General features: G+C 71.3%; 187 protein-coding genes, 1 tRNA gene, 1 pseudogene and 1 riboswitch (2 of these 190 only partly in view). Of the genes and pseudogenes, 79 read left to right on the top strand and 110 right to left on the bottom strand.

All coding sequences use genetic code 11. The features are described from left to right. The 5 genes from IE264_RS14040 to mnmA all read right to left on the bottom strand — a co-directional run. Positions 1–657: the 5' portion of a restriction endonuclease subunit S gene (locus IE264_RS14040; protein ID WP_158706530.1), read on the bottom strand. It extends 579 nt beyond the left edge of the window; 657 of the gene's 1,236 nt are visible here — the first part of the coding sequence; it begins with the start codon at positions 655–657; its stop codon lies beyond the left edge, outside the window. Further along, positions 647–3,262 (bottom strand): type I restriction-modification system subunit M, encoded by a 2,616-nt coding sequence (locus IE264_RS14035; protein ID WP_032757540.1) that lies wholly within the window; start codon positions 3,260–3,262, stop codon positions 647–649. The genes IE264_RS14040 and IE264_RS14035 overlap by 11 nt, the downstream gene beginning before the upstream one ends. 71 nt (positions 3,263–3,333) lie before the next feature. Continuing rightward, complete coding sequence (locus IE264_RS14030; RefSeq protein WP_032757542.1) at positions 3,334–4,245, bottom strand: RloB family protein; 912 nt, start codon at positions 4,243–4,245, stop codon at positions 3,334–3,336. After that, positions 4,242–5,513, bottom strand: coding sequence for an AAA family ATPase (locus IE264_RS14025; RefSeq protein WP_032757544.1), 1,272 nt, complete (start codon positions 5,511–5,513; stop codon positions 4,242–4,244). Before IE264_RS14025 ends, IE264_RS14030 begins: the two co-directional genes overlap by 4 nt. A gap of 159 nt (positions 5,514–5,672) precedes the next feature. Next, a complete protein-coding gene (mnmA, locus tag IE264_RS14020; RefSeq protein ID WP_032757546.1) occupies positions 5,673–6,803 on the bottom strand; it encodes a tRNA 2-thiouridine(34) synthase MnmA in 1,131 nt (376 codons plus the stop codon). A 61-nt stretch (positions 6,804–6,864) separates the two neighbouring features. Here mnmA and IE264_RS14015 point away from each other — a divergent pair, with 61 nt between their 5' ends. Further along, positions 6,865–7,617 carry an N-acetylmuramoyl-L-alanine amidase gene (locus tag IE264_RS14015; RefSeq protein ID WP_032757547.1) on the top strand — a complete coding sequence of 251 codons (753 nt, stop codon included), beginning with the start codon at positions 6,865–6,867 and terminating at the stop codon, positions 7,615–7,617. 6 nt (positions 7,618–7,623) lie between these two features. Here the strand turns inward: IE264_RS14015 and IE264_RS14010 are convergent, their stop codons facing one another. The 3 genes from IE264_RS14010 to IE264_RS14000 all read right to left on the bottom strand — a co-directional run bounded on the left by IE264_RS14010 (position 7,624) and on the right by IE264_RS14000 (position 9,557). Continuing rightward, the gene (locus IE264_RS14010; RefSeq protein ID WP_015611548.1) at positions 7,624–8,793 is read right to left on the bottom strand and encodes a cysteine desulfurase family protein; all 1,170 of its coding nucleotides are present in this window, start codon (positions 8,791–8,793) and stop codon (positions 7,624–7,626) included. A gap of 142 nt (positions 8,794–8,935) precedes the next feature. Further along, the gene (locus tag IE264_RS14005; protein ID WP_032757549.1) at positions 8,936–9,280 is read right to left on the bottom strand and encodes a hypothetical protein; all 345 of its coding nucleotides are present in this window, start codon (positions 9,278–9,280) and stop codon (positions 8,936–8,938) included. A gap of 121 nt (positions 9,281–9,401) precedes the next feature. Then, positions 9,402–9,557, bottom strand: coding sequence for a hypothetical protein (locus IE264_RS14000; RefSeq protein ID WP_015611546.1), 156 nt, complete (start codon positions 9,555–9,557; stop codon positions 9,402–9,404). Between the two features lie 138 nt (positions 9,558–9,695). Here IE264_RS14000 and IE264_RS13995 point away from each other — a divergent pair, with 138 nt between their 5' ends. Continuing rightward, the gene (locus tag IE264_RS13995; RefSeq protein ID WP_031124361.1) at positions 9,696–10,331 is read left to right on the top strand and encodes a TetR family transcriptional regulator; all 636 of its coding nucleotides are present in this window, start codon (positions 9,696–9,698) and stop codon (positions 10,329–10,331) included. A gap of 36 nt (positions 10,332–10,367) precedes the next feature. Here the strand turns inward: IE264_RS13995 and IE264_RS13990 are convergent, their stop codons facing one another. The 10 genes from IE264_RS13990 to IE264_RS13945 all read right to left on the bottom strand — a co-directional run bounded on the left by IE264_RS13990 (position 10,368) and on the right by IE264_RS13945 (position 20,620). Then, entirely contained in the window at positions 10,368–11,237 is an 870-nt protein-coding gene (locus tag IE264_RS13990; protein WP_032757552.1) for a thioesterase family protein, read from the bottom strand. Between the two features lie 62 nt (positions 11,238–11,299). Further along, positions 11,300–11,971: a trimeric intracellular cation channel family protein gene (locus IE264_RS13985; RefSeq protein WP_015611543.1), complete on the bottom strand. Its 672-nt coding sequence runs from the start codon at positions 11,969–11,971 to the stop codon at positions 11,300–11,302. A gap of 18 nt (positions 11,972–11,989) precedes the next feature. After that, positions 11,990–13,177: an ABC transporter ATP-binding protein gene (locus IE264_RS13980; protein WP_032757554.1), complete on the bottom strand. Its 1,188-nt coding sequence runs from the start codon at positions 13,175–13,177 to the stop codon at positions 11,990–11,992. Further along, the gene (locus IE264_RS13975) at positions 13,174–14,166 is read right to left on the bottom strand and encodes an ABC transporter ATP-binding protein (protein ID WP_032757556.1); all 993 of its coding nucleotides are present in this window, start codon (positions 14,164–14,166) and stop codon (positions 13,174–13,176) included. Before IE264_RS13975 ends, IE264_RS13980 begins: the two co-directional genes overlap by 4 nt. Before the next feature lie 6 nt (positions 14,167–14,172). Further along, entirely contained in the window at positions 14,173–15,135 is a 963-nt protein-coding gene (locus tag IE264_RS13970; protein WP_015611540.1) for an ABC transporter permease, read from the bottom strand. Between the two features lies 1 nt (position 15,136). Next, entirely contained in the window at positions 15,137–16,141 is a 1,005-nt protein-coding gene (locus IE264_RS13965; RefSeq protein WP_015611539.1) for an ABC transporter permease, read from the bottom strand. Between the two features lie 85 nt (positions 16,142–16,226). Further along, entirely contained in the window at positions 16,227–17,897 is a 1,671-nt protein-coding gene (locus IE264_RS13960) for an ABC transporter substrate-binding protein (RefSeq protein ID WP_032757558.1), read from the bottom strand. A gap of 233 nt (positions 17,898–18,130) precedes the next feature. Then, the gene (locus IE264_RS13955; RefSeq protein WP_032757560.1) at positions 18,131–18,922 is read right to left on the bottom strand and encodes an enhanced serine sensitivity protein SseB C-terminal domain-containing protein; all 792 of its coding nucleotides are present in this window, start codon (positions 18,920–18,922) and stop codon (positions 18,131–18,133) included. A 188-nt stretch (positions 18,923–19,110) separates the two neighbouring features. Further along, on the bottom strand, positions 19,111–19,881 hold the full coding sequence (locus IE264_RS13950) for an enhanced serine sensitivity protein SseB (protein ID WP_032757561.1): 771 nt from the start codon (positions 19,879–19,881) through the stop codon (positions 19,111–19,113). Between the two features lie 43 nt (positions 19,882–19,924). Continuing rightward, positions 19,925–20,620: an AAA family ATPase gene (locus IE264_RS13945; protein ID WP_015611535.1), complete on the bottom strand. Its 696-nt coding sequence runs from the start codon at positions 20,618–20,620 to the stop codon at positions 19,925–19,927. Between the two features lie 164 nt (positions 20,621–20,784). Continuing rightward, a riboswitch (glycine riboswitch) is annotated at positions 20,785–20,882 on the top strand. Positions 20,883–21,060: 178 nt separating this feature from the next. Here IE264_RS13945 and gcvT point away from each other — a divergent pair. The 4 genes from gcvT to IE264_RS13925 all read left to right on the top strand — a co-directional run bounded on the left by gcvT (position 21,061) and on the right by IE264_RS13925 (position 25,563). After that, the gene (gene gcvT, locus IE264_RS13940; RefSeq protein ID WP_032757562.1) at positions 21,061–22,188 is read left to right on the top strand and encodes a glycine cleavage system aminomethyltransferase GcvT; all 1,128 of its coding nucleotides are present in this window, start codon (positions 21,061–21,063) and stop codon (positions 22,186–22,188) included. A 120-nt stretch (positions 22,189–22,308) separates the two neighbouring features. Continuing rightward, entirely contained in the window at positions 22,309–22,686 is a 378-nt protein-coding gene (gene gcvH / locus IE264_RS13935; protein WP_006127740.1) for a glycine cleavage system protein GcvH, read from the top strand. A gap of 19 nt (positions 22,687–22,705) precedes the next feature. After that, the gene (glyA, locus tag IE264_RS13930) at positions 22,706–23,965 is read left to right on the top strand and encodes a serine hydroxymethyltransferase (RefSeq protein WP_015611532.1); all 1,260 of its coding nucleotides are present in this window, start codon (positions 22,706–22,708) and stop codon (positions 23,963–23,965) included. Positions 23,966–24,177: 212 nt separating this feature from the next. Beyond that, positions 24,178–25,563: an L-serine ammonia-lyase gene (locus tag IE264_RS13925; RefSeq protein ID WP_015611531.1), complete on the top strand. Its 1,386-nt coding sequence runs from the start codon at positions 24,178–24,180 to the stop codon at positions 25,561–25,563. Positions 25,564–25,585: 22 nt separating this feature from the next. Here IE264_RS13925 and IE264_RS13920 read toward each other — a convergent pair whose 3' ends face one another. From IE264_RS13920 to IE264_RS13910, 3 genes are all read right to left on the bottom strand, one after another. Further along, on the bottom strand, positions 25,586–27,229 hold the full coding sequence (locus tag IE264_RS13920) for a nickel/cobalt transporter (protein ID WP_078657477.1): 1,644 nt from the start codon (positions 27,227–27,229) through the stop codon (positions 25,586–25,588). Continuing rightward, positions 27,226–28,581 carry a tetratricopeptide repeat protein gene (locus IE264_RS13915; RefSeq protein ID WP_032757563.1) on the bottom strand — a complete coding sequence of 452 codons (1,356 nt, stop codon included), beginning with the start codon at positions 28,579–28,581 and terminating at the stop codon, positions 27,226–27,228. The genes IE264_RS13920 and IE264_RS13915 overlap by 4 nt, the downstream gene beginning before the upstream one ends. Positions 28,582–28,733: 152 nt before the next feature. Beyond that, on the bottom strand, positions 28,734–30,335 hold the full coding sequence (locus tag IE264_RS13910) for a DUF4331 domain-containing protein (RefSeq protein WP_032757564.1): 1,602 nt from the start codon (positions 30,333–30,335) through the stop codon (positions 28,734–28,736). A 709-nt stretch (positions 30,336–31,044) separates the two neighbouring features. On the opposite strand from IE264_RS13910, the gene IE264_RS13905 reads away from it, so the two are divergent. After that, positions 31,045–31,920, top strand: coding sequence for a DUF4394 domain-containing protein (locus tag IE264_RS13905; RefSeq protein ID WP_032757565.1), 876 nt, complete (start codon positions 31,045–31,047; stop codon positions 31,918–31,920). Positions 31,921–31,936: 16 nt separating this feature from the next. Here the strand turns inward: IE264_RS13905 and IE264_RS13900 are convergent, their stop codons facing one another. Next, entirely contained in the window at positions 31,937–32,614 is a 678-nt protein-coding gene (locus tag IE264_RS13900) for a class F sortase (protein ID WP_032757566.1), read from the bottom strand. Between the two features lie 67 nt (positions 32,615–32,681). Beyond that, on the bottom strand, positions 32,682–33,506 hold the full coding sequence (locus IE264_RS13895; RefSeq protein ID WP_032757568.1) for a GVDTG sorting domain-containing protein: 825 nt from the start codon (positions 33,504–33,506) through the stop codon (positions 32,682–32,684). Between the two features lie 203 nt (positions 33,507–33,709). Here IE264_RS13895 and IE264_RS13890 point away from each other — a divergent pair, with 203 nt between their 5' ends. From IE264_RS13890 to IE264_RS13870, 5 genes are all read left to right on the top strand, one after another. Then, entirely contained in the window at positions 33,710–34,006 is a 297-nt protein-coding gene (locus tag IE264_RS13890; RefSeq protein ID WP_078657478.1) for a small hydrophilic protein, read from the top strand. After that, positions 33,978–35,420, top strand: coding sequence for a sensor histidine kinase (locus IE264_RS13885; protein WP_051821844.1), 1,443 nt, complete (start codon positions 33,978–33,980; stop codon positions 35,418–35,420). The genes IE264_RS13890 and IE264_RS13885 overlap by 29 nt, the downstream gene beginning before the upstream one ends. After that, complete coding sequence (locus tag IE264_RS13880) at positions 35,417–36,076, top strand: response regulator transcription factor (protein ID WP_015611523.1); 660 nt, start codon at positions 35,417–35,419, stop codon at positions 36,074–36,076. The genes IE264_RS13885 and IE264_RS13880 overlap by 4 nt, the downstream gene beginning before the upstream one ends. 117 nt (positions 36,077–36,193) lie before the next feature. Then, positions 36,194–37,621, top strand: a complete 1,428-nt coding sequence (locus IE264_RS13875) for an SLC13 family permease (protein WP_032757570.1) — start codon at positions 36,194–36,196, stop codon at positions 37,619–37,621. Positions 37,622–37,786: 165 nt separating this feature from the next. Beyond that, the gene (locus tag IE264_RS13870; RefSeq protein WP_032757572.1) at positions 37,787–39,124 is read left to right on the top strand and encodes a glycerate kinase family protein; all 1,338 of its coding nucleotides are present in this window, start codon (positions 37,787–37,789) and stop codon (positions 39,122–39,124) included. 17 nt (positions 39,125–39,141) lie between these two features. Here IE264_RS13870 and IE264_RS13865 read toward each other — a convergent pair whose 3' ends face one another. The 11 genes from IE264_RS13865 to IE264_RS13815 form a co-directional block, all read right to left on the bottom strand. Then, positions 39,142–41,046: a helix-turn-helix domain-containing protein gene (locus IE264_RS13865; RefSeq protein WP_032757574.1), complete on the bottom strand. Its 1,905-nt coding sequence runs from the start codon at positions 41,044–41,046 to the stop codon at positions 39,142–39,144. 99 nt (positions 41,047–41,145) lie between these two features. Then, complete coding sequence (locus tag IE264_RS13860) at positions 41,146–42,546, bottom strand: MFS transporter (RefSeq protein ID WP_032757575.1); 1,401 nt, start codon at positions 42,544–42,546, stop codon at positions 41,146–41,148. Positions 42,547–42,659: 113 nt separating this feature from the next. Continuing rightward, a complete protein-coding gene (locus tag IE264_RS13855; protein WP_051821841.1) occupies positions 42,660–43,457 on the bottom strand; it encodes a 3-hydroxybutyrate dehydrogenase in 798 nt (265 codons plus the stop codon). A gap of 89 nt (positions 43,458–43,546) precedes the next feature. Beyond that, positions 43,547–44,974: a 3-hydroxybutyrate oligomer hydrolase family protein gene (locus IE264_RS13850; protein WP_032757577.1), complete on the bottom strand. Its 1,428-nt coding sequence runs from the start codon at positions 44,972–44,974 to the stop codon at positions 43,547–43,549. 19 nt (positions 44,975–44,993) lie between these two features. After that, positions 44,994–46,331 carry an extracellular catalytic domain type 1 short-chain-length polyhydroxyalkanoate depolymerase gene (locus tag IE264_RS13845; protein WP_032757578.1) on the bottom strand — a complete coding sequence of 446 codons (1,338 nt, stop codon included), beginning with the start codon at positions 46,329–46,331 and terminating at the stop codon, positions 44,994–44,996. A gap of 186 nt (positions 46,332–46,517) precedes the next feature. Further along, the gene (locus IE264_RS13840) at positions 46,518–47,180 is read right to left on the bottom strand and encodes a 3-oxoacid CoA-transferase subunit B (protein WP_032757579.1); all 663 of its coding nucleotides are present in this window, start codon (positions 47,178–47,180) and stop codon (positions 46,518–46,520) included. 1 nt (position 47,181) lies between these two features. After that, on the bottom strand, positions 47,182–47,952 hold the full coding sequence (locus IE264_RS13835; protein WP_032757580.1) for a CoA transferase subunit A: 771 nt from the start codon (positions 47,950–47,952) through the stop codon (positions 47,182–47,184). A 135-nt stretch (positions 47,953–48,087) separates the two neighbouring features. Further along, positions 48,088–50,211: an ATP-binding protein gene (locus tag IE264_RS13830; protein ID WP_032757582.1), complete on the bottom strand. Its 2,124-nt coding sequence runs from the start codon at positions 50,209–50,211 to the stop codon at positions 48,088–48,090. Then, positions 50,208–50,915: a Pvc16 family protein gene (locus tag IE264_RS13825; RefSeq protein WP_015611512.1), complete on the bottom strand. Its 708-nt coding sequence runs from the start codon at positions 50,913–50,915 to the stop codon at positions 50,208–50,210. Before IE264_RS13825 ends, IE264_RS13830 begins: the two co-directional genes overlap by 4 nt. Beyond that, positions 50,912–54,127: a DUF11 domain-containing protein gene (locus IE264_RS13820; RefSeq protein WP_190167649.1), complete on the bottom strand. Its 3,216-nt coding sequence runs from the start codon at positions 54,125–54,127 to the stop codon at positions 50,912–50,914. The genes IE264_RS13825 and IE264_RS13820 overlap by 4 nt, the downstream gene beginning before the upstream one ends. Before the next feature lie 277 nt (positions 54,128–54,404). After that, complete coding sequence (locus IE264_RS13815) at positions 54,405–55,130, bottom strand: helix-turn-helix transcriptional regulator (RefSeq protein ID WP_031126222.1); 726 nt, start codon at positions 55,128–55,130, stop codon at positions 54,405–54,407. A 224-nt stretch (positions 55,131–55,354) separates the two neighbouring features. On the opposite strand from IE264_RS13815, the gene IE264_RS13810 reads away from it, so the two are divergent. From IE264_RS13810 to IE264_RS38545, 5 genes are all read left to right on the top strand, one after another. Then, entirely contained in the window at positions 55,355–56,701 is a 1,347-nt protein-coding gene (locus IE264_RS13810; RefSeq protein WP_032758649.1) for a COG1470 family protein, read from the top strand. Between the two features lie 717 nt (positions 56,702–57,418). Beyond that, a complete protein-coding gene (locus IE264_RS13805; RefSeq protein WP_015611508.1) occupies positions 57,419–58,960 on the top strand; it encodes a phage tail sheath family protein in 1,542 nt (513 codons plus the stop codon). A 62-nt stretch (positions 58,961–59,022) separates the two neighbouring features. Then, complete coding sequence (locus IE264_RS13800; protein WP_007457189.1) at positions 59,023–59,463, top strand: phage tail protein; 441 nt, start codon at positions 59,023–59,025, stop codon at positions 59,461–59,463. Further along, complete coding sequence (locus IE264_RS13795; RefSeq protein ID WP_015611507.1) at positions 59,460–59,963, top strand: hypothetical protein; 504 nt, start codon at positions 59,460–59,462, stop codon at positions 59,961–59,963. Before IE264_RS13800 ends, IE264_RS13795 begins: the two co-directional genes overlap by 4 nt. Further along, a complete protein-coding gene (locus IE264_RS38545; RefSeq protein WP_306430813.1) occupies positions 59,960–60,121 on the top strand; it encodes a DUF6760 family protein in 162 nt (53 codons plus the stop codon). The genes IE264_RS13795 and IE264_RS38545 overlap by 4 nt, the downstream gene beginning before the upstream one ends. A 216-nt stretch (positions 60,122–60,337) precedes the next feature. On the opposite strand, the gene IE264_RS13790 is transcribed toward IE264_RS38545, so the two are convergent. Together IE264_RS13790 and IE264_RS13785 are read right to left on the bottom strand one after the other, a co-directional pair. Next, a complete protein-coding gene (locus IE264_RS13790) occupies positions 60,338–60,787 on the bottom strand; it encodes a hypothetical protein (RefSeq protein ID WP_190167644.1) in 450 nt (149 codons plus the stop codon). 609 nt (positions 60,788–61,396) lie between these two features. Beyond that, positions 61,397–62,008 carry a hypothetical protein gene (locus IE264_RS13785; protein WP_051821908.1) on the bottom strand — a complete coding sequence of 204 codons (612 nt, stop codon included), beginning with the start codon at positions 62,006–62,008 and terminating at the stop codon, positions 61,397–61,399. Between the two features lie 733 nt (positions 62,009–62,741). On the opposite strand from IE264_RS13785, the gene IE264_RS13780 reads away from it, so the two are divergent. From IE264_RS13780 to IE264_RS37920, 10 genes and pseudogenes are all read left to right on the top strand, one after another. Beyond that, entirely contained in the window at positions 62,742–63,305 is a 564-nt protein-coding gene (locus tag IE264_RS13780; RefSeq protein WP_229887519.1) for a hypothetical protein, read from the top strand. A gap of 77 nt (positions 63,306–63,382) precedes the next feature. Beyond that, positions 63,383–63,808 (top strand): phage tail protein, encoded by a 426-nt coding sequence (locus IE264_RS13775; protein ID WP_015611504.1) that lies wholly within the window; start codon positions 63,383–63,385, stop codon positions 63,806–63,808. A 37-nt stretch (positions 63,809–63,845) separates the two neighbouring features. Beyond that, positions 63,846–64,568, top strand: a complete 723-nt coding sequence (locus IE264_RS13770) for a CIS tube protein (protein ID WP_015611503.1) — start codon at positions 63,846–63,848, stop codon at positions 64,566–64,568. Then, positions 64,565–66,334: a VgrG-related protein gene (locus IE264_RS13765; protein WP_015611502.1), complete on the top strand. Its 1,770-nt coding sequence runs from the start codon at positions 64,565–64,567 to the stop codon at positions 66,332–66,334. Before IE264_RS13770 ends, IE264_RS13765 begins: the two co-directional genes overlap by 4 nt. Before the next feature lie 96 nt (positions 66,335–66,430). After that, positions 66,431–66,748, top strand: coding sequence for a PAAR domain-containing protein (locus IE264_RS13760; protein WP_015611501.1), 318 nt, complete (start codon positions 66,431–66,433; stop codon positions 66,746–66,748). Continuing rightward, positions 66,745–67,182 carry a GPW/gp25 family protein gene (locus tag IE264_RS13755; RefSeq protein ID WP_015611500.1) on the top strand — a complete coding sequence of 146 codons (438 nt, stop codon included), beginning with the start codon at positions 66,745–66,747 and terminating at the stop codon, positions 67,180–67,182. The genes IE264_RS13760 and IE264_RS13755 overlap by 4 nt, the downstream gene beginning before the upstream one ends. Continuing rightward, on the top strand, positions 67,182–69,143 hold the full coding sequence (locus tag IE264_RS13750; RefSeq protein ID WP_032758646.1) for a putative baseplate assembly protein: 1,962 nt from the start codon (positions 67,182–67,184) through the stop codon (positions 69,141–69,143). The genes IE264_RS13755 and IE264_RS13750 overlap by 1 nt, the downstream gene beginning before the upstream one ends. Continuing rightward, positions 69,140–69,727: a phage tail protein I gene (locus IE264_RS13745; RefSeq protein ID WP_015611498.1), complete on the top strand. Its 588-nt coding sequence runs from the start codon at positions 69,140–69,142 to the stop codon at positions 69,725–69,727. Before IE264_RS13750 ends, IE264_RS13745 begins: the two co-directional genes overlap by 4 nt. A gap of 4 nt (positions 69,728–69,731) precedes the next feature. After that, positions 69,732–69,794: pseudogene (locus tag IE264_RS38650) on the top strand (zinc ribbon domain-containing protein); the annotation flags it as partial. 555 nt (positions 69,795–70,349) lie between these two features. Next, the gene (locus IE264_RS37920) at positions 70,350–71,276 is read left to right on the top strand and encodes a zinc ribbon domain-containing protein (protein WP_229887517.1); all 927 of its coding nucleotides are present in this window, start codon (positions 70,350–70,352) and stop codon (positions 71,274–71,276) included. A gap of 19 nt (positions 71,277–71,295) precedes the next feature. Here the strand turns inward: IE264_RS37920 and IE264_RS13735 are convergent, their stop codons facing one another. From IE264_RS13735 to IE264_RS13720, 4 genes are all read right to left on the bottom strand, one after another. After that, positions 71,296–71,874 (bottom strand): hypothetical protein, encoded by a 579-nt coding sequence (locus IE264_RS13735; RefSeq protein ID WP_032758645.1) that lies wholly within the window; start codon positions 71,872–71,874, stop codon positions 71,296–71,298. A 1-nt stretch (position 71,875) separates the two neighbouring features. After that, the gene (locus IE264_RS13730) at positions 71,876–72,295 is read right to left on the bottom strand and encodes a hypothetical protein (RefSeq protein ID WP_032758644.1); all 420 of its coding nucleotides are present in this window, start codon (positions 72,293–72,295) and stop codon (positions 71,876–71,878) included. 118 nt (positions 72,296–72,413) lie between these two features. Continuing rightward, a complete protein-coding gene (locus tag IE264_RS13725; RefSeq protein WP_051821906.1) occupies positions 72,414–78,821 on the bottom strand; it encodes an RHS repeat domain-containing protein in 6,408 nt (2,135 codons plus the stop codon). Positions 78,822–79,036: 215 nt separating this feature from the next. Continuing rightward, positions 79,037–82,738 carry a LamG-like jellyroll fold domain-containing protein gene (locus IE264_RS13720; RefSeq protein ID WP_051821905.1) on the bottom strand — a complete coding sequence of 1,234 codons (3,702 nt, stop codon included), beginning with the start codon at positions 82,736–82,738 and terminating at the stop codon, positions 79,037–79,039. A gap of 693 nt (positions 82,739–83,431) precedes the next feature. Between IE264_RS13720 and IE264_RS13715 the strand changes: the two genes are divergently transcribed. The 3 genes from IE264_RS13715 to IE264_RS13705 all read left to right on the top strand — a co-directional run bounded on the left by IE264_RS13715 (position 83,432) and on the right by IE264_RS13705 (position 88,378). Further along, positions 83,432–84,298 carry a terpene synthase family protein gene (locus IE264_RS13715; protein ID WP_413252415.1) on the top strand — a complete coding sequence of 289 codons (867 nt, stop codon included), beginning with the start codon at positions 83,432–83,434 and terminating at the stop codon, positions 84,296–84,298. A 265-nt stretch (positions 84,299–84,563) separates the two neighbouring features. Further along, positions 84,564–86,849, top strand: a complete 2,286-nt coding sequence (locus IE264_RS13710) for an N-acetylmuramoyl-L-alanine amidase (protein WP_051821904.1) — start codon at positions 84,564–84,566, stop codon at positions 86,847–86,849. Positions 86,850–86,890: 41 nt separating this feature from the next. Beyond that, entirely contained in the window at positions 86,891–88,378 is a 1,488-nt protein-coding gene (locus tag IE264_RS13705; RefSeq protein WP_051821903.1) for a carboxylesterase/lipase family protein, read from the top strand. Here IE264_RS13705 and IE264_RS13700 read toward each other — a convergent pair. The 7 genes from IE264_RS13700 to IE264_RS13670 all read right to left on the bottom strand — a co-directional run bounded on the left by IE264_RS13700 (position 88,375) and on the right by IE264_RS13670 (position 95,536). Beyond that, positions 88,375–89,496 (bottom strand): CopD family protein, encoded by a 1,122-nt coding sequence (locus IE264_RS13700; RefSeq protein WP_032758639.1) that lies wholly within the window; start codon positions 89,494–89,496, stop codon positions 88,375–88,377. The genes IE264_RS13705 and IE264_RS13700 overlap by 4 nt on opposite strands. Positions 89,497–89,584: 88 nt before the next feature. Continuing rightward, complete coding sequence (locus IE264_RS13695) at positions 89,585–89,800, bottom strand: EF-hand domain-containing protein (RefSeq protein ID WP_015611463.1); 216 nt, start codon at positions 89,798–89,800, stop codon at positions 89,585–89,587. 109 nt (positions 89,801–89,909) lie between these two features. Continuing rightward, the gene (locus IE264_RS13690; RefSeq protein WP_032758638.1) at positions 89,910–90,704 is read right to left on the bottom strand and encodes a polysaccharide deacetylase family protein; all 795 of its coding nucleotides are present in this window, start codon (positions 90,702–90,704) and stop codon (positions 89,910–89,912) included. 422 nt (positions 90,705–91,126) lie between these two features. Continuing rightward, positions 91,127–91,642, bottom strand: a complete 516-nt coding sequence (locus IE264_RS13685; RefSeq protein WP_015611461.1) for an ATP-binding protein — start codon at positions 91,640–91,642, stop codon at positions 91,127–91,129. Between the two features lie 266 nt (positions 91,643–91,908). Next, positions 91,909–92,676: an enoyl-CoA hydratase/isomerase family protein gene (locus IE264_RS13680; protein WP_032758637.1), complete on the bottom strand. Its 768-nt coding sequence runs from the start codon at positions 92,674–92,676 to the stop codon at positions 91,909–91,911. Between the two features lie 96 nt (positions 92,677–92,772). Further along, complete coding sequence (locus IE264_RS13675; RefSeq protein WP_032758636.1) at positions 92,773–94,014, bottom strand: L,D-transpeptidase; 1,242 nt, start codon at positions 94,012–94,014, stop codon at positions 92,773–92,775. 280 nt (positions 94,015–94,294) lie between these two features. Next, positions 94,295–95,536 carry a L,D-transpeptidase gene (locus tag IE264_RS13670; RefSeq protein ID WP_032758635.1) on the bottom strand — a complete coding sequence of 414 codons (1,242 nt, stop codon included), beginning with the start codon at positions 95,534–95,536 and terminating at the stop codon, positions 94,295–94,297. A gap of 154 nt (positions 95,537–95,690) precedes the next feature. Between IE264_RS13670 and glgX the strand changes: the two genes are divergently transcribed. Then, entirely contained in the window at positions 95,691–98,021 is a 2,331-nt protein-coding gene (gene glgX / locus IE264_RS13665; protein WP_015611457.1) for a glycogen debranching protein GlgX, read from the top strand. A gap of 12 nt (positions 98,022–98,033) precedes the next feature. On the opposite strand, the gene IE264_RS13660 is transcribed toward glgX, so the two are convergent. From IE264_RS13660 to IE264_RS13645, 4 genes are all read right to left on the bottom strand, one after another. Further along, positions 98,034–98,684: a response regulator gene (locus tag IE264_RS13660; RefSeq protein ID WP_032758634.1), complete on the bottom strand. Its 651-nt coding sequence runs from the start codon at positions 98,682–98,684 to the stop codon at positions 98,034–98,036. A 59-nt stretch (positions 98,685–98,743) separates the two neighbouring features. Beyond that, positions 98,744–100,036: a sensor histidine kinase gene (locus IE264_RS13655; protein ID WP_051821902.1), complete on the bottom strand. Its 1,293-nt coding sequence runs from the start codon at positions 100,034–100,036 to the stop codon at positions 98,744–98,746. A gap of 62 nt (positions 100,037–100,098) precedes the next feature. Further along, positions 100,099–100,899, bottom strand: coding sequence for an ABC transporter permease (locus tag IE264_RS13650; RefSeq protein WP_032758632.1), 801 nt, complete (start codon positions 100,897–100,899; stop codon positions 100,099–100,101). A gap of 1 nt (position 100,900) precedes the next feature. After that, positions 100,901–101,818: an ABC transporter ATP-binding protein gene (locus IE264_RS13645; RefSeq protein ID WP_032758631.1), complete on the bottom strand. Its 918-nt coding sequence runs from the start codon at positions 101,816–101,818 to the stop codon at positions 100,901–100,903. Positions 101,819–102,024: 206 nt separating this feature from the next. Between IE264_RS13645 and IE264_RS13640 the strand changes: the two genes are divergently transcribed. Both IE264_RS13640 and IE264_RS13635 read left to right on the top strand, forming a co-directional pair. Beyond that, complete coding sequence (locus tag IE264_RS13640) at positions 102,025–103,866, top strand: ABC transporter ATP-binding protein (protein ID WP_078657532.1); 1,842 nt, start codon at positions 102,025–102,027, stop codon at positions 103,864–103,866. Continuing rightward, positions 103,863–105,752, top strand: a complete 1,890-nt coding sequence (locus tag IE264_RS13635) for an ABC transporter ATP-binding protein (protein ID WP_032758629.1) — start codon at positions 103,863–103,865, stop codon at positions 105,750–105,752. Before IE264_RS13640 ends, IE264_RS13635 begins: the two co-directional genes overlap by 4 nt. 10 nt (positions 105,753–105,762) lie before the next feature. On the opposite strand, the gene IE264_RS13630 is transcribed toward IE264_RS13635, so the two are convergent. Then, entirely contained in the window at positions 105,763–106,836 is a 1,074-nt protein-coding gene (locus tag IE264_RS13630) for an FAD-dependent oxidoreductase (protein ID WP_015611450.1), read from the bottom strand. Positions 106,837–106,956: 120 nt separating this feature from the next. Between IE264_RS13630 and IE264_RS13625 the strand changes: the two genes are divergently transcribed. Together IE264_RS13625 and IE264_RS13620 are read left to right on the top strand one after the other, a co-directional pair. Continuing rightward, entirely contained in the window at positions 106,957–107,547 is a 591-nt protein-coding gene (locus tag IE264_RS13625) for a TetR/AcrR family transcriptional regulator (protein WP_032758628.1), read from the top strand. 449 nt (positions 107,548–107,996) lie between these two features. Continuing rightward, positions 107,997–110,039, top strand: a complete 2,043-nt coding sequence (locus IE264_RS13620; RefSeq protein WP_032758627.1) for a M4 family metallopeptidase — start codon at positions 107,997–107,999, stop codon at positions 110,037–110,039. Positions 110,040–110,133: 94 nt separating this feature from the next. Here the strand turns inward: IE264_RS13620 and IE264_RS13615 are convergent, their stop codons facing one another. Both IE264_RS13615 and glgP read right to left on the bottom strand, forming a co-directional pair. Then, entirely contained in the window at positions 110,134–111,354 is a 1,221-nt protein-coding gene (locus IE264_RS13615; protein WP_032758625.1) for an alginate lyase family protein, read from the bottom strand. 230 nt (positions 111,355–111,584) lie between these two features. After that, positions 111,585–114,257, bottom strand: coding sequence for an alpha-glucan family phosphorylase (glgP, locus tag IE264_RS13610; RefSeq protein WP_032758624.1), 2,673 nt, complete (start codon positions 114,255–114,257; stop codon positions 111,585–111,587). Between the two features lie 704 nt (positions 114,258–114,961). Between glgP and IE264_RS13605 the strand changes: the two genes are divergently transcribed. The 4 genes from IE264_RS13605 to glgB all read left to right on the top strand — a co-directional run bounded on the left by IE264_RS13605 (position 114,962) and on the right by glgB (position 122,885). Continuing rightward, complete coding sequence (locus IE264_RS13605; protein WP_032758623.1) at positions 114,962–117,028, top strand: alpha-1,4-glucan--maltose-1-phosphate maltosyltransferase; 2,067 nt, start codon at positions 114,962–114,964, stop codon at positions 117,026–117,028. Next, positions 117,025–118,731, top strand: coding sequence for a maltose alpha-D-glucosyltransferase (treS, locus tag IE264_RS13600; protein ID WP_015611444.1), 1,707 nt, complete (start codon positions 117,025–117,027; stop codon positions 118,729–118,731). The genes IE264_RS13605 and treS overlap by 4 nt, the downstream gene beginning before the upstream one ends. A gap of 231 nt (positions 118,732–118,962) precedes the next feature. Continuing rightward, positions 118,963–120,384: a maltokinase N-terminal cap-like domain-containing protein gene (locus IE264_RS13595; protein ID WP_032758622.1), complete on the top strand. Its 1,422-nt coding sequence runs from the start codon at positions 118,963–118,965 to the stop codon at positions 120,382–120,384. Positions 120,385–120,449: 65 nt separating this feature from the next. Next, positions 120,450–122,885, top strand: coding sequence for a 1,4-alpha-glucan branching enzyme (gene glgB, locus IE264_RS13590; protein WP_078657531.1), 2,436 nt, complete (start codon positions 120,450–120,452; stop codon positions 122,883–122,885). Positions 122,886–122,961: 76 nt separating this feature from the next. Here glgB and IE264_RS13585 read toward each other — a convergent pair whose 3' ends face one another. Both IE264_RS13585 and IE264_RS13580 read right to left on the bottom strand, forming a co-directional pair. Further along, positions 122,962–124,266 (bottom strand): LAVTG motif-containing sortase-dependent surface protein, encoded by a 1,305-nt coding sequence (locus IE264_RS13585; protein WP_032758621.1) that lies wholly within the window; start codon positions 124,264–124,266, stop codon positions 122,962–122,964. Between the two features lie 194 nt (positions 124,267–124,460). Next, positions 124,461–125,846: a cation:dicarboxylate symporter family transporter gene (locus tag IE264_RS13580; protein ID WP_032758620.1), complete on the bottom strand. Its 1,386-nt coding sequence runs from the start codon at positions 125,844–125,846 to the stop codon at positions 124,461–124,463. 159 nt (positions 125,847–126,005) lie between these two features. Here IE264_RS13580 and IE264_RS13575 point away from each other — a divergent pair, with 159 nt between their 5' ends. The 3 genes from IE264_RS13575 (at position 126,006) to IE264_RS13565 (ending at position 129,247) form a co-directional block, all read left to right on the top strand. After that, the gene (locus IE264_RS13575; protein ID WP_032758618.1) at positions 126,006–127,688 is read left to right on the top strand and encodes a sensor histidine kinase; all 1,683 of its coding nucleotides are present in this window, start codon (positions 126,006–126,008) and stop codon (positions 127,686–127,688) included. Next, a complete protein-coding gene (locus IE264_RS13570; protein WP_032758617.1) occupies positions 127,685–128,359 on the top strand; it encodes a response regulator in 675 nt (224 codons plus the stop codon). The genes IE264_RS13575 and IE264_RS13570 overlap by 4 nt, the downstream gene beginning before the upstream one ends. A gap of 183 nt (positions 128,360–128,542) precedes the next feature. After that, a complete protein-coding gene (locus IE264_RS13565) occupies positions 128,543–129,247 on the top strand; it encodes a helix-turn-helix domain-containing protein (RefSeq protein ID WP_015611437.1) in 705 nt (234 codons plus the stop codon). 28 nt (positions 129,248–129,275) lie between these two features. Here IE264_RS13565 and IE264_RS13560 read toward each other — a convergent pair whose 3' ends face one another. Further along, a complete protein-coding gene (locus IE264_RS13560) occupies positions 129,276–130,301 on the bottom strand; it encodes an ATP-dependent 6-phosphofructokinase (RefSeq protein WP_015611436.1) in 1,026 nt (341 codons plus the stop codon). Positions 130,302–130,615: 314 nt separating this feature from the next. Here IE264_RS13560 and pta point away from each other — a divergent pair, with 314 nt between their 5' ends. The 5 genes from pta to IE264_RS13535 all read left to right on the top strand — a co-directional run bounded on the left by pta (position 130,616) and on the right by IE264_RS13535 (position 136,386). Continuing rightward, on the top strand, positions 130,616–132,697 hold the full coding sequence (gene pta, locus IE264_RS13555) for a phosphate acetyltransferase (RefSeq protein ID WP_015611435.1): 2,082 nt from the start codon (positions 130,616–130,618) through the stop codon (positions 132,695–132,697). A 41-nt stretch (positions 132,698–132,738) separates the two neighbouring features. Then, positions 132,739–133,959 carry an acetate kinase gene (locus IE264_RS13550; RefSeq protein ID WP_190167648.1) on the top strand — a complete coding sequence of 407 codons (1,221 nt, stop codon included), beginning with the start codon at positions 132,739–132,741 and terminating at the stop codon, positions 133,957–133,959. A 103-nt stretch (positions 133,960–134,062) separates the two neighbouring features. After that, positions 134,063–135,490 (top strand): pyruvate kinase, encoded by a 1,428-nt coding sequence (gene pyk, locus IE264_RS13545; RefSeq protein ID WP_015611433.1) that lies wholly within the window; start codon positions 134,063–134,065, stop codon positions 135,488–135,490. Between the two features lie 154 nt (positions 135,491–135,644). Further along, complete coding sequence (locus tag IE264_RS13540; protein WP_015611432.1) at positions 135,645–135,914, top strand: type II toxin-antitoxin system Phd/YefM family antitoxin; 270 nt, start codon at positions 135,645–135,647, stop codon at positions 135,912–135,914. Continuing rightward, entirely contained in the window at positions 135,904–136,386 is a 483-nt protein-coding gene (locus IE264_RS13535) for a type II toxin-antitoxin system VapC family toxin (protein WP_015611431.1), read from the top strand. The genes IE264_RS13540 and IE264_RS13535 overlap by 11 nt, the downstream gene beginning before the upstream one ends. 79 nt (positions 136,387–136,465) lie before the next feature. Here the strand turns inward: IE264_RS13535 and IE264_RS13530 are convergent, their stop codons facing one another. The 4 genes from IE264_RS13530 to IE264_RS13515 all read right to left on the bottom strand — a co-directional run bounded on the left by IE264_RS13530 (position 136,466) and on the right by IE264_RS13515 (position 140,666). Then, the gene (locus IE264_RS13530) at positions 136,466–137,764 is read right to left on the bottom strand and encodes a hypothetical protein (protein ID WP_032758615.1); all 1,299 of its coding nucleotides are present in this window, start codon (positions 137,762–137,764) and stop codon (positions 136,466–136,468) included. Further along, positions 137,754–138,338 (bottom strand): DUF6114 domain-containing protein, encoded by a 585-nt coding sequence (locus IE264_RS13525; protein ID WP_032758614.1) that lies wholly within the window; start codon positions 138,336–138,338, stop codon positions 137,754–137,756. Before IE264_RS13525 ends, IE264_RS13530 begins: the two co-directional genes overlap by 11 nt. Before the next feature lie 95 nt (positions 138,339–138,433). Next, complete coding sequence (locus IE264_RS13520; RefSeq protein WP_015611428.1) at positions 138,434–139,075, bottom strand: DUF6230 family protein; 642 nt, start codon at positions 139,073–139,075, stop codon at positions 138,434–138,436. Between the two features lie 622 nt (positions 139,076–139,697). After that, positions 139,698–140,666 carry a tetratricopeptide repeat protein gene (locus IE264_RS13515; protein ID WP_032758613.1) on the bottom strand — a complete coding sequence of 323 codons (969 nt, stop codon included), beginning with the start codon at positions 140,664–140,666 and terminating at the stop codon, positions 139,698–139,700. Between the two features lie 430 nt (positions 140,667–141,096). On the opposite strand from IE264_RS13515, the gene IE264_RS13510 reads away from it, so the two are divergent. Both IE264_RS13510 and IE264_RS13505 read left to right on the top strand, forming a co-directional pair. Continuing rightward, positions 141,097–141,723, top strand: coding sequence for a TetR/AcrR family transcriptional regulator (locus IE264_RS13510; RefSeq protein WP_032758611.1), 627 nt, complete (start codon positions 141,097–141,099; stop codon positions 141,721–141,723). 80 nt (positions 141,724–141,803) lie between these two features. Continuing rightward, positions 141,804–143,711, top strand: coding sequence for a glycoside hydrolase family 5 protein (locus IE264_RS13505; RefSeq protein ID WP_032758610.1), 1,908 nt, complete (start codon positions 141,804–141,806; stop codon positions 143,709–143,711). A 51-nt stretch (positions 143,712–143,762) separates the two neighbouring features. Here the strand turns inward: IE264_RS13505 and icmA are convergent, their stop codons facing one another. From icmA to IE264_RS13485, 4 genes are all read right to left on the bottom strand, one after another. Beyond that, complete coding sequence (icmA, locus tag IE264_RS13500; RefSeq protein ID WP_032758609.1) at positions 143,763–145,463, bottom strand: coenzyme B12-dependent isobutyryl-CoA mutase large subunit; 1,701 nt, start codon at positions 145,461–145,463, stop codon at positions 143,763–143,765. 86 nt (positions 145,464–145,549) lie between these two features. Further along, positions 145,550–145,876 carry a DUF3817 domain-containing protein gene (locus IE264_RS13495; RefSeq protein WP_032758652.1) on the bottom strand — a complete coding sequence of 109 codons (327 nt, stop codon included), beginning with the start codon at positions 145,874–145,876 and terminating at the stop codon, positions 145,550–145,552. Between the two features lie 56 nt (positions 145,877–145,932). Beyond that, positions 145,933–146,442 carry a MarR family winged helix-turn-helix transcriptional regulator gene (locus IE264_RS13490; RefSeq protein WP_015611419.1) on the bottom strand — a complete coding sequence of 170 codons (510 nt, stop codon included), beginning with the start codon at positions 146,440–146,442 and terminating at the stop codon, positions 145,933–145,935. Between the two features lie 10 nt (positions 146,443–146,452). Then, complete coding sequence (locus tag IE264_RS13485; protein ID WP_032758608.1) at positions 146,453–147,727, bottom strand: MFS transporter; 1,275 nt, start codon at positions 147,725–147,727, stop codon at positions 146,453–146,455. Positions 147,728–147,811: 84 nt separating this feature from the next. On the opposite strand from IE264_RS13485, the gene IE264_RS13480 reads away from it, so the two are divergent. Further along, complete coding sequence (locus IE264_RS13480; protein ID WP_015611417.1) at positions 147,812–148,795, top strand: ArsR/SmtB family transcription factor; 984 nt, start codon at positions 147,812–147,814, stop codon at positions 148,793–148,795. 179 nt (positions 148,796–148,974) lie between these two features. Continuing rightward, positions 148,975–150,015, top strand: a complete 1,041-nt coding sequence (locus IE264_RS13475; protein ID WP_015611416.1) for a glycoside hydrolase family 6 protein — start codon at positions 148,975–148,977, stop codon at positions 150,013–150,015. Between the two features lie 57 nt (positions 150,016–150,072). Here IE264_RS13475 and glxA read toward each other — a convergent pair whose 3' ends face one another. The 4 genes from glxA to IE264_RS13455 all read right to left on the bottom strand — a co-directional run bounded on the left by glxA (position 150,073) and on the right by IE264_RS13455 (position 154,687). Then, on the bottom strand, positions 150,073–152,028 hold the full coding sequence (glxA, locus tag IE264_RS13470) for a radical copper oxidase GlxA (protein WP_032758607.1): 1,956 nt from the start codon (positions 152,026–152,028) through the stop codon (positions 150,073–150,075). Between the two features lie 3 nt (positions 152,029–152,031). After that, on the bottom strand, positions 152,032–153,873 hold the full coding sequence (locus IE264_RS13465; protein ID WP_015611414.1) for a glycosyltransferase family 2 protein: 1,842 nt from the start codon (positions 153,871–153,873) through the stop codon (positions 152,032–152,034). A gap of 173 nt (positions 153,874–154,046) precedes the next feature. After that, positions 154,047–154,340, bottom strand: a complete 294-nt coding sequence (locus IE264_RS13460; RefSeq protein ID WP_015611413.1) for an MTH1187 family thiamine-binding protein — start codon at positions 154,338–154,340, stop codon at positions 154,047–154,049. Beyond that, positions 154,337–154,687 (bottom strand): DUF3817 domain-containing protein, encoded by a 351-nt coding sequence (locus IE264_RS13455; RefSeq protein ID WP_015611412.1) that lies wholly within the window; start codon positions 154,685–154,687, stop codon positions 154,337–154,339. The genes IE264_RS13460 and IE264_RS13455 overlap by 4 nt, the downstream gene beginning before the upstream one ends. A gap of 233 nt (positions 154,688–154,920) precedes the next feature. On the opposite strand from IE264_RS13455, the gene IE264_RS13450 reads away from it, so the two are divergent. The 4 genes from IE264_RS13450 to IE264_RS13435 all read left to right on the top strand — a co-directional run bounded on the left by IE264_RS13450 (position 154,921) and on the right by IE264_RS13435 (position 157,596). Next, positions 154,921–155,553, top strand: coding sequence for an AIM24 family protein (locus IE264_RS13450; RefSeq protein WP_031122907.1), 633 nt, complete (start codon positions 154,921–154,923; stop codon positions 155,551–155,553). Beyond that, a complete protein-coding gene (locus tag IE264_RS13445; protein ID WP_015611410.1) occupies positions 155,553–156,203 on the top strand; it encodes an AIM24 family protein in 651 nt (216 codons plus the stop codon). The genes IE264_RS13450 and IE264_RS13445 overlap by 1 nt, the downstream gene beginning before the upstream one ends. Further along, on the top strand, positions 156,200–156,970 hold the full coding sequence (locus tag IE264_RS13440) for an AIM24 family protein (RefSeq protein WP_015611409.1): 771 nt from the start codon (positions 156,200–156,202) through the stop codon (positions 156,968–156,970). Before IE264_RS13445 ends, IE264_RS13440 begins: the two co-directional genes overlap by 4 nt. Positions 156,971–157,119: 149 nt before the next feature. Further along, the gene (locus IE264_RS13435) at positions 157,120–157,596 is read left to right on the top strand and encodes a MarR family winged helix-turn-helix transcriptional regulator (protein WP_015611408.1); all 477 of its coding nucleotides are present in this window, start codon (positions 157,120–157,122) and stop codon (positions 157,594–157,596) included. A gap of 47 nt (positions 157,597–157,643) precedes the next feature. Here the strand turns inward: IE264_RS13435 and IE264_RS13430 are convergent, their stop codons facing one another. Together IE264_RS13430 and IE264_RS13425 are read right to left on the bottom strand one after the other, a co-directional pair. Then, positions 157,644–159,095: a sensor histidine kinase gene (locus IE264_RS13430; protein ID WP_032758605.1), complete on the bottom strand. Its 1,452-nt coding sequence runs from the start codon at positions 159,093–159,095 to the stop codon at positions 157,644–157,646. Continuing rightward, entirely contained in the window at positions 159,092–159,754 is a 663-nt protein-coding gene (locus IE264_RS13425) for a response regulator transcription factor (RefSeq protein ID WP_015611406.1), read from the bottom strand. The genes IE264_RS13430 and IE264_RS13425 overlap by 4 nt, the downstream gene beginning before the upstream one ends. A 129-nt stretch (positions 159,755–159,883) precedes the next feature. Between IE264_RS13425 and IE264_RS13420 the strand changes: the two genes are divergently transcribed. The 3 genes from IE264_RS13420 to IE264_RS13410 all read left to right on the top strand — a co-directional run bounded on the left by IE264_RS13420 (position 159,884) and on the right by IE264_RS13410 (position 161,907). Further along, a complete protein-coding gene (locus IE264_RS13420; protein ID WP_015611405.1) occupies positions 159,884–160,612 on the top strand; it encodes a PepSY domain-containing protein in 729 nt (242 codons plus the stop codon). Positions 160,613–160,800: 188 nt separating this feature from the next. Beyond that, positions 160,801–161,208, top strand: a complete 408-nt coding sequence (locus IE264_RS13415) for a hypothetical protein (protein WP_015611404.1) — start codon at positions 160,801–160,803, stop codon at positions 161,206–161,208. A gap of 15 nt (positions 161,209–161,223) precedes the next feature. After that, entirely contained in the window at positions 161,224–161,907 is a 684-nt protein-coding gene (locus tag IE264_RS13410; protein ID WP_032758603.1) for a hypothetical protein, read from the top strand. Here IE264_RS13410 and meaB read toward each other — a convergent pair. Both meaB and IE264_RS13400 read right to left on the bottom strand, forming a co-directional pair. After that, on the bottom strand, positions 161,891–162,859 hold the full coding sequence (meaB, locus tag IE264_RS13405; protein ID WP_015611402.1) for a methylmalonyl Co-A mutase-associated GTPase MeaB: 969 nt from the start codon (positions 162,857–162,859) through the stop codon (positions 161,891–161,893). The genes IE264_RS13410 and meaB overlap by 17 nt on opposite strands. A 42-nt stretch (positions 162,860–162,901) precedes the next feature. Next, complete coding sequence (locus IE264_RS13400) at positions 162,902–164,077, bottom strand: acetyl-CoA C-acetyltransferase (protein ID WP_032758602.1); 1,176 nt, start codon at positions 164,075–164,077, stop codon at positions 162,902–162,904. Positions 164,078–164,252: 175 nt separating this feature from the next. On the opposite strand from IE264_RS13400, the gene mce reads away from it, so the two are divergent. The 7 genes from mce to IE264_RS13365 all read left to right on the top strand — a co-directional run bounded on the left by mce (position 164,253) and on the right by IE264_RS13365 (position 174,042). Next, positions 164,253–164,681, top strand: coding sequence for a methylmalonyl-CoA epimerase (gene mce, locus IE264_RS13395; protein ID WP_015611400.1), 429 nt, complete (start codon positions 164,253–164,255; stop codon positions 164,679–164,681). A gap of 195 nt (positions 164,682–164,876) precedes the next feature. Beyond that, the gene (gene scy / locus IE264_RS13390) at positions 164,877–168,770 is read left to right on the top strand and encodes a polarized growth protein Scy (RefSeq protein ID WP_032758601.1); all 3,894 of its coding nucleotides are present in this window, start codon (positions 164,877–164,879) and stop codon (positions 168,768–168,770) included. Positions 168,771–168,993: 223 nt separating this feature from the next. After that, a complete protein-coding gene (locus IE264_RS13385; protein WP_015611398.1) occupies positions 168,994–169,932 on the top strand; it encodes a coiled-coil domain-containing protein in 939 nt (312 codons plus the stop codon). 79 nt (positions 169,933–170,011) lie between these two features. Then, positions 170,012–171,049 carry an ABC transporter ATP-binding protein gene (locus IE264_RS13380; RefSeq protein WP_032758600.1) on the top strand — a complete coding sequence of 346 codons (1,038 nt, stop codon included), beginning with the start codon at positions 170,012–170,014 and terminating at the stop codon, positions 171,047–171,049. A 5-nt stretch (positions 171,050–171,054) separates the two neighbouring features. Next, positions 171,055–171,834, top strand: coding sequence for an ABC transporter permease (locus IE264_RS13375; RefSeq protein WP_015611396.1), 780 nt, complete (start codon positions 171,055–171,057; stop codon positions 171,832–171,834). Positions 171,835–171,973: 139 nt separating this feature from the next. Further along, a complete protein-coding gene (locus IE264_RS13370; RefSeq protein WP_032758599.1) occupies positions 171,974–173,188 on the top strand; it encodes an ABC transporter ATP-binding protein in 1,215 nt (404 codons plus the stop codon). Beyond that, positions 173,185–174,042, top strand: a complete 858-nt coding sequence (locus IE264_RS13365; protein ID WP_032758598.1) for an ABC transporter permease — start codon at positions 173,185–173,187, stop codon at positions 174,040–174,042. The genes IE264_RS13370 and IE264_RS13365 overlap by 4 nt, the downstream gene beginning before the upstream one ends. Positions 174,043–174,057: 15 nt before the next feature. Here the strand turns inward: IE264_RS13365 and IE264_RS13360 are convergent, their stop codons facing one another. Next, positions 174,058–174,387: an Rv1322 family protein gene (locus IE264_RS13360; protein WP_015611393.1), complete on the bottom strand. Its 330-nt coding sequence runs from the start codon at positions 174,385–174,387 to the stop codon at positions 174,058–174,060. 213 nt (positions 174,388–174,600) lie between these two features. On the opposite strand from IE264_RS13360, the gene IE264_RS13355 reads away from it, so the two are divergent. Further along, the gene (locus IE264_RS13355) at positions 174,601–175,647 is read left to right on the top strand and encodes an LLM class flavin-dependent oxidoreductase (RefSeq protein WP_032758597.1); all 1,047 of its coding nucleotides are present in this window, start codon (positions 174,601–174,603) and stop codon (positions 175,645–175,647) included. A 134-nt stretch (positions 175,648–175,781) separates the two neighbouring features. Here IE264_RS13355 and IE264_RS13350 read toward each other — a convergent pair whose 3' ends face one another. Beyond that, positions 175,782–176,174 (bottom strand): SCO5389 family protein, encoded by a 393-nt coding sequence (locus tag IE264_RS13350; protein ID WP_003966234.1) that lies wholly within the window; start codon positions 176,172–176,174, stop codon positions 175,782–175,784. A gap of 272 nt (positions 176,175–176,446) precedes the next feature. Here IE264_RS13350 and nucS point away from each other — a divergent pair, with 272 nt between their 5' ends. Then, complete coding sequence (gene nucS, locus IE264_RS13345; RefSeq protein WP_015611391.1) at positions 176,447–177,118, top strand: endonuclease NucS; 672 nt, start codon at positions 176,447–176,449, stop codon at positions 177,116–177,118. Between the two features lie 63 nt (positions 177,119–177,181). Here nucS and IE264_RS13340 read toward each other — a convergent pair whose 3' ends face one another. From IE264_RS13340 to IE264_RS13330, 3 genes are all read right to left on the bottom strand, one after another. Continuing rightward, positions 177,182–179,716: an ATP-binding protein gene (locus tag IE264_RS13340; RefSeq protein WP_032758596.1), complete on the bottom strand. Its 2,535-nt coding sequence runs from the start codon at positions 179,714–179,716 to the stop codon at positions 177,182–177,184. 269 nt (positions 179,717–179,985) lie between these two features. Next, the gene (locus tag IE264_RS13335; protein ID WP_015611389.1) at positions 179,986–180,309 is read right to left on the bottom strand and encodes an STAS domain-containing protein; all 324 of its coding nucleotides are present in this window, start codon (positions 180,307–180,309) and stop codon (positions 179,986–179,988) included. Positions 180,310–180,534: 225 nt separating this feature from the next. Next, positions 180,535–181,383, bottom strand: a complete 849-nt coding sequence (locus IE264_RS13330) for a 3-hydroxyacyl-CoA dehydrogenase family protein (protein WP_015611388.1) — start codon at positions 181,381–181,383, stop codon at positions 180,535–180,537. Between the two features lie 219 nt (positions 181,384–181,602). On the opposite strand from IE264_RS13330, the gene IE264_RS13325 reads away from it, so the two are divergent. Continuing rightward, complete coding sequence (locus tag IE264_RS13325; protein WP_015611387.1) at positions 181,603–182,175, top strand: cob(I)yrinic acid a,c-diamide adenosyltransferase; 573 nt, start codon at positions 181,603–181,605, stop codon at positions 182,173–182,175. A 4-nt stretch (positions 182,176–182,179) separates the two neighbouring features. Here IE264_RS13325 and IE264_RS13320 read toward each other — a convergent pair whose 3' ends face one another. Further along, on the bottom strand, positions 182,180–182,752 hold the full coding sequence (locus IE264_RS13320; RefSeq protein WP_032758594.1) for a hypothetical protein: 573 nt from the start codon (positions 182,750–182,752) through the stop codon (positions 182,180–182,182). A gap of 150 nt (positions 182,753–182,902) precedes the next feature. On the opposite strand from IE264_RS13320, the gene IE264_RS13315 reads away from it, so the two are divergent. From IE264_RS13315 to IE264_RS13305, 3 genes are all read left to right on the top strand, one after another. Next, positions 182,903–184,102, top strand: coding sequence for a sensor histidine kinase (locus IE264_RS13315; protein ID WP_032758593.1), 1,200 nt, complete (start codon positions 182,903–182,905; stop codon positions 184,100–184,102). Continuing rightward, positions 184,099–184,749: a response regulator gene (locus IE264_RS13310; protein ID WP_032758592.1), complete on the top strand. Its 651-nt coding sequence runs from the start codon at positions 184,099–184,101 to the stop codon at positions 184,747–184,749. The genes IE264_RS13315 and IE264_RS13310 overlap by 4 nt, the downstream gene beginning before the upstream one ends. A gap of 235 nt (positions 184,750–184,984) precedes the next feature. Further along, entirely contained in the window at positions 184,985–186,859 is a 1,875-nt protein-coding gene (locus IE264_RS13305) for a glycoside hydrolase family 18 chitinase (RefSeq protein WP_032758590.1), read from the top strand. A 127-nt stretch (positions 186,860–186,986) separates the two neighbouring features. Here the strand turns inward: IE264_RS13305 and IE264_RS13300 are convergent, their stop codons facing one another. The 27 genes from IE264_RS13300 to IE264_RS13170 form a co-directional block, all read right to left on the bottom strand. Continuing rightward, the gene (locus IE264_RS13300; RefSeq protein ID WP_031122931.1) at positions 186,987–187,433 is read right to left on the bottom strand and encodes a DUF2550 domain-containing protein; all 447 of its coding nucleotides are present in this window, start codon (positions 187,431–187,433) and stop codon (positions 186,987–186,989) included. Positions 187,434–187,575: 142 nt separating this feature from the next. Further along, a complete protein-coding gene (locus IE264_RS13295) occupies positions 187,576–187,950 on the bottom strand; it encodes a F0F1 ATP synthase subunit epsilon (RefSeq protein WP_015611381.1) in 375 nt (124 codons plus the stop codon). Between the two features lie 109 nt (positions 187,951–188,059). Beyond that, positions 188,060–189,502 (bottom strand): F0F1 ATP synthase subunit beta, encoded by a 1,443-nt coding sequence (gene atpD, locus IE264_RS13290; protein ID WP_015611380.1) that lies wholly within the window; start codon positions 189,500–189,502, stop codon positions 188,060–188,062. Beyond that, positions 189,502–190,419, bottom strand: a complete 918-nt coding sequence (locus IE264_RS13285) for a F0F1 ATP synthase subunit gamma (RefSeq protein ID WP_015611379.1) — start codon at positions 190,417–190,419, stop codon at positions 189,502–189,504. The genes atpD and IE264_RS13285 overlap by 1 nt, the downstream gene beginning before the upstream one ends. Positions 190,420–190,422: 3 nt before the next feature. After that, positions 190,423–191,994, bottom strand: a complete 1,572-nt coding sequence (atpA, locus tag IE264_RS13280) for a F0F1 ATP synthase subunit alpha (protein WP_015611378.1) — start codon at positions 191,992–191,994, stop codon at positions 190,423–190,425. 135 nt (positions 191,995–192,129) lie between these two features. After that, positions 192,130–192,945 (bottom strand): F0F1 ATP synthase subunit delta, encoded by an 816-nt coding sequence (locus tag IE264_RS13275; protein WP_032758589.1) that lies wholly within the window; start codon positions 192,943–192,945, stop codon positions 192,130–192,132. After that, a complete protein-coding gene (locus IE264_RS13270; RefSeq protein ID WP_032758587.1) occupies positions 192,942–193,478 on the bottom strand; it encodes a F0F1 ATP synthase subunit B in 537 nt (178 codons plus the stop codon). The genes IE264_RS13275 and IE264_RS13270 overlap by 4 nt, the downstream gene beginning before the upstream one ends. A gap of 37 nt (positions 193,479–193,515) precedes the next feature. Beyond that, on the bottom strand, positions 193,516–193,752 hold the full coding sequence (gene atpE, locus IE264_RS13265) for an ATP synthase F0 subunit C (protein WP_003966254.1): 237 nt from the start codon (positions 193,750–193,752) through the stop codon (positions 193,516–193,518). 94 nt (positions 193,753–193,846) lie between these two features. Then, a complete protein-coding gene (gene atpB / locus IE264_RS13260) occupies positions 193,847–194,674 on the bottom strand; it encodes a F0F1 ATP synthase subunit A (RefSeq protein WP_032758586.1) in 828 nt (275 codons plus the stop codon). A 200-nt stretch (positions 194,675–194,874) separates the two neighbouring features. After that, the gene (locus tag IE264_RS13255) at positions 194,875–195,315 is read right to left on the bottom strand and encodes a Cg1360 family ATP-synthase-associated protein (protein ID WP_032758585.1); all 441 of its coding nucleotides are present in this window, start codon (positions 195,313–195,315) and stop codon (positions 194,875–194,877) included. A 267-nt stretch (positions 195,316–195,582) separates the two neighbouring features. Further along, a complete protein-coding gene (locus IE264_RS13250; protein WP_032758583.1) occupies positions 195,583–196,971 on the bottom strand; it encodes an MraY family glycosyltransferase in 1,389 nt (462 codons plus the stop codon). A 132-nt stretch (positions 196,972–197,103) separates the two neighbouring features. Beyond that, the gene (gene glyA, locus IE264_RS13245) at positions 197,104–198,384 is read right to left on the bottom strand and encodes a serine hydroxymethyltransferase (RefSeq protein ID WP_032758582.1); all 1,281 of its coding nucleotides are present in this window, start codon (positions 198,382–198,384) and stop codon (positions 197,104–197,106) included. 100 nt (positions 198,385–198,484) lie between these two features. After that, positions 198,485–199,441, bottom strand: a complete 957-nt coding sequence (locus IE264_RS13240) for a hypothetical protein (protein ID WP_158706554.1) — start codon at positions 199,439–199,441, stop codon at positions 198,485–198,487. 99 nt (positions 199,442–199,540) lie between these two features. Next, the gene (locus IE264_RS13235) at positions 199,541–199,939 is read right to left on the bottom strand and encodes a peptidase inhibitor family I36 protein (RefSeq protein WP_158706553.1); all 399 of its coding nucleotides are present in this window, start codon (positions 199,937–199,939) and stop codon (positions 199,541–199,543) included. A 239-nt stretch (positions 199,940–200,178) separates the two neighbouring features. Next, the gene (locus tag IE264_RS13230) at positions 200,179–200,820 is read right to left on the bottom strand and encodes an arsenate reductase/protein-tyrosine-phosphatase family protein (RefSeq protein ID WP_015611368.1); all 642 of its coding nucleotides are present in this window, start codon (positions 200,818–200,820) and stop codon (positions 200,179–200,181) included. Then, positions 200,817–201,464 carry an L-threonylcarbamoyladenylate synthase gene (locus IE264_RS13225; RefSeq protein WP_015611367.1) on the bottom strand — a complete coding sequence of 216 codons (648 nt, stop codon included), beginning with the start codon at positions 201,462–201,464 and terminating at the stop codon, positions 200,817–200,819. Before IE264_RS13225 ends, IE264_RS13230 begins: the two co-directional genes overlap by 4 nt. Before the next feature lie 52 nt (positions 201,465–201,516). Further along, the gene (gene prmC / locus IE264_RS13220) at positions 201,517–202,362 is read right to left on the bottom strand and encodes a peptide chain release factor N(5)-glutamine methyltransferase (protein ID WP_015611366.1); all 846 of its coding nucleotides are present in this window, start codon (positions 202,360–202,362) and stop codon (positions 201,517–201,519) included. 46 nt (positions 202,363–202,408) lie between these two features. Beyond that, the gene (gene prfA, locus IE264_RS13215) at positions 202,409–203,485 is read right to left on the bottom strand and encodes a peptide chain release factor 1 (protein WP_015611365.1); all 1,077 of its coding nucleotides are present in this window, start codon (positions 203,483–203,485) and stop codon (positions 202,409–202,411) included. Between the two features lie 176 nt (positions 203,486–203,661). Then, on the bottom strand, positions 203,662–203,886 hold the full coding sequence (gene rpmE / locus IE264_RS13210; RefSeq protein ID WP_015611364.1) for a 50S ribosomal protein L31: 225 nt from the start codon (positions 203,884–203,886) through the stop codon (positions 203,662–203,664). Between the two features lie 162 nt (positions 203,887–204,048). Beyond that, on the bottom strand, positions 204,049–205,152 hold the full coding sequence (locus IE264_RS13205; RefSeq protein ID WP_032758581.1) for an LCP family protein: 1,104 nt from the start codon (positions 205,150–205,152) through the stop codon (positions 204,049–204,051). 391 nt (positions 205,153–205,543) lie between these two features. Beyond that, on the bottom strand, positions 205,544–207,598 hold the full coding sequence (gene rho / locus IE264_RS13200; protein ID WP_015611362.1) for a transcription termination factor Rho: 2,055 nt from the start codon (positions 207,596–207,598) through the stop codon (positions 205,544–205,546). Between the two features lie 389 nt (positions 207,599–207,987). After that, positions 207,988–208,905 (bottom strand): homoserine kinase, encoded by a 918-nt coding sequence (thrB, locus tag IE264_RS13195; RefSeq protein WP_032758580.1) that lies wholly within the window; start codon positions 208,903–208,905, stop codon positions 207,988–207,990. A 370-nt stretch (positions 208,906–209,275) separates the two neighbouring features. Then, positions 209,276–210,346, bottom strand: coding sequence for a threonine synthase (gene thrC / locus IE264_RS13190; protein ID WP_015611360.1), 1,071 nt, complete (start codon positions 210,344–210,346; stop codon positions 209,276–209,278). Between the two features lie 7 nt (positions 210,347–210,353). Then, complete coding sequence (locus tag IE264_RS13185; protein ID WP_015611359.1) at positions 210,354–211,655, bottom strand: homoserine dehydrogenase; 1,302 nt, start codon at positions 211,653–211,655, stop codon at positions 210,354–210,356. A 96-nt stretch (positions 211,656–211,751) separates the two neighbouring features. Further along, the gene (gene lysA, locus IE264_RS13180; RefSeq protein WP_031122945.1) at positions 211,752–213,143 is read right to left on the bottom strand and encodes a diaminopimelate decarboxylase; all 1,392 of its coding nucleotides are present in this window, start codon (positions 213,141–213,143) and stop codon (positions 211,752–211,754) included. Positions 213,144–213,172: 29 nt separating this feature from the next. Then, positions 213,173–214,390 (bottom strand): ArgS-related anticodon-binding protein NrtL, encoded by a 1,218-nt coding sequence (gene nrtL / locus IE264_RS13175; RefSeq protein ID WP_190167642.1) that lies wholly within the window; start codon positions 214,388–214,390, stop codon positions 213,173–213,175. A 79-nt stretch (positions 214,391–214,469) separates the two neighbouring features. Continuing rightward, a complete protein-coding gene (locus IE264_RS13170) occupies positions 214,470–214,883 on the bottom strand; it encodes a response regulator (RefSeq protein WP_032757960.1) in 414 nt (137 codons plus the stop codon). A 173-nt stretch (positions 214,884–215,056) separates the two neighbouring features. Between IE264_RS13170 and IE264_RS13165 the strand changes: the two genes are divergently transcribed. Beyond that, positions 215,057–215,128 (top strand) — tRNA-Arg (locus tag IE264_RS13165). Positions 215,129–215,617: 489 nt separating this feature from the next. On the opposite strand, the gene IE264_RS13160 is transcribed toward IE264_RS13165, so the two are convergent. Both IE264_RS13160 and IE264_RS13155 read right to left on the bottom strand, forming a co-directional pair. Further along, positions 215,618–215,959, bottom strand: a complete 342-nt coding sequence (locus IE264_RS13160) for an alpha-amylase inhibitor (RefSeq protein WP_032757959.1) — start codon at positions 215,957–215,959, stop codon at positions 215,618–215,620. Positions 215,960–216,140: 181 nt separating this feature from the next. Further along, positions 216,141–218,570 carry a helix-turn-helix transcriptional regulator gene (locus IE264_RS13155; RefSeq protein ID WP_032757958.1) on the bottom strand — a complete coding sequence of 810 codons (2,430 nt, stop codon included), beginning with the start codon at positions 218,568–218,570 and terminating at the stop codon, positions 216,141–216,143. A gap of 881 nt (positions 218,571–219,451) precedes the next feature. Between IE264_RS13155 and IE264_RS13150 the strand changes: the two genes are divergently transcribed. Next, positions 219,452–221,116, top strand: a complete 1,665-nt coding sequence (locus IE264_RS13150) for a hypothetical protein (protein ID WP_190167641.1) — start codon at positions 219,452–219,454, stop codon at positions 221,114–221,116. Here the strand turns inward: IE264_RS13150 and IE264_RS13145 are convergent. Next, positions 221,085–222,938, bottom strand: coding sequence for a serine/threonine-protein kinase (locus IE264_RS13145; protein ID WP_190167640.1), 1,854 nt, complete (start codon positions 222,936–222,938; stop codon positions 221,085–221,087). The two genes, IE264_RS13150 and IE264_RS13145, sit on opposite strands and share 32 nt — an antisense overlap. Before the next feature lie 66 nt (positions 222,939–223,004). Next, on the bottom strand, positions 223,005–224,132 hold the full coding sequence (gene ku / locus IE264_RS13140; RefSeq protein ID WP_032757955.1) for a non-homologous end joining protein Ku: 1,128 nt from the start codon (positions 224,130–224,132) through the stop codon (positions 223,005–223,007). A 77-nt stretch (positions 224,133–224,209) separates the two neighbouring features. On the opposite strand from ku, the gene ligD reads away from it, so the two are divergent. The 6 genes from ligD to IE264_RS13110 form a co-directional block, all read left to right on the top strand. Further along, positions 224,210–225,109 carry a non-homologous end-joining DNA ligase gene (ligD, locus tag IE264_RS13135; protein WP_032757954.1) on the top strand — a complete coding sequence of 300 codons (900 nt, stop codon included), beginning with the start codon at positions 224,210–224,212 and terminating at the stop codon, positions 225,107–225,109. Between the two features lie 440 nt (positions 225,110–225,549). Further along, complete coding sequence (locus IE264_RS13130) at positions 225,550–227,733, top strand: HEAT repeat domain-containing protein (protein WP_032757953.1); 2,184 nt, start codon at positions 225,550–225,552, stop codon at positions 227,731–227,733. Then, positions 227,730–228,044: a zinc-ribbon domain-containing protein gene (locus IE264_RS13125; RefSeq protein ID WP_015611341.1), complete on the top strand. Its 315-nt coding sequence runs from the start codon at positions 227,730–227,732 to the stop codon at positions 228,042–228,044. Before IE264_RS13130 ends, IE264_RS13125 begins: the two co-directional genes overlap by 4 nt. Before the next feature lie 82 nt (positions 228,045–228,126). After that, complete coding sequence (locus tag IE264_RS13120; RefSeq protein WP_032757952.1) at positions 228,127–228,855, top strand: hypothetical protein; 729 nt, start codon at positions 228,127–228,129, stop codon at positions 228,853–228,855. After that, entirely contained in the window at positions 228,852–230,213 is a 1,362-nt protein-coding gene (locus IE264_RS13115) for a histidine kinase dimerization/phospho-acceptor domain-containing protein (RefSeq protein ID WP_032757951.1), read from the top strand. Before IE264_RS13120 ends, IE264_RS13115 begins: the two co-directional genes overlap by 4 nt. Before the next feature lie 94 nt (positions 230,214–230,307). After that, positions 230,308–230,686 carry the 5' portion of an SH3 domain-containing protein gene (locus tag IE264_RS13110; protein WP_015611338.1) on the top strand. The gene runs 116 nt beyond the window's last position, so 379 of the gene's 495 nt are visible here — the first part of the coding sequence; it begins with the start codon at positions 230,308–230,310; its stop codon lies off the right edge, out of view.

The following is a 230,686-nucleotide window of genomic DNA, read 5'->3' as shown; positions in this document are numbered from 1 at the left end:
ATCTAGCCAGTCACCCAGCGGAACTCTATTTCTCGTCTCCAAAATTACCTGAGTTACAACAGATCTATCGGCCTCACCGAGTTTACGAAGCACTCCTTGAAGTCCCGCAATGCGCCGTTCAAAGGCAGCATGGGCAGCGACGATTCGGTGCTGTTCCGACATCGATGGAATCCCGATTTCCAACTCCTGAAGGCGCGCCGTATCCAACCGCCCCGTACCGTGACTGGTCTCCTCGACCATGCGAAGAATCTCCGGAGTACGCACCTTGATCGCGTAAGCAAGGAAGTACGGGTCGATCCCGTCACCTGGAATCACCGCCTTACAGTCCTGCCCGAAGGCAAGTTCACGCTCTGCGACACCAATACGGAACTCGGACTTCAGGCTCATCCCACGCACAACGAAGAGTGTGGTGCCCTTGCCGACCAGACGCGAGCCGTTCTTGGCTCCGAGCTGCGTAACCCGCCGATCGGAATCCTTGATGTGGAATTCCTTCATGCTGGCACCGCTGATCCACGGAATATCACCGTCCCAGTACGCCTCGTTCGACGTCGCCGGTGTGCCGCCGGACAGCCACTTCCCTGCCTGAGCGAGAGACAGCCGCCGCCACCCAGCCGGCCAGGAACTAAATGCTCCCTGCCCACTGACCTCACCGCGCATACCCAAGCTCCTTAAGCCACCCCGCCAGCTCCCCCGCCGCCCCGTCGCTCTCCGCCTCAAGCTCCTCCAGCGACACCGCATACTTCTCGGCCCATCTCCGGAACGCCGCCACCAGCTCACGGCGGCCCGAGGCAACCGACGCGCCCAGGCGCCGGCTCAAGTCGCCGTCCAGGACCTCAAGGATCACCCGCTCCGCGTCGCCCGACGTCACCACGGCGACCTCGGCTGCCGCTCGCAGGTCCTTCAGGAAACGGTCGTCCAGCGCCTTCCGCTTCTTCTTCGCCGCCGCCAACTCCCGCTTCCGCGCAGCCAGTACCTTTTCCAGGCGGGCGATCTCCTCCTGAGAGACCGGGGCCGTAGCCTCCGTATCACCGTCGGACGGCTCGTCGGCATCGGTATCGGCGTCGTCCTCCGCGTCAGCCACCGGCGCCGGCTTCGCTTCCGCCACTGCTTCCAGCGCCGCCCGGTACGCCGCGTCCGCCTCCGTCACCGCCGTATCGGCCGAGGACACCGCGTCGAGGAACTCAGGGATCAGGGCCCGTACCACCGGGTGGTCCATCGCTCGGCGGCGGTCAGCTCCGGACACCGTCGGCTTCTTCGCCGGGATGTCGCCCTCCTCCGTCGGCGGCAGCGCCGGGTCGACGATCGCCTCGACCGAGTCGACCCAGCCCGCCAGCACCCGTTCGAAACCACCGGCCGCGAGTGCCTTGAGGTCGTACCTGTTCGCCGTCCACCAGTCGGCCATGATGCCGGCCGTCGTGTACTCGTCCAGGACGCCGACGTCTCCCACCGACTTGGTGAATCCGGTCACCAATCGGCCTCGGAGGTCCATCAGCTTCCGGTCCGCCGCGAGCTGGGCGAAGCCCGGGGCGTGCTCCGCCCACCAGGTGCCGTACGCCTCCCACAGCTTCTTCTCGCGGTCCGCCGCCAGACCCGGGATACGTTGGGCTGTCGCCTCCGGGCCCTCGTCCAGGAAGTCGTAGTACTCCGGATCATCGTCGCGCTGGGCGAAGAGGGCCGTCGCATCGACCCTGTATGCCGTGAAGAGCTGTTCTTTGCTCGCGACCTCGCTCACCGGAACTCCGCCGTAGAGGTGCGCCCGTACATCCTGGGGCTCGGCGGGGGGTGAATTGTCCACCCAGCGGCGGATGTTGAGGTTCGCCTCCGCTGCCAGCAGGTCCTTGACCTCCACAGCGCGCGAGTAGCCGGGGAGCTGTCGCCATGCCTGGAAGACGGTGACGATCTTCTCCACGTGCTCGGGTCCGAGCTCGTTCTGGTTTCGTCCCGCTGTGAAGTCGCGGTCCGCGTTGATGAACAGGACCTTCTTCTCGCGCTCCCCGCGCTTGCGGCGCGGGGGTCGCAGGACCAGAACGCACGCCGGGATGCCGGTGCCGTAGAAGAGGTTCGGGCCGAGGCCGATCACCGCCTCGATGCAGTCGTCCTTCAGCAGCCCTTCCCGGATGTCCCGTTCCTTGCCGCCCCGGAACAACACGCCGTGCGGCATGACAATCGCCGCCGTGCCCCGCTGCTCCAGCACCGAGACCATGTGCTGGACGAACATCAGGTCGGCCTTCTTACCGCCTTCAGGCGCCCAGCCCCACTTCATCCGGGTGCCGTACAGCTCATCGGCCTTGGCGACGAGATCCGCGTCGTAATTGAGCGAGAAGGGCGGGTTCGAAAGGACCTTGGTGAAGGTGCGCAGCCGACCGTCCGGCGTCAGGTGCAGCGGCTCGGTCAAGGTGTCACCGTGTTCCAGCTCGAACTCACGGATGCCGTGAAGCACCATGTTCATGCTGGCCATGGACCAGGAAGGGCCGTTCTTGTCCTGCCCGTTGACCCCCAACTCGTTGGGATCGCCCCCGTGTTCCTCCACATGCTCCCGTGCCGCGATGAGCATGCCGCCGGAGCCCGCGCACGGGTCGTAGACGGTTTCCGTAGGTTTCGGATCGATCAGCCGGACCAGCATCCGGACCACCGAACGCGGAGTGTAGAACTCACCGCCGCGCTGCCCCGCGGAATCGGCGAACCGACCGAGCAGATACTCGTACGCCGCCCCCAGCATGTCGGGGAACTCGAAATCCTCGTTCCGCAGCTGGTAGAGGCTGAAGTGACGGATGAGGGAGCGCAGTTCGGAGTTGGTAAAGCGAGGCTTCGTCCCGATGACCTCGTTGAAGGTGATGTGGGAGGTGACGCCGGCCAGCCTCCGGTTGCCTTCGGTCAGGGCGATCAGCGCCTGGTCGAGTCCCTGGCCCACCTTGTCGGTGAGGTACCGGATACCCGGCACGGTCGTGATCTCACCGTCCGGCGTGACCGGGTCGATCACGTGCGGGCCCTTCCACCAGCGGGCCTGCGGCGGAACGTAGAAGACATGGGTGTAGCGCTCGGGGTTGTCGGCCCGCTTTCGCGCCTTCACCGGGTCGCCCGTCGATTCCAGCGCCGCCGCGTACTCACGCTTCCACTCGGGCTCGAACTCGTCCGAGGCCCGCTTGAGGAACAGCATGCCGAAGATGTAGTCGCGGTACTCAGAGGCGTCCATCCGTCCGCGCAGGATGTCCGCGGCCGAGAAGAGGTGCCTTTCGAGCTCGGGCAGGGTGATTCTGGCCACGCGCCATTCCTTCGTACGACTGGGAGACCGACGGGCCCAGAGGCCCGGGGAAGCGGAAGTGCTACGGCAGCCTAGACGCCCCAAGCTCCTGCTGAGTAACTGTGGCCCCGTTTCGTCGCTGTCCGTGAGGGGTCCTTGACGATGCCCAGGCTCACGATCAAGCGCCAGACGTCGGTCGACGGATCGCGTCGAAGCGTCTCGCAGTCGTGTGCGTGCCCCGAGCGCGCCGCCCACGCGGGCGTGGTCTTCGGCGGGTTGTCGCGGCTGAACCGGTTCGTCTTGGCGTTGTTCGCCTTGCACGAACCGTGCTCGCACTGGCTGACCAGACGCTTCGCCCGGGACACCGCCTCTTCCAGCAGTCCTTCTTCGTCCAGCGCCGCTCGCCGGTCGTCCTTGACGCTCTTGTCGTTCTTGGTGTCGAACTTCTTGAACGCGGGGTGCGCCTGCCGCAGCTTCTTGAGGATGTCCTTGTTCTTGCCGCTCTGACGCCCGCCGAAGTCCTGGAAATGGAGAAGCAGCCACAACTCGAAGGAGGGATGGGAGAAGCAGACCTCGGTGGAATCCTCCGCCGCTTCCCTCAATGCCTTCGGGATGTCGGTGTGCGCGTCGCGGTCGAACATGGCCCAGGCATCGTCTTCCATGGCCGTGTCCCGCACAGCGGCCACAGCCTCCGCTGGGGTATGGCCGTTCTTCTTGTAAACGGGCTGGATACGGAACTTCTGTCCCTCGTAACCGCTGCCGTCCCCGAATCTGGCATTGAGGTGGTTGAGGTAGTCCGGCTCGGTGGACTCGCCCTCGCAACCGACGTAGACCACGCGCACCGCCCGGGAATCGTCCGGCGGCGGACTCGGGGCCGGGATCAGGGGCTGCTCTTCGTCCTTGCCGCTCCGGCGCTTCTTCGGCTTCCGGGGAGCCGTCTCCGGCGAGTCCCCACTCCCGTCCTGCGCCGCCCGGTGCTGACGCTCGTCGTTCCACGTACTCACGCTGACGCCTTCGCCTCCTGCCAGGACACCTCACGGGCGATCTCGCCCGCGCTCACACGCGGGGTACCGCCGTACCGGCCCCGCAGATAGCCACGTTCCAGGTTCTCGCCGTCCGCCGGACGGGCTGCGGTGAGCGGGTAGATCTCGGTCGCTCCCGTGCGGTCCTTCGCCGTGAGCCAGACCTGATCACGGCCCAGTGGCCGGTCCAGGACCTCGCTGCCGAGCAAGGTGGCATCGTGCGTCGTGAAGATCAGTTGAGCGTTACGAGGATTCGCCTTCGGGTCCTGGAAGATCCGGACGACCTCGGCGGCCAGCGTGGGGTGGAGGCTCGAATCCAGCTCGTCGACCAGCAGCACAGCGCCCTTGTCGAGCACGGTGAGCATCGGGCCGAGGAAGGCGAACCAGGCATGCGTGCCGAAGGACTCCTCTGTGAGGAAGTCCAGTGAGACGTCCTGGCCCTCCGTGGTCCGGTGCCGCAGCCGGATCTCCTGTGTCTCGCGGTCGATCTCGATGCCGGTGACACCCAGGTCGGCCACCGAGAGCAGTTGCAGAATGCGCTCGGCGTAGTCACTCCGGCGGCCGGGTTCGCCGAGGAGTTCCTGTGTCCACTTCGTTCGGTGGACGACGTCCTCACCCGGCGTCATCAGCCACAGGTTGTCGAGGAACCAGCGGTACAGAGCCGAGAGCTGCTTGTCGTTGGCAGTGGCCGCCGTGGACAGGAACAGGGCGTCGGACCGGGTGAAGGAGACTAGCGCGTCTCGTTGGCCGACGAAACTGTCGCTTTCGAAGACGAACTCGCCGCCTTCCGACTCAGGCCGGTCGGCCTCCCGGTCGAACCAGATCTCCCGCTCCCCGTTGGGGTAGGCGTGCAGCCACTCGGCCTCCACCCGGTCGTCCGAGAGCTCGAAACCGTAGGTGAACCGGACCGGCTTTCGGCCGAGCGTGAGATCTACTTCGTAGAGGCTCGTCTCCTCGGAGCTTTCACGATCCAACTTGAAGGGCTTGCGGGGCACCCCGGGTGACTTGGGCCAGTCCGCGAAGGAGGTGCGCACAGCTGACCTCATGTCGCGCAGCGCGCTGACCAGGTTGGTCTTTCCTGAGGCGTTGGCCCCGAAGACGGCGACCACGGGGAGCGCCGTCACCTCATGGTCGTTGTGACGCAAACCGGTGTCGCGGGCGGTGCCTTCGTTCAGTGCCGTCCCGATCAGCGACAGCTCGCACTCGTCACGAATCGAGCGGTGATTGGCCACCCGAAAGCGCAGGAGCACCTGTACCTCCTGACAGGACGGGGAGGAGACTGCCCCGCCAATGCGTCTTCGCGCGGACGGTCCGCAAGGGACAGCCTATGACTGTCGAGCGGGCTGAGCCAGCCCGGCTTGATCATACGAGATGGCCGGGATACATCCGTCTAAGGGCGTCGGCCCGGATCAACCCGTCGACACCCGCTCGCGGCGGACCGTCGTCGCGATGGTGGCCGAGCCGACGACCCGGGTGCCGTCGTACAGCACGACCGCCTGGCCGGGGGCCACGCCCCGTACCGGCTCGGTGAAGGTGACGTTCAGCTCGCCGTCCACCAGCTCGGCCGTCACCTCGGTCTCGCCGCCGTGGGCGCGGAGCTGGGCGGTGTACGTTCCCGGGCCGGCCGGGGGCGTTCCGCACCAGCGGGGCTTGATGGCGGTCAGGGACGTCACGTCGAGGGCCTCGACGGGGCCCACGGTGACGGTGTTGTTCACCGGGGAGATGTCCAGCACGTAGCGCGGCTTGCCGTCGGGGGCGGGGTGGCCGATCTTCAGGCCCTTGCGCTGGCCGATGGTGAAGCCGAACGCACCGTCGTGGGTGCCCAGCTTCGAGCCGGACTCGTCGAGGATGTCGCCCTCGGCCGGGCCGCCGAGGCGGTTGGCCAGGAAGCCCTGGGTGTCGCCGTCGGCGATGAAGCAGATGTCGTGGCTGTCGGGCTTCTTGGCGACGGCGAGACCCCGTCGCTCGGCCTCGGCGCGGATCTCGTCCTTGGTGGTGAGGGTGTCGCCGAGCGGGAACATGGCGTGGGCGAGCTGCTTCTCGTCCAGGACGCCCAGCACATAGCTCTGGTCCTTGGCCATGTCGGAGGCGCGGTGCAGCTCGCGGCTGCCGTCCTCGGCGAGCTGGACCGTGGCGTAGTGGCCGGTGCAGACGGCGTCGAAGCCGAGGGCGAGGGCCTTGTCGAGCAGCGCGGCGAACTTGATCTTCTCGTTGCAGCGCAGGCACGGGTTGGGCGTGCGCCCGGCCTCGTACTCCGCGACGAAGTCCTCCACGACGTCCTCACGGAACCGTTCCGCGAGGTCCCAGACGTAGAACGGGATACCGATGACGTCGGCCGCGCGGCGGGCGTCCCGGGAGTCCTCGATGGTGCAACAGCCGCGCGCCCCGGTCCGGAAGGACTGGGGGTTCGCGGAGAGGGCGAGGTGGACACCGGTCACGTCGTGGCCCGCCTCGGCGGCACGGGCCGCGGCGACGGCGGAGTCCACGCCGCCCGACATCGCGGCGAGGACACGCAGGGGGCGCTGGGAAGTCTGAGTCATAGCCCCTCCAGGGTACGGGTCGCCGGGAACCGAACGCTCGCGGATATACGTTCACGATCACATGGGGAACAACGGAAGCACCCGGGCGTCGCGAAAGCCCTCGGAAAGGTCTTCGCGGAAGAAGCCCGTCGGCGGCGTCAGCCGGCGCGCACTGCTGATCGGCGGGGGTGCGGTGGTGGCGGCCGGCACGGTCGCCGTGCTCGTGCGCGACGAGGTGAAGCGGGCGTGGTGGCGGGTGCCCGGCGTGGAGAAGCCGCGCAAGGCCGGTGAGCTGGACTACGCGGGTGCCACCTGGGTCGCCGCGTCCGAGGCGAACTGGCGGCGGGCGGACCGCCCGGATGACTTCGGGATCGACCGGGTGATCATCCATGTCACCCAGGGCAGCTTCGACAGCGCGGTGCGGGTCTTCCAGGACCCCGCCCACCGGGCCGCGACGCACTACATCGTGGGTCAGGACGGGCGGGTGGTGCAGATGATCCGCGAGCTGGACGTGGCGTACCAGGCGGGCAACCGCTCCTTCAACGAGCGCGCCGTCGGCATCGAGCACGAGGGGTTCGTGGACCGGCCGAAGGACCTCACCAAGGCGATGTACGAGTCCTCGGCGCGTCTCACGGCGTCGATCTGCGCGCGGTACGACATACCCATCGACCGGGAGCACATCATCGGGCACGTGGAGGTGCCGGGCACCGACCACACCGACCCGGGACCGCACTGGGACTGGGACCGCTATCTGAAGCTGGTGCGGCGGGCGGCGACGGCACCGCCCACCCCCGCACCCACGGCTCCGGCTTCCGCTTCGGCGAAGGCGGAGTAGCGGCCGTCAGCTGAGTCCGGCCGTCCTCGCCCGCGCCACCGCCGGGCCGATCGCCCGCGCCAGCTCCTTCACGTCCTCCTCGGTCGAGGTGTGGCCGAGCGAGAAGCGCAGGGTGCCCCGGGCCAGGTCCGGGTCGGTCCCGGTGGCCAGGAGTACGTGGCTGGGCTGGGCGATCCCGGCGGTGCAGGCGGAGCCGGTGGAGCACTCGATGCCCTGGGCGTCCAGCAGCAGGAGGAGGGAGTCGCCCTCGCAGCCGGGGAAGCTGAAGTGCGCGTTGGCCGGGAGCCGCCCGGCCGGGTCCGGGTCACCGCCGAGGACGGCGTCCGGGACCGCATGGCGCACGGCGGCGACCAGCTCGTCGCGGAGCCCGCCGACGCGCCGGGCGAAGTGCTCGCGCCCCTCGGCGGCCAGCCGCCCCGCCACCGCGAAGGAGGCGACGGCGGGCACGTCCAGGGTGCCGGAGCGCACGTGCCGCTCCTGGCCGCCCCCGTGCAGGACGGGTACCGGGGTCTGGTCGCGGCCCAGTAGCAGGGCGCCGATGCCGAACGGGCCGCCGATCTTGTGGGCGCTGACGGTCATCGCGGCCAGTCCGGAGCGGGCGAAGTCGACCTCCAGCTGGCCGAAGGCCTGGACCGCGTCGGCGTGCATCGGGATCCCGAACTCGGCGGCCACCGAAGCCAGTTCCCGTACCGGCATGATCGTGCCGATCTCGTTGTTGGCCCACATCACGGTGATCATCGCAATGTCGTCGGGGTTGCGGAGGATCGCCTCGCGCAGGTCCTCGGGGTGGACCCGGCCGTAGCGGTCGACCGGGAGGTAGTCGACGGTCGCGCCCTCGTGCTCGGCGAGCCAGTCGACGGCGTCCAGGACCGCGTGGTGTTCGACGGGCCCGGCGAGGACCCGGGTGCGGCGGGGGTCCGCGCCGCGCCGGGACCAGTAGAGGCCCTTGACGGCGAGGTTGTCGGCCTCCGTGCCGCCGGAGGTGAGGACCACCTCGCTGGGGCGTGCGCCGAGGGCGTCGGCGAGGGTCTCTCTGGACTCCTCGACGGTGCGGCGGGCCCTGCGCCCGGCCGCGTGCAGGGAGGACGCGTTGCCGGTGACGGAGAGCTGGGCGGTCATCGCCTCGATCGCTTCGGGAAGCATCGGCGTGGTCGCGGCGTGGTCGAGGTAGGCCATGGTGGGCCCGATTCTACGAGCCGGGTCGGGGTGCCCGGTGGGCGCGTCACCATGCGGTGGGCGCGCGGGGGTGTGGCGGACCCGTGCGGGGCCCGGTCCGGAGCCCGATCCGGAACGGGGTGCGCGGCTCGGAGCGCGGGTGTCAGCCGCCGAGGTTCCAGGAGACCGTGCCGTTGACGGTGACCAGGACGGCCAGGACGACGAGGTCGGCGACACCGAGTGCGAGGCCGAGGTACGCACGGCCGGGGCGGCGGGTGCGGCGGGCCAGGGAGAGCAGCGCCATCACGATCGCGGTGGGGCCGAGGAGCAGGTTGAACGCCAGCAGGCCGACGAGGCCGAGGACGAACGAGGCGACGGCCAGCCCGTCCGCCTCACGGCCGGCGGCCCGGCGGGGGGCGGGGACGGGGGCGACCTCGGGGGCGACCTCGGAGGCCGGTGCGGACGCCGGGGCGGACGTGCGGGCACGGTCGGTGAGGGTGAGGGTCATGGTGCGAGCTCCTTCGGATCGGTCCGGGTGCGGCAGGCTCGGCGGGTGCGGGTGCGGGTGCGGGGCGGGTGCCGATACGGATCAGTGGGTCCGGATCGGCGGGCGCCGGTGCGGGCGCGGGTCAGCGGGTGCGGCGCGCGTGGCGCTCACGGGCGGCGAAGATCAGCAGCCAGCAGCCGATCACGGTCGCGGCGGCCAGCGAGACCGGGAGCGGGAGGTGGGCGACCGCCCCGAGGGCGATTCCCAGCAGGAGCAGCGCGGCGACGAGGACAAGCACGGCGGAACCTCTCTGTGCGAAGACTGTGCGAGGACTGCGCGAAGACGAAAGCCGTTCGGAGTACGAGTGTTCACTGACTTGCCAGCCTAAACCTCCGGCCCCTTCCTTGACTCGGAGAACGGTTGTTTACTGAATGGCATGAGTCACACCGCCGGAATCCGCCAGACCCAGAAGCTGAAGACCCGCCAGGCCCTCCTCGACGCCGCGCTCCTGCTGCTGGAGCACCAGAGCCTGAGCAGCCTGGGGCTGCGCGAGGTGACCCGGGCCGTCGGGGTCACCCCCACCGCCTTCTACCGGCACTTCGAGGACACCGCGGCGCTCGGTGTGGCCCTGGTGGAGGAGACGCTGGGCAGCCTGCACGGACTGATCGCCGCGGTGCTCACGGAGACGGGCGACAGCGAGGAGCGGCTGGACCGCAGCGTGGAGGTGATAGCGCGCCATGTCGGTGCGCAGCCCGCCCACTTCCGGTTCATCGCCCGGGAGCAGCACGGCGGGGTGGGCCCGGTGCGTGAGGCCATCGCGGCGCAGCTGTTCCGGTTCGCGGAGGAGGTGGCTCTCGCGCTCGGCCAGGAGCCGGGGTCGGCCGGGTGGAGCGAGGAGGATCTGCTGATGCTGGGCGGGTTCTACGTGGACCACATGGTGATGACCGCGTCGGCGCTGCTGGAGGCCGGCCCGGAGCGCGAGCGGGAGGTGGTCAGGCAGACCCGGCGGCGGCTGCGGCTGGTCACCATCGGCCGCGCCCACTGGCTCGACGAGGCGCCCGCCCGGGACTGAGCCCGGACGGGCGCGGGAGACGTCGTACGCGTACGCCTACTTGGCGCGCGGGGCCTTCGCCAGCTGGCGGGACTGGGCGACGAGGCGGTCGGCGCTGTCCCAGACCTCGGCGTCCTCCTCCAGGAAGCCGCCCGCGAGGTTGCGGGTGGTGATGGAGACGCGCAGCGGGCCCGGGGCGGGGCGGCAGCGGATGTGGGTGGTGAGCTCGACGGTGGGGGTCCAGCCGGTGAGGCCCAGCTCGAAGGAGGTCGGCGGCAGGGCGTCCACGGTGAGCAGCAGGGAGAGCGCGTCGGCGTCGCGGCCGTCCGCGAGGCCGAACCAGCCGCGCATCTCGCCCTTGCCGGACGGGGCGCCGACCGCCCAGCCGACGGTCGCGGGGTCCAGCTTGATGTCGAGGCGGTCGGTGATGGCGGAGCTGCCGGGGATCCTGGGCGCGCCGTCGCTCGGGCCGAGGCAGTGGTCCCGGTCGGGCATGGCGGGCGGCAGGGCGGTGGTGCGTACGTCGTCGGGCAGGGCGTCCAGGTCGCCGTAGGTGGCGAGGACCCGGATGCGCTCGATCTCGCTGCCGTCCTCGGCGTACTGGAAGAGCGAGGCCTGGCCGGTGGAGAGGGTGCGGCCGGTGCGGACGGTCTGGGTCCGGATGACCGCGGGGCCGGGGACGGAGGCGGTGAGGTAGTGCGCGGAGACCGAGAACGGGTCGGCGTGCGGGAGTGCCTCGCCCAGCGCGCGGCCGAGGAGCGCCAGCAGGTAGCCGCCGTTGACGGCGTGGATGATGGTCCAGCCCGCGGAGAGCTCCGCGTCGTAGACGCCCTCTTCGCGCAGGGTGACCGCGGTGTCCCGGTCGAACTCGCTGTCGCCGATGGTTGCCCGGGCGGTCTGTGCCGCCTCTGTCGCTGCCTGTGCCATGAAAGGGACGGTACACCGATTGTATTACTGAGCGGTAGCTTTTTCGTTGCGCGAAGATGGCGTCAGGTCGCCGCCGAGCCCTCCTCGGCCCGCGCGGAGGACCGGTTGTAGGCACGCGGCGCCCGCCAGTGGAAGCGCAGGGCCAGCAGACGGAGGGTGAACGCGGCGATGACCGCCGTACCGCTGGTGAAGGCGTTGAGGGTGTCGAAGCGGATGCACAGGACGACCATGGTCGCGCCGACGATCGCGGGCACCGCGTACAGGTCGCGGTCCCAGCGCAGCAGCGAGGGCACCTCGTTGGCCAGCACGTCCCGCAGCACACCGCCGCCGACCGCGGTGGCCAGGCCCAGCGCCGCCGATGCCGTGAGCCCGAGGCCGTACTCGTACGCCTTGACCGTGCCGGTCACGCAGAACAGGCCGAGCCCCGCCGCGTCGAAGACGTTGACGCCCACCTGGATGCGCTCCACGTGCGGGTGGAGGAAGAAGACCAGGGCGGCGGCGAAGAGCGGGGTGATGAAGTAGCCGAGGTCGGTGAAGGCGGCGGGCGGGATCGCGCCGATCATCACATCACGGAACAGCCCTCCGCCCAGCGCTGTCACCTCGGCGAGAACGGCGATGCCGAAGACATCGAAGTTCTTGCGTACGGCGAGCAGGGCGCCCGAGATCGCGAAGACGAAGATCCCGACGAGGTCGAGCGCATGCTGGACGGAGGGCGTGAACAGTTCGGTGAGCACCGGGCAATTGTGCCGGTCTCAGGCCTTGGGGCTCTCCTCCGCCCGTTCGGCCTCTCCCGCGTCGGCCTGAGCCGGTACGGTCGCGGGCTCCTCCTCCTTCTTCACGGGAGCGTCGGCGGTCTCCGCGTCCCCCTCCGAGACCTCCACCGCCTCGGTGGCCACAGCCTCCGTGGAGATGACCGCCTCGATCCCGGTCGCCAGGGTCTGCTTCACCGTCCCGGCCTCGATCTCGGCCGTGAAGTGGCAGGCCACCTTGTGCCCGTCACCGGTGTCCAGCAGCGGCGGGCGCTCCGTGGCGCACTTGGTCTCCTGTACCCAGGGGCAGCGGGTGTGGAAGCGGCAGCCGGCCGGCGGGTTGGCCGGGGAGGGCAGGTCGCCGTGGAGCAGGATGCGCTCGCGGCGGTCCTCGACCTCGGGGTCGGGCACCGGGACGGCCGACATCAGCGCCTTGGTGTACGGGTGCCGGGGCCCCGCGTACAGCGCGTCGCTCGGCGCCTCCTCGACCAGACCGCCGAGGTACATGACCCCGATGACGTCCGAGATGTGCCGGACCACGGCGAGGTCGTGGGCGATGACCAGGTAGGTCAGGCCCAGCGACTCCTGGAGCTCCTCCAGCAGGTTGATGACCTGCGCCTGGACCGAGACGTCCAGCGCGGACACCGGCTCGTCGCAGATGATCACGTCGGGTTCCAGGACCAGCGCGCGGGCGATGCCGATGCGCTGGCGCTGGCCGCCGGAGAACTCGTGCGGGTAGCGGGACATCGCGTTGGACGGCAGGCCGACCTTGGCGAGGATCTCCTTGATCTTCTCCCGGCGCTCGGCCTGGTCCTTGCCGATGTTGTGGGCGGCCATGCCCTCGGCCAGGATCGACTCGATGTTCTGCCGGGGGTTGAGGCTGCCCAGCGGGTCCTGGAAGACCATCTGGAGGCGGCGGCGGAAGGCCCGCATCTCCTCGGAGGGCAGCTTCGCGAGGTCGGTGCCGTCGAAGACGACCGCGCCGTCGGTGATGTCGTTCAGCCGCAGGACCGCACGGCCGAGCGTCGTCTTGCCGCAGCCCGACTCGCCGACGAGGCCGTAGGTCTGGCCGGCCTCCACGCTGAGCGAGACGCCGTCGACGGCGTAGACGTGGCCCACCGTACGGTCGAAGAAGAGGCCCTTCTTGACCGGGAAGTGGACTTTGACGCCGTCCAGTTCGAGCAGACTCATGCCGGGACCTCCGCCTGGGGCAGGACCGGGTTGACGCAGCGCACCTGGTGTCCGGTGGCGCGTGGTTCGGTCAGTTCGGGGGTGCCGGTGAGGCACTCCAGCGTGTAGTGGTCGCAACGGGGTGCGAAGGCGCAGCCGTCGGCCCAGGCGATCTTGTCGTTGATGGAGCCGCGGATCGGGCGGAGCGGCTCGCCGCGCGGCGCGTCCAGCCGCGGGATGGAGCCGAGCAGCCCGTGCGCGTACGGATGGGTGGGGTGGGCGAACAGCTCGCGGCGGCCCGCCGATTCCACCGCCCGGCCCGCGTAGAGGACGTTGACCTCGTCGCAGAGGCCGGCCACCACACCGAGGTCGTGAGTGATCATCAGCAGGGCGGTGCCCTCCTGGTCGACCAGCTCCTTGAGGAGCTCCAGGATCTGCGCCTGGATGGTCACGTCGAGTGCCGTGGTCGGCTCGTCGGCGATCAGCAGGCGGGGCGCGCAGGCCACCGCCATGGCGATCAGCGCACGCTGGCGCATACCGCCGGAGAGCTGGTGCGGGTACTCCTTGAGCCTCCGGTCCGGGTCGGGGATGCCGACCCGGTCCAGCAGCGACGCCGCTTCCTTGCGGGCCTTCTCGCCCTTGAGGCCGCGGTGGCGCTGGAGGATCTCGGTGACCTGGATGCCGATGGGGACGACCGGGTTCAGCGAGGAGAGCGGGTCCTGGAAGATCATCGCCAGCTGGCTGCCGCGCAGGTCGCGGAGCTTGCGCTCGCTGATGCCCAGCAGGTTCCGGCCGTCGAACTCGGCCCGCCCGCCGATCCGTACACCCTTGCGGGGCAGCAGCCCCATCAGGGCGAGCGAGGTGACGGACTTGCCGCACCCCGACTCGCCCACCAGGCCGACGACCTGGCCCTGGTCGACGTCGAAGGAGACGCCGTCCACGGCCGTGGCGTCCTTGCGGCCGCGCGCGGTGAAGGTGACGCTGAGTTCTTCAACTGAGAGCAGTGGCATGGGACTTCAGCCTCGCAGCTTCGGGTCGAGGGCTTCGCGCATGGCCTCGCCGAGCAGGGTGAAGCCGAGTGCGGTGATGATGATCCCGATGGCCGGATAGGCGGCCATCATCGGCTCGTTGTCGAAGAAGCGCTGCGCCTGGGAGAGCATCACGCCCCACTCGGGAACGGCCGGGTCGGGGTTGCCGAGCCCCAGGTAGGAGAGGGCCGCCGCCTCGATGATCGCGGTGGCGAGGCTGAGCGTCGCCTGGACGATCACCGGGCTCAGCGAGTTCGGCAGGATCTGGGTCAGCACGATCCGCTTGCGGCGGATACCGACGGCCTTCGCGGCGAGCACGTAGTCCGCGCCGCCCTGGACCAGCATCGAACCGCGCAGCAGGCGGGCGAAGATGGGGATCTGGACGACGCCGACGGCGATCATCACGGTGGTCAGCGACTGTCCGAGGACCGCGGCGATGGAGACCGCGAGGAGCAGGGACGGCAGCGACAGCATGATGTCGGTGACGCGCATGATCACGGTGTCGACGCGCTGTCCGACCTTGCCGCCGAGGGTGGCGGCGGCGCCGGAGAGGATGCCGACCGCCGCGCCGATGATCAGGCCGATGAGCATGGAGACCACACCGACGAGGAGCGTCTGGCGGGCCCCGACGAGCCAGCGGGAGAACATGTCGCGGCCCAGGTGGTCCAGGCCGAACCAGTTCTCGCCGCGCATGCCGACGAACTTCCCCTGGTTGGGGAAGACCTCGCTGCGCCAGTTCTGCGCGGTGGGGCCGTGCGGGGCGAGCATCGGGCCGACGATGGCGACCAGGACGAACGCGGCGATGATCGCCGCACCGATGATCGCCATCTTGCTGGAGCGCATCCGGCGGAACGCCTCGCGCCAGAGGCTGGTGCCGGTGACGGCCTCGGAGCTCTGGGTCAGCTCGGCGAGGCGGTCGATCTTGTCTGCTTTGTTGGTCAGGATCGTCACGTCAGTGCACCCGGACTCTCGGGTCGATGATGCTGTACGCGAGGTCGACCAGGAGGTTGATGATCACGTACACCATCGCGATGAAGAGAATGAACCCGACGAGGACCGGGTAGTCGCGGCCGTCGATCGCGGTACGGATGAAGGAGCCGAGGCCACCGAAGTCGAAGACGGACTCGGTGAGCACCGCACCGGAGAGCAGGCTGCCGGTCAGCAGGCCGACCGCGGTGATCACCGGCAGCAGCGCGTTGCGCAGCACATGGCGTCCGCGGACGACGCGCTTGTCCAGCCCCTTGGACTCGGCGGTACGGATGTAGTCCTCGCCGAGCACCTCCAGGACGCTGGCACGGGTCATCCGGACGATGACGGCGAGCGGGATCGAGGCCAGCGCGACGGCGGGCAGGATCAAGTGCATGATCGCGTTCCAGCTCGCGTCGAACTCGCCGGTCAACAGGCCGTCCAGGACGGCGAATCCGGTGACGTCGGTGGCGTTGAGGCCGCTGTCGAGCCGGCCCTGGCTCGGGAACCACTGCAGCTGCACGGAGAAGATCCCGCGCAGCAGTACGGCCAGGAAGAAGACCGGGATGCAGATGCCGAGCAGCGATCCGGAGACGGACGCGACGTCCAGCCAGCCGCCGCGGTGCTTGGCCGCGAGGTACCCCATCGGGATGCCCAGGACGACGGCGATCAGGATCGCCGCGACGCTCAGCTCCACGGTGGCGGGGAAGGCGCGGGTGAATTCGTCCCACACCGGCTGTCCGGTCTGGACGGAGGTTCCGAGGTCGAGCTCGAAGATGCGCTTCAGGAAGCGCCAGTACTGCACGTGCACCGGCTCGTCGAGCCCGAGTGCACGGTTGATTCTCGCCACTTCGGCTTCGGTGGCCCGCTCGCCCAGGATCGCTGAGGCGGGTCCGCCGGGCAGTCGGTTCAGCCAGAGGAACAGCAGGACCGACAGGCCGAGCAGGGTGGGAATGAGCTGGAGAAGTCTTCTTACGACGAGTCGCAGCACCCCGCATGCCCCTTTCTCACGTGCGTCGATGCGGGTCCGCCCGGCCACCTGGTTGCTGTGGCCGGGCGGACCCGCTGATGTGCGATTACTTGAAGGAGACCTCGGCGAAGTTCTCCTGCGTCAGCGGGGAGACCCTCGGCGGGTTGACGTTCTTGGCGAACGCGATCGCCGGCGGCGACGAGGAGATCGGCACGCCCGGGACGTACTCCATGATGGCCTCGTTGGCCTTCTTGTACGCCTCGGTGCGGGCCGCCGGGTCGGTGACCTTGGAAGCGGCGTTCACGGCATCGAAGACCTTCTGGTCCTTGAAGCCCCACTGCTTGTCGGGCCCGGCGAACCAGGTGCCGATGAAGTTGTAGCCGTCGTTGAAGTCACCGGTCCAGCCGAGCAGGTGCAGGGCGCAGGAGCCGGCCTCGGTGGCGTCCAGGTAGTCCGGGGCCCACTTCATGGCCTTCGGCTTGACGGTGATGCCGGCCTTCTCCAGGTCGGCCTTCATCAGCTCGAACATGTCCTGCGGGGCAGGCATGTACGGGCGGGTGACCTCGGTCGGGTAGCAGAACTCGATGCTGAGCTTCTCCTCACCGGCCTGCTTGAGGAGGTCCTTCGCCTTGGCGGTGTCGAAGGGGTACGTCTTCACCTTGTCCGAGAAGCCGGCGACCGTGTCGGGCATGAACTGGGTCGCGGCCTTGCCGCCCTCGGGCAGCTGGGTGTTGACGAGGTTCTCGCGGTCGATGGCGTGCGTGATCGCCTGGCGGACCTCGGGCTTCTTCAGCGCCGGGTTCGCGCTCTGGCTCATGCCGACGTAGAAGATGTTGAAGACGTCGCGGGTCGGGACCTCGAAGCCCTCCTTCTCCAGCGTCGTCACATCGGCCGGGGCCACCAGGTCGTAGCCGTCGATGTCACCCGCCTGGAGCGCCTGGCGGCGGGTCTCCTCGGTGGAGATGGTGCGGAAGACCAGGTTCTTCACCTTGGCCTTCTCACCCCAGTAGCCGTCGAAGGCCTCCAGGGAGACCTCCTTGTTGCCCTTGTTCCACTTGGTGATCTTGTACGGGCCGGTGCCGGCGACCGTGCCGGCCTCCTGGCTGTACTTGGGGTACGTGATCGCGTCGCCCTTGGCGGTCGCGTTCTGCTTCGCGTACTCCTTGAGCGCCTTCGGCGAGTGGATCGCGAGCGCCTGGAGGGAGAATCCGCCCGGCAGGTTCGCCGAGGGCTCGTTCACCTCGATGACAGCCGTGTTGTCGTCCTTGGCGGTGCAGGACTTGTAGTTCGGCTTGGGCGTCTCGGGGTCCTCGTTCTTCGCGAACCCGCCCATGATGGTCTGCCAGTAGTAGGAGACCGCGCTGGACTGGTACGTGCCCGTCCAGTTGAACCAGTAGTCGTAGTTCGCGCAGACCGCGGCGGCGTTGAGCGCCTCGCCGTCGTGGAACTTCACGCCCTGGCGCAGGTTGAACGTCCAGACCTTGCCGGCCGGGTCGCTCTCCCACTTCTCGGCGAGGCCGCCGACCAGCTTGCTTCCGCCGGGCTCGTGCTCCAGCAGCGCCTCGAACGCCTGACGGGTGACGCGGAACGTCTCGCCGTCGCTCGCGAGGGCCGGGTCGAGGGAACCGGGGTCACCGGATCCGGCGAAGACGAAGGTGTCCTTGTCGCCCCCCTTGGACTCGCCCGCGTCCCGCTCGCTGGAACAGCCCGTGGCGATCAGACCGACAGCGACCGCTGTCGTGATCGCCCGGACAGCCCGGGACTTGAATATGCGCATGGGTCCACCCCTGGTTCGCCATGTGGTGAGGTTTGATGGCCGCACACTACAGACGGGGTGCACCGCAAGAGAACAGTCCGGATAGCGGTGAGACCTAGTCGAGACCCGGACAGTTAACAAACCGTCCAGTTCCGGGACATCCCTCCGCGCCCGGTTAACAAGCCGGACATCTGGGGGTGTTCGGCGAGGCCGGTCCCCTCGCGCGGATCGGTGGCGCCGGAACGACCCGCAGCTCAGCGGTGCTGCTGGGGCGGGTATCCGTACCCGGGGGCGGCGGCGGGCGGCGCACCCACCGGGGCGTGCGCCTCGCGGTCGTAGAACGGGCGGGCGTTGGCGCGCAGCCACATCGCGACCGGGTCGTACTCGTCGGACATGGCGACGGTGGAGACGGGCAGCCCGTCGGGGACCGCGCCGATCGACTGCCGCATCATCGCGCGCACCGCGTCGACGGAGGCCCGCCCGGTGTCGTACAGGTCGAGCCCGATCGCGAGGTACGGGACGCCGACCGCGGGGTGCACCCAGACGCGGCGCAGGGCGCGGACGGCCGGGGTGCGGTGGGCGTTCTGGGTGAGCTGGGCGTAGAACTGCGGGAGCTCCACGGCGGGCTCGGTCAGCCGGAGCGGGCCCGCGGGCAGCCGGTCCAGGCCGGTGGCGATCCGGCGCAGGTCGAGCCAGGGGATGCCGACGCCGCCGCCCGGGGCGTGCGGGTTGAGCCAGATGCCCCAGCGGTCGGGGAAGAGGGCGCGGGCGATGTCCCGGCCGGAGACCAGCTCATGGGCCCGGCTCCAGCCGCTGGCGGAGAGCTCCTGGGCGGAGGTGACGCACGGGGCGTACCCCAGGCCGTCGATCTCCATGGAGCCGTACTGGGAGTCCGGTGAACCGGCCGTGCCGTTCCAGAGCAGCATCCAGACCCGGCCGTCGGCGAGGGCCGCCAGCAGCGCCTCGTAGGCGTCGTAACGCCCGGGGGTCACCTGGCGCAGCATGTGCTCGACCTGACCGGCCGCCGCAGTGCCTGACGCACTCACCCTGGGTTCCGCCCCTCATCGATCCGTCGACGCTCCCGGGCACACGGGAGCGGCCCCGCCATCAAACCAGCTTATGCGCCACTTCTGACACCGACTTGACGCCACGGTCCCCGGCGCCGGTGCCCGGGCGCCTCGCGAGCACCTTCCGACGCGGTCAGTGGCCCTCGCACCGGTGCCTTGCGGCGCGGTCAGTGGCCCTCTCGCCGGTAGAAGGGCCGCACTTTCTCCCGCATCCAGTCGCCGACCAGGTCCTGGGCCACGTCCAGCAGGACCAGGTTCACCGGCCAGGGCACCTCGGCCCGGCCGAGCGCCCGCCCCAGGGCGTCCATCGGGGCGCTCTGGCCCGCACCGTCCCAGGTGGCGAACTCGACGCCGACGAAGAGGACGGGGTCGCCGCCCTCGATGCTGGCCAGGGCCCGGCGGGCGGTGGACACCACGCCGGTGGCCTCGAACTCGGCGGAGACGGCGGTGAGGAAGTCGACGGGATCGTGCTGCCAGTCCGGTTCGTACAGCTTGACCCGGCCGCCGCCGGCGGGCCCGTCCAGGGCGGTGCGTCCGGCGCGGCAGAGTTCGGCGACGGCGGGCGGCGGCAGCGGGATGCCGACCGCGCCGCCCGGGTTCACCGCGATGCCGACCTGCGGGGGCAGGCCCCGGGCGAAGTCGCGGGCGGGCGCCACGGCGAAGGACATGTGGCTGCCGACGCAGCTGAGGAACTGGCCCTCGGAGCTGAAGACGGGCACGTACGCGGCGCCGTCGATGTCCATCATCGGCAGGTCGAGGTCGGCGCTGGCGGGCGAGCCGCCGTTGGGCAGCGGCACCCAGACCGAGCTGCGGCCGAGCACCTCGACGAGGCGGCCGCCCGCATCGGCGACGCCGAGGGAGGCCGTCAGCACCTCTTCGAGTTCGTTGGCGGGCCACCCGTGCTGGGGGTGTGCCTGGACCTGGGCCGCAATGTCCACTGCCTCTGTGCCTCTCTCAGCTGTCGTCGCTCCGCCCAGAACCCTAACCGGAGCGGGCGTCGGAGCGGCCGTCCGTGAAGGAGATCCGGCTCAGGGCCCGCGCGGCCGCCCGGTCCAGCAGCACCGCCGAGGCGCAGCCGGCGGGCAGCGCTCCCCGTTCGGTGTCGCGGATCAGCCGGGCCACCGCGTGCCGGTGGCGGGCGAAGGCGTAACCGGAGACGCCCCGGCCGCGCTCGCGCTGCCCCTGGCGGGCCGTCCCGGGGTCCACGTCCAGCAGGAGCAGGTGCAGGGTGCGGCCCCGGCGTGCGGCGTGCCGGGCGAGCCAGCGGCGTACCCAGGTCTGCGTACCGCAGTCGTGGACGACGACGGATTCGCCGGAGCGCAGGTCGGCCCAGAGCCCGAGGTAGTGGGCGGCGCGGACCAGGGGGCGGTAGAGGGCGTAGGGGAGTAAGCGGGGCAGGGCGGCGGCCCAGCGGTCGCGGGTGTTCTGCGAGTCGACGGCGCGGCCGCTCACGGCCTGCCGGATCAGGGTGGACTTGCCCCCGCCGGGCAGTCCGGAGACGACCACGATGTCGCCCGCGGTGAAGTCGAGGCTGTACGGGCCGTAGCCGGTGCGCGCGCGCAGATCGCGTACCACCGGCGCACGGGTGTCCAGCAGCTCTCGCGCGGGTGCGCCGGACTGTGCGGGCATCGCGCCGTGCGCGACCCCCGCGGTCGGTACCGACCGCTGCAACGCCATCGCCCATCCCCCTGCTGTCGGGCCGCACTCGCCTGCCCCTGAAGTGTAAAGAAATGGCAAGGCTCCACAACCGCCCCCGCCGTTCGCACAAGCGTTGCGGACCGGCCGCCCCACTCTGCCGCAAGGCGTGCGATGATGACCCCGCCAACTGCATACCGGCCGTTCGAATCCACGCGGGAGAGTTCCGGCCACAGTGTGAGCCGGGCGCCGAAGGAGCAAGATCCTCCCTTGAATCTCTCAGGCCCCGTACCGCGTGGATGAGGCAGATCTGAAAAGCGAGCCGCCCTGCGGCTCCACCCAAGGTGCAAGCCGAGCCCTGTGAACAGGGGCACCCCTACTCCAGGGGCATACCCCGTCAGGGGCTATCGGCGAACCTCTCAGGTTCCGATGACAGATGGGGAGGATTCGTCCTGACGTCGTCATGCCCTGGAGCCGTATCCATGAGCACTGCCCCCCGTCTCACCGCCCTCGACGCGCTGCACCGCTCGCTCGGCGCCACCATGACCGACTTCGCGGGCTGGGACATGCCGCTGCGGTACGCCAGTGAGCGCGACGAGCACAACGCCGTACGCACTCGGGCCGGTCTCTTCGACCTGTCGCACATGGGCGAGATCACCGTCACCGGACCCGAGGCCGCGGCCTTCCTGAGCTACGCGCTGGTGGGCAACATCGCCACCGTCGGCAACGGCCGGGCCCGCTACACGATGATCGTCCAGGAGGACGGCGGGATCGTGGACGACCTGATCGTCTACCGCTTGGGCGAGACGGAGTACATGGTCGTCGCCAACGCGGGCAACGCGCAGATCGTGCTGGACGCGCTGACCGCCCGGGTGGCGGGCTTCGACGCCGAGGTGCGCGACGACCGGGACGCGTACGCGCTGCTCGCGGTCCAGGGCCCGGAGTCGCCCGCCATCATGAAGGCCGTCACCGACGCCGACCTGGACGGGCTGAAGTACTACGCGGGCCTGCCGGGCACGGTCGCCGGGGTCCCCGCGCTCATCGCCCGTACCGGCTACACCGGCGAGGACGGCTTCGAGCTGTTCGTCGCCCCCGTCCACGCCGAGCAGCTGTGGCGGGCGCTGACGGAGGCCGGCGAGGCGCACGGGCTGATCCCGTGCGGCCTCTCCTGCCGGGACACGCTGCGCCTGGAGGCGGGCATGCCGCTGTACGGGCACGAGCTGACGACGGCGCTGACCCCGTTCGACGCGGGCCTGGGCCGGGTCGTGAAGTTCGAGAAGGAGGGCGACTTCGTCGGGCGCGAGGCGCTCACCGCCGCCGCCGAGCGCGCCGAGAGCGCCCCGCCGCGCAAGCTGGTCGGCCTGATTGCCGAGGGCCGCCGGGTCCCGCGCGCGGGCTACCCCGTTGTCGCCGTGGGCGGGCCCGACGGCAAGGTGATCGGTGAGGTCACCTCCGGCGCCCCCTCCCCCACCCTGGGCAAGCCGATCGCCATGGCGTACGTGGACGCGGCCTTCGCCGCGCCGGGCACCGAGGGCGTGGGCGTGGACATCCGGGGCACGCACGAGCCGTACGAGGTCGTCGCGCTGCCGTTCTACAAGCGCCAGAAGTGATATCCCGGAAGAAACCGGGCTTCTCGCTCCACTCGGGCGTCACGGAAGTGACGTACCTCCGTCTCACACCGTAAGACCACCGTTCATCAGCACTCCCCCGCGTACAGGAGAATTCAGGTCATGAGCAACCCCCAGCAGCTGCGGTACAGCAAGGAGCACGAGTGGCTGTCGGCCGTCGAGGACGGCGTGGCCACGATCGGCATCACGGAGTACGCGGCCAACGCGCTCGGTGACGTCGTCTATGCCCAGCTTCCGGAGGTCGGTGACACGGTGACCGCGGGTGAAACCTGCGGCGAGCTGGAGTCGACCAAGTCCGTCAGCGATCTGTATTCGCCGGTGACCGGCGAGGTGACGGCGGCCAACCAGGACGTCGTGGACGACCCCTCGCTGGTGAACTCCGCTCCCTTCGAGGGCGGCTGGCTGTTCAAGGTGCGCGTCGCGGAGGAGCCGGCCGATCTGCTCTCCGCCGACGAGTACACCGCGTTCTCCGGCAACTGAGACCTTAAGGGACCCCCTGATGTCGCTTCTGAACTCCTCACTCCACGAGCTGGACCCGGACGTCGCCGCCGCTGTCGACGCCGAGCTCCACCGCCAGCAGTCCACCCTCGAAATGATCGCCTCGGAGAACTTCGCTCCGGTCGCGGTCATGGAGGCGCAGGGCTCCGTACTCACCAACAAGTACGCCGAGGGCTACCCCGGCCGCCGCTACTACGGCGGCTGTGAGCACGTCGACGTGGTCGAGCAGATCGCGATCGACCGGATCAAGGACCTGTTCGGCGCCGAGGCCGCGAACGTCCAGCCGCACTCCGGTGCGCAGGCGAACGCCGCCGCGATGTTCGCGCTGCTGAAGCCGGGCGACACGATCATGGGCCTGAACCTGGCCCACGGTGGTCACCTGACCCACGGCATGAAGATCAACTTCTCCGGCAAGCTCTACAACGTGGTCCCGTACCACGTCGACGAGAGCGGCATCGTGGACATGGAGGAGGTCGAGCGCCTCGCCAAGGAGTCCCAGCCGAAGCTGATCGTGGCCGGCTGGTCCGCCTACCCGCGCCACCTCGACTTCGCCGCCTTCCGCCGGATCGCGGACGAGGTCGGCGCGTACCTGATGGTCGACATGGCGCACTTCGCGGGCCTCGTCGCGGCCGGGCTGCACCCCAACCCGGTGCCGCACGCCCACGTCGTCACCACCACCACGCACAAGACCCTCGGCGGTCCGCGCGGCGGCGTGATCCTCTCCACCCAGGAGCTCGCCAAGAAGATCAACTCGGCGGTCTTCCCGGGTCAGCAGGGCGGCCCGCTGGAGCACGTGATCGCGGCCAAGGCGGTCTCGTTCAAGATCGCGGCGGGCGAGGAGTTCAAGGAGCGCCAGCAGCGCACCCTGGACGGCGCCCGGATCCTCGCCGAGCGCCTGGTCCAGCCGGACGTCACCGAGGTGGGCGTCTCCGTCCTCTCCGGCGGCACCGACGTGCACCTGGTCCTGGTCGACCTGCGCAACTCCGAGCTGGACGGCCAGCAGGCCGAGGACCGGCTCCACGAGCTGGGCATCACGGTCAACCGGAACGCCATCCCGAACGACCCGCGCCCCCCGATGGTCACCTCGGGCCTGCGGATCGGCACCCCGGCGCTGGCCACCCGCGGCTTCGGCACCGAGGACTTCACCGAGGTCGCGGAGATCATCGCCGCCGCCCTCAAGCCGTCCTACGACGCGGACGACCTCAAGGCCCGCGTGGTGGCGCTGGCCGAGAAGTTCCCGCTGTACCCCGGCCTGAAGTAGCACCTGGCCTGCGGTTCTGCGCATAAGGGCGGGGCACCGCGCACACTGAACGAGTGAGCGTGGTGCCCCGTCCCATGTCCCCCGCTCCACCCTTTGCCCCGCTTGCCCCACTTGCACCGCGGGCCCCACCCCGGCCCGTACCGCACCACCTGGCCCGTTTCCCGCACCACCCAGGCAGACAACGGCGTCTTCCAACCCCAAGGAGTACTCCCGTGGCCATCTCGGTCTTCGACCTCTTCTCGGTCGGCATCGGCCCGTCCAGCTCCCACACGGTGGGCCCGATGCGGGCCGCCCGGATGTTCGCGCGCCGCCTGAAGAACGAGGGGCTGATCGCGCACACCGCCTCGATACGGGCCGAGCTGTACGGCTCCCTCGGCGCGACCGGCCACGGCCACGGCACCCCCAAGGCGGTCCTGCTCGGCCTGGAGGGCGAGGCGCCCCAGACCGTGAACGTGGAGACGGCCGACGCCCGGGTCGAGGAGATCCGCTCCACCGGCCGGATCAACCTGCTCGGCATGCACGAGATCGCCTTCGCCTTCGACGACGACCTGATCCTGCACCGCCGCAAGGCGCTCCCGTACCACGCCAACGGGATGACGATCTTCGCGTACGACACCGAGGGCGCCCCGGTCCTGGAGAAGACGTACTACTCGGTCGGCGGCGGCTTCGTCGTGGACGAGGACGCGGTGGCCGGCGAGAACCCGATCGTCCCTGACGACACGGTCCTGCGGCACCCCTTCCGCACCGGCGACGAGCTGCTGCGCATGGCCCGCGAGACCGGCCTCTCCATCTCACAGATGATGCTGGAGAACGAGCTGGCCTGGCGCACCGAGGCGGAGATCCGCTCAGGGCTGCTGGACATCTGGCGGGTCATGCAGGCCTGCGTCTCGCGCGGCATGTCCCGCGAGGGCATCCTCCCCGGCGGCCTCAAGGTCCGCCGCCGCGCCGCGAACTCGGCCCGCCAGCTGCGCGCCGAGGGCGACCCGCAGGCCCACGCGATGGAGTGGATCACCCTCTACGCGATGGCGGTCAACGAGGAGAACGCGGCGGGCGGCCGCGTGGTCACCGCCCCCACGAACGGCGCGGCCGGCATCATCCCGGCCGTCCTGCACTACTACATGAACTTCGCGGCCCACGGCTGCACCGAGGCGGAGAAGGAGGACAGCGTCGTCCGCTTCCTCCTCGCCGCCGGCGCCATCGGCCTGCTCTTCAAGGAGAACGCCTCCATCTCCGGCGCCGAGGTCGGCTGCCAGGGCGAGGTCGGCTCGGCCTGCTCGATGGCGGCCGGCGCCCTGGCCGAGGTCCTGGGCGGCTCCCCCGAGCAGGTGGAGAACGCCGCCGAGATCGGCATGGAGCACAACCTGGGCCTGACCTGCGACCCGGTCGGCGGGCTCGTCCAGATCCCGTGCATCGAGCGCAACGGCATGGCGGCGGTGAAGGCGGTGACGGCCGCGAAGATGGCGCTGCGGGGGGACGGCAGCCACAAGGTCTCCCTGGACAAGGTCATCAAGACCATGAAGGAGACGGGCGCCGACATGAGCGTGAAGTACAAGGAGACGGCTCGGGGCGGGCTCGCGGTGAACATCATCGAGTGCTGAGCCCGTAGGCCCTGCACCGGAGCTAGCCGCTCCCCGTCGCTCCCCGCAGGGTCAGGCCGAGGCCGACGGCTACGACGAGGAGCGAGGTGATGACGGGGCCGGTCCGCACCAGCTTCCTGAGCAGGGGGTGGTGGCGGAGGGTCCTGGCCCGGTCGTGGCTCTCGATCCGTTCGCGCAGGCGGACGAGGAGAAGGCCGGCGAGGGTGAGCGTGGCGGCCATGCCGAGTCCGTAGCCGATGACGAGGAGCACGCCGAAGGCCGTACGTCCCAGGGCTACGGCCCCCAGGAGCACGACGAGGGCGGAGGGGCTGGGGACCAGGCCGCCCGCGATGCCCATGCCGATGAGGCCGGTCCTGCTTGTGCGCCGGGCCTTCTCGGGAGCCGTTGATGTGCCTGGCGGGTCGTGGTGGTCGTGGTCCGGTGGGGCGAGGGTCGCGACCGTGGAGTTGCCCCGGAGCTCCCCGGATGGCGGGCCGGCGGGCGTGGGCACCTGTGCGGCGGGCCCGTGGTGGTTGTGTGGACGGTCGTGGCCGTGATCGTGGCTGTGGTGGTGGCCGTGATCGTGGTGGTGGCCGATGTCGCCGTGGCCGTGGTGATGGTGGTTGTGTTGCGGCCTGCCCCGGACCGCGCCCAGGAGGAGCCAGAGGCCGATGCCGGTGACCAGGAGGCCGCTGGCGGCGCCGAGCCACAACAGGACGCCTTCACCTGCCAGATGGGTGGAGACCGGCAGCGCGAGGCCGAGGACGAGGACTCCTGCCGTGTGGGTGAGGGTGACGGTGGCGCCGACGGTGACGGCGTCTCGCCTGGTGCCTCGGCGGCCCGCCAGGTAGGCGGCCATGATGGTCTTGCCGTGGCCGGGCATCGCCGCGTGGGACGCCCCGAGGACGAGCGCCAGGAGCAGGGCCAGCAGTCCTACGGGGAGGGTGATCTCGCGGGCCCCGACCAGCGCGTCGAAGGCGCCGGTGACCTTGGCGAGTACCTCGCTGACCACGCCCGCGCCGGGGAGGTCCGCCGCCACCGCCGGGAGGACCCCCGCCCCCTGTCCGGGCTCGCTGCGCAGGGCTGCCGTGCGCTGGTCGAGCGGGGAGGCGAGGGGGTCCTGCGGGTACCGGCGCAGCTCGCGGGTGGTGGAGGTTGCCGGTACGTCGGCCTGGGTGATCCGGACGCCCTGGCCCGTGGCGGTCATCTCGTGCCAGCCGATGCGCTCGGTGTCGTAGTGCGATTCCGCTCGGATGCCGGTGGGTTCGGTGAGATCGGCCGGGGCGGTCATGGCGCAGGTGAGGCGGCTGGTCCTGAGGCCCGCTTCCCCGTTCTCGTACACCAGAGTGGCCGAGGACTGCCTCCAGTTCGCCCGTGTGCCGCCCACACTCAGGCGGAGCTGCCGGCTCAGGTCGGAACAGGTTCGCTCGGCGTGGGCGCGCGCCTCTGTGTCGCTGATCGTGCCGTCCTGGTCGGAGTCGACGGCCGGGCGTTCCTGGAGGGCTGAGATCTCCGCGCGGTCGACCACGACCCGGGCGTCGATCCGGTCGGGCCGAAGGACGAGGCCCGTGTGGTGGTTGACGCTGAAGTTGCCCAGGGGGTGGGCCGTGGCCGCAGGGGCGGACACTGTGCTCGCGAGGACGGCGAGGGTCATGGTGGTGAGGGCTCGGCGCAGGGTGGGGTTCATGGTGTCGTGTCGATTCGCTGGAGCAGGTCACGGGCGGCGTCGGCGTGCAGGGGGTGGAAGCCCGGCTCGCGCAGCGCTTCGGTCAGGTCGCGGCGGGCCGCCCCGGGATCGCCGAGGGCTTGGTGGATGGCGGCACGGTGGTAGTGGAAGAGCGCGCTGCGGGTGCCCAGGGCCAGGGCTTCGTCGGCCTGGGCGAGGGCTTCGGTATCCCGGCCCGCTCGGTGCAGGGCCCAGGCGTACGCGTCGTGAACGGCGACGAAGGGGCGGATGCGCAGGGTCTGTTCGGCCAGGGTGACGGCTCTTCTCGGGTTGCCGTGATCGGCTTCGAAGAGGATCGCGTCGGTGTCCGCCGGGTCGCCAGCGGCTTCCCGGATGCGGTCCTGGGCGCGTAGGAGGGCGTAACTCTCTTCGGCCTGTTTGCCGTTCCCCAGAGACTGTTCGAGTTCGCCCAGGCCCAGCAGGTGGTGCGGCAGGGGGGCGATCGCGACGGCTGCCCGGTAGTCGGCGACGGCCCGGGTGGTGTCGCCCCGTGCCAGGTGGGCGCGGGCCCGGGTCTCCAGGAGCGCCGGATCGTCGGGGGCGGCCCTGAGCCCGGTCCGCGTCTCGGCCAGGGCTGCCCGGGGGTCGGCGTCCTGGAGGTCCAGGGATGCCAGGACGGTGTGGGCGAACGCCGTGTCGGCCGGGGTGGCCGCCGCCGCCAGGGATCGCCGCATCAGGGCGCGGGCCCGGTCGGTGTCCCCTTTGAGCTCGAAGGTGTAGGAGGCGCGGGCGAGGGAGGCGGCGTCCGGGCGCAGGTCCACCATCTTCTGGACGGCCTCGTCGGCTTCGCCGTAACGGCCCAACTGGGTGTAGGCGTCGGCGAGGACTCCGTGGGCGGAGGAGCTGTAGGGGCCGCTGGTGGTTGCCTTGCGGGCCCAGCGCAGCGCGGCGGGGAAGTCGTGGTGGGCCGCGGCCAGGGCGCCCATGGCGGTCTCCGCGTCCGTGTTGTCCTCGCTCTGTACGGAGAGCGAGGTCCGCAGCGCCTGTTCGGCCCGGTCGTAGGTGGCCGGGTCGGCGGTGGTGCGCGCCTGCTGGACGTAGGCCATTCCCAGGGCGGCCCAGCCGCCCGGATCCTTCGGCAGCCGGGCCACCCGGGCCTGGAGCGCTTCGATCGGCCCGCGGGTCGCGCCCGCTGGCTGACCGTGGCCCGCCGGGCGGGGGGCGGTGCTGTCGTCAGGGGTCAGCAGGACCGCGCCGGCGGCGAACATCGCCGCGCCCAGGGCCAGGGTGACCGCGATGCTCCGCAGCCGCCGGCCGCCCCGGGAGGGGGCGGGCGGTGGCGTGGACGTGGGTGCGGTGTGGTCCGGGTGCACGAAAAGGGTCCTCCCCATGGTTCGGTGGTGCCGGTGTCCGGGCCGGGGGCGGTACTCCCCGGCCCGGACACCTTCGTGGCCTCGATCCGCTTCCTGCCGCGGCCTGTTCAGCCGTCCTTCGTGGCCTCGGTACGTCTCCTGCTACAGCCGGTTCAGCTGTCCTTGCCGCGGCGGCGGAGGCGGAAGCCGCCGACGCCGAGGAGGAGCGCGCCGGCCCCGGCGAGCGCCGCCGCGTGGGTGGGCTCCATGGCCCGGCTCGCCGCGGTGTTCTCCGTCGAGGTCTGCTCGGCGTTGCGGCCGGCCGCGCCGGGGCCGCGGTTCACGTTCTTGGTGTGCGGCAGCGCGACGTACGGGAACGAGGTGCCGAACGGGACCTCGTTCGTGTCGACCTTGTCGCCGTCCGCGAGCGCGGGGACGAGCACACCGGTCTGGGCGGCGCCCTCGACGGCCTGGAGCGAGATGTCGATGACGTCGTCGGCGAGGCGGCGCCCGTTCGGGAAGCCGGCCAGGTCGCCTGCGAGCACTCCGAGGCGCTGGGGCCTCGCGGTGGGCGGCACCGCCATGTTCAGGCGCAGCTCCTCCGCCGGGACGATCTTCTTGAGCGGCGCGTCCTTGTTGAGGCGGTGTGCGTTCAGGTCGGCCTTGATCGGACCGCAGGCCTTGCAGATACCGGTCAGGTAGATCTCGGCGAGGTCGTTGCGGGGGGTCTTGGGGGCCGGGACGCCGTAGACCTGCTGGATGAGCTTGGGCAGGATCGGGTCGTACACCTTGTCGACGACGGGCTGGACGGTACGGTCCTGGCTGGGGTTGAGGGTGTTGAAGGCGTCCTTGAACTTCAGCGGGACGACGACCTCGTTGACCAGCGGGTTCCCGAGGCGGGAAACCTGCTTCCACTGCTTCGTGGCGCCCTTGTCCCGGGAGTCGTTGAGGGTGACGCCGCCGCGCTCGGTGGTCGACCACACGCCGATGACCGGGTTGCGGGAGGCGTTGCCCCTGAGGGCGAGCTGCTTCTTGGGGACCTGGATCGCGATGGTGTTGACGTTGTAGCCGGCCAGGGTGTCCTGACCCCGCTCGCTCAGGTCGCCGCCGTAGAGGAGGTCGAAGACGCGGAGGTCGGCGAAGAACGGGTCCTCGGCCTGGCCCGCGTACGTCTTGCCGCCGCCCGGCAGACCGAGGGTCGCCTGCTTGCGCAGGGCCGCGTAGTCGGGCATCGACGCCTGGCCGGTGCGGGACGGGGCGGCCGGTACGCCCGACAGGAGGGTCCGGCTCTTTCCTCCGGTGGTGACGACGAGGTCGTAGACCTGGCGGTAGTTCAGGTCCGGGTCGTTCAGTGAGGTGACCTGGCCGGTGTTGTAGAGGAACTGGTTCGCGTCGTCGCGGTAGCTGCCGCGGAAGCGCCAGCTGTACGTGACGTCGGCGGACCCGTCACCGTTGTTGTCGACCTTGATGTTGTAGCGCAGGTCGTCGCCGAAGGCGTAGAAGTTCGGCCCGCCGTTGGGCTCCTCCATCGGGATCCAGTTAGCCACCATCGTGACGGTGTCGGCCTTGTCGGGGCTGGTGAACGCGTACACGTCGGTGTTGTCCGCCCGCGGATCACCGGCGATCAGGGGCGCCTCGCGGTGGCTGGAGGCCGCGCTGAGGCCCGGGGCGAGGGTCATCGCTCCGAGTCCTGCGGCCAGGGTGGTGGCACCGAGTACGAGCAGGGACCGGTCCAGGACGCGTCGTGAGCGGGGCCTGGCTTGGGAATCCTTCACGGTATTCCTTCTGTCTGCTGACTCCCCTGCCTGGCATGCCTGAGGGCATGCGGTGGCCAGGGGGTGGGCTGATGGGATGGCACTCGGCCCTGCGGCGAGACGTCTCGCACTGGCCGGGCCGGCCGGGAAAGGGGGATCAGCGGGGTGGGGTCAGAACCCGGTCCCGCTGTCACGCAAGCACTGCGCAGCCGTAGACAAGCACGCCGTTGCTCCGTCGTGTGCACACCCCGGGCGGTTCCTCGGGTCGGCCACGCGGTCCACAAAGGGTGAAAAGGCCGGTGGGACCGGCGAATATGCGAGTTGGACGTTCCACGAAAATCTACGCCGACACAGCCGCCGACCATTGGGCCAAAAGAGGAAAACCCCTCTTACTGCAAGCCATTCGCAAGAAGAGGGTGGGCGGGAATTCGCACTTCCGGCGTCACGCGCTCATCGGGAACGTGCCTGCCGCAGGGCGTCCAGTGGGCATCACCAATAGCCGGGGGCAGCCCAACACCACTGGAAGGCAGGGGAGTTCGGAGGCTCCGTCGACCGGCCCCCGCCTGTGACGCCGGAGCCGCGCACCCCGTGCATGCCGTCTCCGCCCGGTTCATGACTCCAATGGGGTGACTTCCGGGATTCGACCCATCCGCGCGCTCCTGGGCTCCGAATCCCGTCGTGAACCCGCTCGCGAATTCCTCGCGAGTCACCACACTTCCCCTGGAGCGTCATGCGTAGAAGCAGGACCGTCATCGCCGTCTCCGTCGCCGTGGCCGCCGCCCTCTCCGTGCCGGCCCTGGCATCCGCGGACGGACGCGACGGACACGACATGAACCACCGAGGAACCAAGGCGCTCACCGCCATCGGGCTGACCGCCGACCAGCGATTGGTCGCGTTCGCCGTCGACCGGCCCGCCGGGGCCTCGGCCATCGGGAAGGTGTCCGGGCTGCGCGGGGACACCAAGGTCGTGGGCATCGACTTCCGCGTGCAGAACGAGAAGCTCTACGGCGTCGGCGACAAGGGCGGCGTCTACACCCTCGACACCACCAACGCCAGGGCCGTGAAGGTCTCCCAGCTCACCGTCGCCCTCTCCGGCAGGCAGTTCGGCGTCGACTTCAACCCCGCCGCCAACCGGCTCCGCGTCATCAGCAACACCGGGCAGAACCTGCGGCACAACATCGACGACGGTGCCGCTCCCCTCGGCACCACCACCGACGGCACGCTCACCAACCCCACCACGCCGCCCTCCACCGCGATGGGCGTCACCGGTGCCGCCTACACCAACAATGACCTCAACGCCGCGACCGCGACGACCCTGTTCGACGTCGACGCCATGGCCGACCGGGTCTCCCTGCAGTCGCCCGCCAACGCCGGCACTCTTGCCCCGACCGGGAACCTCGGCGTGGACGCGGGCCCGGACGCCGGCTTCGACATCTACTTCTCCCCGAAGCACGGCACCAACCAGGGCTTCGCCACCTTGAACACCGCCGGTGCCGCGCGTCTGTACGCGGTCGACGTGCTCACCGGGGCCGCCCGAGATCTCGGCGCGTTCCCGCAGCGCCGGCAGGTCACCGACCTCGCGCTTCCCCTCGACCAGCAGCGCTGAGCAACAGCCCGCCGAGTCAGCTGCCCTGGTGGCCGGTCAGGGTTGCGTAGACCACCACGTTGTCTGCGTAGCGGCTGTTCTTCTGGGAGAAGCTGCCGCCGCAGGTGATCAGACGGAGGCCGGCGTGGTCGAGGTTGCGGTAGACCTCGACCGTGGGGAAGTCGTCCTTGGGGTAGGTGGCGGTCCGGTCGACGGTGAACTCCGCCGTCCGGCCGTCCGCGCGCCTCACCTCGATGCGGTCACCGGGTTCGAGTTCGGTGAGCTCGAAGAACACCGCCGGTGATCCGTCCCAGGTGACATGCCCGGCGATCACCGAGGGGCCGATCGCGCCGGGGGTGGCTCCGGGGCGGTACCAGCCGGCCTTCACCGGATCCTTCGGCGTCTCCATGGCGCGGTTCTTGCCCAGCCCTAGCTGTTCGAGGTCGGAGGTGACCTCGATGGACGGGATCGTGATGCTGACGGGGCGGGAGGGCGGTAGCGCCCTTGCCTGCGGCTCGGTGGAGGGTGTCGGTGAGTGCGGGGCGGTGGGCCGGGTGCCCTTGTCGGCCGCGGGAGGCGGGGCGGGCTGTTGCCGGGCGGTTCCCAGCGCCAGCAGCAGCCCGCCCGTCAGGAGCAGGGCGGCGATGGCGACGAGGGGGACCCGGCGCCGCCAGGGCGAACTGCGGGGCGGGTCCTCGTCGGGTGCCCTGTCCATCGCTTCACCTTTCCCTGTTCCCTGTGCTCGGCCGTGACGGGTCGTCGATCAGGTGCGGAGCCCGAGGTCAGACGTTGTGACCGGCGTCCGTGGTCCGCGTCCGGCGGCGTACCGCGAACAGTCCGCCGGCCGCGAGGACGGCCGCGCCGCCGGCGGCGAGGAGGCCCGGCGACTCCACGCCCCGGGTGGTCCCGCCGCCGGTCTCGACACCGCCCACCGGCATGGAGCCGACCGCGGCGCCCTTGACCATGCCGCAGTTGGCGGGGGCGGTGGCCTCCTGGGGCAGCTTCGGGTCGAGTTCGCTCTTGCCCGCGCCGAAGTCGTACTTCCCGTCGTTGTTCCGGTCGATGCCGTGCTGCACGACGTGCAGGTCCTTGAGGTGGTCCGCCACGTCCTGCGAGACGGTGATGGTCCGCGAGTAGGTCAGCTTGCCGTTCTTGTCCGCGACGGGCATCCGGTCCACCGCGAGGCCGCTGTCCTTGGACGTGTCGCCCTTGGTGGTCAGGGAGATGTTGATGTCCCCGTACGTCGGCAGCCCCTCGGCGGTCGTGACGATGCCGTCCCCGTCCTTGTCCGCGCTCTTGTCCGGGCAGCGGAAGTCATGGCCGTCGGTGGAACCGTGGATGTGCTGCGCGTGCGGCTGGCCGGGGACCAGCCCCTGGGCCTCGATCTTCACCGTCAGCTTGTCGCCCTCCAGGCTGACCAGTGCGGCACCACTGGCACCGGAGTCGTTCAGCTGCTCCAGGTCGATCTGGTACGTGTCGCCCTCGGCCGCCTTCGTGGTGCCGGCGGGGTGCCCCTCGTGAGCCAGGGCGGGTGCGGCCACTCCGAGGGTGAGCGCGGCGGGCAGGACGAACAGTGCGGCGAGGCGAGTTGTACGGCGGGCTATCACGAAGACGCATCCCCTTCCGGAAGTCCCGGCGCAGAACCGGAACGACGTTCGATTGCTGATGTCGTCCATTCGGAGCCGCTCACAGAATTGATTGGTCGCGGCCGCAGGACAGTTCCCCGGTAGGTTCCTTTCGGCCGCCCCGGATGAAGGAATGTTCATCTGGGCTTCATGTCCGCTCCGCCCGGCGCGACCAGGGTGGGGGTATGGCTTTCTCTCCTCGTCTGGCGGCCCTGGCGGCCGTCGTCGCCGTACCGCTGGGCATAGCGGCCACCAGCTATGCCATGACGGACACGCCCGAAGCGCCGAAGGTGCCCCCCGCCGTACAGCTCGACGAGCGTCCGGGCGGTACTCCCACACCCGGGCCGTCCGCCTCTCCGTCGGCGCCCGCCTCCCCGTCGTCGCCGTCGTCGCCGTCCTCCACCGGTGATGACGTCGTTCCGGGGCCCTCGGCGGCCGATGGGGATGACGACGATGACGACGACCTCGGTGATGACGGTTAGCCTGCCGAGGGTTTCCGCCCGGGTACGGATCCTGCTGTGGCTGCTCGTCGTCATGGCGGTCGCGCTGGGCGCGGTCGCCGTGACCGTGCGCTCGATCCTCCAGCGGGACGTGGACCACCGCACCAGCCAGCTGCTCACCCAGGAGACCGGCGAGTTCGCGAACTTCGTGCCGCAGGGGGTGGATCCGGACACCGGCGGCAGGTTCGACGATCCGGACCGGCTGCTCCGCGTCTATCTGCAGCGGCAGTACGCGGACCCCGACGAGGAGCTGCTGGGCCTGACCGGGCCGCCCGGCGCCGAGCCCGCCGTCATCCGGCAGCGGCGCGATCTCCCCGGGCACACCGCCCTCTGGCAGGACGGTGCGGCGCTCACCCGGATCCATGCCTCAGAGCGCTCCTTCGGGACCCTGCAGCGCCCGCAGGGTGAACTGCGCTGGGCCAAGGTCGCCATCGGGCCGGCCGGCGGAGGGCAGCCCGGTGCGTTCGTCGTCGCGTTCCACCCGGAGCGGGAACGGGCCGTCGCCGACAAGACGTTCTGGACGCTGCTCAGCCTGTCGGGGGTGGCGCTGCTGATGACGACCGGGATCGGCTGGGCCGTCGCCGGGCGCATCCTGGCGCCCGTCCGGCTCGTCCGGACGACGGCGGCGGAGCTGACCGAGCAGGACCTCACCCGGCGTATCCCGGTGGCGGGGCGGGACGACATCGCGGCCCTCGCCGAGACGTTCAACGGGATGCTGGACCGGCTGGAGCGGGCGTTCGCCGCGCAGCGGGTCTTCGTGGACGACGCCGGGCACGAGCTGCGCACCCCCATCACCATCGTCCGGGGCCATCTGGAGCTGATGGGCGACGATCCGGCGGACCGGGAGGAGACGGTACGGCTGGTCACGGACGAGCTGGACCGGATGAGCCGCATCGTGGAGGACCTGCTCCTGCTCGCGGGGGCCGAACGGCCCGACTTCGTGCGCCCGGAGCCCGTCCAGGTCGCGGAGCTGACCGCCGACGTGTTCGTCAAGGTGCGGACCCTCGGCGAGCGGGACTGGGTGCTCGACGGGGTCGCGGACCTCGAAGTGCGGCTGGATCCGCAGCGGATGACACAGGCGATGGTCCAGCTCGCGCAGAACGCCGTCCAGCACACCGTGCCTGGCCAGCGCATCCGTATCGGCTCACGGGCCGAGGGCGAGCGCGTCGAGTTGTACGTCGCCGACCACGGGCCCGGGATTCCGGCGGAGGACGCCGAGGTGATCTTCGAGCGGTTCCGCCGGGGCACCTCCCGCCGCGGGGCCCGCACCAGCGGCGCGGGGCTCGGCCTCGCCATCGTCAAGGCCATCGCGGAGGGCCACCACGGCCGCGTCGAACTACGCCGGACCGAAGGCGGCGGAGCCACCTTCGTACTCATCCTGGAGACGGACTCATGAACCGCATTCTGATCGCCGAGGACGAGGAGCGCATCGCCTCGTTCGTCCAGAAGGGGCTGCGCGCCAACGGCTTCACGACGGTCGTCGCCGACGACGGGGACATGGCGCTGGGACATGCGCTGACCGGCGCGTTCGACCTGATGCTGCTGGACATCGGCCTGCCGGGGCGGGACGGCTTCACCGTCCTGCGTGAGCTGCGCGAGGCGCGGGTCACCCTGCCGGTCATCGTGCTCACCGCCCGGGATTCCGTGCGGGACACGGTGGCGGGTCTGGAGGGCGGGGCCGACGACTGGATGACGAAGCCGTTCCGGTTCGAGGAACTGCTCGCCCGGGTACGGCTGCGCCAACGCACGGCCGGACGCGCCCCCGAGGTCACCCTGTTGCGCAGCGGCAGCCTCGCCCTGGACCTGCGGACGCGCCGGGCCCGCGCCGACGAGCGGACGGTGGACCTGACGGCACGGGAGTTCGTGCTGCTTGAGATGTTCCTGCGCCACCCCGGGCAGGTCCTCTCGCGCGAGCAGATCCTCTCCCATGTGTGGGGGTACGACTTCGACCCGGGCTCCAACATCGTGGACGTGTACGTCCGTGCGCTGCGCCGGAAGCTGGGGGCGGAGCGGCTGGAGACGGTACGGGGGATGGGGTACCGGCTGCCCTGAGCCGGGGCTCCGGCGTACGGTGGGCCCGAGCCCCGGATGCGGCATACGGCGGCCTGATGAAAAGCCTTTCACCGGCGGCTCATCGGCTGCTCACCGCGCCTTCAGAGGCTGTACACCGTGCCTCTCCCTCTCCGGCAGACCCTCGGCCTCTGTGCCGTCCTCGGGCTCTGCGCTCTCCTCGCCGTCCCCGGCGCCGCCCCCGGCCTCAGTGCCGACGGGCGGCTCGCCCTCGCCGTCTTCGCCCTGGCCACCGCCGCCTGGATCGCCACCCCGGTGGACGACGCCTACGTCGCGCTCGGGGCGGGCCTGGCGCTGACCGTGACGGGGGTGATCAGCAGTGAGACCCTCTTCGCCGCCCTCGGCGACGAGACGGTGTGGCTGCTGATCTGCGCCTTCGTCCTGGCCGCCGCCGTGACCCGGACCGGTCTGGCCGGCCGGGCCGCCGTGTTCCTGGTCGGCGGGGCTCGGACCGTGCGCCAGCTGGTGCATCTGACCACGGCCGGACTCGTCGTCACCGCGTTCGCCGTGCCGGCCACCTCGGGCCGGGCCGCCCTCGCCCTCCCGGTGTTCCTGGCGCTGGCCGCCGCCCTGCGCGAACGCGCCCGTCTGGTGGTGATGCTGGCGCTGCTCTTCCCGACCGTCATCCTGCTGTCCGCCGTCGCGACCCTGATCGGCGCGGGGGCCCATCTGATCACCGTCGGGGTGCTCTGGGAACAGACCGGGGAGCGGCTGGGCTTCGTGCAGTGGCTCGTCCTCGGGCTGCCGCTGGCCGTCGTCTCCTCCCATCTCGCCGCCGAACTGGTGCTGTTGACCACCACCCGGCGGGCCGACCGCACGGGCCCGGTGAAGATCACGGCGGCGCAGATCCAGGAGCATGCCGAGACGGCCGTCGAGGGACCGTTCACCCCGGCGGAGTCCCGGTGCCTGCTCCTGCTCGCGACGGTGGTCCTGCTGTGGTGCAGCGAACCGCTGCACGGGGTGTCGCCCGCCGTGGTCGCCCTCATCGGCGCGCTCGTGGCGACCTCGCCCGCGCTGGGGACGGTCCGCTTCAAGGACGGCCTGCGCACGGTCCCCTGGCCGCTGCTGCTGTTCATGGCCGCCACCATGGCGATGGGCGTCGCCCTCTCCGACTCGGGTGCGGCGAGCTGGCTGGTGGGGTGGATACCCCTGGGGGCTTCCACGCCCCCCTGGCTGTTCCTCGCCGGGGTGGTCGTCGTCAGTACGGCCGCCCATCTGGCCCTCCAGTCGCGCTCCGCCCGGTCCTCGGTGCTCGTCCCGCTGGTGGTCGCGGCGGCGATCGGGGCGGGCGTCAACCCGGTCGCGGCGGCGCTCGCCTCCACGGCGGCCGCCGGGTTCTGCCACACGCTGCCCTCCTCGGCCAAGCCGGTCGCCCTCTTCGCGGACGTGCCCGGCACCCCGACCTACACCCCGCGCGACCTGCTGCGGCTGTCCGCCTTCCTCGCCCCGCTCACCGCGGCCCTCGTCCTCGCCTTCGCCCTCACCGTCTGGCCGCTGCTCGGCGTGCCCGTCCTCCTGGAGACCTAGGGCCTTTCGTTTGGACCATGCCGGGGCTCGCGGGCCCCGGCACGCACATCTGCGGCGTTGTCGTCAATCACCAACGCTCCGCGTTGCCTCAATCCTCCGCCTTGCAGCTGCACGCACCGGACCCCGCTCCCTGACCCGACCTGATCCAAACGAAAGGCCCCAGCCATGACCCACCGCATCGCCATCGCCCCCAGCGGGTTCAAGGAGTCCCTCTCCGCCGCCCGGGTCGCCGAGGCCATCGCCGTCGGTGTGCGGCGGGTGATCCCCGACGCCGACCTCGACCTGATCCCCCTGGTGGACGGGGGCGAGGGCACTGCGGAGGCGCTGGCCCTGGCGGGTGGCGGGCGGCTGGTCCCGTGCACCGCGACCGGGCCGGTCGGGGACCCCGTCCCCTCGCACTTCGCGCTGCTGGGCGGCGGCGGCACAACACCCGGGCCGCTCACCGCCGTTGTGGAGATGGCGGCCGTCGCCGGGCTCGCCCTGGTGCCGCCGGGCCTGCGCCACCCGGGCGCGACGACCACGTACGGCGTCGGCGAACTGATCCGGGCGGCCCTGGACGCGGGCGCCCGGCGCATCCTGATCGGCTGCGGCGACTCCGGTACGTCGGACGGGGGCGCCGGTGCGCTCCAGGCGCTCGGGGCCCGGCTGACCGACCGCCACGGCCGTGAACTCCGCAGGGGCGGCGGGGCACTTCACGAACTGGAGCACATCGACCCGTCCGGGCTCGACCGCCGGCTGGCCGGTGCCGAACTGCTGGTGGCCTGCAACCCGTACAACGTGCTGTGCGGGAAGCGCGGGGTGGCCCGGGTGTTCGGGCCGCAGAAGGGGGCGACCCCGGCGGAGGTGGAGCTGCTCTCCGCGGGGCTGGAGCGGTGGGCCGCCGTCCTCACCCGGGACCTCCTCCCGGCCCTGAACCGGGACCACGCACCGGCCTTCGCCCCGGAACCCGAACCGGGACCGGGACCGGGACCGGGACCGGGACCCGAACCGGGACCCGAACCGGCACCGGCACCGGCACCGGCCCCGGCCCTCGCGACCGGCGTTCCGCTCGACCTGCGTACGGCCCCCGGCACAGGTGCGTCCGGCGGTCTCGGAGCCGGGCTGGCGGCCGTGGGCGCGCGGCTCCTCCCCCGGTACGACGTCCTGCTCGACGGCCTCGACCTCGACGCCCGGCTGGCCCGTGCCGACTTCGTGATCACCGCGGAGGGGGCGCTCGACCACCAGACCGTCCGGGGGAAGATCCCGGCGGAGGTCGCCCGCCGCGCCCAGGCGTCCGGGGTGCCCGTCCTGGTGCTGGCCGGGACGATCGGGCCGGGCGCGCAGGACGTCCGGGCGGTGGGCGTGGACGCGTACAGCGCGATCCTGCCCGCGCCGATGACCCTGGTGGAGGCGATCGGCCGCAGCGGCGAGTTCCTCGCCGACGCCACGGAACGCGCCCTGCGGATCATGGCCCTGGGCAGTCGGTTGGGTGAGCGGGCCGGCCGCTACGCCCCCTCCGCGTAACGGTGCGCCGGGGTCCGTCACAGACCCTGCGTCAGGCGGTGCAGCCTCAGCGCCAGCTGGATCTCCAGCGTGCGTGGCGGCTCGTTCCAGTCCGGGCCGAGGAGGCGGCCGATGCGTTCCAGGCGCTGCACCACCGTGTTCACGTGGACGTGGAGCAGGGTCTTGGTCCGGGTGAGGCTCGCTCCCTGGGCGAAGTAGACGTCCAGGGTGGTGACGAGGTCGGTGGAGCGCGCCCGGTCGTAGTCGAGCACGGGGCCCAGCGTCCGGCGCACGTACCCGCCCAGGTCGGCCTGGTCGCCCAGGAGTACGCCGATGAAGCCCAGGTCCGCGATGGCCCCGCCGCTCCCCGTGTGGCCGAGCGCGCGCAGGGCGGCGAGGCAGCGGTCGGCCTCGCTGTGGGCGCCGGGGAGTTCGGCCGGCCCTGTGGCGGGGCCCGCCGCGCCGACGGTGACGGGGCAGCCGGCCGCCTGGGCCAGTTCGGCGGCGAGCGCCTGGGCGTCGGGGCCCGGGGCGTCGGAAGGGGCGACCAGGACGACGTGGTCGTGGTGGAGACCGGCCAGGCCGTTGCGGGTCTGCGCGCTGCGGGCGGCCGCCGCGAGCAGACGGTGCCGGGGGGCCACCTCGCTGTGGGCCACGAACACGCTGTGCAGGCGGCCCAGGTCGACGCCGAGGCGGCGGGCCCGGGCGGTCAGGGTGCCCGGGTCGCCGGTGCGCGAGAGCAGGTCGCCGAGCAGCTCGCCCCGTACCCGGTCCTCCGTCTCGGCGACCGAGCGGCGCAGCAGCATCAGGAGCGCGGTCACCACGCTGGCCCGCTCGAACAGCAGCCGGTCGGCGTCGGCGAGGCCCGCCCGGCCGGTCAGCGCGATGGAGCCGAGGAGTTCGGGCCCCGCGAGGACCGCGCAGACCCAGGTGCCGTTGAGAGGGACGGCCCGGCCCCGGGCCCGGGAGGCGGCGACCGCGGGGGTGGGCGGGGGCTGCGGTTCGGTGCGGGCGCGGGCGAGTTCGGCGCCCTCCGCGTCGTGGATGAGGATGCCGCCGTCCAGGATGTCGGCGAGGGCGGCGGCCACGTCGTCGGCGCCGCCGCCGCGCAGGACGAGATCGGTGAGCTGGTCGTGGGCCTCCTCGGCGCGGCGCATCGCCTCGCTGTGCGTGCGGATGGTCTCGGAGGCGGCGTTGAGGTCGACGAGCGCGGCCCGGGTCTCCTCCAGCAGCCGGGCGCCGTCGATGGCGATCGCCGCGTGGTCGGCGAGCGAGGAGAGCAGCGCCACCTCCCCGGCGGTGAACTCACGGGGTGCGCGGTCGGCGGCGTACAGGACTCCGATGATGCGGCTGCCCAGCCGCAGCGGTACGCCGAGGATCGCGCGGAGGCCCTCGTCCAGGACGGCGCTGTCGATGGTGGTGGTGTGGTGGAAGCGGGTGTCGGCCCGGTAGTCGCCGGTGGCGTACGGGCGGGCCGTCTGGGCGACGAGTCCGCCCAGCCCCTCGCCCATGCCGAGCCGCACCTTCTGGAACGCCTCGGCCACCGATCCGTCGGTGACCCGCATATAGGTGTCGCCCGCCGCGTCGTCGTTGAGGGAGAGGTAGGTGACGTCGGTGCCGAGCAGCAGTTTGGCCCGGTGCACGATGGCCCGCAGGACAGCGTCCAGGTCGCGCAGGGCCGCGAGGTCGCTGGCCGTGTCGAAGAGGGCGGTGAGCTGCGCCTCGCGTACCCGGTGCTGGCTGAGGGTGCGCCGGATGCGCAGCGCCACGGTGGTGGCCTCGGCGATCTCGGCCAGTTCGGCGGCGGGGGCGTCCGCCTCCCGGGCGGTGGCGGCGGGCCGGTCGAACTCCTCGGCCGCCGCGCCCTGGGCCAGCAGGTCGAGAAGGCCGCGCAGGGCTGCCGCGGAGTGCTGGGGGCCGGGGGCTGTCACGCCGGTGAGCATACGGTGATCGCCTCCCAGGGGCGGTTCGGACGGCCCAGCCCCTCCCGCGCACCTCAGGGAGTGGAGCGCGGGAGGGGGTCGGCCGGCGAGGGGGCCGGGTCAGCCGCCGAGCGTGACCGAGTCCTTGCGGGTGGCCGCCGGCGCGGCCGGGACCGAACCGTGCAGCCCGTCCTTGGCCAGGTCGCGGCCCCGGGTCTCCTTCGCGATCCACACCGTCACCGCGGTGACCAGGGCGGCGAAGCAGAGGTAGAAGGAGATCGGGACGGACGAGCGGTAGTCCTTGAGCAGTTCGACCGCGATGAGCGGGGCCAGCGCGCCGCCGATGATCGAGGCGAGCTGGGAGCCCATCGAGGCGCCGGAGTAGCGGACCTTCGTGTCGAACATCTCGGAGATGAAGGCCGCCTGCGGCCCGTACATCGCCCCGTGCAGCAGCAGGCCGACGGTGACCGACAGGACGATCACCGGGAACGACTTGGTGTCCAGCAGCGCGAAGAAGCCGAAGGCCCAGACCGCCATGCCGAGTGCGCCGATGAGGGTGACCGGGCGTCGGCCGATCCGGTCGGAGAGGGCGCCCCACAGCGGGATGGTGACGAAGTGAACCGCCGAGCCGATCAGTACGGCGTTCAGCGCGTCGCTCTTGGACATCTCCAGGTGCACGGTCACGTAGACGAGGAGGAACGCGGTGAGGATGTAGTACGAGATGTTCTCGCCGAAGCGGGTGCCGATGGCGAGGAGCACCTCGCGCCAGCTCTTGCGGAACACCTCGACGACCGGGGGCTGTTCCTTGACGCCCGCCGCGGCCTGCTCCTGCGCCTTCTTCTGCGCCTCCAGGAAGACCGGGGACTCCTCGACAGAGATCCGGATCCACAGACCGATCATGACGAGGACACCGGAGAGCAGGAACGGGATGCGCCAGCCCCAGGCGAGGAAGGTCTCGTCGGACTGGACGGTGGCGAGCAGCGCCAGGACACCGGTCGCGAGCAGATTGCCGCCGGGGGCCCCGGCCTGCGGCCAGGAGGCCCAGAAGCCGCGCCGCTTGTCGCCGCCGTGTTCGGAGACGAGCAGCACCGCGCCGCCCCACTCGCCGCCGAGCGCGAAGCCCTGGACCAGGCGCAGGACCGTCAGCAGGATCGGGGCCCAGACGCCGATGCTCGCGTGGGTGGGCAGCAGGCCCATGGCGAAGGTGGCCCCGCCCATCATGAGCAGGCTGATCACCAGGAGCTTCTTGCGGCCGATCTTGTCGCCGTAGTGGCCGAAGACGACGCCGCCGAGCGGACGGGCGGCGAAGCCGACCGCGTACGTGAGGAAGGCCAGCAGGGTGCCGACGAGCGGGTCGCTGCTGGGGAAGAACAGCGTGTTGAAGACAAGCGCGGCGGCCGAGCCGTAGAGGAAGAAGTCGTACCACTCGATGGTGGTGCCGACGAGGCTGGCCGCGACGATCCGGCCGATGCGGCTGTTGCCGGGCGGGGCGGAGGGCTGGGCGGAGGTTGGGGAACCCATGGTGAGTCACCGCGTTTCGTTGGCAGGTCTGTCAGGGACGGGGGTGCGGGTGGTACGGGGGTGGTGCGGGTGGTGCGCCCGGCTTCGGTGGGGGCCGGAGGCGGGTGGGGGGGTCAGCGGGCGCCCCAGCCTCCGTCGACGGGGAGGGAAGAGCCGGTGATGTACGAGGTGTGGGGGCCGCAGAGCCAGACGCAGACGGCGGCGACCTCCTCGGGCTCGATCAGCCGCTTGATGGCGGACCGGTCCAGGAGGACATCGGCGACGACCTCGTCCCGGGGGATGCCGTGCGCGGCGGCCTGGGCCGCGATCTGGCCCTCGACCAGAGGTGTCCGTACGTAACCGGGGTTGACGCAGTTGCTGGTCACCCCGTGCGGGGCGCCCTCCAGGGCGGCCACCTTGCTCAGCCCCTCCAGACCGTGCTTGGCGGCGACGTAGGCGGACTTGAAGGGGCTGGCCCGCAGGCCGTGCATGCTGGAGACGTTGACCAGCCGGCCCCAGCCCCCGGCGTACATGTGCGGGAGGCAGTGCCGCATCAGGAGGAACGGGGCGGTCAGCATCACCTTCTGGATCAGTTCGAACCGGTCCGGCGGGAAGTCCTCGATGGGCGCCACGTGCTGCAGCCCGGCGTTGTTGACCAGGATGTCCACGGCCCTCGGCAGCGTCCCGATCGCCTCCGCGTCGGCGAGGTCCACGACATGGGCCACCCCACCGGTCGCGGCGGCGACGGCCTTGGCGGCGTCGGCGTCGCGGTCGGCCACATGGACGAGGGCACCGGCCGCGGCGAGCGCCTCGGCGGTGGCCCGTCCGATGCCGCTGCCGCCACCGGTGACCAGGGCGGTGCGCCCGCTGAGGTCCACGGCTCCGGCACCCTGCGCCGAGGGACCGGGCGCTGCGTGAAATTGGCTCGTCATGGCCGGAAACGCTAGAGATACCCGGCCGGACATCCCATGGCACGGACCGCCACAGTGGAGGCGGCCGGTGTGGCGGCCGCCACCACTGTCTAACCGTTCAGCGGGCAGTGGGTGAGCAGTTTCTCCGGGCCGGCTCCCTCGGGCAGCTTCAGCGTGCGGCTCGACGGGGGCCGTACGCCGTCGTCCAGCCAGCGTTCCAGTGCGGTGGCCGCCGAACGGTGGCACGGCACCAGGGGGCGCACCCGGCCGGGGAAGGCGTCGGCGAGCGAGTCCACATGGGTGCCGGCCTCCACGCGGTAGTACCGGTGGAGGTGGCTCCGGCCCTCCCGCCGCACCAACCGCGCGTAGACGTCCGAGCTGCGGGAGATGGGCAGAAGGACGTCGTACGTGCCGTGGAAGCTGATCAGGGGCTTGCCGATACGGCCGGTCAGGGCGATCTTCGCGACCGCCCTCCTGACCTCCCCGGGCCGGTGGGCGTAGACGTAGTCGGCGTCGCAGGCCGGGGTTCCCGGTGCGCAGAACGGCGTCCCGGCCTCCGTCGCCCCGTCGAACTCCGGGTCCAGCTCCTCCCGGTAGATCCGCTGGGTGAGGTCCCAGTAGTACTGGTGGTGGAAGGGCCAGAGGAACTCCGAACCGGCCGGATAGCCCGCCGCCTTCATCGCCCGGTGGGCCTGCTCCGCGCCCGCGCCCCCGGCCGCGTACGAGGGGTAATGGCGCAGGGCGGGCGGCAGGAAGGTGAGGAGGTTGGGTCCCTCGGTGCGCCAGAGGGTGCCTTCCCAGTCGACGCCCCCGTCGTACAGCTCGGGGTGGTTCTCCAGCTGCCAGCGCACCAGATAGCCGCCGTTGGACATGCCCATCGCCAGCGTGCGGGAGGGCGGGCGCTGGTAGCGGCGGGCGACCACCTGGCGGGCCGCGCGGGTGAGTTGGGTGACCCGGAGGTTGCCCTCGGCGAGGGCGTCGCCGGGGGTCCTGCCGTCGCGGTGGAAGGCGGCGCCGGTCGCGCCCTTGTCGGTGGCGGCGAACGCGTAGCCCTGGGAGACCGCCCAGTCCCCGAAGGCCCGGTCGTTGGCGTACTGCTCGCGCACGCCCGGCGCGCCGGAGACGACCAGGCCGCCGTTCCAGCGGTCGGGGAGGCGGATGACGAACTGGGAGTCGTGGTTCCAGCCGTGGTTGGTGTTGGTGGTGGAGGTGTCGGGGAAGTAGCCGTCGATCTGGATACCCGGGACGCCTCGTGGGGTGGCCAGCCCTTCCGGGGTGAGTCCCGCCCAGTCGGCGGGGTCGGTGTGGCCCGAGGTGACGGTTCCCGCCGTGGTCAACTCATCGAGGCAGGAGGCCTGTTGGCGGGCCGCCCCCGGAACCTTCGCCGCGTCGATACGGGTGCAGTGGGCGGGGCGGGTGCCGTCCGGGGGCAGGGGCGCGGCGGCGGACGGGGCCGCCGTCCAGGCCGTCAGGGCGGCAGCGGCGACGGCGGCGGGGCGGAGCCATCGGCGGTGGTGTCTCTGCGGGGCGCGTGGCATCGGGAGGACCTCCTTCAGGTCAGGGGCAGGAGCCGGTGGCGATCGTGTAGTGGCCCGCCGGGGACTCCTTGAGGGTGTGGGTCACGAAGGTGTTGTAGAGGCCGAGGTTCTGGCCGGAGCCCTTCGCGTACACATAGCCGCCGGTGGTGGTGGCCCGGCCGGTGCGTACGTGCTCGTAGTTGCTCGCGGTCCAGCAGGCGGCGGGCGGGGTGGGCGGGTCGGTGGGCGGGTCGACCGGTGGCTCGGTCGTCGACCCGTCGAGGCCGAAGAAGGCGGTGATCCAGTAGCTGGAGCAGATCGAGGCGATGAAGTGCTGGGTGCCGGTGGCGCCGCACTGTTCGGGGCCGCCGCCGGGGGCGACCGGGGTGCCGTGGCCGATGCCCGGCACCTTGTTGACCTCGACGGCGGTCTGTCCGCCGGCCGCTGCGTACTCGCTCCTGCGGGTGTTGTTCGGGCCGAGCGTGGAGGTACGGGACGGGGTCTGGCCGATGCCGTGCACCGCCGTCCACTGGTCGCGGAGTTCATCGGCGTTCCTGGGGGCGACCGTCGCGTCGTTGTCCCCGTGCCAGACCGCGACCCTCGGCCAGGGTCCGGCGAACCCGGGGTGCGCGTCGCGGACGGCCTGCGCCCAGGCGGCGGGGGTGCGGTCGGCGCCGGGGCTCATGCAGCTGAACGCCGAGACCACGTCGACCCCGCAGCCGTACGGGATTCCGGCGACCACCGCACCCGCGGCGAACACCTCGGGGTAGGCGGCGAGCATGACCGAGGTCATCGCCCCGCCCGCCGAGAGGCCCGTCACCTGGGCGCGGGCCGGGTCGGTGCCGTACGCGGTGGTGGCGTGGGCGACCATCTGCCGGATCGAGGCGGCCTCGCCCTGGCCCCGCCGGGTGTCGCCCGGCTGGAACCAGTTGAAGCACTTGTTGGCGTTGTTGGCGGTGGTGGTCTCGGCGTAGACGACCAGGAAACCGTGCCGGTCGGCGAAGGTGTCGAGCCCGGAGTTGTCGGCGTAGACCTGTGCGCTCTGGGTGCAGCCGTGCAGGGCGACGACGACGGGGGCGTTCGCGGGCAGGGCGGCGGGGCGGTGGACGTACATGGTGAGGGCGCCGGGGTTGGCCCCGAAGTTCGCGACCCGTTCGAGGGCGGCGGCAACGCGCGGGGCGGCGTGGGGAGCTGCGGCCGGCCCGACAGCGGCCGGAGTGACTGCCGCCTGCGCCTCGGCGGCCTGAGGGATGAGCGCGGCTCCGATGGCGAGCGTGAGCGCGGCGGCGAGCGCGGAGACGGCGCGGCTCCAACGGCCCCCGCGTCGCGGCCTGCTTCGTGGTGATGGTGCCGGGTGCGACGGCGTGACGTACGGCAACGTGACCTCCCGTGGGCGGCGGCACGGGATCGCCCGTGATCCCGTGGCCCCGGCGGCCCTGTCCCGCAGAGCCTCCGAGGTCCGTCACCGTAGGAAGCGCGCGGTGGGCCGGGTAATGGCGGTGCGCGCCACAACCCGGCCCGGAACGGGGCGCCGCCACCCGTTGCGGGAGCGCGCACCCCACTGCTACACGCGTACGGCCGGAGCGTCGGAAGCCAGCCGTACGGTCAACTCGGCGCCCGTGGCTCCCCGGACCTCGTCCACCGTCACCCCGTCCGCCAGTTCCCGGAGCAGGAACCCCTCGGCGGTGATGTCCAGCACCGCGAGATCCGTGACGACCCGGTGCACCACGCCCCGCCCGGTGAGGGGCAGCGTGCACTCCCCCAGCAGCTTCGGCGAACCGTCCCGCGCGGTGTGTTCCATCACCACGATGACGTGCCGGGCCCCGTGGACGAGGTCCATGGCCCCGCCCATCCCCTTGACCACCTTGCCGGGGATCACCCAGTTCGCCAGGTCGCCGGAGGCGGAGACCTGCATGGCCCCCAGGACCGCCACGTCGATATGGCCTCCCCTGATCATCGCGAAGGAGAGCGCGGAGTCGACGCAGGAGGCCCCGGGCAGCAGGGTCACCGTCTCCTTGCCCGCGTTGATGAGATCGGGCAGGACGTCGGTCTCCTCGGGGTACGGGCCGACGCCCAGCAGCCCGTTCTCCGACTGGATCACCACCTCCACGCCCTCGGGCAGGAAGTTGGGAATCAGGGTCGGCAGGCCGATGCCGAGGTTCACGTAACTGCCGTCGCTCAGCTCCCGGGCGGCGCGGGCCGCCAGCTGTTCACGGGTCAGTGCCATGTCAGGCCCCCACGCGTACGGTGCGGCGCTCCACGCGCTTCTCCGCGCGCGGGTCGCCGGGCTCCACCGGGACGACCCGTTGCACGAAGATGCCGGGCAGATGGATGTCGTCGGGGGTGAGTTCGCCGGGCTCCACCAGCTCCTCCACCTCCGCGATGGTGACGCGCCCCGCCATCGCGGCCAGTGGGTTGAAGTTGCGGGCCGAGGAGTGGAAGCGGAGGTTGCCGTGCCGGTCCCCCACCGCCGCGCGGACCAGGGCGAAGTCGGTGGTGATGCCCTCCTCCAGGAGATGGTCGCGGCCGTCGAAGACCCGCGTCTCCTTGGGCGGTGAGGCGACGGCCACCGAGCCGTCGGCGCCGTACCGCCAGGGCAGTCCGCCCTCCTCGATCCAGGTGCCCGCACCGGCCGGGGTGTAGAACGCCGGGATGCCCGAGCCGCCGGCCCGCAGCCGCTCCGCCAGGGTGCCCTGGGGGACCAGCTCCACCTCCAGTTCGCCGTGGAGGTACTGCCGGGCGAACTCCTTGTTCTCCCCCACGTAGGAGCTGGTCATCCGGGAGATCAGCCCCTCCCGCAGCAGCAGCCCCAGGCCCCAGTCGTCCACCCCGCAGTTGTTGGACACCACCCGCAGCCCGTCCGCGCCCCGCTCCAGCAGGGCGTGGATCAGCACTCCGGGGATACCGCAGAGCCCGAATCCACCGACGGCCAGGGATGCCCCCGGTGCCACGTCCGCGACCGCGTCCGCCGGGTCGGCGACCACCTTGTCCACACTCATACGTCAGCCCTCTCGCCGCATCGACTGCGCACGAGACTAGGAACGGGGGACGGTGTACGGCGATGGCGTCCGCCCACACAGCGCCACCGGTCCAGGTGGTTGCGGGCCACGCGAGGCCCCTACCGCCCCCGCTCCTTACCGCCCCCGCTCCTTCGCCAGCCACGGACCGAACTCGCTCTCCAGCACCAGCCGTCCCAGCTTGCGGTACTCCTGGAGCACCGCCGTGACGACCTGGTCCATGGCCAGCGGGGCGCGCGACTCCGCCGCGAGGTAGGCGGCGGTCACCGCGCAGGCCCGGATGGAGCCGCCCGCCAGCTCGAAGCGGGCGGCGCAGAACTCCAGGTCGAGTGCGGGGTCGCGCGGGATCGAGGTGCCGAGGCAGCGGTCCCAGAGGGCGAGGCGCTGCTCGGCGTCCGGTATCGGGAACTCCGCGATCACGTCGAGGCGGCGGGTGAACGCCTCGTCCAGGTTGGCCCGGAGGTTGGTGGTGAGCACGGCGATCCCGTCGAAGGACTCCATGCGCTGGAGGAGGTAGGCCGACTCCACGTTGGCGTGCTTGTCGTGGGCGTCCTTGACCTGCGACCGCTTCCCGAAGATCGCGTCGGCCTCGTCGAAGAGCAGGATGCCGTTGACGTCGGAGGCCTCGACGAAGATCCGTTCCAGGTTCTTCTCGGTCTCGCCGATGTACTTGTCCACCACCGTGGAGAGGTCCACGACGTAGAGCTCCATGCCCAGTTCACGGGCGACGACCTCGGCGGACATGGTCTTGCCGGTGCCGGACTCGCCCGCGAACAGCGCGATGACCCCGCGTCCCCGGCCGCCGCCCGGCCGCATCCCCCACTCCCCCAGCACCTGTTCGCGGTGGCGGGCGCGGAGGGCGAGTTCGGTGAGCTGGGTGCGCGTGGCCGGGGGCAGGACCAGGTCGTCCCAGCCGACGGCGGGTTCGATGCGGCGGGCGAGCCGCTCAAGACCGGCGCCGTTCTGGGCGCGGACCGCCGTGCGCAGGTCGTCCGGGTGGACGGGGCGCTGCTCCAGAACGGCGAGGCGGGAGGCGACGGTGGCGGCCTTGCGCAGTTGGTCGGTGTCGAGGCGGTACGAGGCGGTGGCCTCGATCAGGCGGTCGTCGGCCGGTGCCTGCGCGTCCGGCAGCCCCACCGACCTGGCCGCATCGGCGAGCGCCCGCCGCCACTGCCGGGCCGCGCCCGCGGGGCCCGGGGGCAGGACGGCGACCGGGACGGGGCTGTCCCGGGTCCACAGCGGGTCCCAGTTCTTCTTCCCGTACGCGATCAGGGGCGTGCCGCTCATCGCCGTACAGAGGGAGGCCAGCAGGCGGGCGCCCTCCGGGCGTTCGGGGGCGAGCGCTTCGAGCGGGCCGAGTACGGCTCCGCCGTGGGTGAGGCGGGCCTCGGCGGCCAGGGTGCGGATCAGCTCCGCCGTCCGGTCACCGGCCGCCGCGAGGGCCGCGATGTCCACGACGAGGGGGCGGCGGCCGGCGGCGGTGAGCGCCTCGACGGCCAGCCCCGAGGGGTCGCCGCCCCGGTCGAGCAGGTGCACCAGGCCGCTGCCCGTGGCGAGCGCCGCCGCGATCCGGTGGGCCTCCGGCCGGTCGTCCGGCTCGCCGCCGGGGGCGGGCACGTGGACGAGGCCGCGCAGTCGTCCGTCGGTCTCGTCGTCACCGAGGAGGTGGGCGGTGACCCGGTCGGGCACCCTCAAGGTCCGGGACAGCAGGGGGCGTTCGGGGTCGCCGATCTCCAGCAGGCCGCCCGCGACGAGCGGGGCGGACGGCTGGAAGCGGAAGCGGCCGGAGCCTGCGGCGGGCAGCCCGCAGAGTTCCAGCGCCAGGCCGATGGCGGGCCTGCGGCGGGTGAGGTCGTCGTTGAGGTAGCCGTAGAGGCGCTCGAACCGGGCGTCGATGTCCGGCGCCATGGCGGCCAGCAGCAGCTCGACGTCGAGCGCCACCAGGCCGAAGCTCCCGGCCAGTCGGGCGAGCCGGGAGCCGGGCGGGGCGGGCTCCGTGACGTACGACCCCTCCGGTACGGGAGCGAACGCGTCCCGCGATTCCAGGACGCGTTCGACCGCCTCCGGGGTGAGGTACTGCCCCCGGTAGGGATCGTCGGGCTCCGGATCGGTGGCGCGGCGGGCCGCCACGGCGTGCCGGACCCGCTGCTCGACGCGGGCCAGCCGCTCCCAGAGGATTTCGACGTCCGTCACCGGCAGGTCGGCCGCACCCCGTACGGGCGCACTCTCGGTCATCGTCATCGTGCCGCGCTCCCCCGCTTGCGCCGGCCGGGCGGCAGTTGCCGTTCCCGTTCGGCGGCGAAGCCCCGGGCGTCCAGGTCGCCCGCCCCTTCGTACCGCAGGCGGCGGCCGGGACCGTCGGACGCGGTGCCGTTGACGGCGGGCGCGGTCTTCATCACGAGGCCTTCGGTGACCGGCGGGCCCGCGGGGGCCCGTTCGCCGGCGAGCGGGGCGAGGACGCGCAGGTCGATCGCGGCCTTCAGCTCGCCGCCGAGCGCGGACCACACGTCGGAGGCGGACGGGCCGTCGGTGCGCGGGCCCGCCGCCTCCAGCTCCACGGTGAGCCCGAGGTCGGCGAGGCTGCCGGTGAGCATCCGGGCGGGCAGCACATCGGTACGCATCAGGCAGCGCAACACCTCGGAGAGCAGGCGGTGTTCGTCCTGCGGGCGGTTGGTCCAGGCGGTCACCAGGTAGGTCAGCTCGAACCAGCGCGGCGGGGTCCGCCAGGCGGTGATCACGCCGTTCTCGTCGTGCTCCTCGGCCGTGCCGGTCCGCCTTCTGCCCGCGTCCTCGCGGATGCCGTGCAGGAAGACGCTGATCGTGGGGGCGTTGCGGCGGGCGGACCAGTCCTTGGTCGGCGCGTCGAAGACCAGGTCGACCCCGCTCTCCTGGAGCCCGGCGTCGACCAGCAGCAGCCGCAGTCCTTCGTCGACTTCGTGGATCATCGGCGGATCACCTCGTCCGGCGGGGTGATGGTGCCGAGCACCACGAGGAAGGGGGTCTTGACCGGGCTGAAGCCGGGGCCCCTGGCGGTGATGGTGCGCGGTCCGGTCCGGTCCTTCGCCAGGATGAGGAGCTGGGCGATGAACGTGCCGTCCGGGTTGGGCAGGGTCGGGGCTGCGGCGGCCGTGATCCCCGGGTTCCAGCTGAGCTTCACGGGCGCCCCGGGCGGGAAGTCCTTGCCGCGCACCGAGGTGACGAAGCCGGGCTTGCCGATGGCGGGCACCGCGATGATGCGGGGCTGGAGGATGCGCAGCGGGATGCGGGAGCGGTTGTCGCCCCGGTTCGCGTCCGTGCCGGTGGTGGTGAGCGTCGCGGTGATGGTCGTGCGGAGCGCGCGGTCCGGTGAGAGGACGACGCGTACGACGGTGGAGGCGCCGGGTCCCAGGTCGGGGAGCGTGCACTGGCCGTTGGTGCAGCCTGCCGGGAGCGGGCCCGCCGGGATGTTCCCGGGCAGCCCGAGCCTGAGCCGCAGGCCGGTGGCGGAGGCGTTGCGGCCGTTGCGCACGGTGTACGTCACGACGACCTTGCCTCCGACGTAGCCGGGGCTGGGCTGGGCCCGGACCACGACTCCGGGGCCTGCCAGGGGCGCGGGCGGCAGCGGGGCCGGGGGGCGCGGGGCGGGCGGGCGCGGGGACGGCGGCGGGGGCGGTGCGGGCGCGGTGGTCGTGGGCGTCGGGGTGGGGGTGGGCGGAGGCGTCGGGGTCGGGGTGGGGGGTGTGGGGCTGGGGGTCGGCGGGGTGGGTGTCGGGGTCGGCGGGGGCACGTCCTGGACGGGTACGAGGGTGCCGGTGGCGTTGTCCGTCGGGTTCGGGTCGAGCACGGCGCCGGTGACGGACCAGCCGACCGGCTGGTCACCCCGGGTCACGCCGGTCAGCCGGGCGGTGATCTCCACGCTGCCGCCGGGCGGGACGACGCCGAGGTCGCACTGCGGCGATCCGGCTCCGCACGTACCGGCGTCGGTGGTCAGCTCCTCCAGCCGTACGCCGGGCGGGGCGTCGGCGGTGAACGTGGTGCCGGGCGAGGGCGAGGGACCGTGGTTGACCACGGTGACCTTCACCTCGACGGAGGAGCCGACCTCGACGGCGGGCCCGGTGGGCGGAGCGGTCACGGCCAGGTCGACCGACTGCTGGTAGCTGGGCTCCTTCTGGCGTCCGGCGTGCTCGTTGTCCAGGGGCTTCAGTTCACCGGAGGCGATGTCGAGTACGGAGAGCTGCTCCATCGAGCCGGGCGCCAGTTCACGGCGGGAGGTGAGCACGATGTGGCTGCCGTCCGGCGACCAGGCCACATCGCGGGGCTGGAAGGGGCCGGTCTGTGTGGTGTCGGGGATCTCCTGGTCGCAGCCGTCGGGGTTGTCCCGCTGGGAGGAGGGCAGCACGACCCGGCAGCCGCCGCCGCGCAGGGGCTTGATGAGGATGCCGGCCCGCTCGTTGGTCCGGCCGCCGCCGTCCTTGCGGTTGAAGGCCACCCTTGTACCGTCGGGGGAGAACGCCGGGCTGTCGTCGATGACTTCGCAGTCACCGGGGCAGATGGTGGCGCTCAGGTCCCGCTGCTGGTCGAGCCGGTTCACCGGGACGACCCAGATGTGCTTGTTGCCGCCGTTGCCGTTGATCACCTGGGTGCGGGTGAAGGCGAGGTTGACGCCGTCGGAGGACCAGGTCGGCTGGGCGTCGACGCCCTGCTGCTCGCCCTCGGGCGGGCGGATCTCGTCGAGGATGGCGCCGGTGGCCACGTCGGCGATGAGGATGCGGCCCGGTCCCGCCGCCTCGCCGACACCGCCGGGCGAGGTCCGGGTGAACGCCAGCCTGGTGCCGTCGGGCGAGAAGGTGGGGTCGGTGTCCCAGTCGCGCTCGCCGCGTCCGGCGAGCGGCAGGGCGGTGGCGTTGGTGCCGTCGGCGTCGACCATCCAGATGCGTTCGACCCGCGCGTCGTCGGGGCCCTCGAAGCGGGTCACCACGATGCGCCGGCCGTCGGGCGTGTAGTTCTGCCGCTCGGTCCATGGGTCGTACCCGGCGGCCGGGTTGAAGAGCGGGTCGACGGCGGGGTCGGTGTTGGTGCGGGCCGCCGGGTCCTCGTCGAGGATGGTGAGCCCGAGGTCGCGCGGGTCCGAGCCGTCCTGGCGTACGTCCTGGAGCGTCACGACGTTCGCGGCGTCGGCGGTGATCCGGGAGACGACGACGCCTCCGGAGCCGGAACCTCCGGTCCAGGTGGGTGACGCGACCTCACGGTCCTCGGTGAGCAGCTGCTCCGGCGCCTCGTCGACGAACGCGGGCCCCCGGTAGACATGGTCGAAGTCGTCGCAGCCGCATACGTGGAAGGGGCTGAGGAAGAGGACGTCGTCGCCGTCGGGCAGCCAGGTCACCGAGTGGCTGCCCCACTCCGCGTGGGCTCCGGCCAGCAGCGGCCGGTCGGTGCCGATGCCCTCGGTGACCCGCAGCCGGTATCCGGTCTCGGGGTCGGGATCGGTGATGTGGGTGTACGCGACCCGGCTGCGGTGGGTGTCGTCGTCCACCGGGTTCCAGGACGGGTCCTTGGCGTCGCCGGGCGGGCCGTCGCTGATCCGGGTCCGCTCGCCGCCGGCGAGGGCCTGCTCGTATATCTGCCAGCCCCGTGAGGTGTCGCCGTCGCAGGCGTACGCGATGCGGGTGCCGTCCGGGGAGAAGGTCGGGGACTCCTCGTTGTCGGGGGTGTCCGACAGCCGCCGCAGGCCGGAGCCGTCCACGCCGACCGACCACAGGTCGCGCTGGACGCTGCCGCCGGGGCCGGGCTCGGCGGAGTCGAAGACGACGGTCCGCCCGTCCGGGGAGAGTTCGGGGTTGCCCGCGTCCCGGTCGGTGGTGAGCCGGCGTACGGTCCCGTCCGCGTCGCGCACGTACACCTGGGGCCGCACGCTGTCGCGGAGGCTGGTGAAGACGAGGACGTCACCGCGGGCGGAGGGGTCCTGGTCGTAGTGGGCCGGTCCGGCCCCGAAGAGGGGTTCGGTGTTCTGCGGGTCCGCGACCCGGCCGAGGCTCCGGTGCTCCGTACCCGCGAAGGCGATCCGTCCGGCGTCCAGCGGGTCCGCCTCCGCCGCCGCGGCGACCGCGTCGGTGGCCCCGTGCGGCGTGGCGGCCGATCCGACCACCAGCAGCGGCGCCAGCAGCACCACGGCGCCCATCAGTCGGCTCCACCGGGAATGCTTCGCCGGGCCAGCAGTGCCGGTCACGGCCCACCTCACAGTCTGTTGATGACGCTCCACGGTCGAGCATCGCGCTCGCGCGGGGCAGGAAGACAGGCCCCGAGTACCCGGACCGGGGGAAGGAGTCGCTGCCCTTTGCGGCGCACTCCTCCACGCCCCCGGTCCAGGATCGCCCGGTAACTCCCGTACGGCGATGGCGCGTACGGGTATACGTGGTGAACGGTCAGGCCGGATCAGCCGGGTCGGGCCGGTCCGGTCAGATCAGCCCGTGCCGCATCGCGTAGCCCACCGCATGGGCGCGGTTGCGCAGTTCGAGCCGGGTCGCGACCTCGTGGAGCACGTTCTTGACGGTCCGTTCGGAGTACGAGGTCTTCTGCGCGATCTCCGCCGTGTCGAAGCCCTCCGACACCAGCCGGATCATCTCCGCCTCCCGGGCCGTGAGGGTGGAGAGGGTGAGCCCCCGGGGGTCCAGAACCGTCCGCTGGAGGCTGCTGACATGGTCGAGGAGCTTGCCGAGCAGGTCGCCCGGGAGGACGCCCTCGCCGTTCGCCATCGCCTTGACCAGGTGGATCAGCCGGTCCTGGTCGGCCTCGCCGCGCCGCAGCACGGCGGCGACCCCGCACTCGATCATGGTCTGGAGCGCGCCCGACTCGAAGAAGCCGACGACCAGTCCGGTGCGGGTGGAGGTGTTGCGCTGGAGGCGGTGCAGCAGCTGGACCGTGGGCTCGTCCACCATGTCCACCACCACCAGCGAGACCTGGGCCTTGTCCGCCTCGGCCTCCGGTATCAGCTCTATCTCCGGTCGCATCCGCAGCTGGTGGATCATGCCGGTCTGCAGGATCAGGTCCTCCGCGTACACCGCCACGGTGACCCTGCCGCCGGTCCCCGCCCCGGGGACGGTCCGTGCGGCCCGCTGCGCCGCGTCGGGCCTGCGGTACTGCCCGCGCTCCATGGCCCTGCTCTTCGTCTCTGCCGTCGTCATCATTCAGCGCCGTCTTTCTCAGGTACTTCCGCCCGATATGCCTTCTCCACTCCCGCCCGCACCGGTCTTCGGCAGGGGGCGCGGGCCCGGGGCGGGTTCGCCGGGCCCCCGCGCCGGTGTGCCTCCGGGGCATCCGCCCTGCCCGTCCGTTGCCCTCGCGACCCTGCTGCGCGGCCGCGGGGGCGGCTTACCGTCGCAGGGTGACCACATCTGCCGAACTCGAAATGCCCATGGTGACGGTGTCGCCCGGCGGTACAGCCACGACGACCCTGACCGTGCGCAACGACAGCGACATCGTCGAGGCCTACACGCTCGAAGTCGTCGGCGACTGCGCTGCGTGGAGCACCGTCGAGCCGGCCCGCGTATCGCTCTACCCGGGCACCTCCGAGACGGTGACCCTCACCTTCGCCCCGCCCCGCTCCCACGAGGTCAAGGCGGGCGAGACCCCGCTGGCCGTCCGCGTACTGCCCGCGGAGCACCCGGAGTCGGTGGTGGTCCCCGAGGGCACGGTCACCGTGGAGCCCTTCCACGAGCTGCGCACCGAGCTGGAACCGCGCCGCCGCCGGGGCTGGCTGGGCGCCCGCTTCCGTACCGCCGTGCAGAACCAGGGGAACACCCCGGTCGACGTCGCCTTCACCGGCAGGCAGGCCGGGGAGGAGCTGCGGCTGGGCTTCACTCCGGGTCAGAAGCGGCTGGAGCCGGGCGAGTCGGCCGAGATACGGCTGAAGGTCCGTGCGGCCAAGCTGATCTGGTTCGGCGAGCCGGTCACCTGGCCGTTCGAGGTGGAGGCCGCCGAGGCCGAGACCGCCGCCGAGGCGAAGGCCGAGGGCAAGGAGCCCGTACGGCCGGAGACCACCCGGCCGGAGCCCGTACGACCGGAGCCGGTCCCCGGGGAGTTCCTCCAGCTTCCGGTACTGCCCAAGTGGTTGCTGATCGTGCTGGCCGCACTGCTGGCGCTGCTGATCGCCTGGTTCGCGCTGGTCCGGCCGGCGGTGAAGAGCACCGCGAAGCAGGCGGCGACCGAGGCCGCACAGGAGGAGGCCGCCCGCGGCGAGCAGCAGCAGGGTTCGACCACGCCGGGCGGCGCGGACAACCCGGGCGGAAGCCAGGGGCAGGGAACCGGTCCGGACGCGGGCACGCCCGGCGGCAACGGCGGCTCCGGTACGGGACCGGGGACGGGCACCGGTCCGGGCGGCACGGGCGCCGGGGGCACCCAGCAGAGCTCCGCGACGATCGACGTGGAGACCGAGAGCGGGGCCGAGAAGGAGGGGACGTACAAGGTTCCCGCGGGCAAGGTCTTCGGCATCACGGACATCGTGGTGGCGAACTTCCAGGGCGACGAGGGAGTGCTGACCATCTCCTTCGGAGAGCGGAAGATCACCACCATCGCGCTGGAAACGTTCCGCAACCAGGACTATCACTGGGTCACCCCCATTCAGATTCCGGAGAACGCCACGGTCACCGCCGCCGTCACCTGTGCCAAGCCCGGCACTCCGGCGACCGGAACGCAGGCCTCAGGGTGCCATCAGGTGATTAACGTCAGTGGTGTACTCAGCGATCTCGCACGGTAGAACGCGGAAACAACAGCGCGGGGCGCTTCGTTCCACCTTTCGCTGACGACAACAGCAGAAACCCGGCCCCGGAGGAAACCCGGCGTGCCGAACGGTGGCGGATTCATCCTCACGAATACGCCAAAGGTCTATACCAGTTCGGTCACCTGCGTCGCCGACAGCCCGAGAAGAATATCCGGTTCCGGGGGACCGCAGCACGAACGGGCCTGTTCAGAGCCGTTCCTGACGGTTCGAGGAGACCTGGGGGGCGCCCGATCGGAACGGTCGGGCGCCCGCTTCCGTCCGGGGAAACGGGCCGCATCACCACACCTTCTGGGCGCATTCTGGCCGAATCCCGTCACCTGACACGGGTTCCCGGGCCACCCCCGTACGGTTTCGGTCCCTGCCGCGTTCACCGGGAAAAAGAGATACCGAACACACCCGCACCACCAAGCGGAATCCCCTCTTCCGGGAAATCCGCCGGCGCACCCGGAACACGAATACCGTTCCGTGACCCGCTGTTCGCCTTCTCTTCATCCGCACCCGCCGGAATGCCCGCCGCGCCCCCGCCAATACGGCAGGAGCGCGGCCGGTCCGCCGAGGGCAGCATTCACCGCCGTACAGGTGCCCGGGAAGGCAAAGTCACTGCCCCGGGCCCAGGACTTCCGGACCTACTCCCCGCCACCACCACCGGTCAAGACTGATCGGTGAACGAGTGACCACCCCGAAGGAGCGAGCATGCCGTCGTACCTCACCCCCGGTGTATACGTGGAGGAGGTGCAGTCCGGAGCACGGCCCATCGAGGGAGTCGGCACCGCGGTCGCAGCCTTCGTCGGCTTCGCCGAGACGGGCCCCTTCCACCAGCCCACGCTGGTGACCAACTGGGACCAGTACGTCCAGACCTTCGGCACCTTCACCGCCGACACCTACCTCACGCACGCCGTCTACGGCTTCTTCGCCAACGGCGGCGGCGCGGCCTACATCGTGCGCATCGGCGGCCCCGCGCAGGGCGCATCCGCTTCCACGGCGCCCGGCGCAGTCGGCCAGGCCCCGGCGCCCGTCGCGCTCGGCGGCTTCCTGGTCTCCGCCAAGTCCGGTACGAGCGCCGACCTCTCCGTCGAGATCGCGGACCCCGAGGGCGACAGCCCCCCGGAGGACCGCTTCCGGCTGCTGGTCCGCCAGGCCGGCAAGGTCGTGGAGACCTACGACGTCTCCACCCGTAAGAACGTCAAGGGCTACCTGGTCACCCAGGCCCGCGACTCCAAGCTCATCCAGGTCGCCGAGCAGCCCGGCACGGCCCAGAGCCGCCCCGAGAAGCAGACCGTCGCCCTCGCCCCCGCCACCGGCGCCCCCGGTTCCGGCGTGGCGCGGCTCGACGCGTCGGAGTACGTCGGCGACGCCGCCGCCCGCACCGGGTTCGGCGGCCTGGAGTCGATCGACGAGATCACCATGGTCGCCGTCCCGGACCTGATGAGCGCCTTCCAGCGCGGCGAGATCGACGCCGAGGGCGTCAAGACCGTGCAGCTGGCCGTCATTTCGCACTGCGAGCAGATGGGCGACCGGGTCGCCGTCCTGGACACCCCGCCCGGCATGAACGCCCAGCAGGTACGCAACTGGCGCAACGACGAAGCCGGTTACGACTCCCGTTACGCCACCCTGTACTACCCGTGGGTGAAGGTCTTCGACCCGGCGGCCGGCCGCAACTCCCTGGTCCCGCCGAGCGGTCACGTGGCCGGCGTCTGGGCGCGCAGCGACGGTGAGCGCGGAGTGCACAAGGCGCCCGCCAACGAGGTCATCCGCGGCGCGGTCGACCTGGAGATCCGCCTCAGCAAGGGCGAGCAGGACCTGCTGAACCCGATCGGCGTCAACTGCGTACGCGCCTTCCCCGGCCGCGGCATCCGCATCTGGGGCGCCCGCACCCTCTCCTCCGACCCGGCCTGGCGCTACCTCAACGTGCGCCGCCTCTTCAACTACCTGGAGGAGTCCATCCTCCTGGGCACCCAGTGGGTGGTGTTCGAGCCGAACGACGACCGCCTCTGGTCGAGCATCCGGCGCAACGTCACCGCCTTCCTCACCGAGGAGTGGCGCCGGGGCGCACTGTTCGGCCGCACGGCCGAGGAGGCGTTCTACGTCCGCTGCGACCGGAGCAACAACCCGCAGGAGTCGATCGACCTCGGCCAGGTCGTCTGCGAGATCGGGGTCGCGCCGGTGAAGCCCGCGGAGTTCGTGGTCTTCCGCCTGGCGCAGTTCTCCGACAGCACCAGCCTCATCGACGAGTGACCTTCGCGGTCCTCCCCCACCACCATCATCGTCATTACCAGCGGAACAGGTGACACACAGTCATGGCAGAGGGCGACGCTCTTTCCACCCACGTCTTCGGCGTACAGCTCGGCGGCTATCTCGTGGAGTCCATCCAGGAGATCAGCGGCATGACCGTCGAGGAAGAAGTCGTCGAGGTCCGCCAGGTGACCGCCGAGGGCAAGCAGATCATCCGCAAGCAGCCGGGCGCGCGCCAGGCGGGCGAGGTGACGATCACCCGCGGGCTCGACAAGAGCAGCGAGTTCACCACCTGGATCAAGGAGACGCTCAACAACGGAGCCGTCGACACCGCGCGCCAGAACCTCACGATCGAGATCAAGGACTCGACCGGCGAGACCGTGCGGCGCATCCAGCTGATGCAGGGCTGGGCCTCCAAGTGGGAGGGCCCCTCCCTCAAGGCCGGCGAGTCCAGTGCCGCGACCGAGACGGTGACCATCACCTTCGAGGAGATCGTGGTCGAATGAGGCGCCGGACCGTTTCGCCGGGCAGCGGGCTCGAAGAGACCCTCGACAACCTCGCCGCCACGACCGCCGGGCGCCAGGAGGCACCGGCGCCCGCACCGGCGCCCGCCCGCGCCCCGCAGCGCGAACGGGACTCGCTGCAGACGGAGTTCGCCTTCGAGCTGCCGCGCGGGTACGTGGACGACGAGGGCCAGCTGCACCGGCACGGCACCATGCGGCTCGCGACGGCCCGGGACGAACTCCGCCCGCAGATCGACCTGCGGGTGAAGGAGAACCCGGCGTACCTGTCCGTGGTGCTGCTGAGCCAGGTGATCACCCAGCTCGGCACGGTCACCGATGTGCACGCCGGGATCGTGGAGCGGATGTACGCCACGGATGTGGCGTTCCTCCAGGACTTCTACCGCCGGATCAACAGCGAGGGCCACACGCACGCGGCGGTGACCTGCCCGCTCTGCCACGGCTCGTTCGAGGTGGATCTCTCGGGTGGGCGCCTGGGGGAATAGAGACGTACGCGCTTCCCCGGCTGCGGGAGGAGATCGCGTACGTCGCCTACCACTTCCATTGGCAGCGTGAGGACATTCTCGACCTCACCCACGGCGAGCGTCAGCAGTGGGTGCGGGAGATAGCGCGGATCAACACCCGCGTCAACGAAGGCGGGTGATCGTGTGGGGTTCGGGGACTGGCTGCGCCGAACGGACCGGCAACGGCCCGGCACGGCCTCGCGGGACGGTGCCGGTGCCGAGGGTGGTGCCGGTGCCGGTGCCGGTGTCGACGGTGGTACGGGCATGGGTACGGGTGCCGGTCCGGTGCCGGAGGCCGGGGCCGGCGTCGCGAGCGGCCCGGGGGCATCCGGTCCCGGCTGGGACGGCGGCTGGCGTCAGGTCGCCCCGCCCGCGGTGACCGTCGCCCGGTCCTCGATCGGGGTGAGCGACGGGCTGCGGTTCCGGTCCCAGCTCGCCTCCTGGCAGAACCCCACCCTCGGCGGCGAACTCGGCCACGCCGTCCTGCCGTCCGCGCCGGTGGGCCTCATCCATGGCGTCGCCCGTCCGGGCGTCGCGCGTTCCGCCTCCCCCGGGGGGCCGCTGCTGCTGCGGGCGGCCCTGCCGGAGGCGGAGGGCGGGGCGGATGCCGGGGCGGCAGGTGGTACGGCTGGGGCTGCCCCGGCGAAGCTGCCGTCGGCGTCGGGCCGCGCGGGTGGGCGGAAGCCGGGGCGGACGGCTCCGGTCCAGCGGTCGGTGGTTTCCGGGTCGGCTTCCGCTTCCGGATCCGCTTCGGGGGCTGCTTCCGGTTCGAGGTCCGGTTCGGGGTCCGATTCGGGAGAAGTCACTGCCTCGGACACGGATGCTTCGGCTTCGGCTTCGGTGCAGCGTGCGCGGCCCGCCGCTGTACGTCCTCGGCGGACCGCGCCGCCTCTGACCGTCGCCCGGCGTCCTGCGATACCGCTGCGGCAGATCACCGGGCTGCCGCCGGCTGCCCCTGCCACGCCCGTCACACCTGTCATGCCTGTCACGCCTTCCACACCGGCTGCTTCCGGCACCGGCAGCGTGCAGCGGACCACCAGCACCCAGCAGCAGTCCGAGGGGCACACCGCCCCCGCGCCGCCGCAGGAGAGTTCCGGCCGAGGACCGGCTCCGGCCCCCGAGACCGTACGCCCTGCCCTGGGCAAGCCCCTTCGGGAACTGCCCTCCGGGGCCATCCCTTCCGGCCCGGGAGGGCAAGCGAAGCCCACCCTCACTGCCCCGGCAGGGCAGGAGGCGGCGGCCATGCCGGTGCTCCAGCGCCAGACCTCGGAGCCGGCGGCACCGGTCTCACCGGCCACGACACCTCGGCCGGGGCAGGCACCAGCACCCGCACCGGCGCCGATCCAGAAGGCAGCGACCCGGAAGGCTCCGGCTGCGGGCCCTGGACAGCCATCGGAGACCGCGCCGGACCGGGCTCAACAGCCCAGCGCCCCCGGGCCCTCGCAGCCCGGCGAGGCCTCCGGCTCCCGCGCCCGTACGCGTGGCGGGATCGGCACCCCCCTCACCTCGCTCCCGTCGACCGCGCGGCTCCAGCCCGACGCCCCGCTCCTCGGTGACCGCCGCCGTACCCAGCCGGGCCCGACGGAGACACCGGCCCCGCAGAGCGCACCCCCGCGGGCCGCAACTCCCGCGGCCTCCCTCAGCACGCCTTCAGGGATGCCCGTCCGCTCGGCCCCCGCGCCCGTACAGCGCGCGGTGGACGGCGAGCGCCCCCAGGGACGTACGCAAACGGGTACGGGTACGCCCGCGCCCGGCGCTCCCGTTGCCTCCCCGGCCGCTCCCCCGGCACCGGTCCGCATCCGCAGCATCGGCCCGAAGCGGACGGGGGGCGGGCAGGCCACACCCACGCCCTCCGCCCCCACGTCCTCCGCCGCCACCGGCCCGCTGACGCCCACCGTCCAGCGGTCGCGCAGCCTGCTCTCAAGCAGGGCGCTCAAGGTGAACACCGGCTCCGCCGAAGGGTTCTCGGCCACCCCGAAGACGACAGCGACGGGCGGCAGCACGGCCCGGCCGGTCGTGGCGGCCACCTGGCGCCGTGACGTACAGCAGCCGGGGCCCAACACCGTCGCTTCGAGCTCCGGCGGCCCGGGCCCCGGGGGCACACAGCCCCGGAACCCGCAGCCCGGGAACCCACAGACCGGAGGCAAGCGAACCGGAAGCACGCCGACCCGTGGCGGCCAGACCGGCGGCAGGCAGACCGGCGATTCACCGACCCGGGAGCGCCGGACGCCACCGGGTGCGAAGCTCCGGCGCAACGCACCCCGCACCCGCCCCGCCGAGCCCACCCCGGCCGCCCCGGCCCCCTCACTCACCGCACCGCACCGGACTCCAGCCCCGGGCCAGGCCCCGTCGTCGGCGGGCCCCGCGCCCGGCTCCACCGTTCAGCGTGCCGTGCACGCGGCCCCCGCGCCCCGGCGCACCACCGGCGGCGGCAGCGGTCCACGTGTCACCGCCGCCCCCGGGGGCGGCGGTTCCGGCCGGAGGACGTCCCAGGGCGACGCCGGTCGTGCCGCCAAGGCCGGGGCCGCCCCCACGAGGAGCGGATCCGCCATCGGTGGCGCGCTCCAGCGGCTCGTACAGCGTCGTTCGGTACGAAATTCGGCGGCCACCTCCAGCCCCACCACCCGGACGGCAGGGCAGACACCGCAGCCGCAGCCGCATACGCCGGGATCGGGATCGGCCCCCGCCGGCCCGTACAGCCCACAGCCCCCCGCCATCCGGCCCGCAACCCCCTCCCTCGGCTCCCCGTCGATGCCGCCCATGACTTCCGCGGCGCCCCCGGCATCCCCGCGCCCGGTGCCGGTCGTGCGCCCCCATCCGCCCGCGGCGGCCCGGCCCGGCGCCACCGTCGTACCCGTCCAGCGGATGCCGCTGCCCGTGGTGCCCGACCCGGCTGGCCCCCCGCCCGCCGGCCCGGCGCCCGGGGGCGGCGCTCCCCCGGCCGGGCCGCCGGCCCTCTCCGTACGGGTCCCGCCGCGCACGCACCCGTCGGCCTCCGGGCCGAGCGGCTCCGGCACCCCGGCTCAGCCCCCGACGCGGGCGCAGGCGCTGCAACGCGCGGCCGCCCAAGCGGGCATCACCGGCGTCCCGGTGAAGGCTGTGGCACCGAAGGGCACGCCGAAGGCCGTTCAGCGTGCGGACGACGACAGGTCCGGCTTCGCGCCCACGGCGGAGACAGCGGCGGAGAACGTGGCGAACCGGATCTCCGGGGCGGAGATCGAGGAGCTGGCCCGCCGCCTCCTCGACCCCGTGAGCCGGCTGATCCGCGCCGACATGCGCCGTGGCCGGGAGCGCGCCGGACGGCTCCACGACGGCCGCCGCTGACAGCGGCCTCCCGGCCCGGCACGACCCCGCAGGAACAGCACGCACCGGCAGAGAAGCAAGAGAAGAAGAGAAACGGCATGACGGACAACATCTTCGCGACGAGCGTGTTCTTCAAGCTCGTGATCGGCGGCAGCGACCTGGGGGCCTTCCACACCTGCTCGGGCCTGGGCGCCGAGGTCGAGATGGAGACGTACGCCGAGGGCGGCAACAACGGCTTCACCTGGCAGCTGCCGGGGCGCATCACCTGGACCAACATCACGCTGACCCGCCCGGTCACCGCCGACACGCTCAAGATCGCGCGCTGGCTGAACGAGACGATCCGGCGGGTCGAGCCCAAGGACGGCGAGATCGTCGCCCTGCGGCCGGACCTCAGCCGGATCATCAGCTGGCAGGTGCAGGGCATCGTCCCGGTGCGCTGGCAGGGGCCGTCGTTCGACCCCGCGAACTCCCAGGCGGCGATCGAGACGCTGGAGATCGCACACGAGGGCCTGGAACCGTCCTGATGCCCCGTCACCTCACCTACCAGGAAGGAGGAACGCCATGTCACCCGCACTCCGTGCGAGCCGTGCCCGCGCCCAACTGACCATCATGGAACCGCCGTCGACCGTGGGCGCCAAACCGGGCGGCAAACTCGCCCAGCTCACCCTCCAGTTCAACCCCTCGAAGCTGTCGCTGAGCAAGAGCACCGAGTGGCGGCGCACCCCGTCCCGGATGGCCGGGCAGTCCGCGCTGCCCGAGTTCGTCGGGAGCGGACCGCGGTCGCTCTCCCTGGAGGTCTTCCTCGATGCGACGGCCACCCATGACAACTCCGTGGAGAAGGCGGTGGAGCAGCTGATGATCGCGTGTGTGCCCACACCGACCAGCCTCGCGCGCAAGACGCCCGCCAGCCCCTGGGTGCGGTTCGACTGGGGCACGTCGAGGACGACCTCGTTCGACGGCGTGCTCTCCAACCTGTCCGTCTCGTACACCCTGTTCGACGTGGACGGGAAGCCGCTGCGCGCCACCTGCTCCCTCTCCATCGAGGAGGCGAGCGTCGACCCGGCGGGCCAGAACCCCACCTCGGGTTCGAAGGAGGCACGGCGTACGCACCGGGTCGTGGCCGGGGACAGCCTGCCGCTGCTCGCCTGGCGCGAGTACGGTGATGCCACCGCCTGGCGCACCATCGCCGACGCCAACAACATCGACAACCCGATGCAGTTGATCCCCGGCAGCGAGCTCCTCGTGCCGGGTCTGGAAGACCACCTCGCGGAGGGCGGCCGATGACCGCGTCCGCCCCGGGGCGTTCCTTCGCCGCCGATCCGATCGTGGAGATACCCGCCGAGCTGCCGCTGGGCTGGGCGGCCCAGCTGGTGAGCTGCGTGGTCGACGAGAACGTCGGGCTGCCGGACGCCGCCGTGCTGATGTACCGGGACCCGGACCACGATCTGCTCAGCGAGAGCGGGATCACCCTCGGAACCCCGCTGAAGATATCCGTGGTCACCGTGCAGGACCGGGTCCGTGAGCGGCTGTTCACCGGGGAGGTCACGGCGATCGAGCTGGACCACGACACCACCGGGACGTTCACCGTCATCCGCGCCCTGTCCAAGGCGCACCGGCTCCAGCGCGGCCGGAAGGTGGTCGCGTACCGGAACATGAAGACCGCGGACATCGTCCGCAAGGTGGCCGCGGGCGCCGGGCTGGCCTGCGGCAAGGTCGAGGCCGCGCCGATCACGTACAAACAGCTGACCCAGCCCAACGTCTCGGACTGGGAGTTCCTCCAGCACCTGGCCGCCGAGAGCGGTGCGCAGGTGCGGGTGGACGACCTGGGCGTGCTGCAGTTCACCAAGCCGAAGCCGGCCTCCTCGGCGCCCTCGCCCACCACCCGGGCCGCCAAGAACCCGATGGTCCTGGAGTACGGGGACAACCTGCTCTCCCTGCGGGCGGTCGTGACCGGTGCGGACGGGGCGGGCGATGTGGAGGTGCGCGGCTGGAACGTCGACACCAAGACGCGTCTGGTGGCGCGGGAGCAGTCCGTCCGCTCCACCACCGTGATCCCGGGGATGAGCCCGACGGTGGCGGCCGGGGCGTTCGGCGCGAAGGCCCGGACGACCGTCGCCGACACCCCGTACCGGACCCAGGCCGAGACCACGGCCGTGGCGGGGGCGGTGGCGGCCTCGGTCAGCTCCGGCTTCGGCGAGATCGAGGCGGTCGCCGTCGGCAACCCCCAGTTGCGGGCGGGCGCTCCGGTGGCCCTCGGCAACGTCGGCGCCACCTTCTCCGGCCGCTACACGGCGACCGCCGCCCACCACGTCCTCGAACCGGACGGCGGCTACCGCACCACCGTGATCGTCAGCGCCTCGCCCGACCGTTCGCTGGCCGGACTGACCGGCGGCGGGGCCCCCTCGCGCGGTCCGCGCATGCCGGGGCTGGCGATCGGCGTGGTCACCGACATCCGCGAGGGCAAGGGCCAACGGGGCTGGGTGCGGCTGAAGTTCCCCTGGCTGGACGACACCTATGTGACCGACTGGGTCCGTACGGTGCAGTGGGGCGGCAACGGGGGCGGCGGGGTGTTCAGCCCCGAGGTCAACGACGAGGTCCTGGTCGGCTTCGAGCAGGGGCTGCTGGACAGCCCGTACGTCCTGGGCGGTCTCTACAACGGGATCGACCGGCCCTCGGAACATGACGTACCCCTGGTGGACAAGACCAGCGGCAAGGTCAACCGCCGTTCCCTGGTGTCCCGTTCGGGCAACCGGCTGGAGCTGCTGGACACTCCGCGCGGCCCGTCCGGCGTCCGGCTGGCCAGTGGCAACAAGCGGCTGGAGGTCACGCTGGACGAGCGGAAGAACGAGATCGCCCTCACCGTGTTCGCCCCGGGATCCAAGCGGCCGCAGAGCTCCGTGACGCTCTCCTCCTCGGGCATCACGCTCGACGCGGGTACGGGCAACGTGGAGGTCAAGGGGCGCTCGGTGACCATCAACGGCAAGACGGGGGTCACCGTGGACGGCGGGCTGCTCGCCGTGCTCAAGGCCAAGCTCATCCGGATCAACTGACGCCCCGCTCTCCCCCTCGTTCATCCCTGAAGTCCCCGAAGCCCCCGAAGCCCCCAAGTACCTCAAGTCCCTTTCACAGCAAGGAGAACCCCGGCCATGCCCCCCGCAGCCCGTACGGGCGACAGCACCGCCCACGGCGGCCTCATCGGCACCCCGCCCCCGGGTGCGGTGGCCGTCGCCACCGTGCTGATCGGCGGCCGGCCCGCGGCCGTCACCGGGAGTCTGCACGTGTGCGTCGTCCCCCCGCACGCGGCGCTCGGGCCGGCGAACGTGATCATGCCCAATCCGGCGGCGGCCGTCACCGGCCAGGTGCTGATCGGAGGACTGCCCGCCGCCCGGATGCGGGACACCACCAGCTGCGGCGCGCCCATCATCAGCGGTGCGCCGAACGTCCTGATCGGGGGCCCGATGTGAGCGGCGGCGGATTCATCGGACGCGGCTGGGGCTTCCCGCTGCGGACCGGCGCCACGGGCGGGATCGCCCTGGTCGAGCGGGACAAGGAGATCGAGGAGGCCATCGGCCTGATCCTCGGTACGGCACCGGGCGAGCGGCCGATGCGGCCGGAGTTCGGCTGCGGCATCCACGACTACGTCTTCGCGCCGGGCGACGGCGCGACCGCCGGGCGGATCGCCCAGGAGGTCCGTACGTCGCTGGAGCGCTGGGAGCCGCGCATCGAGGTGACGGACGTGGTGATCGCGTTCGACGCGATCGAGGAGGGCACGCTCTACATCGACGTGCGCTACACCGTGCGGGCCACCAACGACCTGCGCAACCTGGTCTTCCCCTTCTACACGATCCCGTCCGACGGGGACGCCTCCGAAGCGGCCGCGGAAGCGGGGACGCGCTGATGGCCCTGCCCTCACCCAACCTGGACGACCGGCGCTTCCAGCAGCTCGTCGACGAGGCCAAGCGGTACGTCCAGCAGCGCTCCCCCGAGTGGACCGACCACAATGTGTCGGACCCCGGGGTCACGCTGATCGAGACGTTCGCGTACATGGTCGACCAGCTGCTGTACCGGCTGAACCGGGTGCCGGACAAGAACTACGCGGCCTTCCTGGACCTGCTGGGCGTGACCCTGTTCCCGCCGACCGTGGCCCGGGCCGAGGTCGACTTCTGGCTCTCCGCCCCGCAGCCGGAGACCGTGCACCTGTCCGCCGGTACGGAGGTGGCGACCGCGCGCGGGGAGGCGGAGGAGCCGGTGGTGTTCACCACCTCCGAGGACCTGCCGATCGTGCCGAGCGAGCTGGTCCGGCTGGTCACCGCGCCGGTCTCCGGCGACCAGACCGACCGCACCGGGCCGCTCGGCGCGGGCAAGGACATCCCGTGCTTCTCGGCGCGCCCTGAGCCGGGTGACGCGCTGCTGTTCGGGCTGCCCACCGCCGTGCCCCGGTGCATCGTCGCCGTACGCCTGGACAGCCGGGTGGAGGGCGTGGGCGTCGACCCGCGTCAGCCGCCGCTGGTGTGGGAGGCGTGGGACGGGGCCCGCTGGGTGGAGTGCGCGACCGGTGACGACAGCACCGGCGGGCTCAACCGGCCGGGCGAGGTCATCGTGTTCGTCCCCGCCGGGCACACCCCGTCCGTCGTCGCCGGCACCCGGGCGGGGTGGCTGCGCTGCCGGGTCACCGCGCCCGAGCCGGGCCAGCCGTTCTACTCCGAGTCGCCGACGATCCGTGAGGCCGAGGTCTTCACGGTCGGTGGCACGGCCGCCGTCGAGCACGCGGAGACCGTCCTCGACGTGCCGCTCGGGGTCTCCGAGGGCGTCGCCGGGCAGCGGTTCACGGTGAGCCGGGTGCCGCTGCTGATGGACGGGGAGCCGCCGGTGGTCCAGGTGTCGACCGCCGAGGGGTGGCAGGTCTGGACGCCGGTCGAGCACTTCGGGGCCTCCTCGCCCGGTGACCGGCACGTCCGGATCGACGCCGTCTCCGGTGAGTTCGCGTTCCCGCCCGAGGTGCGGGAGGAGGACGGCACGATGCGCGCGTACGGTGCCGTCCCGGAGAAGGGCGCCCAGCTCCGCGTACCGCGCTACCGCACGGGCGGCGGGTCGGCCGGGAACGTGGCCCGGGGCGCGATCTCCGTGCTGCGCAGCTCGGTCCCGTACGTCGCCGGGGTGGACAACCGGGAGGCGGCGACCGGGGGCGTCGACGGCGAGAGCGTGGAGAACGCCAAGGTGCGGGCCCCCAACATCCTGCGCGTGCAGGAACGGGCCGTCACCGCGCGGGACTACGAGGTGATCGCCCGTGAGGCGGCCCCGTCCCTGCGCCGGGTCCGGTGCCTGCCCGCCGTCGCGGGCGAGCCCGGTGCGGTGCGGGTCCTGGTGGTGCCGGACGCGGTCGCCGACGAGGGCGGCCACCTCCGGTTCGAGCAGCTGATCCCCTCGGACCAGGTGCTCGCGGCGGTGGCGGAACGGCTGGACGAGCGCCGCCTGGTGGGCACCCGGCTGGTCGTGGAGCCGCCCGCCTACCAGGGCGTCACCGTGGTCGCCCGGCTCGTCGCGGCCCCGGCCGACGTGGACCGGGTGCGCGCGGAGGCGCTGGAGGCCCTGTTCCGCCACATCGACCCGCTGCGGGGCGGAGCGGACGGTACGGGGTGGCCGTTCGGGAGGCCCGTACAGTACGGGGAGGTCTTCGCCGTGCTCCAAGGGGTGCGGGGGGCCGGTCTGGTGGAGGAGGTCCGGCTGTTCCCGGCGGACCCGATCACCGGGCGGCGCGGCGGTGCGGCGGACCGGATCGACGTGGCTCCGGGCGCGCTGGTCTTCTCGCACCAGCACCAGGTGATCGTCACGCCGAGCGGGCCGGGTGAGGGCGCGTGAGCCGGGCCGCCGTACCCGGGCTGCCGAGCCGCTACCCGATCGGTGAACTGCTGCCCGCCCTGTACGCCGACGACGACCTGGCCCAGCGGTTCACGGCCGGGCTCGACACCGTACTGGCGCCGGTCCTGTCCACGCTGGACAACCTGCCCGCCTACTTCGACCCGGCCCTCGCCCCGGCCGACTTCCTGCCGTGGCTGGCGACCTGGGTGGGCGTCGACATCGACCGGGCCTGGCCGCAGGAGCTGCAACGGGCCGTGGTCGCCCGCGCCGTGGAGCTGCACCGGTGGCGCGGCACCCGGCGCGGTCTGGTCGAACACCTCCGGCTCTGCTTCGGTGTCCACGCCGATGTGCGGGACGGCGGGGGCGTGGCGTGGTCGGCCGGCCCGGGTACGGAGCTGCCGCCGGCCCCGACCGGTGAACTGCTCGTACGGGTCTGGCCGGTGGCGCCGGGAGCCACGGTGGACGCGAGCCGGGTCCTGGACGTGGTCTCGGCCTCGTGCCCGGTCCATCTCACCTGCCGGGTGGAGATCCTGCCGGGCCCGCCCGCCGAGGCGCCCGGGACGAACGTAGAGACAGGAGGCTGACGCGATGCGCTCGTGTCCGGCATGCGGTACGGCCAACCGCGAGGACGACGACTTCTGCGGCAACTGCGGGTCGTACCTGGGATGGTCCTCGGAGGCCCCGAGGGGTGGCGGCGGGACGGCGGCCGCTGCCGATGCCGCTGGGGAGGCGGAGCCGGTCGGGCCTGTCGGCCCGGCGGGCCGGGTGGAACCTGCGGGTCCCGTCGCGGGTCCCCCGGAACCGGCGGCGGAACCCGCTGCGGAACCGGCGCGTGCGGGGGAACCCGCGCGCCCGGATGCGGAACCGGCGCGTGCGGCGGAACCCGCACGCCCGGCTGCGGAACCGGCGCGTGCGGTGCCCGACTCCCCGCGCCCGGCTGCGGAACCGGCACGCCCCGCTGCGGAACCCGCCCGCCCCATTGCGGGACCCGCACGCCCGGCAGAACCCGCACGCCCAGCCGCGGATCCGGCACGCCCGGTGGCGGAGCCCTCCCGCCCCGCTGCGGAGCCGACACGCCAGGCGGCGGGGCCGACGCCGCCGGTGCCCGGCCTTCCGCGCCCTGCAACCGAACCGGCACCCCCGGCGACCGCTCCCCCGCGCCCGGCGCCGGCGCCCACGCCCGCCACCCCCGCACCGCCCCCTCCCGTGGCACCCCCCGCCCCGCCGAGGCCGCGCACCGCGCCGGAGGCCGCGCGCCCCGCCCCCGTACGCCCGGCAGCACCGGCGCCGCCTCCCGTGCGGCCCGTTCGGCCCGTTCGGCCCGCGCAGCCCGCTCCCGCGCCCGAGGCCGACGCGCCCATCGGTGCCGTCCAGCCCGCGAAGCCCGTGGTCCGGCGGCCCGTCGTGCGGCCGGTGGACGCGGACGAGGCGCCGGACGGGCCGCCGTGTCCGGCCTGCGGTACGCCGAACCTGCCCGGACGGCGGTTCTGCCGGCGCTGCGCGGAACCGCTCCAGGCCAAGGAGGAGGCCGCGCCCCTGCCGTGGTGGCGCACGGTGTGGCCGTTCCGCCGCCGGGTGCGGGTCCGCTCGGGCCGGGCGCTGCGGCGGATCCTGCTGGTGCTGGCGGTGGTCGGGCTGCTCTTCCTGGGCTTCCTGTTCCTGCCGGCCGGGCGCGTGCTCTTCGAGGACGTACGGGACAAGCTCGGCGGTACGGCGGAGATCAGCCCCGCCGGGGTGAGTGCGAGCGGCGCGGCCCCCGGTCATCCGGCGGGCGCGGCCATCGACGGTCTGACCAACAAGTACTGGGGCGCACCGGCGTTGGGCTCGTCGCTGACGTGCACCTTCGGGACGCCGTTCCGGCTGGTCGGGGTCGTCGTGCACACGGGGGCGTCGAAGGAGCCCGAGGAGTTCCGGCGCGAGCCGAGGCCGATCCGGGCGGAGCTGTTCGTCGAGACGGCCGACGGAACGGTCCACGAGAAGAAGCTGACGTTCAACGACAAACCGGGGCCGCAGGAGGTACGGACGGGCATCAGCGACGTCGTCTCCGTCCGGCTCGTCCTGCGGGAGGCGGCGGGCCAGGACGGGGGCCGTCCGATCGCGGTCGGGGAGGTCGAGTTCTTCAAGCGCACCTGAGGCCGGGCGCGGGAGCGGCTCAGACGCCGGCGAGCCGGAGCACCGCCACCACGTACAGGGTGATGGTGATGATGAGGAGGAGCAGGGAGCCGGCCGTATGAGCCGTGAGCGGGCCGCGCGGGCCGATGTCCAGCGCGGCACGGGCGGCGGCGCTGACGACCGGCGCTCCTTCGGCCCCGGCGGGGATCCGATGGACGGCGCGCGCGAGCGAACGCCGGCTCCGCTCGGAGGTGAGCGCCAGCCGCACGCCGTCCCGGTCGCGGACGACGGGGGTGTGGAAGGCCCGCCCGTAGCTGAACCCGGTCCGCAGCCGGACGCGGCTGATGTGCCGGAGGTCCACGGTCCGCTCGCCGGTGAGCGTGCGGGCGGTCACGGTGGACATCGAGCAGCTGACCAGCCGGGCCTCCTTGTCGAGTTCCGGCAGCAGGAACAGGCCGACCGGGCCGCCGAGGATGAAACCGCCGATCAGGACCGCACCGGACGGGAGCAGTCCGGCCCGCACCAGCAGCCAGGCAACGCCCGGGGAGAGCATCAGCAGGACGACGGCCGCAGCCGTCCACCGCGCACGCGAACGGCCCTTCGCCGCAGGGCCCGCCACCTCAGGAGCCGAGCCGGTCCGGGCCGCCTGCCCGGCGCGCCCGGCGGACGGCCAGCAGGCCGGGCTCGGAGCGCATGTGGGGCGGCACCGCGAACTTCGGGGCGTTGAACAGGATGACGCCGGCCTCGCAGAGCAGGGAGACCAGGACGACGAGGACGGCGACGAGGACGATCCCGGCCCCGACGCCGCCCAGCTCGGTGTCCATGAGGCCGATCGTCAGCAGGACGGTGACCCCCCACAAAGAGACGCTGGTGAGCGCGAGAGAGCGGATCTCGCCGCGCTTGACCTCGATCCCGAACGGCATGAAGGCGAACGTCTCCACGAAATGGTCCACCAGCTCCGGGCGGCGCCACAGCTGAGTCGCCCGCCAGGTCATGAAGGCCGACCCGGCCAGGAAAAAGAGTCCGATGACATACGACACGACGTGTTCCTTCCGTGCTCCTGGGACTACCTGCGCACCTTGAGGGGGCCGCCGGGCCGGCTCCGAGGCTATGTCATCGCCCGCGGAGCCGGCCCGGCGCCCTTCAGTGGTCCGGCCGTCAGCCGAACCAGCCCTTCATCTCCTTCCACCCCTTGGACATGGCGTTGTTGACCGCACCCGTCGCCATGATCCCGGCGACGGCCCCGGCCGCCGCGCCGACCGCCCCGCCGACGACGGTTCCCACGCCAGGAGCGATGGCAGTTCCGATGGTGGCTCCGATGGTGGCGCCCATCTTGGTGGCGCCGAGGACGACCGCGGTGTCGACGACGGTCTCGGCGACCGTCAGCGGGATGTCCCCGCCGGTGGCCTGGTAGTTGGAGTAACCCGTGAACACGATGCCGCCGACCAGGAAACCTCTGCCTGCGGTCTGCATCGCCTTGCTGTTCCCGACCTGGCCGAGGCGGGCGACACCCGGATGGTTCTTCATGGACTTCAGGATCTGTGCCGACTGGCGGTTGGACCGCATGTCGGCCTTGGCCTTGCCCGTCAGTCCGCCCGCGCTGCTGAATCCTTCCTGGATGTAGGCGCCCGAGGTCATGAGCCCGTTGCCCGCGTTGCAGAGGTAGTTCCAGTCCGACTCGATACCGCAGTTGGCCGAGAAGGAGAGGATCGGTGCCGGGTCGGGGCCCATCAGGAGCGGGGGCTGGGACGGGGGCCCGTAGACGGGTCCGCCGCAGGCGGCCATGGGAGGCATGCCACAGCTGGGGGGGCCGTAGACGGGAACTCCGCCACCGCCGCCCGTGCCGCCACCGCCACCTCCGCCACCGCCACCGCCACCGCCGCCGCCTCCGTACTCAGGGCACTGGGGGTTGGACTGGCTGGGGCAGGGCGCTCCGCCACCGCCGCCACCGCCGCTGACGGGGATGCCACCGCGGCATTTGATGAGCCCTTGGAGGCACTCGGGAACGGCCTCACCGGTCGGGTCGGAGAAGGTGACCGGGTTGTTGTTGGCGTAGGCGTATCCGTTCAGGGACTGGCCCTGGTCCGTGCTGAGTTTCGGGTCGACGCTGATGAACTGGCCGGTGCCCGGGTCGTACTGCCGGGCCCCGACGTGCGTGAGTCCGGTGCGGGTGTCGTTGGTCTTGCCGAGGAAGCCCTTGTCGTCCGGCCACGCCCCGCCGGTGTTGGCTCCGCGGTTGCCACCGAAGGGCGTCGTGCGGCGCTTGGTGAAGGTCTGGGCACTGTCGGCCGAGACTGCCAGGCTCTGGGTGCCCTGGTGGTCACCAGCGAGGTAGGAGAGCTTGTTGGTTCCGGACTCGTTGCTCCGGACCGCGATGTTCAGGCTTCCCGAGGAGTAGCTGCGCTGTGCCCAGGTGGTGCCGTCGGCCCTGAGGTGCAGCTCCGTGCTGCCCGTGTAGAGGACGCGCTCACCGTTCTGGGTGTTGCGGATCAGGAGCTGTCCGTCGGCGTCGTACAGGTAGTCGGTCTTCTTGCCGCCCTCGGTCAGCTCGGCCAGCCGCCCCTCGGTCGACCAGTCGAGGCTCTGCCCGGCCGCCGGACCGGGCCGGCTCGTGGTGTTGCCCGAGCTGTCGTAGCCGTAACCGGTCTCGGGAGTCGTGCAGTTGGCGGTGCGGCTCGTCCCCGACAGGACGTGCGGGCGTCCCTCCTTGTAGCAGTAGGTGGTCGTGGTGTCGCCGGTCAGCAGGTGCTGCTTCTCGGCGGTGCGCTGGCCGGCCTTGTTGTACGTGTAGTCGGTCCAGTACGGCGCGGGCCCGGAGAGGCTGGTTGCGCTCGGGGCGCCGGAGCAGCTCTGGGAGGCGGGCGTCCAGGCCCTGGTCAGACGGCGGTGACCGTCGTAGCTGAAGCACTGGGTCTCGGCCGCGCTCGTGGAGCCAAGGGTGGTGGGGTCGGAGATGGCCGTGACATTGCCGGCCTCGTCGAAGGTGTAGTTCAGGTCCATCAGCATGTACGGGTGGGTCTGGTCCGTGACATGGCTGCGGGTGAGGCGTCCGGTGCCCTCCTCGAAGGTGTTGGTGACGTACATCTTCTTGACCGCTTCGGTGTTGGCCGTTCCCAGTACGTACTGCTGGGCGCGTCCGAGGGCGGAGTAGTCGGCCCCCAGGAGGTATCCCGTGCTGCCGATGATCGAGGTGACCTGACCGAGCGGTGTGTACCCGTACTGGATCGTCTCGGAGGGCAGTCCGCCCAGCGCCGGTTCCGTGTTGTTGCCCAGGGTCCCGTCGATGCGATAGGCGCTGGAGAACGGGATCGTACGGGGGGTTCCGGCCGTCACCAGGGGGTCGTCCGAGGGCAGCGTGAGGGTGGTGGCCACGGGGCGGTCGAGCGTGTCGTAGGCGGTGACCGTCTTGGTGTACGCCTTGCCCGAGCTGCCGCCGGCATAGCGGGTACTCGTCGCGGGCAGCCCCTTGAGCACGGTGTCGTAGGTGAATCCGGTCAGCTGGTGGGCGGCGTCCTCGATGCCGTCCCAGGTGCCCTTGGTCCGGCCCAGTTCGTCATAGGCGGTGAGGACGGCCCGGCCGCGCGAGTCGGTGCTTCGCACGACCTGGTCGAGCTCGTCGTAGCCCGATGTGGACGGTCCCTTGTCCGGGTCCTCGATGCTGGTCCGCCGGCCGAAGAGGTCGTAGCCGTAGGTCCAGGCGGCCCCGTCCGGGCCGGTGACGACCCGCTCCTTGTCGTCCAGCGTGTACTGGAAGAGGGTGGCGAGGTGGCCCGCCCCGAGTCCGCCGCCGAACTGCGGGTCGGCCGGATCGGGGCCCGTGTACTCCCTGCGTTCGGTCTTCCGGCCGCGGGCGTCGGTCAGGGTCCGCACAGCCGTGCCGCCCTGCTGCGCAGTGGTCGCCGTGGAGTCACCGGTGTAGGTCGTGGTGTCCTTCCACTTCGGCACCCCGTACACGAGCAGTTCGCTCGACACGACGCGCTCCGCCCCGTCGTGGACCGTGGCGGTCTGCTTGGGCGCCTCGCCGTACTCGGCCCGGGTGTAGACGCTGTTCGGGGCCGATGTGGTGTCGAAGATCTCCTCGTACTTCTCGTAGGCGAGACCGCGTGAGTCGTAGCGGGTGTCGGTCAGGACCCGTCCTCCCTGCGGACTCGGCGACTGCTCCTGGAGCGGGCGCAGCAGCGCGTCGTAGAGGATGTGGGAGGTGTTGTACGTCTCCCCGTCGGCTTTGATCGAGGCCGAGGAGACCGACGAGGGCTTGGTGTTGCGCAGCTGATAGGCGAACTTCTGTGTCGGGCCGTACCCCGCGGCCCGGTTGCGGTTGGGGCGCCAGACATCGGTCACCCGGCCCAGCGCGTCGTGGGCGAGCTCCGTCTTCTTGAGGTTCGCGTCGTAGACCCGCAGGTCGAGCCCGCGCCGGGGGTCGAGGAAGGTGGTGAGCGCGTGGCCCTTGGGGTTGGTGACGATCTTCTTGGTGAGCGGGCCGGCGGCGACGGGTGTGTAGTCGGTCGTGGTCCCCCGGCCGAGGGCGTTCTTCACGCTCGTGACGCGGCCCAGGGTGTCGTGGCCGGTGGTCTCGACGGTCTGCCAGGCGGGAACGGTGGCGCTGTAGGACTTCGCCCGCCCCGTCCAGGTCGGCAACCCCTTGGTGGGCTTCATCGTGGCCGACCAGGTGGCGTTGTCGTACGCCGTGGCGGTGTCGGAGAGCACGTCGCCGCGGGCCGCCGAGGTGGCCGGGAGGGAGAGTGCCGAGTCGAGGACGGAGCAGAGCTTGCCGACCACCCGCTCGCGGGAGACCTGCGCGACGAGTCCGGCGTCGGTGTTCCGGGCGTACCAGGTGCGGGTGCACGTCTCGTCGCCGGACTTGGCGTCGTCGCCCCGGTCCTGCTCCTGGTACACCATGCCGTGGCTGTCGTACTTCTTCTCGACCGTCCGGGAACGCCAGGCGTTCGTGGCGGTGAGGTAGGTGTGGGTGATCTCCTTCTCCGGGCGCACGTACCGCGCGATGTGGTCGTCCGCACCGGGGACGCTCTGGCGGGCGGTCTCCTCGGACCAGGGCTGGCTGGAGGTGGCGCTGACTGCCGTCGACCCGTTGAAGACCACCTGCTGGCGCAGGTGTCCGGCGTACTGGTCGCTGTCCTTGAGCGTGGCGAGGCCGAGGTCCGGCGTGCTGAGGGGCGCGACGTCGACCGACCGGGTCGTGCCGTCCTTGAGCCGGTCGCCGTCCATGCCCTGCATGTAGAGGGAGACGGTCTTGGAGCGGGTGGTCCCGACGGCCCCCTTGTTGACCGTGACCTGGCGGTAGCCGCGCCAGTCGGACCAGGTCCGCTCGTCCCTGGGGATGAACGGGTCGTCGCCGTAGTTCCAGGCGGCGCCGCTGTAGCTGTACGCGTGCTCGACCGTCTCGTTGTTGCCGGCCGGATCGGAGACGGTGACGGCGAGGACCCGGTACTTGTGGAACCAGTCGACCGAGGCGTCCTCGGCACCGTTGATGTTCCAGTAGAGGGGGTAGCAGCTGCGGGTGTTGGTGTCCTGCGCGGCCCCGATCACCTGGGACCGGACGCATTCGGGTGCCGACATCGTCACCGTGGTGATGGCCCCCGTCTCCGAGGTGACGGTGGAGATGCGCGGCCGGGTGAGCGGAAGGATGTCGTCCGTGCCGTCCACTCTGTTGGGACGCATGTGGTACGTGAACGAGACCGGGTCCATGCCGATGGCGGTCCCCGCCTTGCCCGTACGCTTGATCGACTTCAGCGTGAGCACCCGGTCGGAGGTGTCCCCGATGTCGCCGCCGTCCAGAAACTGCTGGGTGAGGGCCCAGGAGTCGACCGGATCGAACGCGCTCGTCGTGGCGTTCCACGAGAAGGTGTCGACCGAGGTCATCCGCTTGCGGGAGAAGAAGGAGGGGCCGACCGCCAGGCAGTCCGCGTCACCGTCGGAGCAGATCGCGTCGAAGGGCACGTCCGGCCAGTTGTCGGCGGTGTCCTTCGTCAGCGACGAGCAGTCGGACGCGGTGCAGCGCTCCGCGTACCCGAAGGTGACCTTGGCATCGGGCTTGTCGGTGAACAGCGCACCCTTGCGCAGGCCGTAGCTGATCTCCTTGAGGTAACCGCCCCTGATGTAGGACGCGTTGGCCTTGGCCGCCTTGTTCTTCTTGTAGTGGTTGGCCTCCTTGGCGTACCAGTACGTGGCGGCGTTCCCCGAGGTGTCCTCGACGAGGTCGAGGTTCCACCGCCACGCCTGGGTGAGCGAGCGGCCGGCGAAGCTCGTCGCGGCGTCGTAGCCCGGCTCCCCGGAGTCGTCGCCGAAGACCGGGACCGTCCAGGCCGAGTTGGTGCGCTGTGTGGTGGCGCCGTCGAGCTTGTCGAGGCCGAAGACGTACTTGGTGCCGTCTCCGGTGACGACGGTCCAGTACTCGCCGTTGTCGTCACCGTTGTCCGCACCGGTGGAGCGGGTCACCGTGGAGGCGTCGTCGTTCTCCAGCCGCCACGTGTTGCCGGTGTCCTTGACGAGGAGGGACGACACACCGTTGAGCACCAGCCGGGCGTTGTCGTACTTCCAGCACTGGTCGTGGATGCCGTCGTGCCCGTCGTCGTCGCAACTGCCGTAGGTCCGTTCGATGAAGGAGTCGCTGACCGCGAAGCCCTCACCGACGGAGGTCCCCTGGTTGTTGGTGGCGGCGGAGCGGCCGTCGACGCTGCCGGAGCTGTAGGCGAGCGAGAGCGAGGGGCTCGGGCCGGCCGCGGCGGGCGGCATCGTGAAGTCGTACTTCCAGGTGAACGATCCGGAGCTGCCCCCGGCCTCCCAGGTCGCCGACGGAGCGAGGTCGGTGGCCGAGTAGTCACCGCTGCCGTCGGGCGCGGCACCCTCGCCCGCGCCGGTGGCGGCGAGGGCGAAGACAGCGGCTCCGCCGGAGGAGGGCGCCGCCGCCGTGCGCGCACCGGTACGCGAAAGGCTTCCGGGCAGCTCGACGGCGGCCGTCACGGTCCGGTCGGCCGGATCGTTCCGGGACGGGAGCGGGGTCTGCTCGCGGCATTCGGTGCGGCTCGGGGTGGTCAGCGCGCAGTCCGGAAGCCGGACCAGGCGCAGCCGGCCGCTCCAGCCGCCGCCTATCGCCCCGGCGAGTTCCGTGTAGTCGATGCCGATCTCGACCTGCCCCGCCGCTGCCGCTTCCGCGGTGAGCAGGACTCCGGTGACACCGGCCGCCGCGGCGGCGGCGGGATCGAGGACCGAGACGCGCGTCTCGGTACCGGCCGGAGCGGCGGCCTTCCCGCCGGCCGGCCGTACGGTGACGGGCAGGCCTCCGGGCTTCGCGGCTGCGGATCCCGAGCGTTCCGTCCGCAGGATCGCCGTGCCCCGGCCGGGCCAGCCCTTCCTCTGGTCCGTCCGTGCCCGGGCGGCCTGGGCGGCGTTGGCCTTCTTGTCCTTCGCGACCTGGGCCCGGGCAGCCTCGGCCCCGGGAGTGTCGATCGCGCGGACCTTGCTCACCCGGGCGTCGGGGAGGCCGGGCCTGCCGAGACCGCCCCCGTCCGCCCGGGCGACCGGGGCGAGTCCGATGGGGACGGCCATCGCGAGTGACACCGTGATGACCAGCGAGCGGGTTCGATGTCGTCGTACCCCGTCGCGCACGGCTCGGGCCGCGCCGATCGTTCTGATTCTGACAGAGCGCCAGGACATGCCAGTCTTCCTCATCTGCCGGCCGGGAAGCCGGGCCCCGCTCGGGGACCGGCCTGGGTCGAAGGGGGCGGGGCGGGTACCGAGGCCCGGTACCCGCCCCGCCGCGCTCAGTCCCCGATGTGCGTATCGATCTGGTCCGAACCGGCCACCGCGCCGGCGAAGAGACGGACCTCCGAGATACGAGCGGGCAGGTGGTAGCCCCAGACCCGGGAGTACCCCTTGCCGATCGCGAAGTCACCCGAGCCGAGAGCCGCGGCGAAGGCCTTCGCGTCACCGTTCTGGCTGTGTCCCAGGTACAGACTGATGGTCCCGGAGACGGGGTCGAAGGAGCCGGTCAGCCGTACCGGGCTGTCCAGTGCGGCGACCTCGTCGGAGACCACCGAACTGAACGTCTCCGTCACGATGTCGTAGCTGCCGAAGTGCCACTTCCCCACCGGTACGACGCGCTCCTCCAGGGTCGTCTCGTCGAGCACGGTGTCCTTGCCCGTGACCTGGTACCAGAGTCCCCAGTGCAGGATGTGGTCCTGGGCCTGGCCGAGCACGCCCCCGACGTATCCGACGCTCTTCTGCGCCAGTTTCTCGGCGTCCAGAGCCACCGTCGTCGTCACGGTGAACGCACCGCTGCCGTCGACCGGCGGTCCGACGATCCGGGCGGCGTCGTCGACGCCGTCCAGCACCAGCTCTCCGTCACTGAACGTGGCGCCGCCCTCCACCGTCAGGCTGGTGCCGTAGCCGGAGGTTGTGTCGGGAATGGTGGTGCCGCTGCCCTGCGAGGCCTGCCAGTCGGCGACCAGCTCCAGTCCCGCGTAGCTCTGGGACGTCAGCAGCTTGGACTCGTCGGCCACTTCCTTGGCGGTCAGGGCGCGCTGCCAGATGGCCACCTCGTCGATGGAACCCTTGAAGGCCTGGGTGTAGGCGTCGGCGTACATCGTGCGTCCGATCTCCAGGGTGCCGCCGCCCGCCCAGGAGGTACCGGCGTCCGCCGACGCGGCGTGCTTGCCGTTGAGGTAGAGGTGGATCTTCTTGGCGGTCGCGTCGTGCACTCCGGTGACGTGGGTCCAGACGGCCCGGGGATAGGTGGTGGGAGAGGTGGCCGCACGGGTCCACTCCCCCTCCGTGGAGAAGGCACGCAGGCTCCACTTGCCACCGCCGTAGGTCAGGCTGAACGGGCTGTGCTTCTGGGTCCACGGGCCGGCGGCGGCGGGGGTCTGGCTGAGGACCGTGTGGGTCAGGTACGCCTCGGGGTCCGCCCACACCCAGGCCGACACCGTGTAGGAGGACCGGGTTTCGAGGACGGGCCCGGCCGTGGTGGCGTGGCTGCCGGTACCGCCGTTGAGCCTCAGCCCCTTGTCCACGACGGGGGTCGCCAGCGGCACCCCGGAGGCGCTGTGTGTGATCAGGCCTCGGCGGCCCCGGTCATCACGCGTCGCAGCGGAGCCCAGCGAAGCGGGGTGCCGGGTCGATCCGGCGGTTCCGCTGTCCACCGCGGCGCCGGATGCCTCGTCGAAGCGGTAGCGGGCCACGGGGCCCGCACCGGCGGCGACCAGGAAGTCCACCGCGCTCCAGGCTCCGTAGCGGCCCACGTTGTCCTTGGCCCGGACGAAGAGCGTGTAGGTGCCGGAGGCTTCGGGGGAGATCGACGCCGACGGGCTCGCACCGTTGACCGTCGGCCAGGTGTTCCAGGACGAGAGGGTGTACTGGTAGGACACGTTGGTCGTATCACCTGTGGCGGGGGCGAAGGACCAGGTGCCCTTCACTCCCGGACCACCGGAGGACGCACACGCGTTGGGGGTGCAGAGCGAGTACGGACTGCCGAAGGTGATCTTGGGTGCCTTCGGTGCCGTCGGGTCGACCTTGAAGTAGCACCAGCCGGTGGTCGAGGCGTTCGACGGGCCCGAGAGGTAGCTGCCGCCTCCGTTGTAGTAGGAGCGTGCCCAGGCCCGGTAGCGGTAGAGCTTGCCTTCGGAGAGCGCCGACCAGGAGATCGTCTGTTTGACGTTGTCCCCCACGTATCCCGTGGAAGGACGCAGGTCACCGTTGCCCGCCGTGGTGTCGCCCCAGCTGCCGTCGCTGTTCTTGTGGTCGAGGTCGAAGTAGATGCGCAGCTGGGCCCCGCTCTCCCCGCCGGCCTTGGTCTGCGGGGTGGCCGCCAGCGTGGGCGTCGGATCCGAGATCACGGAGGGGTTCGACTCCGTCTTCGCGCAGACCGTACCGGTTCCGGTCACCACGCCGATGGCGGTGGGGGTGTCGGGTACGCCGACGAAGTCGACGGCGAGCACCGCGTCGTTGCGGAACCGCTTCCAGGCGGAGGTGTCCGACTCGTCATGCGCGCGGAGTTGCAGGGTCAGCCGCGAGAACGAGCCGGCGGCGAAGGACTTCACCGTCGGCGTCAGGTTCTCGTTGGTCTCCTCGGGGTTGTCGTTGAACTCGATCGGCGCGTCCGGGGAGTCCGGGTCGCACAGCGAACCCCGGCCGGCCGATACGTGCCGGTCGCCCATCAGGTCGAGTTCCTTGGGCCGGGACGACCAGGTCGTGGAGGCCGAGATGTTGTTCGTGCGTACGAGGTCGACCCAGCGCGGGTCGCACTGGAACGCCCAGGGCTCGGTGACCCGGAACGTTGCGTCCAGGACCTGCTTGCCCTTGAGGCTGGCCGGCGAGAACTCGAAGTACAGGCGCTGCACGTAACCGGGTCCGCAGGCGTAGCCGTTCCAGGAGCCGCACTTGCCGACGCCCTTGCCGAGGTCGTCGTCCCCGTTGCCCCAGCCGTAGGACTCGTAGCCGTCGCTACGCAGAAGCGTGCGCTCCGACTCGCCCCAGGTGACGGTCGGGTCGATGAAGAGAGGGAAGTCCGCCGCTTCGGTACCGGAGAGCAGGGCGGGGTCGGGCACCACGGAGAGCGCGTCCTTGGAGACCTGGACGTCCATGAGGGCGATCCTGTCGCCCTGGCCGGGCTCCAGTCCCGCCCCCGAGGGCGCGGTCTCGGCGGGGTCCCCGGGGGTACGGGTGACGGCGTCGGCGGCCGCCGGGGCGGCCAGGGCACGGGCGCTGCCGCCGGACGTGGCCTTCCCTGCCGAGTTCCACATCTGCGCGGTCGGCGCGCGGAACACCGTCGCGCCCGACGCGTCGACGGCAGCCAACGCACCGGTGGGCGTCCGGCGGACCGTCAGCCCCATGCTGTGCAGCCCGAACGTGAGCTTCCGCAGCTCCTTGTTGGCTGCGGCACGGGGAGACTTGACGATGACGACGTGCTGGAACCCTTCGACGGTGGCGGTGACCTTGAGGTCGGTCTCGGGCAGCACTTCGCGGTACAGCGCGCCCGCGCCGGTCAGTTCCGGTTCGGGCAGGCTGCCCGGCCAGTCGAGGGCGAGCGAGCGGCCCTGCTGCGCTATGGACACCAGGGGCTCGTCGCGCCCGCCGGCGGAGAACGACATCTGCACAGCCGCGGCCTTCGGGCCGATGCTGCCGTCCGGGCGCCGCTCCAGTTCGGCGTCGGGGCTCTGCCATCCGCCCCCCGGCTTGGCGACCCGGACCGGAACCGACGCCTCCTCCAAGGTGAAGGTGTATCCGTCCGGATTGGCGAACACCGTCGTCCGCTCCGAGCGTTGCCCCCTCACCTCGACCCGCTCGCCGGCCTTGCGCGCGTCGGCCAGCGCCCGCTGACCTTCACTCAGAACCGGCTCCGGGGAGGCCTCGACGGCCTGAGCGCCCGTCGTGGTCAGACCCGCCAGAAGTACGGTCGCGGTCGCACTCGCCACCCAGGCGGCAACCGCCTCCGTACGAGTGCGTCTGAGACGTTGCTTCCTTTTCATATCCCCCACCCCAGCGTCACGAAGTGATCACTAATGAGAGCTGTCTACGCGTGGAGGCGGGATCCGGTCAGCCCGGAAGCCAGGCCGTGATCAAAGCGTGACGCAAATATCGGCCACTCACCCTGCAAATCGGTCACATCGCGGGGCTTGGTCTCGGAGCCGGACCCCGGCCTGCCGGTCTGGGCGATCTCGCTCAGAACCCGCTGTCGGCCCAGTCCCAGAAGTGCACTCCACCCCCACAAGCGATCCCAAGGTTTGCAGGGGCCACACAGTTTCGGTCACGGCCGGGTTCCCTCAACGCTCAACTAGCGGTTGACTGGGCATCACGCATGGTGACGCGTTCACCCTCGTCGGCCCGCCGGTCCTGCCGCAACGCCCTGGCAACCGGTGGAGGAAAGAGGACACCGATGGCCGTCCCACCTCGTACGTTCCCTCCGGGGCCCGGCGGGGCCATGCCCGGCGGGCGGACCCGGTCGGGCCGACGCCCATGCGCGATCACCGGGAATGCGCGGTGCGCATCGCCCGTCCGTACTCATTCGACGAGGGGCAGCAATGAGTCAGATAACGTTACCGGCGTTTCACATGCCGTTCGCCAGCACCGGGTGCAATCCGGGTCTGGAGAAAACCAGGGAAGCCGCCTGGGAATGGGCGGAAGCGGAGGGTCTCATTCTCTCCGTTCCGGCCCGCAGGAAGATGATCCGCACCCGGCCCGAACTCTGGATTTCCCTCATCTTCCCGAAAGCGTCGCAGCACCATCTGGACCTCTTCTGCCAATGGCTGTTCTGGGCCTTCCTGGTGGACGACGAGTTCGACGACGGACCGGCCGGACGTGACCCCCTGATGTGCGAGGCGGCGATCACCCGGCTGGTGGACGTGTTCGACGGGGCCGCGCCGCACGGGCCGATGGAGCAGGCGCTCACCGGGCTGCGCGAGCGGACCTGCCGCGACCGCTCCCCCCAGTGGAACCGGCAGTTCCGGCGGGACACGGCGGCCTGGCTCTGGACGTACTACGCCGAGGCGGTCGAGCGGGCGGCCGGGCAGGTGCCGAGCCGGGTGGACTTCGTCAAGCACCGCCGGGACTCGGTGGCCATGCAGCCGTTCCTGGATCTGCACGAGATCACCGCCGGAATCGATCTGCCGGATTCCGCCCGCAGCCTGCCCGCGTACATCGCCCTGCGGAACGCGGTGACCGATCATTCAGGACTCTGCAACGACATCTGCTCGTTCGAGAAAGAGGCCGCGCTCGGCTACGAGCACAATGCGGTGCGGCTCATCCAGCGCGACCGCCGCTCCACACTCCAGGAAGCCGTCGACGAGGCCGGAATTCAACTGGCACGTATTGCCGAGCGGGTGGTGCGGGCGGAAAAGGAGCTGATCGAGGAAATCGACGCGGCGGGAATCAGCTCCTCGACCCGGGCCGCCCTGGAACGGTGCGTACAGGACTACCGGGGGCTCGTGCGGGGCGACTTCGACTATCACGCACGCGCCGAGCGCTACACCCGCCCGGATCTGGTGGAGCTGGACGCACGGAACTCGATGTCCCAGTATTTCGCCGCCTGAGAGCGACCCGCTCCACCCGCGGGAGGACAGGGCCTGGAAGGCGGAAGCGTTCCAGGCCCTGGGGACCGGGACCGTCGATCGGATCACATCTCAAGCGATCGGGAAAGAACAGGTCCGGTCGGAAGCGATCGCATGGAAGACTGTCCCCTGCAAGCATGTCCCGGGTCGCCCCACCGGCCGGGCCGACCACTGCGTCGTGCCCCCGGTCAGCGACCGACCGGTCGGAATGCCATGTCTTCCACCACAGTCCCCGGGGAAATCACACGTGAGATCACAGCGAAGAATATGGACCACGGCTGCCGTCGCGACGGCGGCCGTGACGGGCGTCCTGGTGTTCCAGGGCGTGACGGGCGGCTCCGGCCCCGACGGTGAAGCGGACGCCAAGTCCGCTCCCGCGGAGGCGGACGTCTACCGGACGCCGCTGAAGACCTCCGAGGACGGCGCCTCCGCCTCCCTCGCGCAGCGCGACACCGAACGCTTCAGCCTCCTCGGCGTCACCTGGACCGACCCCGCCGCCAAGGTGACGGGCCGGGTCGAGGCCCGTACCCGCTCCGCCTCCTCCGGCAGGTGGACCGGCTGGCTGCCCCTGGACACCGAGATCGACGGACGCACCGAGGCCGGCCGGACCGGCGTCCGGGGCACCACCGAACCCCGCTGGGTCGGCCCCTCGAACGGCGTGGAGGTCCGTATCAGCGCCGCGGACGGCGTCAAGGCCGGGCTGCCCGCAGGGCTGCGGCTGGACACCGTCGACCCGGGCGGGAACGCCACCCCGCTCGCCGCCGAACCGGCCGCGTTCGCCGTCGAGGAGACGCCGGGCGAGGAGCCGACGCCCGGCGAGGAGACCCCGACGGCCACCCCGACGACGGAGGAGCCGACCGAGGAGCCAACGCCCTCCCCCACGCCGACCACCGAGTCCCCCGAACCGCCGTCCCCGACCCCCACGCCGAGCGGGACCACCGCGTCCCCGACGCCGACCGCCTCGCCGACGCCCAGCCCCTCCTCGACCCCGCCGCTGCCGCCCGGCCCGCCGTCCACGGTGCCGCAGCCGCCGATCGTCTCGCGGGTCGCCTGGCAGGCCGACGAGTCGCTCAACAACGAGTCGCCGGACTACCTGGAGAAGGTCAAGGCGGTCTTCGTCCACCACACCGCGCAGACCAACTCCTACTCCTGCACCGACTCCGCGGCCATCGTGCGCGGGCTGCACACGTACCACGTGAAGTCGAACGGCTGGAAGGACCTCGGCTACAACTTCGTCGTCGACAAGTGCGGCACGATCTTCGAGGGCCGCAAGGGCGGTGTGGACCGGGCCGTGCTCGGCGCGCACACCTACGGCTTCAACCGGGACACCACCGGGATCGCCGTCATCGGCATGCACACGGACACCCAGGCCGCGAGCGCCGCGACCACCGCCGTCGCCCGGCTCGCCGCGTGGAAGCTCGGCCAGTACAAGGGCGACCCGACGGGCACCGTCCAGCTGACCGCCGGGGCGGCGGGCGGAAACTTCTTCGGGACACAGTTCGCCGCCGGCAAGGCGTACCCCTTCCAGCAGATCTCCGGACACCGGGACGGGTTCAACACCCAGTGCCCCGGCGGCAGCCTCTACGGACAGCTCCCCGCCATCCGCTCCCTGGCCGGCGGGTCGGTCACCGGCCTCACCATCTCCTCGGTGACCGGAGCGAGCGCCTCCGGCTCCACGTACTACACCAGGTCGGCCGTCACCGTCGGCTGGAAGGCGACCACCCCCGCCGCCTTCGTCAAGAGTTACGAACTCCTCGTCGGCGGCAAGCCGGTGGCCACCGTCAAGGGCAACGTCACCACGGCCGCGGCCACCCTCGCGCTCGGCAAGCACTCCGTGCAGGTGCGGGCCACCCACCAGTCGGGCAAGGTCACCACATCGCCCGCCGCCACGGTCGTCGCCGAGCGCACGGCCCCCACCTTCACCGCCAAGCCGGCCCTCACCCTGCGCACCGGCACGGTGAACACCGCCGCCGTCCCGCTCACCCTGAAGTGGAAGGCCACCGACTCCGCCGCCCTCAAGGAGGTCCGGCTCACCGCGCCCGTCGCCAGGACGTACGGCCCGACGACGGGCAGCGCCTCGCACACCGCGAAGTCCGGCAAGGCGACCGCCTGGAAGATGACGGCGTACGACCACGCGGGCAACACGGCCGCCGCCTCGGTCTCCGGCACCCCGGTGATCCTCCAGGAGACCGCCGCCAAGAAGACCGGGAAGTGGGCCTCGAAGTCCTCCGCCGGCTATCTCGGCGGCAAGTCCCTCTCCAGCAGCACCAAGAACGCGAGCCTGACCTGGACGTTCACCGGCCGGTCAGCCGCCTGGGTGGTGTCGCGGGCCGCCACTTCGGGGCAGGCATACGTCTATGTCGACGGCAAGAAGGTGGCCACGGTGGATCTGAAGTCCTCCACCACCAAGTACCGGGACGCGATCTGGACGAAGTCCTGGTCCTCCAGTGCCAAGCACACGGTCAAGATCGTGGTGGTCGGCACGAAGGGCCGCCCGGCCCTCACCACGGACGGACTGGTCTATCTGAAGTAGGCGGCTCCACCACCGCACCGCGAGAAGGGTTGGCACGCACCATGTCCGACATCGTGGCAGGCGTCCGGGCGGGGAATCCCCCGCAGGCCAGGACCGTGCAGGGCACCGTGCGCGGTGCGGTGGAGAGGGGTGTCGCGGTCTTCCGTGGCATCCCGTACGCGGCGGCGCCGGTCGGCGCGCGGAGGTTCCGCGCGCCGGAGCCGCCGGAGCCGTGGGAGGGCGTGCGCGAGACGGTCGCGTTCGGGCCGACGGCCCCCAAGCGGCCCTACACCCCGCCGCTGGACCGGCTGCTGCCGGACCCGGAGGTGGCGGGCGACGAGTGGCTCAACCTCAATGTGTGGACGCCGTCCACCGGGGCCGGGGGGCTCCCGGTCCTGGTCTGGATCCACGGCGGTTCGCTGCTGCACGGTTCCTCGGCGGTGCCGGTGTACGACGGGTCGGCGTTCGCCCGGGACGGGGTGGTGCTCGTCTCGGTCAACTACCGGCTGGGCGTCGAGGGCTTCGGGCTCTTCCCGGACGCGCCCGCCAACCGGGGGCTGCTGGACCAGCTGGCCGCCCTGGAGTGGGTGCGGGACAACATCGCGGCGTTCGGCGGCGATCCGGACCGGGTGACGGTGGCCGGGGAGTCGGCGGGGGCGGTCTCCATCGCGGCCCTGCTGGCGACGGAGCGTTCGGCGGGCCTGTTCCGGCGGGCGGTGCTCCAGAGCGGGGCGCCCGCCGCCCTGACCCCGGACGCCGCGCGCGGGACGACCGAGCTGATCGCCAAGCGGCTCGGGGTCCCCGCCACAGCCGCCGCACTGGCCGCCGTGGACCCGGAGGCGCTGCTGACGGCGCAGACCGGAGTGACGAGCGGCGGCAACCCGCTGACCGGCCGCAACTCGTTCCAGCTCGTGGTGGACGGCGAGCTGCTGACCCGGGACCCGGCCGAGGCGCTGCGCACGGGCGCGGCCGCCGGGGTCGGCCTGCTGATGGGGACGAACACCGAGGAGTACCGGCTCTGGTTCGTCCCCGGCGGCCTGACGGAACGGATCAGCAGGCTGAAGCTCCGCCTGGCGCTGCTGAAGTTCAGGGTCCCGAACGCCACCGCCCGCGTCTACCGGGCCAACCGCCCCGACGCCACCCCGGGCGAGATCCTCGGCGCGCTCGCCACGGACCTGCTGCTGCGGGTCCCGCTCAACCGGCTGGCCGACGCGCGGGCCGGTGCCCCGGCGTCCACGTACGTCTACGAGTTCGGCTGGCCCTCCCCCGTACAGCGGCTCGGCGCCTGCCACGCGCTGGAGCTCGGGTTCGTCTTCGACACCCTCGCCCACCCCGACACCATGGCCCTGACCGGCCCGGACGCCCCGCAGGAGCTGGCGGACGCGATGCACCGGGCGTGGGTGGACTTCGCGACGACGGGTGACCCGGGGTGGCCGTCCTGGGACGCGTCCCGGCCGGTGCGGTTCTTCGGCCCGGACGCCCCGGCCCTCGTCCTGGCCCCGCGCGACGACGAGTTGCAGGGCTGGGAGCCGTACCGGAAGCAGCCCTAGGGCCGCATCGAGATCCAGTGCGGGTCGGGGACCACGGTGAGGATCGCCGAGACGACCACGACCGCGCCCAGTACGACCTGTTCGCGGCGGGCCAGGCGGTGGGCGAGGGCCGGGTCGGTGTCCCGGAGCATCCGCCGCCGGGCCGCCACCGCCAGCGCGCTCACCACCGTCATCAGCGCCAGCTTGACCAGCAGGGTGCGCCCGTAGGCGGAGGTGAACACCACGTCCAGCGGCAGCCGGCGCAGGGTGGAGGCGGTCCCGGTGGCGGCGAGCGCGACGTACAGCCAGACCGCCAGGCGCGCGTACCGGCCGAGCAGTGCGCGGGAGGCGACGGGTGACCCGCGCCAGAGCCACATGGTCCGCAGGACGTACAGCAGGCCCCCGGTCCACAGGGACGCGGCGGTGAGGTGGACGACGGTGAGCGCGGCCCCGATCTCCGGGCTGTACGCCTCCGGGTGGGCGCGGATCGCCTCCGCGCCGATGACGACGGCGAGCGGGGCCAGGGCCAGGGCGGGGCGCTTGCCCGCGGCGCATCCGGCGGCGAGGACCAGGCCGTTGGCGATGAGGAGGAGGAGCCCGCCGTCCCGGGTGGCGTACGTCTCGGTGATCCCGAGACCGCTGACGGCGGCGAGCTGGACGATCTGTCCGGCCGCCGCGGCGGCCCCGGCGAGCGCGGCGCAGACGGACCAGCTCCGCACGGCGGTACGGGGGCGGCCGCGGACCGGCCGGACGAGCTGCGGGGCGAGCAGCTCGCCGAGGTGCACGGCGAGCGCGGTGAACAGGACGGTACGGAGCAGGGTGGTGAGCCCCGCGCCGGGTATCCGCAGCTCCCCGGTGCCGCGTGCGACGAGCCCGGGTCCGAACAGGGCCATGAGGAGCGCCAGGAGAGCGGCGGCGGCCAGGGAGGCCGGGAGGAGGAACCGGGAGCGGCGGCCGGAGCCGTCGGCGGAGGGCACGACGTCGGCCGTCACCGCGACGGGCGATGCACCTGTGGGCAGCGGTGGTACGCCGATGGACAGCGCGAGGGTCGGTGCGTCGGACGGCACAGCGGCCGGCGGCGCGTCGGGACCGGTCGGAGCGGTCCGTGCGGCCGGATCGGCGGGAGTTCCGGAGAACATCACGGCTCGATCCTCTCCGGTGGACAAACACACGGCAAACGGCACAGGCCCCCGGCCGGACCAGCTCGGCCGGGGGTCCCGCGGCGACTCAGGCCTTGTTCCGCGAGGCCCAGAACTCGTCGAAGGTGAGCAGGCCGTCCCCGTTGGCGTCGTGGGCGTTGATGATCGCCTGTGCCACCGTCTCGGTGACGAACGGGTCGCCCAGCTGCGCCATCGCGCTCTTGTACTCGTTGGCCGTGATGAGCCCGTCGCCGTTCCCGTCGAACTTCTCGAATGCCGTCCGCGCCGACTCGATGTCCGCCACAGTTCCGCCCCTTCGTGGTGCCGATTGTCGGGGTCAGATTATCGGGCCGTACGGGTGACGGAGGCGGCGGCCGGGGAGTGGGGCCCCGGACGGCGCCCCGCCCGTGACATCAGCTCAGCAGCTCGGTGGCCGTCACCGCGCGCAGCCCGCGCCGGCCGATCTCGGCGAGGAGCAGGGGCAGCGCGGCGACGGTGACCGGGCGGGCGAGGCTCAGCCCCACCACGGAGCCGTTCCGGAGCTCGCCCGTCACCTTGCGGGTGACGGCCGGTACCCCGCCCGCCAGATGGTCGAGGGACTCCACGTCGTACGAGAGGACGTGCGGGTACCCGGCCCGCCGGGCGAGCCGCTGGACGAGCGGGGTGGCGGCGGGGCCGGGCGAGGGGCGGAACCAGGTACCCATGGAGCCGGTGAGCCGGCGCAGCCGCCGGGCGCAGGCGGTGATCTCCTCGTACGCCGTGCGCTCGTCGAGGGTGGTGAGGTCCCGGTGGTTCTGGGTGTGGTTGCCGATCTCGTGGCCGCCGTCGAGGATCCGGCGGGCCATGCCGGGGTGCGCGTCGAGCCAGCTGCCGACGGCGAGGACGGTGACCCGGCCCCCGGCCCGTTCGATGCGGGCGAGCGCGGCGCGGGCGAGGTCCGGGTCGCCCCGGCCCTCGAAGGTGAGGGCGACCCGGGGCCGGTCGCGGGGGCCGTGGGTGATCAGGACGGGCTGCCCGGGGAAGCGGCGGGGCCCGGTGGGGGCGGTGGCGGAGGCGTACGGGGTGGGGGGTGCGGGCGCCCCGGCGGCCGAGGTCGTCCCACCCCCGCCGCCCCGTGTGCAGCCCGCCGCGAGGGCGGCGGCCGTGAGCAGTCCGGCCCCGGTGCCCAGCGCGTCGCGGCGGCGCATCGGCGCCTTGCGTCCGTCCATGCGCGGCCACCTCGCCTTCCCTGGAGTACCCGGGACACAGTAGAGGGGAGAGGGGTGAAATGTGACGATTGACCGATTGTCGGAATGATCTATGAATCATTCGAGGGATGCCATAAGAATGCATGGAAAGCTAGGCGAGTGACTGACCCCACCTGCGATTCAGTCAAGGAATGCCCGATTGGCCCGAGAATCACCCGAAAAGCCTCTTTGGCACCGGGGTCGCCCGTCTGCCATAGTCGGAGCCACGACCCCCATTGACCCGGGCCGAGGTCGTCACGAGCGGCCGTGAACACACCCCACATTTCACGGCCCCCACAGAAGCCCCCGCAGCGCCGCACCACGGCCGACCGGGGGCTTCTGTGCATCCCGGGGCCCCCGAAGGCACCCCCCGAGACCCTCCGCACCCCCTGCGGCCTCACGTGTCAGCGGTCGGAGATCCGCATCTCGAACCAGGTGATCTTGCCGCGCGGCAGCAGATCCACCCCCCAGCGGTCGGAGAGCTTGTCCACGAGGAAGAGCCCCCGCCCGCTGATGTCCATCTCGCGCACCGGCATCAGACACGGCAGCCCGCGCGAGGGATCACGCACCTCGATCCGGATCCAGCCCCGGCGGCGCACCATCCGTAACCCGAAGACGCGGGCACCGGTGTGGCGTACCGCGTTGCCGACGAGCTCGGAGACGAGCAGCACCGCGTACTCCGCGGTCTGCGGCGAGAGGGCCCACTGCCGGAGCACCACGCAGGAGGTGAGCCGGCGGGCGGTCGCCGCGGACTCCGGCCGCGACGGCAGCCGGACTTCCTCCTCGGTCGGATTTCCGAACAACTCCAGTGCCTTGAACGCCTGTTCGTCATCCATACCCGACGTCCAGCGTGCCGCAGTCGCGCTGCTGCGCGGTCGCGGCTGATCCACATCCTCCAGGCCCGCCATGTCCACCATCATGGACGCACACTCCGCCCTCCGGGGCCGTTCCGAGGGAATCCGCCCCCCGGAACACCCCATTCCACAAAGGGCATTTGGCATATGCCACCGGCAGGACAGTGTCTTTCACGGCCTCGGTGAGCTGCGGTGATGGACCGGGCGGGCGGGATTGCCCGAAGGGGTACGGCACCGGGCCTTAAGGTTGTCTTAAGGCCCGGATAATCCGCCCGGAGGGATGAATCCGCGTCAGAAGTGCATCCGGAACGCGCCGGCCGCGCCGCGCCCGCTCAGAGGAACTGCGCCTTGCCGGGGCCCTCCTCCACGAAGCTGCGCATCCCCCGCTCCCGGTCCTCGGTGGCGAACAGTCCGGCGAACCAGTTCCGCTCGACGGTGAGCCCGGTGTCGATGTCCGTCTCCAGTCCGGCGTCCACCGACTCCTTGGCCGCGCGCAGCGCCAGCGCGGGCCCCTTCGCCAGCTTGGCGGCCCAGGCGTGCGCCTGCTCGTAGACCTCGGCGGCGGGCACCACCCGGTCCACCAGACCGAGCGTCAGGGCCTCCTCCGCCTTGACCATGCGGCCGGTGAAGATGAGGTCCTTGGCCCGGGACGGGCCGATCAGCCGGGCCAGGCGCTGGGTGCCGCCGGCGCCCGGGATCAGCCCCAGCAGGATCTCCGGCTGGCCGAGCTTGGCGTTGTCCGCGGCGATACGGAAGTCGGCGCAGAGGGCCAGTTCGCAGCCGCCGCCGAGCGCGTAGCCGGTGACGGCGGCGACGACGGGCTTGGGGATGCGGGCGACGGCGGTGAAGGAGTCCTGGAGCGCCTTGGACCGTACGACCATCGCCGTGTGGTCCATCGCCTGCATCTCCTTGATGTCCGCACCGGCCGCGAACACCTTCTCGCCGCCGTAGAGGATCACCGCGCGCACGTCATCGCGGCGGGTGGCCTCCTCGGCGAGCTCCCGCAGCCGGTCCTGGACCGCCACGTCCAGGGCGTTCATCGGCGGCCGGTCCAGCCGGATGGTCCCGACGTTGTCGCGTACTTCGAGGGTCACAGTCATGGAGGCAGGTTAACCAGTGCTAACGCGGGCGGGCCCGGTGCCGTTGGTCACAGCACCGGGCCCGCCGGGGTCGTACGGGAAGTCGTGGAGGAAGTCCTACTTCTTCCACTCCTCCCAGTCCATGTTCCAGCCGTTGAGCCCGTTGTCGGGCGCGATCTGCTTGTCCTTGGAGTTCTTCACGATGACCACGTCACCGATGATCGACTTGTTGAAGAACCAGGCCGCCGGGGTCTGGTTGTCGTAGCCGCCCCGCACATCGCGCAGACCGACACAGCCGTGGCTGGTGTTGGTGGAGCCGAAGATGGAGGACGCGCCCCAGTAGTTGCCGTGCAGGAAGGTGCCCGAGGTGGAGAGCCGCATGGCGTGCGGCACGTCCTTGATGTCGTACTCGCCGCCGAAGCCGACGGTGTCGCCGTTCATCCGGGTCACCTTGAGCTTCTCGCTGATGACCATCTGACCGTTGTACGTGGTGGTCGCCGGGGCGCCCGCGGAGATCGGGATGTCCTTGATCTGCTCGCCGTCGCGGACGACCTTCATCCGCTTCGAGCTCGCGTCGACGGTGGAGACCTGGCTGCGGCCGATGGTGAACTGCACCTTCCTGGCCTGCTTGCCGTAGACCCCGGGCCGTCCCTCCACGCCGTCCAGGTGGAGCTCCACGGTCACCTTGGTGCCCGGCGCCCAGTACTTCTCCGGGCGGAAGTCGAGGCGGTCGTTGCCGAACCAGTGGCCCTCGATCTCGACGGCCGGATCGGCGGTGACCTTGATGGCCTTCTCCACCGCGGCGGGCTCGGTGATGCCCCGGGTGAAGTTGATCGAGACCGGCATGCCGACCCCTACGGTGGAGCCGTCCTCCGGCGTGTAGTGCCCGATGAAGGTGTTCTCCGGCACCAGCGTGGTGAAGGTGGTGTCCTTGGCCGACTCACGGCCCTTCGCGTCCTTGGCGACCGCGTGCACCGCGTACTTGGTGGCGGCGGCGAGGTGCCGCTCCGGCACCCAGCTCGCGCCGTCCGCCGCGATCTCGCCCGCGACCGCGTTGCCCTTGGGGTCCGCGACCTTGACGGTGGTCAGCTTGCCCTGCGCGGCGGTGATCTTCAGCGCGCCGCTGGTCGCCACCGACTCCGCGCCGTCCTCCGGCGCGATGGTCACCACCGCCTGCGAGGCCGTGGTGTCCTCCGCCTTCGAGCCGCTCTTTCCGCCGCCCTTGCTTCCCGCTTCCGCGTCCCCGCCGCACGCCGTCACCAGCAACAGCATGGCGCCCAGGGCCAGGGCAAGAGGCCCCGATCCGCCGCGCCGCTTCCTGCCCCCGGCCGATGCCCCCGATATCGGCTGCACGTTCACTGTGGTGTCTCCCCTCGCTGGGCCTGGCATCGCCATGGCCCGCATCCCCCGCGCGCTGCTCATACGCGCTCCACCGCAAGATAATCACACCGTGGGCGGGGTGGATCCCCTCCGGAATGTCACCGTTCCGTCCCAAGTGGCGGGGAGAGCCGTGCAGGTGGGGAGGGGTGCCGGGCGCCCCCGGGGCGGGGGCGCCGGGGGGGGCGTACGCAACGCGGGGCAGGGCGCCGCACCCGGACGGGCTCAGCGCAAAGCGGGGGCGCCGGGGAGGCGGGCGTGCTCAGCGCAGGGCGGAGCCCGCCTTCCACTTCTTCCAGCCCATGTTCCAGCCGCTGAGCCCGTTGTCCGGCGCGACCTTCTTGTCCTTCGAGTTGACGACCTCCACCACGTCCCCGATCAGGGTCCGGTCGAAGAACCAGCCGCCCGGCGTGGTGGCGCTGCCGCCCTTCGCGTCGCGCAGCCCGATGCAGCCGTGGCTGACGTTCTCCTCGCCGAAGACCTCCTCGTCGGCCCAGTAGTTGCCGTGCAGGAAGGTGCCGGAGGTGGTGAGCCGGATGGCGTGCGGGACGTCCTTGATGTCGTACTCGCCCTTGCCCTTCTTGTCCGTGAAGCCGACGGTGGCACCGTTCATCCGGGTCACCTCGTGCATCTCGGTGACGACCATCTTCCCGTTGTACGTGGTCGTCTTCGGGGCCCCCGCGGTGATCGGGACCGTGCTGACCAGCTCCCCGTCGCGGCGCACCTCCATCGTCTTGGCCTCCGCGTCGACCAGGGAGACCTGGGAGCGGCCGACGGTGAAGGTGACCTTCTTGTCCTGGCTGCCGTAGACCTCGGGGGCGCCCTCCACGTCCCGCAGTCCGATGTCCACGGTGACCTCCGTGCCCGGCTTCCAGTACTTCTGCGGGCGGAAGTCGAGCCGGTCCTTGCCGAACCAGTGGCCGACGACCTCCACCGCCGGATCGGATGTCACCCGGATGGCCTTCTGCACCGCCGCGCGGTCGGCGATGGGGCGGTTGAAGGAGAAGGAGACGATCATGCCCGTACCCACGGTGGACCGGTTCTCCGGTTTGAAGTAGCCGATGAAGCGGTGTTCGGGGACGAGCGTGGTGAACGTGGCGCGGCGCGCCGAGCGCTGTCCGGCCGCGTCCACCGCCACCGCGTCGATGCTGTACTTCGCGGCCAGGGCGAGCCGGGCCGCGCCGGGCTCCGGGTTCCAGGAGAGGCCGTCCGCGGCGATGCGCCCGGCCACGGTCTGCTGCTGGGCGTCCTCGATCCGCATCACCTTGACGCTCTCCAGCCGGCCGTCGGGGATCTTCACCCGGATCCGGGTCTCCGCGTCGACCTCCTTCGCCCCGTCCTCGGGAAAGACGCTGATCACATCCTGGGGAGAGCCCGGTTTGCCGTTGAGCAGGGCCTCTCTCGTATCGGTGCATCCGGTCAGCAGGACCAGCACGGTGAGCAGTCCTGCCCATGTCAGCACGGCGGCCGAGCCCGCCCGTGCGCTCTTCGCTACGTGGTTCACGCTCCCCCAACGAGCAGGGCCGGTCGGGGGAAACGTGAGTGCGGGGCCCGCGGTGGGCAGAACAGAGGGAAGGACTACCAGGAGAGGGCCGCGGCCGGGACGTCGCGCGCCCCCTTTCCGGTGCCCGTCCTCATGAGCCGCGGGAGGCGACACGGTGTCGAGCGCAGCCGAGCAGGAGGCAGTACAGGAACCGGCCGGGACGGCGGTGAGGCCCGGGGAACCACCGGGCGTCCCCGAACCCGGCACCGTACGTACGGAGGACTCGAACGGCCTACGCCTGGAGGCCGCGCAAGCCGTGAGCGTGGAGGCCGCGCAGGCCGTACGGGCCGAGCCCCGGGCGCCCGTCGTGTGGCCCGGGGCGCCGATGCCGCTCGGGGCCCGCTTCCGGGTCGGTCCGGACGGGGTGGCGGGCACCAACTTCGCGCTCTGGGCCGGTGGCGCCGAGGCGGTCGAGCTGTGCCTCTTCGACGAGCACGGCACCGAGACCCGCTGCCCGCTGACCGAGCTGACCCACGAGATCTGGCACGGCTTCCTGCCGGGCATCGCGCCCGGTCAGCGCTACGGCTACCGGGTGCACGGCCGCTGGGACCCCTGGACGGGCGCCCGCTGGAACGCGGCCAAGCTGCTGCTCGACCCGTACGCCCGTGCGGTCGACGGCGACTTCACCCTGCCGCCGGAGGTCTACGGGCACGTACGGGACTGGCCGGACCAGCATGTCGCCGACACCGTACGGGACAACCGGGACTCGGCTCCGTACGTGCCCAAGGGCGTCGTCGTCCACGATGACGACGACTGGGTGGAGGACCGCCGCCCCAAGACCCCGTGGGCCGACTCCGTCATCTACGAACTCCACGTACGCGGCTTCACCAAGCTCCACCCGGACATCCCGCCCGAGCTGCGCGGCACGTACGCCGGACTCGCGCACCCGGCCGCGATCGACCACCTGACCCGGCTGGGGGTGACCGCCGTCGAACTGCTGCCGGTCCACCAGTTCGCCCACGAGGACCATCTGCTGCGGCGCGGGCTGCACAACTACTGGGGCTACAACTCCATCGGCTACTTCGCCCCGCACGCCGGCTACTCCGCCTCCGGCTCGGCGGGCGGGCAGGTCGGCGAGTTCAAGCGGATGGTGCACGCCCTGCACGGCGCCGGGATCGAGGTCATCCTCGACGTCGTCTACAACCACACCGCCGAGGCCGGCGAGCTGGGCCCGATGCTCTCGCTGCGCGGCATCGACAACCGCGGCTACTACCGCCTCCAGAACGACCCCCGCCGCTACGCCGACTACACCGGCTGCGGCAACACCCTCCACGTGGTCCAGCCGCAGGTGCTGCGGCTCATCACCGACTCGCTGCGCTACTGGGTCACCGAGATGGGCGTCGACGGCTTCCGCTTCGACCTCGCGGCGGCCCTGGCCCGCTCGATGCACGACGTCGACATGCTCTCCCCGTTCCTCGCGGTGATCGCCCAGGACCCGGTGCTGCGCCGGGTCAAGCTGATCGCCGAGCCGTGGGACGTCGGCAACGGCGGCTACCAGGTGGGGGCCTTCCCGCCCCTGTGGACCGAGTGGAACGACCGCTACCGCGACGCCGTACGGGACTACTGGCGCGGCGCGCTCCCCGACGTACGGGATCTCGGCTACCGGCTGACCGGCTCCAGCGACCTGTACGCCTGGGGCGGCCGCCGCCCGTACGCCTCGGTCAACTTCGTCACCGCCCACGACGGCTTCACCCTGCGCGACCTCGTGAGCTACGAGCAGAAGCACAACGAGGCCAACGGCGAGGGCAACCGGGACGGGACGAGCGACAACCGGGCGTGGAACTGCGGGGCCGAGGGCGAGACCGCCGACCCGGAGATCAACGCGCTGCGCCGCCGCCAGCTCCGCAACCTGCTCACCACGCTGCTCCTCTCCACCGGGGTGCCGATGCTGGTGGCGGGCGACGAGATGGGCCGTACGCAGGGCGGCAACAACAACGCCTACTGCCAGGACAACGAGATCGGCTGGCTGGACTGGTCGCTGCTGGAGCAGCCCGAGTGGCGGGGACTGACCGAGCTGACGGCCCGGGTGCTGAAGCTGCGCCACACCCATCCGGTGCTGCGCCGCCGCGCGTTCTTCTCCGGCCGGGCCCAGGCGCCGGACGGGCTGCGGGACCTGGCGTGGTTCACCCGGGACGGCCGGGAGATGACGGAGGGCGACTGGTACGCGCCCGCCGCCACGCTCGGCCTCTACCTCTCGGGCCGGGACATCCCGGGGCGGGACGCACGCGGCGAGCCGGTCACCGACGACAGCTTCCTCGCCGTCCTGCACGCGGGCGCGGAACCGGTCGCCTTCGAGCTGCCGGGGGCCCCGTGGGCGGCGGCGTACGAACTGGTCCTGGACACCTCCCGGGAGGACCAGGCCGAGCCGCCCGGCACGGTCCTCGAAGGCGGTACGGAGATGACGGTCCCGGCCCGCTCGGTGCTGCTCCTGCGGGTGACCGCGTAACAGGAAGGGGAATCAGCCGAGGATGCCCCGGTCGTAGCCGACGGCGACGGCCGCGGCCCGGTCCTTGGCGCCGAGCTTGGCGAAGATGTGGGTGAGGTGGGTCTTCACGGTCGCCTCGCTGATGAAGAGTTCGGCGGCGATCTCCCGGTTGGTGGTCCCCCGCGCCACCAGCACCAGCACCTCGCGCTCCCGGGCGGAGAGGGGCGCGTCGGCGGGGGCGGCGGGGGTGCGGACCCGGGTCATCAGCCGGGAGGCGACGGCGGGCGACAGGACGCTGCGCCCGTCGGCGGCGGCCCGGACGGCGGCGAACAGCTCCTCGCGCGGGGCGTCCTTGAGCAGATAGCCGGTGGCGCCCGCCTCGATCGCGGGGAGGGTGTCGGAGTCGGTGTCGTACGTGGTCAGCACCAGGACCTGGGAACGGGCCCCGCGCCGGGTCAGCTCGGCGATGGCGGCCACTCCCCCGCCGCCGGGCATCCGCAGGTCCATCAGGACGACGTCGGGGTCCAGGCGTTCGACGACGGCGAGGGCCTCGACACCGTCGGCCGCCTCGCCGAGGACCTCGAAGCCGGGTTCGGCGGTGAACATGCCGCGCAGCCCGTCCCGGACGACGGGGTGGTCGTCGGCGAGGACCAGGGTGATGGTGCGGGCGGGGTTCTCGGTCATGGCACGGGCCACCGTACGGCCCGTCGCAGCCGCCTGGCCAGCGGTCACCGTACGGCCGCTCACGCCTGCCTGACCAGGGGGACCCGGGCCGAGACCGCCGTGCCGCCGCCCGGCTCCGACTCCACCTCGACCGTGCCCGCGATGCGTTCCGCGCGGGCCCGCATGCCACCGAGGCCGAATCCGCCGGTGCGGCCGGCCGGGGTGGCCGCCGCGGGGTCGAAGCCGCGGCCGTCGTCCCGTACGTCCAGGGTCAGTTCGTCGTCCATGAAGGAGAGCGTGACCCCGACCCGTGAGGCCCCGGCGTGCCGCCCCGCGTTGGCCAGGGCCTCGCCCGCGATGCGCAGGAGGGTGGCGGCGACCTCGTCGTGGACCGGTTCGGCGGTGCCGGTGACGGTGAAGTCGGCCCGTACGCGGTGCTGTTCGGCCCAGGTGGCGACGGTCTTCTCCAGGGCGCCGGTCAGCTCGTCGTGCTCCAGGGCGACGGGGGCCAGGTTGTGGACGGAGCGGCGGGCCTCGCCGAGACTGTGGCGGGCGAGGGCGGCGGCCCTCTCCAGGTGGACGCGGGCAGTCCGCGGATCGCGGTCCGTGAGGGAGGTGACGACCTGGAGCTGGGCGATGATCCCGGTGAGGCCCTGGGCGAGGGTGTCGTGGATCTCGGCTGCGAGCCGGCGCCGCTCGTCGTCGACGCCGGCCTCCCGGGCCTGGACGAGGAGCTGGGCGTGCAGGGCCGCGTTCTCCGCCATGGCCGCCTCCAGCCGGAGGTTGGTCCGCTCCAGCTCGGCGATGGTCGCGGCCTGGACGCGGGCCTTCTCCTCCTCCCGCAGGCCGACCTGCCAGAAGAAGAGGGCGAGGGTGGCGTTGACGACGTACAGCACGGCGAAGGCGACCCAGTTCATCAGGGAGGGGGGCGGCAGGCCGCCGCTCTGCGAACCGGCCAGGGTGACGGCGGTGGTGAGCAGCCCGGCGCGGACGAAGCGCTTGGGCAGCAGGGGTTCGACGTCGAAGTAGCTGAGCGCCGCGTAGATCGCGAAGAACGGGTTGAGCCAGGACAGCGCGAAGGCGAGGGCGGTCCTCGCGGTGTAGTAGGCCACCCCGGCCGGGGCTCCCGGAGCGGTACGCGGGCGGGCCCGGCCCCACCAGACCTGGAGCCCGTACGCCGCGACGGTCAGGACCCCGGCCGCGTACATCTCGGTGCGGGTCATGATCAGGTCGGCGGCGACGGCCCCGACGAGGGTGGCGAGGGTGAGGACGGCGTAGGGCCCGTACCGGTAGAACTGCTCCCAGCGCTGCTCGGCCGTGACGGGGGTCGCCGGTCCCGGCACGTAGGGGGTGCGGCGGGGCGAGGACGTCATGCGGGCAGTCTCCCCCGGCCGCACCGGGTCCACCACGGCCGCCGCCCCGCCCCCGCCCCCACTCACTGCCACCGGAACATTCGGCTCGCGGCGACGCCCGTGACGGCGGTCCACAGGGCGAGGACCCCGAGGTGGATCCAGCCCGGCCAGCTCCCGGACGCGGCCTGCTCCAGCGCCTGGGAGGCGGCCCCGAACGGGGTGATCTCCACGACGCGGCGCAGGATGTCGGGCATCGCCTGGACGGGCAGCCAGACCCCGGCGGTGAACATCATCACCAGGTAGGCGACCGAGCCGACCGCGGTGGCCGCCTTCGCCGTCCGGGACAGGGCGCAGATCGTGGCGCCCAGGCAGAGCGCGGCGGCGGCGGAGAGCAGCAGCGCCAGCAGATATCCGGCGGGCTGTCCGGGCAGCGGGACCCCGTAGGCGGTCCGGCCGACGACGGTGACGAGGAGCGCGGAGCCGAGGCAGGCCGCGCCGTGCAGCAGGATCTGGGCGGCGAGCAGGGCGGAGGGCCGCACCGGGGTGGCGGACATCCGGCGCAGGATGCCGCGCTCGCGGTAGGCGGTGAGGACCGGCGGCATCGCCTGGACCCCCGCCGTGATCATGGCGAGCAGGATCGAGATGGGGACGTACAGGTCGATGACGCGCCGGCCGCCGAGGTCGTCCTGCGCCTCCTTGAAGGCGGGCACGAAGCCGAGGATCACCAGGAGGACGGAGGGGAAGGCGAAGACCCAGAACAGGCTGCCCGGTTCACGGAGGAAGAGCCGGGCCTCGGCGATCAGGACGGCGGCGGCGGGTCCGCGTCGCCGGGCGGCGCTGGGCCCCGGGGCGGTGGCCGGTGCGGTGGTGGTCCCGGTCTGCATGTCAGGCGTCCTGTTCGGTGAGATCGAGAAAGGCTTCGTCGAGGCTGGTCCCGGTGATGCGCAGCCGCCGGGCGGTGACGCCGAGTTCGGCGAGCAGGGCGACGAACGGGGTGACCGAGTCGTCGGTGCCGTGCAGGGTGAGCGTCCCCTCGCTGTCGGGCGGGGTCACGGACGCGACGCCGGGAAGCGCGGTGAGCCGGGTGAGGTCGGGGCCGGTGAGCGCCCGGGAGGGCACGAAGGAGATGACGGTGGAGCCGGTGGCCCGCCGGATCAGCCCGGCCGGGGTGTCCAGGGCGACGACCTTGCCCCGGTCGATGACGGCGATACGGTCGCAGAGGCGCTGGGCCTCCTCCATGAAGTGGGTGACGAGCAGGACGGTCACCCCGCCGTCGCGGATCTCCTCGATGAGCTTCCAGGTGTCGCGGCGGGCGCGCGGGTCCAGGCCGGTGGTCAGCTCGTCGAGGACGACGACCTTCGGGTCGCCGATCAGGGCGAGCGCGATGAACAGGCGCTGCTTCTGGCCGCCGGAGAGCTTGGCGAAGCGGGTGGTGAGCTTCTCTTCGAGGCCGAGCCGGGCGGCTAGCGGGCGCCAGTCGGCGGGGGCCGGGTAGAACGCGCTGTACAGCTCCAGTGCCTCCCGTACGGTCAGTTTGGCCTGGAGCTCGCTCTCCTGGAGCTGGGCGCCGAGCAGCTGGGTCACCCGGTCGTGGTCGGCGACGGGGTCGAGCCCGGCGACCTTCACGGTGCCCGCGTCGGGGATGCGCAGGCCCTCCACGCATTCGACGGTGGTGGTCTTGCCGGCCCCGTTGGGTCCGAGGATGCCGAAGATCTCGCCCTCGTCGACGGAGAAGGAGACGCCGTCGACCACAGGGCGGCCCGCGTAGGTCTTGCGCACCGCGTCGACTTCGATGATTGCCATGCCCACCAGGGTTCCGGCGGGCGGGGGCGGGCGGTATCCGTCATCACGCCCGACGTCCCATCAGCCGATCGGTTGACCCGGGGGTACGACCGGCGGCCGCGGCGCGGGGCCCGGTCTGGTCCTGTCCAGGTCCTGTCCTGCCCTGTCCCGTCGCGGCCGAAAATTGGGAGGACCGATGTCAGTGGTGAAACGTACAGTCGGCCCTGATGCCCGAAAAGCCTGCAGAGCGCACGGACCGGTCCGCCGTGCGCTCCCTCCTGCGTCTGTGGCCCTATGTCCGCCCGGTACGGCTCCGCCTGTTCACCGCCGCCTTCGTGGCGATCCTGGCGTCCTGTCTGTCGCTCGTGATCCCGCTGATCCTGAAGTGGATGGTGGACGGGCCCGTGGCCGACCGGGACCCGGGCGGCGTCTGGCTGGGCGCGCTGTACCTGCTGCTGCTCGGCATCGCGGAGGCCGTGCTGTTCGGATTCCGGCGGTGGCTGGTGGCGCGGCCGCTGGCCGGGGTCGAGGCGTCGATGCGGGCGGACCTCTACCGCCATCTGCAGCGGCTGCCGGTGGCCTTCCACGACCGCTGGCCCTCGGGCCAGCTGCTGTCGCGCGGTACGACGGACCTGATGCTGCTGCGGATGTTCCTGGCGTTCCCGCTGACCTTCCTGGTCGTCAACGCGGCGACGATCCTGGTCGGTTTCGTCATCCTGTTCGCCCAGGACTGGTCGCTCGGCCTGGTGCTGCTGGCACCGGCGGTGCCGCTGATCGTCCTGTGCTCGGTGTTCGAGACGAAGTACTCGCTGGTGGCCCGGAAGGCCCAGGACCAGGTCGGCGATCTGACCACGGTCGTCGAGGAGAGCGTGCTCGGCATCCGGATCGTCAAGGGCTTCGGCCGCCACCGCAGCCAGGCGCTCGCCTTCCGGGCGCTCTCGCAGCGGCTGCGCACCACGGAGCTGGGCAAGGCCCGGCTGCTCGCCGGGATCTGGGCGCTCATCACCGCCATCCCGGAGCTGGCGATCGGGGCGGCGCTGGTCCTCGGCACGATCCAGGTGGCGGACGGCTCGCTGTCGGCCGGCACCCTGGTCGCCTTCCTCTCGACGGCTCTCGCGCTGCGGTGGCCGGTGGAGTCGATCGGTTTCCTGCTGGCGATGAGCCAGGAGTCGGCGACCGCGACGGACCGGTTCTTCGAGGTGATGGACGTGGCGGAGGAGCACGGGGTGGCCGCCGCCCGTGCGGACGCGCCGGACGCGCCCGCCGGGATGGTGTTCGAGGGGGTGGAGTTCCGCTACCCGGACGCGGAACCGGGCTCCCCGCCCGTCCTGGCCCGGATCGACCTGCATGTGCGGCCCGGCGAGACGATGGCCCTGGTGGGCGGTACGGGCTCCGGCAAGACGACTCTCACCGCGCTGGTCCCCCGGCTGCACGAGGTGACCGGCGGGCGGATCACGCTGGACGGCGAGGACATCGCCACGATGGAACGTTCGCGGCTGCGGGAGCTGGTGTCGGTGGCGTTCGAGGAGCCGACGCTGTTCTCGGCCACGGTCGGCGAGAACGTGCGGATGGGCGCCGAGGACGCGGACGAGGAGCAGGTGCGGCGGGCGCTCGCGGTGGCGCAGGCCGACTTCGTGCACCGGCTGCCGCAGGGCCTGGACACGGAGGTCGGCGAGCAGGGGCTGAGCCTCTCCGGCGGCCAGCGCCAACGCCTGGCCCTGGCGCGTGCGGTGGTGGGCCAACCGCGCTTCCTGGTGCTGGACGACCCGCTCTCGGCGCTCGACGTGCACACCGAGACGCTGGTGGAGGCGGCGCTGCGGCAGGTGCTGGAGGAGACCACGGCGGTGGTGGTGGCGCACCGCCCCTCGACCGTGATGCTCGCGGACCGGGTGGCGCTGCTGTCGGAGGGCCGGATCACGGCGGTGGGCACGCATCAGGAGCTGCTGCGGTCGAACGCGGAGTACGCGTGGCTGATGTCGGGGGCCGAGCCTGGTGGCGGCCCCGACCCGCTGACCACCGAGACCCTTGCCCCCGCCCAGCAGGTACCCGTCGAGGAGGGCACCCGATGACCACGACCACCGACGACGCCGCGCGCACCGCCTCAGGTGACGACGGCACACCGGAGCCCGGACAGAAGGCACAGGCACCCGCACCGGAGGTGGCCGGCGACCCCTTCGACCAGGACGACCTGCCCGCACCGCGCGGCGCGACCGGGGCGCTTCTCCGCTCCCTGCTCAGGCCGATGCGCGGCCGGGTGGCGGTGGCCGCACTGCTGCTGGTGGTCCAGCAGGCGGCGGTGCAGGCGGGGCCGCTGCTGGTGGCGTACGCGATCGACAGCGGGGTCCCGGCGTTCCGGGACCACGACTACGGGCCCCTGATCGCGGTCGCCATCGGCTACGCGCTCTGTTCCCTGGGCGCGGGGATGCTCCAGTACGCGTTCATCCGGGGCTCCGCACGCATCAACCAGGACGCGCTGCTGGACCTGCGCGGCCGGATCTTCCGGCACGCCCAGGCGCTCAGCGTGGACTTCCACGAGCGCTACACCTCGGGGCGGCTGATCTCCCGCTCCACCACGGACGTCGAGTCGTTGCAGGAGCTGCTGAGCGAGGGGCTCCAGGAACTGATCAACGTGATCCTCTCGTTCGTGTCGATCTCGCTGGTCCTGCTCTGGCTGGACTTCGGCATCGGGGCGATCGCGACGCTCTCCTTCGTACCGCTGTATCTGCTGGTACGGCTCTACCGGCGGCGGGCGGCCGTCGTGTACGGGGCGCGGTCGACGGCGATCGCGTCGGTGATCGTCAAGTTCGCGGAGACCATGAACGGCATCCGGCCGGTCCAGGCGTTCCGCCGGGAGCGGTCCAACGACGCCGCGTTCGGCTCGCTCAACCATGTGCACGAGCGGCGCAACGGTGACGCGCTCCTGGAGATGGCCCGCTATGTCGTCGGCTCCCGCCTGGTCGCCAACACGGCGGTCGCCGGGATGGTCCTGTGGGGCGCCTACCGGGTGGCCGACGGGACTCTGGCGCTCGGGGTGCTGGCCGCGGCGGTGCTCTATCTGCGCCGGCTCTACGACCCGATCGACCGGCTCGGGATGTTCCTCAACTCCTACCAGTCGGCGGCGGCCTCGCTGGAGAAGATCGCGGGCCTGCTGGCCCAGACCCCGACCGTCCCGGCCGCGGCGGACCCCAAGGAGCTGCCCGCCCGCTCCGGCGGCCACCCGGGCCGGGAGGTCGTCTTCGACGGGGTGCGGTTCGCCTACCGTACGGGCGGCGAGGTGCTGCCCACCTTCGACCTGCGCATCCCGGCGGGCGGGACGGTGGCGGTCGTCGGCTCGACGGGCGCGGGCAAGTCGACCCTGGCCAAGCTGCTGGCCCGGTTCTACGACCCGACCGACGGCCGGGTCCTGCTGGACGGCGTGGACCTGCGCGACCTCTCCACGGCCGAGCTGCGCAAGGGCGTGGTGATGGTGACCCAGGAGGCGTTCCTGTTCTCCGGGACGGTCGCGGAGAACATCGCGATCGGCCGCCCGGACGCCACCCCCGACGAGATCGAACAGGCGGCGAAGGCGATCGGCGCGCACGACTTCATCGCCGCGCTGCCCGAGGGCTACGACACCGACGTACGCAAGCGGGGCGGCCGGATCTCCGCGGGCCAGCGCCAGCTGGTCGCCTTCGCCCGCGCCCTGCTGGCGGACCCGGCGGTGCTGATCCTGGACGAGGCGACCAGCTCCCTGGACATCCCCGGCGAGCGGGCGGTGCAGCGCGCCATGGACACGGTGCTGCACGGCCGCACAGCGGTGGTGATCGCCCACCGGCTGTCCACCGTGGAGATCGCGGACCGGGTGCTGGTGATGGAGGGCGGCCGGATCGTGGAGGACGGCGCACCGGCCGAACTGATCGGCGGCACGGGGCGGTTCGCGGGGCTGCACCGGACGTGGAAGGACAGCCTGGTCTGACGCCCCGTCCTCACCCCGGCAGCAGCCGTACCGCCCCGTTCCGCAGCCGGGTCCGTTCCGTGGACATGAAGCGGTGCAGGGTCCGGGAGGCGAAGGCGGTCCGCTGGGCGCTGCGGCGGCGTTCGCGGTCGTAGGCGCGCAGGGCGGCGGGGAGCGGTGCTGCGGTGACCGCCCGGGTCAGGGCGTCCGCGTCCAGGATCGCGGTGCAGGCGCCCTGGCCGAGGTTGGGGGTCATGGCGTGGGCCGCGTCGCCGACCAGTGCGACGGGGCCCGTTGCGGCGCCGGTGGAGACGAAAGTGGGCAGCGCCGGGTACAGGTGGCGCATCTCGTAGCGGATCCAGGTGTCCGGGTCGGTGGCGTCCAGGATGCGCGGGATCGGGTCGTGCCAGCCGGCGAAGGAGGCGCGCAGCTCGTCGGCGGTGGTCGCGGCGGGGACGGTGGCGTACCAGTTGGTGCGGCCCGGCTCCACCGGGGTCAGCCCGAAGAAGCGGCCGCTGCCCCAGGTCTCGCCGTGGACGGGGCTCTCGAAGTCGGCGATGCCGATCCAGGCGACGGTTCCGACCGGGCGCGGGCCGCTGCGGTCGCCGAAGCGGGCGGTGCGTACGGCGCTGCGGATGCCGTCGGCGCCGACCACCAGGTCCTGCGTGGCCGTCAGGGCGCTCACCTCGGTGACGGTCTCCCCGAGCTTGATCTGTACGTCCCCGAAGGCGTCCAGGCCCGCGAGCAGGGCGTCGAGCAAGTAGGGGCGGGAGATGAGGAGTTCGGGGCGGCCTGCTTTCTTCTCGATGCGCTCCAGGGGGAGGCGGGCCAGCGTGTGGCCGTCCGGGGTGCGGATGCGGGCGTTCCGGTAGGGCACCGCGTGGTCGCGCAGGGCCTCCCCGACGCCGAGCCGGTCGAGCGCCGACTGTGCGGTGGGGTGGATACCGAAGGCGGCGCCGTACCGCTCCAGTTCGGTGCGGCGCTCCAGCACGGTCACCGCCCAGCCCGCCCGGCGCAGCCCGATCGCGGTCGCCAGGCCCCCGATGCCCGCCCCGACGACGGTTGCCGTCCCGGGCCCTGCCCCTGTTCCCTCACGCGCTGCCATGCCGTACTCCCGAAGCTCGTCCGGCCGGTGCGAACAACCACCACATCCGTGGTACCACGCCTGGGGTAGCATCGGCAAGGAAGGGGTCGGGCCGCAGCGGTACGGACAGAGGGAGCGCGCGTGAATCCTGACCGGCGCGACCGGCTGCGCGACGCGGCCATCGCCGTACTGGCCGAGGAGGGCGGGCGCGGCCTCACCCACCGGGCCGTGGACCGGGCGGCCGAGGTGCCGGACGGGACCACCAAGAACTACTTCCCGACCCGGGACGCGGTGCTGCGGGCGGTGGCCGAACGGTGTCTGGAGCAGTACCTCGCCCTCACCGCCCAGCTCGCCGCCGGGCCGGGACCGGCCGACCGCGAGGGGCTGACCGCCCTGTTCCGCACCCTCCTGGAGAACGTCGCCGGACCCGGCCGCCCCCGGCTGCTCGCCTGTCTGGAGCTCCAGGCGGAGGCGGCCCGGCGCCCGTGGCTCTCGGCCCTCCTCGACCCGATGGCGAGCGGCGACTTCGCGGGGTTCGAGGCGGCCCAGCGCTCCGCCGGACTCCCCGTCACCCCACAGCGGGCGGCCACCGTCACCCTCGCGCTGCACGCGGCGATCCCGCATCTGCTGGCGGACGGGCCGGGCACCCTGGCGGCGGCGGGGCTGGACGACCTGGACCGGTTCGTACGGGGGCTCCTGGACGCGGTCTACCCGGCGGACCGCCCGGCCTGACGGGGCCCACCCCGCTCCGACGGGGCCTCACCCCCCAGACCCGCCCGGGGCCGGGCGGGGCCTCACCCCTCAGGCCCGCTCGACCCCGACTCACGGACGACGCGGTTCCGCTGGCGGGATCTGGCCAGAACCCATCCCCGTCTCACCAGGTGGGCTGTAACCGGTTCCGCACCCGCCGTTCGATTGTGCCCCCTCGGCACCGAACCTGTGCCCACCCTGTGAATACGGGCCTTCGCACACCCCGGCAACACCCCGGCAATGATCGGCGAAACGTCCGCTTAACGAACATGACCTTTCCGGCAACGAACGAATTCCGGCCAAGTTGTTGACGCGCTCCTGACAGGTATACGCATCTGCTGACACTCTTCACCCCGTTCTGCGCACCGCCTGCACTGTCCCGGACGGCTCGTCCAGCGCCGCCGGTAACCCCCCTCGCAGAAGGAGTCCGCGTGAGATCCACGCCCAGCCGTCGCGCCACCGCGACCGGCGCTCTGATAGCCGCAGCAGCCATGATCGCCGTCGGACTGCAGTCCGGCTCCGCCACCGCCACCCCGACGTCCATCACCCCGGCCGGCGGCGTCACCGCCGGCAGCACGGTGGACACGGGTTCGCTCCCCGCCAAGCTCTCCCCCGCCCAGCGCGCCGAACTCCTCAGCGAGGCCAACGCCACCAAGGCGGCCACCGCCAAGGAGCTCGGGCTCGGCGCCACGGAGAAGCTCGTCGTCCGTGATGTCGCCCAGGACCGGGACGGCACCACGCACACCCGCTACGAGCGCACCCTCGACGGGCTCCCCGTCCTCGGCGGCGACCTGGTGGTCCAGGAGACCACGGCCGGGCAGACCCTCAGCGTCACCAAGGCGTCGAAGGCGACCACCGCGCAGCTGAAGGCCGTCGGCCTCACCGCCGACGTGGCCCCGGCCGCCGCCGAGAAGCAGGCGCTCGGTGCGGCGAAGGCCGAGGGCTCGAAGGCGACGGAGGCGGAGAACGCGCCGCGCAAGGTCGTCTGGCTGGGCAGCGGCTCCCCGCAGCTCGCGTACGAGACGGTCGTCGGCGGACTCCAGCACGACGGCACCCCGAACGAGCTGCACGTCATCACCGACGCGACCTCCGGCGAGAAGCTGTACGAGTACCAGGCGGTCCACAACGGGACCGGCAACACCCAGTACAGCGGCCAGGTGACGCTGGGCACCGCGCCCTCGTACACGCTGACCGACACCACGCGCGGCAACCACAAGACGTACAACCTCAACCGGGGCACCTCCGGCACCGGCACCCTGTTCTCCAAGTCGACCGACGTCTGGGGCAACGGCACCCCCCAGAACGCCGAGACGGCAGGCGCCGACGCCCACTACGGCGCCGCGCTCACCTGGGACTACTTCAAGAACGTGCACGGCCGCAACGGCCTGCGCGGAGACGGTGTCGGCGCGTACTCCCGCGTCCACTACGGCAACAACTACGTCAACGCCTTCTGGCAGGACAGCTGCTTCTGCATGACGTACGGCGACGGCGACGGCAACGTCAAGCCGCTGACCTCCATCGACGTGGCCGCCCACGAGATGACCCACGGCCTGACCTCGGTCACGGCCAAGCTGGTCTACAGCGGTGAGTCCGGCGGCCTCAACGAGGCGACGTCCGACATCTTCGCGGCCGCCGTCGAGTTCAACGCGAACAACTCCCAGGACCAGGGCGACTACCTGGTCGGCGAGAAGATCGACATCCGTGGCAACGGCACCCCGCTGCGCTACATGGACAAGCCGAGCAAGGACGGCAGCTCCAAGGACGCCTGGTACTCCGGCATCGGCGGCATCGACGTCCACTACTCCTCGGGCCCGGCCAACCACTGGTACTACCTGCTCTCCGAGGGCAGCGGCACCAAGACGATCAACGGTGTCAACTACGACTCCCCGACCTCCGACGGACTGCCGGTCACCGGCATCGGCCGGGACAAGGCGTCGCTGATCTGGTTCAAGGCGCTCACCACCAAGTTCACCTCGACGACCAACTACGCCGCTGCCCGCACCGGCACGCTCGCGGTCGCCAGTGAGCTGTACGGCGCCACCAGCCCCGAGTACGCGGCCGTGGCCCACGCCTGGGCCGGCATCAACGTGGGTGCCCGTCCCGGCGGCGGCGACCCCGACCCGGGTGGCAAGGTCTTCGAGAACAACACCGTCGTCAACATCCCGGACGCGGGCGCGGCCGTCACCAGCGCGGTCAACGTCACCGGCATCACCGGCAACGCCCCCAGCGCCCTCAAGGTGGACGTGAACATCACGCACACCTGGCGCGGTGACCTGGTCATCGACCTGCTGGCCCCGGACGGCAGCGCCTACCGGCTGAAGAACTCCTCCTCCGGCGACTCCGCGGACAACGTGGTGGCGACCTACACGGTCAACGCCTCGTCCGAGGTGGCCAACGGCCAGTGGAGGCTGCGGGTCCAGGATGTCGCGCGCCAGGACACCGGCCGCATCAACAGCTTCAAGCTCACCTTCTGACCCCACGGGATCGCTGCAACACCGCACGACCGAACGGCCCGGCAGGGGTTCTGCTCCCCTGCCGGGCCGTTCGTCGTGCACAACCACCGCTCGATCAGGCGGGGTTGTTCGCGTGGGTCAGGGTCTCCCAGGCCACGAACAGGTTGTTGGTACCGGCCGGGCGCTGCCGCTCGGTCAGCGTCTGCGTGTTGGTCATCGCGTAACCGAGCCGGTTGGACAGGGCGTTGAACCCGACCTCGGTGATGGGACCGAGGCTGTCCTTGAGCGAGCCGCCGCAGAGCGAGGACGGAACGGGCGTCCCCAGCTGGTGCTTGGCGTGCAGCCCCAGCGCGTGCCGCAGCCGGTCGGCGACCTCCGGGTAGAGGTCCTGGCCCTGGATCCGGCTGGTCTCCGCGATGTGCGCGATGGCCGAGATGCCGTAACCGGTGTGGGTCAGGTCGCGGCAGGTCTCCTGGGAGAGTCCGTCCATGAAGGTGGACTGCCCCTGCCAGTAGTTGATGACTTTCGCCCGCGTGTCGAGCCCGCTGCCGGGGGCGACCTTCGGCAGGGCGCCGTCGGCGGTCACATAGATGTACGCGGGGACCCGCCCGCGGAACTTGGAGACGGCCTTGTCATAGGCGGCCCGGTCCTCCAGGAAGACCGAGATCCCGATCGCCGCCTCGGTCATCGACAGCTCCCAGTTGCCGTTGGAGTGGGAGCCGTTGGTGACCTTCGGCAGGTAGACGTTGCGCAGCATGGTGGAGAATCGCCCCGAGTTCGGCCAGCTGCTGTACGTGTACTTGATGATCTCGGCGGCCCGCGGCCAGGACGAGCCGGCCCAGCCGGTCTGGAGCGGCGCGTTGCTGTTGGTGTGGTCCCGGATCACGGCCGACCAGGCGTCCATGATCTGGATCGCCTTCTGCGCGTACCGGCTGTCCTGGGTGATGTACCAGGCCAGCGAGAGCGTGTACGCGGCGATCGCGTCCTCGCGCTCGTCGGTGCAGCCGTTGTTGGGGTTGGAGTACGAGCCGCACTCGACGATCGCGCGGGGCTTGGCGGTCCGGGACAGGGAGGCGTACTTGCTCCCCATCATCTGGTCGTACGCCCCCTTCCAGGGCTGGGCGCCCGCCTGCACCCTGCCCCGGACGAAGTCCAGCTGGGGGCGGCTGACGAGGACGCCGGGGTGGGTGAAGACGGCCGGGGCGGCGGCCGCGGCGGGAGCGGGTGCGGCGGCCGGGGCCCGCTCCGCCAGGGCGGGGGCGGCGAGGGCCGTGGTGAGCAGCGCGGCCAGGCCGGCGGCGATGCCGAGTACGCGGGGGATGGTGCCGGTACGCATGTGGGGGTGCCTTCCGGTGCGGTGGTGGTTCAACGGCCCTGCCCGACAAGGGAGTTCATATACATGAACATGGGGCCGCATGGTGAACCCGGTGATGTGTGAGGAACGTAAAGCCATCCCATGGACACGTCAAGGCTCTGTGTTCACTGCACGAACACAGAGCCCTCCCGCGCACAGCGAAAGGGCCCGGCACCCGCGTATCGCGGCACCGGGCCCTCACCTGGACGTGCTCAGCGCATCAGTACGCCCGCACCCTCCCCGGTCGCCTCGTTCGGCACCGCGACCAGGCCCAGCTCGGCCCCGGAGGCGAGCAGTCCGTGCGAGGGCAGGACGCGCACGGTGTAGCCGTACGGTCCCGTCCGGTCCAGGGCGAGCGGGCCCTCGTACAGCCAGCGGTCCTCCAGGTCGTGGCCGCCCGCCGGTTTCAGCGGGAAGACCTGGGCGTCCGCGATGGCGTCGGCGGAGTCCACCCGCCCGGCGACGACCTGCACCTCGACATCGTCCGGGTCCAGGCCGCCGAGGGCGATCCGCACCCGGAGCGACAGGGTCGCCCCCAGCTCGGCCGAGCCGCCCGCCACGGTGTCGGTGACCGACTCCACATGGTCGACGGAGACTTCCGGCCACGCCGCCCGGACCCTCGCCTTCCACTGGGCGAGGTCCCGCGCCACCGCCGGGCCGAGCGCCCGCCGGGAGTGCGCGGCGGGGGCGTAGAGCCGCTCCACGTACTCACGCACCATCCGCCCCGCGAGCACCTTCGGCCCCAGGTTGACCAGGGTCGAGCGGACCATCTCGATCCACCGGTCCGGCAGCTCCGTGGCGCCCCGGTCGTAGAAGCGCGGGGCGACCCGGTCCTCGATCAGGGCGTACAGGGCGTTGGACTCCAGCTCGTCGCGCCGGTCCTCGTCGACCGCCGAGCCGTCGGCGGTGGGGATCTCCCAGCCGAAGTCCGGCTCGAACCACTCGTCCCACCAGCCGTCGCGCACGGAGAGGTTGAGGCAGCCGTTGAGCGCCGCCTTCATCCCGCTCGTGCCGCACGCCTCCAGCGGGCGCAGCGGGTTGTTGAGCCAGACGTCGCAGCCCGGGTAGAGCTTCTGCGCCATGCCCATGCCGTAGTCCGGCAGGAAGACGATGCGGTGGCGCACCCGCGGGTCGTCCGCGAACCGCACCAGCTCCTGGATCAGCCGCTTGCCGCCGTCGTCGGCGGGGTGGGCCTTGCCCGCGACCACGATCTGGATCGGGTGCGTCGGGTGCAGGAGGAGCTCCCGCAGCCGGTCGCGGTCGCGCAGCATCAGGGTGAGCCGCTTGTACGAGGGGACCCGGCGGGCGAAGCCGATGGTCAGGACGTCCGGGTCGAGGACGCCGTCGATCCAGCCGAGCTCGGCGGTGCCCGCGCCGCGCCGGCGCCAGGAGGCGTAGAGGCGGCGGCGGACCTCGGTGACCAGCTGGCCGCGCAGCTCCCGGCGCAGCTCCCAGATCTCCTGGTCGGCGATCCCGCTCACCGCGTCCCAGCGGCGCGGGGTGCCGGGCTGCTGCTCGGCGCTCTCGTCCGCCACAGGTGCGCCCGCCAGGACCTGGTGGGCGCGGCCGGTGCCGACCTGTCCGGCACCGAGGCGGAACACCTCGGGGGCGACCCAGGTCGGTGCGTGCACCCCGTTGGTGATGGAGGTGATCGGCACGTCGGCGGGGTCGAAGCCCGGCCACAGCCCGGAGAACATCTCCCGGCTGACGGCCCCGTGCAGGGTGGAGACGCCGTTGGCGCGCTGGGCGAGCCGCAGGCCCATCACCGCCATGTTGAACAGCTCGGGCTCGCCGCCGGGGTAGGTCTCCCGGCCCAGCGGCAGGATCTTCTCCACGGGTACGCCGCTCAGCTCGCCGTCGTCGCCGAAGTGGCGGGCGATCAGCTGCCGGTCGAAGCGGTCTATCCCGGCGGGCACCGGGGTGTGGGTGGTGAAGACGGTCCCGGCCCGGACCACTTCGAGGGCCGCTTCGAAGTCGAGCCCGTCGGCGGCCAGTTCCCGGATGCGCTCCAGGCCGAGGAAGCCGGCATGGCCCTCGTTGGTGTGGAACACCTCCGGCTCCGGGGTCCGGGTGAGCCGGCACCAGGTGCGCACCGCGCGCACCCCGCCGATGCCGAGCAGCATCTCCTGCAGGAGCCGGTGGTCGCTGCCGCCGCCGTAGAGCCGGTCGGTGACATCGCGCTCGCCCGGCGCGTTCTCCTCGACGTCGGAGTCGAGCAGGAGGAGCGGGACGCGGCCGACCCGGGCCAGCCAGATGCAGGCGTGCAGCGAGCGCCCGCCGGGCAGGGCGAGCACCACCCGGGCGGGGGTGCCGTCGGTCTCGCGGACCAGGTCGAGCGGGAGTTCGTTGGGGTCGAGGACGGGATAGTGCTCCTGCTGCCAGCCCTCGCGGGAGAGGCTCTGGCGGAAGTAGCCGTGCCGGTAGAGCAGGCCGACGCCGATGAGCGGGACGCCCAGGTCGCTGGCGGCCTTGAGGTGGTCGCCGGCCAGGATGCCGAGACCCCCGCTGTACTGGGGCAGCGCGGCGGTGACGCCGAACTCGGGTGAGAAGTAGGCGACGGCGGAGGGCAGTTCCGTGCCGGCCGCCTGCTGTTCCTGGTACCAGCGGGGGCCGTCCAGATACTCCTTCAGGTCGGCGGAGGCCTCGGCCAGGCGGCCCAGGTACTCCTCGTCCCGGCCCAGTTCGGCCAGGCGCCCGGCGGTGAGGGAGCCGAGCAGCCGTACGGGGTCGGCGTCCGCGGGCCGCCACCCCTCGGGGTCGGCGGACCGGAAGAGCTCGCGGGTCTCGGTGTGCCACGACCAGCGCAGGTTGCGCGCGAGGTCGTGGAGAGGTCGGAGGGGTTCGGGGAGGACAGGACGCACGGTGAATCGACGAATGGCCTTCACGTATTCCACCTTTACAGGGGACTTGCGCATCCGAGCGGACGCACCACGGTGTGCGTCCCTTCCGTCACCCTCGACGGTAGCGGCCGTCCGTGGCCCGGGACCACGGCGCGCGGACGGCTCACAGGATTCGGGAGCGGCCCGCGCACGCCTCCCCACAGGAGCACCACGCGCACCGCCCGCCCTCTCCCACCCCACGCTTCACCTGGGGGTTTGGCCGATTTCCTTCCCGTACGCAGCCTTGTGGACCTTCCTGTCACAGGGAAGGCTGCCGTGTGGCGCCGCATAGCGGGTATCCGGAACCTGTGAGGGCGCCGCGGGCTCCGTACGCCCACCGGGGCGCGCGCCGGGCGCCACCGGACCCCGACCCGGACCTGACCGGACCTGACCGACCGGCTACGACCGAGTAGTTAACACAGCGCCGGACTTCCCGTGAACGAACGTGGGGAAGGCTTTCCCGGTACGCAGCCCGACCCGGCCCGCACACCCTCCCGGTGCATCCGAAACATGCACGAAACCCCCGCGACCCACCCATTCGAGTGCCATTCGAGTGAACGCGGACAGGAGCGGCCATGCCCACAGCCCGTCAGCAGACAGCTGAGCAGCTACAAAGGACAGATCCCCATCTTCGCGGCACGCGCGGTCGGTCCTCCGCGTCCGTGCCGTCACCCGTGCACACCGAGCTCCTCCAGCCCCCAGGTGATTCCATGATCGGTCGTATTCCCGTCCTGGACGTCCGTCCTCTCGTCGACTGCGGCAGACGGCCGGCGAAGGCCGTTGCCGGTGAGACCTTCCAGGTCACCGCCACCGTCTTCCGCGAAGGCCATGACGCGGTGGCGGCCAATGTCGTCCTGCGCGATCCGAGCGGACGGGTGGGACCGTGGACCCCGATGCGCGAGCTGGCCCCCGGCACGGACCGGTGGGGTGCCGAGATCACCCCGCGGTCCGAGGGCCGCTGGACGTACACGGTGGAGGCGTGGAGCGATCCGCTCGCCACCTGGCGCCACCACGCGTCGGTCAAGATCCCGGCGGGCATCGACACCGATCTGGTGCTGGCCGAGGGCGCCGCGCTGCTGGAGCGGGCCGCCGCCGGCGTGCCGAAGAAGAACGGGCGTGAGGCGGTGCTCGCCGCGGTGGACGCGCTGCGCGACACCGCCCACCCGCCGGCCGCCCGGCTGGCCGCCGCCCTGACCCCGGCCGCCGAGTCGGTCCTCGCCCGGTACCCGCTGCGCGAACTGGTCACCCGGTCCAAGCCGCTGGCGGTGCGCGTGGAGCGCGAGCGGGCGCTGTACGGGTCGTGGTACGAGCTGTTCCCGCGCTCGGAGGGTGCGCGGCGGGAGCCGGTGGACGCCTCCGACACCCCGGACGACACCCCGGACGGCTCCCCGGCAGACACCCCGGCCGGCACCTCGCCGCACGCGGGGACGCGGCTGGTCAGCGGCACCTTCCGGACCGCGGCCGAGCGGCTGCCCGCGGTCTCCGCCATGGGGTTCGATGTCGTGTACCTGCCCCCGATCCACCCCATCGGGACCACCCACCGCAAGGGGCCGAACAACTCCCTGACGCCCGGTGAGGACGATCCGGGCGTGCCGTGGGCGATCGGTTCGCCGGACGGCGGGCACGACGCGGTCCACCCGGAGCTGGGGACGCTGGAGGACTTCGACCACTTCGTGGAGGTGGCCCGCAATCTGCGGATGGAGATCGCGCTGGACTTCGCGCTCCAGTGCTCCCCGGACCACCCCTGGGTCAAGGACCACCCGGACTGGTTCCACCACCGCGCCGACGGCTCGATCGCGTACGCCGAGAACCCGCCGAAGAAGTACCAGGACATCTACCCGATCGCCTTCGACAAGGACATGCGCGGCCTGGTGGCGGAGACCGTACGCATCCTGCGCTTCTGGATGGACCACGGGGTGCGTATCTTCCGGGTCGACAACCCGCACACCAAGCCGGTGGTCTTCTGGGAGAAGGTCATCGCCGACATCAACGGCACCGACCCCGACGTCATCTTCCTGGCGGAGGCGTTCACCCGCCCGGCGATGATGCACACCCTGGGCGCGGTCGGGTTCCAGCAGTCGTACACGTACTTCACCTGGCGGAACACCAAGCAGGAGCTGACCGAGTACGTCACGGAGCTGTCCGGCGATGCCGCCTCCTACATGCGGCCCAACTTCTTCGTGAACACCCCGGACATCCTCCCCGGCTACCTCCAGCACGGCGGCCGCCCGGCCTTCGAGGCCCGCGCCGTGCTCGCCGCCACCCTCTCCCCGTCCTGGGGCGTCTACGCGGGATTCGAGCTGTGCGAGAACACCCCGGCCAAGCCGGGGAGCGAGGAGTACCTGCACTCGGAGAAGTACGAACTGCGCCCGAGGGACTGGGAGTCGGCGGAGCGAGAGGGCCGCACGCTGACCCCCCTGATCACCTCGCTGAACCGGATCCGACGACGTAACCCCGCGCTCCAGCAGCTGCGTGACGTCCACTTCCACCACGCCGACAACGAGTCGCTGATCGTCTACAGCAAGCGTTCCGGCCAGAACACCGTTCTGGTGGTCGTGAACCTCGACCCTCACCACACCCAGGAGGCCACGGTCTCGTTGGACATGGAGCGGCTCGGCCTCCAGGGGCACGAGCGCGTACCGGTGCGCGACGAGCTCACCGGCGATACCTATCACTGGGGCAGGGCCTTCTATGTGCGCCTCGAGCCGGGCATCACGCCCGCGCACATCGCCGTCCTGCGACCGTCCCCGCCGACCGGAGGGTCACCCACACCATGATCGTCAATGAGCCTGTCCACGACACGTTCGAGGACACACCCGCCAAGGACCGCGATCCCGACTGGTTCAAGCGCGCCGTCTTCTACGAGGTGCTCGTCAGGTCCTTCCAGGACTCCAACGGCGACGGAATCGGCGACCTCAAGGGCATCACCGCCAAGCTGGACTATCTCCAGTGGCTCGGTGTCGACTGCCTCTGGCTGCCGCCGTTCTTCAAGTCCCCGCTGCGCGACGGCGGTTACGACGTCTCCGACTACACCGCCGTGCTGCCGGAGTTCGGCGATCTCGCGGACTTCGTGGAGTTCGTGGACGCCTCGCACCAGCGGGGCATGCGCGTCATCATCGACTTCGTCATGAACCACACGAGCGATCAGCACGAGTGGTTCCAGCAGTCCCGCACCGACCCGGACGGGCCGTACGGCGACTACTACGTCTGGGCCGACGACGACAAGCAGTTCCAGGACGCCCGGATCATCTTCGTCGACACCGAGACGTCCAACTGGACCTTCGACCCGGTGCGCAAGCAGTACTACTGGCACCGCTTCTTCTCGCACCAGCCGGACCTCAACTACGAGAACCCGGCCGTGCAGGAAGAGATCATGGCCGCCCTGCGCTTCTGGCTGGACCTGGGCATCGACGGCTTCCGGGTCGACGCGGTGCCCTACCTCTACCAGCGCGAGGGCACCAACTGCGAGAACCTCCCCGAGACCCACCACTTCCTCAAGCGGGTCCGCAAGGAGATCGACGCCAACTACCCCGACACCGTGCTCCTCGCCGAGGCCAACCAGTGGCCGGAGGACGTCGTCGACTACTTCGGCGACTACGAGGCGGGCGGGGACGAGTGCCACATGGCGTTCCACTTCCCCGTGATGCCGCGCATCTTCATGGCGGTACGCCGCGAGAGCCGCTACCCGGTCTCGGAAATCCTGGCGAAGACCCCGGCGATCCCGAAGAACTGCCAGTGGGGCATCTTCCTGCGCAACCACGACGAGCTGACCCTCGAAATGGTCACGGACGAAGAGCGCGACTACATGTACGCGGAGTACGCCAAGGACCCGCGGATGCGCGCCAACATCGGCATCCGCCGCCGCCTGGCCCCGCTGCTGGACAACGACCGCAACCAGATCGAGCTGTTCACCGCGCTGCTGCTGTCGCTGCCCGGCTCCCCGATCCTCTACTACGGGGACGAGATCGGGATGGGCGACAACATCTGGCTGGGCGACCGGGACGCGGTCCGCACCCCGATGCAGTGGACGCCCGACCGCAACGCCGGCTTCTCCTCCAGCGATCCGGGGCGGCTCTACCTCCCCACGATCATGGACCCGGTATACGGCTACCAGGTCACCAATGTCGAGGCGTCGATGGCCTCGCCGTCCTCGCTGCTGCACTGGACGCGGCGGATGATCGAGATCCGCAAGCAGAACCCGGCCTTCGGGCTCGGCGAGTACACCGAGCTGCCGTCGTCCAACCCGGCGGTGCTGGCGTTCACCCGCGAGTACAAGGACGACCTCGTCCTGTGCGTGCACAACTTCTCGCGGTTCGCGCAGCCCACGGAACTCGACCTGCGATCGTTCAACGGACGTCATCCGGTGGAATTGATCGGCGGGGTACGCTTCCCGGCCATCGGTCAGTGGCCCTACCTGCTGACCCTTGCGGGACACGGCTTCTACTGGTTCCGGCTGCGCAAGGACGCGCCGCCGGCCTGATCCGGCGCCATCCCGTGCGGGGCGGTTTCCGCCGCCCCGCACGGGGCACTCTGAGCGAAACGAAAGGCCTGGGGCCTTCACGGTTCCGTCGCCTTCGGCCTTCACGGTTCCGCCGTTCGAGTCCGTACGGACCTTCCTCACCCGACACGTCCCGCACAGCCGGACAGCCATTGCCGCAATCCGGGACACTCTTCGCATCCTGTGGTGTGCCCGGGGAAAGGACGCGATGCCATGTCGGAGGCTGCATCCACTCACGTCGCCCTGGCGAAGAGCACGAGGAACAGCGCAACCCCAAGCAGTACGGTGGACGGTGCCCTGCTGCCGTCCCTCGCCCCGCTGCTCCATGAATGGCTGCCCCGGCAGCGGTGGTTCGCCGGCAAGGGGCGGCCCGTCACCGGGTTCTCCCTGGTGTCGGCCACCGAGATGCTGCCGCTGGACGGCACCGCGGGGCCGGGCCTGCTCCATCTGCTGGTCCGGGCCCAGCAGCCGTCACCGTCGGCCCGCGCGGCGGACGACTGCTACCAGATCCTGATCGGCGTACGGACCTCCCTGCCGGCCACGCTCGCCGGAGCGCTGATCGGCCGGGTGGAGCGCGGCCCGCTGGCCGGGCGGACCGTCTACGACGCGCTGCACGACCCCCGTCTGGCCGATCTGCTGCTGGAACGATTCCGCCGCCCGGGCACCCTCGGCTCCCTGCGTTTCGAGCGGACCGCCACGATCCCGGCCGGGCTGCCGCCCCGGGTGCTGGACGCCGAACAGTCCAACTCCTCGCTCGTCTACGGCGATGCGTACATCCTCAAGATCTTCCGCCGGGTCTTCCCGGGCACCAACCCTGATCTGGAGCTGCCGCTCGCCCTGGCCCGCGAGGGGTGCGACCGGGTGCCCGCCCCGGTCGCCTGGTTCGAGGCCCCCGGCCCCGAACCGCTCACCCTCGGGGTGCTCCAGCCGTTCCTGCACGGCGCCCGGGACGGCTGGCAGCTCGCCCTCACCGCGCTCACGGCGGGCCGCGACTTCGTCCCCGAGGCGCGGGCGCTGGGCCGGGCCACCGCCGAGGTGCACACCGCGCTCGCCGCGGCCCTGCCCACCCCGGCGCTGCACGGGACCCAGACCCGGCAGCTGATCGGCCGGATGACCCAGCGTCTGGAGGCCGCCGCCCAGGCGGTGCCCGCCCTCACCCCGTACGTGCCCGCGTTGCGCACCGCGTTCGACGCCGTCACGGCGCTCGGCCACCGGGGCGGCGGCTGGGCACAGCAGCGGGTGCACGGCGATCTCCACCTGGGCCAGGCGCTCCGCTCCCCCGACGGCTTCTGGTCGCTGATCGACTTCGAGGGCGAACCGGCCCGCCCGCTGGACGAGCGCCGCCGCCCGGCACCCCCGGTGCGCGATGTGGCGGGCATGCTGCGCTCCTTCGACTACGCGGCCCGCTCGCACCGCCCGTGGAACCCCGAGTGGGCGGCCCGCTGCCGTGCCGCCTACTGCGAGGGGTACGCGCTCGCCTCGGGCACCGATCCGCGCGGCGAGCCGGAGCTGCTGCGCGCCCACGAGACCGACAAGGCGGTGTACGAGGTGGTGTACGAGGCCCGGCACCGCCCCGACTGGCTGCCGGTCCCGATGGCCGCCATCCAGCGACTGGCCCAGTCCGCCGCGGCCTGAGCCTCCCCCGTACCTCCCGTCCACCCCCGCGCTTCTCCCCTTCACCCTCCGAGGAGGCAGTCCCTGTGACCGCCCGCAAGCCGTCCCGCAAGGGATCCCGCAAGACCGCAGCCGCCGAAGCCAACGCCAAAGCCCCTGCCGAGGCCGTGAGCGTGGAGGCCGCGCAGGCGCCCGCGCCCACGCCTGTTGCCGCACCCGCCGCCTCCGTTCCGGTGTCCGCCACGACCACCGCCGAGGCGGCACCCGCGCCCGCCAAGCGCGCCCGGACCAAGCGCGCCGACGCCGTCCCGCCGCGTCCCCGGCAGGGCGGCGACGGCGGGGGTGCCCGCCCGTCACCGGCCCTGGACGGCGCGGACCGCGGCCGGCTGCTGGCCGGTGACCACCACGCGCCGCACAGCGTGCTCGGCGCGCACCTGATCCCGGGCGGTGTGCTGGTCCGGGCGCTGCGCCCGTTCGCCCGCGCGGTCACGGTGCTGGCCGAGGGGGTGCGGGCCGAACTGCACGACGACGGCGACGGGTTCTTCTCCGGGGTGCTGCCGGTGAAGGAGGTCCCCGCCTACCGGTTCCAGGTCGCGTACGACGACAACACCATCGAGGTGGACGACCCGTACCGCTTCTGGCCCGCGCTCGGTGAGCTCGACCTGCATCTGATCGGGGAGGGCCGCCACGAGGAGCTGTGGCGGGCGCTGGGCTCGGAGCCGATGGTCCACCAGGGCGTGGCCGGGACCCGGTTCACGGTGTGGGCGCCGAACGCGCGCGGGGTGCGGGTGGCCGGTGACTTCAACTACTGGGACGGCACGGGCTTCCCGATGCGTTCGCTCGGCTCGACCGGGGTGTGGGAGCTGTTCCTGCCCGGCGTCGGCGAGGGCGCGCTCTACAAGTACGACATCTGCCGCCCGGACGGTTCGCACACGGTACGGGCCGACCCGATGGCCCGGCACACCGAGGTCCCGCCCGCGACCGCCTCGGTGGTCACCGCCCCCCACCACGAGTGGCGGGACGCGGACTGGATGGCGCACCGGGGCGACCGGCCGGTGCACGAGGCGCCGTTCTCGGTGTACGAGGTCCATCTCGCCTCCTGGCGACCTGGGCTGACGTACCGTCAACTTGCCGATCAGCTCCCCTCGTACGTCAAGGACCTGGGCTTCACGCACGTCGAGCTGATGCCGGTCTCCGAGCACCCCTTCGGCGGCTCCTGGGGTTATCAGGTCACCGGGTTCTACGCCCCGACCTCGCGGATGGGCTCCCCGGACGACTTCCGGTTCCTGGTGGACGCCCTGCACCGGGCGGGCATCGGCGTGATCATGGACTGGGTCCCGGCCCACTTCCCGCGCGACGACTGGGCGCTCGCGGAGTTCGACGGGCGGTCGCTTTACGAGCACTCCGACCCGCAGCGCGCGGCGCACCCGGACTGGGGGACGCTGGAGTTCGACTACGGCCGCACGGAGGTCCGTAACTTCCTGGTCGCCAACGCCACGTACTGGTGCGAGGAGTTCCACATCGACGGGCTGCGGGTCGACGCCGTCGCCTCGATGCTCTACCTCGACTACTCCCGCGAGGACGGCCAGTGGTCGCCCAACGAGCAGGGCGGGCGGGAGAACTGGGACGCGGTCGGCTTCCTCCAGGAGATGAACGCGACCGTCTACCGGCGCAACCCCGGGGTCGTCACCATCGCCGAGGAGTCCACCGCCTGGGACGGCGTGACCCGGCCCACCGACAGCGGCGGCCTGGGCTTCGGGCTGAAGTGGAACATGGGCTGGATGCACGACTCGCTGCTGTACGTGGCGAAGGAGCCGGTGCACCGCAAGTACCACCACAACGAGATGACGTTCTCGATGGTGTACGCGTACAGCGAGAACTACGTGCTGCCGATCTCGCACGACGAGGTGGTGCACGGCAAGCAGGCGCTGGTGGCGAAGATGCCCGGCGACTGGTGGCAGCAGCGCGCCAACCACCGCGCCTACCTGGGCTTCATGTGGGCCCACCCCGGCAAGCAACTCCTCTTCATGGGACAGGAGTTCGCCCAGGGTGCGGAGTGGTCGGAGGGGCACGGCCCGGACTGGTGGCTGCTGGACCCGTCGTACGAGGCGTCCGGCGACCACCGCGGGGTGCGGGACCTGGTGGGCGACCTGAACGCGGTGTACGGGGCGGTGCCCGCGCTGTGGCAGCGCGACACCGTGCCGGAGGGGTTCAGCTGGGTGGACGGCGGGGCGGCCGAGGACAACGTGTTCGCGTTCCTGCGGTACGACGCGGACGGCTCGCCGCTGCTCGCGGTCTCGCACTTCTCCCCGGTGGTCCGCCACGACTACCGGCTCGGGGTGCCGGAGACCGGGACCGAGGGCTGGGTGGAGGTCCTGAACACGGACGCGGCCCGGTACGGCGGCAGCGACGTACGCAACGAGGAGCCGCTGAAGGCGGAGGCGGTGCCCGCGCACGGCCGGCCGGCCAGCATCTCGCTGACGCTGCCGCCGCTGGCGACGGTGTGGTTCCGGCCGGCGTAACGGCCCGGCCCGCGCGGAAGGGGCCCGCCCTGTGTCATGGCCGACACGGGGCGGGCCCCTTCTCCCTGCGGTGGGGTCAGCCGTTGCGGGCCGCCGTACGCCGGCGCATCGCGTAGAACAGGCCGCCGCCCGCGAGCAGTGCGGCGCCGGCCGCGCCCGCCACCGGCAGGGTGGAGTCCGAGCCGGTCGCCGCCAGGTCGCCGGCCGTCTGCGGGGTGGCGCCGCCGGTCGTGGAGCCGCCGCCCGAGGTGGCGGAACCCGAGCCGCCGGTGGTGTTCGTGGAGCCGCCCCCGGTGGAGCCGGAGGAGCCGGAGGTGGAGCCGCCCGTTGAGCCCGTACCGCCGTCGGAGCCGCCGTTGGCCGAACCGCCGGACGTCGTGCCGCCGGTGGAGCCCGCCTTGCCGGTCTCGACCACGATCTCGGCGGTGTCGTTGGCCGGGTTCCTGTCGAAGGGGCGGGACTGCCCGCCGAAGGAGACCTTGCCCGTGGTGCGGCCGACGGCCTTGTCGATACGGAGCACGAAGGGGTAGGTCTCGCCGCCCTCCTCGTCGACCCACGACTGCGAGGTCCCGCAGCGGTAGTGCGTCTTGGTGACCTTCGAGCAGTAGCCGTTGGCCTTGGTGACCGTCGTACCGGCCGGGATGCGTACGTCCACGCTCGCGGCGCCCGTGCCCAGCTCGCGGTAGACCCAGGCGGGGCCCTTGTTGGTGAACTTGACCTGGGCGGTGACCTTGTCGCCCACCTTCCCCTTCAGCTCCGCGCCGGTCAGCGCGTAGTCGGCGGTGTTGACCGCGGTGACATCCGTCCAGGAGCCGGACTCGGCGTGGGCGGCCCGGTCGGCTTCGGTGGCCTCGCCCCGCTCGACCAGCGTCAGCGGTGCGCCGGTGCCGGGCACCGGGTCGGTCTCGCCGCCGTCGTCGGGACCGGGCGGGGACGCCCACAGCCCCAGACCGGCGGTGTCGTACAGCGCGTTCGCCCCCGCCTTGAGCCCGATGGGCTTCTCCGTCCTGTACAGCACGCCGGGCTTCAGCGGCTGGTCGACGGTGCAGACGGCCCGGTGCCGCTCCGGCATCTCGTCGTAGGAACCGATCGTGGAGTAGAGGCAGTTGGAGTAGGTCTCAGCGGTGGCCAGACCGGAGGAGAAGCTGTAGGTCACATAGGCCTTGGGCAGCTCCTCCGTCCCCTTGTTCAGCAGGCTCACCGGCAGTCCGAAGCCGCTGCCCGGCGCGATCCCGGTGACCGGCGTGAGGCCGCGGACCCCCAGATCGGGTTCGGTCTCGTCCGCCTGGGCCGGTGCGGACCCCAGCGCGATCAGGGCGACGGCCGCCAGCACTGCGGTTCCGCTCAGCAGCGTACGGCGGCCGGATACGGCGTTCCCCATGAAAATCCCTCGGTCGGATGCAGGTCGACTGCCCACGGGGGCAGTGCAGTTGTTCATCCGGAAGACATGCACCGGCAGTGAATGGTTGTACGGGCCCCGCATTGCGCGCCACGTCGGGACAGAGCAAGGACACCCGTACCGGGGGATACGGGTGTCCTTGGGTGGGGGGTGTCACAGTGGCTGGAAAGGGCTGGTCAGACCTTGGCGGGGACCTCGGCGGTCTCGCGCTGCTCGGGGACGTCACCGGAGCCGCCGGAGTCGTTGGAGCCGTCGGAGGGGGCGGCGTGGTCGTCCACCAACGTCCGCTCGTCGAACGGGATCTTTCCGGCGAGGACCTGGCCGACGCGCTCCTTGTCGATCTCCTTGGTCCAGTGGCCGACCAGGACCGTGGCGACCGCGTTGCCGGCGAAGTTGGTCAGCGCGCGGGCCTCGCTCATGAAGCGGTCGATGCCGACGATCAGGCCGACGCCGTCGACGAGTTCGGGGCGGTGCGACTGGAGCCCGCCCGCGAGGGTCGCCAGACCCGCGCCGGTCACGCCCGCCGCGCCCTTCGAGGCGATGATCATGAAGACGAGGAGCGAGATCTGCTCGCTCGCGCTCAGCGGGTCGCCCATCGCGTTGGCGATGAAGAGCGAGGACATCGTGAGGTAGATCGCGGTGCCGTCGAGGTTGAAGGAGTAGCCGGTCGGCACGGTGATGCCGACGACGGGCTTGCTGACACCCAGGTGCTCCATCTTCGCGATGAGCCGCGGCAGGGCGGACTCGGAGGAGGAGGTGGACAGGATGAGCAGGAACTCGCGGCCCAGGTACTTCAGCAGCGAGAGCAGGTTCACCCCGGCGACCAGGCGCAGGATCGCGCCGAGCACCACGAAGACGAAGAGCCCGCAGGTGACGTAGAAGCCGATCATGATGATCGCCAGGGACTTCAGGGCGTCGAGACCGGTCTCGCCGACCACCGCCGCGATCGCGCCGAACGCGCCGACCGGGGCGGCCCACATGATCATGGCGAGGATGCGGAAGACGAGGCGCTGGATGTGGGTGATGCCGCGGATGATCGGCTCGCCCGCCGAGCCCATCGCCTGGAGCGCGAACCCCGCGAGCAGGGCGACCAGGAGGGTCTGGAGCACCTCGCCCGCCGTGAAGGCGGAGACGATGGTGGTCGGGATGATGCCGAGCAGGAAGTCCACGGTGGACTCGCTGGCGCCGGACGCCTGCTTCTCACCGGCGGCGCGGGCCGCCTCCGTGATGTGGAGGGTGGAGCCGGGCTCCAGGAAGTTGCCGACCAGCAGGCCGATGGCGAGGGCGACGGTCGACATGACGAGGAAGTAGCCCAGCGCCAGGCCGCCGACCGCGCCGACCTTGGCCGCCTTGCGCACCGAGCCGACGCCCAGCACGATCGTGCAGAAGATGATCGGCGAGATCATCATCTTGATCAGGTTCACGAAGCCGGCGCCGATGGGCTTGAGCTCGACGGCCACCCCGGGGGCGACGAAGCCCACCAGGATGCCGAGCGCCACGGCGGCGATCACGGCGATGTACAGGTAGTGGGTACGGTCCCGCTGTTTGGCTGCCACGGCCATCGTGGGGCTCCTCGGCTCGGTCAGGGGTTTCGCCCCCGTCCCTGGGGGCTCCGGTGACTATCCACCGCCCTGTGACCCCGGTCACCCTTGCGTTCATATCGTTCACAGGCGCTTTCGAGCCACTGGGAGAGCGCGGTCCGACGAGGCAGACTGTGAGGCATGCGCCTCCCCCGTACCCGACCCCGCAGCCTGGCCGGGCAGCTCTTCGCCATGCAGGTCGTGCTGATCGCCGCGGTGGTGGCCGGATGCGCGGTCTTCGCGTACGTCTCCGGCTCGGCGCAGGCGGAGCAGACGGCGACCCGGCAGGTGCGGGCGGCGGCGGTGGCGGTGGCCGATTCCCCTTCCGTACGGGAGGCGATCCTTACCCCGGACCCCTCCGCCGTACTCCAGCCGTACGCGGAGCAGGTGCGCCGGGACACCGGGATCGCCTTCGTCACGATCATGGACACCGAGCGGGTGCGCTGGACCCACCCCGACGCGTCGCTGATCGGTGAGACCTTCCTCGGCCACACCGAGGAGGCGCTGCGCGGGGAGACCTTCACCGAGACGTACACCGGCACGCTGGGGCCCTCGATACGGGTGGTGACCCCGGTCCGCGACGGCAAGGAGATCATCGGCCTGGTCAGCGCGGGCATCACGGTGGACCGGGTCTCCTCGCAGGTACGGGAGCAGCTCGGCGCCCTGGCGCTGGCGGCGGGCGGGGCGCTGGCGCTGGGCGGGATCGGCACGTACGTGATCAACGCCCGGCTGCGGCGCCACACCCACGGGATGAACGCGGCCGAGCTGAGCCGGCTGCACGACTACCACCAGGCCACCCTGCACGCGGTGCGCGAGGGGCTGCTGATGCTGGACGGGCAGCGCCGGATCGCTCTGATCAACGACGCGGGGCGGGAGCTGCTGGGGATCACCCCGGAGACGGAGGCCCTCGGCCGGACCGTGGACGAGCTGGCCCTGCCCGCCCCGCTGACCGGGGCGCTGCTGGCATCCGAGGCGCGGGTGGACGAACTGCACCTCACGGCGGACCGGGTGGTCGTCGTCAACACCCGTCCCGTGGTGGGCGGTGAGCGGCGCGGCACGGTGGTGACCCTGCGGGACCACACCGAGCTCCAGGCGCTCTCCGGTGAGCTGGACTCCGAGCGCGGTTTCACGCAGGCGTTGCGCTCCCAGGCCCACGAGGCGGCGAACCGGCTGCACACGGTGGTCTCGCTGATCGAGCTGGGCCGGGTGGAGGAGGCGGTGGACTTCGCGACGGCGGAGCTGGAGCTGGCCCAGGTGCTGACCGACCGGGTGGTGGGCGCGGTCGAGGAGCCGGTGCTGGCCGCGCTGCTGCTGGGCAAGGCGGCCCAGGCGAACGAGCGCGGGGTGGAGCTGGAGCTGGCGGAGGACAGCCTGATCGACGACGGGGCGCTGCCCTCCTCGCTGGCCCAGCGGGATCTGGTGACGATCCTCGGCAATCTGATCGACAACGCGGTGGACGCGGCCTCGGAGGGTGACGGCCTCGGTTCGGCGGGGGCCGTGCCCGCGCAGCGTACGGGCGGGACCGGCGCCGGGCGGGCCCGGGTCACCGTGACCGCGCTCGCCGATGACCGGGAGCTGCTGCTGCGGGTCTCGGACACCGGGGCGGGCATCGGTCCCGAGGAGGAGGACGAGGTGTTCCGGCGCGGCTGGTCGACGCACGGGGCCGGGCGCGGGCTCGGCCTCGCGCTGGTGCGGCAGGCCGCGCACCGCAACGGGGGGAGCGTGGAGCTGGACCGGGCGCCGGAGGGCGGGGCGCGGTTCACCGTACGGCTGCCGCTCGGGGACCGTACGACAGCCGCTCACAAGAAGCAGGTGACGGCGTGATCCGGGTCCTGGTGGTGGAGGACGATCCGGTGGCCGCCGACGCGCACCAGATGTACGTGGAGCGGGTCGCCGGTTTCACGGTGGCCGCGGTGGCCCACACCCGGGCGGAGGCCGTGCGGGTGCTGGAGCGGACCCCGGTGGACCTGCTCCTGCTGGATCTGTACCTCCCCGACGGGCACGGGCTCGGGCTGCTGCGGTCGCTGCGGGCCGCCGGGCACGGGGCCGACGTGATCGCGGTGACCTCGGCGCGGGACCTTGCCGTGGTGCGGGAGGGGGTGTCGCTGGGGGTCGTGCAGTACGTGCTGAAGCCGTTCACGTACCCCACGCTGCGGGACCGGCTGGTGCGGTACGCGGAGTTCCGGGGCGCCGCAGGTGAGGCCAGCGGGCAGGAGGAGGTGGACCGGGCGCTGGGCGCGCTGCGGGTCGCCCACCCGGCCGCTCTGCCGAAGGGGCTCAGCGGGCCGACCCTGGAGGCGGTGACCCGGGTCCTGCGGGAGTCGGCCGAGGGGGTGACCGCGGCGGCCGCCGGGGAGCGGCTCGGGATCTCCCGGATCACCGCGCGCCGCTATCTGGAACACCTGGTGACCGTGGGGAGCGCGGCGAGGCGTCCACATTATGGGCAGGTCGGCCGACCGGAGCTCCACTACCGCTGGCTGTCCGGCGGCCGCTGAACACCGGCTACCGGGGCATACGGCAAGCGCTTTCCGCAAGGGCGCACGGAGGTGGTGGGGCGGTGGTACCGGCGGTAAGGAAAGCGCTGGTGGGGCGCTTGATTGCGTACCGCCCGCCCGGTTCGCGCTAGGAGGTTCCTACGAAGCGTGTTCTGTACAGAACAGACCGTAGCCAGGACGGAAATGGACTTCTACGGTGGGGCCGTGCACCCCACCCCGCCCTTCAACGCCCCCGCCGCGCGCCGACTCCGTGAGGCTCTGGGGATGGCGCCCGGCCATGTCGCCTACGGCCTCGCCGCCCAGTACGGGCTCCGGATCCCCGCCGAGACCGTCGTCGCCTGGGAACGCGGCCTCGCGACCCCCGGCGAACGCGAACTGACCGCCCTGGCCGGCGTCCTGTGGTGCGCCCCCGGCGAGCTGCTGGCCGCCGCCGCCACCCTGCGGGAGCACCGGATGAGCCGGGAGCTCTCCGTGGACGACCTGGCGCGGCAGCTCGGGATGACAGGGGCCTCGTACCTGCGGATGGAGGAGACGGGGCGCTGGAAGGGCAACGAGCGGCAGTCCTCCGCGCTCTGCCGGGCGCTCGGCCTCTCGCCCGCGCAGTTCCTCACCGCGACGGGCCGCGACGAGGAGCTGGCCGAGCTGCTGACCAGCGCGGTCACCACGCGCTGGCAGGCGTACGTCCGCCCGGTGGCCAAGATCGTCCCGCTGGACCGGGCGCAGATCCAGGACGTCCTGGAAGAGCTGCACGCCGACTACCAGGCCCTGATGGTCTCGACCCTGAGCTGGAGCAGCACGGGCCAGGAACGGTCCGCGACGACGGGCGACGCGGGACGGGCGTTCCTGGCCCGGGTAGTGGACCAGTTCTGGCGGACGGCCGGGGTGTGAACCCCGCCGGCGTGAACCCCGCGGACGGCTAGAAGACCGACTCCGCCTCGTACATCCGCTCCGCCGGGACCGTCTTGAGCCGCGTGACCGCGTCGGCGAGCGGCACCATGGCGATGTCGTTGCCGCGCAGGGCCGTCATCCGGCCGAAGTCGCCGCGGTGCACGGCCTCCACCGCGTTCCAGCCGAAGCGGGTGGCGAGGACCCGGTCGTACGCGGTGGGCGTGCCGCCGCGCTGGACATGGCCGAGAATGACCGGCCGGGCCTCCTTGCCGAGCCGGGCCTCCAGCTCGACGGCGAGGCGGTTGCCGATGCCCTGGAAGCGCTCGTGGCCGAACTGGTCGATGGCGCCCTTGGCGTACGGCATGGAGCCCTCGGCCGGGTGCGCGCCCTCGGCGACACAGATGACCGCGAACTTCTTGCCGCGGGCGAAGCGCTCCTCGACCATCTTGACCAGGTCGTCGACCTGGAAGGGGCGCTCGGGCAGGCAGATGCCGTGGGCGCCGCCGGCCATCCCCGACTCCAGCGCGATCCAGCCCGCGTGGCGGCCCATGACCTCGACGACCATCACCCGCTGGTGGGACTCGGCGGTCGTCTTGAGACGGTCTATGGCTTCGGTGGCGACACCCACCGCCGTGTCGAAGCCGAAGGTCCGGTCGGTGGCGGAGATGTCGTTGTCGATGGTCTTCGGGACGCCGACGACCGGCATGCCCGCGTCGGAGAGCATCCGGGCCGCGGTGAGCGTGCCCTCGCCGCCGATCGGGATGAGCGCGTCGAGGTCGTAACGGCGGGCCAGTTCCTCGCAGTTCTCGGCGGCCTCGCGCAGCCGGTCGCGCTCCAGGCGGGCCGAGCCGAGGATGGTGCCGCCGCGGGCGAGGATGCCGCTGACCGCGTTGAGGTCGAGGGGGCGGAAGTGGCCGTCGAGCAGCCCCTTGAAGCCGTCCTCGAAGCCGATGACCTCGTCGCCGTGGCCTACGACGGCCCGGTGGACGACCGACCGGATCACTGCGTTCAGGCCGGGGCAGTCGCCGCCCGCGGTGAGAATTCCGATGCGCATCGAGGTGTGTCTCCTGCTCGCTAGTCGCGCTTTTCCGGGGGCCGACCGAGGCGGCCCCCGTGCCCTGAACCAGGTCGATTGTCCCACGCCTGGCAGGCCCGCCGCGCTTTCGGCCGGGCGGGCCGCAGAAGCGGGTAGGAGGGATCCGGGGGCAGGATCCTCCGGCGGGCGACATAGCCGCCCGCGCAGGTATCGTCAAGAGGCAATGCAGGCCAATGCCGCACCCCTCGGAGCGCCGGGGACAGCGCGGGGAGAACCCCCACGTCCTGGACGGACCGCGGGTCGCGGCACCGCACAACGACGGGAGAGCACGCGTGGCGCGCAGCGTGTACGTGACCGGGATCGACCGGGGGGACGGCCGGCAGGTCGTCGAGCTGGGAGTCATGGAGCTACTGACGCGTCAGGTGGACCGGGTCGGGGTCTTCCGCCCGCTGGTCCACGACGGGCCCGACCGGCTCTACGAGCTGCTGCGGGCCCGCTACCGGCTCTCCCAGAGCCCCGCGTCCGTCTACGGCCTGGACTACCACGAGGCCTCCACCGTGCAGGCGGAGCGCGGGACCGACGAGCTGGTCTCCCTGCTCGTCGAGCGCTTCCACCAGGTGGCCCGGGAGTACGAGGTGGTCCTCGTGCTCGGCAGCGACTTCGCCGCCACGCAGCTCCCCGACGAGCTGGCGCTCAACGCCCGCCTCGCCAACGAGTTCGGCGCCTCGGTGATCGCGGTGGTCGGCGGCAAGGGGCAGACCGCGGAGTCCGTCCGCGCCGAGACCCGTAACGCCTACCGCGCCTACGCCGGACTCGGCTGCGACGTGCTGGCGATGGTGGTGAACCGGGTCGCGCCCGAGGACCGCGCGGTGATAGCGGAGCGGCTGGCGGCCCGGCTGCCGGTGCCCGTCTCCGTACTGCCGGACGACCCGGCGCTCTCCGCCCCGACGGTCGCCCAGATCACCGCCGCCCTGGACGGCACGGTGCTGCTCGGCGACGACGCGGGGCTGGCCCGGGACGCGCTGGACTTCGTCTTCGGCGGAGCGATGCTGCCGAACCTGCTGAACGCGCTGACGCCCGGCTGCATGGTCGTGACGCCCGGGGACCGGGCCGACCTGGTGGTGGGTTCGCTGGCCGCGCACAGCGCCGGCACCCCGCCCATCGCGGGCATCCTGCTGACCCTGAACGAGCGTCCCGGCGAGGAGATACTCACGCTGGCCGCCCGGCTCGCACCGGGGACCCCGGTCGTCTCGGTGGCCGGTGGCTCCTTCCCCACGGCGGCCGAACTCTTCACCCTCGAAGGCAAGTTGAACGCGGCGACGCCCCGCAAGGCGGAGACCGCACTCGGCCTCTTCGAGCGACATGTCGACACCGGCGCCCTCCTGGAGCGGATCTCGGTGGCCCGCAGCGGCCGGGTCACGCCGATGATGTTCGAGCACGAGCTGCTGGAGCAGGCCCGCTCCGACCGCAAGCGCGTGGTCCTGCCCGAGGGCGGCGAGGAGCGGGTGCTGCGCGCGACGGACGTCCTGCTGCGCCGGGACGTCTGCGACCTCACCCTCCTCGGCGACGTGGACACGATCCGCAAGAAGGCCGCCGACCTCGGCATCGACCTCGCCGAGACCCAGATCATCGACCCGCAGACCTCGGAGCTGCGCCAGGCCTTCGCCGAGCGGTACGCGCAGCTGCGCGCGCACCGCGGGGTGACGGTGGAGCTGGCGTACGACGTGGTGGCGGACGTGAACTACTTCGGCACGCTGATGGTGCAGGAGGGGCTGGCCGACGGGATGGTGTCGGGCTCGGTGCACTCCACCGCCGCGACGATCCGCCCGGCCTTCGAGATCATCAAGACCAAGCCGGACGCCTCGATCGTCTCCTCCGTCTTCTTCATGTGCCTGGCCGACAAGGTCCTCGTCTACGGCGACTGCGCGGTCAACCCGGACCCGAACGCGGAGCAGCTCGCGGACATCGCGGTGCAGTCCGCGGTGACCGCCGCCCGGTTCGGGGTGGAGCCGAGGATCGCGATGCTGTCGTACTCCACCGGGACCTCCGGCTCCGGCGCGGACGTCGACAAGGTGCGCGAGGCGACCGAGCGGGTGCGGGCGGAGCGGCCGGAGCTGCGGGTGGAGGGGCCGATCCAGTACGACGCGGCGGTCGAGCCGTCCGTGGCGGCGACGAAGATGCCGGGGTCGGAGGTGGCCGGGCAGGCCACCGTACTGATCTTCCCGGACCTCAACACCGGCAACAACACCTACAAGGCCGTGCAGCGCTCGGCGGGCGCGGTGGCGGTCGGCCCGGTGCTCCAGGGGCTCCGCAAGCCCGTCAACGACCTCTCCCGGGGTGCGCTCGTCCAGGACATCGTCAACACGGTGGCCATCACGGCGATCCAGGCGCAGGGCGAGGAGCGCCCCGCATGACGACTCCTTCTGTTTCCGACCACGAAAGCACGGCAGCCCCTGTGGAACCGCACCGCGTCCTCGTCCTCAACTCCGGCTCCTCCTCGGTGAAGTACCAGCTGCTCGACATGCGCGACCGCTCGCGGCTCGCCTCCGGCCTGGTCGAGCGGATCGGCGAGGAGACCTCGCGGCTGGTGCACACCCCGCTGACCGGCGGCGGCGCGGAGCCCCGTGAGCGTACGGGCCGGATCCCGGACCACGAGGCGGCGCTGAAGGCGGCGGCCGAGGAGCTGACTGCGGACGGGCTCGGCCTCGACTCCCCCGAACTCGCCGCGATCGGGCACCGGGTGGTGCACGGCGGGCTGAAGTTCAGCGCGCCGACCGTGATCACCGACGAGGTGCTCAAGGAGATCGAGCGCCTCGTCCCGGTCGCCCCGCTGCACAACCCGGCCAACATCACCGGCATCCGTACGGCGCAGGCGCTGCGCCCGGACCTGCCGCAGGTCGCGGTCTTCGACACGGCGTTCCACACGACGATGCCGGAGTCGGCGGCCCGGTACGCGATCGACGTGGAGACCGCCGACGCGCACCGCATCCGCCGCTACGGCTTCCACGGCACCTCGCACGCGTACGTCTCCCGGAAGACGGCCGAGCTGCTGGGCAAGGCTCCCGAGGACGTGAACGTCATCGTGCTGCACCTGGGCAACGGGGCATCCGCCTCGGCGGTCGCGGGCGGGCGGTGCGTGGAGACCTCGATGGGGCTGACCCCCTTGGAGGGGCTCGTGATGGGTACGCGCTCCGGGGACATCGATCCGGCGGTCGTCTTCCACCTGAAGCGGGTGGCGGGCATGTCGACGGACGAGATCGACGTCCTGCTGAACAAGCGGAGCGGGCTGGTCGGGCTCTGCGGTGACAACGACATGCGGGAGATCCGCCGCCGGATCGAGGAGGGCGACGAGCAGGCCGCGCTCGCCTTCGACATCTACATCCACCGGCTGAAGAAGTACATCGGCGCGTACGCGGCGGTGCTCGGCCGGGTGGACGCGGTGGCGTTCACGGCGGGGGTCGGGGAGAACTCGGCTCCGGTGCGGGAGGCTGCCATCGCGGGTCTGGAGGAGTTCGGCCTCGCGGTGGACGCGGACCTCAACGCCGTACGGTCCGGTGAGCCGCGGCTGATCTCGCCGGAGTACGCGCGGGTCGCGGTCGCCGTGGTGCCGACCGACGAGGAGCTGGAGATCGCCGACCAGACCTTCGCGCTCGTCGAGGAGCCCGCTTCGTCCTGATCCGGGGCCTCGGACAGGTCGACAACTGAGCACCCCCGCGCCCCTTTGTATCTTCCACCAGACGGAATATTCCGCAGCGAAACAAACCGATAGGATCCGCCTCATGCGCCGTTCCAAAATCGTCTGCACCCTCGGTCCCGCCGTCGACTCCCATGAGCAGCTCGTCGCTCTGATCGAGGCCGGCATGAGCGTGGCCCGTTTCAACTTCAGTCACGGCACCCACGAGGAACACCAGGGCCGGTACGACCGTGTCCGCAAGGCGGCCGCCGAGACCGGCCGCGCGGTGGGCGTCCTCGCCGACCTCCAGGGCCCGAAGATCCGCCTGGCCAAGTTCGCCGAGGGCCCGGTCGAGCTGGTCCGCGGGGACGAGTTCACCATCACGTCCGAGGACGTCCCCGGCGACAAGTCGATCTGCGGCACGACCTACAAGGGTCTGCCCGGCGACGTCACCAAGGGCGACCCGATCCTGATCAACGACGGCAACGTCGAGCTGAAGGTCATCGAGGTCGTCGGCCCCCGGGTCAAGACCATCGTCATCGAGGGCGGTGTCATCTCCGACCACAAGGGCATCAACCTGCCCGGCGCGGCGGTGAACGTCCCGGCCCTCTCCGAGAAGGACATCGAGGACCTGCGCTTCGCCCTGCGGATGGGCTGCGACCTGGTCGCCCTCTCCTTCGTCCGGGACGCCGACGACGTCAAGGACGTGCACAAGGTGATGGACGAGGAGGGCCGCCGGGTCCCCGTCATCGCCAAGGTGGAGAAGCCCCAGGCGGTCGAGCACATGGAGGGCGTCGTCATGGCGTTCGACGGTGTGATGGTGGCCCGTGGCGACCTGGCGGTGGAGTACCCGCTGGAGAAGGTCCCGATGGTGCAGAAGCGCCTCATCGAGCTGTGCCGCCGCAACGCCAAGCCGGTGATCGTGGCGACCCAGATGATGGAGTCGATGATCACCAACTCGCGGCCGACCCGCGCCGAGGCGTCCGACGTCGCGAACGCGATCCTGGACGGCGCGGACGCGGTCATGCTGTCCGCCGAGTCGTCGGTGGGCGCGTACCCGATCGAGACGGTCAAGACGATGTCGAAGATCGTCTGCGCCGCCGAGGAGGAACTGCTCTCCAAGGGCCTCCAGCCGCTGGTGCCCGGCAAGAAGCCCCGCACCCAGGGCGGTTCGGTGGCCCGTGCGGCCTGCGAGATCGCGGACTTCCTGGACGGCAAGGCCCTGGTCGCCTTCACCCAGTCCGGCGACACCGCCCGCCGCCTCTCCCGCTACCGCGTGGCCCAGCCGATCCTGGCCTTCACCACGGACGAGTCCACCCGCAACCAGCTCGCGCTGAGCTGGGGCGTCGAGTCGCACGTCGTCCCGCACGCGGACAACACCGACGCGATGGTCGACCTGGTCGACGCGGAGCTGCTGAAGCTGAACCGCTACAACACCGGCGACACGATGATCATCACCGCCGGTTCGCCCCCCGGCATCCCCGGCACCACCAACATGGTCCGGGTCCACCACCTGGGCGGCGAGCAGGGCTAGTCCCGCAGCTGAACGACGCCGAGGGGCGGTGCTCCGGAGAGATCCGGAGCACCGCCCCTCGCGGTCGGTCGGAGTGGGCCGGGCAGGCCGACGGCCGGACGGGGACCGTAGCACCCTGTGGCACACCATGGCATGCCTGGGTAGCATGGCCCCCATGAGCGCCCAGCCCGAGATCACCCAACGGGATCTCCGCAACAGGTCGAAAGAGATCATGGACGCCGTGCAGAACGGCAAGGCGTTCACCGTGACGCGCGACGGTCATCGCATCGGTGAATTGATCCCTCTGCGGCGGCGCAGACGTTTCGTACCCCGGGAAGAGTTCTCGGCACTGTCCCGTTCTGCCCCGGACATCTCGCTCGATGCCTTCCGTGAGGATCAGGACAGCACTGCCGAGCAGGGGCAGGGCGACCGGTATGCCGGCTGAGCCTTCTCCCGACGCGTCCGCCCTCCACCAGCGGGGCCTGCTCGACACGAGCATCATGATCCTGCGGAAGTGGATCGCCCCTGAGGAACTGCCCGCCGAGGTGGGGATCACCACCATCACGCTCGCCGAGCTCTCGGCCGGTCCCCACGAGGTCCGCAGGAACGACGAGCAGAGCGACTACGACGAGTACGCGGAGCGGGGCCGAAGACTCGACGTCCTCCAGCGCGCCGAGAGCGAGTTCGATCCCATCCCGTTCGACGTGGAGGCCGCCCGTGTCTACGGCAGGGTGTGTGCGGCCGTCATCTCCGTGGGCCGCAAGCCGAGAAGACGCGTCGCGGACCTGATGATCGCTTCGATCGCCATCGCCGAAGGGCTCCCCCTGTTCACGACCAACCCCGACGACTTCAGGGGACTGGACGGACTGCTCACCGTGGTGCCGGTGACCCGCCCCGCTGTGCTCCACGACAGATGACCGTGGGCCGTACCCCTCCTGAAGGGGGTACGGCCCACGGCTCTGTGCGGCTCCCGGACGGGATCGGGTGGTGGCGGGGCTAGCCCTTGCCGCCGGTGAAGTAGTTCTTCAGGCCCGGGACCCTGAGCGAGCCGCCGAACTGGCCGGCCTGGACCACCTTGACCTTGGTGAAGAAGGCGAAGGGGACGTTCAGGGGCGGCGGGGTCTGCGGGTTGAAGGTGATCGGGATGAGGCCGAAGAGGTTGCCCTTCAGCTCCTCCGTGTACATCGTCACCGTGCCGTTGCGGATCGTCGACGTGGAGCCGGGGCTCGACGTGACATGGCCCGTCGTGCCCACCGGGCCGGTGGTGAGCTGGTGGAGGTCCTTGATGTCGATGGAGCTCGCGGTGAACTTCAGCACCTTCTTGATGGAGCCGTCCGCCCTCTTCACCTCGACGATCCCTTTGTAGTCCAGGCCGTTGAGCGTGAGCAGCGAGGACTCCAGGACCCACGGCTCGGTCGGCAGCAGCGGGATACCGGGCTCCAGGGACGCCGCGGCGAGCGCCTCCGGGTCGGGCTCGGGGCAGGGGAAGCGGGGCTTGGCGCCGTCCGGGATGTCCTCGTCCTTCTTGGGGTCGAGTCCCTTGACGTCGTCGTCGAGCTCCTTGACGTCCTTGCCCGCCTTCTCGGCGGCCTCACGGATGGCGTCGGCCGTCTTTCCGGCCTCTTCCTTCGCCTTGTCCGAGGCGTCCTTCGCGGGGTCGTTCGCCGCGTCCTTCTCCGGAGCCTTCGGCTTGTCGGCCTGGGTCGGGGACTCCGCCGTGGGGCTCGGGGACGGGCTCGCCGTCCCCGCGGGCTTCTCCTCGGCCTTGTCCTTGCCCTTGTCCGGGTCGAAGAGGTCCTTGAGGGCGTCGCCCAGGCCCAGCGGGTCGAGGGGGTTCTTCGACTTGGTGGGCGTCGGGGTGGCGCTCGGCTTGTCGGCGGGCTTCTCGCCGGCCGCCGGGTCCTCGGGGGCCGTGCCGCTCTCCGTGGGCTTCGGGGTCGCGCCGTCGTCCTGGCCCGGCTCCTCGCCCTGGCCCTGCCCGTCCGTGGGCGTCGCCGACGGGGTCGGGGTGGCCTTCGGGGACTCGGACTCGCTCGGCTCGTCGGACCGGGTGACGCACGGTCCCGGTGCGAAGGGGATGTCGGAGTTGCCGTCGGCCATGGCGAGCTTGGGGGTGAGACCCATGCCGACGAAGACCGCGGTCGGCATCGCGGCGAGCGCCAACGCCTTCTTGCCGCTCGGCATGTGCAACTTGGTCAGCAGCGACTTCTTGGGGGCCGCGTGGCGGGGGCCCCTGCGCTCGCGGAGGTCGTCGCCCGGGTGGGCGTCGGTCCGCTGTCCGTCGTCACCCCGCACGATGTGTCCCCCCGTCGTACCCGGAGGCCGTGCCGTAGCCGGAGGCCGTGTCGTGGTCGCCCGGCTGCTGCGGCGGAACGGTCGCGCCGTGCAGGGCCCCCTCTGCGTACTCGCTCTCCGGCTGCTGCTTGTCCAGCGGCAAGGGGGCGGCTTCCGGGTCCTGCGCGTCCGCCTGCGGCTCGCCCGGCGCCCAGGAAATGGACAGGGCTCCGCCGATGAGCGCGAAGAGGAATCCGATCACGAAGCCGCCGATGTTGGCGACGGGTATGGAGATCAGCGCGAGGAGGATGGCCGCGACACCGGCGAAGACCCGGACGATGCTGTGGAACCACATCGTCAGGCCCAGCGTGATGAGCAGGACCCCGATGATCAGGGATCCGGCGCCGGCCGTGGTGGACATCGCCAGCGTCATGTTGCCGAGCTGGAGATCGGCGTACGGGAAGTAGGCGATGGGCGCACCGCCCAGCATGGTGAACAGACCCGCCCAGAACGGCCGGTTACCCCGCCAGGTACGGAATCCCCGCCGGTAGACGGTGAGGTTGTGCTTGTTCTGCCCTGTGGACTCGGGGCTCATGGAAAACAGCTCCCTGGAACCGGTACTGCTGTGAGAAGAGAAAGGGTGGGCGGCCGGAAGCCCTGCCGGGTCGCTCCGGCCACCCGGGCGAGTGCCTAGAAGCACTCCTCGACGCCCTTGTGCAGCTTCAGGCTCAGGTTGCTCAGCTTGAAGGTGCCGGCGGTGGTCGCCCACGCCGTCTGCTCCACGTCGGTCAGGGTGGCCTTCTTGGCCCGCTGCCCGAAGCCGTGCGGGTTGACCTGCTTCTCGGTCCCGGGCTGGATGCCCGGCCCACCGAGGTCCTGGGCCGCGACACCGATGTCCATGCTCTCGAAGTAGGCGTCGGTGTCGAGCTGCGCGACGTCCAGGTAGAGGTTGGTCGCGACGACCGGGTTCTCCGGGTCGGTACCCGCCGTCAGCTTGAGGCTGACGTTGCCGATGCCGAAGGGCACCTTGGGCGTGACCACCGACTGGCACATGTTGGTGATCGTGGCCTTGCTGAAGCCCGACACCGCGACCGGGTGCGCGGCTTCCTTGCCGTCAAGGCTCTTGCCGACAGCGACGCTGCCGTACTGGACGAAGTCCTCGCCCACCAGCTTGTCGGTCCTGACCTTGAAGCTCTGGCCGGACACCGCGAAGGACGCGGCGAGCGCACCCTGTGCGAGACCGACACCCACCGCAGCGGTCGCGACGACGCTCGGCACCATGACCAGAGCGAAACGCTTCCATCTCGTCCCACCGCGAACCTGGGAACTCATAACTTGCTCCTTCTTCTCGGACGTACATCTCCGGCCGGGTGCGAGACCCGGCCTGGGATGGGAGAAGTGCTACGTCCTCGGGAAGGAGAGCGCCCGCAGACGGAGACATGTACCGCATCCGCTGCACCGGCGTTCACCCCCGAGCGACAACCACTGGCTGCACGGTGTGTGCAGCCGGTCGGACAGGCCCCGTCTGTCGGCGGGAACCCCCCTGTCCACGGCCGGCGCCACTGCCGCCGGCCCACTCGGTGGGGACCCAACAGACCCTCCCGCACCGGCTGGAGGCCGGGCTGAAGGTATGGGACCGAGCGTGGCCGATCGTGGTGCATTCGGGGCCGCCGCACAAGGGGGTTCGTTACTTGCCAGTAACGACCTGATAACCATGCCGCGACCGGGCGACATCATTCGGCCACACAGGGTGGCACGAAAGGGACATCAAAATGGCGGGAAACTCAACAGAAACGGGACAGAGCGACCCCGTCGACTTACTGCCAGTAACAGCAGTTCTCATTGTCAAGTTTTAGTAAAGCAAGGATGTCTCTTAGCGTTCGGACAGCAAGACGGCCGTGATCCCCGAGGGGTATCACGGCCGTCTTGTCACATCGGCACAATCAGCTCGCGATCAGAACAGCACGCGCGCCAGCGCGGTCCGGGCGGCGGTGACCCGGGGGTCGTCCGGGCCGATCACCTCGAAGAGTTCCAGCAGCCGCAGCCGGGCGGTGTTCCGCTCGTCGCCGGTGTTGCGGCGGACCGCCTCGACCAGCCGGCTGAACGCGTCCTCGACATGGCCGCCGACCAGATCCAGGTCGGCGGCGGCGACCTGGGCGTCCACATCGCCCGGGTTGTCCGCCGCGTCCTTGCGGACCGCCTGCGGATCCATCGTCTGCACCCGGGCCAGCAACTCCGCCTGGGCCAGGCCGAGCTTGGCCTCCGGGTTGGCCGGGTCGTCGGTGAGCACGTTCTTGTACGCCTGCACGGCGCCGCCGAAGTCGTTGGCGTCGAGAGCCGAAGCGGCGGCCTCCAGCAGGGCGTCGTACGGGCCGGCCGGCACCTCGGCCGGGGCCGCGTCCTGCACCCCGTCCGGGTCGACGGCGATCCCGGTGAGACCGAACCGCTCCTCGCCGACCTGGATCAGCTGGTCCAGCGTCTCGCGGATCTGGGCCTCGGGGGCCGCGCCCTGGAAGAGCGGGAGGGCCTGCCCGGCGACGACGGCGAAGACCGCCGGGATGCCCTGGATGCCGAACTGCTGCATCAGCATCTGGTTGGCGTCGACATCGACCTTGGCCAGCAGGAAGCGGCCGTTGTACTCGACGGCCAGGCGTTCCAGCAGGGGGCCCAGCTGCTTGCACGGCTCGCACCACTCGGCCCAGAAGTCGATGACGACGGGTACTTCGGCGGAGCGCTGGAGGACATCGCGCTCGAAGCCTGCTTCATCGACGTCGATCACCAGGGCGGCGGGCGCCACGGCACCGGCGCCCCCTGTACGGGCGGCCTGCGCACGGGCCTGCTCCGCCTTGGCCTTGGCCTCGCCGGCCGCCTTGACAGCGGCGAGGTCGACGACGCCGCTCATGGACATGTTCCTAGGCTGCATACGTACATCCTCCCCCCTGAGCACACCGTTCCGGAAAGCGATGCGGGAACCGGACCCGTCCGCGGCACCGGCCGGTGTGCCGGGCGGGCGGACAGAGACGGTCCCGGGGGCCCCGAAGGACCCCGGCGGGGCTCCGAAAAGACCCCGGTGAAACGGAGACGGGCCCCTGAAAGACCCGGGTGGACCTTCCGGATCCCCATCCGGCCGGTCCGTGCGGCTCCGGGTCCCCACCCGGCGCCTGGGGTCTTCGTGAAGACCCCGGTGGCTGTCGCTCGTTCGTGGCGTACGGGAGCGGCCTGACCGCCTTCCTTACGCTACGACCCGTAGCGTAACTGCCGACCGGCCCCCCGGAACAGGCCACCCCGGTGATCTGTCTCACGGAGACCGGGGGGCAACGACCATCCCTACCGGCCGGTATGGTCGCCGCATCATGAGCCACACCGACCCCCCGGCCCCCCGAACAGGACGTCCGCGCTCCACCGCGGCCGACGCCGCGATCCTGGAGGCGACACGCGCGTCCCTGGTCGATCTCGGCTGGTCGAAGCTGACCATGGGCGATGTGGCGACCCGGGCGGGGGTCGCCAAGACGACCCTCTACCGGCGCTGGGCGGGCAAGAACGAGCTGGTCGTGGACGCGGTGGCCGTGCTCTTCGACGAGCTGGAGCTCCCCGACCGGGGCAGCCTGGCCGCCGATGTGCAGGGCGTGGTGCTCCAGTTCGCCACCCTGCTGGAGCGGCCGGAGACCCGGACCGCGCTGATGGCGGTGGTCGCCGAGTCCACCCGCGACGACTCGCTGCGCCACCGGATCCGGTCGGCCATCGTGGACCGCCAGAAGCGGCTGGTGCTGCTCGGCCGGGAACGCGCCCAGGCCCGCGGCGAGCTGCGGTACGAGGACGACGCGTCGACCGCCGCCCGCAACGCGGACCTGATCTTCGACGTGATCGCGGGAGCCGTGGTGCACCGCACGCTGGTGAGCGCCGAGCCGGTGGACGCCGAGTGGGCGAGCGGGTTCACCACGCTGCTGCTGCTCGGGCTGTCGGGGGCGCAGACGGCGTAGCAGTACTGACAGGAGCACTACAAGTATGGCGGTGCGGACCCTAGGGTCGGGGCGATCCTTCCGACCAGAGGAGTCGCATCGTGCGTACGCGCTTACTGGCCCCGCTCGTCCTTCTGCTGACCGGAGCGCTGCTCTCCCCCACCTCGGCCACCGCCCGCCCGGAACGGCCGGAGCCGGCCGCCGCCGCGACAACACCGGCCGCCGACCCCGCGCCGCTGCCGGGCTGGACTCCCCCGCTGAGCACCCGGGGCCGCTACATCGTCGACGCGGACGGCCGGCGCTTCAAGCTCAGGTCCGGTAACTGGCACGGCTCCAGCGGCACCTGGAACGGCGAGGGTTCACCGGACGACCCGGCGAACAACCACGCGGGCGAGGTGGGGCACCGGGCGCCGCTCGGCCTCGACCGGATGCCGATGGCCGAGATCATCACCGACTTCCGGCGGCTCGGACTGAACAGTGTGCGCCTGCCCTTCTCCAACGAGATGATCGGCGACACCCAGCCGGTGTCCGGGCTGACGGCCAATCCCCAGCTGAACGGACTGCGCCCGCTGGAGGTCTTCGACCGGGCGGTCGGCGCGCTGACGGACGCCGGGTTCGCGGTGATCCTCAACAACCACAGCACAAAGAGCCGTTGGTGCTGCGGGGTGGACGGCAGCGAGCGGTGGAACAGCGGCCAGAGCACACAGAAGTGGGTGGACGACTGGCTGCTGCTGGCCGAGCGCTACCGCTCCAACCCCCGGGTGGTCGGTGCCGATCTGCGCAACGAGGTGCGCCGCGATGTGTGGGACGACCCCAACTGGGGGCTCGGTGACGCACACGACTGGGCCGCCGCCGCCCAGCAGGCGGGCGACCGCATCCTCAAGGACGCCAACCCGGACCTGCTCATCATGATCGAGGGCATCAACTGGGCGGGTATCCCGGTGGACGGCTTCTGGCGCGACCGCCCGCACCTCAAGCCCGTCGCCACGCTCTCGCACACCCTGGTGCGCTCCCACAAACTGGTCTACGCGGCCCACTACTACGGCTACACCGGCCCCCGGCACAGCGGCGCGACCGGGATCGGGGAGACCAGTGATCCGCGCTACCGCGACCTGGGCCGGACGGAGCTGTTCGCCGAGATGCGCCGCAGCGCCGCCTATGTGGCCGGCACACCCGACCAGCACTTCACCGCTCCGGTGTGGATCAGCGAGTTCGGGGTGGCGAAGGACGCCGACGCCAGGGACCGCGCCTGGTTCACCGACACGGTGGACTTCCTCGTCGAGCACGACCTCGACTTCGCCTACTGGCCCCTCGTCGGCTTCCACGAGAACGACCGCGGCAACCAGTGGGGGCTGATCCGCTACGCCGCGGACGGCACCCGGCGCAGCGTTCTGGACACCGACGACTGGCGCGGCGCCTCCTGGCGTGCACTGGCCTCCGCGTCCGGCCGGCAGGGCGTGGTGGAGCCGGTGCGGAGCTGGTCGATGCTGAAGGCCACGCACGCGGACGCGAACCGCTCGCTGCGGGCGGCGGCGGACTGGGACAGCGGGGCCCGGAAGCTGACCTGCCCGGACGACCAGCGTCTCATCGGTATCAGCCGGCGCGGGCAGGGCGGGCTCTGCACGGATGCCGGGGCTGCCGCTCTCGGCGCGTCCGGAGCGCTGAGCAGGGTGACGTCCGAGGCGGGCGTCACCACGGACTGGGCGCGCGGGTTCACCAAGTACCAGTGCGCGGAGGGGCAGTTCATGACCGGCTACAGCGTCCGCGGCGACCGGGTGTCGGCCGTCCTGTGCTCTCCGGCCCGGATCGCGCTGGCGGGGCCCGGCCGCACGCTGTGGGACGACCGGGGTGACAGCCGGCCGTCCTCGGGCGAGGGCGGGGACTACGCCACGGGCTTCCACAAGGCACAGTGCCGGGCCGACGAGTACGCGGCGGGGATCGCCTTCTCCACGGCGGTCGGCCGGGCGGGCACACCGGACGCCCTGTACTGCCGGGGGCTGCCCGGCTGACGGCGGTGTTCCCCGGCCCGCGTGCGTGCGGGCCGGGGAACGTGGCGCACCTCAGAACCCCGGCGGCTCCGTGTACGTGCCCCACTCCTCGCGCAGCGCCTCGCAGATCTCGCCGAGCGTGGCCTCGGCCCGTACCGCGTCCAGCATCGGCGCGATCATGTTCGAGCCGTCCCGGGCGGCGGCGAGCATCGCGTCCAGGGCGGCCGTCACCTTCGCGGAGTCACGTGCGGCCTTGCGCGCGGTGAGCTGGCTGACCTGGTCGCGCTCGACCTCGTGGCTGACCCGGAGGATCTCCAGGTCGCCGGTGACCGAGCCGTGGTGGACGTTGACGCCGACGACCCGCTTGTCGCCCTTCTCCAGGGCCCGCTGGTACTGGAAGGCGGACTCGGCGATCTCGCCGGTGAACCAGCCGTCCTCGATACCGCGGAGGATGCCGGAGGTCATCGGCCCGATGGGGTGCTGCCCGTCGGGGTGGGCCCGGGTGCCGCGCTCCTTGATCTGGTCGAAGATCTTCTCGGCCTCGGCCTCGATCCGGTCGGTGAGCTGCTCCACGTACCAGGAACCGCCCAGCGGGTCGGCCACATTGGCGACGCCGGTCTCCTCCATCAGCACCTGCTGGGTGCGCAGCGCGATCTCGGCGGCCTGCTCGGAGGGGAGCGCGAGGGTCTCGTCCAGGGCGTTGGTGTGGAGCGAGTTGGTGCCGCCGAGGACGGCGGAGAGCGCCTCCACGGCCGTGCGTACGACGTTGTTGTACGGCTGCTGCGCGGTGAGCGATACCCCGGCGGTCTGGGTGTGGAAGCGGAGCCACTGCGCCTTGTCGGTCTTGGCGCCGTACGTCTCCTTCATCCAGCGGGCCCAGATGCGGCGGGCGGCGCGGAACTTGGCGATCTCCTCGAAGAAGTCGAGATGCGCGTCGAAGAAGAAGGAGAGACCGGGGGCGAAGGTGTCGACGTCCATGCCCCGGGAGAGGCCGAGCTCCACATAGCCGAAGCCGTCCGCGAGGGTGTACGCCAGCTCCTGCGCGGCCGTCGCCCCGGCCTCGCGGATGTGGTAGCCGGAGACGGAGAGCGGCTTGTAGGCGGGGATGGAGCGGGCGCAGTGCTCCATCAGGTCGCCGATGAGGCGCAGGTGGGGCTCGGGCTGGAAGAGCCACTCCTTCTGCGCGATGTACTCCTTGAAGATGTCGGTCTGGAGCGTGCCGTTGAGCACCCCCGGGTCGATGCCCTGGCGCTCGGCGGCGACCAGGTACATGCAGAAGACGGGGACGGCGGGGCCGCTGATCGTCATCGAGGTGGTGACGTCACCGAGGGGGATGTCCTTGAACAGGATCTCCATGTCGGCGGCGGAGTCGATGGCGACCCCGCAGTGGCCCACCTCGCCGAGCGAGCGGGACTCGTCGGAGTCGCGGCCCATCAGGGTCGGCATGTCGAAGGCGACGCTGAGACCGCCGCCGCCCGCGGCGAGGATCATCTTGTAGCGCTCGTTGGTCTGCTCGGCGTTGCCGAAGCCGGCGAACTGGCGGATGGTCCAGGTGCGTCCCCGGTAGCCGGTCGGGTGCAGCCCGCGGGTGAAGGGGTACTCCCCCGGCCAGCCGATCCGCTCGAACCCTTCGTACGTGTCGCCGGGGCGGGGCCCGTACGCGGGCTCCACCGGGTCCCCGGAGAGCGTGGTGAAGTCCGCGTCGCGCTTGCGGGCCTTGTCGTAACGGGCCTGCCAGCGGAGGCGGCCTTCCTCGATCGCGTCAGCGTCCATGTTTCGAATTTACTAGGACGTCCTAGTAAATGTCGATGGCAAACCGCCCGGCGCTTTCACGCGGGGCGGTCGGGGTGCCGTGCGGATCAGGCCTTCGCGGGCTCGGCGGCGGGCTTGGTGACCAGCGCCTGGGCCTCGCGGCTGACCTTCGGCTCGACGAAGAAGGAGGCGAAGGGGATGCAGCCGGCGGCCAGCACCCACAGGAGCTTGCCGAACGGCCACTTCGCCTTGGAGCCGAGGTCGAAGGCGAAGATGACGTAGACGATGAACAGCACGCCGTGGATCTGGGAGATCACCATGGTGTCGCCGGTGTCGAAGGCGTACTTCGCGATGATCGCCACCGTGAAGACGAGCAGCCAGATCGCGGTGACGTAAGCCATCACCCGGTAGCGGGTGAGCACGTTCTGTTTCATGGACACGAGCGTATCCGGGCGTCCGGGGCGATCTTCGCGCACCCCCCGGGCCGTGTTCACGCCTCGTCGAAGTCCTGCGCCGCCACGCGCAGCGGCCGGAGCATGGCGAAGATCTCCGCGCACTCCTCGGAGTCGTACACCCCGAGCCCGAAATCCATCGCGACCAGGTCCTCGGTGGCCGACTCGACCACCTCGCGCCCCTTGTCGGTGATCGAGGCGAGCGTGCCGCGGCCGTCGTTGGGGTTGGGGCGCTTGCTCACCAGGCCGGACTTCACCAGCCGGTCCACGGTGTTGGTGACCGAGGTGGGATGCACCATCAGCCGCTCGCCGATCTTGGACATCGGCAGCTCACCGGCCTTGGAGAAGGTGAGCAGCACCAGCGCCTCGTACCGGGCGAAGGTCAGGCCGTACGGCTTGACGACGGCGTCGACCTCGGCGAGCAGGATCTGCTGGGCCCGCATGATCGAGGTGATCGCCCCCATGGAGGGCACGGGCCCCCAGCGCTGATGCCAGAGTTCCTCGGCACGGGCGATGGGATCGAAAGGAAGGCTGAGCGGCTTCGGCACGGCACCGACCTTACCGACTGGTCATATGCCGGTCAGCCCCGTCTCGTCCTTCGGTATCGGACATCTGACCGGGGGCCGTCCTGCGGACCTCGGCGACGACGAGGAGCGTGCAGACGGTACCGATGATTCCGGATCCGGCGACCACCTGGTGCACCGGGAAGAACTCGGCCGCGAGGCCCGCCAGCGCCATTCCGGCGCCCTGGATCGTCATCAGCCCGGCGGTGAGCAGCGTCATGGCCCGGCCGCGCAGCTCCGGGGGCACGGCATCCACGAACCACTGGTCGAGCCCGATGACATAGGCCGCGCCCATCCCGGCCAGCGCGAGGGCGGCCAGGGCGAGCGGCAGCCCCGGGCGGACCGCGTAGACGACCAGCGGCAGCAGCCCCACGGCGGCGACCGGCAGCACGATCCGGGAACGGGTACGGGGCCGGAGCGCGGACCCCACGAAGAGCTCGGCCCCCACATGCCCCACGGCCATCGCGCAGAGCAGCAGCCCGAGCGCGGCCGGGCCCGCACCGATCCCGTCCGCGTACGGGGCGGCGAGCGCCTCCGGGGCGACCACGAACATCGGCGGCAGCCAGAACAGCAGCATCAGCGCCCGGACCCGGCGGTCCGCCAGAACCAGGCGCGCCCCCGCCAGCGACTCCGTCAGCAGGGCGCCGCCGCCCGAACCGGCCCGGGCGGGACGGTCACGCGTACCGAAACGGAGCAGGACGGCCGAGCAGAGGAACGTGACGACGGTGACGGCGATGGCCCCGCGCGGGGAGAGCGCGGTGAGGAGCACCCCGCCGACGCCGAACCCGATGAGCATCGCGCTCTGCGAGACGATCCGCAGGAGGGACCGGCCCAGGACATAGAGGTCGCCGTCGCCCAGGATGTCGGTGAGGGCCGCCATCCGGGTCCCGGTGAAGACCGGCGCGACGGCGGCCACCAGGCAGCGCAGCGCGAGGAGTCCGGCGACCGGGGTGGTGGGCAGCAGCATCACGGCGACGCAGGCCGCGCAGATCAGGTCGCACAGGACGAGGACGCGGCGGGCCGGGTAGCGGTCGGCGACCCCGGCGAACAGGGTGCCGCCGATCACGTACGGGAGCAGCCCCAGCGCGAAGGTGAGGGCGCTGAGCAGCGGGGAGCCGGTGAGGTCGTAGACGAGGACGGTGAGGGCGAGTTCGCTGACGACGACGCCGAGGAGCGAGAGCAGGTGCGCGGCGAAGACGGCCCGGAACTCGGTGACGGCGAAGACCGCGCGGTACCCGGCGGGCGGGGCGGTGGAGGATCCCTGGGACATGGGGAGAGCCTGGGGCGGGACGGCCGCGCACCCTAGACTTTCGGCCGGGTACGAATCTTCGGCGTGAGCGGGGGCGAGGGCGGTATGCCGTTCCGGCTGCACTTCGGCGAGAGCGACCTGCTGCGCTGCCGTTTCGCGCTCTCCCCGCTCTGGGAGACGCAGGAGGCCGTGCGCACCCTGGCCCGCCCGCACCGGCACGGGTACCACCTGCCCTGGCTCCGGCGGATCCGCACGGACGCCTCGGCCCTGGACCTGGAACCCCTCTGGCTGCTCATGCCGGACGGCGGCCACAACCCGGACTTCCTCTGCCCGCCGCCGGTGGGGCCGCTGGCGACGTTCGAGGAGGAGATCGCGGGCGTACGGGCGGTGGATCCGGAGGTGGCGCGGGCGGACATGGCCCTGGCCCTCGCGGAGCGGCCCGGCGCCTCGGGGTCGGCCGTGGGGCGGCGGCTGCTGGCCGACCCCGCCGGGGCCGTACAGCTGCTGGCCGGGCTGTTGGAGCAGGCCTGGCGGGTGCTGATCGCCCCGCACTGGCCCCGGCTGCGGGCGCTGCTGGAGGCCGATATCGCCTACCACTCCCGGCGGCTCGCGGAGAGCGGCTTCGAACGGCTGCTGGGCGAGGTGAGCCCGCAACTGGGGTGGAGCGGCTCCACGCTGACGGTGACGGGGACGCGGGGCGACCATGAGCGGGTGCTCGGCGGGCAGGGGCTGGTGCTGATGCCGAGCGTCTTCGTCTGGCCGGAGGTGGTGGGCGGCTTCGAGGAGCCGTGGCAGCCGGCGGTGATCTACCCGGCGCGCGGGATCGGCGGGCTGTGGAGCGGGGCCGGTGAGCGGACGCCGGAGACCCTGGCCCGGCTGCTGGGCCGGGTCCGGGCGGACGTGCTGTGCGCGCTGGACGAACCCGCCGGGACGAGCGCCCTGGCCCACCGGCTGGGCCTGGCCCCCTCCTCCGTATCGGCGCATCTGTCCGTGCTGCGGGGAGCGGGGCTGCTGACGTCGAGGCGGTACGGACACCAGGTGCTGTACGAGCGCACGCCGCTGGGGATCGCGCTGGCCGCATCCACCTGAGCGGTGGCCGGTGACGGATGGTGTCGTGACGCCACTCTCGGTGACCGTTATGTCACGATTGCTCACGTTTCCCTGTGTGCGCCTCGGCGTCCCGTACGCCGCCCCGTATGCGTATCCCGCAGCCCGCAGCCCGTATTCCGTATCCGTATCCGTGAGCCACCGTCGTCCGAGGGGGCTGGATGTCCGGCCGCAGAACCATCCGCAGAGTCTTCGGCGTTCTCCCCGCCCTGGCCTCCGTCGCCCTGGCGGCCGCCCTCACGGCGGGCTGCTCCGCCCCGGGCGGCGCGACTCCCACGGCCGCCGAGGCCGACCCCGTACGCGGCGAACCCGCGCCGAGCGCGGCGTCCCCGTACTGGGTGGACCCCAACAGCGACGCGGCCCGCCAGGTGCGCGCCTGGGACCGGCAGGGCCGCGAGGAGGACGCGAAGGCGCTGCGGCGGATCGCCGACCGGCCGGTGGCGCTCTGGCCCGCCTGGGACGGTCCGGCGCCGGAGATCCGGGCCGCCGCGAAGGCAGCGTCCGGGACGGAGAAGAACGTCCTGCTCGTCGCGTACAACATTCCGCACCGCGACTGCGGGCTCTACTCCGCGGGCGGGGCCAAGGACGCGGACGCCTACCGGACCTGGATCGGGGAGTTCGCCGACGCCATCGGCGACGCCCCGGCGACCGTGATCCTGGAGCCCGACGCGCTCCCCCACATCGCGGACGGCTGCACCCCGCCCGAGCACCACGCCGAGCGCTACCAGCTGCTCTCCGAGGCCGTGGACACGCTCAAGGCCAAGCCGCGGACCAAGGTCTACCTGGACGCGGGCAACCCGGACTGGATCGTGGAACCGTACAAGATCGCGGAGCCGCTGCGGCTGGCCGGGATCGACCGGGCCGACGGCTTCTCACTGAACGTCTCCAACTTCCAGTCGAACGCGAGTGTCAAGGAGTACGGGGCCCTCCTCTCCGACTCCGTCGGCGGCGCGCACTACGTGATCGACACCAGCCGCAACGGCGGCGGCCCGCTGACCGGAGGCCGCGCCGAAGCCTGGTGCAACCCGCCGGGCAGGGCGCTCGGCACGCCGCCGACCACCGACACCCGCGACGACCGGCTCGACGCCTACCTGTGGATCAAGCGGCCCGGCGAGTCGGACGGCACCTGCCGGGGCGGGCCCGAGGCGGGCACCTGGTGGCCGGAGTACGCCCTGGGGCTGGCCCGGCGCGCCAAGTCCTGAGAACCGCCGGGCGAAGCCCCGGCACCCGGTCCTCGTACCCGGTCAAGGCCTCCGGGTTCAGGACGCCTTGACCCACTTCGCCTCCGACGGGATGCCGTCGGTGTCCGTGACGAAGAGCATGTACCAGCCGGGCGGCACCAGCGTCGCGTCGTCCGGCACGCTCACGCTCACCTCGCCGCTCCCCTTCTTCAGGCCCAGCTCGATGGAGCGCTGCTCCACGTCCGTGGTGTGCGTGACCGCGCTCGGCCGCATCAGCCGGGCCGTCGCGATCCGGTCCGCGTCGGCGGTCTCGAAGGTGACCGTCGCACCGCGCTCGACCGCCTCCGGGCCCTCCCCGATCACCGGGCGCCTGTCCTTGCCCCGGTGCAGGGCGGGCGGGGTGTAGACCTCCATGCGCTGCTCGAACTTGCCGAGCTTGGTGTTGTCCTTGTCGCCGTAGAGCGAGTCGGAGCCGAAGGTGGCGACCCGCCCGTCGGGCAGCAGCAGCGCCTCGGAGTGGTAGTTGCGGCCCACGGTCGGCTCGGCCGCCTCCTTGAAGGTGTTGCTCTTGGGGTCGTAGGACTGCGCCTTGAGGATGTTGCTGTTGCCGCGGCCCCGGTAGTCCTCGGATCCCCCGCTGGTGAAGACGGTGTCGTCCGGCATGATCACGCTGTTCAGGTAGCGCGTGCCCTGGGGCAGGTCGGGCCCCGCCGTGAAGGCCGGGCTTTCCTGCTTGAGGTCGATGACGGCCGTGCGGGCCGTGGACTTCTTGGACTCGCCGACTCCTCCCCCTCCCAGCACCATCACCTTCTGGTCCTGCACGGGCGGCAGCAGCAGCGAGGCCGCCGTCTCCAGCTCGTCGGTGTCGGTCAGACCGGGCACCTTGGTGAAGGTGTTCTTCTTCAGGTCCCAGATCCCCGGCTCGCGCCCCTTGTCCGCCGGGCCGTAACCGGCGTTGGCGCCCGGGTAGAAGAGCTTGCCGCCCTTGGTCAGGAAGAGCGCGGGGTAGGTCGGGAAGTAGTGGAAGGGGCCCTTGGTCCACTTCTTGGTCTTCGGGTCGTAGACCTCGTTGTCGCCCGGAAGGATCGCGCCGACGTCGTCGAGGCCGGAGACGGCGAGCACCTTGCCGTCCTCAAGGCCGACGAGCGTCGGGTACCAGCGGGCCTCCTTCATCGGGTCGACCGGGATGTACTTCTCCGCCGTCGGGTCGAACTCGTAGGCGGCCCTGATCCCCTGGAAGTCCTGCTTGTCCATGGTGATCTTCTCGGCGAGCCCGTAGGAGTTGTCGGCCGCCTTGCCCTTGAGGCCGACGATCTCGTACTGGGCGGCGTCGGTCGCCACCGCGTCGGGGCCGTCGTTCAGCGCCTCCACGAAGACCCGCTGCTCCGCCGCCGTCACCTTCGTCTTCCACGGCTTCATCTGGCCGCTCTTGAAGTAGTCGACCTCGAACTCGCGCTTCGCCTTCGGCACGGTGACGTCGAACTTGGCGGCGTACTCGACACCGGAGGGCGAGCGGAAGACCGTGCCCTTCTTCAGCTTCAGCGGCTTGTCCGGGTTCTCGTTCTTCACCCGCATGCCGCCGCCGGCCCGCTTCACCTTGTCGTCCAGGACCTCGTAGCGGGCGGTGCCGCCGGCGATCAGCAGCCGCCCGTCCGGGAGCTGGGCGTGGCCGCCGCAGAAGAAGTCCTCGGGGGTGGGGATCTTCTGGAAGACGTTCTCGGCCGGGTCCCACAGCACGGTGTCGAAGGTGCCCGCGTCGAAGTTCTTCTCGTCGTTGCCGGAGCCCGCGACGATCAGCACCTTCCCGGTGTGCAGGAGCGCCGCATGGATGGCGTTGGTCCGGTACTCCTTCGGGATGTCGACCCGCTGCCAGGAGCCGTACTCCGCCTGGTACTTCGGCTGGGCGATCTTGTACGCGTGGTACTGGTCCTCCGCGAAGGAGAGTGCCGCCGGGGCGTTGAGCCCCGCTAGCACGACCACGGCGCCGCCGCCCAGGAGCGTCTTCCGCATCTTCTTCGAAGGCCGGTAGGCCATGGGTCAGTTCCCTCCTGCGGTGGTGGTGGCGGTGGTACCGGCACTCGCGCTGCTGGTCGCCGGGGCGCTGGTCGTGGTGGTGGTCGTCGTGGTGACGAACGCCGGCTCGGGCAGCGGCTGCTGCTGTACGGGAGTGGGGGCGGGTGCCGGTACGGCACTGCGGGCCCGTGTACGCCGGTCCTGCCACTCGGTCCAGGCCCACACCGCGACCGGGGACAGGGATATCGCGAGCCCCAGCGCCGCCCAGGTCCGCATCGCGACATGGGTGTGGTCCAGGTAGACGGAGGCGGCGAGCGAGGAGAGCAGGACCGCGGCCCAGAAGAGGTGGATCCGGAAGGTGAGCAGCCGGTCCGGGGAGACCTGGCCGCCCTTGGGCGTGACGACGAACCGGCCGTCGGTACGGAGCACGGCCGAGCCGAGCGACTTGAGGTAGATCGGCGCGGAGAGCGCGGACATGGCCATCCCGGCGAGGCCGCCGGAGCCCTCGGGTTCGTGCGGGGAGACGTTGTGGCGCCGGTTCCAGAGGTAGAGCCCTATCTGGAGGGCCGCCGCGTCGCTGTAGAGCATCAGCCAGATGGAGGCGGCGACCTGGGTGCCGGACGCGCCGAACCAGAGGAAGAGCACACAGCTCCCCACGCCGAGCAGCCAGTTGACGGCCGTCATCGGGTAGTAGACGAGCATCAGGGTGTAGCTGAGGAGCCGGCCGGGCGGCACCCGGAACAGTGCCTTGCCGTACTGCTTGAACAGCGTCTCGTACGTCCCCCGGGACCAGCGCAGCTGCTGGGTGAAGAAGTCCGTCCAGGAGGCGGGCCCCTCGCCGACGGCCAGCACGTCGGGGGTGTAGACGGAGCGCCAGAAGCGTCCGGTGAGGGGGTTGCGGCGGCGGTGGATCTCGAAGCCGGTCGCCATGTCCTCGGTGATCGAGTCGTAGAGACCGCCGACCTGGCGTACGGCGGCGACGCGGACGACGTTGTTGGTGCCGACGAACATCGGGGCGCCGTAGCGGTTGCCCGCGCGCTGGATCAGCGCGTGGAAGAGGAACTGCTGCGATTCGGCGGCCTTGGTGACGGCCGAGTCGTAGTTCCCGTAGACCTGCGGTCCGACGACGAAGGCGACGTCCGGGTCCCGGAAGTAGCCCATCATCCGTTCCAGGAAGTTGGGCATCGGCACATGGTCGGTGTCGACGGAGGCGAAGAAGTCGTAGGCGTCGCCGTGCAGGGCGATCCAGGCGTTGTAGTTGCCGTGCTTCGTCCTCGCCTTGTGGACGCCCTTCTTACGGTTCCACTCGGGCACCCCGCGCCGGGTGAAGTGGTGCACGCCCAGCTCCGCGCAGAGCATCCGGGCTGCCGGGTCGTCGCCCTCGTCGAGGAGCCAGATGTCCAGCGGGCCGGGGTGCGTGAGGCGCACCGCGCCCTTCAGGGTGGCGCGCACCATGGAGAGCGGTTCCTTGCCGGGAACGTACGTGGTGAGGAACGCGACCCGGGTGCCCTGCTCGGGCGTCACGGGTACGGGGTCCCTGGCGACCATCGTCGCGTGCGCGATGGAGACCACGTTGACCAGCATGAAGAGCTCGATCAGGCCGATCGAGACCAGCATCACGGTGTCGGCGACGACGAGCCACCGCTCCCCGTTCTCCCGCTCGGTCCAGTGCGTGGGCCAGACCAGGTAGAGCAGCAGGACGCCGGTGAGCACCGGGGCCAGCGTCATCAGGAGGACGGCCCTTATTCGGTGTTTCTCCGTCGAGAGCAGGGATCGGTACCGGACTCGGTATCCCTCGGGGTCCGGCTCGGTGAGCGGACCCGCGAGCCGGCTGTAGGTGTCGTAGTCGTAGCCCTCCGACCGCACCGTGCCTCCCACTGTCGAACGGGTTGATATCCCCACAGAAGGGGACGGACAACGGCGTGTCGACTTGGCAGGTCCGAGTGAGCGGTTTTTGATCCGGAGCCGGAAAAGCCCCCGGCCGTGTGGCGGCGGGGGCTTATCGGGTGAACGAGGAGCGGCGGATGCCGGACGGGGCGTCAGGGGGCGAGGTACCGCTCCACCGTCTCGACCTTCGAGGTCAGACCGTCGGTGACACCGGGCCGGATGTCGGCCTTCAGTACCAGGGAGACGCGTCCCGCGCGGGCCTCGACGGCGGCCACCGCGCGCTTGACGACGTCCATGACCTCGTCCCACTCCCCCTCGATGGAGGTGAACATGGCGTCGGTGCGGTTGGGCAGCCCGGATTCACGGACGACCCGCACGGCGTCGGCGACGTACTCCCCGACGTCCTCACCCACACCGAGCGGGGAGACCGAGAACGCGACGATCATGCGCTGACCGTGCCTTCGCGGCGGGCGCGGGCGGCGATGACGCCGTCGGCCTCGTAACCCTTCAGGAGCTTGTCGCCGTAGAGGCCGCCGAAGGGGATGACTGCGAGGAGGAAGAAGAGCGCGACACGCTTGAGCGGCCACTTGGCCTTGATCCAGACATCCAGCAGGAACACGACGTAGATCGTGAAGAGGACGCCGTGGATCATGCCGAGGGGCGGCATCAGGAAGTCGATGTCCGAGACCCGCATGAGCAGCGAGCCGAAAATGAGGAGCGCCGGGAAGGAGAGCGCCTCGGGAAGCGAGATGAGGCGCAGCCGGTGCAGGGCGGAAGCGGTCTTGATGTCCACGAGGGCACCTTCGGTGGGAGGGGCGTGTGGGCTTGTGAACCCAGGCACAAGCCGCCCCCATTGTGGCATCGTGCCGGCCCGGCCCCGGCGCCGGGGCCCGCCCCGTCCGCGGCTGCGCGTATCGCCGCATATCAGGGCCGGTCCGGGTGTGCATCAGGGGAGCATCAGGGGCGTAACGGTTCCGTAGGACCTGGCCGGGGCGTGGGACGGGCGGCTACCTTCGTCGCGTGGCGATGTTCCGACTCCAAGGCAGCAAGACGCTCGCCGTCGATCTGACGGGCGATGGCGTCAAGGCGAAGAACGGTTCGATGGTCGCGTACGACGGCCGGATGACCTTCAAGAAACTGTCCGGCGGCGGTGAGGGGCTCCGCGGGATGGTGACCCGCCGGCTGACCGGCGAACAGATGACGGTGATGGAGGTGTCCGGGCAGGGCACCTGCTACTTCGCCGACCGCGCGAGCGAGATCAACCTGGTCGCGCTGCACGGCGACAAGCTGTACGTGGAGGCGAGCAATCTGCTGGCCACCGACGCCGGGCTGCGCACGGGGACGACGTTCACCGGGCTGCGCGGCGGGGCGAGCGGCAACGGCCTGTTCACCACCACGGTGGAGGGCACCGGGCAGGCGGCGATCATGTCGGACGGCGCGGCGGTGCTGCTGCGGGTGACCCCGCAGTATCCGCTGATGGTCGACCCCGGCGCGTACATCGCCCACCAGGGCAACCTCCAGCAGCACTTCCAGGCCGGGGTGAACTTCCGGACGCTGATGGGCGAGGGCTCGGGCGAGGCGTTCCAGATCCGCTTCGAGGGCGACGGCCTGGTCTACGTACAGCCGAGCGAGCGCAACACCGTCGGGGGCGATGTCTGATGCCGTTCCGGGAGATCAACTCCAAGATGATCGAGGCCACGGTGGCCCCGGGCCAGAAGCTGTTCAGCCAGCGCGGCGCGATGCTGGCCTACCGGGGCGAGGTCTCCTTCACCCCGAACATCCAGGGCGGCCAGGGCGGCTTCGCCTCGATGATCGGCCGCCGGGTGACGGGTGAGGCGACACCGCTGATGACGGTGGAGGGCTCGGGCACGGTGATGTTCGGCCACGGCGGCCACCACATCCAGGTGATCAACCTGGCCGGCGACACCCTGTACGTGGAGGCCGACCGCCTCCTCGCCTTCGACGGGACCCTCCAGCAGGGCACGATGTTCATGGGCTCGCAGGGCGGCGTGATGGGCATGGTGCGCGGCCAGGTGACCGGCCAGGGACTGTTCACCACCACCCTCAAGGGGCACGGCGCGGTCGCGGTGATGGCGCACGGCGGGGTGATCGAGCTGCCGATCACCCCGGGCCGGGACGTCCATGTGGACCCCCAGGCGTACGTCGCCCACCACGGGGAGGTCCGCAACAAGCTCTCCACCGCGGTCGGCTGGCGGGACATGGTGGGGCGCGGCTCCGGCGAGGCGTTCCAGCTGGAGCTGAGCGGGAACGGCGCGGTGTACGTCCAGGCATCGGAGGAGAAGCTTTGAGCACGCCCGTGATCTTCGATCCGATGACGCTGCCGTCGGACGACAACGTCAACTCCTACACCTTCTGCGTGGAGCTCAAGGCAAGCCGGTGGTTCCTGCAGAAGGGGAAGATGATCGCCTACTACGGGCAGATCAACTTCGACGGCATCGGGCACGGCCGGTTCGAGCGGCTGGTGCGCTCCAGTTTCCATTCGCCGCTGCACGCGAGCGACTGGGTGGTGGCCGAGGGCAGCGGGAAAATGCTGCTCGCGGACCGGGCCTTCGATGTGAACTCCTTCGACCTGGAGGACGGGAACCTGACGATCCGCTCGGGGAACCTGCTGGCGTACGAGCCGTCCCTGGCGCTGAAGCAGTCGATCGTGCCCGGGTTCGTGACGCTGATCGGTACGGGGAAGTTCGTGGCCGCGTCGAACGGTCCTGTGGTCTTCATGGAGCCGCCGCTGCGGGTCGACCCGCAGGCGCTGGTGGGCTGGGCCGACTGCCCCTCGCCGTGCCACCACTACGACCACGGGTACATGACGGGCGTGATGGGCGGAATCCGGTCACTGACGGGCATCGGCGGCACGTCGGGCGAGGAGCACCAGTTCGAGTTCGTGGGGGCGGGCACGGTGCTGCTCCAGTCCAGCGAAGCCTTGATGGCGGAGCAGGCGACGGGCGCGGTGCCGAACGAGCCGGGAGTCCCGGGCGGCGGGTTCGCTCCGGGAGGCGGGGGCACACCGCGCATGCCCGGCCAGCTGGGGGACCTCCAGCGTCGCTTCGGCTTGTGAGCGGTAGGCTGCGGAGTGTGACGTCGAACGTCTGCGCCCAGCCGTCGGTCCTTGCCAACGGGCCCGCCTTCACTCCGGCGGGCCCGGGGTGCCCGTCGTCACACCCGTTAATTTCGTCCGGCTTTCAACTTCTTAGGTAGAATCCATATATGGAGACCGAGACGGCCACCCGCTGGCTGAGCGACACGGAGCAGTGCGCCTGGCGCACCCACCTGGACGTCAGCAGGCTGCTGATGCACCAGCTGGAGAAGGACCTCCAGCCGTTCGGCCTGACCATGAACGACTACGAGATCCTGGTCAACCTCTCCGAATCCGACGAGCAGCGGATGCGGATGAGCGACCTCGCCGCCGCCACCCTGCAGTCCAAGAGCCGGCTCTCGCACCAGATCACCCGGATGGAGACCGCGGGCCTGGTCCGCCGCACCCACTGCGAGTCGGACCGGCGGGGACTGTACGCGGTCCTCACCGAGCAGGGCGCCGAGACCATGCGCAAGGTCGCTCCGCACCACGTCGAATCGGTGCGCAACCACTTCATGGACCTGCTCTCCCCCGAGGCACTCGCGGAGCTGCACGCGGCGCTGACGCCGATCGCGGAGCACCTGCGGGGGCGGCGCGGGAAGCCGTAGGCGTACGGGGCCTGGCCGACGCCTTCACGACGCCGGCCAGGCCGTGTTCAGGCCGCGCGGGGCAGCCACAGCCGGAAGGCCGCGCCGCCCTCCGGGGCCCGGTGCACCGTGAGCGTCCCGCCGTGGCGTGCGGCCACGTCCCGGGCGATGGCGAGGCCGAGACCCGCACCGCCGTCGTCGCGGCTGCGGGCGTCGTCCAGCCGGACGAACCGTTCGAAGATCCGTTCCTGCTCGTCCTCGGGAACGCCGGCCCCGTCGTCGCGGACTTCGACACGCACCCCGCGACCGTCGGCCGCCACCTGGACGGTGATCCGGTTCTCGGCGTGGCGCTGGGCGTTGTCCAGCAGGTTGCCGACCACCCGGACCAGCTGCCCGCGCGACCCGCTCACCTCGTACGCCGCCCCCTCGGCGACCTCCACCGTCACCGGGATCCGGTCGCCGGTCCGCTGGGACACCTCCTCGCGGACGAGCGCCCCCGCCTCGATCCGGGCAGCCCCCGGCTTCTCCCCCGCGTCCAGCCGGGCCAGCAGCAGCAGGTCCGCCGCCAGGACCTGGAGGCGTACGGTGTCGGCGACCGCGCCCGGGAGGTCGAGCAGCTCGGGGTGGGCCTCGGCCACCTCCAGCTGGGTGCGGAGCGAGGCGATCGGGGAGCGCAGCTCGTGCGAGGCGTCCGCGACGAACCGCCGCTGCCGCTCCACGGAGGCCTCCAGGACGGTGAGCGTCTCGTTGGTCGTCCGGGCGAGGCGGGCGATCTCGTCGCGCGAATCGGGCTCCGGGACGCGGCGGGCCAGATCCTCGGAGGCGGTGATCGCGGCCATCTCACGGCGGATGCCCTCGACGGGCCGCAGCGCTCGCCGGGTCACCAGCCAGGTCACCCCGGCGACGACGGCCAGGAGGAGCGGCAGCCCGGTCAGCATGGCCCCGCGCACGGTGTTCACCGCCTCCTGCTCGGCGGCGAGCGGGGCGCCCGCGTGGACGGTCAGGGTGATTCCGGCGGAGGTGGTCGCCTCGACGGCGGCGAACCGGTAGTCGGCCTTCTTGCCGTCCACGGTGGCGGTGCCGTCGGAGAAGTCCGGGTCGTCGGAGGAGACCTCGCCCCGCTCGGGCCGCCCGCTGCCACCCCCGTCATCGTCGTCGCCGTCGTCATCGTCGTCCCCGGGCGAAGGGGTGGCACCGACCGAGGCGGAGGGTACGGGGCTGACGCCGGCCGAGCCGGTCCCGGAGATGGCGCGCAGCCCCTGGGACACGAAGACGACCCGCCCCTCCTCGTCGGTCACCTGGACCGGGTGGTCCTCCTCGTCGTCCAGGTCCAGATCGGCGTAGGCGGTGTCGAGGGCGAGCTGCCCGGCCACCTCACGGGCGGCGACCTCCGCCTGGAGGTCGGCCTGGTCGATCAGGTTGGTCCGCAGGACGGAGAGCACGGCGAGCCCGGCGGCGACCAGGGCGACGGCGACGACCAGGGTGGCGCCGATGGCGGCCCTGGCCCGTACGGACCTCATCCCGCCTCCAGCCGGTAGCCGGCGCCACGCACCGTCACGATGGAGGCGGCGCCCAGCTTGCGGCGGAGGGTGGAGATGTAGACCTCGACGATGTTCGGGTCGCCGTCGTAGGCGAAGTCCCAGACGTGCTCCAGGATCTCGGCCTTGCTGACCACGTGCCCGGCGCGCAGGGCGAGTTGCTCCAGCACCGCGAACTCCTTGGCGGTGAGGGCGTACTCGTCCTCACCGCGGTGGACGCGTCGGGCGGCGGTGTCGATGCGAAGGGTGCCGATGGTCAGGACGGGCGCGGCGGTGCCGGCCCCACGCCGGCGCAGCAGGGCGCGGACCCGGGCGACGAGGACGACGTAGCTGAAGGGCTTGGTCAGGTAGTCGTCCGCGCCGGTGTCGAGCCCCTCGGCCTCGTCGTACTCGCCGTCCTTGGCGGTCAGCATGAGGATCGGCACCTCGTGTCCGGCGGCGCGCAGGGCACCGCAGACCCGGTAGCCGTTCATGCCGGGCAGCATGATGTCGAGGATCACCAGGTCGTAGCCGCCCTCGCTCGCCCGGTGCAGCCCCTCGAGGCCGTCGTGCACGACATCCACGGCGAAGCCCTCGGCGGTGAGTCCCCGGGCGAGGGACACCGCGAGACGCTTCTCGTCCTCCACGATCAACAGGCGCATGCGCACAGCCTCGCAAACTCCACCTGAAGACGCCTTCAGGTGGCTTCAGGCTGCGTTCAGCATCAGGTCGGCAGTGTGGAACCCGCCAACCAGCACAGCACAGCACAGCAGCTCTCGGGGAGGAACCTCATGAAGCGCAACGTCACCATCGCAGCGATCACCGCGGCCGTTCTCATCAGCGGCACGGCCGCCGCCACCGTCGCCTTCGCGGACGACGACAGCGACGGCCGGACCGGCACGACGGCCCAGCAGCCGACGCCCGGCGCGGAGCGCTCGGACGACCGGGACGACGACCGCGACGACCGCTCGGACGACGCCAAGGAGACCACGCGGACGGCCGGCGGCAAGGACTCCCGCATCACCCTCGATCAGGCGGTGGCGGCGGCCCTGAAGAGCGCCCCCGGCACGGTCACCGAGGCGGGGCTGGACGACGACGATGACGACCACAACGGCCGTACGGTCTGGGAGCTGGACGTCTACGGATCCGACAAGACCTGGCACGACGTGACGGTGGACGCCACCACCGGCAAGGTCCTCAAGACCCGCGAGGACGACGACAACGACGACCGCGACCGCAACGCGCCCCGCTCCTCCACCGTCTCCCTGAACCGGGCGGCCGAGGCGGCTCTGAAGACGGCGCCGGGCAGCATCACGTCGATCGACCTGGACGACGACGATGACGATGACGACGGCCGCCGGGGCAACGTCCTGCGCTGGGACGTCGACATCGCGGGCAAGGACGGCAAGCACCACGAACTCCACGTCGACGCGAAGACCGGCAAGGTCACGGTGGACCGGGACGACGACGGCGACGACGCGGACGACCGGAACGACGACCGCGACGGCGACGACGACTGACGTCCACCGCTCGGCACCCCCGAGGAAGCACGGCCCCGTACCGCAGTGGCGGTACGGGGCCGTTCCGCGCCCCGGCCAAGGCGCGGGGTGCGGGGCGCGGGGCGCGGCAGAATGAAGCCCCTCGTAGGCCCGCTCCGCCGCCGGTCGGGAGCGTCGGAAGTGGGCGACCTCATGGACGGCGGCCCGCTATGACCTCCCACCACAGCATCTTCATCCACCCCGGTGTCCCCGGGGAGTCGCTGACAGCGGACGTGGCGACGGCTTTCGGTACCCGGCTGCTCCCGGTCGCCCGTGGGCCGGCGGACTACAGCGCGGACCTCGGTGGCACCGGGCTCGAACTCGAGTTGAGCCACGACTACGTGGAAGACCGGGGCATCCCGTTCGACCGCTACCAAGTCATCGCCTCCCTGCGGGACTTCGGAGGTGACAGGGAGCGGGAGCGGGCCAGTGCCGAGCACATCTTCAACCGGCTGGCGGAGCTGCGGCGTTACTGGCTGGCCCTCGTCTTCGACCTCCAGGCCGTCATCGCTACCGCCGCTCCTCCGAAGCGAGAAACGTTCCCTCCTCCCCCTTCAGGAGTCATGGATGAGCTATGACCTGGCGACCGACCGATGATCAGTTACGAACAGGCCGCCGAACTGGCCCGGACCTACGTGGACGAGGATCCCCTCAACAGTGAGGTGGAGCTGGTGCCCATCGACGGCCACTCGGCCGTGGTCGGTGACCACGCCTACTTCGGCTATCAGGACCGCCGCTACCTGGAGACCGGCGACCCGTCGTTCATGGTGGTCGGGACCGGCCCCGTCCGCGTCGACCTGGCGACGGGCGAGTGCACGACGCTCGGTGCCGTCGAAGCCGCGGAAATGGATCTCTTCGAGACCGATGAGCTCGCTCTTTTCGGTCCGGGTGGGTGGCGGATCGTCGCGCCCGAGCTCCTGGACGCCTGGCGGGCCGCGTTCGACAGCGAACCGGCCGCTGCCGATCTCACGGTGGCCTGTCCCGGGTGCGGCGCGGTGGATCTCCACCGCTGGTACCGGGAGGACGGTCCGCTGGACGCGGTCATCGACGGCGTCCGGGCCGTGGCCCACGCCTGGCGGACGGAGAGGTGCGCCTCGTGCCACCGCTGCTTCGAGGACGGCGACAGCTTCCTGCCGGAGTACTGGGAGTCTCCGTACGAGGTACCCGAGGCGTACGTGATGAAGTTCGCCCCCCAGTACGTCGAAGCCGCCCGCCAGGCCCGGCGGGCGGCTTCTCCGGCGGCCCGGCCCGGGGAACGCCTCACCCCTCCCCCGTGACCCCCGCCACCAGCTCATCGGCCGCCGCGTACGGATCGAGGTCCCCCGCCACGATGCGTTCCGCCAGGGCGTGCAGGCGGCGGTCGCCGCGCAGGTCCGCGATCCTCTCCCGGAGGGCCGTCACCGCGATCGTCTCGACCTCGTGGGAGGCGCGGGCCGTGCGGCGCTCGGCGAGGACGCCGTGCTCCTCCATCCAGGCGCGGTGCTTCTCCAGGGCCTCGACGACCTCGTCTATGCCCTCGCCCCGGGCGGCGACCGTCTTCACGATCGGGGGGCGCCAGTCGCCGGGGCCGCGGGACTGGCCCAGGCCCAGCATGTGGTTCAGCTCGCGGGCGGTGGCGTCGGCGCCGTCGCGGTCGGCCTTGTTGACCACGTAGACGTCGCCGATCTCCAGGATTCCGGCCTTGGCCGCCTGGATGCCGTCGCCCATGCCGGGGGCGAGCAGCACCACGGAGGTGTCGGCCTGGGAGGCGATCTCCACCTCGGACTGGCCGACGCCGACCGTCTCGACCAGGATCACGTCGCAGCCCGCCGCGTCCAGCACCCGGATCGCCTGGGGGGCCGACCAGGCGAGGCCGCCGAGGTGGCCCCGGGTGGCCATGGAGCGGATGTAGACGCCGGGGTCGGAGGCGTGGTCCGCCATCCGGATCCGGTCGCCGAGCAGCGCGCCGCCGGAGAACGGCGAGGACGGGTCGACGGCGAGGACGCCGACCCGCTTTCCCGCCCGGCGGTAGGCGGCGACGAGGGCGGAGGTGGAGGTGGACTTGCCCACGCCCGGCGAGCCCGTCAGGCCGACGACGTACGCATGACCCGCCAGCGGCGCCAGTGCGGCCATCACCTCGCGCAGCTGCGGGGACGCCCCCTCCACCAGCGAGATCAGCCGGGCCACCGCACGCGGCCTGCCTGCTCGCGCCTGCTCGACCAGCGTGGGGACGTCCACGTCCACGTTCACCGCTCCGTTCGCCTTGCCCTGCCCTGGAACCCGTACGGGTACTTACTTGCCCGGGACGCGGATGATCAACGCGTCGCCCTGGCCGCCGCCGCCGCACAGTGCCGCGGCACCCGTGCCGCCGCCGCGCCGCTTCAGCTCCAGGGCCAGGTGCAGGACGACCCGGGCGCCGGACATCCCGATCGGGTGACCGAGCGCGATGGCGCCGCCGTTGACGTTGACCTTGTCCGGGGTGACGCCGAGGTCCTTCATGGACTGTACGGCGACGGCGGCGAACGCCTCGTTGATCTCGATCAGGTCGAGGTCCTCGACGCTCAGGCCGTCCTTCTTCAGGGCGTGCCGGATGGCGTTGGAGGGCTGGGACTGGAGGGAGTTGTCGGGGCCCGCGACGTTTCCGTGGGCGCCGATCTCGGCGATCCACTCCAGGCCGAGCTCCTGCGCCTTGGCCTTGCTCATGACGACGACCGCGGCGGCCCCGTCGGAGATCTGCGAGGAGGTGCCCGCGGTGATCGTGCCGTCCTTGGCGAAGGCAGGGCGCAGCTTGCCGAGGGACTCGACCGTGGTCTCGGGGCGGATGCCCTCGTCCTGGGAGAAGAGGACCGGGTCGCCCTTGCGCTGCGGGATCTCGACCGGGGTGATCTCGGCCTCGAAGAGACCGTTCTTCCGGGCGGCGGCGGCCCGCTGGTGGGAGAGGGCGCCGATCTCGTCCTGGGCGAGGCGGTCGAGGCCGAGGCGGCTGTTGTGCTTCTCGGTGGACTCGCCCATGGGGATGTTCTCGTACGCGTCGGTGAGACCGTCGTGCGCCATCGAGTCGAGCATCTCGATCGCGCCGTACTTGTAGCCCTCGCGGGACTTGGGCAGCAGGTGCGGGGCGTTGGTCATGGACTCCTGGCCGCCCGCGACCACGACGTCGAACTCACCGGCCCGGATGAGCTGGTCGGCCAGGGCGATGGCGTCGAGCCCGGAGAGACACACCTTGTTGATGGTGAGCGCGGGCACGTTCATGGGGATGCCGGCCTTGACGGCGGCCTGGCGGGCGGGGATCTGGCCCGCGCCGGCCTGGAGCACCTGGCCCATGATCACGTACTGCACCTGGTCGCCGCCGATGCCGGCCCGGTCCAGGGCCGCCTTGATCGCGACCCCGCCGAGATCGGCCGCGGAGAAGCTCTTCAGGGAGCCGAGGAGACGGCCCATGGGCGTCCGGGCGCCCGCGACGATCACTGAGGTGGTGGTACCGGTCGTTGCTGGCATGGGCACGGCCCCTTGGGATCGGATGTGAACGAGGGTTTACCTGAATGTACTGAGCGGTACCGCGCCCGTCATCCGGCTGCCGGTGTGACGGCGCGCACGTTGTGTAACCGTGGCGGGAGCGGTGGAGCGAAGCCATGCTGAATCCATGCTGACGCGTATCGACCACATCGGGATCGCCTGTTTCGACCTGGACAAGACGGTGGAGTTCTACCGTGCCACGTACGGATTCGAGGTGTTCCACAGCGAGATCAACGAGGAGCAGGGCGTCCGGGAGGCCATGCTCAAGATCAACGAGACCTCGGACGGGGGCGCTTCGTACCTCCAGCTCCTGGAGCCGACCCGGGAGGATTCGGCCGTCGGCAAGTGGCTGGCAAAGAATGGGGAGGGCGTCCACCACATCGCCTTCGGTACGGCGGATGTGGACGGGGACGCCGCGGACATCCGCGAGAAGGGCGTCCGGGTGCTGTACGACGAGCCCAGGACGGGTTCGATGGGGTCCCGGATCACGTTCCTGCACCCCAAGGACTGCCACGGTGTCCTCACCGAACTGGTCACGAGCAGCCCGGAGCACTGACCCGGCACATACCTGGCCCGGTAGAGTGGGCGGTTCCGGGCCGGGGCCGGGTCGGGGCCGTACCGCGTCCTCGTCGTTTGTCTGTCACCATTCCCCGGGGGACCGCTCGTCGGCGAGCGGTACTCGTTGCGAACAGGGTTGGGGTCTCCCCTGCTCGAACGACGTTGAGAGCTCGGGGAAGGATGGGACCGCGCAGTGCGGGGCTACGAAAGCCAGGAGAGCCACCGAGCTGAAGACGACCATCTCTCGCGGTTCGAAGCCGAGATGGACCGGCTGAAGACCGACCGGGAGAAGGCCGTCCAGCACGCCGAGGACCTCGGCTACCAGGTCGAGGTCTTGCGCGCCAAGCTGCACGAGGCGCGGCGCAGTCTGGCGACCCGTCCCGCCTACGACAGCGCGGACATGGGCTACCAGGCCGAACAGCTCCTGCGGAACGCGCAGATCCAGGCCGAGCAGCTGCGCAGCGACGCCGAGCGCGAGCTGCGCGAGGCGCGGGCCCAGACACAGCGCATCCTCCAGGAGCACGCCGAGCACCAGGCGCGCCTGCAGGCGGAGTTGCACAACGAGGCCGTCCAGCGCAGGCAGCAGCTCGACCAGGAGCTGGCCGAGCGCCGGCAGACCGTCGAGTCGCACGTCAACGAGAACGTCGCCTGGGCCGAACAGCTGCGGGCCCGCACCGAGTCGCAGGCCCGCCGGCTGCTGGACGAGTCCCGCGCCGAGGCCGAGCAGGCGCTCGCCGCAGCGCGGTCCGAGACCGCCCGGCTGGCCGAGGAGACCCGGCAGCGCGTCGGCTCGGAGGCCGAGGCGGCCAGGGCCGAAGCGGAAGCGATTTTGCTGCGCGCCCGCAAGGACGCCGAGCGCCTGCTGGGCGCCGCCTCCGCGCAGGCCCAGGAGGCCACCAGTCACGCGGAGCAGCTGCGCTCCAGCACCACCGCGGAGACCTCGCAGACCCGCCAGCAGACGGCCGAGCTGAACCGGGCCGCCGAGCAGCGGCTCCAGGAGGCCGAGACCCGGCTGCGGGAGTCCCGCCTTGAGGCCGAGCGGGTCCTCACCGAGGCGAAGGACGCGGCCGCCAAGCGGCTGGCCGGTGCCGAGTCGCAGAACGAGCAGCGCACCCGTACGGCCAAGTCGGAGATCGCCCGGCTGGTCGGCGAGGCCACCAAGAGCGCCGAGGCGCTCAAGGAGGAGGCCGAGCAGGCCCTCGCCGACGCCCGCGCCGAGGCCGAGCGGCTGGTCGCGGAGGCGGCCGAGAAGGCCCGTACGGCGGCCGCCGAGGACGCCGCGGCCCAGCTCGCCAAGGCCGCCCGCAGCGCCGAGGAGGTCCTCACCAAGGCCTCCGAGGACGCGCAGTCGACCACCAGGGCCGCGAGCGAGGAGGCCGACCGGATCCGCCGCGAGGCGGAGGCCGAGGCGGACCGGCTGCGCGGCGAGGCCGCCGAGCAGGCGGACGAGCTCAAGGGCGCGGCCAAGGACGACACCAAGGAGTACCGGGCCAAGACGGTCGAGCTCCAGGAAGAGGCCCGCCGGCTCCGCGGCGAGGCCGAGCAGCTGCGCTCCGAGGCGGTCGCCGAGGGCGAGCGGATCCGGGGCGAGGCCCGCCGCGAGGCGGTCCAGCAGCTGGAGGAGGGCGCCCGTACCGCCGAGGAGCTGCTGACGAAGGCGCGCTCCGACGCGGACGAGCTGCGCACCAAGGCGAACGGCGAGAGCGAGCGCATCCGCGCCGAGGCCGCCGAGCGCGCGGCCACCCTGCGCAAGCAGGCCGAGGAGACGCTGGAGCGCACCCGCGCCGAGGCCGAGAAGCTGCGGGCCGAGGCCGAGGAGCAGGCGGCGGCCACCACCGCCGAGGCCGAGCGGGGAGCGGCCGGGCTGCGCGAGGAGACCGAGCGCGCGGTCGCCGCCCGGCAGGCCGAGGCGGCCGACGAGCTGAACCGGCTGCACACCGAGGCCGAGACCCGGCTCGCCGCCGCCGAGGAGGCGCTGGGCGAGGCGCGTACGGAGGCGGAGCGGATCCGCCGCGAGACGAGCGAGGAGGCGGAGCGGCAGCGGGCCGAGGCCGCCGAGCGCGTCCGCGTGCTGACCGAGCAGGCCGGGGCGGAGGCCGAGCTGCTGCGCGACGAGGCCGCGGCGGACGCCTCACGCTCCCGGGCCGAGGGCGAGGCCATCGCCGTACGGCTGCGCACGGAGGCGGCCGCCGAGGCCGAGCGGCTCAAGTCCGAGGCGCAGGAGAGCGCCGACCGTGTGCGGGCCGAGGCCGCGGCCGCCGCCGAGCGGGTCGGTGCCGAGGCCGCCGAGGCGCTGGAAGCCGCCCGGGAGGAGGCCACGCGCCGCCGCCGGGAGGCCGAGGAGATCCTCGGCGCGGCCCGTACCGAGGCCGGGCAGGAGCGCGAGCGGGCCCGCGAGCAGAGCGAGGAGCTGCTGGCCTCCGCCCGTAAGCGGGTGGAGGAGGCGCAGGCCGAGGCGCAGCGGCTGGTCGAGGAGGCGGACGCCCGGGCGACCGAGCTGGTCTCGGCGGCCGAGCAGACCGCGCAGCAGGTGCGGGACTCCGTCGCCGGTCTCCACGAGCAGGCCGAGGAGGAGATCGCGGGGCTGCGTTCGACCGCGGAGCACGTCGCGGAGCGCACCCGTACCGAGGCGCAGGAGGAGGCGGACCGGGTCCGCGCCGACGCGCACGCCGAGCGGGAGCGGGCCGCCGAGGACGCGGTCCGGCTGCGGCGGGAGGCGAACGAGGAGTCGGCCCGGCTGCGGCAGGACGCCCACGAGGAGACCGAGGCCGCGAAGGCGCTGGCCGAGCGGACGGTCTCCGACGCGATCACCGAGTCGGAGCGGCTGCGCGCGGACACCTCGGAGTACAGCCAGCGGGTGCGTACGGAGGCGTCCGACGCCCTCACGTCGGCGGAGCAGGACGCGTCGAAGGCCCGGGCCGAGGCGCGGCAGGACGCGAACCGGATCCGTTCGGAGGCGGCGGCCCAGTCGGACCGGCTCATGGCGGAGTCGACGACCGAGAGCGAGCGCATCCGCAACGAGGCCTCCCAGGCGTCCGAGCAGCTCGTCGTCGAGGCCACCACGGAGGCCAACCGGCGCCGCAAGGAGGCCACCGAGCAGGCCGACCGGCTGCTGGCCGATGCGGGCGAGGAGGCCGAGCGGCTGCGTACCGAGGCGGCCGAGCGGCTGGGCTCCGCGCAGGAGTACGCCGCCCGCACCCGTGAGGAGGCCGAACGGCTGCGCGCCGAGGCGGAGTCGGCGGCCGAGGAGCTGCGCTCCGAGGCCCGCCAGGAGGCCGACCGGGTGCTGGACGAGGCGCGCGAGGCGGCGTCCAAGCGCCGGGCGGACGCGGCGGAGCAGGCGGACCAGCTCATCAACAAGGCGCGGGAAGAGGCGCTGCGTACGGCCACCGAGGCCGAGGGGCAGGCCGACACGATGGTCGGCGCGGCCCGCAAGGAGGCCCAGCGGATCACCTCGGAGGCGACCGTCGAGGGCAACACCCTGGTGGAGCGCGCCCGTACCGACGCCGACGAGCTGCTGGTCGGCGCCCGGCGTGACGCGACCCAGATCCGGGAGCGGGCCGAGGAGCTGCGGGCCCGGCTGGAGAGCGAGATCGAGGAGCTCCACGAGCGGGCCCGCCGCGAGACGTCCGAGCAGATGAAGACCGCGGGCGAGCGTGTCGACAACCTGATGAAGGCGGCGACCGAACAGCGCGACGAGGCCGAGGCGAAGGCCAAGGAGCTGCTGGCGGAGGCCAATTCGGAGGCGAGCAAGGTCCGGATCGCCGCGGTGAAACGGGCCGAGTCGCTGCTGAAGGAGGCCGAGACCAAGAAGGCCGGGCTGATCCGCGAGGCGGAGAAGCTGCGGGCCGACGCGGCGGCCGAGGCCGAGAAGACGGTCTCCGAGGGCAAGCGCGAGCTGGATGTCCTGGTGCGCAGGCGCGAGGACATCAATACGGAGATCTCCCGTGTCCAGGACGTGCTGGAGGCGTTGGAATCTTTCGAGACGCCGACCGGGGCCGGGAAATCGGCGGGCGGACCTGCGGGCGGCGGCAAGGCACCCGCCGCGGCGGGGACGCGATCGGGAGTCAAGTCGTCGGAGAGGTAGTGGTCGTACGGGGGAGACGGCAGGCCACGGGGGAAGAGGCAGGCGCACGGGGGCGCGTGCTTCGTCATGGACATTCAACCCTTCGAGTGGCAAGCACTCCGGGGGTCAGCCACTCAAAAGGGGTGTCATTCTCCAGATCAAACCGGCATCTACACGTTGACACGCCGCTATGGCCCCTAGGATTCCCCCTATCACCTCACCGGTCTCATTCGACAGGAACCCCATGAGTGACCCTTCCTCCCCCTTCGGCTTCGAGCACGTGCGACGTGGTTACGACCGCGGTCAGGTGGATGACCGCATTGCCAAGCTGATCGCGGACCGTGACAGTGCCCTGGCCCGAATCACCTCTCTGGAAAAGCGCATCGAGGAGCTGCACCTCGAAACGCAGAACGCCCAAGCCCAGGTGAACGACGCCGAGCCGTCGTACGCCGGGCTCGGTGCCCGTGTCGAGAAGATTCTCCGCCTCGCCGAGGAGGAGGCCAAGGACCTGCGTGAGGAGGCCCGCCGCGCCGCCGAGCAGCACCGCGAGCTGGCCGAGTCGGCCGCCCAGCAGGTGCGCAACGACGCGGAGTCCTTCGCCGCCGAGCGCAAGTCGAAGGCCGAGGACGAGGGCGTCCGCATCGTCGAGAAGGCGCAGGGCGAGGCGAACACGCTGCGCACCGACGCCCAGAAGGACGCCCAGCAGAAGCGCGAGGAGGCGGACGCCCTCTTCGAGGAGACCCGCGCCAAGGCCGCGCAGGCCGCCGCGGACTTCGAGACGAACCTCGCCAAGCGGCGCGAGCAGTCGGAGCGGGACCTCGCGTCCCGTCAGGCCAAGGCCGAGAAGCGTCTCGCCGAGATCGAGCACCGCGCCGAGCAGCTCCGCCTGGAGGCCGAGAAGCTCCGTACGGACGCCGAGCGCCGGGCCCGTCAGACGGTGGAGACCGCGCAGCGCCAGGCCGAGGACATCGTGGCCGACGCCAACGCCAAGGCCGACCGGATCCGCAGCGAGTCGGAGCGCGAGCTGGCGGCGCTCACCAACCGCCGCGACTCGATCAACGCGCAGCTGACCAACGTCCGCGAGATGCTGGCGACGCTGACCGGTGCCGCGGTGGCCGCCGCCGGTTCCCCGGTGGACGACGAGCCCGCCCAGCGCGGTGTTCCGGCCCAGCAGACCCGCTGACGCCCTGAGCGGTTTCTTCCGCGCGCCCGGTTCCGCCTTTGTGGTGGCGCCGGGCGCGCGGCCGTTCTAGCGTGTGCGCATGATCGAGCTCGAGGGACTGACCAAACGATTCGGCAGCAAGGTTGCCGTCGACCATCTGACGTGCCAGGTCAGACCGGGCATGGTGACCGGTTTCCTGGGCCCCAACGGGGCGGGCAAGTCCACCACCATGCGCATGATGCTCGATCTGGACAACCCGACCAGCGGAACGGTGCGCATCGACGGCAAGCCGTACCACGAACTGCAGGAACCGCTGAAGTACATCGGGGCGCTGCTCGACGCCAAGTCGATGAACGGCGGGCGCAGTGCGTACAACAACCTGCTCTGCCTGGCGCAGAGCAACCGCATCCCGAAGAGCCGGGTCGACGAGGTGCTCGACACCGTCGGTCTGAGCGCGGTCGCGAAGAAGAAGTCCAAGGGCTTCTCCCTCGGGATGGGCCAGCGCCTGGGTATCGCCTCCGCGCTGCTGGGCGATCCCGAGATCCTGATGTTCGACGAGCCGGTCAACGGTCTCGACCCCGAGGGCATCCACTGGATCCGCAACCTGATGAAGGCGCTCGCCGCCGATGGGCGGACCATCTTCGTCTCCTCGCACCTGATGAGCGAAATGGCGCTGACCGCCGACCATTTGATCGTGATCGGCCAGGGCAAGCTGCTCGCCGACACCTCCATGGCCGACTTCATCCATGAGAACTCCCGCAGTTACGTACGGCTGCGCTCACCGCAGCAGGAGCGGCTGCGGGACGTGCTCCACGAGGAGGGCTTCACCGCCGTCGAGACGGACGGCGGGACCCTGGAGATCGACGGGGCCACCACCGAGGAGCTCGGCGAACTGGCCGCCCGTCACCAGGTCGTGCTGCACGAACTGAGCTCGCAGCGGGCCTCCCTGGAGGAAGCGTTCATGCAGATGACGGCCGGCTCCGTGGAGTACCACGCCCACTCCGGACCGGGCGAGGCCGAACCCCCGCCGACAGCGGGGGCGGCCGGGGCGGGCTGGGGCGAAGGCTGGAACAAGCCGGGCTCCGCCGCGCCGCAGTCCGTCGAAGGCACCACCGGCACCGAGAACAAGGGGGCCTGACGACGATGGCTTCGGTACCCGCGGTCCTCAACTCCGAGTGGACCAAGATCCGTACGGTCTCCTCCACCACCTGGACGCTCATCTGCGCGTTCGCGGTCACGGTCGCCATGGGCGCGGGCGTCAGCGCCTTGGTGAACGGCACGTTCGACGACCTCTCCGAGACCGAGCAGCTCACCTTCGACCCGACGCTCGTCAGCTTCTCCGGCACGGTCCTGGGCCAGCTCGCCATGATCGTGTTCGGGGTGCTCGTGGTCGGCACGGAGTACAGCTCCGGCATGATCCGCACCTCGCTGGCCGCCGTGCCGCAGCGCGGGACACTCCTCTTCAGCAAGATCGCCGTGGCCGGGGTACTGGCCCTCCTGGTCGGCCTGCTCACCAGCTTCGTCTCGTTCTTCCTCGGCCAGGCCCTGCTGGGCGACCGGGGCACCGACCTCGGCGCGGAGAACGTCCTGCGCGCGGTGGTCGGCGCCGGCCTCTACATGGGGCTGATCGCCATCTTCTCCATGGGCGTCACGGCGATGCTCCGCAGCTCCATGCTGTCGATGGGCATCCTGATCCCGTTCTTCCTGCTGATCTCCAACATCCTGGCCGCGGTGCCGTACGCCAAGGACGTCATCCGGTACTTCCCCGACCAGGCCGGGTCGAAGATCATGCAGGTCGTCCCGGAGGCGATGGGCAGCGATCCGTCGCCGTACGGTCCCTGGGCCGGGCTCGGGATCATGGTCGCCTGGGTGGTGGCGGCGGTGCTCGGCGGTTACCTGGTCCTGAAGAACCGGGACGCGTAGAGCCCGTAACCGCCCGCTCGCAGCCTGTGCCGAACTTGGCCGGAACCGTCAAGGCCTGGTTATCCTCCTAACTCTTACGGGGGTGTGCGGCCAGGTGGCCCGAGCCCCGAACGACAGAGTGAGTCGATGGGGCTGGAGAATGATCGAGGCAGTCGGCCTGACCAAGCGCTACGGCGCGAAGACGGCCGTGGACGACCTTTCCTTCCAGGTGCGGCCGGGGGCCGTCACCGGCTTCCTCGGTCCCAACGGGTCGGGCAAGTCCACGACCATGCGGATGATCCTCGGCCTGGACCGGCCGACGGCGGGCCGTGTCACGATCGGCGGGCACCCCTACCGGAGCCTGCCGAACGCTCCGCGCCAGGTGGGCGCGCTGCTGGACGCCAAGGCGGTGCACGGCGGGCGGACCGCCCGCACCCACCTGCTGTCGCTGGCCCAGCTGGCCGGGATCCCGGCCCGGCGGGTGGATGAGGTGCTGGGCGTCGTCGGGCTCCAGGACGTCGCCAAGCGGCGCTCCAGCGGCTTCTCGCTCGGCATGGGGCAGCGGCTCGGGATCGCCGCTGCGCTGCTCGGCGACCCGCAGGTGCTGCTCTTCGACGAGCCGGTCAACGGTCTCGACCCCGAGGGCATCCACTGGGTCCGCAACCTGATGAAGACGCTGGCGTCGGAGGGCCGCACGGTCTTCGTCTCCAGCCACCTGATGAGCGAGATGGCCCTCACCGCCGACCATCTGATCGTGATCGGGCGCGGCCGGCTGCTCTCCGACATGAGCGTCACCGACTTCATCTCGGCGAACTCCGCCGACTTCGCCCGGGTCCGGGTCCCCGAGAGCGCCCCCGAGGAGCGGGAGAAGCTGACGTCCTCGCTCATCGAGGCGGGCGGCAGCGTGATGTCCGAGCCGGACGGCGCCCTGCGCGTCACCGGCCTCCCGCTGCCGAGGATCAGCGACCTGGCCCACGGGGCCGACGTACGGCTCTGGGAGCTGTCGCCGCACCGGGCCTCGCTGGAGGAGGCGTACATGCGGATGACGCAGGGCGTCGTGGACTACCGCTCGACGGACGACGCCAAGGCGGGGCTCCTGGAGCCCCCGCAGGCGGCCTACGGGGGCGCTCAGGGCGGCTACGGGGGCACTCAGGGCGGTTACGGGGCCGAGCCCGGCCACTACCCGCAGCACCAGCCGGCGGACGTACCGCAGCAGAGCTGGTACGCCCCGCCGCCGCCCGGCCAGAACCCGTACGCGGCCACTCACTCGGCCACCGCACCCGCACCCGGCCCGGCCACCGCGCCTCCCCCGGCCGCCCCCGAGCCCTCCCCCGCCGACCGGGCCGGGGAGCAGACCAGCGAGGACCCCCGATGACGACGCCGGCCGCCCCGCAGGCCCACGAGCACCCCCAGGCGAACGTGCCGGGCGGCCTGCTGGGGTACTACGAGTCGCCCATCCCGATCCGCCGCGCCACGCTCGGCGACGCGATCGCCTCGGAGTGGACGAAGATCCGTTCCGTCCGCTCCACCCTGTGGACCCTGGGCGTGATGGTCGTGCTGATGGTGGCGATCGGGCTGATGTCCGCGCTGCTGATCGCCGCCGCCGACACCGACCTGGCGGGCGAGCCGGTCGTGGCCCTCGGCTTCTTCGGGGTGCTGCTGGGCTCGATCTGTGTGATCACCCTCGGCGTGCTGACCATCGGCTCCGAGTACAGCACCGGCATGATCCGTACGACGCTGACGGCCTGCCCGAGCCGGGCCCGGGTACTGACGGCGAAGGCGATCGTCTTCTTCCTGCTCGCCTTCGTCATCACCACGGTGACGGCCACGGTCGTCGCGGTCTTCCAGACGGCGATCCTGGGCGGCGGCATCGACTCCGGCTCGGTGTGGCTGCGCGCCACCGTGGGGGTCGGGCTCTACATCGCGGCCCTCGGCCTGGTGTCGCTGGCGGTCGGCGCGATCATCCGGCATTCGGCGGGCGCCATCACGGTCATGATCGCCGTGGTGCTGCTGCCGCTGGTCCTCGCGCTGTTCATGTTCTCGGACAGCCTGCGCGGCCTGCAGCGCTTCCTCTTCGAGTACTCGATCCCCAACCAGCTCGGCGCGCTGTACGGCTCGACGGTCACCGAGACCGGCCCGTCCGGCTGGGAGCCGCTGCTGCTGATGCTGGCCGTGGCGGCCGTGGCCATGGGCGGCGCCTACCTGGCGCTGGACCGGCGGGACGTCTGAGGGGACGTACGGCTCTCAGTAGCGCGGCGCGTTCCTGGACCGCTGCACCCGGGTGGTGCGGCGGTCCTTCGCGTTCCAGCACGCCTTGTGCCAGTGCCTGCGGTCCTCGATGCCGCCGAACTCGGGCCAGGCGACGAGGTGCGGAACGCCGGAGGGGATCTCCTGGTCGCAGCCGGGGCAGCGGTACCGCTTGCCCTGGGCGCTCGCGCCGCTCACCGGGCGCACCGACCACTGCTCGCCCTGCCAGCTCTCGGCCGCCCCTCCCCCGCCGTACCGCCCCAGCGCCGTACCGGGGTGTTCGTCGGGACTGTCGCCGCCACGGGGGCGGTTGCGGCGCGGGGACACAGGACACCTCACGGGGGCGGCTCGGGCACGGTGGGACCAAGCCTAGAGCCTGCCGCAGGGGGCAGGTGCCGGGTGGGGCCGACGGCGCGATCGGGCACGGGAGTGAGTTAGCGGAAAATCGCAACAATTTCGTCCCGGACCGTGCCTTTGGCACGTGTCAGACGTTGTTGCCAGTGGGGGAGACACGCGTCGGCCGCAAGGAGGCAACACGCGATGCGCATCGGAACGTTCGTTCTGGCAGCTCAGTTCCCGGGCCAGGGGCCGGGCGAGGCCCTGCACCGGGCCGTCCGGTCCGCGGAGGCGGCGGAGGAGTCCGGGCTCGACTCGGTCTGGCTGGCCGAGCACCACTTCGTGCCGTACGGGGTCTGCCCGTCCGCCACCACCCTGGCCGCGCTGCTGCTCGGCCGGACCCGGCGGATCCGGGTCGGCACCGCCGTCAGCGTGCTGCCCAACCACCACCCGGTCGCCCTCGGCGAACAGGCCGCGCTGCTCCATCTGACCAGCGGCGGACGGTTCTCGCTCGGAGTGGGCCGGGGCGGCCCCTGGGTGGACCTGGAGGTCTTCGGGGGCGGTCTCGACGCGTACGAGAACGGCTTCCCCGAGGCGCTGGAGCTGCTGCTCGACTGGCTGCGGGAGCCGCGGGTCGCGGGGCGCGGGGAGCGGTTCGGCTTCCGCGAGGTGGCGGTGGTGCCGCGCGCGGACGAGCTGCTGGACGGGGCGGCGGGGGCGGTCGGCACGTCCGGGCCCGAGGTGATCGTGGCGTGCACCTCCCCGAAGAGCGTGCGGCTGGCGGCGGGCCGGGCGCTGCCGATGCTGCTGGGCATGCACTGCGGGGACGCGGAGAAGGCGGAGATGGTCGCCCTGTGGCGTACGGCGGCCCGGGAGGCCGGCCATCCGCCGGAGGTGGTCGAGGGGGCCGCACATGTGTCCGCAGGGGTGGCCCAGATCGCGGACGGACCCGGCGACGCCACGGAAACCCTGGTGAAGACGATGCCCGGCTGGCTGCGCCAGGGGCTGGACGCCCATGTCACGGTCGACGCCCGGCACCGCGTGATGCGGGACCCCGTCGCGTACACGGAACTGCTGTGCGCACTGCACCCGGTGGGCCCGCCGCAGCTGGCCGCCGACCGGCTCGCGGCCACCGCCGAGCGGACCGGCATCACCCGCTTCGCGCTCCTGGTGGAGGGATCGGGCGACCTCGCGGCGACCGAGGAGAACGTGCGGCGGCTCGGCGCCGACGTACTGCCACTGCTCACCTGACCTGCGCTTGTGCATGCGAAATGACCTCGCGTGATGCGTGATGCGTGATGCGGTGGAGCGTGGTGCGGTGGTACGGGAGCTGCCGCCCCGGAGCCAGTTGCACCTCCCGCGGCCCGAAGCGGCAGCAGAAGCGTTCAGCAGTCCCGTAGTTCGGGCGACTGGTTGAGCAACTGGCCCCTCACCGAAGTGAACTTGGCCAGTCGGTCGTCGACCGAGGCGTCCAGCGGGAACACCGCGACGCGGTGGCAGTTCTGGAAAGCGATACGCACTCCGAAGTGCCGCTGGAGCGCGCCGCGTATCGCATCACTCGCGAGCGCACGCAGCAGCTGACCACGTGCCTGCTCGTCCGGCGGCGGCGTCTGGTTGTCGGCGAACTGGCCGCCGTCGACCTTCAGCTGAGCCACCAGAGAGCTGATCATCTCCCACGCGAAAGGCAGGGAGGTCCGGACGCAGTCGACGAAGTCGGCTTCGTCGACCTCGCCTCGCTCGGCCTGTTCCAACAGCGCCGGTGAGACGTCGAGCGACATGGGTTCTCCTCTCGCGACCCCGGACGGTGACCGGGGCCTTACGGGCAGGGAAGGAGGGCGACGACGCAGCGTGCACGGGCGGCGACCTCCTGCATCCACGTTAAGCGTGCGGTGGAGGCCGCACCAGGAGATTGGGAACACAACCGGCCACTAACGAAGGGGCGCAAAGAGGGGCAAGCCCGCTTCGCCGCCGCGCGCTGAGGAGCGAGTGACAGGGGTGGACGGATGGGGAAATCGCGTCGGGCCCCTCCGGTCGAGTAGCGTTGCCGACCATGCGTCTCGTCATCGCCCGTTGCTCCGTCGACTACGCGGGCCGGCTCACAGCCCACCTGCCCTCCGCCCCCCGTCTGATCCTGGTGAAGGCGGACGGCAGCGTCTCGATCCACGCCGACGACCGGGCGTACAAACCGCTCAACTGGATGTCGCCGCCGTGCACCCTGAAGGAGGGCGCCGGCGATGAGGCAGGCGTCTGGACCGTGGTGAACAAGGCGGGCGAAAAACTGATCATCACGATGGAGGAGATCCTCCACGACTCCTCGCACGAGCTGGGCGTGGACCCGGGGCTCATCAAGGACGGTGTGGAGGCGCACCTCCAGGAGCTGCTCGCCGACCGGATCGAGATCCTCGGCGAGGGCCACACCCTGATCCGCCGTGAGTACCCCACCGCCATCGGCCCGGTGGACATCCTCTGCCGCGACGCGGACGGGGGGACGGTGGCCGTGGAGCTGAAGCGGCGCGGCGACATCGACGGGGTGGAGCAGCTGACCCGCTATCTGGAGCTGCTCAACCGCGACCCGCATCTCGCCCCGGTCAAGGGCATCTTCGCGGCCCAGGAGATCAAGCCCCAGGCGCGGGTGCTCGCGACGGACCGCGGCATCGGCTGTGTGGTGCTCGACTACAACGCGATGCGCGGCATCGAGGACGACAAGCTGCGCCTGTTCTGACCCGCCGCCCCTGAACGGCCGAAGCCGGGCGCCCCTTCTGCGGGGTGCCCGGCTTCCGTGTGTTCAGGCCGCAGCCTCGGTGGGGTCGTCGCTCTCCGCCGGGGCGTCGGCACTGGCACTGGCACTGGCCGACTCGGCGGGGCCGCTGGCGGAGGAGGAGGTGTCCGGGGGGTCCGGGGTTTCCGTGGGGGTTGTCTCCGACGGAGTCGGCTCCGGCTCCGACTCCGACTCGCTGGGCGTCGCGCTCGGGCCGGTGCTCGTGCTCTGCGAGGGCTTGGGCGGGGTCTTGGTCGGGGAGGGCCCACCTGACGTGCTGCTGCTCGGGTCGCCCGACGGCTCACCCGTGCCCGGTGAGCTGCCGTCCGGCGACGAGGGGCCCGGGGAGGGCGAGCCGGAGGTGCTGGGCGTGGCGGATTCCGAGGAGCCCGGGGTGGTGGGCGCCTCGTTGCCGGGGGCACCGTCGTCCGGCGCGGGGCCGTCGTCCGGCTCGTCGGCCGGGGAGCCGTCGTCGGTGGCGTCCTCGGGGGACGACTGCTCGGTGGTGACGTTGCGGCTGCCCGGCTCCTCGGGGTCGCCCGCGGTGAGGCCGAGGGTGACGACGGTGCCGAGCACGGCGATCAGCAGCGCGCCCGCGCCCGCGGCGGCCAGGTTGCGCCGGGCGCCGCCCAGGACCGCGCGCCCGCCGCCCGGCTTCGGTGCGGGGATGCGGGGGGCGGTGGCGGGCAGCGAGGAGATGAGGGTGGGGTCCTCCTCGACCGTCTGCCGGGCGAAGAGCGGAGGACCGGGGAACGCGGCCGACGGCGTACCGGGAAGGAGGTCCTGGCGTACGGCGGGCACCTCGTCGCCCACCTGGGACCGGACCGGGGTTTCGAGGCCGCCGGAGCGGTCCGCGACCAGGGCGAGGGCGCGGCGGCCGGCCACCGCCCCGGACTTGTCGGCGAGCGCGCCGCGCATGGAGATCGAGGTCTCCAGCTCCGTACGGGCCCGGTCGAGGTTTCCGGAACAGAGGGCGAGGATGCCCAACTCGTGGTGGAAGTAGGCCTCCTCGGCGACCTCACCGGCGATCCTGGCGGCCTCCTGGCCGGCCCTGAGCGCCTTCTCCCAGGCGCCCCAGGCGATCCCTGCCGCGAGGGCGGGAGCGGCGCTGCGGGCCAGCAGGACGGCCGCGCTGGCCTGGCCCGCCTCGGCGTCGGGGATCAGGCGGCCCATGGCGGCGACGATCGCGTCGGCCTCGGCGACGGCCCGCTGCGGGGTGACCGAGGGGTGCGAGACCCACCAGGCGTAGTGCTGGGCGGCGGTACGGGCGTGGGTGGCCGCGCTCTCCGCGTAGCCGCCGGCCTCCAGCTGGGCGAGGACACCGGCGGCGAGCCGGTAGCGGGGGCCCGCCGGGGAGAGCAGTCCGCACCCCGCGAGTTCGCCGAGGGCGGCGTCCGCGTGGGTGTCGCCCACGAGGGCCGGCAGATGGGCCTGGTGCGGCACCTCGCCGCCGAGCGCGACGGTGAAGCGCAGGGTCTCGCGGGCCGCCTCGCTGAGCCGGGAGGCGAGCAGGACGGCGGGCGCCGCCCCCTCGCCGAGGCTCGGCAGCGGCACGTCCAGCGTCTCGGCGGTGGGCGCTTCGGGGACCGGCGGCGCGTCGCCCGGGCGTGGCTCGAAGTAGTCGTACTCGTCGAAGGCTTCGGGGTCGGTGTTCAGCCGGTCGCGCTGGCGCAGCAGCGATCCGGCCTGGACGAAGCGGAGCGGCAGCCCCTCGGACTCGAACCAGAGGTCGCCCGCCCAGTTCCGCTCGTCCTCGGTGAGGGGGCGCTCGACGACCTTCTCCAGGAGCTCCAGGGAGGCGGAGCGGCCGAGGCCCGCGAGGAGGACCTCCTCCAGGTGGGCGTCGATGCCGGGGGCGGTGAGGTCGGGCGCGGTCCCGAGGAGGAAGGCGCACTCGGGGGTGGCTTCGAGGAGTTCGTCGAGGGCGGCCCCGCCGATCTCCAGGTCGTCGATGACGACGACGGCACCGATGGAGCGGACGAGGGCGAGCAGCTCCTGGGGCTCCGGGCGGTGCAGCGGGGAGCGGTGAACCGCGTCGAAGAGGCCGTACAGCAGGTCGGCGGTGGTGCGCCGGTGGCCGTTGAGGCGGACGACGCCGTCGGGGGCCAGGTCCGTGCAGTCGGCGGCGACGGCGTCCAGGAGAGCGGTGCGGCCGGAGCCGGCCTGGCCGGTGAGCCGGACGCTGCGGCCGCGGGCCAGCAGGCCCACCAGCCGCTCGTGCTCCTGGTGGCGCTCCAGCAGGGGGAGCTGCGGGCCGGGAGGGCCCGCCGGGACGGGTGGTGCGCCGGCGCGCTCGTGGTCGGCGCGTTCGGCGGGGGTGCGGCGGACGGGTGCGTCGGGCTGCGAGCCGGGCGGGCAGGTCTCGACCTCGCTGCCGTCCACGGGGTTGACCGTGAGCAGGAGGTCGCCGACCGTGAGCTGGACGATCCGGACCTGCTTCGGTGTCGGCTGGCCGAAGTCGGCGCTGCCGGACTCGCGGGACGGCCGGCGCCGGCCGTCGGAGTCGTCAGCGCCGTCGGAGTGTCGCCCGTACTCTTCCGGCCCCTGGTGTGTCGGGTCCATCGATAAGTCCCCCAGACGCGTCGCGCTCGGTTGCCCCTCCGGCCTCACACGCCCCGCTGTCGCTTCCGGTCCGGTGTCTGCCTCGGGTGGGTGTCATGGGGCAGACGGCCGAACCCTAGACCTTCGCACAGTATCCACGCACGGGCGGGGTGCCATGCCGTCCGGGACGTCACATTCCGGTGAGGATTGCGCGTCTTCTGCCGCTGGGTGCGGTCCGTCCGGAGTCGGACGCGCGGCGGCGGAACGATTCCGTCCGGGTCCGTCCGGGCTCAGACGCGCGGCAGCGATTCGGCGGCGATCCCGCCCTCGATCGCCAGGATGCGGTGCAGCCGGGTGGCCACCAGGAGGCGCTGCATCTGCGGCGGGACACCGCGCAGCACGAGGCGGCGTCCGGCCCGGCCCGCTCTGCGGTGGGCTCCCATGATGACGCCGAGTCCGGTGGCGTCCCAGGAATTCAGCTCGGTCAGGTCCAGCACGAGATCGCCGACTCCGTCGTCGACGGCCGAGTGGAGGACCGTACGGGCGTCCGCCGCGCTTCGGACGTCGAGGCGGCCCCCGACGACCAGCTCGGCGTGGTCGCCCCTGATATGCATATGCGCTCCCCTGCTGTTGCTCCGTAGCGAGGTCCGTCTGTCTCTTCTGTCTCTTTCACAACTGACTGCCGCAACGACAGGGAAGTTGCCGTCTGTAAGCGAACCGATACCGAATTCACTCGGTGGAGTGACGTCGGTTCGCCGGAGACCGGGCACTGCCGGGTACACTCCCCGGCTCCCCGGCCCCGACGGCGGCGGGCCGGCGGGCCGGGGGTGCGGCTGCCGTCAGTACGTGTAGAAGCCCTGCCCGCTCTTGCGCCCGATGTCACCTGCGTCGACCATCCGGCGCATCAGCTCGGGGGCGGCGAACTTCTCGTCCTGGGACTCGGTGTAGATGTTGCCGGTGGCGTGGAGCAGGATGTCGACGCCGGTCAGGTCGGCCGTGGCGAGCGGGCCCATGGCGTGGCCGAACCCCAGCTTGCAGGCGGTGTCGATGTCCTCGGCCGTGGCCACGCCCGACTCGTACAGCTTCGCGGCCTCGACGACGAGCGCCGAGATGAGCCGGGTGGTGACGAAGCCCGCCACATCGCGGTTGACGACGATGCAGGTCTTGCCGACCGACTCGGCGAACTCCCGTGCGGTGGCGAGGGTTTCGTCGCTGGTCTTGTAGCCGCGCACCAGCTCGCAGAGCTGCATCATCGGGACCGGCGAGAAGAAGTGGACGCCGACGACGCGCTCCGGACGCTCCGTCACGGCCGCGATCTTGGTGATCGGGATGGCGGAGGTGTTCGAGGCCAGCACGGTGTTCTCGCCGACGACCTTGTCCAGGGCGCGGAAGATCTCGTGCTTGACCTCCAGCTTCTCGAAGACCGCCTCCACGACGATGTCCACGTCCGCGACGGCGTCGAGCTCGGTGGTCGTGGTGATGCGCGCGAGGGCGGCCTCGGCGTCGGACGCCTCCAGCTTGCCCTTGGAGACGAACCGGTCGTACGAGGCCTTGATGCCGTCCAGTCCGCGGGTCAGCGCGGCGTCGGTGACATCCCGCAGCACGACGTCCCAGCCCGCCTGGGCGGAGACCTGCGCGATCCCGGATCCCATGAGTCCGGCCCCGATGACGGCGAGCTTCCTGGCCACGTTCGCACCCCTTGTTCTCTGTCCGCGTCCACGTCCGCACGGGCGGCATTTCGCAACGGCTCTTCTTATGCTCTCCGGCGGAGATTAGTACTCGCCGGGGGCGCTGGGGCCCTGAAGAGATGCGCGTCACGTCTCGAATGACGGACATCACACCGGGACGCTTCATTCGGCTCCGCGCCGCGCGTAGTTGAGGCCCCGGAGGCTAACTAGGCTGGCCCCATGGTCAATCTGACGCGCATCTACACCCGGACCGGCGACCAGGGCACCACGGCCCTCGGCGATATGAGCCGCACCGCCAAGACCGATCTGCGGATCGCGGCGTACGCGGACGCCAACGAGGCCAACGCGGTGATCGGGACCGCCGTGGCGCTGGGGCAGCTGTCCGAGGACGTGGTGAAGGTCCTCGTACGGGTCCAGAACGACCTCTTCGACGTGGGCGCCGACCTGTCCACCCCGGTGGTGGAGGAGCCGAAGTACCCGCCGCTGCGGGTCGAGCAGTCCTACATCGACAAGCTGGAGGCGGACTGCGACCGCTTCCTGGAGGAGCTGGAGAAGCTCCGCAGCTTCATCCTTCCCGGGGGTACGCCGGGGGCCGCGCTGCTCCACCAGGCGTGCACCGTGGTCCGGCGCGCCGAGCGGTCCACCTGGGCGGCGCTGGAGGTGCACGGCGAGGTGATGAACGCCCTGACCGCCACCTATCTCAACCGTCTCTCCGACCTCCTGTTCATCCTGGCGCGGAGCGCGAACAAGGAGGTCGGGGACGTGCTGTGGGTGCCGGGCGGTGAGCGCTAGATACCTAGAGCCTGTCGGCGGGCTCCCGTTCCGCGGCGGCGTCCTTCGGGGCCTGCTTCGGGAAGAGCGTGTAGCCCGCGGCGATGATCAGGTTGATGCCGATCACCAGGCCCATCTTCTGCTGCCAGCCCTGCAGCGAGGCGGTCCCGTCGCCCGGGCCGACGTACCAGATCGCCGCCTGGAGCAGGCCCAGCGCGACCACCGCGGCGAGGATCCAGCGGACGGCCGTGCGCCACTCGTGGGCGGCGCGGGCCATCCCGTACTTCGGCGGCTTCACCGGCGGCGGGCCGCCGAACCAGCGGTGGGCGACCCGGGCGTCGACCCACTTGATGGTGTGATGGCCGAGGCCCACGGTGAAACCGATGTAGACGGCGGCCAGACCGTGCTTCCAGTCGGGCTCGGCCCCGTTCCTCAGGTCGATCACCGTCACCACCAGCAGCACCACCTCCAGCAGCGGCTCGCAGAGCAGTACGGCCGCGCCGAGCCTCGGCTTCCTCGCGACGTACCGCAGTGCCAGCCCGGCGGCCAGCAGCACCCAGAAAGCGACCTCACAGAACACGACCAGAACGGCGATCACGGCTCTCTCCTCCCGTTGTCCTCCAGCCTCCCGGCCGCCGGGCGGCGGGGCGTCGTCAGCAGTGACGAAACGGGACTGCATCCTTCGATGTAGCCGCGCATCGGTCTGCGAAGGGAGGCCCGGCGGCGGCGGTGCGTGTTGGATGGAGGGGTGTTCACCTCGATCCGCCCCCACCGCGACGACGTGGCCCTCGCCGTCTCCGGGCTGCTCGGCGGGGTGCTCCTGTGGCTCCTCGGCCTGCACACCCAGGGCGGCCGCCCCTTCTCGGCACCCTGGATCACCCTCGTACCGCTGACCGTGATGGCCGCGATGGAGCTGCTGCGCCGCAGCGCCCCGCGGACGGCGCTGATCGTCGGCACGCTCGCGCTGATCGCGGACCAGTTCACCCGGGGCAGCCTGGCGACCATCCTGATGTTCACGGACGTCATGTACGCGGCCGTGCTCTACGGGACCCCGGCCGCGGCCCGCCGGATCCCGGTGGCCACGCTCCTGATCACCGTCGCGTCCACCATCGGCTTCCTGGCCTGGTTCCGTACCCCCGAGGCGCTGCTGATCGGTGTCGTCACGGGGCTGATCTCCTTCATCCCCGCGATCACCGGTGTCAGCGTGCGCAACCACCGCACCGCCGCCGACGCCGCCCGGCTGGCCGCCCGGCAGACCGCGCGGCTGGCCGAGATGGACCGGACGCAGGCGGTGATCGCCGAGCGGGCCAGGATGGCCCGGGAGCTGCACGACATGGTGGCCAACCACCTCTCCGCCGTCGCGATCCACTCCACGGCGGCCCTGTCCATCGACGACCCGGAGACCTCGCGGCGCGCCCTCAAGGTGATCCGGGAGAACAGCGTCGAGGGGCTCGCGGAGATGCGCCGGCTGATCGGGCTGCTGCGCGAGGGCGGCGAGGACGGTGCCCCGGCCGCCGCACCGACGCTCGCCTCCCTGGACGCCCTGGTCGAGCAGGCGAACGGGAACGGCGCATCCAGCGGGCTGGTCTGCGTACTGGAGGACACCCGGGCGGAGGCCGCCGTTCCGCTGCCGACGCCGGTCGAGCTGGCGGCGTACCGGATCGTGCAGGAGTCCCTGACCAACGCCCTCAAGCACGCGGCGCCGGGCCCGGTGACCGTGCGGCTCGACCTCGCCGGTGAGGTGCTGGCGGTCGAGGTGACCAGTGCGTTCGGCAGCCGGCCGGGGCCCACGGCGCCGGGTTCGGGGGCCGGTCTGGTGGGGATGCGGGAGCGGGTGGCGCTGCTCGGCGGGACGTTCGGCGCGGGGGCCGAGGCGGACGGCGAGGGCACGAAGATCTGGCGGGTACGGGCCGAACTGCCCGCGACGGAAGGAACGATGAGGAAATGACGATCCGGGTGGTGGTGGCTGAGGACCAGGCGGCCGTGCGGGCGGGGCTGGTGCTGATCCTCTCCAGCGCGCCGGACATCGAGGTCGTCGGGGAGGCGGGGGACGGCGAGGCGGCGGTGCGCCTGGCGCGTGAACTCCGGCCGGATCTCGTCCTGATGGATGTGCAGATGCCGCGGCTGGACGGGGTGTCGGCGACCCGGCAGGTGGTGGCGGAGGAGCTGGCGGACGTCCTCGTGCTGACCACGTTCGATCTGGACGAGTACGTCTTCGGGGCGCTGCGGGCCGGGGCGTCGGGCTTCCTGCTGAAGAACACCGATGCCCGCGATCTGCTGGAGGCGGTACGGACGGTGGCGCGCGGCGAGGGGCTGATCGCCCCGGCCGTGACCCGGCGGCTGATCGCGGAGTTCGCCGGAGCGCGGACCGTACGGACGGCGGGTGCGGCCGATCCGGCGGTGCTGGACGCCCTGACCCGGCGCGAGCGGGAGGTGCTGGGGTGTCTCGGCGAGGGGCTGTCGAACGCGGAGATCGCGTTGCGGCTCTCGATGGCGGAGGCGACGGTGAAGACGCACGTCAGCAGATTGCTGGCCAAGCTGGGGCTGCGGAGCAGGGTCCAGGCGGCCGTGCTGGCACAGGAGTTGGGGGTCTGACCCCGGGGCGGGTCCTGGTCGCGGCCCGGGGCCTTCGTCGGCCGGATTCCGGTCCGATTTCGGGCCGGTTCCGGCCTTCGATCTTTGGTCCAGACCTCTTGACGATTGGTCCAGACCTTCCTAATGTCACCCAACACACACTGCGGTGAGTACGAGAGCACCCGTACTCAGGGCGGCGCAGGGTTTGCAGTCCACGAATTACCCCCGTTTGCTGGACCTCACCCGAGGAGCACCGTTGAGCACTCAAGCCCCCCAACGCCGTTCCAGATTCAGATGGATACCCACCCGGAGCGGCAGATCCAAGGTCGTCGCCGGCCTCACCGCACTCGTCGTCCCGCTGGCCGCGATGGTGGGACTGGCCTCCCCCGCATCGGCCGCCGCGTCGGCCACCGCCACGTACACCAAGAAGTCGGACTGGGGCAGCGGCTTCGAGGGCCAGTGGACGGTGAAGAACACCGGCACCACCGCGCTCTCCTCCTGGACCATCGAGTGGGACTTCCCCTCGGGCACCTCGGTCGGCTCGGCCTGGGACGCCACCGTCACCAGCGCCGGTACCCACTGGACCGCCAAGAACCTCAGCTGGAACGGGACGGTGGCCCCCGGCGCCAGCGTCAGCTTCGGCTTCAACGGCTCCGGCCCCGGCGCCCCCAGCGGCTGCAAGCTGAACGGCGCCTCCTGTGACGGCTCCACCGTCCCCGGCGACAACCCGCCCTCGGCCCCCGGCACCCCGACCACCAGCGATGTCACCAACACCTCGGTGAAGCTCAGCTGGAGCGCGGCCACCGACGACAAGGGCGTCAAGAACTACGACGTCCTGCGCAACGGCGCCAAGATCGCCACGGTCACCGGCACCACGTACACCAACACCGGACTGACCGCCGGCACCGACTACACGTACGCGGTCCAGGCCCGGGACACCATCGACCAGCTCGGTCCCATCTCGGCCTCCGTCTCGGTCCGCACCACCGGTGGTGGCGGCGGCGAGCCGCCCGTCGGCGACAAGATCAACCTGGGCTACTTCACCAACTGGGGCGTCTACGGGCGCAACTACCACGTCAAGAACCTGGTGACGTCCGGCTCCGCGGCGAAGATCACGCACATCAACTACGCCTTCGGCAACGTGCAGAACGGCCGGTGCACCATCGGTGACTCCTACGCCGACTACGACAAGGCGTACACCGCCGACCAGTCCGTCGACGGCGTCGCCGACACCTGGGACCAGCCCCTGCGCGGCAACTTCAACCAGCTGCGCAAGCTGAAGGCCAAGTACCCGCACATCAAGGTCCTCTGGTCGTTCGGCGGCTGGACCTGGTCCGGTGGCTTCCCCCAGGCCGCGCAGAACCCCGCCGCCTTCGCCCAGTCCTGCTACGACCTGGTCGAGGACCCCCGCTGGGCCGATGTCTTCGACGGCATCGACCTCGACTGGGAGTACCCCAACGCCTGCGGTCTGACCTGTGACACCAGCGGCCCGGCCGCGCTCAAGAACCTCGCCTCCGCCGTGAAGACGAAGTTCGGTGCGGGCAACCTGGTCACCGCCGCCATCACCGCGGACGGCTCGGCCGGCGGCAAGATCGACGCCGCCGACTACGCGGGCGCCGCCCAGTCCTTCGACTGGTACAACGTGATGACGTACGACTTCTTCGGCGCCTGGGCGGCCAAGGGCCCGACGGCCCCGCACTCGCCGCTGAACCCGTACACCGGCATCCCGCAGGAGGGCTTCACCTCCGCCGACGCCATCGCCAAGCTGAAGGCCAAGGGCGTCCCGGCCAAGAAGCTGCTCCTCGGCATCGGCTTCTACGGCCGCGGCTGGACCGGCGTCACCCAGTCCGCCCCCGGCGGCACGGCGACCGGCGCGGCCTCCGGCACGTACGAGGCGGGCATCGAGGACTACAAGGTCCTGAAGAACACCTGCCCGGCCACCGGCACCATCGCCGGCACGGCCTACGCGCACTGCGGCACCAACTGGTGGAGCTACGACACCCCGGCCACCATCGGCTCCAAGATGAGCTGGGCGAAGAGCCAGGGCCTGGGAGGCGCGTTCTTCTGGGAGTTCTCCGGTGACACCGCCAACGGCGAACTGGTGAGCGCGATCAACGGCGGCCTCCAGTAACACCGACGGCCATCCCCACGCCGTAACGGCAAGCACCACCCCGGAAAAGCGCCGGGGAGACGGGTCCGCCCCCCGTCTCCCCGGTTTTTCGCTGTGTACGAACGCGGCCTGCGGCGACCGCACGCCCTTACGCCACGTTGACCCGCTGGCCGGGCGGCGCCGCCTCCAGCCAGGCGAGGAAGCCGGTCAGGGCGTCCTCGCTCATCGCCAGCTCCAGGCGCGTCCCCCGGTGGAGACAGCCGAGCACGACGGAGTCGGACAGGAGCGCGAGCTCCTCCTCACCCTCCGGCAGCCGGCGGGCGATCACCTCGATCGCAGAACGCTCCAGGCCCCGGCGGGGGCGAGGAGCGTAGGAGAAGACACGGAACCAGTCGACGCGGTCGCCGCTGTAGCGGGCGACCCCGTAGACCCAGCCTTTGCCCGAGGGGTCCGGCTCTTCGGAGACGTCCCAGCGGAGGCTGCAGTCGAAAGTGCCTCCGGACCGCTGGATCAGCCGCCGGCGCAGACCGAAGACGAACAGCCCCACCAGGACCAGCACGACGACCGATGCGCCCACCCACAACGCGAGGACCATCTCCACCGACCTCCTCGCATCGTCGAGTAACGGATAACGAACCGAATCGAACTGAATTGCACCTGCATCGCCTCAGCCGCGACACGGCTGGATATATCCAGCTCGGGCCGCGGCTGAGTAAAAACTTCACTCCGTGGGGGTGCTAGTGCACCGCCACCGCACGCAGACGGATCTCGGCGCGCCGCTCGGCGGCAGCGTCGGCATCCGACTTGGCGCGCTCCAGCGCACGCTCGGCGCGCTGGACATCGATCTCGTCCGCCAGCTCGACGATCTCGGCCAGCAGCGAAAGCTTGTTGTCCGCGAACGAGATGAAACCACCGTGCACGGCAGCGATGACGGTACCGCCCTCGCTCGTGCGGATCGTCACCGGGCCCGATTCCAGCACACCGAGAAGCGGCTGGTGACCGGGCATGATGCCGATGTCGCCGGACGTGGTTCGCGCGACGACCAGGGTGGCCTCGCCGGACCAGACACTACGGTCCGCGGCGACCAGCTCGACATGCAGCTCAGCAGCCAAGGGGGCTCCTCGGGTCACCACCCGGCCGCCCGGCCGGGTGTCGGTTCAATTCTACGGGGCGTGGTGAGGGGGGTGGGACCAGACCCACCCCCCTCGGTGAGCCGGAGGCTCAGGAGACGCCGAGCTCCTTGGCCTTCGCCTTGAGGTCGTCCAGGCCACCGCACATGAAGAACGCCTGCTCGGGGAAGTGGTCGTAGTCCCCGTCGCAGATCGCGTTGAACGCGGTGATCGACTCGTCGAGCGGCACGTCCGAACCGTCCAGGCCGGTGAACTGCTTGGCGGCGTGGGTGTTCTGCGACAGGAAGCGCTCGACGCGACGGGCACGGTGGACAACGAGCTTGTCCTCCTCGCCCAGCTCGTCGATACCGAGGATCGCGATGATGTCCTGGAGGTCCTTGTACTTCTGCAGGATCCCCTTGACGCGGCTGGCCGTGTCGTAGTGCTCCTGCGTGATGTAACGCGGGTCCAGGATGCGGGACGTCGAGTCCAGCGGGTCCACGGCCGGGTAGATGCCCTTCTCGGAGATCGGACGGGAGAGAACCGTCGTCGCGTCGAGGTGGGCGAACGTGGTGGCCGGGGCCGGGTCGGTCAGGTCGTCCGCGGGGACGTAGATCGCCTGCATCGAGGTGATCGAGTGACCACGCGTCGAGGTGATGCGCTCCTGGAGCACACCCATCTCGTCGGCCAGGGTCGGCTGGTAACCCACTGCGGACGGCATACGGCCGAGCAGCGTGGAGACCTCGGAGCCGGCCTGCGTGAAGCGGAAGATGTTGTCGATGAAGAGCAGCACGTCCTGCTTCTGCACATCGCGGAAGTACTCCGCCATGGTCAGGGCGGACAGGGCCACGCGCAGACGCGTCCCCGGCGGCTCGTCCATCTGGCCGAAGACGAGCGCGGTCTTCTCCAGAACGCCCGACTCGGTCATCTCGTCGATGAGGTCGTTGCCCTCACGGGTGCGCTCGCCGACACCGGCGAACACCGACACACCGTCGTGCAGCTTCGCCACACGCATGATCATTTCCTGGATGAGGACCGTCTTGCCGACGCCCGCACCACCGAACAGACCGATCTTGCCGCCCTTGACGTACGGGGTCAGCAGGTCGACGACCTTCAGGCCGGTCTCGAACATCTCGGTCTTGGACTCGAGCTGGTCGAAGGCCGGGGCCTTGCGGTGGATCGGCCAGCGCTCGGTGATCTGCGCCTCGGCCTCCGGCTCGTTCAGGATCTGACCGAGGGTGTTGAACACCTTGCCCTTGGTGATGTCACCGACGGGGACGGTGATGCCCTTGCCCGTGTCGGTCACCGCAGCCTGGCGGACCAGGCCGTCGGTGGGCTGCATGGAGATCGCCCGGACCACGCCGTCACCCAGGTGCTGGGCGACTTCGAGGGTCAGCGTCTTGCGGGCGCCGGCCTCGGCCGGGTCGTCCACGTCGACGTGAAGGGCGTTGTAGATCTCCGGCATCGCGTCGACGGGGAACTCCACGTCGACGACCGGGCCGATGACCCGGGCGACGCGGCCCGTGGCAGCGGCCGTCTCAACAGTGGTCGTCATTACTTGTCACTCCCCGCGGTCGCGTCGGCCAGAGCACTGGCACCGCCGACGATCTCGCTGATTTCCTGGGTGATTTCGGCCTGGCGGGCCGCGTTGGCAAGCCGGGAGAGGCTCTTGATGAGATCCCCGGCGTTGTCGGTGGCCGACTTCATCGCGCGACGGCGGGCAGCGTGCTCGGAAGCGGCTGCCTGCAGCAGTGCGTTGTAGATACGGCTCTCGACGTAGCGCGGCAGAAGAGCGTCGAGGACGTCCTCGGCCGACGGCTCGAACTCGAACAGCGGGAGGATCTCGCCCTTGCGGGTGCTCTCCTCCGCGACCTTGTCGAGCGAAAGCGGCAGCATCCGGTCGTCGACGGCGTTCTGCGTCATCATCGACACGAATTCCGTGAAAACGATGTGCAGCTCGTCGACGCCGCCCTCGGCCGTCTCCTTCTGGATGGCCTCGATCAACGGGGCGGCGACGCGCTTGGCATCGGAGTACGCCGGGTTGTCGGTGAAGCCCGTCCAGAATTCCTCGACCTTGCGCTCGCGGAAGCCGTAGTACGCGACACCCTTGCGGCCGACGATGTACGTGTCGACCTCCTTGCCCTCACCGGCAAGGCGCTCCCGCAGCCGCTCCGCGGCCTTGATGGCGTTGGAGGAGTAGCCGCCGGCCAGACCGCGGTCGCTCGTGACGAGCAGGACCGCGGCGCGGGTCGGGGCTTCGGCCTCGGTGGTGAGCGGGTGCTTGGCGCTGGAGCCGGTCGCCACCGCGGTCACCGCACGGGTGAGCTCGGTCGCGTACGGCATGGACGCCGCCACCTTGCGCTGCGCCTTGACGATGCGCGAGGCGGCGATCATCTCCATCGCCTTGGTGATCTTCTTGGTCGCGGTGACGGCTTGGATGCGGCGCTTGTAAACGCGAAGCTGAGCGCCCATCGATCAGCCCTCGCCCAGAAGCTTGCCGTCCGAGGTCTCGAACTGCTGCTTGAAGGCGGCGATCGCGTCGGCGATCGACTGCAGCGTGTCGTCGGACATCTTGCCGCCCTCGGCGATGCTGGTCAGGAGGTCCTTGCGCTCACGGCGCAGGTACTCCAGCAGCTCGGCCTCGAAGCGACGGATGTCCTCGACCGGGACGTCGTCCATCTTGCCCGTGGTACCGGCCCAGACGGAGACGACCTGCTCCTCCATCGGGAACGGGGCGTACTGGGGCTGCTTCAGCAGCTCGACCATGCGCTTACCGCGCTCCAGCGAAGCCTTCGAGGCCGCGTCCAGGTCGGAACCGAAGGCGGCGAACGCCTCCAGCTCGCGGTACTGGGCGAGGTCCACGCGGAGCCGGCCGGAGACCTGCTTCATGGCCTTGTGCTGGGCGGAGCCACCGACTCGGGAGACCGAGATACCGACGTTGAGCGCCGGACGCTGACCCGCGTTGAACAGGTCGGACTCCAGGAAGCACTGGCCGTCGGTGATGGAGATGACGTTGGTCGGGATGAACGCCGACACGTCGTTCGCCTTGGTCTCGACGATCGGGAGGCCCGTCATCGAACCGGCACCCATCTCGTCGGAGAGCTTGGCGCAGCGCTCCAGCAGACGCGAGTGCAGGTAGAAGACGTCACCCGGGTAGGCCTCACGGCCCGGCGGGCGGCGCAGCAGCAGGGACACGGCGCGGTAGGCGTCGGCCTGCTTCGAGAGGTCGTCGAAGATGATCAGGACGTGCTTGCCCTGGTACATCCAGTGCTGGCCGATGGCCGAACCGGTGTACGGCGCCAGGTACTTGAAGCCGGCCGGGTCGGACGCCGGGGCGGCGACGATGGTCGTGTACTCCAGCGCGCCGGCCTCTTCGAGCGCACCACGCACGGAGGCGATGGTGGAGCCCTTCTGACCGATGGCGACGTAGATGCAGCGCACCTGCTTGTTCACGTCGCCCGAGCGCCAGTTGTCGCGCTGGTTGATGATCGTGTCGACGGCCAGAGCGGTCTTACCCGTCTGACGGTCGCCGATGATCAGCTGACGCTGGCCGCGGCCGATCGGCACCATGGCGTCGACGGCCTTGTAGCCGGTCTGCATCGGCTCGTGCACCGACTTGCGGACCATGACGCCAGGGGCCTGCAGCTCGAGGGCGCGGCGGCCGTCGGTCGCGATCTCGCCGAGACCGTCGATCGGCTGGCCGAGCGGGTCGACGACGCGGCCGAGGTAGCCCTCGCCGACGCCGACGGAGAGCACCTCACCGGTGCGCTGCACCGGCTGGCCCTCCTCGATACCGCTGAACTCGCCGAGGACGATCGCACCGATCTCGCGCTCCTCGAGGTTGAGGGCGAGACCGAGGGTGCCGTCCTCGAACTTCAGCAGCTCGTTCGCCATGGCGGAGGGCAGGCCCTCCACCTTCGCGATGCCGTCGCCGGCAACGCTGACCGTACCGACCTCCTCGCGCGAGGCCGCGTCCGGCTTGTACGACTGGACAAAGTTCTCCAGCGCATCCCGGATCTCCTCCGGCCGGATCGTGAGCTCCGCCATCTGGGTTCCCTGCTCTCCTTGTTGGGCCCGAAGTTTCTTAAGGGGGTCTGGGGGCCGACCCCCAGGAATCTTCTGCAATTTCTGCACGGCCCAACCGGGCCGCTGGTCTTGCTTGGTCTTCTGCGCTGAGCTGTGTCAGCCGGCCATGCGGCGGGTCGCCTCTTCGAGGCGCTCCGCGACGGTGCCGTTGATGATCTCGTCACCGACGCGCACCGAGATCCCGCCGAGGACCGAGGGGTCCACGTCCAGGTTCAGGTGCATCTCGCGGCCGTACAGCTTCGCCAGGGCGGCGCCGAGGCGCTGCTTCTGCCGGTCGCTGAGCGGCACCGCCGAAGTGACGATCGCGACCGTGCGGTCGCGGCGGTCCGCGGCGAGCTTGGACAGGGATTCGAGTCCTGCTTCCAGGCTACGTCCCCGCGGCTGGGTCACCAGGCGGACGATGACCCGCTCGGTGGCCGGCTGTGCCTTTCCGCCAAGCAGGCTGCGCAGCAGCTCGCTCTTGGCGGCGGTGGTGGCCGTACGGCTGGTGAGTGCGGAACGCAGCTCCGTGTCGGAGCCGACGATCCGGCCGAACCGGAACAGCTCGTCCTCGACGTCGTCGAGAGCGCCGGTGCGCTGGGCCGCGGTGAGGTCTGCGGTGTTCGCCAGCTCCTCGACCGAGTCCACCAGGTCACGCGACTGCGACCAGCGGGAGCGGACCAGCCCGGAGACCAGGTCGACGGCTTCGCCGCTGACCTGACCGCTGAGCAGGCGCGCGACCAGCTCGGCCTTGCTCTCGCCGCTCTGGGCCGGGTCCGTGAGAACCCGGCGCAGGGAAACCTCGCGGTGGAGCAGCGCGGTGACCGATGCCAGATCCTCGGCGAGGGCCGCCGCGTCGACCGACGTGTTGTCGGTCAGCGCGTCGAGCCGCTCGCGTGCGGCGGCCAGTGCCTCGCGGCTCGCGCCGTTCATCGGGCAGCCTCGGCCTTCGCCTCGAGCTCGTCGAGGAAACGGTCGACGGTGCCGCTCTGCCGGGCGTGGTCCTGGAGGGACTCCCCGACGAGCTTGCCGGCCAGGTCGGTGGCGAGCTTGCCCACGTCCTGACGCAGCGCGGAGGCAGCGGCCTTGCGGTCGGCCTCGATCTGGGTGTGGCCGGCGGCGATGATCTCTTCGCGCTGCCGCTGACCTTCCGCCTTCATCTCCTGGATGATGACGGCACCCTGCTCCTGCGCCTCCTGGCGCAGACGAGCGGCCTCGTGGCGGGCCTCGGCGAGCTGAGCCTTGTACTGCTCAAGAACGCTCTGCGCCTCGGTCTGAGCCGCTTCGGCCTTCTCGATGCCACCTTCGATCGCCTCGCGACGCTCTTCCAGGGTCTTGTTGATCACCGGAAGCAGCTTCTTCGAGAAGACGAAGAAGACGATGCCGAAGCAGATCAAGCCGATGACGATCTCGGGCCACACCGGGAGCAGAGGGCTCTGCGCTTCCTCGGCTGCCAGGTACATCATGGTGGACCTTTCGTCGAATGGAGCTACAGGCACAACGTCACTTGACGATGAACGGGACGACGAAGCCGATCAGGGCCAGGGCCTCGACGACGGCGAAGCCGAGCAGCATGTTCTGGCGGATGAGGCCGGCAGCCTCGGGCTGGCGGGCGATGGCCTGCACACCGTTACCGAAGATGATGCCGATGCCGATACCGGGGCCGATCGCGGCGAGGCCGTAGCCGATGGTGCCGACGTTGCCGTTCACGGCCGCGAGGGTCTCGAAAGCAGCAGACATGTCTGTGGTTCCTTCTCTTGGTGGGACCGGTGGAAATGGTCTTCGCACCGGGCGTCTGGGGAGCTGAGGGTCGTAGCCGGGGGGCCGGCGGTTCTCAGTGGGCTTCTTCGAGCGCCTGGGACAGGTACGTGGCGGTCAGCACGGTGAACACGTAGGCCTGGAGGGCCTGGATGAACATCTCGAACACGGTGAGGACCAGCGTCATGACGAACGACGCGGAGGCGTAGACCGTGCCCAGGACGGTGCCGAGCATGTACCAGGTGGCGATCGTGAAGATCAGGATCAGGATGTGGCCCGCGAACATGTTCGCGAAGAGTCGTACCGCCAGCGTGAACGGCCGGACGAAGACGTTGGAGATGAACTCCAGCGGCGTCAGCAGGACGTAGATGGGCTTGGGCAGACCACTCGGGACGCAGAGGTTGCGAATGCCTCCGACGAATCCGTTCGACCGGAACGTCACCGTCATGTACGTCACCCAGACCACCAGGGCCAGGCCGACGGGGTAGGCGATGATCGAGCTGACCGGGAACTGGGCGAGCGGAATGATGGCCCAGAGGTTCAGGATCCACACGAAGAAGAACAGCGAGACCAGCAGAGGGACGAAGGGCTCGCCCTTCTTGCCGATGACCTCACGGGCGATACCGCGGTGGACGAAGTCGTACAGCGCCTCGGCAACCATCTGGAGCTTGCCCGGGACGACCTTCGGCTTCGAGAAACCGGCCCAGAAGAAGGCCAGGATCGCGAAGGTTCCGATGATCGCGAGCAGCATGGGCTTGTTGAACTCGACAGGCCCGATGGTGAAGAGCGGCTCGAAGAGGAACGACCACACACTGGGAGCCTGGAATCCGCATCCCTGGAACAAGTGGCAGTCAGTCTCGAAAGCGAGCGTCTGGGCGTCAGTCACCAAGAGCTCCTTCTGCATGGCGCATGGATGCGGCTACCTCGTTGTGTCGGAGCGGCGGGTGGCCGCAGGTCGGCACCGGACTGGTTCTTACGGTGAGGAGGCGGCGGCCGGGCCCGAAGCCTCGCGATGAATCAAGCGACCGCCCTGTTGCCCGCGCTCGCACTACCGCAACCGAGACCGGACGATAGCAGCACGTCGAACACGGCTTTATTCCGGCCCTACTCGTCACGATCTCCCCCAGCTCCACCCGGTCGGTTCCGGGTGTCCGCGTCGGGGTCGACGTAGAGGGTCTTGCTCCGCGCGTGCAGCACTGCCTGCGTGGTGATCCACGCGATCACGGCTGCGACCAGCGAGAGGGCGAAGACCTGAAGATCGAAGAGAGAAGTGTTCCGGATGCTCAGGATGAAGATGAGCAGGAGCACGAGTTGGGCCGAGTAAATCATCAGCCCCATGCCCTGGAACAGGTGAGGCATGTTCTTGCCGACCCAGTTGAGGGCCAGCAGTCCGAGCGTCATGAAGACGATCACGACCACGCAGCCGACCGCGGCACCGATCGCCCCCTCGCCACCGGCGAGCAGCCCGCCGACAAGCGTGGCGATGGCTCCCACCACGGCGGTGGGGGTGGCGATGCGCAGTAGTTCGCGCATGTCGGACTGCATGGCGGCAGCTCCACTGGTCTGAGAGGAGGAATGGGGCGTCGTCATGGACGAGCGTAGGCCCGGTCCGCGAGGCGGTTTACCAGGCCAAAGGACCGTCTCACTAGGGTCCTTCGGCTCCGTCACCGGGTCTCGTGAACGGTATCACAAACTATTTGATGAGGTCTTTACCTGGAAAGTGTGCCAACTGTCACACATGAGAGTTACTCCGCGCGTGTGTGCACGACAAGCCGGTGCAATGTCTGGTAATGCGCCACAGCATCCGAATCGTCAGCGCGAGGAGTCGATGGGGCGCCGCTCAGGAAAACGCGAACGGGCGCCGATCGCGGTCGCCCCGTTGACGCCGGACACCCCGACCGCCACGGGGGCCCGTTCGGGGCCCTCCTCGCCCATCTGAGCGTCTGCCGGGCCCTGTTGGGCCCCGGAACCCACGGTCGCCGGCTTCTCGTCGTACGAGGGCGACGATGCCTGCCCCGTCGCCCGGTGGCGGTAGCGCGGCGGCACGAAGCGGTTGGCCCAGTGCGGGGCGCGCGGGGTGAAGCGGGGCATCAGCAACAGGACCAGGCCCACCGCGCTCGCCGCGACGATGACGAAGACGATCCACATCGAGGCCGAGTGCACCGAGTAGCCGACGGCGCCGAAGGCGATGAGGGCCGACCAGAAGTACATGATCAGCACGGCCCGGCTGTGCGAGTGGCCGATCTCCAGCAGGCGGTGGTGCAGGTGACCGCGGTCGGCGGCGAACGGCGACTGGCCGTTCCAGGTGCGCCGGACGATGGCGAGGATCAGGTCGGCGGCCGGGATGGCGATGATCGTCAGCGGCAGCAGCAGCGGGATGAAGACGGGCAGCATCGCGTGGGTGGCCCCGCGCTCACTGCCTTCGAAGATCCGCATCGTGTCGGGGTCGACCTGACCAGTGACCGAGATCGCCGCGGCAGCCAGCACCAGCCCGATCAACATGGAGCCGGAATCGCCCATGAAGATCCGGGCGGGGTGCATGTTGTGCGGCAGGAAACCGAGGCACATGCCCATCAGGATCGCGGTGAAGAGCGTCGCGGGGGCGGCCGCCTCGATCATGTTCCCGAACCAGAGACGGTAGGCATAGAGGAAGAACGCCGCCGAGGCGATGCAGACCATCCCGGCCGCGAGCCCGTCCAGGCCGTCGACGAAGTTGACCGCGTTGATCGTGACGACGACCAGCGCGACTGTGAGGAGTGTGCCCTGCCACTGAGTGAGGGCGACCGTGCCGACACCGGGGATCGGCAGCCACAGAATCGTGAGCCCCTGGATGACCATGACGGCGGCGGCGATCATCTGGGCGCCCAGCTTGATCAGCGCGTCCAGCTCGAACTTGTCGTCGAGGACACCGATCAGCCAGATCAGGGCAGCGCCGGAGAGCAACGCCCGTGGTTCGTTGGAGAGTTCGAAGACGCTCTTCAGGTTGTGGAGATGGTCGGCGACGATCAGACCCGCACACAGCCCGCCGAACATGGCGATCCCACCGAGCCGGGGTGTCGGCTCCCGGTGGACGTCGCGCGCACGGATCGCGGGCATCGCCCCGACCGCGATGGCGAACTTACGCACCGGTCCGGTCAGCAGATAGGTCACCGCCGCCGTGACACAGAGCGTCAGCAGGTAATCACGCACGGGCTGCCCCACAGAATTCGCCGGCCATCCAAACCCCACACCCTAGTCTCTGAAACAAGGACTCCACGGTACGGGTGATGGTTGCACAGGGTTCGTCTGCCCCGGATACGGCGGAGTCCACCACTCCGGAAACGGTCCGGCCGACTACCCCGGGTACGGCGGATTGCGCAGGACCAGCTCACGGACCTCCGCCGCGATCGGGCTCACATCGCCCGGCTCGCGCACGGCCGCCCCGAACAGGGCCGCGATCCTCGCCATGTCCCCCTCCTCCATGCCCTGCGTGGTGACGGCGGCGGTCCCCAGGCGAATGCCCCGGGCCTCCCCGTACGGCAGTGCACAGGTGTCCAGGACCATGCCGACGGCCGAGAGCCGCATCCGGGCGGTGCGGGCGTCGACGCCGAGCGGGGCCGGGTCCGCGACGATGATGTGGGTGTCCGTGCCGCCCGTGGTCACCTCGAACCCCTCGGCCTCCAGACCGGCGGCGAGCACCCGGGCGTGGGCGACGACCTGATGGGCGTAGAGCGTGTACGCCGGTGTCTCCGCCTCCCCGAACGCCACCGCCTTCGCCGCCACCGTGTGCATCTGCGCGCCGCCCTGCGTGAACGGGAACACCGCGCGGTCGATCCGCTCCGCCAGTCCCGCGCCGCACAGGATCATGCCGCCGCGCGGACCGCGCAGCACCTTGTGCGTGGTGGCGCAGACCACATCGGCGTACGGGACCGGGTTCGGCGCCGCTCCCCCGGCGATCAGGCCCATCGGGTGGGCGGCGTCGACGATCAGGTACGCACCGACCTCGTCGGCGATCTCCCGGAACACCTCGTAGTCGGGGTGGCGGGGGTAGGAGATCGAGCCGCAGACGATCGCCTTGGGGCGGCGGGCGCGGGCCAGGGCGCGGAGCCGGGTGTGGTCGATGAGGCCGGTCGTGGGGTCCACCCCGTAGCCGACGAAGTCGAACCAGCGGCCGGAGAAGTTGCCGGGCGCCCCGTGGGTGAGGTGTCCCCCGTACGGGAGTCCCATCGCGAGCACCGTGTCCCCCGGGCGCAGCAGCGCGGCGTAGGCGGCGAGGACGGCGGAGGAGCCGGAGTGCGGCTGGACGTTGGCGTGTTCGGCGCCGAAGAGGGCGGTGGCGCGGCGTACGGCGATGCGCTCGGCGGCGTCCGCGTGCTCGCAGCCGCCGTGGTGGCGGGCGCCCGGGTACCCCTCGGCGTACTTGTTGGCGAGCGGGGAGCCGAGGGCGGCCAGGACCGCGGGCGAGGTGAAGTTCTCGGCGGCGACCAGCTGGAGGGTGGCGGCCTGCCGGTCCCGCTCCGCGACCAGGACCCCGGCGACCTCCGGGTCCTGGCGGAGCAGCGCGCCGAAGTCCTGGGGGAGGTCGTCCGGCGCGGGCGGCGCGGCTGCGGGTGCGGCGGGAGAGGTGACCGGCATGGGACGGCTCCGGGCTTGGGAGGGGCGCGTGTCACCACGGTAGGTCGCCAGAGCGTGGACCGCCCACTGACCGGAGTGGTGTCCTCCGCCGCCTGCGCGCTCACTTCACGAGCGACTCGGCAAACCGGATTCGCTCGTGGTGCTCAGCCTTAGCCCTCTTGAGAGTGTCGGCCTCTCTTTTGAGGACCTCGTGCTGGTAGGCAGATTCCACCGCGAACCAGATTTTGATCAGGTTGGCCCGCTTCTTGCACTCGACATCTTGCACCGCTATTGCCGTGGCCTTCTCACCGGACAAGTCCTCGGTCAGATTGAGCTCCTTGCCCGGATTCATCGGGTCGCTCACCTCGTAGCCACTCTTGCCCATGCAGGCGGACCAGGCACTCGCCGCGTCCTTGACCCGCGAATCTGCGCGCGACCTGGCGAAAGACTCCCTCTCAAGGTCTTGGGTGAAGAGGATGTCCACTGCGCCGGCCCGCGGAGCGTAGAGCTTCAGAAACGACTCACGGATGCATCCCCCTGGTGGGACGACGAGTCCATTGACCAAGTTGGCGTTGCCGGTGCTCGCCGGGATGTCGTCCACCTCTTCCTGACTGTTGGGAAGACTGTCCGGATCCAGCTCGTCGGGGCCGTTGAACACGGCTGCTTCGTCCTCCCCGAGAGGAGGGTCATCGGCCTGCGTAGCGACATCCGGGCCTCCGTACCCGAAATTGGCCGCATCTGCCGGGTCAGCAATCCCATACCGGTTTCCGATTCCCTTCACGGGAACTACCTCGGGCAGCGGAGGGGGCGTATAGCTGAATCCGTAGCGTTTCATGCACTGCTTTTTCAGCACGTCTTGAGCTCTATCCAACATTTGCGCCTGAGCCGGGGAAGCGAAGTATGAGTCCAACGGCAAGCTCAATCCCTCGGCGCCGTCGACGCCATCGATCGCATCAACCCCCGTCCCGCGCCCAGCCTCCTCGCCCTCTGCCTCACCGAACGAACAACCAGACAACGAAATCAAGGAAAAACAGGCCGCCAGAGAGACAATGAATGCGCGAACCCGCTCGGATGCCATCGGAACACCTCGTATCACCATGAGAAGGATTCCCATAAATTCTGGCCGCCTCGTCTTCGTACGACGAGGCGGCCAGAATCTATCGCAACTAATCTATACTCACGTTCCGTTGAAATTGTACGCGGAAGAGATCTTGTTAGCGAAGTTCGCCGAGGCGTCGCCCTTGTGACCCGCCGGAATGGAGCCGCGGACTCCGCCCCGGAATGAGTCCGTGTACACGTACCAGGTCCTCGAGGAGCGGTTCCAGTACGAGAGAGTATTGTCATTGACTGACGTCTGCGGCTGACGTGTGTAGACGAACAGGGAGAAGTTGGGAATATTTATATCCGGATCAAAGACCGGCCCACCCTGCCCCTTGAGGTAAAAGAAGCCCATCTCACCCGATGCGAGGTAGCCATCACCACTGGTGGCCGCACTCGCGGACCCAGCCGAAAGCATCGTCATCCCGAGAGCGGCAACCAACGTAACAGCTACGGCAGCAGATTTCTTCAATTTCACTCCCCCACCCATGCATTAAATTGACCAAGTCGACGACCTGATCAATTATGGCGAATCCCGGAGAATTTTCATATTCGGAATTCTCTGGAAATTTTTCCACAATGGCATAGGCCAAGCAAGCGATTATCGGACAGCTCCAAGTGACTTCAGGTCACTCAGCGACGCTACGTCCGTCGGTCCGGAACGCGGAACCGTCAGCTCCGCACGCGTACGCAGTCAGCGCGGGACGCGTCGACTCGTCAGCTCGGGGCGCGTACGCCGGTGAGTGCCGTGACGACCGGGTCGAGTGCCTGGTTGATCTCGTCGCCGATGGAGCGGAAGAAGGTGATGGGCGCGCCGTAGGGGTCGTAGACCTCGTCCGCCTCGGCGGTCGGGGCCAGCAGCCAGCCGCGCAGCGCGGCGGCGGCGCGGACCAGGGCGCGGGCGCGCTCGACCACGCCCTCGTCCAGCGGGTCGGGCAGGGTGGCGGGGTCTATGGCCCGCACCAGGCGGGTGAACTCCTTGAGCGTGAAGGTCCGCAGGCCCGCGGAGTGGCCCATGGAGATGACCTGGGCCCGGTGGTCGCGGGTGGCGGTGAGGACCAGGTCGGCGCGGATCACGTGCTCGTCGAGGAGCTCGCGGCCGACGAAGCCGCTGGCGTCCGCGCCGAAGTCGGCGAGGACGACCTCGGCGTTGGCCTCCATGGGGGCGCCCTCATGGCCCCAGGTGCCCGCGCTCTCCACGATCAGGCCGCCGCTGAGCGGGTCGCCCAGGCGGTCCATCAGGGCATGGCGGGTCAGCCGCTCGGTGATGGGCGAGCGGCAGACGTTGCCGGTGCTGACGTGGAGGATGCGGAAGGTGTCGGTCCGCCCCGCTATGCCACGCCCCTCGGGGGCGGTCAATTGGCCACCTCGAGGTCGGGTACCACCTTGCGCAGCTCCTCCACGGAGAGCGCACCGGCCCGCAGGAGGACCGGGACCGCACCGGTGACGTCGACGATCGAGGACGGCACGATGCCGGGCGTCGGGCCGCCGTCGAGGTAGACGGAGACGGAGTCGCCGAGCATGCCCTGGGCGGCGTCGCAGTCCTCGGGCGAGGGGTGTCCGGTGAGGTTGGCGCTGGAGACGGCCATCGGGCCGACCTCGGTCAGCAGCTCGATGGCGACGGGGTGCAGCGGCATCCGGATGGCGACGGTGCCGCGGGTGTCACCGAGGTCCCACTGGAGCGAGGGCTGGTGCTTGGCGACCAGGGTGAGGGCGCCGGGCCAGAAGGCGTCGACCAGCTCCCAGGCCTGCTCGGAGAAGTCGGTCACCAGTCCGTGCAGGGTGTTCGGGGAGCCGATGAGGACGGGGGTGGGCATGTTGCGGCCGCGCCCCTTGGCGTCCAGCAGGTCGGCGACGCCCTCGGAGCTGAAGGCGTCCGCACCGATCCCGTACACGGTGTCGGTGGGCAGCACGACCAGTTCGCCGCGGCGGACGGCGGAGGCGGCCTCGCGCAGCCCGCTGATCCGGTCGGTCGCGTCGTTGCAGTCGTATCGCCGTGCCATCAGCCGGCCTCCTCGAGCGTGTACGGGTACGGGGTGTGGAGCCGGGGGCCGGTCACGGCATGGCCTTGCGGGCGGTGGCGAACCGGGGCCGCTTGTTGAGGTCGGGGTGGTCGGCCGCGTCGGCCCAGCCCCGCTCCTCGGTGAAGATCCACGGCACCTGGCCGCCCTGGGTGTCGGCGTGCTCGATGACGACGAGGCCGCCGGGGCGGAGCAGACGGTGGGCGGTGCGCTCGATGCCGCGGATGGTGTCGAGGCCGTCCTCGCCGGAGAAGAGGGCCATCTCCGGGTCGTGGTCGCGGGCCTCGGGGGCGACGTACTCCCATTCGGTGAGCGGGATGTACGGCGGGTTGGAGATCACCAGGTCGACCTGGCCGTCGAGCTCGGGAAGGGCGCTCAGGGCGTCTCCGCGGTGGACGGTGACCCTGGACCCCTCGGCGTTCTTCCGGGTCCACTTGAGGGCGTCCTCGGAGAGCTCCACGGCGTGTACGCGCGAGCGCGGGACCTCCTGTGCCATCGCGAGCGCGATGGCGCCGGAGCCGGTGCACAGGTCGACGACGACGGGCTCGACGACATCCATCGCCCGGACGGCGTCTATGGCCCAGCCGACGACCGACTCGGTCTCCGGCCGGGGCACGAACACACCGGGCCCCACCTGGAGTTCCAGATAGCGGAAGAAGGCGCGGCCGGTGATGTGCTGGAGCGGTTCGCGGGCCTCGCGGCGGGCGATCGTCTCCCAGTACCGGGCGTCGAAGTCGGTGTCGGGCACCTGGTGCAGCTCGCCCCGCTTCACGCCGTGGACGAAGGCCGCGAGTTCCTCGGCGTCGAATCGCGGTGAGGGGACACCGGCGTCGGCCAGCCGCTGGGTGGCCTGGGCCACCTCGGCGAGCAGCAGGTTCATCGCGGTTCTCCGTACGGTTTACGGGTGTGCGGGGCGGGCGGTGCGCTTACGCGTTGGCGAGCTTGGCGGCGGAGTCGGCGTCGACGCACGCCTGGATGACGGCGTCGAGCTCTCCGTCGAGCACCTGGTCCAAGTTGTACGCCTTGAAGCCGACGCGGTGGTCCGAGATGCGGTTTTCCGGGAAGTTGTACGTGCGGATCTTCTCGGAGCGGTCGACCGTACGGACCTGGCTGCGGCGCACGTCGGAGGCCTCCTGCTCGGCGGCCTCCTGGGCGGCGGCCAGCAGCCGGGAGCGCAGGATGCGCATGGCCTGCTCCTTGTTCTGGAGCTGGCTCTTCTCGTTCTGGCAGGAGGCGACGACGCCGGTCGGCAGGTGCGTGATCCGGACGGCGGAGTCGGTCGTGTTGACGGACTGGCCGCCGGGGCCGGAGGAGCGGTAGACGTCGATGCGCAGGTCGTTGGCGTGGATCTCGACCTCGACCTCCTCGGCCTCGGGGGTGACGAGCACGCCCGCGGCGGAGGTGTGGATGCGGCCCTGGGACTCGGTGGAGGGCACGCGCTGCACCCGGTGCACCCCGCCCTCGTACTTCATCCGGGCCCAGACGCCCTGGCCGGGCTCGGTGGCCCCGTTGCCGCCCTTCGTCTTGACGGCGACCTGGACGTCCTTGTAGCCGCCGAGCTCGGACTCGGTGGAGTCGATGATCTCGGTCTTCCAGCCGATGCGCTCGGCGTACCGCAGGTACATGCGCAGCAGGTCGCCGGCGAACAGGGCGGACTCGTCGCCGCCCGCGCCCGCCTTGATCTCCAGGAGGACGTCCTTGTCGTCGCTGGGGTCGCGCGGGACGAGGAGGAGGCGGAGCTTCTCGGTGAGCTCTTCGCGCTGCTTCTCCAGGTCCTTGACCTCGGCGGCGAAGTCGGGGTCGTCCGCGACGAACTCGCGGGCGGTCTCGATGTCCTCGCCGGTCTGCTTCCAGGCCCGGTACGTGGAGACGATCGGGGTCAGCTCCGCGTAACGCTTGTTCAGCTTGCGCGCGTTGGCCTGGTCGGCGTGGACCGACGGGTCGGCGAGCTTCTTCTCGAGACCGGCGTGTTCACCGATCAGTTCCTCGACCGCCTCGAACATTCGGGGGCTCCTGGTTGGTCTGAAAGTCTGCGGGCCTGCTGGAGGGCGTACTGCCGGGTGGGGTGTACCGGGGGCTCCCCCTGCATCACGGAGAGCTCCCCCGCACACCCGACCGGAAAAAACGCCGGTTCCGACGCCCCCGGGAAGAGGGCGCCGAGAACCGGCGCAGTGGCTCGCTACTTGCTGGCGGAGCCGGCAGCCTTGCCGAAGCGGGCCTCGAAGCGGGCCACGCGGCCGCCGGTGTCGAGGATCTTCTGCTTGCCCGTGTAGAACGGGTGGCACTCGGAGCAGACGTCGGCGCGGATGGCGCCGGAGTCGATGGTGCTCCGGGTGGTGAACGACGCGCCACAGGTGCAGCTGACCTGGGTCTCGACGTACTCGGGGTGGATGTCGCGCTTCAAGGTGTCTCCTAGTTTCGGGAGGGCGCCGGGTCGTCCGCGCGGATTGCGCGGCCGTGAACCGGGGCCGACGTACCAGTCTGCCAGGACCGGCCGTATCTCCCAAAACCGGGGGCGGACCGCAGGTATTCCCGAACACCTGAGCACCCAGGGTGACCGGGAGGGTTACCCGACGACCTTTCCGGCGTCGCCCTTGTCCCCGGCGGACTTCTCGGTCGCGGAGGCGGGGATGGGCAGGTCGTTCCTGAGCGCCGCCCACACCTGCCGGCCGGCCTTCTCCTGCGGGAGGACCCGGTTCGGGTCGGCCGGGTCGTACTCCACCGGCAGGGTCACCATGTGGACGTTCTTCGCGCCCAGCCCCTTGAGGCCGCCCGCGAAGCCGGTGAGCTCCTTGACCGAGCCGAGGCCGGAGTCGGTGGTGACGGCCTTGGTGGCGGCGTTCGCGAGGCCGAACAGCTTCTTCGGGCTGGAGAAGACCCCGACGCTCTTCGCCTGCTCCATCAGCGCCTTGATGAACGCCTGCTGGAGCTGGATCCGGCCCAGGTCGCTGCCGTCACCGACGCTCTTGCGGGTACGGACGAGCCCGAGGGACTCCTCGCCGTCCAGGGTGTGGGTGCCGGGCTCCAGGTCGAGGTGGCTCTTGGAGTCGTTGATGGCGGTCTTCGTGGTGATCTCGACGCCGCCGAGCTCGTCGATGAGCTTCTCGAATCCGGTGAAGTCGACCTCGATGTAGTGGTCCATGCGGATACCGGACATCGATTCGACGGTCTTCACCGCGCAGGCCGGCCCGCCGACCTCGTACGCGGTGTTGAACATGGCCCGGTGCTGGGCGGGGACCGTCTCGTCCGTCGTGTCGCTCGTGCAGGCGGGGCGTTCGATCAGGGTGTCGCGCGGTATCGAGACGACGCTCGCCGACTTGTGGCCCTTGTCGACGTGCATGACCATCGCCGTGTCGGAGCGGGCGGCGCCCTCGTCGGCGCCGTACTTCCCGTTGTCGCCGGAGCGCGAGTCGGAGCCCAGCACCAGGATGTCCTGCGAGCCGTCGTCCACGTCGTCGGGGCGGTCGGTGCCGAGCTTGGCGTCGATGTCGATGCTGGAGAGGTTGCCGTCGAGCGTGACGTACGCGTACCCGAGCCCGGCGCCGCCGACCACCACGACGCCTGCCACCGTCCAGGCCGTGACGACCTTGGCGCGGTGCCGGCGGGAGGGCTTCCTCCGGCGGGTGCCGGTGCCGCGTATCCGCCCCGGGGTCTTCTTCTGCTCGCTCACGCGTCTCCCTCGTTACGGCGCTCCGCTGCTCCTCGCCCCCGGACCGTGACGGGTCCGGGAGGGTTTGTCCTCGCTCGATCAGACGACGAAGCAGCAAGAAGGGTTGCACAGCGGGCTGTGTGCGCCCGGTGAGCGGCCCGGAGCGGGTACGGGTCGGCGGGCGGCCCGCGATCCGGCGTTCACCTGCGGTTTCCCGCCCCGGGCGGTCTCCGTGCGGGGCGTTTTCCGGCGGGGCGGCGTGTGGGATACGTCTCGGGAACATCTCTGGGAACGTCTCTGGGAACATCTCTGGGAACGTCTCTGGGAACGTCTCTGGGAACGTCTCTGGGAACGCGGAGGGCCCCCGGCGCCACGGCGCCGGGGGCCCTCCGCGTCAACTGCCGTGGATACGTCAGTCGTTGCCGTTGCCCGGCGTCGTCTTCTGGATCTGGAGCAGGAACTCCGCGTTGGACTGGGTCTTCTTCATCCGGTCCAGGAGGAGCTCGATCGCCTGCTGCTGGTCGAGCGCGTGCAGCACCCGGCGCAGCTTCCAGACGACCGCCAGCTCGTCGGTGCCGAGCAGGATCTCTTCCTTACGGGTGGAGGACGCGTCGACGTCCACCGCCGGGAAGATGCGCTTGTCCGAGAGCTTCCGGTCGAGCTTGAGCTCCATGTTGCCGGTGCCCTTGAACTCCTCGAAGATCACCTCGTCCATGCGCGAGCCGGTCTCGACGAGCGCGGTCGCCAGGATGGTCAGCGAGCCGCCGTCCTCGATGTTGCGCGCGGCACCGAAGAAGCGCTTCGGGGGGTACAGCGCGGTCGAGTCGACACCACCGGAGAGGATGCGGCCGGAGGCGGGCGCCGCGAGGTTGTACGCGCGGCCCAGACGGGTGATCGAGTCGAGCAGGACGACCACGTCGTGACCCAGCTCCACGAGACGCTTGGCGCGCTCGATGGCCAGCTCGGCGACGGTGGTGTGGTCCTCGGCGGGACGGTCGAAGGTCGAGGAGATGACCTCGCCCTTCACCGACCGCTGCATGTCGGTGACCTCTTCCGGACGCTCGTCGACCAGGACGACCATCAGGTGGCACTCGGGGCTGTTGACCGTGATCGCGTTGGCGATGGCCTGCAGGATCATGGTCTTACCGGTCTTCGGCGGGGCCACGATGAGCCCGCGCTGACCCTTGCCGATCGGGGCCACCAGGTCGATGATCCGCGTCGTCAGGATGTTGGAGTCGGTCTCCAGGCGGAGCCGGTCCTGCGGGTACAGCGGGGTCAGCTTCTGGAACTCGGGGCGGCCCCGGCCGGACTCGGGGGCCATGCCGTTGACCGAGTCGAGGCGGACGAGCGCGTTGAACTTCTCGCGCCGCTCGCCGTCCTTGGGCTGCCGCACCGCGCCGGTGACGTGGTCACCCTTGCGCAGGCCGTTCTTGCGGACCTGGGCGAGCGAGACGTACACGTCGTTCGGGCCCGGCAGGTAGCCGGAGGTCCGGATGAACGCGTAGTTGTCGAGGATGTCCAGGATGCCCGCGACGGGGATCAGGACGTCATCGTCGGCCACCTGCACATCGCTGGCGAAGTCCTCGCGGCCACGGCGGCCACGGCGGTCGCGGTAGCGGCCACGACGGCCACGGCGGCCGCCCGCCTCGTCGTCGAAGTCGTCCTGCGGACCGTTGTCACGGTTCTGCTGGCTCTGGCCCTGACCCTGTCCCTGGCTCTGCCCCTGGCCCTGGCGCTGCGGGCGCTGCCCGCCGCCGCCCTGCTGGCCCTGGTCGTCGCCCTTGCCCCGGCGGTCGCGCTGGCGCTCGCGGCGCTCCCCGCGCTCGCCCCGGTCACCGCGCTCGCCGCGGCCCTGGCGGTCACCACGACGGCCCTCGGCGGTGTCGGCGGCGGCCTCGGCCTTGGCGTCGCCCTTGGGCTCGCCGCGGTCCTCGGTCTTCTGCTCGGCCTGCGGCTCCGCCTTGACCTCGGTCTTCGCCTCGGCCTTGGTGTCGGGGCTGCCCGCCTGAGCGGTCGCGCGACGGCGACGGCGCTCGCCCGTGGGCTGGTCGTCGCTGGCCGGCTGACCGGGGATGTCGATCTGCTGCTGGGCCGCGGCCTTCTCGGCGGCGGCCTCGTCCCCGGTGCGCGCCTTGGAGGTGGCACGCCGCTTGGGCTTGCTCTCCGCCTCGGCGGCGGGGGCGTCGTCCCCGGTACCAGCCTTGGAGGAGGCCTTGGGGGCGGCGGATCCGCCGCCCGCCTGCGCCTCCTTGATGACCTCGATCAGCTGGCTCTTGCGCATCCGCGCGGTACCCCTGATGCCGAGGCCGGACGCGACCTGCTGCAGCTCGGCCAGGACCATGCCCTCGAGGCCGGTGCCGGAGCGGCGGCGCCGTGCGGTGGTGCCAGTGGCAGCACCTTCGGCGGGCGCGGCGCTGTCGACGTTCTTGTCGGCAGTGACGCCCATCAGATCGGTGGTGTCGCTCACGAAGGGTCCTTCCCTGGAGCGGACGTCGGCCTTCTGGCTCGGCGACCGGTTGTGCTGTCCGACTGCGGTCTGTTGATCTTGCTGGATCGCGGACCTTGCCGGGGCGGTGGTCCGCCGGGTACGGCGGAGAGATGAACGTACGGGGTCCGGCGCGAGATCCCCCTGCTCGGCCCACTCCTGGACGAGCGAGGGGTGTCGTGCCGGTTCCGGAGCGTGCTCGAAACTGCTCAGGCAGGCTGCTCAGGCAGTTGGGGAGGCTCCCGGAAGAATGGCGGTCCCGGAGGGGGACACGAAGCAACGCGCCTCAAAGACGTCGGTTGCAGACTTGAGGTTAACACTACCGGCTCCAACAAACATTCCCCCTCTCGGCCACCGGTAATCACATGCGGTTACGCGGCCAGCGGCAGCACGGTGGCGCCCGCGGCGTCGAGGGCGAGCCGGTTCGCGGCCCAGCCCTCGCCCGCCAGACGGGCCATCTTGTCGGCGGATCCCTCCTCCGCCAGCGCGAGCACCGTGGGGCCCGCGCCGGAGATGACCGCGGGCACGCCGTCGGCGCGCAACCGGTGCACCAGCTCGACGCTCTCGGGCATCGCGGGGGCCCGGTACTCCTGGTGGATGCGGTCCTCGGTGGCGGCCAGCAGCAGCTCGGGGCGCCTGGTCAGCGCCTCGACGAGCAGGGCCGCGCGGCCCGCGTTGAGTGCGGCATCGACGTGCGGGACGGTGCGCGGGAGCAGTCCGCGCGCCGTCTCGGTGAGCACGGGCCGGCCGGGCACGAAGACCACCGGAACGACGGACCGCGCGGGGTCCATACGGATGGCCCGGGCCGCTCCGCCGTCCATCCATGCGAGGGTGAACCCGCCGAGCAGACAGGCCGCGACGTTGTCGGGGTGCCCCTCGATCTCGGTGGCCAGCTCCAGCAGGGCCTCGTCATCGAGACGGGCGTCGCCACCGGTCGTCACGGCACGGGCGGCGACGATTCCGGCGCAGATGGCGGCGGATGAGGAGCCGAGGCCGCGGCCGTGCGGGATGCGGTTGGCGCAGACGATCTCCAGGCCGCGGGGCTGGCCGCCGAGCAGGTCGAAGGCGGTGCGCAGGGAGCGTACGAGCAGGTGGCTCTCGTCGCGGGGCAGTGTCTCGCTGCCCTCACCTGCGATGTCGATGTGGAGCCCGGAGTCGGCGACCCGGACGACGACGTCGTCGTACAGCCCCAGCGAGAGGCCGAGGGCGTCGAAACCCGGGCCGAGATTGGCGCTGGTTGCGGGGACGCGCACCCTGACGGCGGCGGCTCGGAACGCGGGACCGGCCATCGGTTGGACGACTCCTTGCAAGGCGGCGGGGATTGAGGTGCGGTGGTTCTGCGGCGGTGGGGCCTGCGGGGTGTGTCTGCGGGTGGTTCTACGGGGTGGGGATGGCGCCGGTGACCCGGCCCGTGCTCGCCGTCACGACGCCGATCGCGCCGCGGCGGACCCGTCGGGCGGATGTCGGGCGGATGGGGTACAGCTTATCGAAGGAAGGTTCTGTCGCGACATAGGGCGCACAGGAGGCGCACGATGCGTGTCGCCCGCCTCCTATGCGCTCTCCGCCCCGAAAAGAGGGCGGTTGAGCTGGGTTGTCGCGGTTGACCGGGCCGTCCGGACCGGGCTGTCGGTGCCCAGCCCGGACGTGTCGCCGGACGGGTCAGACGAGCCCGAGCTTCTGTGCCGCGGTGGCCGCGTCGACCGGTACGGTGACCGGCTGCGGAGCGCCCGCGACGGCCCAGTCGGGGTCCTTGAGGCCGTTGCCGGTGACCGTGCAGACGATGCGCTGGCCGGGGTCGACCTTGCCCTCCTCGGCGGCCTTGAGCAGACCGGCGACCGAGGCGGCCGAGGCGGGCTCCACGAAGACGCCCTCCTGGGAGGCCAACAGCCGGTAGGCGGACAGGATCTGCCGGTCCGTCACCTCGTCGATGAAACCGCCCGATTCGTCCCGGGCGGCCAGGGCGTAGTCCCAGGAGGCCGGGTTGCCGATGCGGATCGCGGTGGCGATGGTGGACGGGTCCTTGACGATCTCGCCGCGCACGATGGGCGCGGAGCCGGAGGCCTGGAAGCCCCACATGCGCGGGGTGTGCGTGGAGACGCTGTCACGGGCGTACTCGGTGTACCCCTTCCAGTACGCGGTGATGTTGCCCGCGTTGCCGACCGGCAGGACGTGGATGTCGGGGGCGTCGCCGAGCGCGTCGACGATCTCGAACGCGGCGGTCTTCTGGCCCTCGATACGGACCGGGTTGACCGAATTGACCAGCGCCACCGGGTAGTTGTCCGAGAGCGAGCGGGCCAGGGTGAGGCAGTCGTCGAAGTTGCCGTCGACCTGGAGGATCTTGGCGCCGTGCACGAGCGCCTGGCCCATCTTGCCGAGGGCGATCTTGCCCTGCGGTACGAGGACGGCGCAGACCATGCCCGCGCGCACGGCGTACGCCGCGGCGGAGGCCGAGGTGTTGCCGGTGGAGGCGCAGATGACGGCTTTCGCGCCCTCCTCCTTGGCCCGGGTGATGGCCATGGTCATGCCGCGGTCCTTGAACGAACCGGTGGGGTTGGCGCCCTCGACCTTGAGGTGCACCTCGCAGCCCGTGCGCTCGGAGAGGACCTGCGCCGGAACGAGCGGCGTACCGCCCTCACGAAGTGTGACGACCGGCGTCGTGGACGTGACCGGAAGCCGGTCCCGGTACTCCTCGATGATGCCGCGCCACTGGTGGGTGCCCTTGCTGGTCATGGGTCCTTTACTCCCCTTCAACACGCATGATGCTGGCGACACCGCGGACGGTGTCGAGCTTGCGCAGCGCTTCGACGGTCCCGGAGAGGGCGGCGTCGGGCGCGCGGTGGGTGACGACGACGAGCGATGCCTCGCCGTCTCCATCTGGACGTCCTTGCTGGCGTACGGTATCGATGGATACGCCCTGCTCGGCGAAGACCGTCGCCACCTGGGCGAGTACGCCCGGCTTGTCGGCCACGTCGAGGCTGATGTGGTAGCGCGTGACGACGTCGCCCATGGGGCTGACCGGCAGGCGCGTGTAGGCGGACTCACCGGGGCCGGTGGCCTCGCCCAGCTTGTTGCGGCAGACCGCGACCAGGTCGCCGAGGACCGCGGAGGCGGTCGGGGAGCCGCCGGCGCCGGGCCCGTAGAACATCAGCTGTCCGGCGGCCTCGGCCTCGACGAACACCGCGTTGTACGCCTCGCGGACGGAGGCCAGCGGGTGGCTGAGCGGGATCATCGCGGGGTGGACACGGGCGGTGACGGACTGGCCGTCGGCGGCGCGCTCGCAGATGGCCAGCAGTTTGACCGTGCAGCCCATCCGGCGGGCGGAGGCGATGTCGGCGGCGGTGACCTCGGTGATGCCCTCGCGGTGCACGTCACCGATCTTGACCCGGGTGTGGAAGGCGATCCCGGCGAGGATCGCGGCCTTCGCGGCGGCGTCGAAGCCCTCGACGTCGGCGGTCGGGTCGGCCTCGGCGTACCCGAGGGCGGTGGCCTCGTCGAGCGCCTCGGAGTAGCCGGCGCCGCTGGTGTCCATCTTGTCGAGGATGAAGTTGGTCGTGCCGTTCACGATGCCGAGAACCCGGTTGACCTTGTCGCCCGCGAGCGACTCGCGCAGCGGCCGCACCAGCGGGATGGCCCCGGCGACGGCGGCCTCGTAATACAGGTCGCGGCCGTACTTCTCGGCGGCGGCGTGCAGGGCCGCGCCGTCCTCGGCGAGCAGTGCCTTGTTGGCGGAGACGACGCTCGCGCCGTTCTCGAAGGCGGTGGTGATGAGCGTGCGGGCCGGCTCGATGCCCCCGATGACCTCGACCACGACGTCGATGTCGCCGCGCTGCACGAGCGCGGTCGCGTCGGTGGTGATCAGTGCGGGGTCGATGCCCTCACGCACCTTCGAGGGGCGGCGGACGGCGACGCCGACGAGCTCCACGGGCGCACCGATGCGCGCCGCGAGGTCGTCGGCGTGCGTCGTCATGATGCGCGCCACCTCTGAGCCGACCACTCCACAGCCCAGCAGCGCCACCTTCAGCGGACGCGTACGCATCATCCGACCTCGTTTCTCATACATGCTCACGTGTGGACCAGTCTCACTCACCGGACGGGCGTTTCTGACCCCCGTCCGGATCCTGAGACGACTATTTCATCAGCCGACATCGAGACGCAGGAGATCTTCCTCCGTCTCGCGCCGGACGATGACGCGTGCCTCTCCGTCCCGGACGGCGACGACCGGGGGGCGCAGGGCGTGGTTGTAGTTGCTCGCCATCGAGCGGCAGTACGCGCCGGTGGCGGGGACGGCGATCAGGTCCCCGGGTGCCAGGTCGGCGGGGAGGAACGCGTCCTTGACCACGATGTCCCCGCTCTCGCAGTGCTTCCCGACGACCCGGACCAGCATCGGCTCGGCCTCCGAGGTGCGCGAGACGAGCGCCACGCTGTACTCGGCGTCGTACAGCGCGGTACGAATATTGTCCGACATTCCGCCGTCGACGCTGACGTACGTCCGCAGCCCTTCGAGGGGCTTGATCGTGCCGACCTCGTACAGGGTGAACGCGGTGGGGCCGACGATGGCGCGGCCGGGCTCGACGGAGATCCGGGGCGTGCGCAGCTTCGCGGACTCGCACTCGCGGGTGACGATGTCGCTGAGCGCCTTGGCGATGTCGTGCGGCTCGCGGGGGTCGTCCTCGGAGGTGTACGCGATGCCGAGGCCGCCGCCGAGGTCGATCTCGGGGAGCTCGACGCCGTGCTCGTCACGGACCTCGGCGAGCAGCTGCACCACGCGCCGGGCGGAGACCTCGAAGCCGGCCATGTCGAAGATCTGCGAGCCGATGTGCGAATGGATCCCGATGAGTTCGAGGCTGTCGAGCGCGAGCGTACGGCGGACCGCCTCGGCGGCCTGCCCGTCGGCCAGCGCGATGCCGAACTTCTGGTCCTCGTGGGCGGTGGCGATGAACTCGTGGGTGTGCGCCTCGACGCCGACGGTGACCCGGATCTGGACGCGCTGGCGGACGCCGTGGCTCCGGGCGATGTGGGCGACGCGGACGATCTCCTGGAAGGAGTCGAGCACGATCCGCCCGACACCGGCCTCGACGGCGCGCTCGATCTCGGCGACGGTCTTGTTGTTGCCGTGGAAGGCGATGCGCTCGGCGGGCATCCCGGCATCGAGCGCGGTGGTCAGCTCCCCCCCGGAGCAGACATCGAGATTCAGCCCCTCCTCCTGCAGCCAGCGCACGACGGCGCGGGAGAGGAAGGCCTTTCCGGCGTAGAAGACGTCGGCGTCCGGCCCGAAGGCATCGGCCCAGGCCCGGCACCGGGCGCGGAAGTCGCTCTCGTCGAGGAAGTAGGCGGGGGTGCCGAACTCCTCGGCGAGCCGGGCGACGGCGATCCCGCCGACGGTGAGGGCACCGTCCGCGTCACGGGTGACGGTACGGGCCCAGACCTTCTCGTCCAGGACGTTCAGGTCAGCGGCGGGGGCGGAGTAGTGCCCCTCGGTCATGACGTCGGCGTGACGGGGACCGGCGGGGTGTGCGGAGCGGCTCATGGTGAGGTCTCTCGGATTCGTCAGAGTCGTCAGAGGTAAGCGGGCGCGCTGATACCGAGCAGGGACAGGCCGCCTGCCAGCACCGTCCCGGCGGCTTCGGCAAGGGCCAGCCGGGAGCGGTGGGCGGCCGAGGGTTTCTCGTCGCCCGAGGGCAGCGGCGGACAGCTGTCGTGGAAGTCGAAGAACGCGTGGGCAACGGCTTCCAGCTGCCGGGCGACCCGGTCGGGCGCACGGTGACGGGCTGCGGCGAGGAGGACGCCGGGGTGGTCGGCGAGAAGATCGAGGAGGGGGCGGGCGGGGGCTTCGGGGGGCGGGGAGGGGGTGGCGGCTGCATGCGCGAGGGGCTCGGCGCCCTTGTGCGCGGCGTAGGCGCTTTCGTACGGGGCGGGCTCCGCGTGCGTGGCGTAAGCGGCGCCTTCGGACGCGGCGAGGTCGGCACCCTCGTGCGCGACGGGCTCCAGGGACTCTCCGGGCTCCGAGGTGAACCCCAGGGCGGCGGCGCCCCGGGTGAGGGCGCGGGCCCTGGCGTGGGCGTACCGGACGCGGAAGAGCGGGTTGGCCTCCCCCTGGACGAGCAGGTCGTCGCCGAGGGGGGCTCGGTCGTGGCCGGCGGGCCGCAGCAGCCCCCAGCGGACGGCGTCCGCGCCGAGCCGCTCCAGCAGCTCCCCCGCGGTGGCACCGGCGGGCACGGGGCGGATCCGGGGAAGCGGGACGGGGGGCGTGCCGTACGCGTCGACGGTGACGCCGAGGCGGCTCCACTCCGGGCCGCCCGCCTCATCGCAGCTGATCCGGACCCGGGCGCCCTGGGAGACGAGGAGCCGGCGCACGGCATGGGCGGTGACGGCGGCGCGCACCTCCCGCGCGTGGTGGAACTGGAGGATCTCGTCCCGGAGTGCGCCCCCGTGTCCGTACGCGATTCCCTGCTCCCGTACGGCGTCGAGAACGGCCAGGTCGCTGTCGGAGGGGACATCGAGGGTGAAGCTCAGGAACCCGGGACCGGTGATCTCGACCCGCCCGATGCCGGGCTCGGCGGCGACCCGCTCGCGCAGGATCCGCGCGACCTCCAGGGCCGGCAGCTCGGCGGGACCGGCGAGCTGGAGCGCGACCGCGCAGGCGTAGTCGCCGCTGCCTCCGGGCCGTGTCCTCTCCACCCGCACGCGCGCGGGCACGGGCGCGCGCAGCGCGTTCTCGTCGACCGCGCGGCGCACGGCGTGCAGCACGGTCCTGGAGAGATCGGCGGGGGTCACGGGACAAGCGTATGGGAGGAGGAGGGGGGCTCCGCGACCCGGTTTCGCCATCCGGTCAGCCGGTGGCGGTACCGGTGAGTCAGCCGGTGGTGGTCCCTGCCCGTCCGGCACCGCTCCATCCGTCGACCGACGGCCGCTCCTCCCCGGTCGCGAGCCGGTGCACCATCCGCACGAGCTCGGTGGGATCGAACGGCTTGGCCAGGAATGCGTCGACCCCGGCCGACACCCCCGCGTCCACCTCGTAAGGGGTGCAGGCACTGATGACGGCGATGGGCACCTGCCGGGTGCGGGGGTCGGAACGCAGCCGGGACGCGGTCTCCAGGCCACCGAGGCGGGGCATCACGACATCGAGGGTGATCACATCGGGACGGATCCGGTGGACCAGGTCCAGGCACTCGACACCATCGGCCGCGGTCACGACCTCGAAGCCCTCCAGCTCGAGATTGACCCTGATCAGCTGCCGGATGACCTTGTTGTCGTCGACAACAAGCACGCGGCCGTACGCCCCTGACACCCTTCGAGAGTAGGTCGGCCCCCCTGACCGCGTCCGGCGTTTGGTCACTTCCACCCCGGACGGGCGACGGGCTGACGCGACGGAATACCTGTTCACGGAGACCCGGTGGGAGCTGGTAGTGTTTCACCCGTCGCAGAGCAACACCGCGATACGCCCCCGTAGCTCAGGGGATAGAGCATCGGCCTCCGGAGCCGGGTGCGCAGGTTCGAATCCTGCCGGGGGCACTTCCGGAAAAAGGCTCTGACCAGCAGCAATGCCGGTCAGAGCCTTTCTTTATGCCACAACAGCAAGCGCCTCGTCGATCGTGTGCGCCTGGCCGAAGAAGAGTCGGTCGACGGTCCGGCTGTGCCTACTACCCGGGTGTACGCGGTTGGCCGGCGAAGGCCCACAACTCGCAGCTCTGCCAGGAAGATCCCGTACAGGCGAGGCCATGCACCGGCCCAGTGCCGCAGAGACCGCCAGGCTGCCACTCCGCTAAGGCTGCAGGCGAGGGAGGTGGCGACCGCGGGACCCGGTTGTCCGGCTCTGCGCATGTCGCGCCGTGCCATGACTGGCGGGGTCCGGACCAGTCCGGACCCCGCCAGTTCCGATGAGGGACGAGCCCTCTCGGATGCACTCTCCCGCGCACCCTGCAAACCCTCTGGGTGATGGGATACCGGTGATCCTCAGGCCGTAGAGCAACGCTCCCGCAGATCACCGGCGATCGGCCTCGGTCAGCAGGTGACGACCTTGTCGTAGCCGACCCACGGCTGCGAGGACATCAGACGTGCCTTCTTCTTCGACCCCACCGACTTGCACTCGGAGTCGTAGCCGCCCGAGAACACACCCTTGAGCTTCTTCGACGTCGCGCAGTTGTTCGTCACGTCGTAGCCCTTGTACTTGACCAGGTGCCCATCGGTGATGCGCTTGACCGTGACGCAGCTGGGTGCCGCGGCCTGCACGGTCACGTCACCGACGATCGGGGCCTGCGGCGCAGCAGTGGCGATGGGCGCCGCAAACATGAGCGAACCGCACATCGCCGCCGCGATGGTGGTGGCGCTGACAAACTTTCGCACGTTGAGTCTCCCCGTTCAGAGCCGGCCGTCGTCCAACGGCGCCCGGCCAGATGGTTTTCGTCCGTTGCACAAGAAAACCTAGTGACCGGCCGCTACACGGTACTGATGCGCTGTGACTCAACTTCCAGACCCCGTTCACCGCCGGCCTGAGTAGAGTCTCGGCCCGTATGAGCAACTTGAGCTAGCAAATCTCGTCAGGTCTGAGTGCGCTGAGCTGGGCCCGGGACGTAACACCCAATTTGGGGAAAGCACGGTAGAGGTGGTTGGCCACCGTCCGCGGGCTGACGAAGAGCTCCTCGGCGATCTGTGGATTCGTCCGGCCCCGCGCGGCAAGGCGGACGACGTTCGCCTCCTGCTCCGTCAAACCCGCGCGAGACGGGACTGCCTTGCGCTTGGCCGCGCACACCGCGAGCTCCGAGCGCACCCGCCACAACCATCCCCGGGCCCCGTACTCCGTGAAGACGGCCTCGGCGGCATACAGGTGCTCCCGCGCCTCGCGGCGGCGTCTGGAGCGGCGAAGCCACTCGCCGTACAGGAGCTCACAACGAGCCCATTCGACGCGGTTACCATGCTTCTCGAAGAGGGCGGCAGCCTCCTCGTACCAGCCGCGCGCCTCCTCCCCTTCCGTGAGCAGTGCGTGACAGCGCGCCACCAGTCCGTCGTACGAGGAGGGCGCGGCCATCTGCGCGGACGGCCCGGAGTTCAGCTCGATCAGCCACTTGAAGGGCCGTTCGGCGAGTCCTGAGCGTGCCGAGCGCACCGCGGACTCCACGAGGTCAGCGGCAAGTCGCGCGGAGCGGGGAGTACTCTCGCAGCCCCACAACGCCGTCAGCTGCGCGAGGGCTCCACGGTAACGGGCACGCCCCATGCCCGTCCGCACATGCGCCCACAGCACCACACTCGAGACTGCTGCCGGGCCTTGGTGTTGTTCCGAGTGGGCCTGGCACTCCTGGGCAAGGGCCGAGCAACGCGCTTCATCCCCTTCGAACGCCGCACACCAGGCCAAGTGGCTCTTGAGCAGGGCGGCACAGTTCGACTGGCCCGATTCCTCACATAGCTCCAGGCCCTCGCGGAACGCCTCCCGCGCTCTGGCGTACTCATCCTCGCCCAGCAGGGCGTTGCCCAGGGCAAGCAGCGCGTACGGCAGCCGCCTGCCCGCTCCGGAGTCACGGCACTGCGTGACGTGGTCCTCCGCGTTCCTCCGGCACGGTGGCTCATCGAGCAGGGTCAAGGTCCGGGGTGCGGGGTCCATCGCAGTTGTGCCGCGTTCGCCGTCGATAGCGGCGCGTACCTTCGCCACCCGTAGGCGGTGAGCCGGGAGGTCCGCGGCGGCAGCCGCGTCCGCCAACCTCGCCGCCTCGTCGAACAGTCCTGCTTCCACTGCGCTATCCGCGGCGGCCACGTAGTACTGCGCGCGTTGTCCTCGTCCGGTGGCATGAGCAGCCGCCCGGTCGTAGGCGGCGTACGCCTGCTCGTGAGGAGTGTGACGCGCGACTTCGGCGAGGCCTGTCGTCACTTCGTCGCTCTCGTACGAAGCCGCTGCCACATGCCAGATACGGGCAGCGTGCGGGGTGTCGGACCTGGACAGTGCGGTGTGCACAGCATTCCGCTGTATGGCTGTTGCGTTGCAATACATGACGAGACGCCACAGAGGGTGGACGAAGCGCGCCGTCGACGCACTCACCTCAATCAGGCCCGACCGTTCCGCTTGGTCAAGGTCCTCGTCGCGACAGCCCAAATCGTACGCAGCGGCCCACACGGGCCTCAGGTCGTCGGCGTCACAGGCCGCGACCGTCAGGGCGAGAAGCAGAGTGCGATCGGCCAGTCCACCGAAGCGCTCGTAAAACTCCGCTTGTGCTGAAGTGCCACTCGACGGTGTCCCGTCGTACAGCGTGAACGGATTTATTCTCCCTGCCCGTTGGGCCGGGGTCAGCGCGTACGAGATGTCGCGCAGGGCTGCCGGGTTTCCTCGGGCTTCCTCGGTGACACGCTGCCGTACGGACGGCACGAGGTCCGGTACCCGCACCTTGAGCATGCGGATTGCCGCGCCTTCGTCAAGGCCCCGCAGCGGCATGCGTATGCCTGCTGGTGAGGTGCGTACCGCATCAATACAAGTGTCTTCGCGCTCACTTAAGAACCAGGCGATGGGCTCGGTGCCCGCGCGGCGCGCGACGAAACTCAGCACCTCCACAGACTCGCGGTCCGCCCAGTGCAGATCGTCGACGACGCACACGAGTGGCCGCTTGCGCGCTGCCGTACGCAACAGCGCCAGGACCGCGTCACACACCCGCAGGAGATCCGCCGTGTCCCGCTCTCCTCCCCACAGCACCGCGTGGAGCTGGGCAGCTTGCTCCTGCGGCAGTTCGGCCACTTGCCCTGCCAGGGGGCCCAGGAGAAGTCCGAGCAGCGCGTACGGATACTGCACTTCGGGCCGACACCCCTCAGCCCGCAACACCTTCAAATCGGCGGCCTTCTCCGCCGCGGCATCGAGCAGCGAGCTCTTCCCCGCCCCCAGTTCCCCCGTGAATTCGACAACTCCTCCGGATCCGCTGCGAGTCCGCCGAAGAAGATCATCTATCGCAGCTCTCTCCGGTATGTACCCGAATAACATGCAGCCCTCGTTTCAACCTCGAAAAGCCCCGTGTGCCCTGGTCAGAGGAACATCACTTTCCGTTACAGGCGTATGCCTATCACGGGTGAGTCAGTGATTGATACTGCAATTTCGTTAGGGAACGCGGCACGGGACCTCCTTCCTGACACCGTTGAGTTTGACGCGCAGGCGTGATCAGTTACTGATCATTCCAGATTGAGTTCGCTTGCAGGCTTGGTGGTTGGGGCCGGACCATGGCTCCGCTTGCACGGGTTTCTCCGGCAGAGCTGCGGACCTTCGCCGGTCGACCGCGTACGCCTGGCCAGGAGGCGCCATCCGATCGCCGACCAGCACCCCTCGGCCGTCTCGCTGCCCCGCGGCAACCGGCACGACCTCACCCAGTCGATGCCCTGCCGGACGCGCTACCCCTTATCCACTGTGCGCGCGGGCAGTCGCGCCATCAGCCGACCCGGCTGTTCGCCGACTGTGGCCACGAATTCGACAAGTGATCAGTGAGTCTGCGAGGGGTCAACCGCTTCATGGAGAAAGCCTTCCGGCCCACGTGTGCCTCCGAAGCCGCTCAGCGAGTCGGGCGAAGTCGGCTCGCACCTGGTACTGCGGCCACCTCACCTGCGCAGCAGCGAAGTCACGCCGACGCAGCTCCCGCCCAGCCCTGGGCAATCGCGGCAAGTTCCCTGCGCCGTCCTCCTTCCCTGCCACGAAATCCGAGTTCTCCGCGAACACCGCACCCACGACACAGGGTTGAGCCCTTCATGAACGCAATGTGCTTGCGCAGGACCAATTGGGCCGACCTAAGAATCACGGCCCGGATCGTGCGTGGAGCGGGATGGATCCGGGCAGATTGACGGCGACTTGCAGGACTCGGCGGTGGGGGGACCGTTATGGAGTCGGATGACCGGTACGGGACTGCGGGAGAGAGCACGGCCGGGGCCGGATTCGGCGGAGCCGTGCCCCCGCCCCCCTCCCATGCGCCGACCGTCGGCCCGCCGCCGCCCGGTGCGGGGCTTCGGGCCGTCGGGGCCGGGTTGCTCAATCTGACCGGGCTGGGGCTCGGTTACGCGCTGTTGGGGCGGTGGGGGCGGGCCGTCGGGTGCTGGGTCGCCACCGGGGCCCTGTTGTTCGTAGCGTTGCCCGCCGATCCGGACGGGGTGGGCACGGGGGTGCTCGTCGCGTATCTCCTCGTGCTCGTGGCCGCCGCCGCCGACGGGGCGCGGATCGCCCTGCGTTCGGCGCTGGGTGGTTCGTGGCGGCCGGTGGTGGCGGTGGGGCTGGGTGTCGTGCTGCTGGCCGTTCCGGCCGGCGGGGTGGTGGCGTACGGGGCCGCGCAGGACGAGGCGCGGGAGCAGATGCTGCTCGACCGGCTGGCGGGCGGGGACCGGAGGGTGGCCGCCGCGGCCCAGCAGCCGTTCGGGACGGGCAAGGGTGAGTACGCGGAGGCCCTAGGTGTCTATCGCGCGCTCGACCGGGACCATCCCGGCTCCCGGGCGGCGAAGCTCGTACCGGACCGCCTGAAGGCGTACTACGACGCGGTCTCCGCTCCGTACGACGAGAAGCGGCACTGCGAGGCCGTCGAGCCGTTGACCTATCTGCGGAGCCTGCCGGGCACGGTCGGCAAGGAGTTGCTGGGCGAGCTCGCCGGATGGCCCGACGGGCCGCTCGCCGAGTCGCTGTACGGGTGCGGGGTGTCCCGGCTGGGTGGAGCCGGCGGGGGCTCCACGGAGCTGGGCGAGCTGTTGCGCACGTTCCCCGAGTCGGCGCCGGCGCAGCAGGTGGGGCCGACGATCGGCGGGCGGATCAAGGAGCAGGTCGCGGCTGTGCGGGGCGACGAGCCGTGTGCGGCCACCGAGGTGCTGCGCGGTCTCGGCTCCACGGCTTCCGCCATGCCGGTCGCGAGCGTCTCCGCCCTGCGCGCCGACGCGGACAAGGGCGTGACGGACGGGGTCTACGCCTGCGGGGTCGACCAGTTCAAGGAGAAGAAGTTCAGCGAGGCCCGCACGACGCTGGCCGGTTTCGCCCGTTCCCACAAGGGTGACGGGCGGGCGGCGCAGGCCCGGAAGATCGCCATCGCCGCGGAGATAGCCGATGACCGGGCGGCGGCCGGCAGGCGGCTGCCACCGTCCAAGGCGCCCGGCGGGCCCCGGATGGAGCTCGTCATCAGCAATGACGCGCCGAACGCGGTCGAGGTGCTCTACACCGGGCCGGTCACCGGCTCCGTCACGCTGAAGCCCTGCGTTGGCTGCAAGCGCTACAGCGCGTCGGCCGGCCCGCGGCTCGCCTGCAAGGACAGCGGCAGGAGCTACCCGAAGGCCCGGCTCCAACTGCCTGCGGGCGACTACCACTTCCTCTACAAGCACGGCACGGGCGCGACCTCCCGGGTGGACAGTTACGCGGCGGGGTCGAAGGTCCAGTCCGGTTACACGTACACCAGCTGCACCTATGTCATCGAGCGCAGTCCCCTGGGGCTCGACCTGCCCACCCTGCCCGACTACATCGAGCCTGCCTCCGCTCCCCCGGTCAGCCCTTCTCGCGCGGGTTCTTCTCGATGACCCGGCCGTCCAGGTGCGCGGTGAGGAAGGCGCCCCCGTACTTGTCGGAGACGTAGACGCGCAGCACCGGGCGGTCGTCGTGGAAGGGCGACGACGGGTCCACGATCACGTAACTGCTCTCCGGCTCCGGGATGTTGAGCGTCGTCCTGGCCGTCCGCAGCAGGGCGGGCAGGGCGTCCCAGTCGACGGAGTTCAGGTCGACCGGCTTGTCCCCGGACATGAGCGTGCCGCCCATGTCGTCGTTCTTCGCCTGCCCGTCCCGGTAGCTGAACCGGTCGTAGAGGCGGGAGTTGGACTTCAGCGGCGCCTGGGCGGAGGCGTGCTCGTCGTAGAGGGTGAAGTCGGTGACCTTCGTTCCGCCCATCAGCGGCTTCAGTGCGGCGATGGCCTGCCGCGCCCCTTGAGGGGTGAGCAGGTCGACGGGGGCCTCCGGTTCGTCGTCGTCCGCCCCGGACTCGTCCCCGTCCGCGACCGGTTGGCCTCCGGCGGTGGGCGGGGCCGCGCTCCGGCCATTCGCGGGGGCGCTCGCCGTGGTGTCGGGGCGGTTGCTCCCCTTCGCACCGTCGTCACCGTCTCCGCCGAAGAGCGGCGGGTCGGTCATCCAGAGGATCACGCCCGCCAGCACCGCCGCCGAGACGACGGACGAGGCCGTGGTGATCATCCGGGTCCGGCGCAGGATGCGGCGTCGGCGCGCCTCGTCGTCGGAGACCGTCGGGGAGCCGGAAGGGGGCGTGGGCGGGGAGCCGGAAGGGGACGTGGTCCGGGAGTCGGCGGGGGGCGCAGTGGGGTACGTGGTCGGGGTCGCGTACGGGTTGCTCGCGTACGGCCGCCTCGACGCGTCGGCGGGCGTGGGGAAGGCCGGCGGGTGGCCGAACCCGGTGGCAGGGGTCGGCGGGTGGGGCGGCCGGGTGGGTGATGAGGGCTCGGGGCGGGTGGCGGCGCGGGGCGGCCCGTAGGCGCTCCGGGGGTCGGGGGCGGGCTGCGGGCTCGCCGCCTCCGCCAGCATCCGGTCCAGGGCCGCGGCGTCCGGGCGGGCCGGGATGTCCCTGGTGAGCAGCGCGGTCAGGACGGGCGCCAGCGCCCCTGCCCGAACCGGCGGGGGCACCTCCTCGTCGAGCACCGCGGCCAGGGTGGCGAGCGTGGTGGCCTTGCGCAGCGGGTGGTGGCCCTCGACGGCGACGTACAGCATCATGCCGAGCGACCAGAGGTCCGAGGACGGGTCGCCCTCGGTGCCCCGGATGCGCTCGGGGGCTATGTAGTCGGGCGAGCCGATGAGGGCGCCCGTCATGGTGAGGCTGGTCGACTCGCGGATCGCGGCGATGCCGAAGTCCGTGAGGACCGGGCGGCCGTCGGTGCGCAGCAGCACGTTGGCCGGTTTGACGTCGCGGTGCTGGATGCCGGAGGCGTGGGCGGCGTTCAGGGCGGAGAGGATGCCGCGCCCCAGCTCGGCGGCCTCGGCGGGCTTCATGGGCCCTTCGGCCAGCCGCTCGTGGAGGGAGGAGCCGGCCACCAGCTCCATCACGATCCAGGGGTAGCCGTCCTCGCCGGGGTCGACGATGTGGTGGACGGTGACCACGTTGGGGTGGTCCAGGCGGGCCAGCGCGCGGGCCTCGCGCAGGACCCGGGCGCGCAGGGTGCGGGCGCCCTCGGGGTCGTACTCCGCGAGCGCCGGGTCCGGGGGCCGTACCTCCTTGAGGGCGACATCGCGGTGGAGCGCCTCGTCGTGGGCGCGCCAGACCATGCCCATGCCGCCGCTGCCGAGCCGCTCCACCAGGGTGAAGCGGCCGTCGATCACCCGTCCCGAGGGGGCCTCTGCGCTCATGCGCCGTAGCGTACGGGTGCCGTACGACAAGGGGGAGCCGGGGCCGGGGATCGGGACGCGGCGGGGTCAGGCCGAGGCACGTTTGCGGGGTGCGGCCGTCTTCTTCTTCGTGGTGCTCCGGGCGTTCGACGAGGTCTGCTTCTTCCCCGAGGACGAGCTCTTGGAGGCGGCGGAGGAGGAGGACGTCGACTTGGCCGTTGTCTTCTTCTGCTTCTGCGCTGTCTTCTTGGCCGGGGACGACGTGGACGACGTGGACTTCTTCGTGCCGGTGGGCTTGGGCGTGGACTTCTGTTGTGCCGTCTTCTGTGCCGTCTTCGTCGTCCTCCCTGATGCCGTCTTCCCCGACGCCGTCTTCTTGATGGGGTGGACGTCCGCCATGTCCCCCTCGTTCTCGGCCTCGTTCTCGTCCCCCTCGCCCCGGGACTTCTTCGCGGCGCGGACACTGCTCTCCAGGGCCGCGATCAGGTCGATCACCTTGCCGCCGCCGGAGTCGTCGGACTCCGCCGGCTGCACCGCCTCGCCGGAGGCCTTCGCGGCGATGAGTTCCTCCACCGCCTCCCGGTAGTCGTCGTGGAGGCTGTCCATGTCGACCTCGCCGAGGGTGTCCATCAGGGCGTCCGCCAGGTCGAGTTCGGCGTCGCGCACGGTGACGTCGCTGTCCGGGGCGACCCCCTCGGGGGCGCGGATCTCGTCGGGCCACAGGAGCCCGTGCATGGCGATCACATCGTCCACGACCCGGAGCATGCCGAGCCGTTCGCGGCCGCGCAGGGCGTATTTGGCGACGGCGACCTTGTTGCTGCGCTTGAGGGCCTCGCGCAGCAGGGTGTACGGCTTGGCGGCCGGGACCCCGTTGGCGGAGAGGTAGTACGCCGCGTCCATCTGGAGCGGGTCGATCTCGTCGGCGGGCACGAAGGCGACGATCTCGATGGTCTTGGCGGTGGGCAGCGGGAGCTGGGCGAGATCCTCGTCGGTGATCGGGATCATCGTGCCGTCGGCGTCCTCGTAGGCCTTGCCGATCTCGCCGCCCGCCACCTCCTCCTCGTCCAGCTCACAGACCTTGCGGTACCGGATCCGGCCACCATCGGCTAGGTGGATCTGCCGGAAGTGGATCGAGTGGTTCTCGGTGGCGTTGACCAGCTTGATCGGGATGCTGACCAGCCCGAAGGAGATCGCGCCGTTCCATATGGACCTCACCGTTCACCCCTTTTGACCGTTACAGACGGTTGAGAAGTTTCACGTGATATTCGTGCGATTCGTGTGACTCTTATCGTATGACGCCGATCACGGAGGTGGAGGGGCGGCGCCTCTCGCTCAGCAACCTCGACAAGGTGCTGTATCCGGCCACCGGGACCACCAAGGGCGAGGTGCTGCACTACTACGCGGCCACGGTGGCGGGGGCGATCCTGCCCCATCTGCGCGACCGCCCGGTCTCCTTCCTGCGCTATCCGGACGGGCCCGGGGGCCAGCTCTTCTTCACCAAGAACCCGCCGCCCGGTACGCCCGACTGGGTGCACACCACCCCCGTGCCGCGCAGCGAGGACCAGGCCGCCCGGCAGGTGATGGTCCAGGACCTGGCCTCGCTGATGTGGGCGGCCAACCTGGTGGTGGAGTTCCACACCCCGCAGTGGCGGGCCGACGCCCCGGAGACCGCCGACCGGATGGTCTTCGACCTGGACCCCGGCTCCCCCGCAACCGTCGTGCAGTGCTGTGCGGTGGCCCTCTGGCTGCGGGAGCGGCTCGCCGCCGACGGGCTGTTCGCGTACGGGAAGACGTCCGGCTCCAAGGGCCTGCATCTGCTGGTCCCGCTGGAGCCGACCCCGTCCGCCGAGGTGTCCGCGTACGCGAAGCGGCTCGCGGTGGAGGCGGAGAGCGCCCTGCCGGAACTGGCCCTGCACCGGATGAAGCGCGCCCTGCGCCCCGGCAAGGTCTTCGTCGACTTCAGCCAGAACTCCGCGTCGAAGACCACCGCCACGCCCTACACCCTGCGGGCCAGGACCGAGCCCACCGTCTCCGCGCCCGTCACCTGGGACGAGATCGAGGGGTGCCGGAATCCGGAGGACCTGGTGTTCCGGGCGGACGGCATGGCCGCGCGGCTGGAACGTTACGGGGACCTGCTCGGCCCCCTGCTCGATCCGGACCGGGCACGGCCGCTGCCCGCGGGTCCGGCCTGATCCCGACGACGAATCCGGTCCGACCGGTCCGGCCTGATCCCGACGACGAATCCGGTCCGACCGGTGTGGCCTGATCCCGACGACGAGTCCGGCCTGATCCCGTCGGAACGAAGGATCCGGCCCGGTCCCTACGACAGGTCCGGCCTGATTCCCGCGACGGCTCCGGGCCGGACCGCACAAGCCCCCCGGACACGCCTCGCAACCGGTTCGCCCGGATTCACAGGCTGCGCACAGGTTCTCCCGCCGTCTTCGCGTCATGACAGGGTCATGACCTGGTCACGGCATGAGGAAAGGCCACAAGTGGCGGGTGGATTGTCGGAGCCGTGGTGCACACTCTGCGCAGGCGCTTTCTTCGGGACGCGCCGCAGGGGCGTGGGGAACAGGTGTGCCGGAGACGGGTGGAGCTTCCGGGCGCCGCCGTGACGTGGGGAGGGGATGGCGTGTTCTCGGGGATCGATGAGGTCGACTGGGCTTCGATGGAGCATGCCTACGGGCCCGCCGACGACGTGCCGGTGCTCCTTCGGGGGCTCGCCTCCGCCGATCCGGCGGAACGGGAGAGCGCGCTCGACGGCATGTACGGGGCCGTGCACCACCAGGGGGACGTCTACGCCTGCACCCTCGCGTGCATCCCCTTTCTCTTCGAGCTGGCCGTGGACCCGGACGTGCAGGACCGGGGCAGCGTGGTCGAGCTGCTCACCAGCATCGGCGGCTTCGATCTGGACGAGGACGACGAGGCGGAGATCGACGAGGACGAGATCGAGGGCGCCGCGAACTACGCGATGGCGGCGGCCGCGGTCACCGCGGGGGCCGGGGTGTTCTTCGAGCTGATCGCCGACGAGGACCCCGGCGTGCGGCTGGCGGCCCCGCTGGCGCTGGCCACGCTGCACCGGCACCCCGTGCGGGTCCTGGCGCTGCTGCGGGAGCGGCTGCCCGTGGAGCCGGACGAGGAGGTGCGGCTCGCCCTCGTGGAGGCGGCCGGGCGGGTCGCCCTGCGCCACCGTCCGCTGGCGGGGCGGGTGGCCGAGTGGCTGACCCTGCTGGTGGACCGGGAGCACGCGCCGGGGCTGCGGCTCGCCGCCCTGGCCCAGCTCGCGCGCTGTTCGCCCGACGCGCTGCCCCGCGATGTGGTGCCGGTGGTGTCGGGACTGCTCCGGGAACTGCGGTGCGCGCCGGGCGGCGCACCGGAACAGGACCACCAGCACCCGCACCCGCAGCACGACCAGGACGGCGAGCAGGACGTCGACGCCGAGGCGGAGCCCGACACCGAACCGGTCGGCTGTGCGGAGGTCTCCCGGGCCGACCAGGCCGTGGCGCCGACCCTGGTGGGCCAGTTGCGCGCCCTCTCCGCCCAGGAGAACGCCGGGCGCGGCGCCCCCTGGGCCGCCGATCTGCTGCGCACCCTGCACGTCGGCCTCGACGACCGGGTGGGTGACCGTACGGCTCTCCTCATCGACCAGCTCCGCAGCCCCGACCGCTGGCAGCGCATCGACGCCGTACGGATGAGCGGCGGGCTGATGCGGGCCTGGCGCGGCTCGTACGAGGAGCTGGTGGCGCTCGTCGGCGACCAGCTCTCCGACCCCGAGCCCCGGCTGGCCGAGGCCGCCTCCCACGTACTGGAGGAGCTGTTCTCGCTGGCCGCCCCCACCGCCGACGCGCTGGCGGCCCGGCTGGCGGCCGATCCCGGTGGCTGGGTGAAGGCATGGGCCAGCGGTCCGCCGGGGCTCGGCTCCACGGTGAAGGCCCTGGCCCGGCTCGGCGACGCCCGGGCGGTGCCGGCCCTGGCGGCGGCCCTGGAGCTGCCGGAGGTGCCGCACGACGTGGGGTTCGCGGTCGGTCATCTCGGCCCGGCCGCGCGTCCGCTGGCGGGGGCGCTGCGGCGCAGGCTCGCCGGGGTGGCGCTGGACGAGGGGGCGTACGACCGGGCGAGCCCGTTGCTGGCCGGGCTGACCGGGCTGCGAGCGGGCGAGGCGACGCCGGAGGTGCTGCGGGTGCTGCGCGGCGCCCCGGAGTACCGGGGCGAGTGGCTGCGTACGGCGGCGCTGCGGGCGCTCGGGTCGTTCGGGCCGGCCGCGCGGGAGGCCGTGCCGGAGCTGCGGGCGATGCTCCGCCGTTCGGGGACGGCCACGGAGGCGGCCGAGGCACTGTGGGCGGTGGCCGGGGACCGGGACGCGGTGCTGCCCGTGCTGATCGAGGGGCTCCAGGCGGACCAGGTGCACGACCGGCGGGCCGCGGCGGCGGCGCTGGGGGCACTGGGGCCGCACGCGGCGGTGGTGGCACCCCGGCTGCGCGGTCTGCTCGCCCACGACGAGCTGTGGCTGCGGGTGGACGCGGCGATCGCGCTCTGGGAGGTGACGGGGCGGCCCGAGGAGAGCATCGAGGTGCTGCTGACCGCCTGGGAGAAGAACCGCCATGTCCGCGTCCGGGTGGCAGAATGCCTGGCACGTATGGGTCCGCTCGGCCCGGCGTCGACGGCGGCACAGGTGCTGCGCGCCGAGCTCGCCTGCGTACGCCGTCACAACGCGCTGGACGGCGGGTACGGCAGTCATGACACCTACGAGGACGAAAAACTCCTGGCGCTGTGCCGACAGGCACTCCGGGGGACGGGGAAAGGGAACACGGCATGATCATTTTCGGCACCAAGGGCTACCTCCACCAGCTGGCCATCCTGACGATGGTGTGCGGCTGGTGCGGCAATCCGGCGGCGCACACACTGCGCAAGCGGGTCACGAAGTTCACGCTGTTCTTCGTGCCGCTCTTCCCGTTCTCGACGAAGTACGCGACGCAGTGCACGTTCTGCGGCGGGGAGCAGCAGATATCCAAGGAGCAGGCCGACCAGTTGCTCGCCCAGCACGCGGCGGGTCCTGACGGCGGCCTCGGGCAGGCCCCGCAGCAGCCGGGCTTCACGCAGCCGGGGCAGAACCCCTACCAGCGCTGAGGCTGTATCGGTACGAAGTGGGCATTGCGCACGGACTCGTCCTAGGGTGTAGGCCCCCTGTCGTCCAAGAGAAGGGCCAGCCGTGCGCCCGGTCCGCGTCCCCGCCGTCGCGTCCGCCGTGGCCGCGCTCGCCCTGGTCTCCGGCTGCGGTTCGGCCGGCGGGCTGGAGAGCGCCGGCGAGGCCCCCTCCGCCGTCGAGCCCGCCCGCCTCTGGCCGGATCTGCCGCCCGCGTCGGCCGCCCCGTACGACTACGGGGAGGGCGAGACGGCCCGTATCCCCGGGATCACGGTGCCCGGCGGCGATGTGCGCCGGCTGGATCCGGTCGCGGTGGCGCAGGCCGGGCTGAAGGCGAAGACCGACCGTGACAGCGGCCTGGACGAACTGCCCGACGGAACGGTCCGGCAGATCCGGGCCTGCCGGTCGGCCCCGGACGACTGCCCGGTCCTGAACCCGTACTACTTCGACCTGACCGGCGACGGCAGGGACGAGCTGGTCCTCGGCATCCGGATGCCCGGACGCCAGCTCGCCGTGCGCGCGTACCTGGCCGACCGGGGCGGGCTGACCCGGATCATGTCCACCTCGGACGCCGTGATCAGCGTGGAGCTGGCCGGCCGGGACCTGGTCCTGCGGGCCCCTTCGGCGATCTCCGGGTACGAGTACCGGACCGCCTGGTCCTGGGATGCCCGGCAGCGCGCGATGCTGGCGACCCGGGACGAGATCCTGCGGGCGCCGGAGCGCCGCAAGGACGCGGACCGCGACCGGACCCCGAGCCCCTCGGGGTCGGGGTCGCCCTCGGCGGACGGCCGATGAAGCGGCGCCGCCGGTTCCGCTCCCCCGCCTGGACCGCGACCCTCACCTGGAAGTCCGCGGTCTTCCTCACCGTCATGTGCTGCACGCTCGCCGCCCTGCTGGGCGTCCTCGTGCACACCGCGGTGACCCGGCAGACGGTCTCCCACGCCCGCGAGAAGGCGCTGGACCGGCTGGAGGTGATCACCGACGCGTACGAGGCCGGGGAGCCGCTGCCCAGGGGCTCCGGCATCGACCCGCCGGGGCTGCCCGCCTCGCTGCGCGCCCTGGCCGCGGGCGGCGAGCGCGGCACCGCGGTCGCGGACGGCCCGCACCGGCCGGGTGACCCGGACGGGCGCGGCGGCCCCGCGATGTGGGCGGCGGGCCCGGCGGACGGGCGGGCACTGGCCACCTGGACGGACTACAGCCACAGCGCCAACACCATCGCGGGGCTGGACCGGGCGATCATCGGCTCCTCGCTGCTGGCCATCGCCGCCACCCTGGCCGTGGGCCTCTTCGCCGTCGGCCGGGTGACCCGCAGGCTGCACCAGACGGCCCGGGTGGCCCGCCGGATCAGCGCGGGCGACCTCGACGCCCGGGTCGGGGACCCCCGTACGGCGCGTCCCGTGCGCGGTCAGGACGAGGTAGCCATCGTCTCGGGCGCGCTGGACACCATGGCCTCCAGCCTCCAGCGCAAGCTCCAGACGGAGCAGCGGTTCACCGCCGATGTGGCGCACGAGCTGCGCACCCCGCTCACCGGTCTCTCGGCCGCCGCCGAGCTGCTGCCGCCGGGGCGCCCGGCGGAGCTGGTACAGGACCGGGTGCGGGCGATGCGCGCGCTGACCGAGGACCTGCTGGAGATCTCGCGCCTGGACGCCCGTACGGAGCAGGTCGACCTGGCCGTGCACGACCTCGCCCCGCTGGCGGAACGGGTGGTGCGGGCCTCCGGCACCCCGACCGAGGTGCGGGTCGCGGATCCGGCGCGGGTGGAGACGGACCGGCGGCGGCTGGAGCGGGTGCTCGGCAACCTGGTGGCCAACGCCCACCGCCACGGCGCCCCGCCGGTGGTGCTGGGAGTGGAGGGCGCGGTGGTCTCCGTACGCGACCACGGCGAGGGCTTCCCGGGGTACCTCCTGGAGGGCGGTCCGCAGCGGTTCCGCACGGACGGCGCAGGCAAGGGTCACGGACTCGGGCTGACCATCGCCGTGGGCCAGGCCACGGTGATCGGGGCCCGTCTGGAGTTCACGAATCCCCCGGACGGCGGCGCGCTGGCACGGCTGACGCTGCCGGAGTACGTACGCCTCGACGACGGCGATTCCGCCGGGATCACGGGCGGCGAGGGCACGGGGAGCACGAATCCGGACATTCGTAACACACAGTGATGTATTGCGAACTCTCCGTGGCGAACCTAGCGTGACGAGGGTGAGACCGGCTCGCGCCCCTCACGGTCCCCCTTTCCTTTTCCCTGGAGGCAGCATGTCCCCCCTGTCCCGCCCCTCGCGGTTCCGCCGGATCGGTCTCTGCGTCGCCACCGGCGCCCTCGCGGCGGTTACGGCCGCCGCTCCCGCTCTGGCGGCGGACCCCCAGCCCGTCGACCAGCGCGGTGAGGCCGCGGTATCGGCCCCGGCCCCGGCCCCGGCCTCGGACGAGCTCTCCGCCTCGGCCCTCCAGCGCGAGCACGAGGCCCGCCAGGAGGCACAGACGCAGAACCAGGCCAAGCCCCAGGCGCCCAAGCGGACCTACAAGGGACGGGTCATCGCCAAGCCGTACCTGCTGCTGCGCGACAAGCCGACCCGCAGCAGCAAGGTCGTGGGCTCGGTCAAGTACGGCACCGTCGTCAATATCTTCTGCAAGA

The sequence above is a fragment of the Streptomyces microflavus genome, assembly GCF_014650075.1.
GTDB lineage: Bacteria > Actinomycetota > Actinomycetes > Streptomycetales > Streptomycetaceae > Streptomyces > Streptomyces microflavus.
Note: the sequence above shows the minus strand (reverse complement) of the source record. Positions and strands in the feature narration are given on the sequence as shown.

Excerpts from the sequence above, each read along its gene's own strand:
- IE264_RS13125 (WP_015611341.1), top strand. The coding sequence starts at position 227,730 with ATGATCATTTTCGGCACCAAGGGCTACCTCCACCAGCTGGCCATCCTG.
- IE264_RS13185 (WP_015611359.1), bottom strand. The coding sequence starts at position 211,655 with ATGATGCGTACGCGTCCGCTGAAGGTGGCGCTGCTGGGCTGTGGAGTG.
- IE264_RS13155 (WP_032757958.1), bottom strand. The coding sequence starts at position 218,570 with ATGTTATTCGGGTACATACCGGAGAGAGCTGCGATAGATGATCTTCTT.
- IE264_RS13150 (WP_190167641.1), top strand. The coding sequence starts at position 219,452 with ATGGAGTCGGATGACCGGTACGGGACTGCGGGAGAGAGCACGGCCGGG.
- IE264_RS13460 (WP_015611413.1), bottom strand. The coding sequence starts at position 154,340 with ATGATCGTCGCGTTCTCGGTCTCCCCGCTCGGTGTGGGTGAGGACGTC.
- IE264_RS13415 (WP_015611404.1), top strand. The coding sequence starts at position 160,801 with ATGACCTCCCACCACAGCATCTTCATCCACCCCGGTGTCCCCGGGGAG.
- mce (WP_015611400.1), top strand. The coding sequence starts at position 164,253 with ATGCTGACGCGTATCGACCACATCGGGATCGCCTGTTTCGACCTGGAC.
- IE264_RS13380 (WP_032758600.1), top strand. The coding sequence starts at position 170,012 with ATGATCGAGCTCGAGGGACTGACCAAACGATTCGGCAGCAAGGTTGCC.
- IE264_RS13335 (WP_015611389.1), bottom strand. The coding sequence starts at position 180,309 with ATGCATATCAGGGGCGACCACGCCGAGCTGGTCGTCGGGGGCCGCCTC.
- IE264_RS13980 (WP_032757554.1), bottom strand. The coding sequence starts at position 13,177 with ATGAGTCTGCTCGAACTGGACGGCGTCAAAGTCCACTTCCCGGTCAAG.
- IE264_RS13835 (WP_032757580.1), bottom strand. The coding sequence starts at position 47,952 with ATGAGTGTGGACAAGGTGGTCGCCGACCCGGCGGACGCGGTCGCGGAC.
- IE264_RS13325 (WP_015611387.1), top strand. The coding sequence starts at position 181,603 with ATGGTCAATCTGACGCGCATCTACACCCGGACCGGCGACCAGGGCACC.
- IE264_RS13995 (WP_031124361.1), top strand. The coding sequence starts at position 9,696 with ATGAGTCACACCGCCGGAATCCGCCAGACCCAGAAGCTGAAGACCCGC.
- IE264_RS13225 (WP_015611367.1), bottom strand. The coding sequence starts at position 201,464 with ATGGCACGGCGATACGACTGCAACGACGCGACCGACCGGATCAGCGGG.
- IE264_RS13275 (WP_032758589.1), bottom strand. The coding sequence starts at position 192,945 with ATGAACGGCGCGAGCCGCGAGGCACTGGCCGCCGCACGCGAGCGGCTC.
- IE264_RS14015 (WP_032757547.1), top strand. The coding sequence starts at position 6,865 with ATGGGGAACAACGGAAGCACCCGGGCGTCGCGAAAGCCCTCGGAAAGG.
- IE264_RS13690 (WP_032758638.1), bottom strand. The coding sequence starts at position 90,704 with ATGGACGGACGCAAGGCGCCGATGCGCCGCCGCGACGCGCTGGGCACC.
- IE264_RS13480 (WP_015611417.1), top strand. The coding sequence starts at position 147,812 with ATGCCGTTCCGGCTGCACTTCGGCGAGAGCGACCTGCTGCGCTGCCGT.
- IE264_RS13495 (WP_032758652.1), bottom strand. The coding sequence starts at position 145,876 with ATGAAACAGAACGTGCTCACCCGCTACCGGGTGATGGCTTACGTCACC.
- pyk (WP_015611433.1), top strand. The coding sequence starts at position 134,063 with ATGCGCCGTTCCAAAATCGTCTGCACCCTCGGTCCCGCCGTCGACTCC.
- IE264_RS13565 (WP_015611437.1), top strand. The coding sequence starts at position 128,543 with ATGGACTTCTACGGTGGGGCCGTGCACCCCACCCCGCCCTTCAACGCC.
- IE264_RS13810 (WP_032758649.1), top strand. The coding sequence starts at position 55,355 with ATGCCCATGGTGACGGTGTCGCCCGGCGGTACAGCCACGACGACCCTG.
- IE264_RS13680 (WP_032758637.1), bottom strand. The coding sequence starts at position 92,676 with ATGACTGTGACCCTCGAAGTACGCGACAACGTCGGGACCATCCGGCTG.
- IE264_RS13715 (WP_413252415.1), top strand. The coding sequence starts at position 83,432 with ATGATCCGCACCCGGCCCGAACTCTGGATTTCCCTCATCTTCCCGAAA.
- IE264_RS13410 (WP_032758603.1), top strand. The coding sequence starts at position 161,224 with ATGATCAGTTACGAACAGGCCGCCGAACTGGCCCGGACCTACGTGGAC.
- treS (WP_015611444.1), top strand. The coding sequence starts at position 117,025 with ATGATCGTCAATGAGCCTGTCCACGACACGTTCGAGGACACACCCGCC.
- IE264_RS13605 (WP_032758623.1), top strand. The coding sequence starts at position 114,962 with ATGATCGGTCGTATTCCCGTCCTGGACGTCCGTCCTCTCGTCGACTGC.
- IE264_RS13655 (WP_051821902.1), bottom strand. The coding sequence starts at position 100,036 with ATGACGTCCTCGCCCCGCCGCACCCCCTACGTGCCGGGACCGGCGACC.
- IE264_RS13850 (WP_032757577.1), bottom strand. The coding sequence starts at position 44,974 with ATGCCACGCGCCCCGCAGAGACACCACCGCCGATGGCTCCGCCCCGCC.
- IE264_RS13990 (WP_032757552.1), bottom strand. The coding sequence starts at position 11,237 with ATGGCACAGGCAGCGACAGAGGCGGCACAGACCGCCCGGGCAACCATC.
- IE264_RS13660 (WP_032758634.1), bottom strand. The coding sequence starts at position 98,684 with ATGACCGAGAACCCCGCCCGCACCATCACCCTGGTCCTCGCCGACGAC.
- IE264_RS13705 (WP_051821903.1), top strand. The coding sequence starts at position 86,891 with ATGTCCGACATCGTGGCAGGCGTCCGGGCGGGGAATCCCCCGCAGGCC.
- IE264_RS13765 (WP_015611502.1), top strand. The coding sequence starts at position 64,565 with ATGACCGCGTCCGCCCCGGGGCGTTCCTTCGCCGCCGATCCGATCGTG.
- IE264_RS13825 (WP_015611512.1), bottom strand. The coding sequence starts at position 50,915 with ATGATCCACGAAGTCGACGAAGGACTGCGGCTGCTGCTGGTCGACGCC.
- IE264_RS13880 (WP_015611523.1), top strand. The coding sequence starts at position 35,417 with ATGAACCGCATTCTGATCGCCGAGGACGAGGAGCGCATCGCCTCGTTC.
- IE264_RS13430 (WP_032758605.1), bottom strand. The coding sequence starts at position 159,095 with ATGAGGTCCGTACGGGCCAGGGCCGCCATCGGCGCCACCCTGGTCGTC.
- IE264_RS13770 (WP_015611503.1), top strand. The coding sequence starts at position 63,846 with ATGTCACCCGCACTCCGTGCGAGCCGTGCCCGCGCCCAACTGACCATC.
- IE264_RS13630 (WP_015611450.1), bottom strand. The coding sequence starts at position 106,836 with ATGGCAGCGCGTGAGGGAACAGGGGCAGGGCCCGGGACGGCAACCGTC.
- IE264_RS13890 (WP_078657478.1), top strand. The coding sequence starts at position 33,710 with ATGGCTTTCTCTCCTCGTCTGGCGGCCCTGGCGGCCGTCGTCGCCGTA.
- IE264_RS13475 (WP_015611416.1), top strand. The coding sequence starts at position 148,975 with ATGTCCGGCCGCAGAACCATCCGCAGAGTCTTCGGCGTTCTCCCCGCC.
- IE264_RS13365 (WP_032758598.1), top strand. The coding sequence starts at position 173,185 with ATGACGACGCCGGCCGCCCCGCAGGCCCACGAGCACCCCCAGGCGAAC.
- nucS (WP_015611391.1), top strand. The coding sequence starts at position 176,447 with ATGCGTCTCGTCATCGCCCGTTGCTCCGTCGACTACGCGGGCCGGCTC.
- thrB (WP_032758580.1), bottom strand. The coding sequence starts at position 208,905 with ATGGCCGGTCCCGCGTTCCGAGCCGCCGCCGTCAGGGTGCGCGTCCCC.
- IE264_RS13640 (WP_078657532.1), top strand. The coding sequence starts at position 102,025 with ATGCCCGAAAAGCCTGCAGAGCGCACGGACCGGTCCGCCGTGCGCTCC.
- glxA (WP_032758607.1), bottom strand. The coding sequence starts at position 152,028 with ATGGCCTACCGGCCTTCGAAGAAGATGCGGAAGACGCTCCTGGGCGGC.
- IE264_RS13585 (WP_032758621.1), bottom strand. The coding sequence starts at position 124,266 with ATGGGGAACGCCGTATCCGGCCGCCGTACGCTGCTGAGCGGAACCGCA.
- IE264_RS13685 (WP_015611461.1), bottom strand. The coding sequence starts at position 91,642 with ATGATGGTGGACATGGCGGGCCTGGAGGATGTGGATCAGCCGCGACCG.
- IE264_RS13885 (WP_051821844.1), top strand. The coding sequence starts at position 33,978 with ATGACGACGACCTCGGTGATGACGGTTAGCCTGCCGAGGGTTTCCGCC.
- IE264_RS13700 (WP_032758639.1), bottom strand. The coding sequence starts at position 89,496 with ATGTTCTCCGGAACTCCCGCCGATCCGGCCGCACGGACCGCTCCGACC.
- IE264_RS13820 (WP_190167649.1), bottom strand. The coding sequence starts at position 54,127 with ATGGGCGCCGTGGTGCTGCTGGCGCCGCTGCTGGTGGTCGGATCGGCC.
- prfA (WP_015611365.1), bottom strand. The coding sequence starts at position 203,485 with ATGTTCGAGGCGGTCGAGGAACTGATCGGTGAACACGCCGGTCTCGAG.
- IE264_RS13425 (WP_015611406.1), bottom strand. The coding sequence starts at position 159,754 with ATGCGCCTGTTGATCGTGGAGGACGAGAAGCGTCTCGCGGTGTCCCTC.
- IE264_RS13270 (WP_032758587.1), bottom strand. The coding sequence starts at position 193,478 with ATGATGTACCTGGCAGCCGAGGAAGCGCAGAGCCCTCTGCTCCCGGTG.
- icmA (WP_032758609.1), bottom strand. The coding sequence starts at position 145,463 with ATGGACGCTGACGCGATCGAGGAAGGCCGCCTCCGCTGGCAGGCCCGT.
- IE264_RS13535 (WP_015611431.1), top strand. The coding sequence starts at position 135,904 with ATGCCGGCTGAGCCTTCTCCCGACGCGTCCGCCCTCCACCAGCGGGGC.
- IE264_RS13310 (WP_032758592.1), top strand. The coding sequence starts at position 184,099 with ATGACGATCCGGGTGGTGGTGGCTGAGGACCAGGCGGCCGTGCGGGCG.
- IE264_RS13145 (WP_190167640.1), bottom strand. The coding sequence starts at position 222,938 with ATGAGCGCAGAGGCCCCCTCGGGACGGGTGATCGACGGCCGCTTCACC.
- IE264_RS13385 (WP_015611398.1), top strand. The coding sequence starts at position 168,994 with ATGAGTGACCCTTCCTCCCCCTTCGGCTTCGAGCACGTGCGACGTGGT.
- IE264_RS13615 (WP_032758625.1), bottom strand. The coding sequence starts at position 111,354 with ATGCGTACCGGCACCATCCCCCGCGTACTCGGCATCGCCGCCGGCCTG.
- IE264_RS13865 (WP_032757574.1), bottom strand. The coding sequence starts at position 41,046 with ATGCTCACCGGCGTGACAGCCCCCGGCCCCCAGCACTCCGCGGCAGCC.
- IE264_RS13510 (WP_032758611.1), top strand. The coding sequence starts at position 141,097 with ATGAGCCACACCGACCCCCCGGCCCCCCGAACAGGACGTCCGCGCTCC.
- IE264_RS13795 (WP_015611507.1), top strand. The coding sequence starts at position 59,460 with ATGAGGCGCCGGACCGTTTCGCCGGGCAGCGGGCTCGAAGAGACCCTC.
- IE264_RS13370 (WP_032758599.1), top strand. The coding sequence starts at position 171,974 with ATGATCGAGGCAGTCGGCCTGACCAAGCGCTACGGCGCGAAGACGGCC.
- gcvT (WP_032757562.1), top strand. The coding sequence starts at position 21,061 with ATGAGCACTGCCCCCCGTCTCACCGCCCTCGACGCGCTGCACCGCTCG.
- IE264_RS13840 (WP_032757579.1), bottom strand. The coding sequence starts at position 47,180 with ATGGCACTGACCCGTGAACAGCTGGCGGCCCGCGCCGCCCGGGAGCTG.
- atpA (WP_015611378.1), bottom strand. The coding sequence starts at position 191,994 with ATGGCGGAGCTCACGATCCGGCCGGAGGAGATCCGGGATGCGCTGGAG.
- IE264_RS13355 (WP_032758597.1), top strand. The coding sequence starts at position 174,601 with ATGCGCATCGGAACGTTCGTTCTGGCAGCTCAGTTCCCGGGCCAGGGG.
- IE264_RS13435 (WP_015611408.1), top strand. The coding sequence starts at position 157,120 with ATGGAGACCGAGACGGCCACCCGCTGGCTGAGCGACACGGAGCAGTGC.
- IE264_RS13645 (WP_032758631.1), bottom strand. The coding sequence starts at position 101,818 with ATGGCAATCATCGAAGTCGACGCGGTGCGCAAGACCTACGCGGGCCGC.
- IE264_RS13375 (WP_015611396.1), top strand. The coding sequence starts at position 171,055 with ATGGCTTCGGTACCCGCGGTCCTCAACTCCGAGTGGACCAAGATCCGT.
- IE264_RS13800 (WP_007457189.1), top strand. The coding sequence starts at position 59,023 with ATGGCAGAGGGCGACGCTCTTTCCACCCACGTCTTCGGCGTACAGCTC.
- IE264_RS13525 (WP_032758614.1), bottom strand. The coding sequence starts at position 138,338 with ATGAGCCCCGAGTCCACAGGGCAGAACAAGCACAACCTCACCGTCTAC.
- lysA (WP_031122945.1), bottom strand. The coding sequence starts at position 213,143 with ATGAGCCGCTCCGCACACCCCGCCGGTCCCCGTCACGCCGACGTCATG.
- IE264_RS13420 (WP_015611405.1), top strand. The coding sequence starts at position 159,884 with ATGAAGCGCAACGTCACCATCGCAGCGATCACCGCGGCCGTTCTCATC.
- IE264_RS13725 (WP_051821906.1), bottom strand. The coding sequence starts at position 78,821 with ATGGCCGTCCCCATCGGACTCGCCCCGGTCGCCCGGGCGGACGGGGGC.
- glyA (WP_015611532.1), top strand. The coding sequence starts at position 22,706 with ATGTCGCTTCTGAACTCCTCACTCCACGAGCTGGACCCGGACGTCGCC.
- IE264_RS13540 (WP_015611432.1), top strand. The coding sequence starts at position 135,645 with ATGAGCGCCCAGCCCGAGATCACCCAACGGGATCTCCGCAACAGGTCG.
- IE264_RS13870 (WP_032757572.1), top strand. The coding sequence starts at position 37,787 with ATGACCCACCGCATCGCCATCGCCCCCAGCGGGTTCAAGGAGTCCCTC.
- IE264_RS13945 (WP_015611535.1), bottom strand. The coding sequence starts at position 20,620 with ATGGCGTTGCAGCGGTCGGTACCGACCGCGGGGGTCGCGCACGGCGCG.
- IE264_RS13905 (WP_032757565.1), top strand. The coding sequence starts at position 31,045 with ATGCGTAGAAGCAGGACCGTCATCGCCGTCTCCGTCGCCGTGGCCGCC.
- glyA (WP_032758582.1), bottom strand. The coding sequence starts at position 198,384 with ATGCCGGTCACCTCTCCCGCCGCACCCGCAGCCGCGCCGCCCGCGCCG.
- IE264_RS13255 (WP_032758585.1), bottom strand. The coding sequence starts at position 195,315 with ATGCAGTCCGACATGCGCGAACTACTGCGCATCGCCACCCCCACCGCC.
- atpE (WP_003966254.1), bottom strand. The coding sequence starts at position 193,752 with ATGTCTGCTGCTTTCGAGACCCTCGCGGCCGTGAACGGCAACGTCGGC.
- IE264_RS14005 (WP_032757549.1), bottom strand. The coding sequence starts at position 9,280 with ATGACCCTCACCCTCACCGACCGTGCCCGCACGTCCGCCCCGGCGTCC.
- IE264_RS14010 (WP_015611548.1), bottom strand. The coding sequence starts at position 8,793 with ATGGCCTACCTCGACCACGCCGCGACCACGCCGATGCTTCCCGAAGCG.
- atpD (WP_015611380.1), bottom strand. The coding sequence starts at position 189,502 with ATGACGACCACTGTTGAGACGGCCGCTGCCACGGGCCGCGTCGCCCGG.
- gcvH (WP_006127740.1), top strand. The coding sequence starts at position 22,309 with ATGAGCAACCCCCAGCAGCTGCGGTACAGCAAGGAGCACGAGTGGCTG.
- IE264_RS13900 (WP_032757566.1), bottom strand. The coding sequence starts at position 32,614 with ATGGACAGGGCACCCGACGAGGACCCGCCCCGCAGTTCGCCCTGGCGG.
- IE264_RS13560 (WP_015611436.1), bottom strand. The coding sequence starts at position 130,301 with ATGCGCATCGGAATTCTCACCGCGGGCGGCGACTGCCCCGGCCTGAAC.
- ligD (WP_032757954.1), top strand. The coding sequence starts at position 224,210 with ATGACGCCGATCACGGAGGTGGAGGGGCGGCGCCTCTCGCTCAGCAAC.
- IE264_RS13595 (WP_032758622.1), top strand. The coding sequence starts at position 118,963 with ATGTCGGAGGCTGCATCCACTCACGTCGCCCTGGCGAAGAGCACGAGG.
- mnmA (WP_032757546.1), bottom strand. The coding sequence starts at position 6,803 with ATGACTCAGACTTCCCAGCGCCCCCTGCGTGTCCTCGCCGCGATGTCG.
- IE264_RS13300 (WP_031122931.1), bottom strand. The coding sequence starts at position 187,433 with ATGGTCCTCGCGTTGTGGGTGGGCGCATCGGTCGTCGTGCTGGTCCTG.
- IE264_RS13960 (WP_032757558.1), bottom strand. The coding sequence starts at position 17,897 with ATGCGCATATTCAAGTCCCGGGCTGTCCGGGCGATCACGACAGCGGTC.
- IE264_RS13855 (WP_051821841.1), bottom strand. The coding sequence starts at position 43,457 with ATGACGAGCCAATTTCACGCAGCGCCCGGTCCCTCGGCGCAGGGTGCC.
- IE264_RS13830 (WP_032757582.1), bottom strand. The coding sequence starts at position 50,211 with ATGACGATGACCGAGAGTGCGCCCGTACGGGGTGCGGCCGACCTGCCG.
- IE264_RS13975 (WP_032757556.1), bottom strand. The coding sequence starts at position 14,166 with ATGCCACTGCTCTCAGTTGAAGAACTCAGCGTCACCTTCACCGCGCGC.
- IE264_RS13450 (WP_031122907.1), top strand. The coding sequence starts at position 154,921 with ATGTTCCGACTCCAAGGCAGCAAGACGCTCGCCGTCGATCTGACGGGC.
- IE264_RS13285 (WP_015611379.1), bottom strand. The coding sequence starts at position 190,419 with ATGGGCGCTCAGCTTCGCGTTTACAAGCGCCGCATCCAAGCCGTCACC.
- IE264_RS13920 (WP_078657477.1), bottom strand. The coding sequence starts at position 27,229 with ATGAACCCCACCCTGCGCCGAGCCCTCACCACCATGACCCTCGCCGTC.
- IE264_RS13720 (WP_051821905.1), bottom strand. The coding sequence starts at position 82,738 with ATGAAAAGGAAGCAACGTCTCAGACGCACTCGTACGGAGGCGGTTGCC.
- IE264_RS13580 (WP_032758620.1), bottom strand. The coding sequence starts at position 125,846 with ATGGCCGTGGCAGCCAAACAGCGGGACCGTACCCACTACCTGTACATC.
- IE264_RS13775 (WP_015611504.1), top strand. The coding sequence starts at position 63,383 with ATGACGGACAACATCTTCGCGACGAGCGTGTTCTTCAAGCTCGTGATC.
- IE264_RS13860 (WP_032757575.1), bottom strand. The coding sequence starts at position 42,546 with ATGGGTTCCCCAACCTCCGCCCAGCCCTCCGCCCCGCCCGGCAACAGC.
- IE264_RS13350 (WP_003966234.1), bottom strand. The coding sequence starts at position 176,174 with ATGTCGCTCGACGTCTCACCGGCGCTGTTGGAACAGGCCGAGCGAGGC.
- IE264_RS13760 (WP_015611501.1), top strand. The coding sequence starts at position 66,431 with ATGCCCCCCGCAGCCCGTACGGGCGACAGCACCGCCCACGGCGGCCTC.
- thrC (WP_015611360.1), bottom strand. The coding sequence starts at position 210,346 with ATGACCAGCAAGGGCACCCACCAGTGGCGCGGCATCATCGAGGAGTAC.
- prmC (WP_015611366.1), bottom strand. The coding sequence starts at position 202,362 with ATGAACCTGCTGCTCGCCGAGGTGGCCCAGGCCACCCAGCGGCTGGCC.
- IE264_RS13805 (WP_015611508.1), top strand. The coding sequence starts at position 57,419 with ATGCCGTCGTACCTCACCCCCGGTGTATACGTGGAGGAGGTGCAGTCC.
- IE264_RS13575 (WP_032758618.1), top strand. The coding sequence starts at position 126,006 with ATGCGCCTCCCCCGTACCCGACCCCGCAGCCTGGCCGGGCAGCTCTTC.
- atpB (WP_032758586.1), bottom strand. The coding sequence starts at position 194,674 with ATGCAGAAGGAGCTCTTGGTGACTGACGCCCAGACGCTCGCTTTCGAG.
- IE264_RS13635 (WP_032758629.1), top strand. The coding sequence starts at position 103,863 with ATGACCACGACCACCGACGACGCCGCGCGCACCGCCTCAGGTGACGAC.
- IE264_RS13485 (WP_032758608.1), bottom strand. The coding sequence starts at position 147,727 with ATGTCCCAGGGATCCTCCACCGCCCCGCCCGCCGGGTACCGCGCGGTC.
- IE264_RS13815 (WP_031126222.1), bottom strand. The coding sequence starts at position 55,130 with ATGACGACGGCAGAGACGAAGAGCAGGGCCATGGAGCGCGGGCAGTAC.
- IE264_RS13750 (WP_032758646.1), top strand. The coding sequence starts at position 67,182 with ATGGCCCTGCCCTCACCCAACCTGGACGACCGGCGCTTCCAGCAGCTC.
- IE264_RS13445 (WP_015611410.1), top strand. The coding sequence starts at position 155,553 with ATGCCGTTCCGGGAGATCAACTCCAAGATGATCGAGGCCACGGTGGCC.
- IE264_RS13650 (WP_032758632.1), bottom strand. The coding sequence starts at position 100,899 with ATGCAGACCGGGACCACCACCGCACCGGCCACCGCCCCGGGGCCCAGC.
- IE264_RS13240 (WP_158706554.1), bottom strand. The coding sequence starts at position 199,441 with ATGGCATCCGAGCGGGTTCGCGCATTCATTGTCTCTCTGGCGGCCTGT.
- IE264_RS13340 (WP_032758596.1), bottom strand. The coding sequence starts at position 179,716 with ATGGACCCGACACACCAGGGGCCGGAAGAGTACGGGCGACACTCCGAC.
- IE264_RS13780 (WP_229887519.1), top strand. The coding sequence starts at position 62,742 with ATGACTTCCGCGGCGCCCCCGGCATCCCCGCGCCCGGTGCCGGTCGTG.
- IE264_RS13115 (WP_032757951.1), top strand. The coding sequence starts at position 228,852 with ATGAAGCGGCGCCGCCGGTTCCGCTCCCCCGCCTGGACCGCGACCCTC.
- IE264_RS13520 (WP_015611428.1), bottom strand. The coding sequence starts at position 139,075 with ATGAGTTCCCAGGTTCGCGGTGGGACGAGATGGAAGCGTTTCGCTCTG.
- IE264_RS13515 (WP_032758613.1), bottom strand. The coding sequence starts at position 140,666 with ATGCAGCCTAGGAACATGTCCATGAGCGGCGTCGTCGACCTCGCCGCT.